The organism is Streptomyces sp. NBC_00691, assembly GCF_036226665.1.
Classification (GTDB): Bacteria; Actinomycetota; Actinomycetes; order Streptomycetales; family Streptomycetaceae; genus Streptomyces.
Genome location: NZ_CP109007.1, coordinates 2,528,717 through 2,753,631 on the forward strand (window position 1 = coordinate 2,528,717; position 224,915 = coordinate 2,753,631).

Consider the following 224,915-nt stretch of genomic DNA (forward strand, 5'->3'; position numbering starts at 1 on the left):
GAGTCGTGGGTCCCGTCCGGAGCACGCCGGGCGGAGCCACAGCCTCCGTTTAGGTTCGCCTTACCTTACTCATCACGGGCAACTCCAGCACACCCGCCCCCCACCCCTCAGCCGAACCGCCGCACAGCCACCCTTATGTGTGAAGTGACCCTGCTCGTGTTGTTCGGCTGGAAGTGCGAAAACTAGCTTCATGGCCGGAGGTGACGAGTCGATGACAGCGTGTGCCATCGAGACCACGGCCGAGGACGACGACCGCGACGGGGAACACCCCGGCCGCGGCGTCCGGCCGACGGAGTTCACTACGGGTCTCACGATCACGGCGAACGGCGCGTACGCGGCCAGGCTCGCGGGCGACGGAGACGCCCTGTACGTGGAGAGGTGGACGCTCGACGGCCCGGAGCCGTACGCCGTCCCGCTCCCCCTCGACCAGCCGGAGGAGCCCGGCACCCAGTCGCTGCCCCTGGCCGACGGCCGGGTCCTGGTGGCCCGCCGTGTGGACGGACGGCGGAACACGTTCTCGCTGCTCTACCCCACGGGTCCGGCCACCGGGGAGCTCCGGCTCGGCGCCGTGGAGGCCCCGGGCTCCGAGCACCTGGTGCTGCTGCCGCCCTCGCCGGACGGCATCTGCGCGTACGCCCTGTGCGTCGGGCCCGACACGACCACGCTCTGGCTGGTCGCGGGCGGGGCCTTCGGTCCCGAGCGGGTCGCGGAGATCAAGGGCCGGTGCGCGGGCGGGGTGTGGCTCGACCGTACGGGCCGGATACTGGCGCTCGACCGGCGGCTCGACGGCGGGCCGGTGAAGGCGATCACGGTCGACCTGGAGCGGGGCGGGGAGGTGACGCCGCTGCTCCAGATCACGGAGGACAGCAACGACCGGCTGCTGCTCGCGGATCCGGACAGCGGGCTGCTCCTGATCCGTTCCGACGCGCCGTCACCGGGGCACGACCGGCTCGGCTGGGGGGTGCTCGGCAGCCTGCTGCCGGTGCGCTTCCCCGAGTGCCTGCGGCTCGACGACGCGGCGGTGACGCCGTTCGCCGTCCAGCCGGGGCAGGTCCTGATGCCCGAGACCTGCGCGGTCGCGCTGCGGATCGACGCGGCGGGCGGCAGCTGGGTCGGGACGTGGCAGCCCCTGTCCCGCCGGATGGGCCAACTGGCCGCACCCGCGGGGTGGCTGGCCGGGGCGGGCCTGTGGACGGCCGGGGGCGTGCTCCGGCTGCCGTACGTGACGCCCGGGGCGCCCTGCGGGCTCGCGGACGTGGAGGCACCCCCGGAGCCCGAGCCGGCCGCGGCGGCCTCGGTGGGGGCTTCGCCCGGAGTCCCGGCGGGGGCGGACGCGGCGGCCGGTGAGCCCCGGGTGTGCCGTCCGGTGCCGTTGCAGCAGGCTCCCCTCACGGACGGGAAACCCGCTGGCTAGACTCTCGGGCTGCACAGCACGACCGATGTCAACGGGGTGAGTTCGACCATGTCGGAAAACAGCACGACCGGTCAGGAGCCGAACGGCTCCGGCAAGCACCGCGGGGACGCCGCGCCGACGGAGGACTCCGCGTCCTCCCCGCACGGCCGCCACCGCCGCGAGCCCGTCTCGCAGTGACGAGAAGGACCGGGTCACCAGAGGTACCAGGTTGAGCGAAGGGCCCCGGGTCGCCCCGGGGCCCTTCGTCCTCCCCACCGTCCCTCCCGGCCGAGCCGCACCCCGGCCGGTGGTCCCCTCCCGGCCTCAGCCCTTCTTCAGGCCGAGGACCTCCGACGCGGCGAAGGTCTCGCCCGCCGGGCGGGAGGCGTAGTGCGGGGTCAGGAGGCCGTCCAGCTCCTCGTACGTGAACGCCTCCTTGGCCGTGTCGAACGTGGCGGCCACCCTCGGCCGTTCGACGATCGCGACCATCCCGCCGTGCACGACGAGCAGCTGGCCGTTGACCCCGGCCGCCGCCGGGGAGGCCAGGTAGCCGACGAGCGGCGCCACGTGCTCCGGGGACAGCGGGTCGAGGTCCCCCTCGGCCGTCGGCTCCGCGAAGCCCGCGAACACGTCCTCCGTCATCCGGGTGCGCGCCCGGGGGCAGATGGCGTTCGCCGTCACCCCGTACCGGGCGAGCGCGAGCGCCGTCGACGTCGTCAGGCCGACGATCCCGCCCTTGGCGGCCGCGTAGTTCGGCTGGCCTGCCGAGCCGGCGAGGAAGGCCTCGGAGGAGGTGTTGACGATCCGGCCGTAGACGCCGGCCTCCCCCGCCTTCGCCCGGGTCCTCCAGTGCACCGCCGCGAAGTGCGTGGTGTTGAAGTGGCCCTTGAGGTGGACCCGTATGACCGAGTCCCACTCCTCCTCGCTCATCGAGAAGATCATCCGGTCGCGCAGGATGCCCGCGTTGTTGACCAGGACGTCCAGCTTCCCGAACTCGGCCACGGCCAGGTCGATCAGGGCCCGCGCCGTCTCGAAGTCGGCGATGTCGCCGAGGTGCGCGACCGCCCTGCCGCCCGTCGCGCGGATCTCCGCGGCGACCTCCTCGGCGGGCGCGGCGGAGGCCGCGCCCGAGCCGTCGCGCCCCGGCTGTCCGTAGTCGTTGACGACGACGGCCGCGCCGAGCCGGGCCAGTTCCAGGGCCTCGGCGCGGCCGAGGCCCCGGCCGGCGCCGGTGACGATCGCGCTCAGTCCCTCAAGAGGGAGTGCCATGTGTCGCGGTCCTCTCAGATCTCGGTGCGGGTACGGATCAGATCTCGATGCAGGTGCGGAGCGCGGCACCGGTCCGCATCTGCTCCAGGGCCTCGTTGATGCCCGCGAGCGGTACGCGGTGGGTGATGAGCGACTCCAGGTCGATGCGGCCGGCCCGCCAGAGCGCGATGGCCCGCTCGTAGGAGCGGAGGACGTCGCCGCCGCCGTACATGGAGGGCAGGATCCGCTTCTCGTCGAAGAACAGCTCGAACATGTTGAGCTGGAGGTTGTCGTCCATGGCACCCGCGCCGACGACGCAGAGGGTGCCGCCCCGCCGGGTGTTCTCGTACGCGGTGCGGGCGGTGGCGGACTTGCCGACGACCTCGAAGACGTAGTCGAAGCCCTCGCCCGCGGTGATCCGCTGCTTGGCGTCGGCGAGCGCGTCCGGGGCGACGGCCTCGGTGGCGCCGAAGCGCAGCGCGGCCTCGCGGCGTGACGCGACGGGGTCGACGGCGATGATCTGGGCGGCGCCCTGGAGCTTGGCGCCCTGGATCGCGGAGATGCCGACGCCTCCACAGCCGATGACGGCGACCGACGAACCGGCTTCCACCTTGGCGGTGTTGATGGCGGCGCCGAGTCCGGTGGTGACGCCGCAGCCGATGAGGGCGGCGATGTCGAAGGGCACGTCGTCGGGGATCGGGACGGCGCAGCCCGCGTCGACGACGACCTCCTCGGTGAAGGTGCCGGTGCCGGCGAAGCCGAAGACGTCCCCACCGGGGCGCTTGAAGTTGGGCGTGCCGGCGTTCATGAACCCGGCGAGGCAGAGCTGGGTCTGGCCGCGCTTGCAGGCGGGACAGCTGCCGCAGGCGGGCAGCCAGCAGAGCAGCACCCGCTGGCCCGGGGTGAGTCCGGTGACGCCGTCGCCGACGTCGAGGATCTCGCCCGCGCCCTCGTGGCCGGGGATGAAGGGGGCGGGCTGCGGGAGGACGCCGCTCATCGCGGAGACGTCGGAGTGGCAGAGGCCGGTGGCCCGGACGCGGATCCTGACCTTGCCGGGGCCGAAGCCCACGGCCTCGACGTCGTCGACGACTTCGAGCTTGTCCTGGCCGATCTCGTGCAGTACGGCTGCGCGCATGGTGCGGCTCCAATCAGGCGGTCAGGAGTGTTCGACGAGGGTGTCGGCCAGGACCGGGGCGTCGTCGCGCTCCACGGCCGTCACCGCCACCTGGACGCGGCCGTCCCCGGCCCACATCCGGATGCGCAGGGTCTCGCCCGGGAAGACGATCCCGGCGAAGCGCGTGCGGTACGAGCGGACCCGGGCGACGTCCCCGCCGAGCACCGTGTCCACCACCGCCTTGAGGGTCATGCCGTACGAGCAGAGCCCGTGCAGGATCGGCCGGTCGAAGCCGGCGAGCTTGGCGAACTCGGGGTCGGCGTGGAGCGGGTTCCAGTCTCCGGAGAGCCGGTAGAGCAGGGCCTGTTCCTCGCGGATCGGCCGTTCGACGGTGGCGTCGGGCGCGCGCTCGGGGAGCGCGAGGCGCTCGGAGGGGCCGCGGTCGCCGCCCCAGCCGCCTTCTCCGCGGACGAAGATCTGGGCGTCGCTGGTCCAGAGCGGGCCGTCGGCGTCGGAGGCCTCGGAGCGCAGGACGAGGACGGCGGCCTTGCCCTTGTCGTGGACGGCGGCGACGCGGGAGGTGGAGACGGCGCGGCCGGAGACGGGGACGGGGCGGTGCAGGGTGACCGTCTGGCCGCCGTGCAGGACGGCGGCGAGGTCGATGTCGATGCCGGGGGCGGAGAGCCCGCCGACGACGCCCATGCCGGCGCCCGCGACGGTCGCGAAGCTGGGCAGGACGTGGAGCCTTGATTCGAGGGTGTAGCGGAGCTCGTCGGGGTCGGTGGCCGGGGTTCCGGCGCCGAGTCCCAGGTGGTAGAGCTGGACGTCCTTGTGGTCCCAGGAGATCTCGGCGCTGCGGGGTTCGGCGGCGACGGCCTTGGCGGGGTCGATGGGCATCGGGCTGCTGCTCCTCGTGGCGGTGAAGACCTCGGTGCGGCCGTCCGCACCGTCGGCCGCACCGAGGCCGTGCGGGGACCGTCCCGTACGCGGCCGTTCTAGAACGCGTTCTAGGTCGGTGGTCCCCATGTATAGCCCAGGCGGAAGGAGTTGGGAACCCTCCCGACAGACGCCACCTGACGGTACGTCAGGAGTGCTCGCCGGTACATTTGTCACCGCCAGGTCCGTACAGGTACGCCTGCCGGGCGACCGCCCCGGATTCGTACCGTCGGGACATGACGAAGGACCTGACGAACGAACCGGCGGTCGCCTTCCGGGCCGCGACGAAGACGTACGGCGCCGTCCGCGCCGTCGACGGGCTCGACCTCACCGTCCGGCGCGGCGAGACGGTGGCCCTGCTCGGCCGCAACGGCGCCGGGAAGTCGAGCACCGTGAGCCTGCTCCTCGGCCTCGACGAGCCCGACAGCGGCCACGTCGAACTCTTCGGCGGGGCCCCGGCCCTCGCCGTCGGGGCCGGCCGGGTCGGCGCGATGCTCCAGGAGGGCCAGGCCACTCCCCGGGTGACCGTCCGCGAGGTCGTGTCCTTCGTCGCCCGGACCTACCCGGCGCCGATGCCGGTCGCCGAGGCCCTCGCCCTCGCCGGACTCTCCGACCTCGCCGAGCGCCGGGTGGCCCGGCTCTCCGGGGGCCAGGCGCAGCGGGTCCGCTTCGCGATCGCGCTCGTCGGCAACCCCGAGCTGGTCGTCCTGGACGAGCCGACCGCGGCCCTCGACGTCGAGGCCCGCCAGGAGTTCTGGGAGGCCATGCACGGCTACGCACGGCGGGGGAACACCGTCCTGTTCTCCACCCACTACCTGGAGGAGGCCGACGCGTACGCCGACCGGATCGTCGTCCTCGACTCCGGCCGGATCGTCGCCGACGGAACCGGCGAGGAGCTCAAGCGGGCCGCCGGCGGCAGCCTCGTCTCCTTCGATCTGGCGGGGAGCCCGACGGAGTGGCTCATGACGCTGCCCGGGGTCACCTCCGTCGAAGTCCGGAAGGACCGCGCCCGGCTGCGTACCGAGGACTCCGACGCCACGGTCCGCGCCCTCGCCGCGCGGGACGCGATCCGCTCCCTGGAGGTCACCCAGGCCTCCCTGAACGACGCCTTCCTCACCCTGTCCCACCGGACCGGCGAACGACTGGAGCTCACACGATGATCACCGCCTACGTACGTCTCGAAGTCCGCCGCGCCCTGCGCGAGACCGGATTCGTCATCTCCACCGTCGGCGTGCCCGTGATGATGTACCTCCTCTTCACCAACCTCGGCGACGGGGACGACGGCGCGTACAAGAAGGCCGCGATGGTCGGGATGGCGGCCTACGGAGCCCTCGGTGCCGCGCTGTCCGTCGGCAACGGGGTCGCCGAGGACAAGACCACGGGCTGGTTGCGCCAGCTGCGCATCACCCCCATGACGTCCCTCCAGGTGGTGACCGGCCGTGCCCTGACCGGAGCGGTGGTCGTCCTCCCCGCCATCGCCGCGGTCCTCCTGGCGGGCGCGCTCGCCAACGGCGTGCGCATGGCGGCCTGGCAGTGGGGCGCCGTCGCCGTCACGCTCTGGCTGGGCTCGCTCCCCTTCACCCTGCTCGGCCTCGGCAACGGCTACCGGCTCACCGCGCAGACGACCGGGGTCGTGAACGTCGCCTGCAATCTGGGGCTCGCGGTGGTGGGCGGGCTGTGGTTCCCCGTCGTGCTCTTCCCCGACTGGCTCCGCACCGTCTCGGAGTTCACGCCGACGAACCGATTCGCCGAGCTGGGCGTGGCGGTGACGGAGGGCACGGCGCCGGCGGCGGCGACCCTGGCCGTACTGCTCGGGTGGGCGGCGCTCTTCGGCACGTACGCGGCGGTCTCGTACCGTCGTTCGGCGAGGACGGTATGAGGGGGACGGCGATGCGGAACATCCGGCGCGGCATCAGGGCACTGCGCGACCAGCAGCAGTGGGAGCGGGGCCCGAACGGGCTCAGCCTCCTCCCCTGGCTGCTGATGGGCCTGGGCGCGCTGTCCCATCTGCTCGGCGGCCAGGCCCCCAACCCGTGGATCGGCGGCCTCGGGCTGCTCACCTTCAACACCCTCTACATCGCGATCGTCTTCCGCGCCTGTCACCCGCCCAGCCGGGAGACGCCGCTGACCTGGGGACTCCTCGCCGCGCTCGGGGTGCTGACCTTCGCGCTCGCCATCGGTTACGGGAGGGAGTGGCTGCTCCTCTTCCCGCTCCTTGGCCTCGCGGTCGGGGCGGTGGTGCGGCACGGGCCGCTGCTGCGCTGGGTCAGCCCCCCGCTGGTGGTGGCGGTGGGGGTGGTGACGTTCTGGCGGGACGGCTGGGACTCCATCGGCGTCGTGTACGGCACGTTCATGTCCGTGATGGTGACGGCGGCGATCCTCGCGCTCGACGAGTCGGTGCGGCAGCTCCGGGCGACCCGGGAGGAACTGGCCACGGCCGCCGTCGAGAAGGAACGGCTGCGGTTCTCCCGCGACCTGCACGACCTGCTCGGACACACGCTCTCCGTGATCGTGGTGAAGTCGGAGGTCGTACGCCGGCTCGCGCCGCGCGACCTCGACGCGGCCCTCGCCCAGGTGGCGGACATCGAGGCGGTGGGCCGGCAGGCGCTCACCGAGATCCGGGAGGCCGTCACCGGCTACCGCGAGGGCAGCCTCGCCACCGAGCTGGACCGGGCGCGCGACGCGCTGTCCTCGGCCGGCATCGAGCCGGAGGTGCGCCGCTCGGGCCCGCTCCTGGAACCGCAGACGGAGGCCCTGCTCAGCTGGGTGGTGCGGGAGTCCACGACGAACGCGGTACGGCACAGCGGCGCGTCCCGCTGCGTGTTCGCCCTGGACGGCACCGCCGACCGCGTCCGCCTCACCGTCACCGACGACGGCCGGGGCCCGGCCGCCCGCGCACCGGGCGCCGACGGCACCCCGGGCAGCGGTCTGCGGGGCCTGCGCGAGCGGGTCGCGGCGGCAGGCGGCACTCTGGAGTCGGGACCGGCTCCGCGGGGCGGGTTCCGGGTCACCGCGGAGCTCCCCGCGGAGACCCCCGGCCCGCACGACTGCGAGGGGGAGCCGACGACATGATCCGTCTGCTGCTGGCGGAGGACCAGGGGATGATGCGCGGGGCGCTGGCCCTGCTGCTCGGGATGGAGCACGACATGGAGGTCGTCGCGCAGGTCGGGCGGGGTGACGAGATCGTGGACGCGGCCCTGCTCGCGCGGCCCGACGTGGCCCTGCTCGACATCGAACTGCCGGGCCGTTCGGGTCTGGACGCGGCGGCGGACCTGCGCACGGAGGCCCCGGACTGCCGGGTCCTGATCCTCACGACCTTCGGCCGCCCGGGGTATCTGCGCCGTGCGATGGAGGCGGGCGCGGCGGGCTTCCTGGTGAAGGACGGCCCGGTGGAGGAGCTGGCCGAGTCGATCCGTCAGGCCCTGCGGGGCGAGACGGTGATCGACCCGGCCCTCGCGGCGGCGGCGCTCGGCGCGGGGCCCAACCCGCTGACGGGCCGCGAACGGGAAGCCCTGGCGGCCGCGGTGGACGGTGCGACGATCGCGGACATCGCGGCGACCCTCCACCTGTCGGAGTCGACGGTCCGCAACTACCTGTCGTCGGCGATCGGCAAGACGGGCACGCGCAACCGCATGGAGGCGGTACGGGCCGCGCGGCAGCAGGGGTGGCTGTAGGGCGCCACGGCCCGGGGGCCGCCTCTCGGCCCGGCGTCTACAGGCCCGCGAGCGCCGCCGCCCGCTGGTCCTCGAAGTTCTTCACGTACGCGTCGAAGACCGCGGCGTCCTCGTACTTGAGCAGCGTCTCGTCGTTGTACCTGAGCGCCGTCGTCGTGTAGGTGTGGCTGCCGGTGAAGACGATCTTCTTGTTCACGCCGCCGTAGTACGTGCCCTCGACCAGCAGGTACTTGGTGTGGGAGTCGGAGCCGCCGCGCTTGTCGTTGTCGAGCTGGTGCAGGGTGATGCGGCCCGTGCCCGTCACGGGCCTGGTCAGCCAGTTGGCCACCTGTCCCATGGGCTTGTCGTCGGCCGTCCAGTTGTCGAGCGACCGGTAGACGATCTCGATGTCGCAGCCTGCGTTCGCGAGTTCCCACAGCTTCCTGGCCACCTCGGTGCGGGTGATGTGGCCCTGGGCGATGCGGATCTTCGTACGGCCGTCCGCGGTGCCGACGCCCGGGGAGTTCCCCGTGCAGGAGTCCGGGGTGGCGACCGGCGCCACCGTCGCGAGGATGTTGACGACCGTGTCGGTGGTGGACCGCGGGAAGAAGTAGACCTTCGCCTTGCCCGCCTGGGTGTCGTGCGCGTACTCCGCGACCTGCGGCGTCTGCCCGGCGGCGGCCGCCGCCAGGTCGTCGAAGTACCCCTGGTACGCGGCGGACAGTTCCGTGTTGCCGACGACGGTCAGCGCGTCGTTCCACCAGTCGTCGGTGTCGTTGCTCGTGAGGTTGCCGGAGCCCTGCACCACGACGTCGTCGACGAACACGTCGCCCTTGCCCCTGGTGCGGGAGAACAGGAAGAACTTGTTGTGGTTGACGTTGTCGTAGGTGCCGTCCGGGTCCGCCTCCGTGGTGCCCGGGTCCAGCGCCAGGCAGGCCTCCTCCGGCTTGCAGGTCCGCACCCAGGAGCCGGGGCTGCCCGCCGGGTCCGCCAGCCGGGTCTTCAGGGTCTCCAGCCCGGTGGACCTGCTGTCGGCGTCGACGACGACCTGGACGGTGACGCCCCTCTTGTGGGCGTCGCCCAGCTTGTTCGCCAGGTACACGGAGTGGAACAGGTACAGGGAGATCCGGATGGACGACCCGGCCTCCGCGCCGTCGACGAGGCCCGCCAGATGGGAGAGGATCCGCCCCCTGGCGGCGGCGTCGGTGCTGTTGGGGTCGTTGAACACGGCGCCGGTGGTCACGGCCAGGACCGGTTCCGCCGAGGCCGACGGCGCGACGAGCAGGGACGCGCCGACGGCCAGCACCGTCACGGCGGTTCTGAGCTTGTTCTTGATCGATATCACCGGGGCATTGTCACCCGCGGCCGACCACCGTCCTGGCCGGCTTCGGGAGCCACAGGAGCATCAGCACCGCCGCCCCGACGAGGACGCCCGTCGCGACGCGGAAGGCCATCGCGTATCCCGGGACCAGCGACGACGGGTCCGCCGCCGCCGAGGTGACGGCGGGGGCGGCCGCCGCGGCGATCGTCGAGAGGACCGCGAGGCCCAGCGCGCCGCCCATCGTGCGGGAGGTGTTGACCAGCCCCGAGACGAGGCCCGCGTCGGACGGGGCGGCGCTGGAGGTGGCGAGGGCCGCCAGCGGGGTGGTCGCCAGACCGAGGCCGGCCATCATCAGGATGCCGGGACCCAGGATCGTCCCGAGGAAGGTGCCGTCGGCCGTGAGTGTCGACTGCCAGGCGAAGCCCGCCGCCCCGACGAGGGCGCCGATGACGGCGAGGTTCCGGGCGCCGACGGCCGGCATCAGGTGCGGGGCGGCCTTGGAGCCCAGGACCACGGCGAGGGAGCTGGGGACCAGGGCGAGACCGGCCTGGAGCGGGGTGTACGCGAGGACGCTCTGCGCGTAGGTGGTCATGAAGAACCACATGCTGAAGGAGCTCGAACCGCACAGCAGGATCGCGACGTTGGCCGCCGACACCGCGCGCGTACGGAAGATGTCCAGCCGCATCAGCGGCTCCGCCGTACGGGCCTCCACCACCACGAAGACGCCGAGGAGCGCCAGACCGCCGAGGAGGGTGACCAGGGTCGCCGGGGCTGTCCAGCCCGCCTCCTCGGTCTGGACGATGCCGTACGCGAGGGTGGCGAGCCCCGCGGTGACGAGGACCGCGCCGGGCAGATCGAGGCGGCGCCGGACCCCGCGGGTGCGTGACTCGCGGAGCCAGACCAGGGCGCCCGCGAGGACGAGAACCCCGACGGGGACGTTGATGAGCAGGACCCAGCGCCAGGACAGCAGGTCGACGAGGACGCCGCCGACGAAGCCGCCCGCCGCGCCGCCGGCCGCGCCGACCGCCGTCCAGGTGCCGATGGCCCTGGTGCGGGCGGCTCCGGCGGGCACGGCCGCGGTGATCAGGGTCAGGGTGGCGGGCGAGAGGACGGCCGCGCCGAGGCCCTGCGCGGCGCGGGCGGCGACGAGTTGCCAGCCCTCCTGGGCGAGCCCGCCCGCGACCGAGGCGGCGGTGAAGAGCCCGAGCCCGAGCAGGAACATCGCCTTCCGTCCGTAGAGGTCGGAGGCGCGTCCGCCGAGCAGCATGAAGCCGGCGAAGGCGATGGCGTAGGCGTTGAGGACCCATTGCAGACCGAGCGCCGAGAGTCCGAGGTCGGTCCGCATCGACGGCAGCGCCACGTTCACGACGGAGACGTCGAGGACGACGAGGAACTGGCCCGCGCAGGCGGTCAGGACGACCGCCCAGGCGCGGGGGGTGGGTATGGAGCCGGTGGGGGACGTCGCGGGGGTGGCGGGGGTCGTCCGTACGGAGTCGGAGGCGGAGTCGGTCTGCGGCATGAGTGTGATGGTCGCAGACCGCATCCGCCCCGTACATGGGGAGAAGGTCCTACGCCTTCCGCAGGAGGGTGACCACCGCCGCCCCGCCGAGGCCGATGTTGTGCGCGAGCCCGATCCGCGCCCCCGCCACCTGCCGGGCTCCCGCCTCGCCCCGGAGCTGCCAGACGAGTTCGGCCGCCTGTGCCAGTCCCGTCGCGCCGAGCGGATGGCCCTTGGAGATGAGGCCGCCCGAGGGGTTCACGACCCAGCGGCCGCCGTACGTCGTGGCGCCGGACTCGACGAGTTTGCCGGAGGCGCCCTCCTCGCACATGCCGAGCGCCTCGTAGGTGAGGAGTTCGTTGATGGAGAAGCAGTCGTGCAGCTCGATCACGTCGACGTCCTCGATGCCGAGCCCGGAGCGCTCGAACGCCTGCCGGGCGGCGGCCCGGGACATCGGACGGCCGACGGCGTCGATGCAGGAGCCCGAGGCGAAGGACTCCTCGGTGTCGGTGGTCATCGCCTGCCCGGCGATCTCCACCGCCCGGTCCCGCAGCCCGTGCTCGTCGACGAAGCGCTCGGAGACGACGAGGGCGGCCGCCGCGCCGTCCGAGGTGGGCGAGCACTGGAGCTTGGTGAGCGGCCGGTGGACCGTCTTCGCGGCGAGGATCTCGTCGACCGTGTAGACGTCCTGGAACTGGGCTTTGGGGTTGTTCACCGAGTGCTGGTGGTTCTTGGCGCCGACGGCCGCGAGCTGCACCTCGGTCGTCCCGTACCGCTCCATGTGCTCGCGGGCGGCGTTGCCGAAGATCTGCGCGGTGGGCGGGCTCGCCTCGAAGCCGTGGCCGGCGGCCATGATCCCGTAGTGCCGGGCGACGGGCGACGTCTTGAAGTCCCCGGCACCGGACCCGCCGCCGAGCGCGCCGCGGCTCATCTTCTCGAAGCCGAGCGCGAGGACGCAGTCGGCGATGCCGCCCTCGACGAACTGGCGGGCCACCATGAGGGCGGTGGAGCCGGTGGCGCAGTTGTTGTTGAGGTTGTGGACGGGGATGCCGGAGAGGCCGAGTTCGTAGACGGCGCGCTGTCCGGCGGTGGAGGCCTGGAAGCAGTAGCCGACGGCGGCCTGCTCCACGCGCGCGTAGGGGACGCCCGCGTCGGCGAGGGCGGCGGTTCCGGCCTCCTTGGCCATGTCCCAGTACTGCCAGTCCCGGGTCTCGGGCTTCTCGAACCTGGTCGTCCCGACTCCGACGACGTACGCCTTGGTGGTCATCTCGGTTCCCCCTCAGTCTCGCGGCAGGCCGAGCAGCCGCTCGGCGACGACATTGAGCTGTACCTGGGTGGTGCCGCCCGCGATGGTGAGACAGCGGGACATGAGCAGTCCGTGGACGGCCCGTTCGCCGGGGCCCTCGCGCACGGCGCCTTCGGGGCCGAGGAGTTCGAGGGTGAGTTCGGCGAGTCTCTGCTGGTGGAGGGTCTGGACGAGCTTGCGGACGCTGGCGCCCGCGCCCGGTTCGAGCCCCGACACCTGGAGCAGGGTGGTGCGCAGGCCGATGCACGCGAGCGCGTGGGCCTCGGCGAGCAGGGCGCCGATCCGTACCCGTACGGAGCTGTCGACCCGATCCGCCTGCGCGATGACGGCTTCGAGGCCGGTGTCGAAGGCGACCTGGTCGGCCATGTGGACGCGTTCGTTGCCGAGGGTGTTGCGGGCGACCCGCCAGCCGTCGTCGACCTCGCCGACGACGGCGTCGGCGGGCAGGATCGCGTCGTCGAACCAGACCTCGTTGAAGAGGGACTCCCCGGTGATCTCCTTGAGCGGCCGGATGTCGATCCCGGGGGTGTTCCGCATGTCGACGAGGAAGTAGGTGAGGCCCTTGTGCTTGGGGGCGGCCGGGTCGGTGCGGGCGAGCAGGATGCCGTGGTGGGCCCACTGGGCGGCGCTCGTCCACACCTTCTGGCCGTTGATCCGCCAGCGGCCGTCCTCGGTGCGCTCCGCCCGGGTGCGGAGGGACGCGAGGTCGGAGCCGGCGCCGGGCTCGGAGAAGAGCTGGCACCAGAGGCGTTCGCCGCGCAGGGTCGGGCCGAGGTGCTCGTCCTGCTGAGCGGGGGTGCCGTGGGCGAGGAGGGACGGCACGACCCAGGTGGCGATGCCGAGCCCGGCGACGGTGATCCCGGCCTCGTCCAGTTCCCGCTGGACGGCGAGCTGCTGGAGGGGGCCGGCGCCGAGTCCGTACGGCTCCGGGAGGTGCGGGGCGGCGTAGCCGGTGGGGGCGAGGGCGCGGCGTGCCGCGGCGGGGTCGAGTCCGGCGGCGGGGGCGACGGCCGCGCGGGCCGCCGCGCGGTAGGGGTCGGCCTCGGGCGGCAGGTCGAGCCGGAGGCCTCGCCGGACGCCGGCGGCGGCGTGCCGGAGGGCGGCGAGCCGGTGCCGGTCGCCGGTGCCGAGGAGCTGGCGGGCGACGAGGGCTCGGCGGAGCAGCAGATGGGCGTCGTGCTCCCAGGTGAAGCCGGTGCCGCCGAGGATCTGGATGCAGTCCTTGGCGCAGGTGAAGGCGGTGTCGAGGGCGGTGGCGGCGGCGAGCGCGGCGGTGAGGGGGCGGGCGTCGTCGTCCCCGGCGCGGGCGGCGTCCCAGGTGAGGGCGCGGGCCTGTTCGAGGCGGACGAGCATGTCGGCGCAGAGGTGTTTGACGCCCTGGAACTGTCCGATGGGGCGGCCGAACTGTTCGCGGGTACGGGCGTGTTCGGCGGCGGTGTCGACGGCTCGGGCGGCGGTGCCGCAGGCGTCGGCGGCGAGGAGGACGGCGGCGAGGTCGTGGACGAGGGCGGTGTCGAGGGCGAGTTCGCGGGCGGCGGGGACGTGGAGGTCGCGGGCGGTGAGCTCGGCGGTCGGGCGGGTGGGGTCGGCGCTCTCGTGGGGCCGGACGGCGAGGCCGTCGGTGTCGACGGCGAGCCAGACGGAGCCGTCGGCGGTGGCGGCGCGCAGGATGACGAGATCGGCCTGGGCGCCGCCGAGGACGGGGGGTGCGGTGCCGTCGAGGAGGTGGCCGTCGGTGGTGCGGACGGCGGTGAGGGTGCCGGGACGACCGCGGTCGTCGCCGCCGGGGCCGCCGCTGTCGGGACCGGTGTCGGCGGTGGCCCCGGTCCCGCCGAAGGCCACGGCCCCGATCCGCTCCCCCCGCGCGAGGGCGGCGGCGAGTTCCCCGTTCCCGGCGCGGCGGAGCAGCTCGGCGGCGAGGACGGAGGGCAGATAGGGCCCTGGCAGGAGGGCCCGGGCGGCCTCCTCCACGACCACGACGAGGTCCCCGAGGTCGCCGCCGCCTCCCCCGTACTCCTCGGGAAGGTGCGGCCCGAGGAGTCCCTGTCCGGCGGCGGCGTCCCAGTAGGCGGGCCGTCCGGTGGCGGTGCCGGGGACGTCCAGGTGCTTGCGGACCTCCTCGGGCGGTACGGCGCGGTGGAGCCAGCCCCGGACGGATCGGGCGAGCTCCCGCTGTTCGTGCGTGATGGCGATGCCCATGCGCGGAAGACTAGAACACGTTCCATTCTGACGGAAGGTCAGATACGGAGCGGAATCCCGCCCCCCGCATGACGACACCCCGTGTCCAGTACGGCTTGACCTTGCAGATGTCAGCTCAAAGCTGCATCTGATCTTGCAGTGGTCCAAGTGACCTTGTGTCAAGGGGTCTTGTCGATCGCTCCGAGCCCTCGCGGCGTGATCGAAGCCGCGAGGATCGGAGCGACCGTCAGGCGTGGGACTACTGCACGCGGGACTGCTGCGGGGTGTGAGAGCGCAGGGCTTCTGTGAACCACGTGAACACCGGTGCCAGGCTGGGCGGGGCAGGCCATCCGTTGATGACGGCCAGCAGGTGCCAGTAGCGTTCCGCGCGGGGGTCGCCGGCGATCTCCAGGCGTGTCAGCAGCCAGTGGCGCAAGTCGGCGTCGTCGGCGCGGCTGAAGGTCTGCGCGTAACGGGCGGTGAGGGCGTCGATGATGGGTGCTGCCTCGGCCGAGGCCGGATCGATGCCGTCATCGAGCGCGCGGCCGACGCTGTCGCGGACGGTCTCGGTGAGGTCGTGGTGCAAGCCGGTGACATCGCCTTGGGCGCGCTCGGCTGCCTGGTACTCCGCCATGCGGCGGACGGCGGCGCGGAAGTCGGGGTCCTGGGTGAGTTCGGCGAGTTCCACCCAGGCCTCGACCTGGTGGGGTTCGGGGTCGTCCGGCAGTTCGGGCATGGCCGAGCGCATCATGTCGACGAAGTCGGCGTTGGCGTCGAACCCGCCGAAGGTGTCGTCGATGAAGTCGGTGATGAGGCGCCGGCGTTCGTCATCGGAGAGCTTGGCAAGCTTGTGCATGAGGTCCATTTCCTCGGGGGTGGAGTCCCGTTTGGCCACCGCTCGCAGCACCGCGCGCCGCAGTCGGAGCGTGCGGATCTGCACCTCCAGGGCGTCGGCGTGTGCAGCCGCGACCTCGGGCACCGAAATCTCGCGGTCCAGCACCTGCCGGATTACAGCAAGGTCGAGCCCCAGGTCACGCAGGGTGCGCACCAGATCCAGGCGCGCCAGTGCGCCGATGTCATAGAGACGGTAGCCAGCCGGGCTGCGGTCCGTCGGCGGCACGATTCCGGTGTCGGAGTAGAACCGAATGGTCTTGACCGTCAGCCCGGTCCGCCGGGCCAGGGCCCCGATCGTGAAGAGCGTGTCGCCGTCCATGCCTGCACCTTCATGCCTCCCCCTACGGGAGACTCAAGCCCAGTCTCCCCGCTGGTGATTCCACCCCACTGGGTCGCCAATCCACAGGTCTTGACAAGCACTCGCCGACGAGAACGACTCCGGCCTGCCGCACCGACGCCCGGAAAGTGCAAGACCGACTGACACACTTCGGGGCCGCCGGACGTCACTGCAACGTCGAGTGGGAAGGGACAGCCCGGCCCGCGGGTCGCCCCCTGTGGCAGCATCGACACGGGGAAGGACCGTACGCAGGGGGGAACATGGGCGCGAGCTGGACAGCACTGCTGATCGCGATGGTCGGCGTGGCGGGGACACTGGGAGCCGCTCTTCTGACGCAGAGCCGCGCGGACCGCACCAAGCGCATGGAGCTGCAGGCCGCCGCCGAGCAGCGGCGCGAGGAGCGCGGTCACGCCGAGGAACTGCTCCGGGCGGAGCAGGCCCGGCAGGGGCAGCGCGAGAGCCTGGAGCGCCGGCGCACCTGCTACATCAGGCTGAACACCGCCGCGCGCCAGTACCTGACGGAGATGACCAACCACCTTCACGCGCTGGGGCGCGGCGAGGACGACGCCGCGTCCCTGGAGAACCTGGAGGCGGCCAGGCTGGCCTACCGGGACAGCTACGCCGAGTCCCAGATGATCGTCCCGGACGTGGTGTCGCGCTCCACCAGCGCGGCCAAGCAGCGCTTGAACGAGGCCTACGGGAAGCTCCGGAAGTACGCGGAGGACCCTGCGGCGTACGCGGAGGAACTGACGACGATGAAAGCGGACCTCCACAAGGACGTCTGGCCCTACGTGGGGGCGATGAAGAAGGCCATGCGCGCGGACCTGGGCGTCGAGGACTGAGCGGGCCGTCGCCCGGGACCCGCGGCGCAGGAGCCGGACGCCGGAACGGCGTTGTCAGTGGCGCCTGCCACTCTGTCGGTACAGCGGAACGACCGAGCACGGAGAGAGCGAGCACGCCATGGGCACCTGGGACATCGGCCCCTTCGACAACGACACCGCCGCCGACTTCTCGTACCGGGTGGACGAGGCCCCTGCGGAGAAGAAGGCGGAGGTGCTGCGCACGGCGTTCCGCGACGTGATCGAGACCGGCGACGACTACCTGGACGCGGACCTGGCGGACGAGGCCATCGCGTCGGCGGCCCTGCTCGCGGCCCAGTGCCCCGGCGGGGACCCCGTCACCACCTCGTACGCCCCGAAGGACCCCCTGCCGCCCCTCCCGGCCGACCTGCGCCCGCAGGCCGTCACGGCCCTGGACAGGATCCTCACCGAGCCCTCCGAACTCCTTGAACTCTGGGAGGAGTCGGACGGCGAGGAGTGGAAGGCGGTCGTACGGAAGCTGCGGGCCGTCCTGGACGGCGCGGACACGGGGGCGGGCTCCTGAGTCACCGACCCGCGGACTCCTCCTGCCCGTCATAGAGCGCGGCCCGCAGAGTGGCGATCAGGGCCTCACCCGGCACCTCGACCCAGTCCGGAGCGGGTACGCGGACGCGCCTGACCTCGTAGCGCCCCTCCTCCGGCTCGCACACCAGGACCTGACGGCTCATCCAGTACATCGGGTCCACCTGCAGCCGGACGGAGCGGTGCGTCATCGTCGGGAACGCGTTCCGCAGCACCTCGTCCCCGTGCAGACGGCGCAGGAGGTCCCGCTGCCCCCGGTAGTACGCGGAGGACAGGAGTACGGCCCACTGCGCGGCGGTGGGCTCCCCCGCTTCGAGCGCCCTGGTGAACTCGTCGAGCTCCAGGAAGCCGAACCGCCGCTTCAACACGTCGACGGGCACCTCCTCGCGCCACGCGGCGATCGCCTCGACGAGCGTTCCGAGGTCGTCCGTGGCACCGATGTCCCAGCCGAAGTCAGGGATGTGGACGCGGAGCCGGAGCACGCCCTCCCCGGTCGCGGTCCCGACCGACAGGTAGCCCCTCGTCGTCTCGATGCCGACGGCGTCCACGGCCCAGGGCGGCAGGCCGATGTCGAGGCCGCGCAGCTCCGCCGCCCGCCGCAGGTTCGCCACGAGGCCGTCCGAGGCGGTCACGGCCGAAGCCCCCTCACACGCCGCAGGGCGAGAACGATGCTGGTCACGGTCGCGGCGACGGCGGTGACCGCGAGGACGAGGAGCCCTGGGTTGACCCACCACGGGACGATCTCCTCACCCGCGCACACCAGACTCACGGGCAGCGCGCTGCTGGAGTCGGGCACCGCCATGTACCCCGCCTTGAACCAGCACGCGTCCTCCGGCTGGAGAAACGGCATGTACGACAGCCCGTACACATGCAGCGCCCCGCCGGCGAGGTAGGCGAGCCCGGCGACCCAGGCGGCCTTCCCGGCGGGCGAGCGGGGGCGCCGGGGCGGCCGGGGCGCCGGCAGTCCGTCGCCCCGCCGGGCCCGGACCAGCCCGATGTACGTGATCCCCGCCCAGGCCGGCAGGCCGACGGCGAGGATCATCATCCCTATGAGGGTCGCCATGATCAGCGACCGCCGACCCGCCCCTCGGCCGCGGCGCTCACGAAGGCCGTGAAGGCGGCGGGGCTGGCGAGGAAGGCGGGGCCTTCGGGGTTCTTGGAGTCACGGACGGCGACGTGGGCGACGAGGTCGGCGACCTCGACGCAGTCGCCGCCGTTGGGGCCGCTGTAGGACGACTTACGCCACCGGAGGTCCTGGCTGGTGCCCATACCGCTCCTTCATCACGCGTTCGATCAGCGCAGCCGATGCCTCCCGGGAGAGGGCCGAGGCCTGCAGCCGAGCGTAGCTGACGGACAGCTCCCTGATCACTTGGGAATTGGCGGTCATTCGGCCCGATTCGTAGCTCTCGGAATAGAGGATGTCGGGGTCATCATCGAAGCGCAGGAGGTTGAACGAACCCAGCAGACCAGGATGCTGACCCGCGGCAAAGGAAAGCACCTGAACCTGCACCCACGGATGGTCGCGATAACTCAACAGGTGCGTGAGTTGGTTCCGCATGACCTCCGCCCCGCCGATCTCCCGGTACACCACCGCCTCGTCGAGAACGACGCACAGCACCGGCGGATGCTCCCGTTCCAGGATCCGCTGACGCTCCATCCGGGCCGCCACCATCTCGTCCAGCCTGTCCGGGTGCTCCACGCTCAGAACCGCGCGGGCGTACGGCTCCGCCTGGAGCAGGCCGTAGACAAGCTGCGACTGGTACGTCGAGATGTACGTCGCCTTCGACTCCATCTCCGCGTACGCCTGGAACCACGTCGGCAGCTGACTCTTCAGAACCAGCCCCACCAGCCGCGAGAACACCCCGCCTGTCAGCAGCGCCGCGTCGACCCGCTCCGAGAACTGGCGCGTCGGGACCTTCTTCGCCGTCTCTATCTGCCCGACGAGCGAGGCCGTGCAGTAGAGGATCGAACCCAACTCCGCCTGGCTGAGGTCCGCCTCCTCTCTCAGCCGACGGAGTTCCGACCCGTAGTAGTCCAGCGGCGAAGCGCTCGGATCCAGGCTGCGGATGTTGACCAAGGCGTGGTCACCCCCAAGCTCACGCGGTGAGGCGTTGTGTTCAGGCCGTAGCCGAGCGTAACGAAGCGCGGCCAGTCTGGTGGCATGAATCAGGCAACGGACCTCTACCCCGCCGCACTTGCGACGAGCTACCGCATGCGGTTCACCGTCGGTGAGCACTCCGCCGGTCACATGCGCCGCATCCTCCGCATGTTCCTCACGCGCTGGGAGCTCGGCCACCTCACCGACCCGGCCGGCCTCGCGCTCACCGAGCTCGTCGCCAATGTCGTACGGCACGTGCCCGGCCGGCGCTGCGCGGTGCTGATCCTGTGCGAGCCGCACGGACTGCGGGTCGAGGTGGCCGACGGCGTGGCCGGAGCGGTCCACGCGAAGGCGGCCGGTCCGCTGGACGACGGCGGGCGCGGGCTCGTGCTGGTGGAGGCGGTGACGGAGCGGTGGGGGGTCGACGAGCGGGCCGACGGGAAGACGGTGTGGTTCGAGTGCGACGCGTAGGGCACGATGGGCGCCGTACCCGCGTACCCGCCAGTAGGAGTCACCATGTCCGAGCCCGCGCCCGAGATCCTCGCCGCCTTCGAGGCGGCCAAGGGCTTCATGCCCGTCGGTGAGGGGCTCGCCCTGTACGCGGCGGCCACCGAGGCCGCGAAGCTCGGGCTGCCGCTCCTGGAGGTCGGCACGTACTGCGGCCGCTCCACGATCCTGCTGGCCGACGTGGCGCGGCGGGCGGGGACGGTCGTGGTGACCGTGGACCACCACCGGGGCAGCGAGGAGCAGCAGCCGGGGTGGGAGTACCACGACGAGACCGTGGTCGACCCGGAGGTCGGGCTCATGGACACGCTCCCGACGTTCCGCCGGACGCTCCGCAAGGCGGGCCTCGAAGAGCACGTGATCGCCGTGGTCGGGCGGTCGCCGCAGGTCGCGAAGGTGTGGGGCGGCCAGCTCGGGTTCGTGTTCGTCGACGGCGGGCACACCGACGAGCACGCCACGAACGACTACGAGGGCTGGGCACCGAAGGTCGCCGCCGGGGGCCTGCTCGTCATCCACGACGTCTTCCCGGACCCGGAGGACGGCGGCCAGGCGCCGTACCGGATCTACCTCCGCGCGCTGGAGTCGGGCGACTTCGAGGAGATCTCGGTCACGGACTCGCTGCGGGTCCTGCGCCGCCGGGGCTGAGCCTCGGGACGGCAGACCGGCGGCCGCCCCCTCGGAAGGGGACGGCCGCCGGGTGGTGCGTGCCGAGGGACGGACCCGGGGTCAGAACCCCGAGGTCACGTACAGGCAGTTGGTGTAGCTGTAGCCCGGTTCGATCTTCGCCTTGCTCGACTTGGTGTCACCGGCCGTGGACGTACCGGTGGACACCCGCTTCTGGAGGAGGTGGTAGTCGCCGGCGGGCAGCAGCAGGGTCGCCTTCGGGTACTTCGAGGACGGTCCCGTGCAGGCCTTGATCTTCTTGGAGCCCGCGAAGATCGGGCTCGGATACTTGGTGCAGGTCCCGCACGCCTTGAGGGTGACCTTGCCGGTCATCGGACCGGTGTAGAGCAGCTCGACCTCGCCCGGGCCGTCGTTGCTCACCACCATCACCATCCGCGTACCGCCGGGCACATCGGCCGGGGGGAGTTTCCCGCCCGCCGCGGGCTCCTCCTCGGCGATCTCGGCGGCGATGGCGATGGAGCGGGCGTGTCCGGCCTGCGGGCTGCTCGGGTAGTCCTTCGCGTACGCCGTCATCGTGTCGAGGGCGGCCTTGAAGTCCTTCTGCTTGAACTGGTCGGTCCCGCAGGCGAAGTCGCCCTTCTGGACGGCCGCGTCGGCCTGGTTCGCGGCGCTCTCGACCGACGGGTCCGTCATGCCGTCGAGGGAGGCCGCGATGGCGTGCAGCTCCCTGGTGGTGCTGCACGCGGTGGTGCCCCCGGCGAGGGCGTCCGTCCGGGTCTTGATCGACGCCTCGAAGGCCGGTGCGACCTTGGGCGCGTACGTCGACTTCGGGAAGGTCTTGAGGAGTTCGCCGAAGCTCTTCCCGGGATCCGGCTCGTAGGTCGTGTTGCCGATGCCGGCCGCCCCGCACTCGTAGAGGGAGTGGGCCAGGGGCTCGTCGGTCTTGGCGGGCCGGGTGCCGAGCAGGTCCTTGTCGACGGTGGCCGGGAGCCCGCGCAGGTAGGTGAGGCGCGGGATCGCGTCGCAGTAGACCTTGTCGGCGTACGGGGCGGAGACCGTCTCGAAGTAGGTGTCGAGGCGGGCGGGGACGAGCTTCCCTGCCCGTGATCCCGCGTGCTCCCGGGCGAGCTTCTCGTACTCGCCGAGCGCCTTGCCGAAGGTCGGCTCGGCCTTGTCGAAGGCGAGGCCGTCGGCGGACTTCACGAGTTCGTCGGCGGCGGCGAGGCGGTCGAGCAGGGCCTGCTCCTTCGCCTCGTCGCGGGCCGCGCCGTAGGCGAGCGAGCCGCCCGCGGGCACGGCGAGCAGGACCAGGGCCAGCGGCAGCGCCAGGCGGCGGAAGGACGTGCCGATCCGCAGGTTCGCGCGCAGGCCGCGGCGGGCGCCGTCGGCCGCGACGGCCAGGAGGAAGGCGCCGTAGCCGACGAGGAGCCCGGCGGGCACTCCGTCGACGTCGGCGGGCAGGGCCAGGACGAGCAGGGCGGCGGTGGCGATCCAGCAGACCGCGGCGCCGATCCAGTTGCGCAGGAGGACGTAACCGAGGCCCAGGCAGGAGAGGTTGAGCAGGCCGATCATGGCGGCCTGGGCCCCGTTGGCCTCGCCGGGCGGCTGGGCGGGCGGCTGCCCGCCGTCGCCGGGCGGCGGTCCGTAACCGGGAGGGCCGTACCCGGGCGGCGGGCCGTACCCGGGCGGCGGTCCGTAGCCGGGCGGGGCGCCGGGCGGCGGAGGAGGCGTACCGGCGCCGGCCCAGCCGGGCGCGGTCGCGGGACCGGCGGCGGGAGCGGAGCCCGGCGCCGTGCCGGACGCGGGGCCGGGAGCGGGTCCTGCGGCCTCGGGGCCGGGCCGGGCCGCCGCGGCGCCCGGCGGCGGGTCGGTCGGTGGTCCGAAGCCCGCCGCAGGGCGTGCCTCCCAGGGCGCGGGCGCCACGGGCGCCGGAGCCGCGGGCGTGGCCGGAGCGCCGGGGTCCGGGGCGGCGGCCCGGTCGGCGGCCGAGGACCGGAGTATCTGCGTCGACGAATCGGGCGGGCCCGCCTGATCGGGTCCGCCCGTACGGCCTGACTGGTTCGGTCTGTCCGGTACGTCGTCCCGCACAGGCCGGTCGGACGGCTCGGGACGTGCGTCGTTCGGTTCTTCCCCCACCACGGTTCCCCCTCGTGGGTCCATGCGCGGTGACACCCCACCGTCGCCTCATCCACCTACCCTTCACGGTCTGCCCACACGCGTCCACCGTTCTGTGAAGCGGTGACCAACCTGCGACGTACCCGCTGCGGGTTTTCGCCCCGTACAGGGCCTAGAGTCGCCAGGTGCCGTACGACCACCGGAAGACCGCCCGCCGCGCCCGCACCCGTACCCGCAGCCTCGCGCTCGCCCTCGCCACCACGGGCTGCTGCGCCGCACTCGCCGGCTGCGGGGCCTCGCAGGCCTCGCCGTCGGAGGGGAAGTCCACGGAGAGCCGGCAGGCCACGTCGCCCGTCCCCGCCACCCCCGCGCCCTCCGGGCCGTCGGGGACCGCGAGCCCGCGGGCGACCCCCGCCTCCCTCGCCGGGCGGACCGTCGTCCTCGACCCCGGTCACAATTCCGGTAACTTCCGTCACACCCAGGAGATCAACCAGAAGGTGAACATCGGGACGAACCGCAAGGAGTGCGACACCACCGGCACCTCCACGAACGCGGGATACACCGAGGCCGCCTTCACCCTCGACGTCACCCACCGGCTGCGGGACCTGCTCACGGCGCGCGGCGCCGAGGTGGTCCTCACCCACGACGCCGACCGCCCCTGGGGCCCCTGCATCGACGAACGGGCGAAGATCGGCAACGCGGCCCGCGCCGACGCCGTCGTCTCCGTCCACGCGGACGGCTCGGCCGTCGGCCACCGCGGCTTCCATGTGATCCTGCCCGCACGCGTACGCGAAGGGTCCGCCGACACCACGAAGATCGTCGGCCCCTCGCGCGAGCTCGGCGAGCGCATCGCCGACCGGTTCGCCCGCGCCACCGGAACGGCTCCCGCCAACTACCTCGGTTCCGGTACGGGGTTGGACGTCCGCGACGATCTCGGCGGACTCAATCTCTCAACCGTCCCCAAGGTCTTCGTCGAATGCGGCAATATGCGTGATCCGAAGGACGCAGAGCTGCTCACGTCGACGACATGGCGGCAGAAGGCCGCCCAGGGGATCGCGGACGGCATCGCCACCTACCTCGGGGGGTAGAACCCGCGGGCGATAGATTCGCTCCGTACGATGGGGCAGCTCCGTGCCATCCCCCGTGCCATGACCTGAGCGCCACCCCGACGCGACGACCCGACGAAGGACTTCTTACGTGAATATCCGCTCCCTCACCCGAGGCGATGGCGTGCTGATCGGTGCAGCGGTGGTGCTGTTCATCGCCTCGTTCCTCGGCATCTCCGGCTGTGACGGACCCGAGGCGATCTGCGACCAGATCGAGAACCCGAACTCCTGGGAGGTCTCGTACCTCGGCTGGGGCTCCTTCTTCCTGGGCATCGCGGGCGCCGCGCTCGTCGTCTTCTCCCGCAGCCTGCCGGAGCAGCGCAAGGTGGCCGGCCTGGAGCTCGGTCAGGTCGGTGCCGCGTTCACCATCGCCTCCGCGTGGACCCTGCTCATGTGGGTCTTCGAGGCGAACAACGCCGGCGCGGGCCTGATCCTCGGCCTGATCGCCGCCCTCGTGCTCGCCGGCGCGGCCGTCGCCGGACCGATGGTCCCGGCCCTCAAGGCCCCGCTCGTCGGCGCCCCCAAGCCGCAGACCCCGCAGCCGTACGGCATGCAGCCGGGCCAGCCCGGCCCGCAGGGCGTCCCCGGCGGCTACGGCTACCCGGGCGCGCAGCACCCGCCGTACGGCGGTCCGCAGGACCCGTCGCAGGGTGCGGGCCAGCCGTTCGGCGCGCAGGCCGCCGCCCCGCAGCCGCACGCCCCGCAGCAGCCCGAGCCGCAGGCCCAGGCCCCGCAGGCGCAGCCGGCCGGGGGCTTCGAGCCGTTCTGGTTCGCGGTTCCGGTCGCCCGTCCGCTGTACGCGGAGGACGGCTCGCAGGCGCCGATCGCCGAACTGGCCCCGGGTACCTGGTACCTGGCGGTCGAGCAGCGCGGCAACACCCTGGTGGCCCAGACGCAGGACGGCCGCCGTGGTGTCCTGCAGGACACCACGGGCATCCAGCGCGGCTGATCCGGCCCCGCACGCAGGACCGACGGCCCCCCACCCGGAAGCGAATCCCTTCCGAGCGGGGGGCCGTTGGCGTACAGTCCCCGCATCCACCTGAACTGACGGTACGTCAGAAAGGATGCGGGGCATGCGACTCGGACTCGCCCTCGGCTACTGGGGCCGCGGCCCCTCCCCCGCCCATCTCGACCTCGCCCGCGAGGCCGAGCGGCTCGGCTACGACTCGGTGTGGACGGCGGAGGCCTGGGGCTCCGACGCCTTCACCGCACTCACCTGGATCGCCGCCCACACCCACCGGATCGCCCTGGGCACCGCCGTCGCGCAGATGGCCGCCCGCGCCCCCACCACCACCGCGATGCACGCGCTCACGCTCGACCACCTCTCCGGCGGGCGGGTCATGCTCGGCCTCGGCCTGTCCGGTCCGCAGGTCGTGGAGGGCTGGTACGGGCGCCCCTTCCCCCGCTCCCCGCTGACCGCGACCCGCGAGTACGTGGACGTGGTCCGGCAGGTGCTGCGCCGCGAGGGCCCCGTCCGGCTCGACGGGCGCCACCACTCGCACCCGTACACCGGCCCCGACGGCACCGGCCTCGGCAAGGCCCTCAAGCCGATCACCCACCCGCTCCGGGCCGGCCTCCCCATCCTGCTGGGCGCCGAGGGACCGAAGAACATCGCCCAGACGCTCACGATCGCCGACGGCTGGCTGCCGCTGTACTGGTCCCCCGAGCGCTGGTCCGAGGTGTACGCCATGCCCGAGCGGCTCCCGGAGGGCTTCCTGGTCGCCCCCATGGTCCGCGCCCAGCTCTGCGACGACGTGGCGGCCGGACTCCTGCCGGTCAAGGCGATGCTCGGCTTCTACATCGGCGGCATGGGCCACGCGGCCCGCAACTTCCACGCCGACCTGATGGGGCGGATGGGATACGAGAAGGAGGCGCGACGCGTCCAGGAACTGTTCGCCGCCGGGCGGCGCGAGGACGCCGTCCTCGCGGTCCCGGACGCCTTCGCCGACGAGATCTCCCTCGTCGGCCCCCGGCGGCGGATCGCCGAACGGCTGGACACATGGCGGCGGGGCCCGGTGACGGACCTCCTCGTCACGTCACCGGACCCCGCGACCCTCCGCCTGCTCGCGGAGCTCAACTCCTAGGTCCTGGACGGCGTCAGCCGCCGCTGAGCTGGGAGGCGCTGGGGACCTTCTCGACGACCTCGGCGCCGGCGGTCCTGCCCGCGTCCTTGACGCTGTTGATGACGTTCTCGAAGGCGCCGACGTCAGCGTCGCCGACCTCGCCCTTGCGGAGCTTCGTCCCGAGTTCCTTGAGCGACTCGATGCCGGCCGTGAGCGGTGCGACCGCCTTCGACAGCAGCGGGTCGCCCTTGGCGTTGTTCGTCGCCGCCTTGAGCCGGTTGTACGTGAACGCGCCCGCGAGACCGGCTTTCACCAGGGCGAGCGTCCGGCCGTCCGCGCCCTTCTTGAACTTGCCCGCGCGGTACGGCTTCACGATCCACTGGTACGTGGCCCCCGCGGCCAGACCCGCGTTGGCCACGAACCGGGTCTTGGCCAGCTTCTGCTGCTCGAAACTGCTCGAAGCCGTCGGGGTCGCCGCCCCGCTCGCGCTCGCGTCGTCGTCGCTGCCGCAGGCGGCGGTCGTCAGGAGCAGGGTGCAGGACAGCATCAGGGCCACGACACCGCGGGACAGGGACCGGGGTAGGGATCTGGGCACGGCAAGGACCTCCCTGGGGGTAGTGGCGCCAGCCTCACCCGGGGCCCCGGGGGTCGCCACACGAGCGACTCCGAATGGGGCCCGCCCCGCCCCTCCCCCGCCCGTCCCTCCGCCGGGGAACCCGTACCGGTCAGGTCCCCGGGGCGTCCCCCGGCGGTCCTGGACGCGTGGCAGCCGCGCGAGAACACGCCTCACCGCCGGGCGGGGTGGTCCGCGGCCGGGGGATCAGCAGCAGTCCGGCTCGAGGCCGGCCGGGAGGCGTTCGCCGCCGAAGACGGCCACGGTCGCCTCCTCGCCGCCGAGGGCGGCCACCGCGAGCAGCAGGGAGCCGGCCGTCCAGGCCGTCTGCTCCTCGGGCCACATGGCCTTGTCGTTCTCCGTCTCGCCCTCGAAGACGTACCCCGTCCAGTACATGCCGTTCTCGGCGCGCAGGTGCTGGATGTCCTGGAGGATGGTGAGGGCCCGGTCCGACTCCCCCATCGCCCAGAGGGCCAGGGCGAGTTCACAGCTCTCTCCGCCGGTCACCCACGGGTTGGGGATCACGCAGCGCACACCGAGGCCGGGCACGACGAACGTGTCCCAGCCGGCCTCGATCCGCTCCTTCGCCTGGGAGCCGGTGACCGCGCCGCCGAGGACCGGGTAGTACCAGTCCATCGAGTAGCGCGACTTGTCGAGGAAGCGCTCGGGGTGGCGGCGGATCGCGTGACCGAGCGCCCCGGCCGCCAGCTCCCAGTCGGGCTGCGGCTCCTCACGGGTCTCGGCGATGGCGAGGGCGCAGCGGAGCGCCTGGTGGATCGACGAACTTCCGGTGAGGAGCGCGTCGTCGACCGGTGTGCCGTCGGCCTCGCGCTTCCAGCCGATCTGGCCGCCGGGCCGCTGGAGGCCGAGGACGAACTCGACGGCCGCGTAGACGGCGGGCCACATCCGGTCGAGGAACGCGTCGTCGCCGGTGGAGAGGTAGTGGTGCCAGACGCCGACCGCTATGTACGCGACGAAGTTGGACTCGCGGCTGCGGTCGGTGACCTGGCCGGGCTCGCCGTCGTGGTACGCCGCGAACCAGGAGCCGTCGCTGTTCTGGTGCCGGGCGAGCCACGCGTAGGCCCGGGCGGCCGCCTCGTGCTCACCGGCGGCGTCCAGGGCCATGGCGGCCTCGGTGTGGTCCCACGGGTCGAGGTGGTGCCCCCGGAACCAGGGCAGCGCACCGTCCTCGCGCTGGACGGCGAGTATCCCGGCGACGGTCTCGGCGGCCTGCTCGGCGGTGAGCACCCCGGGCAGGACGAGGTGCTCCGCGATCCGCTCGGGAAGGGTCACTGGGAGTCGACCTTGGGCTGGTGGGGCTTGGTCGCGTACGCCACGAAGCTCTTGCCGACGACCGGGTTGAGCAGCTGCTCGGCGACCCGGGTCAGGGCGGGCTTCTTCATGATGTCCCAGACCAGGAGCTTGTGGTACGCGCGGACCGGCAGCGCCTTGTCGTTGTCCACGCCGAAGGCGCACTTCAGCCACCAGTACGGCGAGTGCAGGGCGTGCGCGTGGTGGGTGCCGTACGGCTTGAGTCCGGCCTGCCGGATCTTGCCGAGGAGTTCGTCGGCCTTGTAGATGCGGATGTGCCCGCCCTCGACCTCGTGGTACGCGTCGGAGAGCGTCCAGCAGACCTTCTCGGGGCCGTACCGCGGGACGGTGATCGCGATGCGCCCACCGGGCTTGAGGACGCGGACCATCTCGGCGAGCACCCCCTTGTCGTCGGGGATGTGCTCCATCACCTCGGAGATGATGACGACGTCGAAGGACTCGTCGGGGAACGGCAGGTTGAGCGCGTCACCCTCCATCGCGGTGGCCGTCGCGCCCGCGGGGGCCTCGCCCGCCTCCTTCATCGCCGCGAACCACTTGGCGACCTCGCGGATCTCCTCGGCGTTCTGGTCGAGGGCCACGACCTGCGCACCGCGCCGGTAGCACTCGAAGGCGTGCCGGCCCGCACCGCAGCCCAGATCGAGCACACGGTCGCCGGGGGCGAGCGGGAAGCGGGTGAAGTCGACGGTCAGCACGAGGTCCTGCTTTCGCGGTTGGAGGGTACTTGCGATGTCACCGGCGGGCTCCGGCTCCCTGCCGGGCGACCGCCTCGCGGTACAGCTCGGCCGTGCCCTGGGCCGCGCGGGCCCAGGTGAACCGGGACAGGACCCGCTCCCGCCCGGCCGCGCCGAGCCGCGCCCGGAGCTCCGCGTCGCCCAGCACCCGCCCGAGCGCCGCGGCCAGTGCCCCCGCGTCCCCCGGCGGCACCGCGAGACACGTCTCCCCGTCCGTCCCCGCGACCTCGGGGATCGCACCCCCGGTCGTGGCGACCAGGGCCGTCCCCGTCGCCATCGCCTCCGCCGCGGGCAGCGAGAACCCCTCGTACAGCGACGGCACGCAGGAGACCTGCGCGGACCGCACCAGGTCGACGAGCTCCGCGTCGCTGATGCCCTTGACGAACTCGACGGCGCCGGACAGCCCGTACCGCTCGATGGCCGCGGCGACCGGGCCGTCCTCGGCGCGCTTGCCGACGACGACGAGGTGCGCGTCCGGGTTCTCGGTGCGGAGCTTGGCGAGCGCCTCGATCAGATGGATGAGGCCCTTGAGGGGGACGTCGGCGCTGGACGTGGTGACGATCCGGCCGGGGACCTCGGCGACCGCCGGGTCGGGCGACCACAGGTCGGTGTCGGCGCCGATGTGGACGACCCGGATGCGGTCGTCGCGCACGCCGAGGTGGTCGACGATCTCCTGCCGGGAGGTGCCGGAGACCGTGAGCACCGACGGCAGCCGGCGGGCCACCCGCTTCTGCATGCGGGTGAAGGCGTACCAGCGGCGGACGGAGGCGCGGCGCTTCCAGTCGGCGGCGGCGTCGATCTCCAGCTGCCGGTCGACGGTGATGGGGTGGTGGATCGTGGTGACCAGCGGTGCGCCGATCGCGCGCGGACCGCCGAGGAGCCCGTACCCGAGGGTCTGGTTGTCGTGGACGACGTCGAAGTCGCCGCGGCGGGCGGCGAGCATGCGCCGGGCCCGCAGGGAGAAGGTGAGCGGCTCGGGGAAGCCGCCGGTCCACATGGTGGCGACCTCGAGACCGTCGATCCAGTCCCGGTACTCCTCGCGCTTCGGCGTACGGAACGGGTCCGGCGAGCGGTAGAGGTCGAGGCTGGCGAGCTCGGTGAGCGTGAGGCCGGCCAGGTCCTCGCCCTCGTCGAGGACGGGATACGGCTGGGAACCGATGACCTCGACGCTGTGGCCGAGGCGGGCGAGCTCGCGGGAGAGGTGCCGGACGTAGACGCCCTGCCCACCGCAGAAGGGGTTCCCCTTGTACGTGAGGAGAGCGATCCGCAACGGTCTGTCACCGGCTGCGGTGACGCCCTGCCGGGGGCTTGCCTCTATGGCCTCAGCGGTCATGCGCGACCCCCTTCGAGCGTGGTTTCGCCGGAGCGTAACCGCTCGCGCTAATCTAGAACAAGTTACAGACTTGATCGTTCTTGATCTTCTGGCCTGATCTTCTTGATCCTTCAAGGAGGACAGAATCTACCGGCAGGTAGCTCTGTGGTGAGAGCCGGAACAGGTGATTCGCGCCACGGCGCCCGCACCGCCATACTGTCGCTCCCCACCGCACGGAACGGGACCTCATGACCGCAGACATCAGAGCGGACCACAGACCCGCGGCGCCGCCCCTCACGGAGCGCCAGGAGGCACGGCGCCGCCGCATCCTGAACGCCAGCGCACAGCTCGCGGCGCGGGGCGGCTTCGACGCCGTACAGATGCGGGAGGTCGCGGAGGCGGCCGGGGTGGCCCTGGGCACGCTGTACCGCTACTTCCCCTCCAAGATCCACCTGCTGGTCGCGACGATGCAGGACCAGCTCCAGCACATGCACACGACCCTGCGGAAGCGGCCGCCCGCAGGCGCCGACCCGGCGGAGCGGGTGGCGGAGACGCTGATGCGGGCCTTCCGCGCGCTCCAGCGGGAGCCGCAGCTCGCCGACGCCATGGTGCGGGCGCTGACCTTCGCCGACCGCGGGGTGAGCCCCGAGGTCGACACGGTCTCGCGGCTGACGACGGCGATCATCCTGGACGCCATGGGCACGGAACACCCGACCCCGGAGCAGCTCTCGGCGGTCCGGGTGATCGAGCACACCTGGCACTCGGCCCTGATCACCTGGCTGTCGGGGCGCGCCTCGATCGCACAGGTGAAGATCGACATCGAGACGGTCTGCCGGCTGATCGACCTGACGGCACCGGAGGCGGCGCGCCGCTGACCGGACACCACCCGCGCCCCCGGCGAAACAGACGCGCCGGGGGGCGGGCGGTGCCGTGGTTCCGGTGGTTCCGATGGGTCAGGACGAGGGCGTGGCCTTGCCGTTGGCCGCCGCGAGGATCGCCGCGCACTCCGGGCTGTTGTCGACGGCCACGAACATGACCAGCTTCAGCGGGCCGGCGGAGTGGTTGCTGGCCGAGAGCTGCCAGCCGCTCTTCTTCAGGGACTTGATCACCGAGCCGCCCTGCTCGGTCTTCCGCTCCTCGGCCCAGCCGCCCTTGTTCAGGGTCGCGACCGTGTCCGCGTAGGACTTCGCCGGGTCCTTCGCCTTCTCCGCGTCGGCCGTCCAGCTGACCATGCAGTCCTTGGCCTCGGCCGGAATCTGCTCACCCGAGGCGTCCTGCGTGAAGCCGGCCCCGGTCGCCGCGTCGGTCAGCTCCTTGGTGACCACGGCCCCGGTGAGCCGCCCGCCGCCCGAACCGCCGGAGCCGCCCGTCGAGGACGAGCCGGCCGAGGCCGAACCGGCCGAGGAGGAGCCGCCCTTGTCCGTACCGCCCTCGCTTCCGCAACCGGCGACCAGCAGCACCACACCGGCGGCCGCGGCCACCATCTTCGCCTTGCGCACAACACTCCCGAATACGCACGTACGACGGCCTCTTGCCCCCGTTTTCCAGGGCACAGTTTTGCACGTGGGAACGGGCGGCGTGCGCAACCACGCCTCGGGTCAGCTCCGTTCGGCGTCCTCGCCGAACAGGACCTTCTTCTCCTGCTCGGTGAACCGGTTCATGCACGCGGTCTCCGTCGCGTTCAGGGAGACCATCTCCATGCTCAGCGACTGCGTCACGCCGGCGTGACGGGCGTACATCACCCACCCGCGCTTCCTGAGCGTGAACTGGAGCATGGTGCCGCCCTTGTCGTCGAGCTTCTCCACCTGGCGCTCCCCCTGGACCCAGTCCTCGCCGACCAGGGTGGCGACCGCCTTCTCGAGGCCGGCGCGCGATCCGTCGACGGGCGGGCCGATGTACTGCCACGCCGCGGTGCAGGCGGCGGCGCGCTCCGCGAGGCGGTCCCGCTCCGTGGAGGGGGTGGGGCGCGGCGAGGTGGAGCCCGTGGGGGTCGCCCCGCCGATCCCGGGAAGGTCGGACTTCGGCAGCCCCGCCTTCTCGACGGCGGCGACGATCTCGGCGTGCGCCGTCTCACGGCCGAAGGCGGAGGCACCACCCCCGCCGCCCGTGCCGGTACCGCACCCCGCCCCGAGGACCACCACCGCCGCCGCTCCCGCGACCGTCGTCCACCCTCTGCCCCGACCCCGCATGACTGCCCCGCTCCCTGCGCTTACGTATCCGTGCCGAGGGAGTCTCACACACGCGGTCCACGCAGGTCACGGCGGTTCCGGCGGCCGCGGGCCGCGCCCGGCTCCCGCTCGGGCGGGAAGACCGGCTACTCCTCAGGCGGGAAGACCGGCTCCCCGCCGTCCGCCAGGGTGATCATGATGGCCTCCACCGGGCACCCCTCGGCCGCCGCGAGCAGCTTCTCGCCCGCGTCCGACTCCGGTTCCCGGGCGTGGGACTGCCGGGCGGTGTCGAGGCGGAAGCCGTCCGGGGCGTGGTTGACGCACATGCCGGAGCCGATGCAGACGCTCCGGTCGACCTCGACGTGCCAGCGGTCCCCCATCACGCGCCGCCCTCGTAGCCGGCCGGGAGGTGGATCATCTTGTGCTCCAGGTACTCGCCGAAGCCCTCGGGCCCGAACTCCCGCCCCAGGCCGGAGTTCTTGTAGCCGCCGAAGGGGCCGAGCATGTCCAGGCTGAAGGTGTTGACGTTGAAGGTGCCGGTGCGCACGCCGCGGGCGAAGTCGATGCCGTGTTCCACGTCCCCGGTCCAGACGCTGCCGCTGAGGCCGAAGTCGGAGTCGTTCGCGAGGCGCAGGGCCTCGGCCTCGTCCCCGTACGGCAGAAGGCAGATGACCGGACCGAAGATCTCCTCGCGGGCGATCCGCATGGAGTTGTCGACGCCGCCGAAGAGCGTCGGCTCGACGTACCAGCCGCGGTCGAGCCCGGCCGGGCGGCCGCCGCCGGAGAGGACCTTGGCGCCCTCCTCCTGGCCGATGCGGATGTAGTCGAGGGAGCGCTGCTGCTGCCGCCGGGCGACCAGCGGCCCGACCTGGGTGGCGGGGTCGAGCGGGTCGCCGACGACGAGCGCGCCGGCCGCCGCGGCGAAGGCCTCGGCGATCTCCTCGTACCGGGAGCGGGGGACGAGGATCCGGGTCTGGGCGACGCACGCCTGGCCGTTGTTCATCCAGGCCGCCGGGACGATCCCGGCGACGGCGGTCGCGAGGTCGGCGTCGGGCAGGATCACGGCGGCCGACTTCCCGCCGAGTTCGAGGGTGACGCGGGTGAGGTTGCGGGCGGCGACCTCCATGACCCGCTTGCCCGCGGCGACCGAACCGGTGAAGGAGACCTTGTCGACGCCGGGGTGGCCGACCAGGTACTCGCTGACCTCGCGGTCGGCGGGCAGGATGCTGAGCACCCCCTCGGGCAGCCCGGCCTCGGTGGCGATGTCGGCGAGGATGTACGAGTCGAGCGGCGACTCCGGCGAGGGCTTGAGGACCACCGTGCAGCCGGCCAGCAGCGCGGGTCCCAGCTTGGCCGCGGCCGTGAACTGCGGCACGTTCCACGGGACGACGGCCGCGACCACGCCCACCGGCTCGCGCCGGACGAGCAGCGGACCGAGGACGCCGCCGCGCCGCTCCTCGTACGTGAAGTCCCGGGCGACGGTGATCGCCGCGTCCCAGACCATCATCGCGCCGAGCGCCTGGGCGAGGACGGACCAGGAGTACGGGGAGCCGTTCTGCGCGCTGATGGAACGGGCGATCTCCTCGTGGCGCACGGCGATCGCGTCCTTGATGCGGCTGACGACGGCGATCCGCTCCTCCACCGTCATCCGGGGCCAGGGCCCTTCGTCGAAGGCCCGGCGGGCGGCGGCCACGGCGCGGTCGACGTCGGCGGTGGAGGCGTGCGGGACCCGCCCGATGACCTCCTCGGTGTGCGGGGAGACGACCTCGATGACGTCATCGCCGAGCGGGTCGGTCAACTCCCCGCCGATGAACAGCTTTCCGTGCTCCACAAGCTCGGTCATGACCGCCGCCTTCATGAGGAGGTGAATTCCCTGACGATGCCTCAGAACTGATACCAGTTCTAGTTATAGTGGGCAATGGCCGAGCACGCTCCGTGCCGTCGCGGAGAAGTTCCGCCGTGCGCCGTGGAGAACCACCGCACCACCGTGGAGAGATGAGGATCCATGCAGGGACCCATGCCCCAGGTGACCGAGCACGGCGGAGGCGTCTGGTCGCTCCGGGTGCCCATCCCCGACAATCCGCTCGGCCACACCCTCGTCCACGTCCTCGACACCGACCGCGGCCCGGTCCTCGTCGACACCGGCTGGGACGACCCGGACTCCTGGACCGAACTCACCGGCGGTCTCGCCGCGCTCGGCATCGACGTGGCGGACATCCACGGCGTCGTCGTCACCCACCACCATCCCGACCACCACGGTCTCTCCGGCAAGGTCCGTGAGGCGTCCGGCGCCTGGATCGCCATGCACGCCGCCGACACCGAGGTCGTCCGCCGCACCCGCGAGGCCGAGCCGGGCACCTGGCTCGACTACCTCGCCCGCAAGCTCGCCGCCGTCGGCGCTCCCGAGGACCACCTCGCCCCGATGCGCGCCGCCCGCGCGTCCGGCCGGATGCGGACCCTGCCCGGACTGCGCTCCGCCCTCCCCGACCGGGAGATCGTCCCCGGCGAACTCCTCGACCTCGCCGGACGGCGGCTGCGCGCGATCTGGACCCCCGGCCACACCCCCGGGCACGTCTGCCTCCACCTGGAGGAGGAGCACCCCTCCCGGCTGCCCGGCCACGGCCGGCTCTTCTCCGGCGACCATCTGCTGCCCGGGATCTCCCCGCACATCGGTCTGTACGAGGACCCGGACGACGCCACCGGGACCGATCCCCTCGGCGACTACCTCGACTCCCTCGAACGCATCGGCCGCCTCGGCGTCGCCGAGGTCCTCCCCGCCCATCAGCACGCCTTCACCGACGCCGCCGGCCGGGTCCGCGAACTCCTCGACCACCACGAGGAACGGCTCACCGGACTCCTCGGCCTGCTCGCCACCCCGCTCACCCCGTGGCAGCTCGCCGTGCGGATGGAGTGGAACCGCCCCTGGGAGCAGATCCCCTACGGCTCCCGCAACATCGCCGTCAGCGAGGCCGAGGCGCATCTGCGCCGCCTGGTGAAACTCGGCCGCGCGGAGGCGGTGCAGGGGACGGAACCCGTGGAGTACGTGGCGGTGTGAGCCGCCTCGCACCCGCCGGGCCGCAGGCGTACGGGCCGGTACAGTGGGCGGGTCGTCATCATGCCCGTACGGGGGGAAGCCGGTGGAATTCCGGCACTGACCCGCAACCGTGAACGGCCCCCTCCGGGGAGTCGTGAGTCGGAATGCCCCGCCCGGGACGTGACCGCCGGCACCGTCGAGGAATACGGAGCCGGAGCCTGGTGCCCCTGAGGCGTGCCGGTGCCCGGCCGCAGGAGAGGGCCCCATGAACACCGTCCGCCGCGGCGCCACCGCGCTCGCAGCCGCCACCGTCCTGCTCGGAACCGGAGCGGCCGGGGTGGCCGGAGCGGCCACCACCGCCCCCTCCCCCACGCCCTCCGCCGTCACGGTCCCGGACGGTCTGTACGGCACGAAGGACCCCACGTACGACGGCGTCTGGCGTCAGTCGCTCGCCTTCCTCGCCCAGCGCACCACCGGCTTCCAGCCCGCCGACAAGGCCGTGGACTGGCTGCTCGGCCAGCAGTGCGCGGACGGCTCGTTCAGCTCGTACCGCGCGGACACCACGACCGCCTGCGACGCGAAGACCCTGCGCGACACCAACGCCACCGCGATCGCCGTGCAGGGGCTCCGCGCGGTCCGGAAGCAGTCGGCCTCCCCCGAGACGATCGACAAGGCCGTCAAGGCGAGCTCCGACTGGCTGCGCACCGTGCAGAACAAGGACGGCGGCTGGGGCTACAGCCCCGGCGGCCCCAGTGACGCCAACTCCACCTCGGTCGTCATCGGCGCGCTCGCCGCTTCGGGCCTGCGGCCCTCCCTGTTCACCTCCGCCGAGGGCCGCACGCCCTACGACGCCCTCCTCACCTTCGCGCTGCCCTGCTCGGACAAGGAGGGCCCGGGGGCCTTCGCCTACCAGCCCGACAAGGCCGGCAAGCTCGTCGCGAACGCCGACGCCACCGCCGCCGCCACCCTCGCGGGGCTCGGCAAGAGCGTCGTCGCCACCAAGGCCTCGCCCGACCAGTCGCCGGTCTGCAACGACCTGTCGAAGCCGACGGTCGAGCGGGCCGCGCTCAACGGCGCCTCCTACCTGGCGAAGACCCTCGCGAAGACCGGTCACCTGACCCTGCCGCCGATGCCGGGCGCCACCGACACCACCGAGCAGCCCGACGTCGGCAACACCGCGGACGCCGTCGTCGCGCTCGCCGCCTCCGGCGCCACGAAGGAGGCGAAGCCCGCCGTGGAGTGGCTGGAGAAGAACTCCGCCGCCTGGGCGAAGGAGAGCGGCCCGGCCGCGTACGCGCAGCTGATCCTGGCCGCGCGGGCGACGGAGACGGACCCGCGCGAGTTCGGCTCGGCGGACCTGGTGGAGCAGCTCAACGCCACCGGCCCGGCACCGAAGACGCCGGACACCTCGGCCTCCTCCACGAGCGAGGACGAGGGCGGCTTCGACATCTGGTGGATCATCGGCATCGGCATGGTCGTCGGCGTCGGCATCGGCTTCCTCGTGAGCGGCCGCAAGAAGTGACCGCCGCGCGAGGAACCGGTCCGCGCGGGCGCGGCTCCCGGGCCGCGGGAGCCGCGGCCGGGGCACTGCTCACGCTCACCGCGGTCGTGGCCGCGGCGGCTCCCGCGCAGGCCGCCGGTTACCGCTACTGGTCGTTCTGGGAGAGCGACGGCGGGAAGCCGTGGGCGTACGCCACGCAGGGCCCGGCGACCGCCCGCCCCGCGGACGGCGACGCGATCGGCTTCCGCTTCGCGGTCAGCAACGGCACGAACGACACCTCCCGGCCCTCCGTCGCCCCCGACTTCACGGGGATCTGCGGAGGGGTGGAGAAGAAGGACGGCACGAAGCGGGTCGCGGTCGTCGTCGACTTCGGCGGCCCGGCGGACGCGCCTCCCGGCGAGAACCCGCCGGAGCCGGTCAAGGCCGGCTGCGCGCAGGTCCGTGAGGACGCGACGGGCGCGGAGGCGCTCGCCGTGGTGGCGAAGCCGCTGCGGTACGACGGCGCGGCCATGCTCTGCGGGATCGCGGGCTACCCGGCGCGGGGCTGCGGCGAGCCGGTCGCGGAGACCGGGGAGACCGGCGGGGCCGCGAAGACCCCGGCGTCGGCGGCACCGAGCGCGTCGGCGAGCGCCGGCGAGGACGGCGGGGGCCCGTCGTTCGGCGTGCTCGCCGGCGGGGCGGCCGTGCTGGCCCTGGGCGGGGCGGCGATCTGGAAGGCCCGCCGGCGCGGATGAGCCCGGTACGCACGTCGGTGAGCCCGGCATGAAGGTGAGTCACGTCCTGCGCGCCCCGGAGGCGAGCCGGTCCAACGCCCTGCACGCCGGAGCCTGGTGGGTGTGGGCGCTCGGCCTGGCCGTCGCCGCCTCCCGTACGACGAACCCGCTCCTCCTCGGCCTCCTCGTCGGGGTCGCCGGCTATGTCGTGGCGGCCCGGCGGACGGACGCCCCCTGGGCACGCTCGTACGGCGCGTTCGTGAGGCTCGGCCTGTTCGTCGTCTTCCTGCGGATCGTCTTCTCGCTGCTGCTCGGCTCACCGATCCCGGGGACGCACCCGCTGTTCACGCTGCCCGAGGTGCCGCTGCCCGAGTGGGCGCAGGGGGTACGGATCGGGGGCCGGGTGACGGCCGAACAGCTGGTGTTCGCGCTGTACGACGGCGCCAAGCTGGCGACCCTGCTGATCTGCGTGGGCGCGGCGAACTCGCTCGCCAACCCGGCGCGGCTGCTCAAGTCGCTGCCGGGCGCGCTGTACGAGGCCGGGGTCGCCGTCGTCGTGGCGATGACCTTCGCGCCGAACATGGTCGCGGACGTGGTGCGGCTGCGTACCGCCCGCCGGCTGCGCGGCCGCCCCACGGGCGGGGTGCGGGCGGTGCTCCAGATCGGGCTGCCGGTCCTGGAGGGGGCCCTGGAGCGGTCGATCGCGGTCGCCGCGTCGATGGACGCGCGCGGGTACGGCCGGACGGCCCGGGTCCCGGCCTCGGTGCGCCGCACCACGAACGTCCTGACCCTGGGCGGACTGCTCGGGATCTGCGCCGGTTCGTACGGGCTCCTCGCGGCGGAGGGCGCGGGATACGGGCTGCCGCTGCTCGGCGCCGGACTGTTCGCGGCCATGGCGGGGCTGCGGCTCGGCGGCCGCCGCACGGTCCGCACCCGCTACCGGCCGGACCACTGGGGTGTGCGTGCCTGGCTGGTCGCGGGGTCGGGGGTGGCGGTGGCGGTCCTGATGATCTGGGCGAACACGTACGCGCCGGAGGCCCTGCACCCCGGGGTCGTACCCCTGGAGGCGCCGGAGCTGCCGCTCTGGCCGGCGGTGTCGGTCCTGGTGGGCCTGGTGCCGGAGTTCGTCGCCCCCGTACCCGCGACAGCTCCCGCTCCGAAGGAGAAGGCGTGATCCGCTTCGAGAACGTCTCGGTGACCTACGAGAAGGACGCCGAGCCGACCCTGCGGGACGTCAGCCTGACCGTTCCCGAGGGTGAGCTCGTCCTGCTCGTCGGCCCCTCGGGCGTCGGGAAGTCGACCCTGCTCGGCGCGGTCTCCGGCCTCGTCCCCCACTTCACGGGCGGCACCCTGACCGGCCGGGTCACGGTCGACGGCCGGGACACCCGCACGCATCCGCCGCGCGAGCTGGCGGACCTGGTGGGCACGGTCGGCCAGGACCCGTCCGCGCACTTCGTCACCGACACGGTCGAGGACGAGCTGGCGTACGGCATGGAGTCCCTGGGCCTCGCGCCGGGCGTCATGCGGCGCCGGGTCGAGGAGACCCTGGACCTGCTCGGCCTCGCGGAGCTCCGCGACCGCCCGATCGCGACGCTCTCCGGCGGCCAGCGCCAGCGGGTCGCGATCGGCTCGGTCCTGACCCCTCACCCGAAGGTCCTGGTCCTGGACGAGCCGACGTCGGCGCTGGACCCGTCGGCGGCGGAGGACGTCCTGGCGGTCCTCCAGCGCCTGGTGCACGACCTGGGCACGACGGTCCTGCTCGCGGAGCACCGCCTGGAGCGGGTGGTGCAGTACGCGGACCAGGTGCTGATGCTGCCCGAGGGCGTGATGGGCACCCCCGCCGAGATCATGGCGGTGTCACCGGTGCATCCGCCGGTGGTGGGCCTGGGGCGCCTGGCCGGCTGGGAACCGCTGCCGCTGACGGTGCGGGACGCGCGGCGCCGGGCGACGGACCTGAAGGCGCGGCTGGAGGGACGGGTCCCCGCGGAGCCGCGTCCGGCCCCGCCGGCCGTCGAGGCACGACGGTCCGGGGGCGGCGCCCCCGGTCACGGGAAGGGGCGGGCCGGCGGGATCGCCCTCTTCGCGCGACGCCGCACCGAACCCGCACCCGACCTCGCACCCACCCCCCTCGTCCTGACCGAACGCCTCGCCGTCCGCCGCGGCCGGGTCGAGGCCCTCCGGCGCGTCGACCTCCAGGTCGGGGCGGGCGAGACCCTCGCCCTCATGGGCCGCAACGGCGCAGGCAAATCCACCCTCCTCTCCACCCTCGTCGGCATGATCGCCCCGACCTCCGGCACCGTCCACGTCGCCGGCCGGACCCCGCACACCACCAGCCCCCGCGAGCTGATCCGCCGGGTCGGCCTGGTTCCGCAGGAGCCGCGGGACCTGCTGTACGCGGACACCGTCGCCGCCGAGTGCGCGGCGGCCGACGGGGACGCGGGCGCCGCGCCCGGCACCTGCCGGGCCCTGGTGTCCGGGCTGCTGCCGGGCGTCGCGGACGACACCCATCCCCGCGACCTTTCCGAGGGGCAGCGGCTGGCACTCGCGCTGGCCGTCGTGCTGACGGGCCGCCCTCCCCTGCTCCTCCTCGACGAGCCGACCCGCGGTCTGGACTACGCGGCGAAGGCCCGTCTGGTCGCCCATCTCCGGGGGCTCGCCGCCGAGGGGCACGCGATCGTGCTCGCGACGCACGACGTGGAGCTGGCGGCCGAGCTGGCGCACCGGGTGGTGATCATCGCCGACGGCGAGGTGGTGGCGGACGGGCCGACGGCCGAGGTGGTCGTCTCCTCCCCCGCGTTCTCCCCGCAGGTGGCGAAGATCCTGGCCCCCCAGCCGTGGCTCACGGTCGAACAGGTGGAGGCGGCGCTGTGAGCACGCGCCCGGCACGCCCGGTCCGGCTGGGGCCACGCTCCGTCACCGCCCTCGCCCTCGTCTCCCTCATCGGACTGTTCGCCTTCTGCTGGCCCCTCTTCGCGGACGCGGGCTCCGCCGTGACCTCGCACGCCGGGGACGCTCCATGGCTGTTCGCGGCACTGCTGCCGCTCCTCGTCGCGGTGGTCGTGGCGACGATCGCGGACTGCGGGATGGACGCGAAGGCGGTGGCGATGCTGGGCGTGCTGGCCGCCGTCGGCGCGGCCCTGCGGCCGCTGGGCGCGGGGACGGCCGGTCTGGAACCGATGTTCTTCCTGATGGTGCTGAGCGGCCGGGTCCTCGGGCCGGGCTTCGGTTTCGTGCTCGGCGCGGTCACGATGTTCGCGTCCGCCCTGCTCACGGGCGGGGTGGGGCCCTGGATGCCGTTCCAGATGCTGTCGATGGGCTGGTTCACGATGGGCGCGGGGCTGCTGCCGGGCCCGAGCACGCTGCGGGGCCGCGGTGAGCTGCTGATGCTCTCGGCGTACGGGTTCGTGGCGGCGTTCGCGTACGGCACGATCATGAACTTGCAGGGCTGGGTGCTGCTCCAGGGCCTGAGCAGCGGGATCTCGTTCCAGCCGGGCGCCCCTCTGCAGGAGAACCTGGTCCGTTTCCTCGCCTATGTCACCGCGACGTCCCTCGGCTGGGACCTGGGACGGGCCGTTCTCACCGTCGTCCTCACCCTCACCATCGGCCGGACGCTCCTGAAGGCGCTGCGGCGGGCGACGCGGCGGGCGAACTTCGAGGCCCAGGTCACATTCGAGGGTCCCGGGAGGCCCTCGGCGGGTGAGGCGCCCCACAGGACCTACGTCACGTACGACTCGGAATAGTAGTCGGGCGGTACCCGCCCAAACCGCCCACAGCAGGGCATGACCTGCGGAAACACCCCACACCCAGCCCCGGGGCCTTCCCCCCGACGTCCGAACCTTCCTCGTACAGGGGGTCGTTGCGTCGGCGTTCCGGCCCTGCTTGTCTGGTGGACGTCGCCAGGCAGCCGGTGCTCACCGCAGCACCTCGGACGGCCGGTTCCCCCCAGTTCCCGGGTTCCCCGGGCTCTGGTTCCGGCTTGCCGAAATCGCCTGACGCAGCCCCCGTTCCCGAAGTTAGGCAGAAACCTTGATCCGCTCGATCACCACTCGTGTCGCCGCCCGCAAGAAGACCTTCGCCGCCTCCGCGGCCGTGCTGCTGAGCGCGTCGGGTGCGGTGCTCGGCACGACGGGCGCCGCCTCGGCCGCCAGCCCGCAGGACATCGCCCGGCAGATCGTTCCCGCCTCGCAGTACTCCTCCTTCAGCAAGATCGTCTCGCACGAGTCCGGCTGGAACCACAAGGCCACCAACTCCTCCAGCGGCGCCTACGGCCTCGTCCAGGCCCTCCCGGCCTCGAAGATGTCCTCCGCCGGTTCCGACTGGAAGACGAACCCCGCCACGCAGATCAAGTGGGGTCTCAACTACATGAACGAGCGCTACGGCTCCCCGAACGCCGCCTGGGCGTTCTGGCAGGCCAACGGCTGGTACTAAGAGTCACCGCCGCACCGCGCACACCCGCAAGGCCCCGCCTCCCGTCAGGGAGGGCGGGGCCTGCGGCGTTTCGGCGGCCTACAGCCGTCGGCGGACGATCACCCGGTCACAGCCGCTGAATGATCGTCCCGGTCGCCACCGCCCCGCCCGCGCACATCGTGATCAGCGCGAACTCCTTGTCGGCGCGTTCCAGCTCGTGCAGCGCGGTGGTGATCAGCCGGGCCCCGGTCGCCCCGACGGGGTGGCCGAGGGCGATGGCGCCGCCGTTGACGTTGACCTTCACGAGACCGTCCAGGTCCCCCTCGAATTCCTGCGCCCAGCTCAGCACCACCGAGGCGAAGGCCTCGTTGATCTCGACGAGGTCGATGTCCCGGAGCGACATCCCGGCCTTGCCGAGGACGGCGCGCGTGGCGTCGATCGGTCCGTCGAGGTGGAAGTGCGGGTCGGCGCCGACCAGGGCCTGGGCGACGATCCGGGCGCGGGGCTTCAGCTTGAGGGCGCGGGCCATGCGCTTCGACGCCCACATGATCGCGGCGGCGCCGTCGGAGATCTGGGAGGAGTTCCCGGCGGTGTGGACGGCGATCGGCATGACGGGCTTGAGGCGGGCGAGGCCCTCCATGGTGGTGTCGCGCAGGCCCTCGTCGCGGTCGACGAGCCGCCACATGCCCTGTCCGGCGGCCTGCTCCTCCTCGGTGGTGGGGACCTGGACGGCGAAGGTCTCGCGCTTGAAGCGCTCCTCGGACCAGGCGTTCGCGGCGCGCTCCTGGGAGAGCAGACCGAGGGAGTCGACGCGTTCGCGGGTGAGGCCGCGGTGGCGGGCGATGCGCTCGGCGGCCTCGAACTGATTGGGCAGGTCGACGTTCCACTCGTCGGGGAAGGGCTTGCCGGGGCCGTGCTTGGACCCGGAGCCGAGCGGAACGCGGGACATGGCCTCGACACCGCAGCTGATCCCGATGTCGATGACGCCGGCCGCGACCATGTTGGCGACCATGTGGCTCGCCTGCTGCGAGGAGCCGCACTGACAGTCGACGGTGGTCGCGGCCGTCTCGTAGGGGAGGCCCATGGTGAGCCAGGCCGTGCGGGCCGGGTTCATGGACTGCTCGCCGGCGTGGGTGACCGTACCGCCGACGATCTGCTCGACGCAGTCGGCGTGGATGCCGGTGCGCCCGAGGAGTTCGCGGTAGGTCTCGCCGAGGAGGTAGGCGGGATGGAGGTTGGCGAGCGCGCCTCCGCGCTTGCCGATGGGGGTGCGTACGGCTTCGACGATGACGGGTTCCGCGGCCATGAGCTCGTCCTCTCCTCGACCGGACGGGGCGTCCCGGCAGCCCGTCGGTCGGCGTCACGGGGGAACTAGTACGCGTTCTAGTTCTGAGTGCAGTCTTATGACTGCTACCGCGGGTACGCAAGGGTCCGGGAGGCAACACTTCCCGTTCTGACCCTTGCTACTTGTAGAACTCGTTACTAACTTTCCCGGCAACTCCTGACGGCCCATCAGATCCCCTCATCAGAATCCCTCAGATGCGGAGTGTGTTGCCGATGCCCTGTCCCCATCTTCCCGAGGGGTTCGACGCCACCGACCCCGATCTGCTCCGCGACCGCGTCCCCTTCCCGGAGTTCACGCGGCTGCGGCAGACCGCACCCGTCTGGTGGTGCCCCCAGCCGCCCGGAGTCACCGGCTTCGCGGACGGCGGTTACTGGGCCGTCACGCGCCACGCGGACGTCAAGTACGTCTCCACGCATCCCGAGTTGTTCTCCTCCAACGAGAACACGGCCGTCATCCGCTTCAACGAGCACATCACCCGGGACCAGATCGAGGTCCAGAAGCTGATCATGCTCAACATGGACCCGCCCGAACACACCCGGGTCCGGCAGATCGTCCAGCGCGGCTTCACCCCGCGGGCGATCCGGAACCTGGAGACGGCGCTGCGCGACCGCGCCCACGCCATCGTCGACGAGGCCAGGCGCGCCGCGGAAGCCGACGGCACCTTCGACTTCGTCACCCGGGTCGCCGTCGAACTCCCCCTCCAGGCCATCGCCGAACTCATCGGCGTCCCCCAGGAGGACCGTTCCCGGATCTTCGACTGGTCGAACAAGATGGTCGCCTACGACGACCCCGAGTACGCCATCACCGAGGAGATCGGCGCCGAGGCCGCCATGGAACTCATCGGCTACTCGATGAACATGGCCGCCGCGCGCAAGGAGTGCCCCGCCGCCGACATCGTCAGCCAGCTGGTCGCCGCCGAGGGCGAGGGGAACCTCTCCTCCGACGAGTTCGGCTTCTTCGTGCTGCTGCTCGCCGTCGCCGGCAACGAGACCACCCGCAACGCCATCAGCCACGGCATGCACGCCTTCCTCACCCACCCCGACGAGTGGGAACTCTTCAAACGGGAACGGCCGGCGACCGCCGCCGAGGAGATCGTCCGCTGGGCGACCCCCGTCGTCTCCTTCCAGCGGACCGCCACCCAGGACACCGAGATCGGCGGGCAGAAGATCGCCAAGGGCGACCGCGTCGGCCTCTTCTACTCCTCGGCCAACAACGACCCCGAGGTCTTCACCGACCCCGAACGCTTCGACATCACCCGCGATCCGAACCCGCACCTCGGATTCGGCGGCGGCGGGCCCCACTTCTGCCTGGGCAAGTCCCTCGCCATCAAGGAGATCGAGCTGATCTTCAACGCCGTCGCGGACGCCCTGCCCGACCTGACCCTCGTCGGCGAGCCGCGCCGGCTGCGGGCCGCCTGGCTGAACGGGGTGAAGGAACTCCGGGTCCGCGCCGGGGCCTGAGCGCGCGGGGCGGGACGGGGCGGAACCGGAGGGTCATCCGCCACGTCCCACCCCGCATGCGGGGGACGCACAGAATTCTGGCCACCATCGTCGCGCTGCTCGCGCTCCAGCTCGGCTCGCTCGTCGCACCGGCGTACGCCTGCGGCTGCGGCGCCATGATCCCGACCGAGGACCAGCGCATCGGCGTCGACCGCGAGGAGTCGGCCGTCCACTGGGACGGCCGGAACGAGACCGTCGTCATGCGCTTCAACGTCCACGGCGACGCCCGGCACGCCGCCTGGATCATGCCCGTGCCCAGCCGGGCCGGAGTCACCCTCGGCGACCCCGGACTCTTCGACGCGCTCGACCGGCTCACCGAGCCCGAGCAGCGCGAACGCTCCTACTTCTGGCCGCGCGAGGGCGACTGGCCGTTCGACCGGAGCTACGGAGACGGCGCCGGGGCTCCGCCGCCCGGCGCGGGCGGGGCCGGTCTCGTCGGCCGCGAGCGGCTCGGCCCCTTCGACGTCGCCCGGCTGACCGCCACCGACCCGGACGCCCTCGGCGACTGGCTGCGGACCAACGGCTTCGAGCTGCCCGAACGCCTGACCGGCGCCCTCGAGCCGTACGTGGAACGCCGGTGGGAGTACGTGGCCGTCCGCCTCGCCCCGCGGCAGAAGGACGCCGTCCTCCAGGGCGAGCTGACACCGCTGCGCATCACCTTCGCCTCCCCCGAACTCGTCTACCCCATGCGTCTCTCGCGGCTCGCGAAGACCTCTCAGAGCCTCGGCCTCTCCATCCTCTCCGAGCACCGGATGGAGCCCCGCTCCCCCATCGGCGGCGACGCCCCCGAGGTGACCTTCGCCGGCCGGATCGCGCCCGAGGGGCCCGTCGCCGAACTCGCCGGGAAGGGCCCGGTCCACCTCACCGTCCTGGACCAGGAGTTCCCGCACCCCGAGCGGATCGACGACGACCACCACCTGCGGACCGTCGCCGACACCCCGTACCGCCGGGTGGAGTACACCGACCGGCTCCTCACGGTGGGCGGCGGAATCCCCGTGTGGCTGCTGGCCGTCGGCGGCGGCCCGCTCCTCGCCGCCCTCGCCGCGCTCCTGGCCGTACGGGCGGCAAGGCGCCGCCCGGAGGCCGGAGCCGGTGTACGTTCGGCCGCATGACGAACCCTCAGTGGAACGCAGTCGACGCCTACTTCACCGAGACGATCGCCCCCGCCGACGAGGCGCTGACCGCCGCGCTCAGCGCCTCCGCCGCGGCCGGGCTGCCCGAGATCGCCGTCGCCCCCAACCAGGGCAAGCTCCTCCACCTGCTCGCGCGGATGCAGGGCGCCCGGAACATCCTGGAGATCGGCACCCTCGGCGGCTACAGCACGATCTGGCTGGGCCGCGCCCTGCCCACCGACGGCCGGCTCATCACCCTCGAGTACGACCCGGCCCACGCGGAGGTCGCCCGCGCCAACCTCGCCCACGCCGGCCTGGACAAGATCGTCGAGGTCCGCACCGGGGCGGCCCTGGACAGCCTGCCGCGCCTGGAGGCGGAGGGCGCGGGCCCGTTCGACCTGGTCTTCATCGACGCCGACAAGGTCAACAACCCGCGCTACGTGGAATGGGCCCTGAAACTCTCCCGCCCCGGCACCGTGATCGTCGTCGACAACGTGGTGCGGGGCGGCCGGATCACCACCCCGGCCCCGGACGACCCGGCGATCACCGGCACCCGCGAACTCTTCGACCTCGTCGCCGCCGAACCCCGCCTGGACGCGACGGCCGTCCAGACCGTCGGCACCAAGGGCTACGACGGCCTGCTGCTCGCCCGCGTCCTCGACTGACCTCCGCGCCCCCACCGCCGGCGCCCGCCCCGGGCCCCTACCCCTTCCGCCGCGAAGGCGGCGGGACCGGGGGTCATATCCTGCCTTTCATGAGCATCGTGAAGATCAACGTCCTGACCGTCCCCGCCGAGCAGCGTGAGGTCCTGGAGCAGCGCTTCGCCTCCCGCGCCGGGTCCGTGGAGGGCTCCGACGGCTTCGAGTGGTTCGAGCTGCTGCGCCCCGTCGAGGGCACCGACCAGTACCTGGTGTACACGCGCTGGCGCAGCGAGGAGGACTTCCAGGCCTGGATGAACGGTTCCATGAAGGCCGCGCACGGGGGCGGCGGCGCGGCCGGCGCCGAGGGCGGCGCCGAGGGCGGCGAGCGCCCCAGGCCCGCCGCGTCCGGCTCCACCCTCTGGTCCTTCGAGGTCGTCCAGCAGGCGTCCCCGAAGAGCTGACCCTCCGGTCCGGCCCGGGAGACCGGGCCGGACCGCTGCCGTCCCCCGGAAACCCGGCTGCGCCCCGGGCCGTGCGCGCCGCACAATGACGCGCATGACCTGGACCTTCTCCCCCGAGCGCGTCGACACCCCGGACGCCACCGCCCTGCGCCGCGACTACTACGACGACGTCGCGAGCCGCTACTGGAAGCGCCCGGCGACGCGGGCGGAGATAGACGAGGGCCTGACCGACGACGGGGCCGAGCTGCTGACCCCGCCGACCGGACAGTTCCTGGTCGCCCGGTACGAGGGCAAGGCGGCCGGGTGCGGCGGGGTGCTCCTCCTCGACGAGGACCGGGCGGAGCTGACCCGCGTCTTCCTGCGCCATGCCTTCCGCGGCCTGGGCGGCGCGGGCGCCCTCCTGGGGAACCTGGAGGACGCGGCGCGCGCCCTCGGCACCCGCCGCATGGTCCTGAACACCCGCCTGGACCTGGTGGAGGCCCGAGCCCTGTACACCCGGCACGGGTACACGGAGATCCCGGCCTACTGCTCGGGCCCGTACATGGACATCTGGTACGGCAGGGACCTCTGACCGCTCCGGGCCGCTCCGGGCCGGGCGCCCCGGGCCGGGTCTGCGGGCACCCGGGTCAGCGGCTCCAGACGACGACGTCGAAGACGCCTCGCGTGTCGGACCCCTGACTGACCAGTTCCTTGACGGTCAGGCGGGTGAGGCGGCCGTCGTTCGTGGCGGCGCAGACGACCATGCCGGTCTTCAGCTCCGTCGTCGTCGAGGTGCCCAGGGTGTCGATGTCCCGCGCACAGTCCTCGTACGAGGGGGTCCTGTTCGTGGCGTCCTTCCACACCAGGGCCTTGACGTCGTCCCCCGGCTGCAGCATGTGGCCGCCGAACGGATAGACGGAGAAGTCGTTCTCCGCGCGGATCTCGGACTCCGCGGGGGGTGCGGAGTCCAGGTCCTTGTCCTCGCCGAACGCGATGACCAGGGGTCCCTGCCAGTCGACCGTGCCGGACGGCTTCGCGGGCGGGGCCGTGGAGGTCTGCGGTGCCGACGCCTCCTGACTCGCCGTGGACTCGGGGCTCCGCGGGGAGTCCGCCGGGGCGTCGTCGCTCCCGGTCTCCGTTCCGGAGGGGGTGGCCGAACCCGTCACCGGGGTCCGTGCCGTCGGCGGCGTGGGGTCGGCGTCGTTGCCGGTGCTCACCAGATACGTACCGACGACGCCGATCACCGCCGCCACCAGCGTGGCCCCCGCGCCGATCCAGGCGCCCCGGTGCGAGGACGGACGCGTCACGACGATCGGCGCCGGAGCGCCGTACCCGCCGCCGTACCCGCCCGCGTACCCGTCGGGTCCACCGTGCCCGCCGTGCGCCGGACCCGTCGGCGGGTGTCCCGGCGGTGCCGGCCAGACCTGGCCCTGACGTGGCTCTTCGCTGTTCATCCTGCCCGCTCCCCCTGTGTACGCGATCTTGGAGGGGACAGCGTACTGAGGGGTCCTGAGTGACTGTCATACAGGGTTTGCGGCCGGGGACTCACGCGCGATGGTCACGCGGCGGCTCCGGGTCGTGGGGGCGCTCCGCGTCCGATCCGTTCAGCTCGGCCGTCAGCTCCTCCACGAGTTTCACCAGGTCGGTGGGCCGCTCCGGTCCCCACCAGTCGCCGAGCAGCTCCGCCAGCGACTCCTCGCGGGCCGCGTCCAGCCGGGTCGCGGCCTGGACGCCCTCGTCGGTGAGCATCAGCTGGAGCCCCTCCCGGGTGACCAGGTGCCGTTCCTCCACCTGCCGGGAGGCCTCCGTGATCACCCTCAGCGGCACGGGCACGTGCTCGGCGAGCCGGACGGGTTCGACGGTGCCGTGGCGGCGGATGCGGAGCAGCAGCCAGCTCGCGGCGGGCAGCAGGTCGAACCCCGCACGGGCGGTGATCTTCTCGTAGATCTCCCTGCGGCCCGAACGGGAGCCGAGGACGGACAGGGCGCGGGCGCACTCGTCGTACGAGGAGCGCTCGACCGGGTTGGAGGCGAGCGTCTGACTGGTGTCGGGCGCGGTGACCGAGGCCCGCAGCTTGTCCTCCTTGAGGAACCAGGCGACGACGAAGGCGACCAGGACGACGGGGGCCGCGTACAGGAAGACGTCCGTGATGGAGGTCGCGTACGCGTGGAGGACGGCGGGGCGCAGGGTGGCCGGCAGCGCGTCGACGGTGCGCGGATCGGCGGCGACCTGCTGGGCACCGACGCCGGGCGGGAGCTCCTCCCCGGCGGCGGTGGTGGCGGCGAACACGTCGTCGAGCTTGCCGGTGAGCCGGCTGGTGAAGACCGTGCCGAAGACGGCGACGCCGAAGGAGGCCCCGATCGAGCGGAAGAAGGTGGCTCCGGAGGTGGCGACGCCGAGGTCCTCGTACGCGACGGCGTTCTGCACGACCAGGACGAGGACCTGGATGACGAGGCCGAGCCCGGCGCCGAAGACGAAGAAGCAGACGCTCATCTCCGCCGTGGAGCTGTTCTCCGTCAGCCGGTGGAGCAGGAGCAGGCCGAGGGCGGTGAGGGCGGTGCCGAGGATCGGGAAGACCTTCCAGCGGCCCGTCCGGGAGACGATCTGGCCGGAGACCGTCGAGGTGATCAGCATGCCCGCGACCATCGGCAGCATGTGCACGCCGGACATGGTCGGGGTGATGCCCTGCACGACCTGGAGGAAGGTCGGCAGATAGGTCATCGCGCCGAACATCGCGAAGCCGACGACGAAGCTGATGACCGACACCAGCGTGAAGGTCCTGATCCTGAACAGCTTGAGCGGCAGCACGGGCTCGGCCGCCCGCCGCTCGACCCGGACGAACCAGACGAGGAGTACGGCTCCGAGGACGGCGAGGCCGAGGATCTGCGGCGAGTCCCAGGCCCAGGTGGTGCCGCCGAGGGAGGCCACGAGGACCAGACAGGTGGCGACCGAGGCGATGAGGAAGGTGCCGAGGTAGTCGATGGTGTGCCGGGTGGAGCGCACCGGGATGTGGAGCACGGCGGCGATCACGAAGAGGGCGACGATCCCGATGGGCAGGTTGATGTAGAAGACCCAGCGCCAGGACAGGTGCTGGGTGAAGAGACCGCCGAGCAACGGGCCGAGGACGCTGGTCGTGCCGAAGACGGCGCCGAAGAGACCCTGGTACCTGCCGCGTTCCCGGGGCGACACCAGGTCGCCGACGATCGCCATCGACAGCACCATGAGTCCGCCGCCGCCGAGGCCCTGGAGCGCGCGGAAGCCGATGAGCTGCGGCATGTTCTGGGCGATCCCGCAGAGGGCCGAGCCGATGAGGAAGAGGACGATCGCCGTCTGGAAGAGCTTCTTCCGCCCGTACTGGTCGCCGAGCTTGCCCCAGAGGGGGGTCCCGGCGGTGGACGCCAGCATGTAGGCGGTGACCACCCAGGACAGGTGCTCCATGCCACCGAGCTCGCTGACGATGGTCGGCAGGGCGGTGGAGACGATGGTCTGGTCGAGGGCGGCCAGCAGCATGCCGAGCAGCAGCGCACCGATCGCGACGAGGACGGTGCGGCGGCTCTGCCCCTCCCCGGGCACGGGAGCGCCGCCGAGCTCGGAGGGGCTGACTTCCTGGGCCATGGGCGTCTCCTCGGGGCGTCGCGTCGGGCGTCCCGCCGGACGGCCCAGGGGGCGGCTCCTCCATCCTGGTCCGAATGTCCGGATATGGCCTGCGGAGAGTACGGCCGTTCACCCACCCGTCCGTTCGTCTCTTCGCCCTCCTGTTCGCGGCTCGGGAGGGTGCGGGCTGCATAATCGCCAGCAGTTGTCTCGGGGAGGGGACCCATCATGACCGGACATGTCTGTCCTGAATGCGGTGTACAGAGACCTGGCTGCGCCTGCGCCCGGGCCGAACTGGCGGCGGCTGAGGACTTCGATCCGCTCCGGATCAGGCCGTACGTGACGCTGGACGCGGCGGAGGGTGACGCGGAGAACGGCCGGGGGGCCGGCCCGGACCCGTACGGCTCCGGCACGTACGGCTCCGGCGCGCACGGCACTGACACCGGCACGTACGGCTCCGGCACGTACGGCGCCGCTTCTTACGGCCCCGGGTCCTACGGCCCGGGCGCGGAGGACCCGCCGACGGCACCGCTGGCGGCGATCCGGCCGGACGGGGGGCCGGACGGGCAGGTCGGCGTCGGTCTCGGTGCCGGCGGGGGCAGCGGCCGGGGTGCCGCCGGGGCCGGGGGCGGGGGCCGGGCTGTCGTCGGGGGCGTCGGCGGAGGCGTCGGCGGCGAGTACGCGCCGCACGGCGGCACCGCGGCCCTTCCGGCCGAGCCGCACCCCGGGGGCGACCCCTCCGAGACCATGCCGCTGCTGCTGCGCGGCGTCGGCGACATACCCCCACCGCCCGGCCACGGACAGGCGTACGGACGGGAGGACTCCCGGGGACGCGGGCGCCGGCGCGGCGCGCTGGTCGCGGCGGTGGCCGCCGTCGCCGTGGCGGGCACCGCGGCCCTGGCGGCCGCCGTCCTCGGCGGCGGGGAGGAGCCCGACGACCGGGCGGCCGTTCCGGACGTGACCACGAGCGCTTCGCTGAACCTCGGCGTCTCGGAGGCACCGTCCCCCTCCCCCTCGTCACAGAGCCCCGAGCCGACGTCCTCGTCCCCGACTCCGCGCGAGACGTCCGCGTCGGCGTCCCCATCGGCCACCTCGTCCTCCCCGACCCCCACGACCGCGTCACCGAGCGCCTCCGTGACCACCGGCGGCGCCGGAGCGCCCCCGTCGGCCTCCTCGTCGGCGCCGGCCCTCGCCCCGACGACTCCGCCGGCCACGACGACACCCCCGGCCGGGGTGCCGGGCGAGGGGGAGGAACAGAAGGAGACCCTGAGCGTCGGCTCCAGCGGGCACGAGGTGCGGGAACTCCAGCGGCGCCTCGCCGACGTCGGGGTCTACCGCGGCCGCGTCGACGGCAGGTACGACGACGACGTGTGGGAGGCCGTGGCGGTCTACCAGTCGTACATGTACATCCAGGGCGACCCCGAGGGCGTGTACGGACCGAACACCCGCGAGGTCCTGGAGCGCTACACCCCCCACATCTGACGCCCGCGCGTCCACTCCGGGTCCCGGCATGCGGACCGGTTGGCCAAGACGCCCCCCGGTTTTGTATCGTGGGAAAACAAAGTGGCCCCGCCCGCATTCCCTGACCGGTGGGCGGGTCCGCTTCGTTCTCCGTACCACCCCTCTGGAGACCCGATGCCCGCCACCACCCCGGCAACGCTCACCGCCCGCGCCCTCCTCCTCGACATGGACGGCACCCTCGTCAACTCCGATGCCGTCGTCGAGCGCTGCTGGCGACGCTGGGCGGAGCGGCAGGGCCTCGACGGGGACGCCGTGCTCAAGGTGGTCCACGGCCGCCAGGGGTACGCGACCATGGCCGTCCTGCTCCCGGACCGCCCGATGGCGGACAACCACGCCGACAACCGGGTCATGCTCGCCGAGGAGACCGCCGACCTCGACGGGGTCGTGCCCGTCCCCGGCGCCCCCGCCTTCATGGCCGCGCTCACACGACTGCCGCACGCCCTGGTGACCTCGGCGGACGAGGCCCTCGCGCAGGCACGGATGGGCGCCGCTGCGCTCCCGATGCCGGAGACCCGGGTCACCGCCGAGCGCGTCGGGGCCAGCAAGCCGGACCCCGAGGGCTTCCTGAAGGGCGCGGCCGAGCTGGGCTTCGACCCGGCGGACTGCATCGTCTTCGAGGACTCGGAGGCCGGCATCCTGGCGGGCCGCGCGGCCGGCATGCGGATCGTGGGCGTGGGCCCGCGCGCGGCGGCCTTCGCGCCGGACGTGCACGTCGCCGACCTCACCCGTCTGCGGGTCGAGCCCGCGGCCGACGGCTCGATCACGCTGACCGTGCTTCCGTAGGACGTCGAGCGGTTCCGGCAGCACAGAGCACGGGCGCCTCCCGCACGACCTGGACCGCACACAGGGTTTCACACAGGACTCCACGCAGGACTTCACGACGGGACTCCACACAGGACTCCACGACGGGACTCCACACAGGACTTCACGACCGGACGAGACCCCGGGCCGCACAGGCCCGGGGTCTCGTCGCATCTCCACGCGCGCACCCGCTGACGGCCGCTCCCGCCCCACTTCCGTGACGCCCGGCGGAACCTGGCGCTCCATCAGGACACGTCACACCCCTTGATGTGACGTGCCCATGTCGCCACCCTGTTACCTGGCGCACCCCCCACCGAAACCTCGCGCCGCCACGATGACCGGGCCGCCGCCCGGCACTCACGGGGACGGCACCCGCCAAGGTCCCCCCACATCAAGGGAGTTCCCATGCCCGTCGGCACTGTCTACGCGCGTCGACTCGCCGTGCTCGCCACCTCGGCCGCGCTCACCGCCACCGGCTTCCTCGCCACGGCCCCGGCCGCCCAGGCCGCCATGCCCACCCCTGTCAGCGCCGCCACCGCCCGCACCTACCTGGCCGCCCTCACCGTGAAGGCGGAAGGTTCCTCCTCCGGCTACAGCAGGGATCTCTTCCCCCACTGGATCACCCAGTCCGGCGCCTGCAACACCCGCGAGACCGTCCTCAAGCGCGACGGCGTGAACGTCGTCACGGACTCCAGCTGCGCCGCGACCAGCGGCAGTTGGTACTCGCAGTACGACGGCGCCACCTGGACCGCCGCCGCCGACCTCGACATCGACCACATGGTCCCGCTCGCCGAGGCCTGGCGCTCGGGCGCCAACGCGTGGACCACCTCGCAGCGCCAGTCCTTCGCGAACGACCTGACCCGGCCGCAGCTGATAGCCGTGACCGACAACGTCAACCAGTCGAAGGGCGACCAGGACCCGGCGGAGTGGCTGCCTTCGCGGACCGCGTACCGCTGCACGTACGCGCGCGCGTGGGTGCACGTGAAGTACTACTGGAACCTCAGCGTCGACTCCGCCGAGAAGAGCGCCCTCCAGTCCGTGCTCAACGGCTGCTGAGAACACCGCCGCTGACCGCTCGCCGACAAGGGCCACCGGGAAGTGAACCCCACCACACACTTCCCGGTGGCCTGATGTTGAACTTGCAAGCACTAGTGAGGGGTGCCTAACCTGACGGCCTCATCGGTTTCCGTCCCCACTCCCCGTCCACCCCACGGACGGGGCCAGGCCGAAGGAGTCCCCCCATGAACACCCCGAACACCCCGAACACCCCGAAAACCTCGAATACCTCGAACAGCCCGAGAAGTCAGCGGAATTCTGTACGTCCCGGAGGCGTGAGCACGCTCGCGGGCCGCCTCGACCAGTCACAGCCGTACGCACTGGGCCTCTTCCGCATCGTCGTCGGCCTGCTCTTCGCCTGCCACGGCGCCGCCTCGCTCTTCGGCGTCCTCGGCGGCGCGATGGGCGGCGGGACGGTCCCGGCCGGCACCTGGCCGAGCTGGTACGCCGCCGTCATCCAGCTCGGCGCCGGCGGCCTGGTCCTGTTCGGCCTGGGCACCCGGAGCGCCGCGTTCCTCGCCTCGGGCTCGATGGCGTACGCGTACTTCAAGGTCCACCAGCCGGAGTCCCTCTTCCCGCTGCAGAACGGCGGCGAGACCGCGGCCCTGTTCTGCTGGGCCTTCGCGCTCCTCGTGTTCACCGGGCCGGGCGCGCTCGCCCTCGACGGCCTGTTCCGCGGCCGGGTCGGCGCGGGCGCCACGGCGCGCGGGACGGCCCAGGAGCGCGAGGAGCAGGCCACCCCGGTGACGGCCTGAGCCATGCCGCCACCGGCGAGGTGAGCCCGCTCGGCGCGAAGGCCTGAGCGGACCCGCCGCGGCGGCCCCCAGGCACCGCGGCCGCACTCCGGAGCCCACGCACCGGAGCCCGCGCACCGGAGCGGCCCGGCAGAGCCTCGCGCCCGACGCGCCTCGCTCCCGGAGTCGCATACAGGAAAGGGCCGGACCACGCAGCACGCGTTCCGGCCCTTTCCTCTGTCCTCTTCACCCGGAACCGGCCCCTCAGCCCCGGCACTTTCGCGCAGAGTCGCACACGTTCGCGCGGGTCCGGCCACGCCCGGCACCCGCCCGGCGGGCGGCTCCCCGCCTCCGCGTAGGCTCTGCCCCTGTGAATCTGCTCGACAGCCTCGGCTCGCTGCGGTCCCTCACCGCCGGGCCATGGATCTACCCGGTGGTGGCGACGTCGATCCTGCTCGACGTCTTCCTGCCCGTGCTGCCGAGCGGCTTCCTCGTGATCACCGCCGCCACGGCTGCGGCGTCGGCCACCGCAGCCACCCCCGACGTACCGTCCCTCCTCCCCCTGCTGCTCTGCGCGGCCGGCGCCTCGGTGCTCGGCGACTTCCTCGCCTACCGGCTGGCCCTACGGGGTGGCGCCAGGCTCGACCGGACGATCGCCCGGTCCCGGCGCCTGTCCATGGCGCAGGAACGTCTCGGCACCGCACTGGCCCGGGGCGGCGGGCTGCTCGTCGTCCTCGCGCGCTTCGCACCGGCGGGCCGCTCGGTGGTCTCGCTGGGCGCGGGCGCGGCGAAGCGGCGCGCGGAGGAGTTCCTGCCGTGGTCGGCCCTGGCGGGCGTGACCTGGGCCTCGTACAGCGTGGGGCTCGGCTGGCTGGGCGGGCAGTGGCTGGGCGCGACGTGGTTCAGCGCGGGAGTGTCGACCCTCGCGCTCTTCCTCGCCGGCGGGCTCGCCGCCTACCTCATACGGCGTCCGGCTGGGGCTCCCGCGCCTGCCTCCTGACCTCGGGCTGCGCCGGGTGTGCGTGATGCGCGTGATGCGCACCCCGTACCTCCAGGCCGTCGAGGAGTCTCGCGGTCGCGTCGGCGATCTCGTCCACGGCCCGCTCGAAGACCTCACGGTTGTGGGCGGCGGGGGCGCGGAACCCGGAGACCTTGCGGACGTACTGCAGGGCGGCGGCGCGGATGTCCTCCACGGTCGCCTCCTCGGGCAGCGCGGGCGGTCGGAGCGTCTTGATGCTGCGGCACATGCCTCCAGTGTGGCGCGCCGCACTGACAATCGCCGGGAACGGAGTCACCGGGCACTCCCGGGGGCGGCCCGCAGGCCTCAGGACAGCCCCCGCCGGCTCCGCGCGTTGATCTCGGCGGCCCGGGCGCGCAGCTCGCGCAGCGGCGTGGCGGGCTGCACGTCGGCGGGCTCGGCCTCCCACTCGGCGCCACCGTGGACGGGGCGGATCAGACAGCGCCCGGAGACACTCCCGACGTAGAAGCCGACCCGCCCGATGGCGGTGTCACGGACGAGGTCACCGACCTCGGGCAGTGGCTGCACGCATCCCCTCCGTCCCGGTTCCTGAAGCCTGGGGAGAACCAGAGAAGCCCTCCGCCCCCTCCCTGTCAACGTATCTCTAGAGATGTCCCCCGATGGATGGATCGGCCGGGCGGGGCGGCGTACACGTGTGCACCCTGGCCTCGGGGTGCGCCGTAGGGTGTCCGCAGATGAAGGGAGTGGTCCACCCGTGACTGACCAGGACAGCGCTCGTCGGCCCAAGTACCAGCGCATCGCCGACGAGTTGAGAACCGCGATCCAGTCGGGCGCGTTCGCCCCGGGTGACCGGCTCCCCGGCGAGAACGACCTCATGACGACCTACGCGGTGGCCCGGATGACGGCCCGCCAGGCCCTCTCCGTGCTGCGCACCGAGGGGCTCGCCGAGGCACGCAAGGGCGCCGGGGTCTTCGTCCGCGCCTTCCGTCCGCTGCGCCGCCGGGGCATCCCGCGCCTGTCCGGCGAGCAGTGGGGCAGCGGGCGTTCGGTCTGGTCGGCGGACGTGGCGGACCGTGATCTGGTCGTCGACCAGATCGAGGTGGGCGAGACGGAGGCGGGGGCGCGGGTCGCGGGGGCGCTGAACCTGACGCCGGGCGCGCCCGTGTGCGTCCGCAGCCGGCGTTTCGTCCTCGACGCCAAGCCGGTGCTGCTGTCGGTCTCGTACCTGTCCGCGGAGCTGGTGCGCGGGACGCCGATCGCCGAGCCGGACACCGGGCCGGGCGGGACCTATGCCCGGCTGGCGGAGCTGGGCCACCGGCCGGTGCGGTTCCGCGAGGAGATCCGCTGCCGTATGCCGACGGCGGACGAATCGGACCGGCTGGCGCTGGAGTGGGGGACGCCGGTGGTCCTCATCGGGCGTACGGCGTTCACGGGGCCGGGGACGGCGGTGGAGCTGAACGAGATGACGCTGGACTCGTCGTCGTACGTCCTGGAGTACGACTTCGACGCGTGACGGAGAACCGGAGCCCGGGGTCGGCGTGGGCGATGCCGCCCGCGTACGTCCCCGCAGCCAGGGCGACGGCCTCCCCGGGCGCCAGGGCCGAACCCACATGGGTCAGGACGAGCCGTCCGACGCCCGCCTCGGCCGCGGTCCGGCCGGCCTGGGCGGCGGAGTGGTGTCCGGGGGCGTCTCCGTCCGCCTCGCACACGAACAGGTCGCAGTCGCGGGCGAGTTCGACGAGGGAGGGGCAGGGCTCGCAGTCCCCTGAGTAGACGAGGGAGTGCCCGTCCTCGTCCTCCACGCGCAGCGCGAAGGCGGGCGGTCCGTGCTCGACGGCGCGGGAGGTCAGGGTGAGGCCGCCGACGCGGACGACATGCGCGTCGTGCAACTCCTCGACTCTGAACGCCTTTTCGACGGGGCTCCGCTCGGGACCGCTGGTGAGGAACCCGGCGAGCCGACCGGCGATCCCGGCGGGCCCGAAGAGGGGGACGGGCAGAGCCGTCCCCAGCCCGGCGTAGAGCAGGGCGTAGAAGAAGGTGAGCAGGTCGGCGGAGTGATCGGCGTGCAGATGGGAGATCCACACCGCGTCGACGTCCCCGAGGGCCACGTGCCGCTGGAGCTCGGCGAGGGTGCCGCTGCCGGCGTCGACCCAGACGCGCGCCCCGCCGCCCTCGACGAGATAGCCGGAGCAGGCGTTGCCCGGCCGGGGGTAGGGCGTGGCGGAGCCGAGCACGGTGATCCGCAGGGGCGCGTCGAACATGAGCCAAGATTAAATTACCTCCACGCCAACTCAAGCGAAGTTGTGCGGAGATGGTGAAGAGCGTGCGTATTCTGTGTGCTCGCCGGGTCCCATCGGCGGGCTCCCGGCAGAAACTGAGGGACATTCATGCTTCGCGCACGCACCTTCGCGGCAGTGACCGCGGCCGCGGCCTCCGGCATCCTGTTGCTGCCCACACAGGCACAGGCCGCCGGCTCGGTCCACCTGTACAAGATCTACTACGACAGCCCCGGCTCGGACCGCGGCGGCAGCACGAGCCTCAACGGCGAGTGGGTGCAGATACGCAACACGACCGGCGCGGCGGTCAACCTGCGCGGCTGGACGCTCACGGACGCGTCGAACCACAAGTACACGTTCGGCAACTTCGTCCTCGGCAAGGGCAAGATCGTGACGGTCCGCACGGGCCGCGGCACGAACACGTCCGCGAACGTCTACCAGAACCGCGGTTGGTACGTCTGGAACAACGACCGCGACACGGCGACGCTGAAGAAGTCGAACGGCGCGCGGGTCGACACGTGCGCGTACAACTCGACGCGGGTCGACTACAAGTGGTGCTGACGCACGCCGAGGCCTGACGGCCCGGAGACGGACGGCCCCCGGCTGACCGCCGGGGTCCGTCCGCACACCTGCCGCACCATGCCACCCCTCCCCTACTTCTCCCCGGCCCCGGCCTCCGGCTCCCGGGCGGCAGGGATCCCGCGCTGCTGGACGTCGGAGTTGACCTGCCCGCCGAGGGTCATGACGTTCAGGGTCGCGGAGTTCTCGTTGGCGATGGCCTTCTCGACCCGGGCGACGAGCGTCGAGAACGCGTCCCGCTTCGGCAGGTTGTGGTAAGGCCCGACCTTGGTCTCGAAGTACACCCGCTCGTGCCCGAGGAGCTGCTCGGTGGAACGGTAGTTCTTCCACTGCTCGCGGTACCGGTAGACGCTCTCCAGCGACACGGCGGCGACGACCACGACGCTCAGCACGGTGGCGGTGACCCGCGCGAAGGCCAGATCCAGATTCACGAACACGGGCACGAGCGCGCCACCGACGACGGAGACGGTCCGCATCCGCAGATGCATCGCCTTCATCCGGGTCGCCTTGGTGTCGTACCAGCCCTGGTACTGCACGAGCCGCGTCTCGATGTACCGCTGCGGCGTCATCTCGCCACTCTGCACCCCGGGTTCGGGCGCGTCCCCCACCTCAGCCATGCGGCGAGTACACCGGCCCTGGCAGGCGCGCGTCAACTCCCCACCCGGGCGACGGACCTGGCCCCGCGAACGCGCGTCACCAACACACTCACGGACGACCCCTCACCTCAGGCGTCCTCGAACCACGATCGCCCCTGTGCCCAGTGGGTCGCCCAGCCCGCGAAGCCGGGGACGCCGGGCATCACGGCGTCGGGCGACTCGGGACCGAAGGGCATGGCCCCTTCCCCGGCGATCTGCCAGACGTGACCGCGCTGCGGGCCGGCGACGATCAGATGCCAGTACATGCCGCAGCCGTCGGTGCCCAGCAAGAGCGAGCCGTGGTCGAACACGGGGTCCGTCCGGGCGTCGAACTCCTCCACCGACATCGCCTCTTCCTCCTCCTCCCAGAGCCACGCCTCGACGAGCGGAAAGGGCTCGGCGAGCAGGCGTACGGGGCGGTCGGAACCCCAGTCCGAGGGAGCCTGCGCGAGGGGGAGCAGACCGTAGTAGGGCGGTCCGGCGCGCAGCCCGTCGCAGACCTCCGCCACGAACGTGCGGTACGGCTCCGGGAGCACGACGCCGTGCTCCGCCTCGAAGGCCCGCACCGCCCCCCAACCGGCCGGCGGCGCCGCCTCGGGACGGGTCGCGAAGATCTCGCGGAGTGCGGCCAGCTCGGCCGGGTCACAGGCTTCGGTGTTCATGCCGGTCATGATGCAAGACCGGAGGAAGCACCTCGGGCGCGGGGCCGGACCGGGATCAGCCGTTCTCCCGGCGGAACTCATGGGTGCATCCCCCGGACGTCTCGTCCTGGGTGAAACAGGCGACGAAGGAGCCCGGAGAACCGTAGAACGCCAGCTCCATGCCCTCGCAGTCCACACCGTCGAAGGTGACGTCGCCGTACGTCCCGGCGGGAGACCAGGTTCCACGCTGCCGTTCGGCGAACCCGGTGCACCCCCAGCCGACGACGTCGCCCTGGTCCAGGCCCGTGGCAGTGAAGGTGCCGTCGTCCTCGAACTCGACGGTCGCCCCGCTCCATTCGGACCACACACCCGTCAGCTGGTCGGCGGTGTCGACCTGGACGGGGTAGTACCCGGAACAAGCCGACAGGATGGCCACCACACCCCCCGACGCGACCCCCCTGCACACACGCCGCACCCACTGGAACCGGCCGGCAGCCATACGCCCCGCCTCTCGTGTCTCGCACCCCGGTCGCGACGACCCAAGGAAGCGACGAACGCCATCTTGAACATGTTCAAGACCTGATGTCAACGGAACGCCGAAGGGGGCGCCCGCCCCGTGGGGTGCGGACGGACACCCGACCGATCACGCCCCTCCACTGACAGCCGACGAACACCTCACGGATGCTCCCCCACGGGGCAGGAGGAGAAGGAGGTCGCCGCACACGCCCTCCCACCTGCGCTCGCGCCCGGTTCCCTTGGGGACGCTGTATAGAGAGCGCTCAGAAGGGCGATGAAGGTGCATCCAGAGTGCCGCCGAACCAAGAAGACCCAGGCCGAGCAATGCTCTGACCTAGGCCTTCTTCGACCTTTGACAAGGTCAACACGGTGGGCGCGGACGGTTTCGAACCGCCGACATCTGCTTTGTAAGCTCGTGCGGATCACGGTCAGCGAGGGCCCACCCCAGCTCGCGGACACCACGACGGGCCGTACAGGACTGCTGTCATCCACCGTCGTTGATGTCAGTTTTGGATGTCAGCCGACCCCGCCTGGCGGCCCGCTATCGCTTCTTCCGGAGCTTCCGCATCTTGGCTTCGGCTTCCTTCTTCTTCCGCTGCTCCACCCCGTACGCGGACCACGGTCCCTGGTGCTTGGAGCACCGCGAGCTACCCGTGATCGCCTTGCTCTGGCAGCGGCCTCCGCTCTGGGTAGGAGCACCGCACTTCGGCTGAACCATCCTGTCCCCTTCGTCGTCGGACGCTGGAATGCTTCCAGCGCCAGCCGCAGAGGGGGAGGCGCAACCGCGGCGGACGGCAGCACGCCGACAGCACGCGCCCCGGGGGCCGCGCTCAGACATCTTCCGACGTGCCGACAGGCCGCCCGGATGCGCGCTGTCCGTCAGCCTCCAGCTCACCGTTCTCCAGGGCCGCAATGGCCTTTCGCCGCCATCGGCTGACCATGACGGACACGACCACCAGCATCACGAGAGCGGCGACAGGTGCGCCCCAGACCAAAGCACCGATGGCGTAACCGAGCGACTCCATGACTCCCCCTTGTACGGTGCCCCGTCAGCGGTTGATCGGGATCTCGTAAACGATCTCGCAGAGTGCAGCGGGGACGACGATGTCTGCCGTCTCCACGGGCCGGCCCTGGTCGCTGTAGTACGTCCGCCGGATGTGCGTGACGAGTGCGGCCTTCTGGATGCCGAGCAGTGAGGCCTCCTCGGCGGTGGCCTGCCGCGGCTCCGGCTGCTCGACGGCATGGCTGACCGTGACGCCGATCTCGGCCATACGGTTCACAACGCCAGCCCCGGCGTGGGGTCCGCCCTCGGGAAGGACGACGAGGGTCCCGCCTGTGAGGTCGTACGGCTCCCAACTCGTCGACAACTGCACGGGCCGCCCGTCGGCAAGGAACTCGTACACGGTCTGGACGCACAGCTCGCCCTCACCGATCCCGAGCCGCGCCGCAATCTCCGCCGGCGCTGGCACCTTCGCATCGGTCCGGCTCTCCCAGCCACCGTTCCGCCCCACGGCCTTCATATCGGCCTGGAACGGCGACCTGTCAGGCTGCTCACGCGCCGCGGACCGAACCATCCGCACCCGCTGTCGAGGCTCAGCCACATAGGTCCCGGACCCGGCCCGCCCCTCCAACACACCCTGGGAGATCAACAGCTCCTGGGCCCGGCGAACGACGTTCTCGCCCACCCCGCACTCCTGGCCAATCTGGGCCCGAGAGGGCAGCCGGTCACCAGGGGTCCACTCGTGCTCCGCGATCCGCCGCCGCAGTTCGTCGGCGATGCGGAGGTATGGCGGCTGCTCAGGCATATGGAAAATCTAGTCCACTAGCTCTAATCTAGTTAACTAGCTTCACTTAAAGTGATCGCCGGTGACGGAGGCTGCCCTGTGCCTGCTCCAGAAGTAAGCGCGGAGGCCCTCGCCGCCCGGCTGTCCGCCATCGGACTCACCACACGCGTGCTCGACCACACCAGACACACGTCAATCGAAGCGGAGGTACCGGAAACCCTCCCCGCCGAGACATGGCGGGAGGTCCTGGAAGTCGTGGCACAGGCAGACCGCTTCGGTCTCCTCGCCACCAGCCTGGGCGGCCGCACCCTCTGGGCCGCCATAAACAAAGCAGTCCCCGCGACGGGCGATGTCCAGGGACCTGGCCATCAGCAATAGGAGCTGATCAGCGTGTTCAACCGTATCCGTCACGCCATCAGGCGCACTAGGGAGCAGCGCGCCCCAAGGGCTCTACACCACAAGGTCTTAACGCCAACGCGCCCGACGCTCATCCACCCCAAGCCGTCCGACGAGCTGACGCTGTTCCTCCGGCAGCTCGGAGACCACACGAACTTCCTCCTGGGCGAAGAGACGGCCCTCGTCCGCCCGTACGTTCTGGTCGGCAAGCAGTGCACCCGGCAGAGCTCGGGGCCGATCCCGTACCACCTCCTCGCCCACGCCTGCTTCGTGCCGGCGGAGGTCCACGGATGAGCCGCGTCCCCCCGGCGGCGACCACGCCCTACCGGTCCAGCGCATGCCAGATCGGCATCCATCACCAGTGCGCGCACTCCTCCCCAACAACGGCGCCAATCGACATCCCGGTCATCTATGAGACGTGCGCCTGCTCCTGCCACTCCGCGACAACGTCACCCGAGGCGGCCTCGTGAACGGCATTCCCTCCCGCGGTGCTCTCGCGTCCCCAGTTGAGATCACCGCGACGACCGTACAGCGCGGCGACGTGATCCAGATCGGCGGCCAGCCATGCCGAGTGGCTGACGTTCGCCAACTGCCCGGCGGCGCCAAGCGCCTCCTCTTCGAAACGGGCGAACTCCTGACGATGCACACCCGTACGCGCCTCATCGCCGTACGAGTGCTCAGAAGGTGGTGATCACCCTCATGCCGTCCCTCCGCCACACCATCGCCGCCGACCTCCGGGCTCAAATCACCACCGGCCGACTGAAGGCTGGCGCCCGCCTCCCCTCGGAGCCCCGGCTCGCCGCGGACTACAAGGTCAGCACCCCGACCCTGCGCAACGCCCTCGCGCTCCTCCAGGCCGAGGGCCTGATCGAGAAGATCCATGGCAAGGGCAACTTCGTCCGCCGCCCTCTTCACAGACTCACGTACACGGAAGGCCGCCTCACCCCGGACACAGACCTCCACCTCACGATCCGCACCACCAACCTCCGAGCACGCGGAGACCTCATCCCCCTGCTCAAGGTCCCCTCGCGCACCCCACTGACGGAGTTCCTCTGCCTCACCCACCAGGGAGAGAGACCGCACAGCCTGGCCCGCATCTACGTCCCGCGCGACCTGGAGCCGGCCGAACTGCCGTGGCCTCGCCCCGAACGGGCGGAGACCCGAGAAGTGGTCACCGCCCGACTCCCCACCCCAGAAGAGGCCTCCACCCTCCGGCTCAGCACCTCTCTGGCCGTGCTCGCGGTCACGCGAGTGTCTGTCGACATCACAGGCCGCGTGATCGAGGCGGCTCGCCTGATCCTCCCCGGCGACCGCGCCGAAGCGCTCTTCACCACTCACCACACGATCGAAGAGATGAGGGCGGAAGGATGAAAGCCCACAGCGAGCTCCGCCTCCTCCCCTGGTCGGGCCCTGATGGAAAGCCCTGCTACCTGAGCACCGACAACGACAACAGCTACCTGTCACGCCTAGCCGACCGTACCGAGGAAGTCCAACTCGGCCTTGCAGCCGACCTGGTGACACACGCACAAGAGGCCCTCAGCTACGAGGGGACTCAGACAGAAGAACTTCGATGCGTGTCTGCGGACCTGATGGATGCTCTCAGGGACGTGCTTCGCGTAGCAGCAAGCCGCGGCCGGCGGCTGCCAGCACTGCACCTCACGGTCCGCGAGGGAGATGACGCGCTACCGGGGCTATAGGTGTGGCCTTCGGCTAGCCTGATGCACGTCGAACGACGGAGCAGCCTCGGATCACATCCGGGGCTGCTCTGCTTGGTCAGTACCGTGACCTCGGTAGGTCACGCCCCCTCGTGTTCGGGCGAAGAAGCCTCCGTCACCGTTGGCCGGTGCCATCAGCTGGTGCTGCGGCACCAACTGCCTGCGTCATCCATGCCTCCAACGAGTGCAGGTCCGCGCCCTCCGACGACTCCCAGCCGTCGACGGTGTTGCGGTTCGGCCGCCGCCGGGAGCGGAACCCGTCAGAACTCGCATCTGCTGGACGGACTGCCCGCCATCACGGCATCATTTCCAAGTCAGCCACAGAGGGGAAAGAGCATTATGGGCGCGGAAATCTTGGGTATTCATGGCATCGGCCAGCAGAGGCAGAGCCCGAAGGCCTTGCAAGAGAGCTGGAAAGTCGCAGCCCGACAAGGAATCATCGCGTCAAACGGAAGCGCTCGGCTCCGGAGCATGGAAGTCGCCTATTATGCGATGCTTTTCCGAAAGGGTAATGGACGACTAGGGCATCAAGAAGACGCGATCGATGTCGACACACCACTCTCGGTCGGCGAGCAAAGATTCCTCGATGAAATCCTTGAGGATAATCTAATTTCCGACACGGACGTTCGGAACGTTCAAGCTCAAACGCTGGGTCTAATTGCGGTTCCGAGTAGCGTTGCACGCTTCCTGGTGGCGACTGATCGAAAGTTTGGGCGCGGCGCAGGGAAGCGTCTCCTATATTTCCTTCGGCAGGTCTACCGGTACCTCACGGATGAAGATCTTTCGAGTGCCATTCGACAGAAAGTCGCGGAGTCCGCCTCTACTGTCACGAACGTAATCTTGGGCCACTCCTTGGGTAGCGTAGTGCTATACGACATGCTCCTTCGAGGAGACTTTGCCGTGAAAGGGGGCGACTCGAAAGGGCTAACTATCGTTACTTTTGGATCTCCACTGGCCTGGCCAACTGTTAGGCGAATGCTTGGACATGGTTCACATATCCAGGACGTCGGTTGCGACTGGAGAAATGTTTTCGACCCTAAGGATGCCATCACTGGGGGGATGGCATTGAATGGACCTCGCACGGTGAATATTAGCGTCACGAATGGGCTGCGCGACCCTCATGCTGCCGTGAACTATTTGCGACAATCGTCTATCGGGGACCTACTTCTCTGATCTGACACAGGAGAAATCGTGTGAGCTCGAATCGTCGGAGACTCGTGACGATTGCGGTGACTGAGTACGACTACGAGAGCGAGGAGTTTGGAGAGTCCATCCGGAAACAGGTCTCTTCTGTGCAGAACTGGTTCGCCCATGATGCAATATCACACGAGGAAAGGTTCATTCCTACTGCACCAGAAGCACTCGAGACCGTTCGCGACGTCACAGACTTCGCACACCAAGAGAAGCTATTCGAGTCCGAACAAGAGGATATTCTGGTTGTTTATATAACCGGACACGGTGTGCGATCAAACGCGAACCGTCACTTCCTCCTGCTACCTCAGTCCGACGACTCCAAGCTCATGTCAACGGCATTCCCCACCGCTGATCTAGTGGGGGCCATTCTGGACTCTGAAGCACAGCATGTACTCGTTCTTGTCGATTCATGCTATGCAGGCTCATTGGACGCTGAACTGGCGAGTCGACTCCAAGATCTTTCGTCTGATCGTTTCGGAATGGACACCTTGGTTGTTGTCACCAGTGGGGACTTCACTGAACAACCACGGGTTGGTGAGTTCACTGAGGTACTCGACCTTGCTGTCCAGAAAATTTGTGATGAAACTAAAGGTTTCGCGGGATCCACTATCTCGTACCAAGATTGGGAGGCCGTGCTACGCGAGGTTGCCATGGAGAGGCGCGACCTAATTCCGGTACGGTGGGTGTGGCCTCGCAGCCGCAATGATGATCCCAGCCCATGTCTGCCTAACCCAAGGTACTGGATCAAAGACAAATCACAATTTGATGCGCCTGAGGCCGAATCGATTACCTCTACTGGCCCTCCCACTCCGTCCAACTACTGGATAACGCGAGCTTCAGGAACGTCATCAGAGAGCGATCTGGCCTGGCATTTCACAGGTCGACACAAGATCGTTGGGGAAATCCAGGAGTTTCTCAGTTCGGGAGAAGGTGTATGCCTTATAACCGGAGAAGCCGGGTCGGGCAAGTCGGCAATTATCGGACACCTGGTAGTGCACGGAAATGCTCGGATCAGGAAGGACGTGCCCCAAGACGTTCTGAATAGCCTGGAAGTGGACTCTTCTCCCTGTGTAGATATCGCAGTGCTAGCGAGAAACAAGCCCACTGCTTCCATTGAGGAAGAGATTCGAACCGAACTACTGCGTATCAGCGGCCTAGGGACGGCGAATAACACCTCGTTGGGTGAGGAAATTGAGTCCGCCAGATCCACCCTTGGCCGGCCTGTGGTTATCGCTATCGATGGTGTCGATGAGGCCACTGATCCCGAGTCTCTAATAGGTGACCTATTGCACCCGATTGTTCGTGATGCGAGTCGACCCAGGACTGAAGTTAGAGTGCTTCTCGGTGTGCGCAGCCCAAGGAACGCGACGCCCGCTGGAGAGGCGACGAGAAGAGATCTCTTGATCGACGAGATAGTGAGGGTAATAAATACCCAACTCCAAGATACGGAAACGAGTGTGCCGCCCGACGGTTCTGCCCCGTCATCTGAGATAGAAATCACCCCCATTATCGTCCTGAGGACCGACGAAGATGGGAGCCACACGGAAATTGCAGACTACGCCCATTCTTTGCTGATCGACAGAAACCATCCAGAATCCCCATATCGGATGGCACCTGCTGCAGCACTTAAGGTCGCCGAGGCAATTTCTCGCCGAACGGCGCCATCATTTCTCAATGCTCGCCTTGCCGCAGACAGGGCACGCAGTCGATCGACCGTGCAAGATGTAGAAGATCCTGAGTGGATTAAATCACTGCAGGACGGTACTGTTGCGCTTCTCCATTCGGATGTTGAAGAGGTGGCAGAGAATTCCGGAATCGAGCCAGGTGATTTGCTTGCGGCTCTGCAGGCCACGGCATATTCATTCGGCCCTGGATTGCCCTGGGCAGACGTATGGCCTGCAGTTTTCAACGCCATCCGTGAAAACGTGACGCTAGAAGCAGACGAAGCAATCAAGGAAATTCAATCCAGTCGCCTAAATGGCTATCTCGCCACAGATATTTCAGACAATAGGGTTGTCTATCGTCCTAGCCATGAGCGCATCGCGGAGAATCTTAGAAGCCTCATGGTCGGCGAGAATCGAGTGGTCAGAGAATCCGATCTGCAAGTCCACGAGACGTCTATTCATGCGAAGATCACTGCCGCACTGTCAAGTATTACGAGATCCACTCTCCCATATCCCCCTCACCCGTACATCAGGCGCTATCTGGTGCAGCATGCCGCTTCGGGTGGGGTTCTGGACGATCGTCACGTACCTCTCGCGTTTCTCGAATGGGAGACAAGTCGAAGGGTCGGGAGTCTATTGAATTTCCCTATTGAGGGAAATGCAAACTTGCGTGCATGGGCTCGGATTGAGCGTCATTTGAATGGCGTGGAACTAGCCTCGCAGCGAGCCAGTCACGCATTCCACTTGACCGCATTGGGGGGGACCCCACCCCCTCTGGCGGGATGGCTTCACCCGCAATGGTCCCAGTGGGAAGTCGAGAGCGTAAGCGCCGGGACTGGCAGTACTCGAGGGCGATATGCATCTTCATTTGACAGCTTCGCATTTGTGGCAGCAGGAAATGAAGTTGAGGTACGGTCCTTGAGTACCGGCAAGGTTGCAGGTTCCGTGCCCGCTGGGCGTGTCACAGAGATGTGCGTAACCGGTCGATCTGGGTGCCCTGTCATCGCTACCTCTTCTGCCGGCTATCTGGGCAGTCCGCATAGGAGTATCCGATTTTGGGATCCTTTCAGTAAGCAAGAATTGGGGCGGATTGGGGTGGGTCGAGTCCGTCAACTGGCGGGCTTGGTGGGTGAGTCTCCCGCGGTCGTAGGCATTAGCCGCGACTGTGGCGAAGAGGTTGTGGCCTGGGATGTTTTGACCCGAGAAGTGCTATTTCAGATTAATGGCATCAGGGCTGGCTCATATTGCATTATGGACGGCTCAAAAAGTCCTTCAGATGTTCAAATTCTCGTTGCGGACACACCGCATAAGAATTCGATGATGCATGCCTGGAGCGCGCGGACGGGTGCGATTGAAGGTTCATTCCGTGTCGGCCCTGTGGGAACGATGATGCCTGTGAGGAATAGTGACGGGCGGTCTCTGGTTGCGACGGAAGCGAGTCCATACGGGAAAAGCGGCATTAATATCTGGGATATTGAATCTGGCATCCAGATTCGCTCGATTGACGTTGGGCCTGTGCGTTCAATGTGCACAGTCCCTTCAGGGCACGGTCGCGAGTTTCTTGTGACTGTCGGCTGGGATCACGTTGTGCACCTAATCGACCTATGGTCTGGTCAGGAACTTGAAGAGGTAGTTGCGCGTGCTCCAGTAGTGGCGGTTGCGCCAGTGCAGGCTGGGGAGAACGCTTCTCCAGCGGTCCTCCTCTCAGGCCCTGCCGGCTCTGCTCTTATTTCTATGGGGCGCGCAGGCGTCAGTGCGGGAAAGGGAATGGGCTAGGTACTGCGAGTTCTCGCGAATGCGAGATGGGAAAGTGTCAGTGCTGCTGTTTTCAACCAAAGTGGTGGCACACATCGTGCAGGCCAGACTCGCGCCGCCGTGGTTCGCCTGTGGTGTGGCGGTAGCCAGGACCCGCACACATGCCTCATCGCAGCTCGCATCCCGTCTGCCGTCGACCCACACACCGTGGAGCAGGCGCGGTGCCGGGCGTCCAGGTGGAGCGCGCCACTGTACGAACGACCTGGACGCCCGGTGCCGTGTCTGCTCGGCTCTGCCTGGGTCGACGGCAGACGGGATGGGAGCCCACCACCGCCACACCCCACCGGCCGGCACCCGCGCACGGACCTCCTCCATCCCGGAGCCTGAGCGCCCCCGCCGGAGGCATCGTCTTGAGCCGCACTCGCGTACTGCCTCGGCCACCTCGTGGGTTCGTCACCCATCAACCTGAGCCGTCAGGCGTGCGGACGGCGGCCGGGCTGGAGCGGGGCGCAGACAGGAGCGCAGGCCCGGACGGCGGGCCGCGCGCGCCGCGCCGTGCGCGGCGGGTGCCTTGATGAAGTAGAGAAAGTCTTACCGCGCTTCTGGGCTTCGCTCGGCCTTGAACTCGCTCAGCAAGTCGAAGAACAGGTCGATGCCTGCCCTGCCGCTCGCTTCCGCAGCCTTCGTGATCTCGACGGCCCATCCCAGGGAACTGGCGTAGTTGTGGCCAAGTCGCGGCCACAACCATTCAGCGAACGGACCCTGGTGATCAAAATCCGTCATGGCCTTGGGACCGTGGACCTCGGTTGCGACTCGATAGCCGTACAGCATCGCCTGGAGCTCCAGGAGGGAACCGCCTCGTACGAACATCCCGGGACGCATGCGGACTTGGTCCAGGAAGTCATAGACATCGCGCCATTCGCTGACGGGCTTCAGGGCGGTCATGCGGACGTCTCCAGGAGGCGGCGGCCGTCGTGGCTGCGGACGTGGGGGCCGTTCTCGTCCAGGGCGTCCAGGAGGCGGATGGCGTAGACCTCGGCCATGCGCTCCTCAACCTCGGCCGGCGTGAGCCAGTCGACCGCGGTGGACTCGTCCGAGGTGCGCTCGGTGCCGCCTGAGGGCTTGCAGCGGAAGACCAGGGCGACGATGCCTCGGGTCGTGTTCTTGTAGACGCCCGTCAGTTCGTCGACCTCGACCTGGATGCCCGTCTCCTCCAGGACCTCGCGGGCTACGCCTGCCTCCGGGGCCTCTGTGAGTTCAAGGACGCCGCCCGGGAGTTCCCAAGTGCCGTTGTCCGCTCGGCGGATTGCCAGGAGTCGGCCGTCGTCGCGCACGACGGCTCCCGCCACCGACACCGAGTGGAGTGGCGTTGACTTTGCTCCGGCGCTCCCATTACTCATGTACAGGAGCATATGAGAGTGGGTAGGACTGTGGGAACTCCAGCAGGAGCTGGCAGAGCCGTACCTCGGTACGTGCAGATCGCGGACGAGATCGTCCAGCAGATCCGGGCGGGCGTCCTCAAGGCCGGCGACATGGTTCCGAGTGAGTCGGAGCTCGTCGAGCGATACAGGGTTGCTGGGGGGACGATCCGTAAGGCCATGGTCGAGGTGCGGGCCAGTGGGCTCGTTGAGACTCGGCACGGCAAGGGGTCGATCGTGAAGGATCGGCCGCCTGTGCGGCTGCGCTCTTCGGATCGGTTCCGTGCTTCGCATCGGCGGGGCGGTAAGGCTGCCTACCTCGCCGAGTCCGAGCAGTCTGGCGCAACCGCGAAGGTGAGCGTCCTCTACATCGGGCCCATGGAGGCGCCGGCAGACATCGCCGAGCGGCTTGGCATCGATGCGGGTACGCAGGTGCTCGCGCGGCGACGGTTGTACTTCCGGAACGGGACTCCCGTCGAGACCGCTTCGTCGTACCTGCCGTGGGACGTGGTGAAGGACATCCCCGAGTTGTTCGCCGAGAACCCTGGGCCCGGTGGCATCTACGCCCGCCTCGAAGACCACGGCCATGCCTTCACCGAGTTCGTCGAGACGCTCCAGGCCCGGCCGGCCTCGAAGGCGGAGGCATCCGAGCTGGCCTTGAGTCCCAGTGCCCCGGTGATTCACCTGCTGCGCGACGCGGTATCCGAGGAGGGCCGAGTCGTGGAGGTGTGCGACACCCTCATGGCCGCTGACCAGTTCGTCTTCCAGTACCGGATCCCCGCGACCGACTGACGCCCGCTCAACTCCTTACAGCCCGCTGCGGTTTGTCCTCCGTAGCGGGTTGACTCATATACAGGAGTCGGGCACTCTTCTTAATGTCACTCATGTACATGAGTGAAGGAGTTCAACATCTCTAGAGGAGTGTCCTGCTGTGCGCCAGATCCCCGACGACACCTCCGCCGCCCTCGTGATGGTGGCCCAGCCCCCGACCCCCAAGATCGCGAACCGCCAGACCGGCGAGATCGCCACCGACCGCGAGACCGGCGCGACGCTGATGACCGTCGACGTCATGTTCGTGATGGACGGCAACGCCGAGATCCTGAACCTGACCGTCCCGCAGACCGGCGTCTCCGGCGAACTGGCCATGGGTACCCCGGTCGCCCTGACCGGCGTCGTCGCCCGGCCCTGGGAGAACGAGTTCAACGGCCAGAAGCGCCACGGCATCAGCTTCCGCGCCGTCGCCGTCACCTCGCTCGCGGCCTCCGCCGCGCAGGCGGCCTGACCATGACCGCCTTATGGGTCACGCTCGCCCTGGTCGCCACGGTCGCGCTGCTGCTTCGGTGGCAGCGGCCTGCCTGGTACTGGATGTCCTTCGGCATCCTCTTCGCCGTCGTGCGGGTCCTGGTCCGGTACTCGTCCGTCATGGACGCGTGCGGACTGACCGTCCCTCCCCCGCGCTGGCGGCTCGCTCTGGCCCGTATGGCCGGGCGTCCCGTCCCCGACTCACGGGTACCGCGGATCCTGAGACTGCGGCCGACGCGCACCGGCCTGGTGCTTCGGGTGAAGCTCCGTCCCGGTCAGGACGCCTTCGACTTCTCGGCCGCGTCGGACCGGCTCCGCCACTCCTTCGTCATGCGGAACGTCACCACCCGCGAGATCCGCTCCGGTGTCGTCGAGCTTCGGATGACCGGATACGACGTGCTCAAGCGGGTTCAGATGCCCGCTCGGCCTGATGGCGGAGTGATGCGGGTGCCGGTCGCCATACGGGAGGACGGAGAGGTCTACTACCGCGACTACCGGCAGGTCCCGCACGCACTGAACGTCGGCGCCACGCAGTCCGGCAAGTCTGTCTATCAGCGCAACCTCGTCACCGCCCTCGCCAGGCTCGACGTGGCCTTGGTAGGGATCGACTGCAAGCAGGGAGTTGAACTCGCTCCGCTCGCCCGGCGGTTCAGCGCGCTCGCCGACAATCCCGACAGCGCTGCCGACCTGCTCGACTCGCTCGTCGAGCACATGCAGGACGTCTACCAGCTCATCCGGCGCGAACAGCGGCTGAGCGCCGACACCCCGGATGCGGAGATCACCGCCGACATCTGGGACCTCCCTGACGGTCTCCGGCCGACGCCGATCGTTCTCATGGTCGACGAAGTCGCCGAACTCGCCCTGTTCGCAACGAAGGACGAGGAGAAGCGGCGGGACCGGATCATCACCGCCCTCGTCCGCCTCGCCCAGCTCGGCCGCGCCGCCGGCGTCTACCTGGAGATCTGCGGACAGCGCTTCGGCTCCGAACTCGGCAAGGGGATCACGATGCTCCGCGCCCAGCTCACCGGCCGCACCGCCCACCGCGTGAACGACGAGACCAGCGCCAACATGGCCTTCGGCGACATCGCGCCGGACGCCGTGCTCGCCACCGTCCAGATCCCCACCGACCGACCCGGCACCGCCGTCGTCGGCGACTCCTCCGGCGGCTGGGTCCGCATCCGTACCCCGCACCTCACCCTGCGGCGAGCCGTGAACCTCTGCAACGCCCACGCCTCCCGCACCCCTGAGATCCCCGCGCTGGATGCCTTCCGTCCCGTCCTGCCGAGCCTGGCCAAGACGCCAGCGGCCGCGACCAGCACGGTTCCCGTCACCGCCTGACACACCCCGTCTCACGGCCCGTGCGACCGTCTCGCGCCAAGTCCCTACCCCTCCCATGCCTGAACCCGAAAGGAGGTCCCTCATGAACCGCACGACGCTGCGGCCGGACGCTGTCCTCGTGCAGGCCGTGATCGCCGGTGCCCTGTCCTTCGCCCACCTGCACGACCTGGCCGAAGCAGCCGGCCAGAGCGGATGGAAGGCATGGGCCTACCCCGTATCGGTCGATCTCCTGCTCGTCGCCGCCTGGCGTCGGCTGCGTGCGCTGCGGGCCATCGGCAAGGCCGCCCGTTCGGCCTGGACGTGATTCGCCGTCGCCTTGGTCGCGTCCCTCGGCGCGAACGTCGCCACGGCCGGTCTGCTCGACCTCGCCGACGTGCCCGACTGGCTGCGCATCCTCGTCGCCGGGTGGCCCGCCCTCGCCTTCCTCGGCGGCACTCTCCTCGTCCACACCCCGGCCGTGCCCGCGCCGAAGGACCACTCCACGCAGTCCACGGCCGTGCAAGCGGTCATCGAGCCGAGCGATTCGTATGAGCCGGATGCCAGTCCCGCAGCCGCTCCCGCACCGGCGCCGGCGTTGCCTGCCGTCGATCCGGAGCCTGAGCCCGTACCCGCTGCCGTCGCGGTTCCTCCGGCGCTCGTCGCCCATGCCCGGAAGGTCGCCGACGACCACCGCGCCCGCACCGGCCACCCGATCGACACCGACACCCTGCGTGCCCGCCTCGGTGTCCCGCCCCCGATGGCTGATGCCATCGCCGCCCAACTCGCCTGAGAAGGAGTTCAGATCATGCGTGCCCTGGAACGCGCTGCCGAACTCACCCGGAACAACCACCTCGTGGAAGCCATGGCCACCGCCGAACCGGTGATCCTCGCCGCCGACGAGCACGAGTCGGCCGATATCCGGCAGTGGCTCACGGACCACGCCAACGACTTCACCCGGGAGGCCTGAGCCATGGCCGCTCGTGACCACTTCCACTCCGTGATGCGGATCGGCCCCGTGCAGATCGGCACCTACCGCGACCGCCGCGGTCGCACCAAGTACGCCGCCGTGTGCACCGCCGACCGCTGCGGCTGGTCCTCCGACTACTCCAGCTCCTCCGCCGCCCAGCTCGCGGCCCGTACCCACCGCTGCCGCCTCACCGACTGAACGGACCCGCCCATGGACGTCCCGCTCTGGCTCGCCCTGATCGTCGTCGGCGGCCTCGGCATCAAGCTCATCCGCCCACCCTGGTGGCTCGTCGCCGTGATCCTCCTCGGCGGCTACCTCCTCGCCGACAGCGTCCTCGCCCCGCTCATCGACCCGATCGCCAAGTAGGGAGAAACGCCATGCTCCGGCCTCGTATCCCCGTCAACCCGCTCCCAACCGGCACCGTCGTCCCGCTCCTCCAGGCCACGTCCACGAAGGACGTCGAGCCGTCCACCTGCACCCATCACCACGTTCCGGTGACGCCGGTCGTGCCGCAGCCACAGACCCCGGCTGTCCGCCTCACCCCGGCCGGGCTCGTCACCGTCGTCGCCGGCGGCGCCGGGCTCGTCCTGATCGTCGGGACGGTCCTCGTCTCCATGCTCCTGGCCGTCGCCGTCAGCGCCGCCTCGGTCTCCGTCTGCGCCGTCGTCCTGCGCTCGCTCCTCAACGGCCGGCACAAGCACCGCTAGCCGGGCACCCGGGCGACTCAACCGCCAAGTCTCCGCCGCCCGGGCGCCCTCCCATTCCAGCCCAAGAGAACCGGAAGGCACCACCCATGATGACCGACGACCGCCCCGAAACGGGCCCGGTCAACGCCACCCGCTCCACCTCTCCCCCGCCCCTCGGCAACCTGGACCCGGCCACCCTCGCCGACGCACTCCGGACCGCCGCTTCCCCCGGCTTCGACCGCTGGACGGAGCAGATCCACCGCACCGGTGGCTGCTCCCAGCCCATCCACCTCCAGGGCTGGACCCTCACGCGGGACAAGGCCACCGGCGAAACCTTGCACCGTTACTCCACCGACGGTGAGCCCGGCGGCCGGCTCCGGATAGCCTGCGGCAATCGTCGTGCCTCCCGTTGCCCCGCCTGCGCCTGGACGTACGCGGGCGACACGTACCACCTGATCCGCGCCGGCCTCGCCGGGGACGACCGGCGCGACATCCCCGGCACCGTGCGCGATCACCCCCGCGTGTTCCTGACCCTCACGGCGCCGTCGTTCGGGCCCGTCCACAACCGGCCCTGCCGCTGCGGCACCCGTCACCCCGAAGACGCTGCCGAACTGGGCACCCCGCTCAACCCTGACTCGTACGACTACGCCACCGCCGTGCTCTTCAACAACCACGCCGGACAGCTGTGGCAGCGCTTCACCACCCGACTCCGTCGTGAGATCGCCGCCTCTGCCGGTCTCTCCCAGCGGGAGTTGAAAGAGGTCGTCCGACTCTCCTACGGGAAGGTGGCCGAGTTCCAGAAGCGGGGCGCCGTCCACTTCCACGCGGTGATCCGCCTCGACGGACCCGACGGGCCCGACGCACCTCCCCCGTCCTGGGCCACGGCCGAACTCCTCACCCGAGCCATCCAGGCGGCCGCTGCCCACACGTACACGACCATCGCCGTCACCGCCGTCGGCGATCAGCCGTTACGCCGCCTCCGCTGGGGCACCCAGCTCGACATCCGGCCCGTCAAAGCCTTCGGCGACGGCTCCGACATCACCGAGCAGGCGGTGGCCTCCTACATCGCCAAGTACTCCACCAAAGCTGCGGAGACGACCGGCAGCCTCGACCGCCGCATCGGCAACCGTGAGGCCCTGGTCCTCCTCGGCGTCCCCGACCACACCCGCCGCCTCGTCGAAGCCTGCTTCGACCTCGACCCGCTGTACCCGGAGCGCCGACTTCTCGCCTGGGCCCACATGCTCGGCTTCCGGGGCCACTTCTCCACCAAGTCCCGGCAGTACTCCACCACCCTCGGCGAACTCCGGCAGACCCGCGCCGACTACCGCGCCGCCCAGGAGCGCGCCGCCCGCGGCCTCGACGACATCGAGCCGGACACCGTCCTCGTCCTCACCTCCTGGGCCTACGCCGGCCAGGGCCACTCCCCCGGTGAGGCCGCCCTCGCCGCCTCCATCGCCCGGGACATCCAGCTCAACCGTGAGACCGCCCGTGAAGCCCTACGCGATCAACTCGCCCTGGAAGGAGCCGCAGCATGACGACCGCCACCGCTGAGCTGCTCACCGTGCCGGAGGTCATGGCGCGGCTCAAGCTCGGTCGTTCCACCGTCTACGACCTCATCCGCTCCCGCCGCCTGGTCTCCCTGACCATCGGCCGGTCGCGCCGCGTTCCCGCCGACGCCGTCCGGGACTTCATCGACAACCAGATAGAGGAGGCTGCCTGATGGCCGCCCAGCGCAAGCGCAATCCCAACGGGGCCGGCACCATCACCCAGCGGAAGGACGGCCGTTTCCAGGCCGCCGTCTACGTCCTCCAGCCCGACGGCACCCGTGCCCGGAAGTTCGTCTACGGCAAGACCTGGGCCGAGTGCGACACCAAGCGCCGCGCGCTCCTCGACAAGGTCGACAACGGCGTTCCCGTCCCGACCCGTTCGATGAAGCTCTCCGAGTGGCTGCCGTACTGGCTGGACAACATCGTCAAGCCGCGCCGCAAAAAGACCACCGCGGCCAAGTACGAGGTGCACGTCCGGCTCTACCTCGTCCCGATGCTCGGTTCCAAGCGGCTGGAATCCCTCGCCGTCGCCGACGTCCGGCGCTTCCTCGTCCAGTTGGAGAAGAAGACCAGCGCCGCCACCGCCAAGGAGTCGCACCGCGTCCTGCGCACCGCCCTCACCGCCGCCTGCCGTGAGGAGCTGGTGAGCCGGAACGTCGCGACGCTCGTCGAGCCGCCGACCGTCGCCGCCCGGGAGCTCTCCCCCTGGTCCCTGGACGAGACGCTCGATTTCCTCGCCGCAGCACGGAAGGACCCGCTGTACGCCGCCTTCGTGCTCGCCATCGCCCTCGGCTTCCGCCGCGGGGAGGTCGTCGGCCTCCGCTGGGAGAACGTCGACCTCGACAAGCGGGAGATCCGGGTCAGGACGCAACGGCAGCGGGTGGCCGGTGAGGTGTACGAGGACGACCCCAAGGGGCGGCGACGCAAGCAGACGCTTCCGCTCCCCGCGATCTGCGTCGCGCCCCTGCGATGGCAGCGCCTCAAGCAGGCCACCGCCCGCGAGCGTGCCGGGGAGAGGTGGACGGAGACCGGGTACGTCTTCACCACCCGCACCGGCCAGCCCATCGAGCCCCGGAACCTCTACCGATCGTTCACCCGCGTCGCGAAGAACGCCGGTCTCCGTGTCGTCCGACTCCACGACGCCCGGCACGGTACGGCGACGCTCCTCACCGCCGCCGGCGTCCCGCCCCGCGTGGTGATGGAAATCCTCGGACACAGCCAGATCGCCGTCACGATGAACGTCTACACCCACGTCGTCCAGGACACGCAGCGCGAGGCCGTGAGTCACATCGACCGGCTGCTCAGGAGCCGTCCCCGGTCGTGATCGAACGTCCCCGTTGATGTCAGATGTGGATGTCAAAGGCCCCCAGCCATGATCGGCTGGGGGCCTTTTCCCTGGTGGGCGCGGACGGTTTCGAACCGCCGACATCTGCTTTGTAAGAGCAGCGCTCTACCCCTGAGCTACGCACCCGTGGAAGAGGCAACAGCCTACATGGCGCATGGGTGGGTGCCGCAAACCGATACCTCCCCCGGGGGGTAGCCCCACCCCCGGGACGGTGGGTCGCCGGATCGTGACGGCGGGTGGTGGGGTTCTACGGTCGAGGGACTGTCCGCGTTACCGGTTTTCTTGTGGGGGTCTCGGCGTCATGGCTGTTGTACGTCGTCCGTTCCGGATGCTGCTCGCCTCCGGTGGAGTGCTCGTCGCCTCTCTCGCGCTCACCGGGTGCGGGTCGACCGATGTCGAGGGGGCGCCCGTGGAGCGGAAGACGTTCGCCCTCGGCGGCGACGCGCTCACCGTCGACTCCGACGACTCCGAACTCGTGATCACCCCCGCCGACATCGACGACGTGCGCGTCGAGCGGCAGGTCGACGGGTGGGTGTTCATGGGGTCGGGCCCCAAGCCCGAGTGGAAGCTCGTCGACGGGAAGCTGACCCTGCGGGTCAACTGCGACGGCGTCTCCTCGAACTGCGACGCCATCCACCGGATCCAGGTCCCCCGCGACGTCGCCGTCACCGTCGAGAACGACAACGGGCGCGTCACCGCCGACGGCTTCGCCACCCCCATGAAGGTGCGCTCCGACAACGGGGACGTCCGCGTGCGCAAGGCCGGCGGGGCGCTGGACATCGGCACCGACAACGGCGACGTCGCCGTCGAGCCCGGCGCCACCGCGCCCGAGGTCGTCGCCCGGTCCGACAACGGCGACGTGCGCATCACCCTCGGCTCCGTCCCCCGCCGCGTCGACGTCGTCACCGACAACGGCGACGTCCACGTCTCCGTCCCCACCGCCGAGTACAAGGTGACGAGCGCCAGCGACAACGGCGACGTCCGGGTCGACGTTCCCCGCCGCGACACGAGCGAGCACTCCGTGAGCGTCCGCAGCGACAACGGTGACGTATCCGTCCTCACGGCGAACTGACCGGCCCGTGTGTTCGTCCCTACCGGGTGGGAGAATGAACCGGACCGGGCACGGCGGACACAGCACGGGAGAGGTACGTGGCGGCGAGCGACGCGAGGGGGGCGAGCGGCGTCCGGCGTCGTGACGCGCCAAGCCGGGGGCAGACCCGATCCGAGGACCACCCGAGGCCAGGGATCTCCGGGCTCCGGCTCGCCCTCGCCCTTCCGCTGCTCGTCGGAGCGATGCTGCCGCACGCCTTCGCCGGCGGCGGCACCCGCCGCTGGTTCGGCGGACGCGGGGAGGGCCGGCGCGCCGAGGCCCAGGCCGCCAAGGACGCCGCCGCCGCGGCCTTCTACGAGCTCGACACCGCCCAGCGCGGGCTCCGCATCTCCATCGAGACCATCACCGCCGTCGACAGCTCCCCCGAGACGCGCCGCGCCGTCGAGGGCTTCGAGACCCTCGGCCGCCGTATCGACGAGGTCAGCCACACCTACATCAGCGCCGTCGACGCCCACGACCTCGACCGCGACGAGCTCGACGCCGCGACCGCCGACCGGGCCCGCGCCGAACTGACCCGCGCCAAGGACGAGCTGGAGCGGGTGAAGGGCGAGCTCGACCGGTTCGAGGCCGGCCTCGCCCCGCTGCTCGGACAGGCCGAGACCCAGCTCGCCCGTCTCGCCCCCGCCGTCGAGCGGGCCCGGCAGGCCCTGCGCGGCGCGAGCGGCGCCCTCGACTCCGTACGGGAGAGCGGGCTGCGCGCCGACGACCTCGCCGCCCGCCTCGCCGCCCTCGGGCCCGAACTCACCCGGCTCAACGAGGGTGCCGGCCGCCACGGCGTCCCCGAGACCCTCCAGCGCGCCGACAAGGTACTGCGCGACGCCGAAGCCGTACGGACCGAGGCCGAGCGGCTTCCCGAGCGCGCCGCCGAGATCGACCGGCGCCTCGTCTCCCTCCGTACCCGAACCGAGGCCCTCACCACCCGCACCGGTGGCGTCGAACCGATCCTCTCCGAGCTGCGGCGGCGCTTCACCGCACCCTGCTGGCAGGACCTCCAGCACGTGCCCGAGCAGGCCACCACCACGCTCCGGCAGGCCGAGGAGCGACTCGCCGAGGCCGGAAGGGCACGCGCCGAGCAGCGCTGGCCGGACGCGGCCTCGCTGCTCTCCACCGTCCGCGCGCTGCTCGACTCCACCGACGAGGCCGTCTCCGCCGCCGGGGACCGGCTGCGCCGCCTCGACGCCGTCGCCAAGGACCCCAAGGCGGAGATCGACCGCGCCCGGTTCGCGGTACGGGACGCCCAGCGCCTCGCGATGGCCGGACGCAGCACACCCGACCCGCGCCACGCCCGCCCCCTCGACGAGGCCGTCGCCCGGATCGACCGGGCGGTCGACGGCCTGGAGGGGCGCCACCCGGACTACTGGCACTTCCTGACCGAACTGGAGGCCGTACGGGCCACCGCCGCCCACGTCGTCGGCCAGATCAGGGAGGAACGGGGCGCCGCCACCGGGCACTGACCCCGAGGCAGGAGGGGTGGGAGGGGTGGGAAGGGTTGGAGGGGGCGGAGGCAGGAGGCTGGACCGGGCCTGGGAGTGGGTGCCGGGCCGGTTGGGCCGTGATCGGTGTCCGTCCGTCCGCCCCCGTGTGGCCGGGCCTCGCCCTGTCGCGTGCCGCGTGCGGGTCGGGTCCCCTGCCCGTGGCCGCTCGCAGGCTCTAGCCTGTTCCCATGCCTCGTTACGAATTCCGCTGCCGGACCTGCGGCGACACCTTTGAACTCAGCCGGCCCATGGCCGAGTCCTCCGACCCGGCCTCCTGCCCCGCCGGGCACGACGACACCGTGAAGCTGCTCTCGGCCGTGGCCGTCGGCGGCTCCGCCTCCGCCGCCCCCGCGCCGAGCGGTGGCGGGGGTGGCGGAGGCTGCTGCGGAGGCGGTTGCTGCAGCTGATCCCTGCCGGTCAGACGGCGGCCGCCGCCCGGAAGCGGCGCAGGATCTCCTCCCCCGCCGCGACTCCGCGTTCCGCGAGGACGTCGAGGTGGGGGGCCGTCCAGTCGCTCTCGGCCAGCTCGCCGTGGCCCGGGCGCCACGCCCGGTCCGCGGCGAGCAGCAGGTCGGCGTCGAGGAGCGAGTCGCCCGCGGCGAGGGTGAGCGAGGCGCCGGTGCGGCGGGCGACCTCGCGGACGGCCGCGCTCTTGGTGAGCGGCTTCGGTACGGCGTACACCTTGCGGCCCTGGAGCGAGACCGTCCAGCCGCGTTCCCCCGCCCAGGCGCCGAAGCGCTCCAGCCAGTCCTCGGGCAGCCGTTCCCGCTCGACGACGAGGTAGGCGAACAGGTCCTCGGCGACGCGGTGCTTGCGTACCCAGGACAGGTCCGTGGTCGCCGTGAGGTAGGCGCGGACCTCGGAGAGCGGCGCGCACTCCTCGGCGAGCCTGCGCAGCACGGAGGCGTGCCAGTCGGCGTCGGTGACGCCGTCGACGAGGATGTGCCCGCCGTTGGCGCAGATCGCGTACTTCGGCGCGCTGCCGGGGAGTTGGATGCGCTGGTACTGCTTGCGCGTCCGGGTGGTGGTGGGGACGAAGACGGTCTCGCCGGTCAGTCGCTCCAGGAGCCCGGCCGCCTCCTCCGTCATGTAGGAGAGCGGCTTGGACTCGTGGACCTCGACGCAGAGCAGCCGGGGCGCCTGGGCGTCGGGCATGCCGAGGGCGAGGGCCGCGGACGAGTAGATGAGGGTGCGGTCGAGGTCGCTCGCGACCAGGACGGGGGCGGGACCCCCGGTCGGGACCGGGGTCGGAGCCTGGACCGGGTCGGGTGCCGGGACCGGGTCGGGAGCCTGGACCGGGGTCGGGGCCTGGGCCGGAATCGGGGCCTTCGTCGTCGTCGTCACGCTCGTGGTCGTACCCGTCGTATCGGTCGGACTACCGGTCGCGATCTTCGCACTCGTCGCCGTCGCCGTGCTCGGCGAGCTCTTCCCCCTCTTCGTACTCCTCGTACTCACTGGGACACCACCGCCTTGCCGTCGGCGCCTGTCGCGCCCCTCGTGTACTGAGGGTGTATCAGGCCCACGCAGCTGTACGGGAGGTCGTCGACCTCCTCGACCGGTACGCCGCGCTGCTCGGCGAGGAGCCGGACGTGCGCGAGGTCGGCGTCGGCGCCCCGCTTGGCGAGGATCTTCCAGGGGACGCGGCGGAGCAGGACGCGGGTGGTCTCGCCGACGCCCGGCTTGACCAGGTTGACGTCGTGGATCCCGTACTCCTCGCTGATCCGCTCCACGGCGGCCCAGCCCTCCCAGGTCGGAGTGCGGTCGGCGGCCAGGAGTTCCTTGACGTCGGCGTCGACGGACGCGCCGACCTCGTCGAAGCGGGCGGCGACGGCGTCGAGGAAGGCGTTGGACACGTCCACACCGGCCAGCTCGCGGTAGAACTTTCCGCCGTGGAAGTCGTTCGGTCCGACCAGGTCGGCGCGGAGCACCGTACGGGAGATCAGGCCGGAGACCGTGGAGTTGAGGCAGGCCGAGGGGATCAGGAAGTCCTCGCGGGTGCCGTACGTACGGACGCAGGAGCCGGGGTCGGCGAGGACCGCGATCTCCGGGTCGAAGCCGGTGACACCTTCGGCCCTCTCGAACTCCACGATCGCGTCCGCGAGTTCGCGGGTGATGGCGCCCTTGCCGGTCCAGCCGTCGACGAACACGACGTCGGCCGGGTCGTGATGGGCGGCGAGCCAGCGCAGCGCGTTGGCGTCGATGCCGCGGCCGCGCACGATGGAGACGGCATAGTGGGGCAGGTCCAGGCCGTGACGGGCCTGAGCCCAGCGGCGCATGAGGACGCCCACGGGGGTGCCGGCGCGGGCGAGCGAGACGAGGACGGGGCGGTGGCCGGGCCGTTCGCGCTCGGCGAGGACGGTCTCGGTGACGGTGCCGACGGCGCGGGCGATGCGGGCGGCCGAGGTCTCCAGCGCGGCGTGGAACAGCTCCTGGTAGCGGTCGCTCGGCTGGTACTCGACGGGGAGCGACTCCGCGTAGTGCGCGCCGCCGCTCTGGATGGCCTCCTCGCGTTCCTCGGTGGGCGCCTCGAGCTCGACGTCCGAGAGGTCCTGGAGCAGCCAGCCGACCTCCTCGGGTGCGTACGAGGAGAAGGCGGGGCCGCGGAGGGGCTCGGGCAGCATGGAGCTCCTTTCGGGAGCTTCGGTGGCTTCGGTGGCCTCGGTCGTGGCGTCGTACGGAACGTACGGCGAGGCCGTGGGCGTGTACGAGGGGACGACGGCGAGCACGACGCGCGGGATGTGCGCGGCGAGCTGGGCGAGCAGGCCGTCCGGGGCGTGCAGGGCCGGGGTGTCGGCGGTGGAGTCGACGACGAGGACGACGGCGTCGAAGCCCGCGCCGGCCACGTTGTAGGCGTAGCGCTCGCCGGGGCCGTCTGCGGGGTCGTCGTGGGCGGGGAAGACGAGTCGCGTGCGTATCGCGTAGCCGGGGTCGTCGACGGCGAGGACGGGCGAGCGGGTGGTGGTGGAGTACCGGACGTCGTGGCCGGTCTCCTCCAGGGCGGTGCCGAGGCGCAGGGGCGCGTACATCAGCTCCTCGAATCCGAGGACGAGGACGCGGGGCCCGGCGGGCGGCGGGCTCGGGGTGGAGGTGGCCGTGACGGCGGAGGTGGCCGTGACGGCGGACGTGGAGGTGGCGGGGGCAGTGCCTGTGCCGGCGACCGTCGAGGTGGCGGGGGCAGTGCCGGTGCCGGTGACCGTGGAATTGCCGGTGAGCGGTCGTCCGTCGGTCGCCGGGACCCGCAGTGCCTCCGTGATCCGGGCCGCCATCGCGGGCAGCGCCGCCTCCAGGCGCTCCCGGTGGTCGGGCGTGAAGCCGTGCCGTCCGCCGTCGGGCAGCCCCTCCGGCCAGTCCAGCGCCACGCGCCCGTGCGTGCGAGGGGCCACCGAGTCGGCCGCGGGGCCGGCCGCGGCGTCGGCGGTCGGGGCGGAGGCCCCCGCCCCCGTCCGCTCGTAGGCCCTCTCGTGTTCCGCCACCAGCGCCTGGCCCTTCTGCAGGACCCCCTCCGGGAGGCGTACGGTGCCCGCGGCGCCGGATATCAGGTCGACGCGGGCGCCTATCTCCGCCGCGAAGGCGTCCAGACGGCCGAGGTCGGCGGCCGAGCGCATGTCGACCAGGGCGACCACCACGTACCGGTCGCGCGGGTAGCGCTCGTGCAGGGCGCGCACGGTGTTGAGGACGGTGTTGCCGGTGGAGAACTCGTCGTCGACGAGGACCAGCGGGCCGTCGCCCGCCAGCAGTTTCGGGTCCTCGGGGAGGAGGAGGTGCGAGGTCGCGTGCGAGTGGGACTCCTCGAAGCCGCCCGCGCGGGCGACGCCGGCCACCGGCCGCCGGGTGGAGTGGAGGTACGGGGCGAGGCCGAGGCCGTCGGCGACGGCGTGGCCCAGGGCGGTGGCCGTCTCGGCGTACCCGAGGACGACCGAGCGCGCGGCCTCCTCGTCACCGAGGAGCGCCCGGACGCGGCGGCCGAGGTCGAGGCCGGAGCCGTAGACCACGGACGGCCGCTGCGGCACGTGCTTGCCGAGCACGCTGGAGACCAGCAGATGCGCGCGCTTGGGGTTGCGACGCAGTGCGAGGCCCAACAGGGCCGGCAGCGCCTCGTCGCCGATCAGTTCGACGCCCAGTCGCTCCGCGACCCACGTTCCGGTCCACACCACGTCGTCGACGTCCCTTCGTCAGCCGGCCAGTCCGGCGGTGAGCAGATCCACGAAGCCGACGTCCTCCTTGGCGACGCCGAAGAGCTCGGCGCGCAGGAGTGTGCGTTCGGCCCACGCGCGATGCGGCTTCACTTCGTTCATCTTGTTCGTGTAGGCGGAACGGAGGACTCCGCCGCCGCCCTGGTCGGGCCGCAGGATGTCCTGGGCGTCGCTCCACTCCTCGTGGCTGACCACGGAGAGCGCGTGCACCGGCACCACATGGGTGGGGTGGATGCAGGTCTTGCCGAGCAGGCCGTTGGCGCGGTCGAGTTCGATCTCGCGCAGCAGGCCGTCGAGGTCGTGCTCGATGAGGGCCGTGCGCAGGTCCTCGGCGCTGCCTTCGAGGAAGGGGCTGCGGCGCAACTGGGGCTTGAACATGCGCTCGCCGGGCCGGAAGTACTCCCAGACGGGTCCGGTGACGGTGAAGCCGGTGCCGTCGGAGCGGCCGAGGACGTTGACGACGTCGGCGATGACGTTCGCGACGATCTTGACGTCGTAGGCGGTCATGTCGGGCGAGCGGCGCAGCCCGTAGGCGGAGCAGAAGTCGGTGACGCCGAGGCGCAGGGCGAGGACCCGGTCGCGGTACTTCTCGGTGATCGAGGCGATGCCGGCGAGGGTCTCGGCCCGGGTCTCCAGGTGGAGGAGCTCGGGGGACTCCAGGACGGGCATGGCGAAAAGACGTCGTCCGCTCGTCCGCTCGGCCTGGGTGAGCGCTTCGAGGAAGGCGCGGCCGCGTGCCTCGGTGAATTTGGGCAGTACGAATCCGGACAGCAGGCGGACCGTTTCTCCAAGGCGGTCGACGAGCTCGGTGATCTGGTGCGGATCGCGGACCCGGATGAAGAGCAGCGGCAGATCCGCGGAGGTGCCCGTGGCGGTGTCGGCGTCCGTCACGGAACCGGCGGCGAGGTCGGCGAACTGGCGTACGAGGTTGTCCTCGCCCGCCTCGACATCGGCGTCGCTGATGGAGTCCTCCAGGCAGAGCACCATGGAGACCACTCCACGGGCCGCCTGCTTGCGCACGTCGTCGGCGAGCCGGGGCCGGGTGGCCGGGCTGTAGAGCGTGGCCCCCAAGGCCACGGCGAGCGAGCGCGCGGGCGAATCTGCCGTGAACGCGGCCGGTTCCCGATGGAAGAGACCAGCCCGCGCCGCGGACGGGATGTGCCCGAAATGACGCATATAAGCCCCTCGTCTACCTCTCTGGAACCTGACGACATGTGGCCGGTAATAGTACGTAGGTGCGGGTGTCCGCAGTTCCCTTCGAGCATGAAATCCAGGTAACTCGTCAGCGTCGTTCACGCCGTCCCGCGACAGGTGACGCCCCCGCGTTGTCCGCGGGTCTGCCGGGAGGGCAGGATGACGGTCATGACGCACGCGATGCTGAAGGGCTCCAACGTCCCTCTCGACACCGCGGCCGTACGGGCCGTGCTCCGCTGGACCCCGGGCTCCGGGGTCCCCGACGTGGATGCCTCGGCCCTGCTCCTGGGGCCCTCCGGCCGGGTGCGGTCCGACGAGGACTTCGTCTTCTACAACCAGCCGCGCCACCCTTCGGGCCTGGTGCGACGGCTGCCGAAGAAGCGTGACTCCAAGGGTCTCACGGACACCGTGGAAGCCGACCTCGGAAGCCTCGACCCCTCCGTCGACCGGGTGGTGATCGCGGCCTCCTCCGACGGCGGCACCTTCCGCTCCGTCTCCGACCTGCGGATCCTGCTGTACGACGCGACGGCGGGGCCCGATGCCGAGGCGCTGGCCCTGTTCTCCGTGACGGCGGAGACGGGCGAGGAGACGGCCGTCATCTGCGGCGAGCTGTACCGCCGCGGGGACGGCTGGAAGTTCCGTGCCGTGGGTCAGGGCTATCCGACGGGCCTGATCGGCCTCGCCACCGACTTCGGCATCTCGGTCGACGAGGACGCGCAGGACGCGGCGGCGGAGGCGGCCCAGAGCGCCCAGGACGGCCCTCAGGAGGCCCAGGGCGGCTTCCGCGAGGTCCCGGGCGGTCCGGGCTCCCCCGGCGGCGCCCAGGAGGCCACGGCGGCCACCGTCGCCTCCGCCGGCGACCCTGATCTCGACCTGACCGTCGCCCACACCCCCGTACCCGTGCCTCCGCAGCCGACCATGCCGCCGCCCATGCCCGACCGGGCGCCCGCCTACGGCTACCCCCAGCAGCCCGCGAACCCGGCCCCGGCACCCGCGTACGGCTATCCGCAGCCGGTCACCGCCCCCGAGCAGAACCCGGCGCCCGAGTTCCGGATGCCGCCGATGGGTCCCCAGTTCGTCCGGCCCTGAGGGGCCCGGGGGCCCCTGGCGGCTCGGGGGCGGCCCCGCGGACGCCGGCAACGGCTACGCCTTGGTCTTGTAGCCGCGCCCCCACTGGAGACCCCAGCCGTACAGCCGGTCCAGTTCGGCCTGGAAGCCGTACACGAAGCGCACCTCCCGGCGGACCGTCAGCTCGCCCTTGGCGTTCTCCACGGAGAAGACCGCGCAGGAGCGGGCCTGCGGGGCGCGCTCGTCGAGCTCGATCTCGATGCGGGGGCCGTTGCTCGGATAGAGCGTGATCTTGGCGTGCGTGCGGTCGAAGGCCGGCGTCTGGTCGTAGATGTACACGAAGAAGAGCAGACGCTTGATCTCGTCCTTGTGGTCCAGATTGACGAAGATCGTCTCCCCGGAGGAGCCGCCGAAGCGGTCGTCACCGCTGAGCTTCACGTACGGCGCGCCGTTCAGGTCCCCGAAGAAGCCGCCGAGCGGCTGCACCACGCCCTTGCTGCCGTCGGCCAGCTCGTAGAGGCAGCCCAGGTCCAGGTCGACGTTGACCATGCCCTGGGTGTGCGCCTGGACGACCTCGGGCTTGAAGAGCTGCGCCGGGTTGCGGAGCAGCCGGCCGCTCTGCCGGGAACGTCCTTCGAGGTCGGAGGTCCGCATCCGCCAGGAGAGGTTCACCCGGAGGTTGCCGGTGGCGGCGCCCTGTTTCGTGAGCGAGACGGACGGGCGCCGTTTCGTCAGATCGATCGTGTTCGACGCGGCGCTGCCCGAGTCGAACTGCGTCGCCGTCCTCCCCGGAAAAAGGTTGTCCCAGAAGGCCATGACGCCTTCACCCCCCACTGATCGCCGAACCGCTGTCCACCGGAACCGCTGATCACCGACTCCGCTGATCACCGGCACCGCACATGCCTGCGGGGCGGCCGGGTGCACCGGCCGCCCCGCAGAGAAGCGTTCCTCATTGCCGGGGGTGTCACACCCCGGTGGACACCTCTGTCTTGTCCCCGGCGGGACCCGACCCGCCCTCGGCCGCCGCGAGCGCCTTGTTGCGCCGTACGGAGGACCAGAAGGACCAGGCGATCAGGGCGACACCGATCAGTCCGGTGACGACCTCGGGGATCTGGTAGCGGATGGAGACCATGAGGATCATGGCCAGCGCGCCGATCGCGTAGTGCGCGCCGTGCTCCAGGTAGACGTAGTCGTCGAGGGTGCCCTGGCGGACCAGGTAGACCGTCAGCGAACGGACGTACATGGCGCCGACGCCGAGGCCGAGCGCCATCAGGACGATGTCGTTGGTGATGGCGAAGGCGCCGATGACACCGTCGAACGAGAAGGAGGCGTCCAGGACCTCCAGGTAGAGGAACATGAAGAAGGCGGCCTTGCCGGCCAGCTGGACGACGCCGACCTTCTTGCCGCTGCGCTTGGCCTCCTCCTCGGCCTCGTGCTCGCGCTCCTCCTCTTCCTCCAGCTTGTTCTCGAAGTACCCGGAGAGACCGCCGACGACGAGGTACGTGATGAGGCCGAAGACGCCGGAGAGCAGGACGGTCGAGGTCTTGTCGACGTGCGCGCCGCCGTGCTGGTGGGCCTGGGCCGCGAAGGTCATGGCGCTGACGGCCAGGACGACCAGGGCGATGCAGACCGACAGCATGTCGACCTTGCCGAGCTTGGCCAGCGGGCGCTCCAGCCAGCCGAGCCACTTGATGTCGCGGTCCTCGAAGATGAAGTCGAGGAAGATCATCAGCAGGAACATCCCGCCGAAGGCGGCGATGGACGGGTGGGCGTCGGTGACGAGCTGCTCGTAGCGCTCGGCGTCGTTGAGTGCGAGATCGACGGCCTCGATGGGGCCGATCTTGGCACTGATCGCCACGATCACGACGGGGAAGACCAGCCGCATGCCGAAGACGGCGATGAGCACACCGACGGTGAGGAAGATCTTCTGCCAGAAGGCATTCATCTTCTTCAGGATTCCGGCGTTGACCACTGCATTGTCGAAGGACAGCGAGATCTCGAGGACACACAGGATCGCGACGATCCCGAACGCCTCCCACCCCCCGTAGAGCACCGCCGCGACCAGGCCGAGCGCCGTGATGGCGAACGACCAGCCGAAGGTTTTCAGAACCACTGTTTGCCCCATCGTGAATTACACGGCTTTACGAAACGTTGACCCCGAAGTCTAGAGCGATGCCCCTCAGCCCCGACGCGTACCCCTGACCGACCGCGCGGAACTTCCATTCGCCGTTGTACCGGTAGAGCTCGCCGAAGATCATCGCGGTCTCGGTGGAGGCGTCCTCGGAGAGGTCGTACCGCGCGAGTTCCTGGCCGTCCATCTGGTTCACGACGCGGATGAACGCGTTGCTGACCTGGCCGAAGCTCTGGCTGCGGTTGTCGGCGTCATGGATCGACACCGGGAAGACGATCTTGTCGCAGTGGGCCGGCACCTTGGAGAGGTCCACGATCAGGGACTCGTCGTCCCCGTCGCCCTCTCCGGTCAGGTTGTCGCCGGTGTGCTCGACCGAGCCCTCGGGGCTGCGCAGCTGGTTGTAGAACACGAAGTACTCGTCCCCGAGCACCCGTCCGGCCTGGCACAGCAGCGCGCTGGCATCGAGGTCGAAGGGGGCTCCGGTGGTGGAGCGCGCGTCCCAGCCGAGCCCTACGAGGACCTGGGTGAGGTTGGGTGCGGCCTTGGAGAGGGAGACATTGCCTCCCTTGGCGAGCGTGACGCCCATGATTCTTTTCCTCCCCGGTGGTGATGAGGCACGTCCGGCGCCGCACGGGATGTGCGGCGCCGGACGGTTGGAACGGTTCGGCTCAGACGTTGACGCCGAAGTCCTGCGCGATACCGCGCAGGCCCGAGGCGTAGCCCTGGCCGACGGCGCGGAACTTCCACTCGTCGCCGTTGCGGTACAGCTCGCCGAAGACCATGGCGGTCTCGGTCGAGGCGTCCTCGGAGAGGTCGTACCGGGCGATCTCGGCACCGCCGGCCTGGTTCACGACGCGGATGAACGCGTTGCGCACCTGGCCGAAGGACTGCTGGCGGTTCTCGGCGTCGTAGATCGACACCGGGAAGACGATCTTGGCGACATCGGCCGGCACGGTGGCCAGGCTGACCTTGACCTGCTCGTCGTCGCCCTCGCCCTCACCGGTGAGGTTGTCACCGGTGTGCTCGACGGAGCCGTCGGCGCTCTTCAGGTTGTTGAAGAACACGAAGTCCTGGTCGTTGCGGACCTTGCCCTCCGCGCTCACCAGGATGGCGCTGGCGTCGAGGTCGAAGTCCGTACCGGTGGTGGTGCGGACGTCCCAGCCCAGACCGACGGTCACGGCGGTGAGGCCAGGGGCCTCCTTGGTCAGCGAGACGTTGCCGCCCTTGCTGAGGCTGACTCCCACGAGTCCCTCCATGTGGTTTCCAGGGGCAGCGCCCCCAGTCGTGCGTTGGCATCGGATCAACGAGTGGATCCTAGTGACGGGTTCCCGCTCGAAACAGTCGATTCGCCCGGTGAATCCAGGTGTCGGGTGCCGGGCGACGCCCGGAAGGTGCCCAAAGGGCACCCGGTCGCGTCGCGGACGGCTCCCGGCGAGGTCAGATCGCGTCGAGGGCCTTGACGTACTCCCCGAGGTCGCGCGCGTCCGGCAGGGCGTTCACCACGGTCCAGCGGACGACGCCCTCCTTGTCGATGATGAAGGTGCCGCGCACCGCGCAGCCCTTCTCCTCGTCGAACACACCGTAGGCACGGGAGGCCTCGCCGTGCTTCCAGAAGTCGGAGAGCAGCGGGTACTCCAGGGATTCCTGCTCGGCGAAGACGCGCAGGGTGTGGATGGAGTCGTTGGAGACGGCGAGGAGCTGGGTGTCGTCGTTGACGAACGTCGCCAGGTGGTCGCGGAGCTCGCCGAGCTCACCCGCGCAGACGCCGGTGAAGGCGAAGGGGTAGAAGAGCAGCACCACGTTCTTCTCGCCGCGGAAGTCGGAGAGCCGGACGGTGCGCCCGTGGTTGTCCTTGAGCGCGAAATCCGGGGCCTCGGTGCCGACCTCGATCGCCATCGCGTACGCATCCCTTCGGCAAAGCCCTGACCTTGGGCCGAATCGGTGAACCCCACCCTACGGCCTGTCCGCCCGAGCCTCCGCGAGGCCCGGCGGCCGGGCGGGCGCGGGCGCGCGAAAGCCCCCGCCGGAGGACCGGCGGGGGCTTCTTTCAGCGTGGTGATCAGCGCTTGGGGGCGGTCAGGCGGGTGCCCGTCCAGTCCTTGGCGATGCTGATGCTCTTGGTCTGGGAGAGACCAGCTGTCTGCGCGGCATCGTTGATGTCGCTCGGCTCGATGTAGCCGTCGCGGCCGGTCTTCGGCGTCAGCAGCCAGATGGTGCCGCCGTCCTCCAGAAGACCGATGGCGTCCACCAGGGCGTCGGTGAGATCGCCGTCGTCGTCGCGGAACCAGAGCACCACGGCGTCAGCGACGTCGTCGTACTCCTCGTCCACGAGCTCTGCCCCGATGATGGACTCGATGCCTTCACGGAGATCCTGGTCGACGTCGTCGTCGTAGCCGATCTCCTGGACCACCTGTCCGGGCTCGAACCCCAGCCTGCCGGCCGGGTTGGTCCGCTCCTCCGCGTGGTCCGCGGTCGCGCTCACGGCTTGCCTCCTGCTCATTCGGTAAATGCTTGGGCCGCACGTGGGCGCGCGGCGCTGGCCGTAGTCCACACGTGCCGGGGTGGATCGCGCAAGTACCCGGCCGCGGAGACCGCCGAAACGGTGACGTTTGGGGCCGTCTCGCCGCAACTTCCGGCACTGCAGGGACCCCGCTCCGTGATCAGGCACACACGATTCATCCTGGTTTAAGGGCTTCTGAGGTTTCAGTCTGCCGAACGCCCGGACGAAACGCATGCGCGGGTTGAGCGTAAGGTTGCGATTTGACCGCACCCAGACACGTGGAGGACACCGCTGGGGGTTACCCCTCGGTAAATGTGACGTCTGGCGCACACGGGGTACACGATGGACATCCCGACCACTTCGTGGCCTCGTGGGCACCACCGAAAGCGAAGGAAGAGCGTGGCTCCCGGATCCGATCGCAACCCGATCATCATTGGCGGCCTTCCCAGCCAGGTCCCGGATTTCGACCCGGAAGAGACCCAGGAATGGCTCGACTCCCTCGACGCGGCCGTGGACGAGCGGGGCCGTGAACGGGCCCGCTACCTCATGCTCCGGCTGATCGAGCGGGCCCGCGAGAAGCGCGTGGCCGTGCCCGAGATGCGCAGCTCGGACTACGTCAACACGATCGCGACCAGGGACGAGCCCTTCTTCCCCGGCAACGAGGAGATCGAGCGCAAGGTCCTCAACGCCACCCGGTGGAACGCGGCCGTCATGGTCTCGCGCGCCCAGCGCCCGGGGATCGGCGTCGGCGGCCACATCGCGACCTTCGCGTCCTCCGCCTCGCTGTACGACGTCGGCTTCAACCACTTCTTCCGCGGCAAGGACGAGGGCGACGGCGGCGACCAGATCTTCTTCCAGGGCCACGCCTCGCCCGGCATCTACGCCCGCGCGTACCTCCTCGACCGGCTGAACGACACCCAGCTCGACGGCTTCCGCCAGGAGAGGTCGAAGTTCCCCAACGGGCTCTCGTCGTACCCGCACCCGCGGCTGATGCCGGACTTCTGGGAGTTCCCCACGGTGTCGATGGGCCTCGGCCCGCTCGGCGCGATCTACCAGGCCCGGATGAACCGGTACATGGAGGCGCGCGGGATCGCCGACACCTCGAAGTCCCACGTCTGGGCGTTCCTCGGCGACGGCGAGATGGACGAGGTCGAGTCCCTCGGCCAGCTGTCCATCGCCGCCCGCGAGGGCCTCGACAACCTCACCTTCGTCGTCAACTGCAACCTGCAGCGCCTCGACGGCCCGGTGCGCGGCAACGGCAAGATCATCCAGGAGCTGGAGTCGATCTTCCGGGGCAACGGCTGGAACGTCATCAAGCTGATCTGGGACCGCTCCTGGGACCCGCTGCTCGCGCAGGACCGCGACGGCATCCTGGTCAACAAGCTGAACACCACCCCGGACGGCCAGTTCCAGACGTACGCCACGGAGACCGGCGGCTACATCCGCGACCACTTCTTCGGCGACGACCACCGGCTGCGGGCGATGGTCGAGGGCATGAGCGACCAGCAGGTGCTGCACCTGGGCCGCGGCGGTCACGACCACAAGAAGATCTACGCGGCCTACGCGGCGGCGAAGGCGCACGCCGGCCAGCCGACGGTGATCCTCGCCCAGACCGTCAAGGGCTGGACGCTGGGCCCGAACTTCGAGGGCCGCAACGCGACCCACCAGATGAAGAAGCTGACGGTCGACGACCTGAAGCGCTTCCGCGACCGGCTGCACATCCCGGTGACCGACCGGCAGTTGGAGGACGGCCTGCCGCCGTACTACCACCCGGGCCGGAACTCCGAGGAGATCCAGTACATGCACGACCGCCGCAAGGCGCTGGGCGGGTACGTCCCCACCCGGGTCGTGCGGTCGAAGCCGCTGACCCTCCCCGACGACAAGACCTACGCGGCCGCCAGGAAGGGCTCCGGGCAGCAGTCGATCGCCACCACGATGGCCTTCGTCCGCATCCTGAAGGACCTCATGCGGGACAAGGAGATCGGCAAGCGCTTCGTGCTGATCGCCCCCGACGAGTACCGCACGTTCGGCATGGACGCGTTCTTCCCGAGCGCCAAGATCTACAACCCCCTGGGCCAGCAGTACGAGGCGGTGGACCGCGAACTCCTTCTCGCCTACAAGGAGTCGCCGACCGGGCAGATGCTGCACGACGGCATCTCCGAGGCCGGCTGCACGGCCTCGCTGATCGCCGCCGGTTCGGCGTACGCCACGCACGGCGAGCCGCTGATCCCGGTGTACGTCTTCTACTCGATGTTCGGTTTCCAGCGGACCGGCGACCAGTTCTGGCAGATGGCCGACCAGCTGGCCCGCGGCTTCGTGCTCGGTGCCACCGCCGGCCGGACGACCCTCACCGGCGAGGGGCTCCAGCACGCGGACGGCCACTCCCACCTGCTGGCCTCGACCAACCCGGCCTGTATCGCCTACGACCCGGCGTACGGCTTCGAGATCGCGCACATCGTCAAGGACGGCCTGCGCCGCATGTACGGCTCCGAGGCCGAGGACGTCTTCTACTACCTGACCGTCTACAACGAGCCGATCCAGCACCCGGCCGAGCCGGAGGACGTGGACGTCGAGGGCATCCTCCAGGGCATCCACCGCTTCAAGCCGGCCGAGGCGGGCACCGTCCCCGCGCAGATCATGGCCTCCGGTGTCGCCGTGCCGTGGGCGATCGAGGCTCAGCGGATCCTCGCCGAGGAGTGGAACGTCCGGGCCGACGTCTGGTCCGCGACCTCCTGGACCGAGCTGCGCCGCGAGGCCGTGGCCGTCGAGGAGCACAATCTGCTCCACCCGGACGAGGAGCAGCGCGTCCCGTACGTGACGCGCAAGCTCCAGGGCTCCGAGGGCCCGTTCGTGGCGGTCTCGGACTGGATGCGGGCGGTGCCGGACCAGATCTCCCGCTGGGTGCCGGGCACCTACGGCTCGCTGGGCGCGGACGGCTTCGGCTTCGCGGACACCCGGGGCGCGGCCCGTCGCTTCTTCCACATCGACGCCCCGTCGATCGTGCTGGCCGTGCTGACCGAGCTGGCCCGGGAGGGCAAGATCGAGCGCTCGGCACTGAAGCAGGCGGTGGACCGCTACCAGCTGCTCGACGTGGCGGCCGCCGACCCGGGCGCCGCGGGCGGCGACGCCTGATCCGGTAGCCCCCGGGCGGCTCTCCGGTAGCACGGCGCACCTGGTGAGGGGCGGTGGGACCTCGGTCTCGCCGCCCTTCGGCGTTCTCTACGATTCCCCGCATGAGGGATCGCTGGGAAGAACGCACGCAGGTACCGCTGCTGGTGCTGGCCGTGGCGTTCGGCGCCGCCTACGCCGTGCCGATCGTGGCTCCCGGCGCCGCGCCCTGGGTGCACCGGCTGTGCACCCATGTCGAGTGGACCGTCTGGGCGGCCTTCGCCCTCGACTATCTGGTCCGGCTGGCCCTCGCCCCGGCCCGCTGGGCCTTCGTCCGCTCCCACCCCCTCGATCTGCTCGCGGTCCTGCTGCCGATGGTGCAGCCGCTGCGGCTGCTGCGGGTCGTCTCCACCCTCCTCCTGGTGGGCCGACGGGCCCGGATGGCCCCGCAGATAACGCTCACCACCTATGTGGCGGGCGCGGTCGTCGGGCTGATGATGTTCGGCTCGCTGGCCGTGCTGCATGTCGAACGGGACGCCCCCCACGGGAACATCAAGACGCTCGGGGACGCCGTCTGGTGGTCGTTCACCACGATGACCACGGTCGGCTACGGCGACCACGCCCCCACGACGGGTCTCGGCCGGGTCCTCGCGGTGGGTCTGATGCTCTCGGGCATCGCCCTGCTCGGTGTCGTCACCGCCAACATCGCGGCCTGGTTCATCTCCCGCTTCGACCGCGACGACGCGGTGGAGCGCCGCCAGACCGAGCTGCTGGAGGCGCTGACCCGGGAGGTCCGCGAACTGCGGGCGGAGGTCGCCCGGCTGTCGGTGCCGACGGGGGCTCCCGGGCCGGAGCCCCAGGACGTCCCCGCGCCTACCGCTCCCAGATCTTGAACGCCCTGACCTCGTAGGGCGTCTGCGGCACCCAGGTCCCCCGCCCCGGATAGGTCTCGAACTCCCCGGTCTCCGCGCACTCGGCGGACTGGTACGTGGTGACCGGTCGTCCCGTGCGGTTGGCGAGGGACTGGGCCGAGGTGCCCGGTGGCAGCGCGACGCAGCTCTCGATGTCGGTCGTGGCCAGCTCGTGGCTCTGCGCCCGGCCCTTGAAGTCGGGCTTGGACCAGAGGCAGAGCCGCCCCGGCCCACAGGCCCCGAGCGCGGTCCCCGCCGCTACGGCCGCCGCTGGGGACGCCCCGTGCGGTGCGGCTCCCGCCGGTGCGCCTGCCGCGGGGCTCGCCCCCGACGGCGCGGCCGCCGGTGATGTGGCCGCCGAAGATGTGGCCGCTGATGATGTGGCCGCCGAAGATGTGGCCGCCGAAGATGTGGCCGCCGATGATGTGGCCACGGACGGTGCGGCCCCTGACGGTGCGGCTGTCGCCGGGACGGCGAGGAAGGCGGTCAGGACGGCCGCGACGACGAGCGCGGTCTTCGGATACACGTACATGCTGATGAACCCCCGTTTGGTCACTCTCCGTAATCAAAAGCATGGCCGAGGTCACCCCGAGACGGAAGAGGGGCCGCCCCCGTTCACGCGAACGGGTGACGGCCCCCTACGGGAACCCCGCGGACGGGAACCCCGCGGACGTCAGATGTGACCGCCCATGCCGCCCGCCTCCGCGTTCTCGCCGCGCTTGGTGAGCGTGGCGACGAGGGCCGCGACCACGGCGACGACACCGGCGACGGTGAAGGCCAGGCCCATGCCGTCGAGGAAGGTGTCGTGGATGACGCCGGAGATCTTCTGGAAGAGATCGGGGGTCATCCCCGGCGCCTGGGCGAGCTCCGGCGGGGCCATGCCGAACTCGGCGGCCTGCTCCAGCTGCGGGTTGACCGGGACCGGGATGCCGGCGTCCTTCCAGTTGCCCTCGAACGCGCCGGAGACCTTGGAGGACATGACGGCGCCGAGCACCGCCGTCCCGAGCGCACCGCCGACCTGCATCGCGGCCTGCTGGAGGCCGCCGGCCACGCCGGAGAGCTCCAGCGGCGCGTTGCCGACGATGACCTCGGTGGCGCCGACCATGACCGGGGCGAGCCCGAGGCCGAGCAGGGCGAACCAGAGGGACATCACGAAGGTGCCGGTGCCGGCCGAGAGCGTGATCATGCCGAACATCGCGACGGCGGTGCAGACCATGCCGCCGACCAGCGGCACCCGCGGGCCGAACTTGGTGATCAGCGCGCCCGCGAGCGGCGAGGAGACGATCATCATCGCGGTCAGCGGCAGGAGGTGCAGACCGCTGTCGACCGGGCTGAGCCCCTTCACGCCCTGGAGGTAGAAGGTCACGAAGAACAGGCCGCCCATGAAGGCGAAGGCCATCAGGACCATCAGCACCACACCGGCCGAGAGCGGCACGGAGCGGAACATGGCCAGCGGGATGAGCGGCTCCTTGACCTTGGTCTCCCAGAAGGCGAAGACCGCGAAGAGCAGCACGGCGCCGAGCAGGCCGCCCCACGTCTTGCCGCTCGACCAGCCCCAGGACTCGCCGGCCTTGATGAGGCTCCAGACGAGGGAGGCCATGGCGCCGGAGAGCAGCAGGATGCCGAGGATGTCGAAGGAGCGCGGCGCGTTCTCCGCGCGGTGGTCCTTGAGGATGACCAGGCCGAGGACGAGCGCGACGATGCCGACCGGCACGTTGATGAAGAAGACGGACTGCCAGCTGACGTGCTCGACGAGCAGGCCGCCGACGATCGGGCCGCCCGCGGTGGACGCGCCGATGACCATGCCCCAGATGCCGATGGCCATGTTCAGCTTCTCGGCGGGGAAGGTGGCGCGCAGCAGGCCGAGCGCGGCCGGCATGAGCAGGGCGCCGAAGAGGCCCTGGAGGACGCGGAAGGCGATCACGGCCCCGATGGAGTCGGAGAGGCCGATGGCACCGGAGGCGAGGGCGAAGCCGGCGATGCCGATGAGGAAGGTCTGCCGGTGGCCGAAGCGGTCACCGAGCTTGCCGGCGGTGATCAGGGCGACGGCGAGCGCGAGCAGATAGCCGTTGGTGATCCACTGGACCTGGGCGAGGGAGGCGCCGAGGTCGGTCTTGATGGCGGGGTTGGCGATGGCGACGATCGTGCCGTCGAGCGCGACCATCATCACGCCGACCGCGACTCCGAACAGCGTCAACCACGGATGGCCACGCAGTCCCTTCGCCGGGGCCGGTGCGGGTTCCCGGGCGTCCCCCTGACCCTGCGGGGCCTTTTCCACGGTGATCTGACTAGTCATGCGAACGAGGCTAGTGACAGTCACTGACAATTGACAAAGCGATTCAGGCGCCGGTAACTGTCACGTAGCTCACAGGTACGCTGAGCTGGACGAAATGCCTGAAAAGAGGACCCAGACGTGACCCTGCCCGGTCTGCGCGAGCGGAAGAAGCAACGTACGCGCGAGGCGCTGGTCAAGGTGGCGCTCGAGCTCTTCACCACGCACGGCTACGAGCGGACGACCGTCGACGAGATCGTCGACACGGTCGAGGTCTCCCAGCGCACGTTCTTCCGCTACTTCTCCTCCAAGGAGGAGGTCGCCTTCGCCGTCCAGCAGATGGTGGAGGAGCGTTTCGTCGAGGCCCTGCGGCGACGGCCCCCCGGCGAGCCCCCCTTCGACGCGATGCGCAACGCCGTGCTCTCCGGCTGGGACACCATCGGCGACGCCATCACCGAGGTCGTACCGCTGGACCTGTACCTGCGCACCTTCCAGATGATCGAGTCGACGCCCGCGCTGCTCGCCGTCCATCTGCGCCGCTCGACCGAGATGGAGGAGACCCTCGCCCGGATCATCGCCGAGCGGGAGGGCCTCGACGTCGACGCGGACCCGCGCCCGCGGATCGCGGTGGCGGCGTTCAGCGGTGTGATGCGTGTGACAGGACAGATGTGGGGCCGGGGTGCGGATCAGAGCCTGGAGGCCATCCGCGCCCTGACAGAGCGGTATCTGGACCACCTGGGACCGGCTCTCGCCCCCCGCTGGCGCGACCGGACGTAGCGCTGCGCCGCCGGCGGCGGCGGGATCGTTCACCCGCGCCCCGTAGGGTGGCCGCCCGTGACACCCGTCGAAGCCGACTCCCCCCTGCTCGTCGTCCTGCGCACCCTGCTCGCGCTCGCCGTCGTGTTCGTGCTGCTCACGACCACGGGCTGGACGACGATCAGCCACCGCCCCGTGCCCGGTCCGTCCCGCGCGGCCGCGCTCGCCGCCTGGGCGCGCGACCGGATCGACCACCGCCCCCTGCCGGGGCCGAACACACCCGCCGGGGGCATAGCCGCGTTCTTCGCCCGGATCGGCCCCGCGCGCGCGGCCGGGCTCGCGGAACGACATCCGCTCGTCGTCGGCAACCTCGACGGTGCCCCCACCGCCCTGCGCTACCGCGCCAACCGGATCACCCTCGGCCGCGCGCTCACCGTCGAACGGGACAGGGTCCACGACACCCGGCTCTCCCCCGAAGGGCTGCACGAGGCACAGCGCCGCCTCGACCGCTTCGTCTCGCTGATGCGGCCGGGCCGGCAGATCCTCGCCTTCGACCCGACCGGTACGGGGCGCACCGCCGAGGTCCTCGGGGACCTGACGCGGGCCCGGCACGTCTCGGTGATCGTGCCCGGTGTCGACACCAACCTCCTCACCTTCCAGAAGACCCACCGCCGGTACGGGGCTCCCGCCGGCATGGCGGAATCCCTCTACCGCGCCGAGCGGCAGGCCTCTCCCGGTGCCCGGGTCGCCGTGATCGCCTGGGCGGACTACACCGCGCCCGCCGGGGTCGGAGTCGACGCCATGACCGGCCGGCTCGCCGAGGCAGGCGCCGCGCGGCTCGTCCGGCTGACCGAGGCGCTGCCGGGCGACGCGCGCGTGGCGCTGTTCTGCCACAGCTACGGCTCCGTGCTCTGCGGGGTCGCCGCGCCCCGGCTGCCCGCCCGGGTGACGGACCTGGCGGTGGCCGGAAGCCCCGGGATGCGGGTCGAGCGGGCGACGGAACTCCGTACCCCCGCGCGCGTGTGGGCGATGCGGGACGCCGACGACTGGATCGCCGACGTGCCGCACCTGGAGGTGGGCGGGGTCGGGCACGGAGCCGATCCGGTGGCCCCGGAGTTCGGCGCCCGGCTGCTCTCGGCGCGCGGTGCCATCGGCCACAGTGGCTATTTCGAGCCGGGCACCGAGAGTCTCGGCAACTTCGCCGCGATAGGGGTCGGCTCCTACGGGCAGCTGGTCTGCGCACCTGCCGACAACGCCTGCCACGGGGGAATATCCGGTACGGAAGGGCCCTGACGCGCGTAGATCACGTAATTTCGGGACCTTTCACGGGGGCGACGCACGGGCACACGCCGCTTACGATGAGGCGTATGGGTGATGTGCTGGCCGGAATTCATGCCACCTGGGAGTTCGAGAGTGACGCCCTCGTCATCCGCTTCGACCGGGGGAACCGTGCGCCGAGACTCTTCGGTGTGCTGCGCGAACGACGTGTACCGCACGAGGCGCTGGCGTCCGTGACGCTCTCGCCCGGCAAGCGGGGCACCGTCGTGCTGCACGCCGTGCCGAGACCGGGCGCCGATCCGCTGATGGAGGCGGCCGCGGGGCAGCTGTCGGAGGCCTGCGATCCGTATCGCCTGGTGCTGCCTGCGGACCGGGAGACGCTCGCCGAGTACTACCGGGACGAGCTGCGGGCCGTCCTCGGGCCCGGGACGGCGGGGGCGTACGCAGACGACCCCGCGGACGGGGGCGACGTGACGCCCGCCGACCGCTTCCTCGTGGCGCCGCCGCAGGGTCCGCAGTCCTTCAAGGCGTACGACGGGAAGGCGAGCTTCGACGGGCAGTCGGAGGTCTCGTTCCGCTGGTCCTGGACGGGAGCGTCCTCCGAGAAGTGGAAGGCGGGTGACCAGTTCTTCCACGTACGGGATCTCTGCGGGGTCGAGTGGCGCTCGCCCGACGTCCTGGACGGGCATCTGCGGCTGGTTCCCCGGGGCGGCGAACCCCGCGCGACCCAGCCGGACCATGATCCCGCCTCCGTCGTGTTCGGCCTCGGCTACGGGCCGGTGCACCTGTCCCTCCCCTTCGCGGCGGCGGTCCTCGCGGCGATCAGGACCTCGGACCGCGTCCCGGCCCGCACGGCCGCCGCTCCCGGCGCGGTCGCTGAAAGGATTCGGCACCTGGGTGAACTGCACCAGGCGGGGCTGGTGACGGACGAGGAGTTCTCGGCGAAGAAGGCGGAACTCCTCGCGGAGCTGTAGCCGGAGCAGAACCCCGCGGGACCCACGGAACCCCGCGGACCCAAGGAACCCCACGAGACCCCACGTCATACCCAGGTATCAGGGCAGAGCCCGGTCCCCGGTATGACGTCGGGGGCCGGGCCCGCTGCCTACCCTGAGCTGGTCATGGCTACCGAACCGCGGCACGAGCCGCCCACCCCCACCCTGCGGCAGCTCAGCACCCGGACACGCGAGATGTTCCAGGGGCTCGGGACCGCGCTCACCACACCCACCACCCCGGGAGCGCCGCTTTTCGCCGACGCCGCATCGCGGTGGGTGCGCCTGCTGCCGTACGCCGTCGCACTCGCGTTCGTCGCGTCGCTGCTCCCCTCCACGGTCCAGCTCCTCGCCGGGGACTACGGCGTCAACGGCGCGCTCGCCGGGGCCATCGGCACCGCCCAGACCGCGCCGCTGCTGCTCGCCGTCTCCCGTCCGCTCCAGGCCTGGTGGATCATCTTCGCCGCCGACGTGCTCGGCGCGGTCGCGCTGCTCGCCGCCGACGGACCGCGCGCCGAGCTCTGGCCCTGGACCCCGCCGATCGTCGTCGGCTACTGCGCGCTGATGATCGCGCTGGGGCTGCGCGAGTCCCGCCGGGCCCTGTTCGGGGTGTGGCTGGCGACGGGCGTCGCCGGGTACGTCCTGGAGATCTTCCGGCCGGCCGGGTACACCAGCGTCCACACCCTCCTCGTCGTCCTCAGCGGAGTGCTGCTCCTCCTCACATCGGCGGTACGCGCGCGGGGCGACGCCCAGCGGCGGCTCGTCGAGCAGGAGACCATCAGCGAGGCCGAGCGGTCCCGTCGCACGCTCCTGGAGGAGCGGGCCAGGATCGCGCGCGAGCTGCACGACGTGGTGGCCCACCACATGTCCGTGATCACCGTGCAGGCCGACTCGGCCCCGTACCGCATCCCCGGTCTCCCGGATGCGGCACGCGAGGAGTTCACCTCGATCGCGTCGAGCGCGCGCGAGTCGCTGGCCGAGATGCGACGGCTGCTGTCGGTGCTGCGCAGTGACGGCAGCGAGGGCGAACGGGCCCCGCAGCCGGGCCTCGACCGGGTCCAGCAGCTCGTCGAGGCCACCGTCCGGGCCGGGGTGCCGGCCGAGCTGCGGCTCGCCGCGGACCTCGGCGACGTCCCGCAGGCGGTGGACCTGTCCGCGTACCGGATCGTGCAGGAGGCCCTCGCGAACATCGTCCGGCACGCACCGGGGGCGTCGACCCGGGTGTCGATCCGGGCCGGCGGCGGCTGGCTGACGGTCCTCGTCGTCAACGGGCCCTCGACGGAGGCGGATTCCGCGGTGGAACGCGGCGCGTCCGGCACCGGGCACGGACTCGTCGGCATGCGGGAACGCGTACGGTTGACGGGTGGCTCGCTCGACACCGGGCCGCTGCCGGACGGCGGCTTCCGGGTCGCCGCGCGGCTGCCGCTGACCCCGGACCCGGCGCCCGCCGCGGTGGCACCGCCGGCCGGGGCCCCGGCCACGTCTCCGACTCCGCCCCCGACCGTCAAGGACTCCGAGTGACCATCCGCGTGATCATCGTCGACGACCAGGCCATGGTGCGGGCCGGATTCGCCGCGCTGCTCGCCGCGCAGCCCGACATCGACGTGGTGGGCGAGGCCCCGGACGGGCGGCAGGGCATCGACGTGGCGCGCTCGACCCACCCGGACGTGGTCCTGATGGACGTCCGGATGCCGGAGCTGGACGGGCTCGCCGCCGCCCGGGAGATCCTCCATCCGCCGACGGGGGTCACCCACCGGCCGAAGGTCCTCATGCTGACCACCTTCGACGTGGACGACTACGTGTACGAGGCGCTGCGCGCCGGCGCGTCCGGCTTCCTCCTGAAGGACGCGCCCCCGGCGGACCTGATCGCGGCGGTACGGGTGGTGGCGGCGGGCGAGGCCCTGCTCGCCCCGTCCGTGACGCGACGGCTCATCGCCGACTTCGCCGCCTCCCGGCCCGCGCCGCGCAAGGACACCACGGCGCTGCGTCTGAACGGGCTCACCCCGCGCGAGACCGAGGTCCTCGAACTCATCGCCCGCGGCCTGTCCAACCAGGAGATCGCGGATCATCTGGTCCTCGCCGAACAGACGGTGAAGACCCACATCGGCCGGGTCCTCGCCAAACTGGACCTGCGCGACCGGGCGCAGGCCGTGGTCTTCGCGTACGAGTCGGGGCTCGTGACCCCGGGCGCCTCCTGACGTCCCGGTAGCCGCCCCCCGGGGGAAAACCCCACCCCCTACCTGGTGTTGCCTGCTCCTCCACCCCCTACCCCGGTATCAAAGGGGAGTTGGCTCTCCGGTGTGACGTGCCGTCACCCGTCGTCTTCCTACCTTCCTCTCGCCAGCGAACGAGCGAGTACCGGAGAGGGAGGGCGACCCCATGCGCCGTATTTCGAGGACCCTGATCACCGCGGCCCTGGTGACCGCCGTGGTCGGCGGCACGGCCGGCTGGGCGTCCGGTGACAGCCAGGAGGCCGTCACGGGGGCGCCGGTCGGGACGGCGGAGTGGCGGGCCGCCGGGCTGCCGGACCCGGAGCGGATGGACCCGGCCGGAGTGGCCCGGTTCTTCGCCGGCCTGAGCCCCGTACGGCAGCGGGAGCTGGCCCGGACGCATCCCACGGTCGTCGGGAACCTCGACGGAGCGCCTCTGGAACTGCGGTACGAGGCCAACTCCCGCACCACGCGAGGGGCGTTCGGCGGGGCGCGGGTCCTCGCCCACGACACGCGCGGCCGGGGCCAGGTGGCCCTGGTGTACGGGGATCTGGCGCGGGCCGAGCACGTCGCCGTGATCGTGCCCGGCTCCGACATCGACGCGGACCACGTGCGGCCGCTCACCGACATGGCGGCCTCGCTGCGGCGGGCCACCGGCGGGCGGACGGCGGTCGTCGCCTGGGCCGGGTACACCACCCCGGTCGGCGTCGGTCTGGACGCGGCCACCGGACGGCTCGCCGAGGCCGGGGCGGACCGCCTCACCCGCTTCGTGGACGGTCTCGCGGCCGTGGGGACGCCCGCGCCGACCCTGTTCTGTCACAGCTACGGCTCCGTGGTCTGCGGACTCGCCGCCCACGGTCTGAAGGCCAAGGACCTGGTGGTCTTCGGCTCCCCCGGGATGCGTGCCGGGAACGTGAACGAACTCGGCACCTCCGCACGCGTCTGGGCGGCGAAGGATCCCACCGACTGGATCGACCGGATCCCGAACGTCGAGGTCGGGGACCTCGGACACGGCACCGACCCCGCCGACCCGGCGTTCGGGGCCCGCCGGATCGCGGCCGACGACGCGCGCGGCCACGGCGGCTACTTCGCGCCGGGCACCTCCTCGCTGCGTACCTTCGCCGCGATCGCCGACGGCACCGTCCGCACCGCCGACGACCTCCGCACCACGGACGCCTCCGTCCGTGCCGCCGCCGGCGCCGAGGGAGACGTCCGATGAGCGCCCTCGCGACCATGGCCCGCCGCACGGCCCGGAAGATCGAGTCGGGCACCCCCGCCCACCGCGACCGGGCGATCGACGGGCTGCGCGCCCTGGCCCTGCTGGCCGTGCCCACCGGGCACTGGCTGCTCGGCGGCTTCACGCTCTCCTCCGACGGTGCCCTTCACAACGCCAGCCCGCTGGGCACTTTCGCGGGGCTCGCGCCCGTCAGCTGGGTCCTCCAGATGCTGGGGATCTTCTTCCTGGTCGGCGGCTACGCCTCCGTCCTCTCGTACCGGCGCGGGAAGGGCTCCACGCGCGCGTGGCTCGGTGGCCGGCTCGCGCGGCTCGGCCGCCCGGTCCTCGGTGTCACCGCCGTCTGGGCGGCGCTGCTGCCCGTCCTGCACTTCGGGTTCGAGGTGCCCGTGGACACCCTGCGGACCGCGTCCACGCTGGTGATCCAGCCGCTGTGGTTCGTCGGCGTGTACACGGTGGTCACCGCGCTCACCCCGCTGTGCGTGCGGGCGGCCCGCCGCCTCGGGGTGTGGGCCGCGGCCCCGCTGCTCGGCTCGGTGGCCGTCGTCGACTTCCTGCGGTACGGCCCGTACGCCGACGCCGTGCCGTCCTGGCTCAGCCTCCTCAACATCCTGCCGGGCTGGCTCTTCGCGTATCAGCTGGGGGTCTCCTGGGGCGAGGGCCGGGTCACCCGGCGGCACGCCTGGTGGCTGCTGCTCGGCGGGGCCGCGCTCTTCGCCGCCCTGCTGCTCGCCTTCGGCTACCCGGCCTCGATGGTCGGCGTCCCCGGCGAGGCCCGCACCAACTCCCACCCGCCGTCGCTGCTCGTCCTCGCCCTGGCCGCCGCGCAGAGCGGCGCCGCGATCCTGCTCAGGGACCGGCTCGGCAAGCTCCTGAGGCGGCCCGCGCTGTGGGCGCCGGTCGTGGTCGTCAACCTCTCGGCGATGACGATCCTCTGCTGGCACCAGACGGCGATGCTCACGGCGGCGGTCCCCGCCTCGTACCTCGGCGAGGTCCCGGGCCTGGTCGGCGCGCCGGACTCGGTCGGCTGGATCCTCGCCCGGCTGGCGTGGATGCCGGTCTTCGCCGGACTGCTCGTCCTGATCGGCCGGTACACCCGGTCCTTCGAGTCCCCGTGGACGACCACCGGCCCGACCCGCCGCGCCCTCGCGGGCCTCCTCGCGGCAGGCTTCGCGGTCTTCGCGCTGGGGCTGGCGTGACGCGCGCCCCAGGGGCGCGCGTCACGCCGAGTCCCTCACGCCTCGCGCGACACCGCCGTGAAGCGCATGTCCGTGTAGCGGTCGCCCGCCACCAGGCCTGCGATCGGCTCCAGTTCGGCGAGTTCGGGCGCGGTGAGGGTGATGCGGGTGGCGGCGGCGTTCTCCTGCAGGCGGGAGCGCTTGCGGGTGCCGGGGATCGGGACGACCGTCAGGCCGTGCACGGAGGCCCGCTGCTGGACCCAGGCGAGGGCGATCTGCGCCGGGGTCGCGCCGTGTGCGGCGGCGATCTTGCGGACCGGGTCGAGCAGGGCGGCGTTCCGCTCCGCGTTCTCGCCGGTGAACCGGGGCTGGTTCCGGCGGAAGTCGCCGCCCGTCAGGTCCTTGGTGGCGTCGGCGAAGGATCCGGTGAGGAAGCCGCGGCCGAGCGGGGAGTAGGGCACGACGGTGACGCCGAGTTCGGCGGCGACGGCGACGGCGCTGCGCTCCACGTCCCGGGAGAAGAGCGACCACTCGGACTGGAGGGCGGCGATCGGGTGGACGGCGTGGGCCTCGCGCAGTTCGGGCCCGGTGACCTCGCTGAGGCCGAGGTGCTTGACCTTGCCCTCCCGGACGAGTTCGGCCATCGTGCCGACGGACTCGGCGAGCGGGACCTCCGGGTCGCGGCGGTGCATGTAGTAGAGGTCGATGGTCTCGATGCCGAGGCGGCTCAGGCTGCCCTCGACGGCGGTCCTGATGTACGCGGGGTCGTTGCGGATGCCCCGGTAGGCGGGGTCGTCGGCGCGGCGCTCGAGTGCGAACTTGGTGGCGAGGGTGACCTCGTCGCGGTGGGCGGCGAGGAACGGGGCGAGGAACCGCTCGTTGGCGCCGTTGCCGTAGGCGTCGGCGGTGTCGATCAGGGTGACGCCGGCCTCCAGGGCCGCGTCGAGGGTGTCGCGGGCGGCCGCCTCGTCGGTGTCGCCGTAGAACTCGCTGATGCCCATGGCGCCGAAGCCCTGGACGCCGATCCCGGGTCCGTCCTGGCCGCCGAGCCGTACGGTGTCGATCCTGGTCACGCTGGTCATGAAGGTGTGCCTCCGCATGCGGTCCCGTAATGGCTGATCTTGATGTCGAGCACGGCGAGCGTGTCCTGGAGTTCGGTGATCCGGGAGAGCACGTCGCGCCTGGTGGTCTCCAGGAGCTCCCGGCGCTCGTCGCGGGTGTGGTCCCCCTCGCGGACGAGCTCCGCGTACCGGACCATGTCGGCGACCGGCATTCCGGTCAGCCGCAGCTTGCCGACGAAGGCGAGCCAGCCCAGGTCCCGCTCGGTGAATCGGCGCTGTCCGGTGTGCGAGCGGTCCACGTGCGACATGAGGCCGATCCGCTCGTACCAGCGCAGGGTGTGGGCCGAGAGTCCGGTCAGGGCCGCGACCTCGCTGATCGTGTAGTGGGCCCGGGGGATCCGGGTGCCGCTCGTGCCGGTGCTCGTACTCGTGCCGGTGGTCGTGCTCGTGGTCGTGCTCGTGCTCGCCATCACGCTCATGACCCCCACGCTAAAACGTTTGAGTGCACTCCAAGCAAGTAGGCTCGGCCCCATGGAGAGCAGCGTGCCGAGCCTGGCGTCGATCGAGAACTGGCCCGTCCCCACCGCGGCGGCCGCCGTGGTCCGCGCGGACGGCACCCTGGCCGGGTCGTACGGCCCCACCGGGCAGCGATTCCCGCTCGCCTCCGTCACCAAGCCGCTCGCGGCGTACGCCGTCCTCGTCGCGTACGAGGAGGGGGCGATCGACCTCGACGAGCCGGCCGGGCCGGAGGGCGCGACCGTACGGCATCTCCTCGCCCACACCTCGGGGCTCGCCTTCGACGAGAACCGGGTCATGGCCGCGCCGGGCACCCGCCGGATCTACTCCAACACCGGTTTCGAGGCCCTCGGCGACCATCTCGCCAAGGCGACGGACATCCCCTTCGCCGAGTATCTGCACCAGGCGGTCCTGGAGCCGCTGGGCATGACGTCGACGACCCTCGAGGGCTCACCCGCGAAGGACGGCGTGTCGACCGTGGACGACCTGGTGCGGTTCGCCGCCGAGGTGCAGGCGCCGCGGCTGCTCGACCCGCGCACGGTCCTGGACGCGATGACCGTCGCGTATCCCGGTCTGACCGGCATCCTGCCCGGCTACGGGCATCAGCGGCCCAACGACTGGGGGCTCGGCTTCGAGATCCGCGACGGCAAGTCCCCGCACTGGACGGGCGCCCAGTCCTCGCCGCGTACCTTCGGGCACTTCGGGCAGTCCGGCACGTTCCTGTGGATCGACCCGGACGCGCGTGCCGCGTGCGTGGCGCTGACCGACCGCCCCTTCGGGGCGTGGGCGGTGGAGGCGTGGCCGCCGTTCACCGACGCGGTCCTCGCCGATCTGCGTTCCGCCTGAGCCGCGGCTACATGTCGCAGCGGGCGGTGGGCAGGGTGCCGTCCGGGCCGCTGAGCGACACGTCGACCAGGCCGGCGGGGTGTTCCGCGTAGGCGGTCGTGCAGACCAGCTGGCGGACGCCCGTCTCCGACAGCCGTTTGACGGGGAAGGGCGTCCGGATCCAGATCAGCCGGCGCGCCGGGGTCCCCGACGAGGCGTTCCCCTCCGAGGCCTGCAGCATGGTCGGGGTCTTCCGCAGACTGCCGGGCAGGGCGGTGGTGATGCCGGCCGCGGCCTCGTTCGGCCTGGGTCCGGCGAGGAGCATGGCGAGGATCTTGTCGGTGACGATCCCGCCGCGGCTCAGGTCCTCCCGGGACATCTCGTAGTCCGGACCGAACACCTCCGAGGGGGTGCCCTCTCCCGAGCCCTCCGAGGAGGTCCCCGGGTACGACCGGCCGAGATCGCGGGCCACCGGCATCGACCGGCCGTCGGGGCCGACGAAGTAGAGCACGATCCGGTCGACGGGGATCGGCTGGACATGGACCGTCGCCGCCCCGCCCGCCTCGACGACGTCGCTCTTCCGTATGCCGCAGCCGGCCAGCGCGACCGGCGCCAGCAGGGCGAGCAGGGCGGCGGCCGCGGTACGGCGCCGCGCGGCTCCGCCCGTCCGGCGACGGGATGTGACGGTGGCCCGGCCGCCGTTCACAGCGGCATCCGCACCGTGAAGACCGCCCCGCCGTCGGGGTCGTTGGCGGCCGTGACGGTGCCTCCGTGGAGCCGTACGTTCTCCAGGGTGATCGCGAGCCCGAGGCCGCTGCCCGCCGAACGGGTACGGGCCTGGTCCGCCTTGTAGAAGCGGTCGAACACATGCGGCAGGACGTCCGGGTGGATGCCGGGACCCCGGTCGGCGACCTCCGTCACCAGCCGGTCCTCCTCCGCCCACAGCCGGACCGTCACCGGCGCCCCGCCGTGCCGCAGAGCGTTCCCCACGAGGTTGGCGACGACGACGTCGAAGCGGCGCGGGTCGAGCCGGGCCCTGATCCCCTCCGCGAGGTACGGGACCACCTGCGCCGGATCGGTCCAGTGCCGGTGCTGGAGGGTCTTGCGGACGCAGTCGGCGGCGTCCACCTCGTCGGTGTGCAGCTCGGCGGCGCGGGCGTCGAAGCGGGAGATCTCCATGAGGTCTTCGACGAGCACGGCGAGCTTGCCGGTTTCGGCACTGATCAGGCGGACGGCGCGGGCGGTGTCGCTGTCGAGGCTCCCGGCGTCCTCGTCGAGGACCTCGGTGACGGCGAGCATCCCGGCGAGCGGGGTACGGAGTTCGTGCGAGACGTCGGAGGCGAAGCGGCGGGCGCGGGCCTCGGCGTTGCGGAGTTCCGCGACGGAACGTTCCAGCTCGGCGGCGGACTCGTTGAACGTCCGCGCGAGGTCGGCGAGTTCGTCGCTGCCCTCGGCGTGGATACGGGTGTCGAGCCGGCCTCGGCCCATGCTGTGGGCCGCGTGGCGGAGCTCCCGTACGGGCCGCAGCACGCCGCGCGCGGCGATCAGGGCGGGGATCAGGGCGATGGCGAGCGCGGGCAGGGCGCCGTCGCGCGCGGCCGTGACCATCGCCTCGATGTTCGCCTCCTCCTCGTCGAGTTCCATGACGGCATAGAACACGAGACCGGTGCGCTGCGGCGGGCCCTCGGCCGAACGGGCCAGGAAGACGGCGGGAACGGCGATCGTCAGGTACGGCGTGCCGTTCTTGACCACCCGCTGGAAGCTGCCGTGCGGGACGGCCTCGTCGTCGGCGGCGCGGGCCCGCAGCTCCGGCGTGATGACGGACGAGGAGGGCCGGTCGGTGGAGGAGACCCGGAGGGTGCCGTACTCGGCGTAGACCCGCCAGGTGCGGGGCTTGCCCTGGCGGGCGATCTGCATGAGCGAGTCCCGCAGCATGGCGGGTTCGACGGGCAGGCTGACGCCGAGGCCTTCGACCTGCTCGCGGAAGGCGGAGACGGCGGTGTCCTGGGTCTGTTCCAGGATGGCGTTGCGGGCGGCGCGGTAGGTGAGGGCGGCGGTGGTGCCGCAGCCGACCATGGCGACGAGCAGGAAGGCGAGGACGAGCCGGGTGCGGAGCCCGAAGGGGTGCGGCCGCAGGCGGGGGCTCCGGCCCCCGCTCCGGGACGCGCGCCCCCGCCGGGACGTCCCGTGACCGTCGTGGTCGGCGCGTCCCCCGTGTCCACCCTGACCGTCGTGCCCCCCGTGTCCCCCGTACCCTCCGTGTCCCTCGTGCCCGGTGTCCTCGTCCGGGGTGACGCAGGCCTTCACAACGGCCCGAGCGGACCGAAGCGGTAGCCGAAGCCGCGCAGGGTCTGGATGTAGCGGGGTTCCCCCGGGGTGTCCTCGATCTTGTTCCGCAGTCGGCGGACGCAGGCGTCGACCAGCCGGGCGTCCCCGTGGTAGCTGTGCTCCCAGACGTGTTCGAGGAGCTGCTGCCGGCTGAACACCTGCTCGGGCGCGGCCGTGAGATGGAGCAGCAGTTTCAGCTCGGAGGGTGCGAGGGCGATCCGCTCGCCGGCCTTGGCGACGGTGAGACCGGCCCGGTCGACGGCCAGGTCCCCGTGGAACTCGACGGCGGCCCGGCCGCCGGCCGGCTCCTCGATACGGCGCAGGACGGCCCGGATCCGCGCCTCGATGACCTCGGTACGGGCGGGCTTGACGATGTAGTCGTCGGCGCCGGCCTCCAGACCGATGACGACGTCGAAGTCGTCCCCGCGGGCGGTCAGCATGATGATCGGCAGCTGGCTGCTCTCGCGGACCCGGCGGCAGACCTGGACGCCGTTGATGCCCGGCAGCATGAGGTCGAGCAGCAGCAGATCCGGCCGGAACTCCGCGAGCGCGTCGAGCCCGGCCTCCCCGGTGGCGGCGGTGCGCACCTCGTGCCCGCGGCGGCGGAGCCCGAGCTCGACGCCTTCACGGACGGAGGGGTCGTCTTCTATCAGGAGCACGCGGGGCATCTGTGAAGTATCCAAGGTCGAAGGGTCCCTCCAGCCGGAGGGGGATGGCTCAGGTGCGGTGGGCGAGGCCGCGCAGCCGGCCGCCGGCGGCCGACACGAGGGCCTGGACCTCGGTGAGCCGCAGGGGCCCGGCGAGGACGGCGAAGACCGTGAGGACGGTCAGCGCCCCGGCGATCCCCGAGGGCAGGGCGCCGGCCGGCCCGGTGAGGTCGGCGATCAGGAGTCCGTAGCCCGCGGCGGGCACGGCGGCGGCCAGCAGCCGCGCGAGCGCGGGGACGGAGCCGCCGGAGGCGGGACCGCCCGCTCCCCCCGACGCCGGGGCGCTCCCCTTGAGCCGCCTCCTCAGCACGTACGCCGTGAGGCCCCAGCCCGCCCAGAGTGCGAGCGAGTAGCCGGCGGCCATGCCGGTGACGGCCCACCGGGTGGGCAGGTGGTGGTACGCGGCGAACGACAGCCCCGCGTTGAGCCCGGCGATCACCAGGTTGAGCAGGAACGGGGTGCGGGTGTCCCGCAGCGCGTAGAAGGCGCGGTTGCAGACGTACTGCCCGGAGAGGGCGACGAGTCCGGGCGCGAAGGCCATCAGGATCCAGGACATCGCGCGGATGTCGTCGTCGCTGGTCGCCCCGTACCGGAAGACGACCGTCATCAGCGGGACGGCGAGCGCGAGGAGGGCGCAGGCCGCCGGGACGACCGCGGCCTGGCTGGTCCGCAGGGCGTACGAGACGTCCCGGCGGACCCCCGCGAGGTCGCCGTCGGCGGCAGCGGCGCTCATCCGGGGCAGCAGCGCGGTGACGAGGGAGACCGTGATGATGCCGTGCGGGACGGACCACAGCAGATAGGCGTTGTTGTACGCGGCGAGACCGCCGCCGCTGACGGTGCCGCCGGCCGAGGTGGCGAGCAGGGTGGTCACCCAGTACGCGCCTTGGTTGGTGAGGACCAGCAGGACCAGCCAGCCCGCCGAGCGCAGCGGGGTGGCGAGGCCGCTGCCGCGCCAGTCGAAGCGGGGCCGCCAGCGGAAGCGGGCGGCGCGCAGCGAGGGCACGAGGGCGAGGGCCTGGAGCACGATGCCGGCGGTGGTGCCCCAGCCGAGCAGCGCGGTCTCCCCGGGGGTGAGGGAGCCACCGTCGCCGACCACGAGGAACAGGGCGAAGACGGAGACGACGACCACGTTGTTGAGGACGGGCGTCCACATCATGGCGCCGAAGCGGCCCCGCGCGTTGAGGACCTGCCCGAGCAGGGTGAACAGGCCGAGGAAGAAGATCTGCGGCAGGCACGCGCGCGCGAAGGCGAGGGTCGTCTCCCGCTGCTCGCCGGTGTAGTCGGTGTACGTGTCGACGATCAGGGGCGCGGCGAGGACCGCGCCGGCCGTGAGGGCGACGAGGGCGAGCGCGCAGAGGGTGAGCAGCCGGTCCGTGTAGGCGACTCCGCCGTCCTCGTGCTCCTTGGCGGCCTTGACCAGCTCGGGGACGAAGACGGCGTTGAGGGCGCCGCCGAGCAGGAGCGTGTAGATGATGGTGGGGACGGTGTTGCCGACCGCGTAGCCGTCGGCGACGGCGGCCGCACCGAGCGCCGCGGCGACGACGGCGGCGCGGACGAAGCCGGTGGCCCGGGAGACGAGCGAGCCGGCGGCCATGACCGCGCCGCTGCGCAGCGCGGACGGCTTGGCCTTCGCCCGGCCCCTGCCGGGCCTCTCCGCGGTGAGCGTGGCCGTCATCGGCGGGCCATGTACGCCTGGAAGGCGCGGAACAGCGCGTGGTTGGTCGTGCCCTGCATCGGTGTCTCCCACTCCCCCAGCGTCTCGACGACCTGTCCGCCCGTGCCGAGCTTCCAGCGGAGCAGTCCGTGGGCACGGTCGCCCGGGTCGAGGGTGGAGGGTACCCCGCGCAGGTCGTAGACGGCGGCGCCGAGGGCGTGGGCGTCGAGCATCATGCGCCACTGGAGGGCGTTGGAGGGGCGGACCTCGCGACGGTGGTCGGCGGAGGCCCCGGTCTGGTACCAGACGCGTCCGCCCACGGCGACCATGGTGTGGGCGGCGAGGATCTCGCCCTCGTGGCGGGCCAGGTAGAGCTTCATCCGGCCGGGGTGCTCGGCGTTGAGGACGGCGTACTGGCGCTCGTAGTAGGCGAGGGAGCGGCCGAGCCGGAAGCCGTCGCGCTCCTCGGTGATGCGGAGCAGCCGGTAGAACTCGGGGAGGTCGGCGGCGGATCCGACGGTGATCTCGACCCCGGACTTGCGGGCCTTGCGGACGTTGCGCCGCCATTCCTGGTTGAGGCCGGTCCACAGGTCGTCGGGGGTGCGGCCGGTGAGCGGCACCTGGAAGACGTGCCGGGGCTGGGCGTCGGCGCCGTCCTCCGACTCCCCGCCGCAGCGGCGCCAGCCCCGTGCGCGGAGGCGTTCGGAGACGGCGGTCCCCAGCGGGTCGACCTCGTCGGCGAGGACGTCGGAGAGCCGGCGGCCGGGGCCGGCGGCGGCCTTGACGGTGGCGGCGTTCCACCGCCGGTAGGCGGGCCCTGGGCCGATGCGTACGGCGAAGGCGCCGCAGGAGCGGAGGTGGCCGAGGAGCGGGGAGAGCCAGCTGTCGATGTCGGGGTCGGCCCAGTCGGCGACGGGGCCTTCGGGCAGGTAGGCGAAGTACTTGCGGGTGCCGGGGAACGGCCGCAGGAGGACGAGGGCGACGCCGGTCAGTTCACCGGACTCCGTTCCCCAGCCGACCAGTTGGTGCTGCCAGCCGTCCTTCACCTGGGCCCAGGCAGGGACCTGGAGGAAGCTGGGCCCGTCCGCACCGGAGCGGGACGCGAGGAAGGCGCGGTAGACCTCGGGGGTCACCTGGCCGAGCCGCAGGGCGCGGCGCTCGGTGGGTGCGGCCGTCACGAGCAGGGCTGACACAACGGAAGCCTCCTTGTTCCGCCCCTCGGTGGTGGGGCGCACAGCAGGCTCACAGCCGAATTCGACGGAGTCGCGCGCCATATGTGACCGGACGATGACCGTTCTGCCTCAGCCCTTGTCATACGGACCCCGGGCCCTCCGCGCGGCGCGGGGAGCGACCTACAGTCCGAAACATCCCACTCGCTCCTCGTCCCAGCGGAGGTCTCCCGTGCTGCGCATACGCACTCCCCGTCCCGTTCTCGCGGCAGTCGCGCTGAGCGTCTCCCTGACGGCCTGTACGGCTCAGGCGGCGAGCGGACCGGCGGGGACGGACGCCGGGGACCCTGCGAAGTCTCGGCCGGCGAAGGTGACGGTCGTGGACCCGGCGGCCGGTGTCCCGGTGACGGTGACCGCGACGGGCGGCACGATCTCCGAGGTGAAGGTCGTGGACGCGGACGGCGGTTCGCTCGCGGGGCGCGCGGCGGCGGGCGGCGCCCGCTGGGTCTCGGACCGCAAGGCGGCGCCGGGCACGCAGTACACCGTGGAGGTCACCTCGCGTACGGCCGACGGCAAGGAGTCGACGACCAGGTCCTCCTTCCGTACGGCCGCGGCGGACAAGGTCAACAAGCTGACCCTCGCGCCCGGCAAGAACACGACCGTCGGCATCGGCCACCCCGTCTCGATCGTCTTCGACCTGCCGGTGACGAAGAAGGCGGACGTCGAGAAGCAGCTCAAGGTGACCACCTCGAACGCGACCGAGGGGTCCTGGGGCTGGGTCAAGGACTACTCCGGCCGCGACAGGGCGGACTGGCGCCCCCGTACGTACTGGAAGCCCGGCACGAAGGTCACCCTGGAAGCGGACCTGAACGGCACGGACTCGGGCGGCGGTTGGTTCGTACGGGACTACCGCACCGGCTTCACGGTCGGCTCCGCGCAGATCGTCAAGGTCGACCTGGACCGTCATCGGCTGACCCTGGACAAGGACGGGCGGACGGTCCGTACGATCCCGGTCTCCGGCGGCACCCCGGGCGGCGACAAGCGGTCCTGGCGGGGCACCGCCGTGCTGATGGCGAAGGAGGGGACCATCAACATGAACTCGGAGACGGTCGGGCTCGGGGACGCGTACGACAAGGACGTCGACTACTCGATGCGGCTGACCTGGTCGGGCATGTACGCGCACGCGGCCCCGTGGAACGCGGCGTACTTCGGCAACGCCAACAAGAGCTCGGGCTGCATCGGCATGAGCGACGAGGACGCCGCGTCCTTCTACGGCGCGGTGAACGTCGGCGACCCCTTCGAGATCACCGGCAAGGACACCAAGGGAACGGTCGACGAGGGCAACGGCTACGGGGCGTGGAACGTGAGCTGGGAGCAGTGGAAGAAGAAGAGCGCCCTCGCCTGAAGGGCCGGCCCCGGGGCGTTCAGCCGAGGGCCTTGCGCCAGTCCCGCATCTCCCAGATCAGGACCTCCGCATCGGTCATGGCGTCGAGGGTGTGCCCCCGGGCGTCGGTGACACGGGCGGCGTCGCCGGGGTGCAGCGGCTCCCCGTCGAGCCCGACCGTGCCCCGTACGACATGGACGTACACGAAGTCGGCGGACGGCACGGGGACCCGCTCGCCCGCCACGGGACGGCGGACGTGCAGTCGCGCGTCCGCCTCCGGGAGGTCGTACGGCTCCGCGAGCCCTCGCACCACCTCGTACCCGGGCTCCCCGCCCGGAGACAGCGGCGCGAGCCACATCTGCACGAAGACGAGCGGCGCGCCGGCGTCGTTGCGTTCGACGTGCCGGACTCCTCCGGCTGCGCTCAGCCGCTGGAGGTCGCCGGGGCGGACCACCGTGGTGTGCCCCGCCGTGTCGTGGTGGGTGAGCTCCCCCTCGACGACCCAGGTGACGATCTCGGTGTGGCTGTGCGGATGCTCGTCGAAGCCCGCGCCGGGGGCGAGCCGCTCCTCGTTGCAGGCGAGCACGGCGCCGAAGCGGAGGTTGTCGGGGTCGTAGTGCGGCCCGAAGGACAGGGCGTGCCGGGTCTCGATCCCGGCGGCGGGATCCCCACCGGGATACCGCTCCCCCGAGCGCTGGATACGAATCACGGGTCCTACGGTAGTCCGGCCGTCACGGGTCCTACGGCAGTCCGGCCGCGGGCCACGGACCGGAGCGCGGGCCCGCCCCGCCCGGGACGCCCGCCGCGGGCCCCGGCCCGTCCGGCGGGCCCGCCCCGCCGGAACCGAACCCGCCCCGACCCCGCACACTGCCGTCCCGATAAGGCAGTCTTGTCCCCGTGCCAGAACCCACGAACGCCCCTCACCCGCACGCCGCGACCCTGAAGCGCCTCGAACAGTCCTCCGGGCGGCTCGCCGCCAACGCCATTGCCCGCATGGACGAGACGCTGCCGTGGTACCGGGCGATGCCGCCCGAGAACCGGTCGTGGATCGGTCTGGTCGCCCAGGCCGGTATCGCCGCGTTCACCGAGTGGTTCCGGCACCCGGAGACCCCGCAGGCCATCTCGACGGACGTCTTCGGCACCGCGCCCCGCGAGCTGACCCGCGCGATCACCCTGCGCCAGACCGTCGAGATGGTGCGCACCACCATCGAGGTCATGGAGACCGCGATCGAGGAGGTCGCCGCCCCCGGCGACGAGTCCATCCTCCGCGAGGCGCTCCTCGTCTACGCCCGGGAGATCGCCTTCGCGACCGCCCAGGTGTACGCGCAGGCCGCCGAGGCCCGGGGCGCCTGGGACGCGCGCCTGGAATCGCTCGTGGTCAACGCGGTCCTCTCCGGCGAGGCCGACGAGGGCGCGGTCTCGCGTGCCGCGGCGCTCGGCTGGAACTCCCCGGACCATGTCTGCGTGATCCTCGGCACGGCTCCCGACGGCGACAGCGAGCTGACCGTGGAGGCGATCCGCCGCGCGGCCCGGCACGCCAAGCTCCAGGTCCTCACGGGCGTCCTCGGCAACCGTCTGGTCGTCATCGCCGGCGGCAACGACAATCCACTGGCCGTGGCCAAGGCCCTGATCGGCCCGTACGCGGCGGGCCCGGTCGTCGCGGGCCCCGTCGTCCCCGACCTGCTGGCCGCCACGCGCTCCGCGCAGGCCGCCGCGGCGGGCCTCAAGGCCTGCTCGGCCTGGCAGGACGCCCCCCGGCCGGTCCTCGCGGACGATCTCCTGCCGGAGCGCGCCATCGCCTCCGACCCTTCGGCGCGCGAGCAGCTGGTGGAGGAGATCTACAGACCGCTGGAGGAAGCGGGTTCGGCGCTGCTCGAAACTCTCAGTGTCTATCTGGAGCAGGCCAGCAGCCTGGAAGGCGCGGCCCGCATGTTGTTCGTACACCCCAACACCGTGCGCTACCGGCTTCGACGTGTGACCGACGTCACCGGCTGGTCACCCTCTGATGTCCGTTCCGCGTTCACGCTGCGGATCGCGCTGATTCTCGGACGCTTGGCCGACGCAGATCCGCAGTCCTAGACTTTTGTCGAACACCAACAATTCCCCCGACGGTTCTTCGTCCCTGTCCCCACGGGCGCTCGAAGCCGTCCGCAAGAGAGAGTGTGAGGGTGCTCGTACTCGTCGCTCCCGGCCAAGGCGCCCAGACGCCCGGCTTCCTGACTCCCTGGCTCGAACTCCCCGGCGCCGCCGACCGCATCGCGGCCTGGTCGGACGCCATCGGGCTCGACCTCGCCCACTACGGCACGAAGGCGGACGCGGACGAGATCCGTGACACCGCCGTGGCCCAGCCGCTCCTCGTCGCCGCCGGCCTGCTGTCCGCCGCCGCCCTCGGTGACGGGACCTCCGCCGCGAAGGCCGCCGGCGCCGCCGGCGTCGTCGCCGGTCACAGCGTCGGCGAGTTCACCGCCGCCGCGTTCGCGGGCGTCCTCGACGACACCGCCGCGCTGCGCCTCGTCCGGACCCGCGGACTCGCGATGGCCGATGCCGCCGCGATCACCGAGACCGGCATGTCCGCGCTGCTCGGCGGCGACCCCGAGGTCACCGTCCCGCACCTGGAGAAGCTCGGTCTGACCGCGGCCAACGTGAACGGCGCGGGCCAGATCGTGGCCGCCGGCACCATGGAGCAGCTGGCCGCCCTGGAGGCGGACAAGCCCGAGGGTGTCCGCCGGGTCGTCGCGCTCAAGGTCGCCGGCGCCTTCCACACGCACCACATGGCCCCGGCCGTGGCGAAGCTGGAGGCGGCGGCCAAGGAGCTGTCCCCGGCCGTCCCCGCCGTCCGCTACGTCTCGAACAAGGACGGGCAGGTCGTCACCGACGGCGCCGAGATCGTGGCCCGCCTGGTCGGCCAGGTCGCGAACCCGGTCCGCTGGGACCTGTGCATGGAGACCTTCCAGGCGCTCGGCGCGACCGCCCTGATCGAGGTGTGCCCCGGCGGCACCCTGACCGGTATCGCCAAGCGCGCCCTGCCGGGTGTGTCCACGGTCGCGCTCAAGACTCCCGACGACCTCGACGCGGCCCGTACGCTCATCGCTGAGCACGCGGCCGTCTGACAAGGAGTGTCGAGAAGCATGTCGAAGATCAAGCCCAGCAAGGGCGCCCCGTACGCGCGGATCCTCGGTGTCGGCGGCTACCGCCCCACCCGGGTCGTGCCGAACGAGGTGATCCTCGAGAAGATCGACTCGTCCGACGAGTGGATCCGCTCGCGCTCCGGCATCTCCACCCGTCACTGGGCCTCCCCCGAGGAGACCGTCGCCGCCATGTCGGTGGAGGCCTCGGGCAAGGCCATCGCCGACGCCGGGATCAGCCCCGAGCAGATCGGCGGCGTGATCGTCTCCACGGTCTCGCACTTCAAGCAGACCCCGGCCGTCGCCACCGAGATCGCCGACAAGATCGGCGCCGGCAAGCCGGCCGCGTTCGACATCTCCGCCGGCTGCGCGGGCTTCGGCTACGGCCTGACGCTCGCCAAGGGCATGATCGTCGAGGGTTCCGCGGAGTACGTGCTCGTCATCGGCGTCGAGCGGCTCAGCGACCTGACGGACCTGGAGGACCGCGCGACGGCCTTCCTGTTCGGCGACGGCGCCGGCGCCGTGGTCGTCGGCCCCTCGGACGAGCCGCACATCGGCCCCACCGTCTGGGGTTCCGAGGGCGACAAGTCCGAGACGATCAAGCAGACGGTCCCGTGGAACGAGTTCCTCCCCCAAGCTCTCGGCTCCGCTCGAGCAGGGGGGACCCCCATGGGCGACGTCACCAAGCTTCCGCTCGACAGCAGCGGCGACATCAAGTTCCCCGCCATCACGCAGGAGGGTCAGGCGGTCTTCCGCTGGGCCGTCTTCGAGATGGCGAAGGTCGCCCAGCAGGCCCTGGACGCCGCCGGCATCTCGGCGGACGATCTGGACGTCTTCATCCCGCACCAGGCGAACATGCGGATCATCGACTCGATGGTGAAGACGCTGAAGCTCCCGGAGCACGTCACGGTCGCCCGTGACGTCGAGACCACCGGCAACACGTCCGCGGCCTCGATTCCGCTCGCCATGGAACGACTCCTGGCGACCGGCAAGGCGAAGAGCGGCGACACCGCGCTCATCATCGGCTTCGGGGCGGGTCTCGTCTTCGCCGCGACGGTCGTTACCCTCCCCTAGGCACTCCGGTTCTCCCGGAAGCCTTTTCACAAGTAATCACAAGAAGGAGCGCCACCATGGCCGCCACCCAGGACCAGATCGTCGAAGGCCTCGCCGAGATCGTCAACGAGATCGCCGGCATCCCGGTCGAGGACGTCCAGCTGGACAAGTCCTTCACCGACGACCTGGACGTCGACTCGCTCTCCATGGTCGAGGTCGTCGTCGCCGCCGAAGAGCGCTTCGACGTCAAGATCCCGGACGAGGACGTCAAGAACCTCAAGACGGTCGGCGACGCTGCCGACTACATCCTGAAGAACCAGGCCTGATTCGGCCCTCGCTGACTCGGTCCGCCACCCGGCGGTGGCGCCGTATTCCGACCATCACACACATGGAGAACGAATTCCTGTGAGCTCGACCAATCGCACCGTGGTCGTCACCGGTATCGGCGCAACCACACCGCTGGGTGGCGACTCCGCGTCGACCTGGGAAGGTCTTCTCGCGGGGCGCTCCGGCGTCAGGCCCCTGGAGGGCGAGCGCTTCGCCGAACTGCCCGTGCAGATCGCCGCGACCGCCGCCGTCGACCCCGGTGACGTCCTGCCCCGCCCGCTCGCCCGCAAGCTGGACCGCTCGGCGCAGTTCGCGCTGATCGCGGCCCGTGAGGCCTGGGCCGACGCGGGCTACACCGCCCCCGCCGGCGAGGACGCGTCCGTCACGCCCGAGCGGCTCGGGTCGGTCATCGCCTCCGGCATCGGTGGCGTAACGACTCTGCTCGACCAGTACGACGTGCTCAAGGAGAAGGGCGTTCGCCGCGTCTCCCCGCACACCGTGCCCATGCTCATGCCGAACAGCCCCTCCGCGAACGTGGGCCTGGAGGTGAACGCCCGGGCGGGCGTCCACACCCCGGTCTCCGCGTGCGCGTCGGGTGCCGAGGCGATCGGCTACGCCGTCGAGATGATCCGTACCGGCCGTGCCGACGTGGTCGTCGCCGGTGGTACCGAGGCCGCGATCCACCCGCTGCCGATCGCCGCCTTCGCCAACATGATGGCGATGTCCAAGAGCAACGACGAGCCGACGAAGGCCTCGCGTCCCTACGACACCGGCCGTGACGGCTTCGTGCTCGGCGAGGGCGCGGGCGTCGTGATCCTGGAGTCCGAGGAGCACGCGAAGGCGCGCGGCGCGCGCGTCTACTGCGAGGTCCTCGGCCAGGGCCTGTCGGCCGACAGCCACCACATCGCGCAGCCCGAGCCGACCGGCCGGGGCATCGCCGCCGCGATGCAGAACCTGCTCGACGCGACGGACCTCAAGCCGTCCGAGGTCGTCCACCTCAACGCGCACGCCACGTCGACGCCGCAGGGTGACGTCGCCGAGATCAAGGCGCTGCGGAAGGTCCTGGGCGACGACCTGGACCACGTCGCGATCTCCGCGACGAAGTCGATGACCGGCCACCTCCTCGGCGGTGCGGGCGGCATCGAGACCGTCGCGACGGTCCTGGCCCTCCACCACCGCCTGGCCCCGCCGACGATCAACGTCGACGAGCTGGACCCGGAGGTCGACGCGGACATCGTCCGCGACGAGCCCCGCGAGCTCCCGCAGGGCACGATCGCCGCGATCAACAACTCGTTCGGCTTCGGCGGCCACAACGTGGTGCTGGCGTTCCGCACGGTCTGACCTCGCGCCTGACGCATGACGGAGGCCCACCCCCTTCCCGGGGGTGGGCCTCCGCCGTGTGCCTCCTCGTCGGCGCAGGGCGAAGGCCGATGGTTCCGCCTCCATCAGGAGGCGTCGCCGCTCTCCCACCCGGCGCGCCCCCGCGCACCGGGGCGGGGTGTACGCCCGCGGGTGACGGCAGGTCAGACGACCTGGTGCAGCCAGCGCACGGGGGCTCCCTCACCCGCGTACCGGAAGGGCTCCAGTTCGTCGTCCCAGGGCTTGCCGAGCAGCCGGGCGATCTCGGCCTCCAGCTGCGTCTCGCCCTGCGCGGAGCGCGCGAGCGCCGCCCTCAGCCGGTCCTCGGGGACCAGGATGTCCCCGTGCATTCCGGTGACGGCATGGAAGATGCCCAGGTCGGGGGTGGCGCTGTAGCGCTCGCCCTCGGCGGTGGGACAGGGCTCCGCAGTGACCTCGAAGCGGAGCATCTGCCAGCCGCGCAGCGCGGAGGCGAGTTCGGAGGCGGTGCCGGTACGGCCCTGCCAGGACAACTCTGCTCTCCAGGTGCCGGGGGAAGCCGGCTGGCGGATCCAGTCGAGCTGGACCCTCGCACCGAGGACACCCGCGACCGCCCATTCGACGTGCGGGCACAGCGCGCGCGGTGCGGAGTGAACGTACAGGACTCCACGTGTCGTCACCGGGACCTCCAGTGTGGGACGAGGTTCGCCTTTCCCAGCGGCCTCAGTAAACAGCATCAGGAGCAAAACGTCACAAACCTTTAAAAAGGGGACAGGATGTGACGTGATGTAATTTACCGGAGCCGGTCGGCAAAGGTGCCTCTGGTTCGACGGGGGAAAAGCTACCGTGCCGCACCGTCATCGGTGTGACGTACCGTCGGTCCGGGGGCGGGTGAACACGAAGCTTTCACCCGCCAGGACGCCGAAGGAGGGGCCGGGGATGCGCGGCCGACGCAGAATTCGTACCGCTGTCGCCACCGCGACGGCGGCTCTGCTGTGCGCGGGGGCGCTGTCGGGCTGCACCGCCGGGGAGCCCGGGGCGAAGCCCGCCGAGGCGAGAACCACCCCGAAGGGGGCCCCGGAGCGGACCACGAGGCCGGCCCCGGAGCCGACCTCGCTCTGGGACGTCTCCCCCGCCTCCGTCGCCGCCGTCGGCGACTCCGTCACCCGGGCCTTCGACGCCTGCGCGATCCTCGCGGACTGCCCCGAGTCGTCCTGGGCCACGGGCACGGACGCGGCCGTGAACAGCCTCGCGCTGCGCCTGCTCGGACCGGAGAAGGCCGCCACCCGCAGCTGGAACCTGGCACGGACCGGGGCGCGGATGGCGGAGCTTCCCGAGCAGATGGCCGGGGCGGCCGCCGAACGGCCCGAGCTGGTCACGGTGATGATGGGCGCGAACGACGCCTGCCGGCCCACCCCCGGGCTGATGACACCGGTCGCCGACTTCCGGACGCACTTCGAGACCGCCCTCGCCCGGCTGCGGAAGGGCGCGCCGAAGGCGCAGGTGTACGTGGCGAGCGTGCCGTCCCTGATGCACCTGTGGTCGACGGGGCGGGTCAGCCCGATGGGGCTGGAGGTGTGGAAACTGGGCGTCTGCGGCGCGATGCTGGCGGACGCGGAGAACCTGAGCGCCGCGGCGGAACGGCGGCGCGCCGAGGTGCAGGACCGGGTGGTGGCGTACAACCGGGTGCTCTCGGAGGTGTGCGCGAAGGACGAGCGCTGCCGGTACGACGACGGGGCGGTCTTCGACTTCCGTTTCGACGCCGGGCAGTTGAGCCCTTGGGACTTCTTCCACCCGAGCAGGGACGGGCAGGCGCGGCTCGCGGAGCTCGCGTACCGGCGGATCACGAAGGAGTGAGGACCCCGGGGCGGTTGTCAGGTGCCGCCCCGGGGCCGGTCATGGGGGACCTCGCCGTCAGATCTCGACCGTGGCGGTCAGGCGGGCGTCCGTGAGGGAGTGCGCCGCCAGGACCTCGTAGGTTCCGGCGACGAGGGTCCAGCCGTTCTTCTCCTCGTCCCAGATCTCGAAGGCGCGGCGGGGCAGTTCGATCCGGGTCTCGACGGTCTCGCCGGGGCCCGCCTCGACGCTCGCGAAGCCGGCCAGCCAGCGGGCGGGGCGCTCCACGGAGTCGTCCACGGGGGCCAGGTAGACCTGGACGACCTCGCGGCCGGCGCGGTCACCGGTGTTGGTGAGCCGGACGGTCACGGTGTCGGGGCCGGCCGTCAGGGAGTCGTACGACCAGGTCGTGTAGCCGAGGCCGTGGCCGAAGGCGTACGCGGGGACGGCGCCGGCCTTGTCCCAGGCGCGGTAGCCGATGAACACGCCCTCCGCGTAGTCGAGTTCGCCCTCGGTGGGGGTGGTCTCGGTGACGGGGACGTCGGCGAGGGCGACGGGCCAGGTGGTGGGGAGACGGCCGCCGGGCTCCTCGGCGCCGGTGAGGACGTCGGCGAGGGCGGCGCCGCCCTCCTGGCCGGGGAACCAGCTGAGCAGGATCGCGGCCACGTCCTCGCGCCAGGGCAGTTCGACCGGGGAGCCGGCGTTGACCACGACGACGGTGTTCGGGTTGGCGGCGGCGACGGCCCGTACGAGGTCGTCCTGGCGGCCCGGGAGGGTGAGGTCCTTGCGGTCGAAGCCCTCGGACTCGACGCGTTCGGTGGTGGCGACGACCACGACGGCGGTGTCGGCGGCGCGGGCCGCCTCGACGGCCTCGGCGATCAGTTCGTCGGGGTCACGGCGCGGACCGAGGTGGACGAAGGAGAACATGACCGCCGGCAGCGGGGCCGCGAACTCCTTGTCGAGGGTGTGGAGCAGCGACACCTCGACGGTCTCGCCCGCGGTGAGGGAGACCTTGGCGCGCTCGACCGGGGAACCGAAGAAGGCCTCGAAGGGGTCGGTCTCGGGGCCCATGGCCTGCACGCCCTCGTAGACGGTCTCGCCGCCGACGGCGAGGGCGAAGGAGCCGAGGCCACGGGTGCCGAAGGAGTGCCGGCCGGACTCGCGCGGGGTGAAGGTGCCGACGACCTCGATGGAGGCGAGGGCCTCGTGGGTGACGCCGGCCGGGAGGTCGTCGCCGATCCACTGGACCTGGCCGTTGGGCAGGGAGCCCTCGCCGAGCACGGCGCCGGAGGCGTCGCGGCAGCGGGCGCGGAGGGTGAACCCGGTCGAGGTGGAGCCGGCGGGGGTGAGTTCCTCGCTGGGGTCGGCGCCGACGGTGAAGGTGAGCGCGCCTCCTTCGGAACCGGCGCCGAGGGCGGCGGTGAGGCCGGCCAGCGGGGAGACGACGTGCTCGGGGAAGACCTGGGCGGAGCCGCCGCCGAGGATGCGGGCATCGCGGGCGGCGGCGCCGGAGAGGGCGACGGTCGCTCCGGGCGCGAGGGGCAGCGCGCCGTTCTCGTTGCGGACGAGGACGAAGCCGCGGCGGGCGATCTCACGGGCGAGCGCGTCGCCGTCGAGGGGGAGCGGGGGTTCGGCGACGACCGGCGGGGCGCCCTCGAGGGCTCCGACACGGGCGGCGAGCCGCAGGACGTTGCGTACGGCGGCGTCGACCGTGGACTCCTCGACCTCGCCGGCGCGGACGGCGGCGGCGAGCGCCTCGCCGTAGACGGTCTGCGGGCCGGGCATGGCGACGTCGAGGCCGCCCTCGATGTCGCCGGTGGTGGAGCGGGCGGCCATCCAGTCGGAGACGTTGTAGCCGTCGAAGCCCCACTCGCCGCGCAGGACCCCGTTCACGAGGTGGCGGTTCTCGGTCATGGTCACGCCGTTGACCCGGTTGTAGGCGGTCATGATGCCCCAGGGGTGGGCGTTCTTGACGATGGCCTCGAAGGGGGAGAGGTAGAGCTCGCGGAGGGGGCGTGGGGCGATCCTGCAGTCGACGGTGAAGCGGTCGGTCTCGGCGTCGTTGGCGACGAAGTGCTTGACGGTGGTGCCGACTCCGCCGTCCTGGACGCCCTGGACGTAGCCCGTGCCGACGGCGCCGGTGAGGAACGGGTCCTCGCTGTAGGCCTCGAAGTGGCGGCCGCCGAGCGGGGTGCGGTGCAGGTTGACCGTGGGGGCGAGCAGGACGTGGACGCCCTTGCGGCGGGCCTCCTGGGCGAGGAGGCGGCCGGCGCGGCGGGCGAGGGTGGTGTCCCAGGCGGCGGCGAGCGCGGTCGGGGACGGCAGGGCGACGGACGGGTCGTCGGCAGTCCAGCGGACGCCGCGGACGCCGATGGGGCCGTCGGACATGACCAGGGACTGCAGGCCGATCTCCGGCAGGGCGGGCAGGGACCACATGTCCTGGCCGGCGAGCAGCCGGGTCTTGGCGTCCAGGCCGAGCTTGGCGAGCGCCGCCTCGACGGCCTCTTCGCGCGCCGTGTCGGCCGCGCCGTCCCGCGCCGTGCCCGTCGTGCCGGCTGCCGGGTCCGCGCTGGTCTCCGTCATGGCCGTACCTCCTCGTTGACGTACCGATGACCCCGATGACGCCATCGTGCACCCACTTACCTGTAGATCGGTAGGTGATGTTATCTTTTCGTTATCTTAAGGACGGGGTACGGTCCTGTCGGAAGCGACGACCTGAGAGGGGCCACGGCGATGGTGCGGGCCAGGAGCGAGGAGCGGCGGGCGGACATCCTGCGCGCGGCCCTCGAAGTGATCGCCGAGCGCGGCTACCGGGGCGCCACCCTCGGCTCGGTCGCCGAGCGCGTCGGCCTCACCCAGCAGGGACTCCTGCACTACTTCCCGACGAAGGAGGCGCTGCTCGTCGCCGTCCTGGAGGAGCGGGACCGCTGGGACACGAGCGGCGGCCGGGACCGCGAGGGCTGGCGGCTCGACCTGCTCGAATCACTCGTCGAGTACAACGCGATGCGGCCCGGGATCGTGCAGACCTTCTCCGCGCTGCTCGGCGAGAGCGTGACGGACGAGCACCCGGCGCGGGAGTTCTTCACCGAGCGGTACGCACTGGTGCGGGCGAACATGGCGCAGGTGCTGCGCCTGGAGTTCGGCGACCGGCTGCCGAGCGGGCTGAGCCCGGAGCGCGCCGCCCCGCTCCTGACGGCGGTCATGGACGGACTCCAGTACCAGTGGCTCCTCGACCCCGGCGCGGTCGACATGCCCGGCGCCTTCCGGGACTTCCTGCGCCTGCTGTCCGGGGGCGACGACACCCCCTAACGGGCCACGGCCGCCAGGTCCTCGCCGAGCAGCGCCGGATCCTCCGTCAGGGCGGCGTGGACGGCCTCCAGGACGGGCAGCTTCGCGACCGCCGTCGCCAGGGCGACGTCCTTCGCGGCGAGGGCGACGGGGAAGTGCGAGCCGGTCGCGGTGGCGCGGCCGACGGCGCCCGCGAGGGGGCCGGCGCCGAGGCTGCGGAGCGCGAGGCCCCGGGGCAGGCCGAGGGCGCCCGCGAGCGCGAGGGCCTCGGCGACCAGGGCGACCCCGCCGATGGCCGCGTTGATGAGGACGAGCTTGAGGGCGGCGCCGGTCCCGGGCCCTCCGCACGGGGTGGTCGCGCCGAGCCGTTCGAGGACGGCGGCGACGGGCGCGGTGTCGCCGCCCGCGAGGATCAGCAGGTCGCCGGAGGCGGCCCGGTCGACGCTGCCCATGACGGGCGCGTCGATCAGGGTGACCCCGGTGGGGAGCCGGTCGGCCAGGGCGCGGACGGTGTCCGGGCCGACCGTCGAGGTGTCGATCCAGTGCGTGCCGGGACGCAGCGCCGGGATCAGCTCGTCCGCGACGGCGAGCGCGGCGGCCGGGTCCGCGAGCATCGTGACGACGACGTCGGCGTCCCGGACGGCCTCCGCGGGGCTCGCGGCGCGGACGGCACCGTCGGCGACGAGGGCGTCGGCCTTGGCGGGCGTGCGGTTCCAGACGGTCAACGGGTGTCCGGCGTCGAGGAGTCTGCGAGCCATGGGGAGCCCCATGGATCCGAGGCCGAGGAAGGCGATGTGCTGCTGTGTGTTCTCCATGCCGTCGACGCTAGGGCCGAGCCTCACATGCGACCAGCGAATGTCTAGCATGGTGATCATGCCCGTCTCGCATGGCCTGTACGAAGCGTTCCTCGCCGTCGCCCGCGAGGGGTCCTTCACCGCCGCCGCCCGCGTCCTCGGCTACACCCAGTCCGCGGTCTCCCGCCAGATCCAGGCCCTGGAGGACGAGACGGCCGCGGTGCTCTTCGAGCGCCTGCCGCGAGGGGTGCGGCCGACCGAGGCCGGCCGGGTGCTGCTGCCGCACGCCGAGGCCGTACGGGACAGGCTGGTCGCGGCGCGGGCCGAACTGGAGGCGCTGCGCACCCTGGACGGCGGGCTGCTCCGGCTCGGCTCGTTCTCCAGCGCCAACGCGGCGCTCGTCCCCGGCGCGCAGGCCGCGTTCCGGGCGCGCCGTCCGGGGGTGGCGGTCACCCGTACCGAGGGGCCGTCCGTGAAGCACCTGGGGCTGCTCGCCGCCGGGGAGCTGGACCTCGCGGTGGTCAGTCCGGCCGTCACCGCTCCCCCGCCGGAGGGCGTGGTCCTGCACCACCTGCTCGACGAGCCGATGCTGGTGGCCCTGGCTCGGGGGCACGCGCGCGCGGGGCGGCGGGCGGTGCGGCTCGCCGAACTCGCCGGGGAGGAGTGGATCGTCGGCAACGAGCGCCTGGAGGACACCCTGTTCCGTCCGGCGGTCGCCGCCGGGTTCCGGCCGCGCACGGGGCTGATCGCGCACGACTGGATCGCCAAGCTGGGCGCGGTGGCCGCCGGGCTGGGCGTCACGCTCGTCCCGGCGCTCGCGGCCGCGGGCGTGCGCCGGGACGTCACGCTCGTCCGGATCCATCCGGACGACGTCCCGTACCGCCGGATCCACGCGGCGACCCCGCCGGTCCCGTCGGCTGCGGCGGCCGCGTTCCTGGAGGTGCTGCGGGAGACGGCGGAGGCGCTGCGGGGCTCCCCGGGGTTCCCGCGCGGCGGGCGGGCGGGATGATGGGGGCATGATCGTCGCAGCCACCCAGTTCGCCCCGGTCGCCGGGGACATCGCCGCCAATGTGCGGACCGTCGCCGGGCTGATCCGGGACGCCGGTGCCGCGGGAGCCCGGGTCGTCGTCTTCGCCGAGCTCTGCCTCAGCGGGTACGAGCCGACCCTGATCCGGGACTCCCCCGGTCTGGTCCTCACCGAGGACGATCCCCGGCTCGAACCCGTGCGGGAGGCCTGCCGCGCGGTGTCGGCGGCCGCCGTCGTCAACGGGCCGGTACGGACGGCGGACGGCCGGCCCGCGGTGACGACGCTGGTCGTCGGCCCGGAGGGCGGGCTCCTCGCCCGCTACGACAAGCAGCACCTGTACGGAATCGAGCGCGAGGTCTTCGCGCCGGGGACCTCCGACGGGCGGTTCACCCTCGACGGGGTCCGGTTCGCGACGGCCACCTGCTACGACAACCGCTTCCCCGGACTGGCCGAGCGCGCCGCCGCCGAGGCGTGCGCGGTGTACCTGGCGAGCTCGGTGCTCTCCGCCGACAACGACTCGTTCGAGACGGTGTATCCGGTGCGGGCCCGGGACTTCGGCCTGTACGTGGTGCTCGGCAACGTCCTCGGGGCCAACGAGGACGGCGTGGGCGGCGGCTCGGCCGGGGTCTGGGGCCCGGACGGCGGGCGGATCGCGGACGCCGGCGGGACGGAGCCCGGCTTCGTGCTCGCCGAGATCGGCTGACCGGCGGAACCGGCTCGCGAGAAGGAGCCGGGCGGCCGTGGGACATACGGCCGCCCGGCCCCGGACCGCCGTCACGGAACCCCCGGTCCATGACGGCGCCCCGTCCCCGTTACGGGGCGCTCAGGCCCAGCGTGTACGCGCCGGAGCCGCTGTACGCGTGGACGATGTACCGGTAGTAGCCGGCCGTGCCGTAGTAGCTGGTGTCCTCATCGGCCGTCGCGGTGCCGCCGACGGCGACGTCCACCCAGCCCGCGCCGTTCCACTTCTGCAGGTAGAGGTCGTAGTCCTTGCCGGCCGGGCCGCGCAGGCAGCCCACGTGGGTGCCGGAGGTCGCCGAGTAGTAGTACGAGCCGTCGGGCTGGATCGCGGTCTGACCGGAGGTCAGGCTGCCCTGGTAGCTGTGCTCGGTGTTGTCGCAGCCGGTGGGCGGGGTCGTGGTGCCGACCGACAGCTGGTAGGTGACGGTGTGGGTGGCGGAGCCCGTACCGGTGACGGTGATCGGGTAGGTGCCGTTGGCCGTGCCCGCCGCGACCTGCACGGTCATCGTGGACGCGTTGCCGGAGGTCACCGAGCTGGGGCTGAAGGAGACCGTGACACCGCTCGGGGCGCCGCTCGCGGAGAGCTGGACGGTCTGCGCGCTGCCGCCGGTGGTGCTGGTGTTCACCGTGGAGGTGACGGAGGCACCGGCCTGGACCGAGCCCGAGGACGGGTTCAGGGCGAGCGAGAAGTCCGGGGTGGTGGTGCCGCCGCAGTCGGTCTCACCGGACTGGGCGGGGACGCCGATCGCGTTCCAGGCCGCCTTCACGGCGTTGCACTCGACGCTGCCGTAGGTGTTCTTGGCGCTGGTCAGGGTCGCCTTGCGGGCGGCCAGGTGGTTCCAGGAGGAGGTCTTCATGAGCAGGGCACCCATGAAGATCTTGCCGGCCTTCTGGATGCCGACGCCGGTCACGGAGGACGGACCGCCGGAACATATGGGGCTGTTGGGCTTGCCACCGCCCGGGTTGGAGCCCTCGGCGAGCAGGTAGAACCAGTGGTTCTGCGGTCCGGCCGCCGCGTGCACCTCGGTGCCCGAGCTCAACTGGGGGTAGCAGTTGGGGTCGTTGCCGACGAGCGAGGGGTTGTACATGTTCCGGATCGGCTTGCCGTCGCCGAAGAAGTTGACCTTCTCGCCGACCGTGTAGTCCGGGGTGTCGTTCGGGTTGTTGGCGTAGTGCTCGGTGAGCGCGCCGAAGATGTCGCCGGTGGACTCGTTGAGCCCGCCGTTCTCGTTCGACGAGCCGGCGCTGCCCGGGGTCCGGTCGAAGATCTCGTGGCCGTACTCGTGGGCCACGACGTCGATGCCGGTCAGCTGGTTCGAGCCGGTCTGGGCCCGCCCGTAGGTCGTCTTCGTGCCGTCGTAGTACGCGTTGACCTCGGAGAGTCCGGCGCGGGCCGGGACCATGCCGCCCTGACCGTTCTGGCCGTTGTAGCCGAACCACTCCTTGAGCATGGAGTGTTCCTTCTGCGCCGCGTACATGATGTCGACGCAGGCGGTCACCAGGTCGTTGGCGCCGTTGTTGCCCCAGGGCGAGGAGCCGGTGTACGCGCTGCCGTTCTGCCCGCCGCACTTGAAGGCGCCGCGGCTGGTGTCCGTCATCGAGCTCGCGGCGGTGTCGATGGTGACGTTGCCGTTGTGGTAGCCGCGGCCGTCGGCGTGCAGGATCTTGTCGGTGGCCCGGGCGACGGAGCCGGTGACGGCGTCGACGTAGGTGTCGAGGGAGCTCGGGGCGTCCTGCGCGGTCCGGCCGATGACCAGGGTGTGCCAGGTCAGCACGGCCTTGCCGCCCTTGAGGAGCACGGTCAGCTCGGGGGCGCTCGCGCTCTCCACCGAGACCAGCTGCCCGCGGGCGGTGGCGAGGGCCGCGGCGGCGGTCACCTTCGCCCGCGTGGAGACCTTGATGGCGGGCGCCGGGGCGCCGGTGACCTCGCGGACCTTGCCGGAGCTGTCGGAGACGACGACCGCGTCGCCGCCGACGACCGGCAGACCGCGGTAGGTGCGCTCGTACGAGGCGAAGTACAGGCCGTTCGCCCAGGGGGTGACGGACGTCCGGACGAGGTCCTCGTCGGCGCCGTGCCGGAGCTCGTCGAGGCCGCTGGCCGCGGCACCGTCGGCGGCGGCGAGCGCGAGGGACTTGCCGTGGCCCGGGGGTACGGGCTGCGCCTGCGGTGCCGCGGTGGCGGTGCCGGCGAGGGCGGTCGCGAGGCTCGCCGAGAGCGCCAGGGCGGCCACGGCCGCCGTGATTCTGCTGGGGTGCAACGTCTGCTCCGATCAGGGTGGGATCGTGGTGGGGGAGACGGATCGTCGCGCCGAGTATGGGCGTGGACATGACTGGATAGGGACATCTCATCCGGCATAAGACGCGGGTTATGGTGCGGCCGCGCGGTGCTGCGTACGCTGCTGAAATGCAGCTGGAGTTGAGGCATCTCGAAGCCGTCTGCCGGATAGCGGAAGCGGGCAGTCTGGGGCGTGCGGCCGGGCGGCTCGGGGTCTCCCAGCCGGCGCTCTCCGCGCAGCTCCGGCGCATCGAGCGGGTCGCGGGAGGGGAGCTCTTCCTGCGCGGCCGCAACGGCGTGGAGCCCACCCCGCTGGGCGAGTTCGTGCTCTCCAAGGCGCGGCTCGTCCTCGGCGAGATGGACGCGCTCGCCGCCGGGGCGCGGGCCGTCGCCCCCGGCACCCCGCTGCGGCTCGGCTGCATCCTGCTCGTCCTGGTCGACGGGCTGCTCGGACAGCTGGAGCGGGTGATGGCCGGGCAGGACATCGCGGTGACCGTGGAGCACTCGGCGACCACCCTGACCCGGCAGCTCGGCGCGGGCCGGTACGACGCCGTCCTGTACGGGGAGGTCAACGAGCACGAGGTCGCCCTGCCCGAGGGCACCACGGCCCGGACCCTGGTCCCCAGGGAGCCGTTCTGCGTGCGTCTCTCGGCCGCGCACCCGCTGGCCGGGAAGGAACGGATCGCGCTGGCCGAGCTGGCCGGCGAGTCCTGGATGACCCTGGTGGAGGACGACGACGGCGGGCCCGAGGCCCTGGTCGCCGCCTGCGCGAGGGCCGGGTTCACCCCCTCGCTGCGGCACCGGGTCGCCGACCGGAAGATGCACTACGACCTGATCGCCTCGGGCCGGGCGATCTCCATGAGCCAGCCGACGGCCCCGCACGCGGAGGGCACGGTCCTGCGCCCCTTGGAGGGCGACCCGGTCCTGGGCCGGATCCGGCTGGCCTGGAACAGGGCGGCGGTCCCCGCCCGGCAGGCGGAGCTGCTGTACCGGGCGGCGGTCCACGCCTATCTGGCGAACATCGACAACAACGCCTTCTACCGGGAGTGGTGGGAGGCCAGACCGGAACTGCACCCGGTCCTCGACGTCTGAGACGACGCCGGGACAAAGGTCGTGGGCCGCCATCCAGATCGTGGGGGTGCGGCCTTGCGGTTGCCGCTGCGGCAGCTTCTACCGTCTTTCACAGGGCCGGAGAAACCGGTCCGGCGACGGGATCGTGAGGGAGAGGGCGATGGACTGGCCTATCGCGGAGGTCGCTCGGATGTCGGGCGTGACCGCCCGGACCTTGCGGCACTACGACGAGGTCGGCCTGCTGCCGCCCGCCCGGATCGGGGCCAACGGCCACCGCTACTACGAGGAGCATCAGCTGCTGCGGCTGCAGCAGATTCTCGTACTGCGGGCACTGGGTGTAGGGCTTCCCGAGGTCGGCCGGATCCTCGCCGAGCAGGTCGACGAGGTGGACGCCCTGCGCGGGCACCACCGGCGGCTGCTCGCCGAGCGGGACCGGCTCGACGCCCTGGCCAGCACCGTCTCCCGCACGATCGCCGAACTGGAACACTCCAGAAAGGACGGCAACCCCATGACCATCAACCGACCGGAGAACCTGTTCGAGGGCATCCAGCCCTCCCAGTACCAGGAGAGCCTGCACGACTTCCCCGAGCACGCCGAGGAAGTCGCCCGCACGGTCGCCGCGATGACCCCGCAGGACATCGAGGCCGGACAGCGCGAGCGCACGACACAGATGATCCTGCTGGCCGACCTGATGGCCGCCGGCCACCCGGCCGACGCCGCGCCCGTGCAGGCCCAGATCGACTCCCAGTACCAGGCCATGACCGAACTGCGGCCCGTCTCCGCCGAGGAGTACCGCGCCGTCGGACGCTCCTGCGTGGACAACAGCGCCTGGCGCGCTGCGTACGAGGCGATCGCACCGGGCCTGGCCGCGTACCAGCGCGACGCCATCGAGGTCTATGCCACAACCCGGCTCAGCTGACTGCTTTCCGGGCTGTCCCGCGAGACCAGCCCGGAGAGCAGGTGGTGCGTCGCACCGACAGGCTCACCTCGCCCGGCCTGTCAGTTGCCGAGCGAGGTGGCGCCCGTCACCGTGCTCGATCGGCGGGTTCCGGGATCGTGCAGAGGATCCCGCGCCCACGCAGGTACGCACGGTTCGGTGCGCGACGAATCGCCCCGCACCGAGATCATCCCGGTACAGGGCAAGACCCGGACCCGGTTCTCAGACACGGCCTAGTCGTACGAGAGGTCCCCGGCGGAGTAGCGGCACGTGGTGCCGTCCGGGCCGGAGCCGATCTCCTTGGGCTCCTTGCCGGTGTCGTTGCCGGTGAAGCGGGTGCACGGCTTGATCTTCTTCTTGGTGTCGCCGTGGATCCGGACGTTCCGCAGGGACGCGGTGTCGCCGTAGTTGGCGTTGACACCGACGATCGACTTGCCGGGCGTGGTGATGTCGACGTCGTTGACCAGGATCGTCCGCGTGTACTGCTTCCTGCAGTTGCCGCAGGAGCGGACGAGCTTGCCGAAGTCGGAGACCTGGAACTTGTTCACGACCAGCTTGCCGGCGCCGTTGAACTGGAAGACCTTGTCGGACGCGCTCTTCGCGCCGCCGCCCTGGACCGCGTACACCGAGGACGCCGAGGTGCCCTTGAAGGTGGCGGCGTCCTCGCCGACGTTCTCCCACCAGACGTTCTGCAGGGTGCAGCTGCCGAGGCAGTGGACCCCGTCGGCAGCCGGGGAGCCGATGATCACGTTCTTGAGGACGGCGCCGTCCGCGAGGACGAAGAGCGGCTGCTGGCTCTCGTCCTGGCCGTCCGAGCCGAGTTCACCGGTGCCGTAGAAGCGCCGGAGCCCGCCGTCGTAGGTGCCGGAGACCGGGAGGGACGCGGGGACCGGCTTGCTGCCCTTGGCCTGCGGCCAGGCGGGCAGGGCGCTCGCGGCGCCCGCCGGGGCGAGCAGGGTGGTGGTGACGATCGCCGCCCCGGTGACCCCGAGGGCGCTCAGACCGCCGATGATCGCCCGCCGACGGCCCGTCTTCCGCTTGTGTGACGCTGAGGTCATGATGCTTCTTCCTTCAGTGGGGGAGGTGGTGCACCCCCTGGTCGCCGCCGGAGGAAGGAAGGTTGCCGCGTGAGTGATCGTTTTCCCGGGAGTTCTCGTCCCGGTCGTCGCCGCCGGTCTCGCCGCCCAGCTCGCGGGCCATCAGCGTGGCCCCGGCGACCGCACCCGGCATCAGGAAGACGGCGACGAAGGGCACGATGAAGGCGAGGGTCAGCGGAACGCCGAAGCCGAGGACCGCCATCCGGCGCCCGCGCAGCAGCTGGAGCCGCTCCTTGAGCTCGACGCCCCGGCGCTGGAACGCGACGGCGGTCAGCTCCTCGGCGAGGAAGAAGCCGGAGACGCAGAAACCGAGGACGGGAACGACGGTCTGGCCGATCACCGGGATGAAACCGCAGGCGAAGAGCAGGATGCCGTAGAACGCGACCCGCACCAGGATCCGCAGGCTGTCGCGGGCCGAGATCCACAGCTCGCGCCAGAGCGGCAGCCCTGATTCGGGCACCTCGCCGCCCTCGCTGCGGTCGACCTCCTCGGAGAGCGACTCGTAGAAGGGCTGGCCGACCAGCAGGGTCACGGCGGTGAAGGTGATGACCGCGAGGAAGAGGCCGAGGGCGACGACCAGGGCGGTCAGGGTGCCGCGGAACATCCCCTGCCAGGGGGAGCTCCAGTCGTCGGCGAAGGGGGTCGCCCAGGCGGCCAGGTCGTCGGCCCCGTAGCCCAGGCCGACGAGCGCGCCCGCGTAGAGGACGAGGGTCACGAGTCCGGGCAGCAGCCCGAAGCCGAACCACCGTCCGTGCCGGCCCACCCACTTCTGGCCCTTTACCAGGTAACCGAAACCCACCCCGAGATCGCGCATGAGGTTCACCTTATCGGTGGGGTACGGCTCAGCCGCCCGGCGCCCGACCCGAGGTGTGGAAGGAGTCCAGCGCCGCGGTGAGATGGGCGCGGCCCTCCGCCGCGCGGTCCACCGGGGCCGACGCCCACACGTCGTACAGGGTCCCGGCCTGCTCCCAGCAGAGGTCGACGGTGTGCCGGGGTCCCTCGGCGGCGGTGAAGCCGTCCCAGGTGAACTCCCAGCGGGCGGCGGGCAGTCCCCTGTGCCGGGTCTCCCCCACGACGCCGTCGCGGTATCCGGGGTTGGTGCGCGGGCCGCTCGCGTCGGCGGTCCGCATCGCCCCTACGGCCCCGCCGACGGGCACCGGCCGGATCCGGACACCGACCCAGACGGCACCGTCGCCCGTCGTGTAGAAGATCCGCTCGCCGTCGGTCGAGCGGGTGGCCCCGGCCGGCACGGCCAGCGTGAAGCCGCGTTCGTCGGCGACGGCGGTGTACCCGGCGGGCGGCGGCCCGGGGGCGGGGGCCGTGGACGGCGTGCCCGTCCGGGTGGCGGGCCCCGCGTCCGGTCCGCGGCCGTCGCGGACGGCGAGCAGCACGGCGACCGTGACGGCGGCGACGCAGGCGGCGACGACGGCCGCCACGACCGGCAGCACGAGGGGCCCCCGGGGCCGCGCGACCTCACCCGGGGCACCGTCCCGGTCCCGGACGGCCGGGGAGGCCTGTGCCGGGGAGGCCTGCGCCGGGGTGTCGAGCACGGGGGTGTCCCGCGACCGGGTGTCGTCGGCCAGGCAGGCCGTGAGGTGACGGCGGGCCTCCTCGGCGGTCAGGCGCCGCTCCGGGTCGCGGTCGAGCAGTCCGTGGACGACCGGCAGGAGGGGGCCGAGACGCTCGGGCGGCCGGATCTCCCCGTACACGACCGCGTGGAGCACGGCCCCGATCGAGTCCCGGCGGAACGGCGACGTGCCCGTCGCCGCCGCGCAGAGCAGCGCGCCGAGGGACCAGAGGTCGGCGGCGGGTCCCGCCTCGCCGCCGACCATGCGCTCCGGCGCGGTGTACTCGGGGGTGCCGACGAAGACTCCGGTGCCGCTGAGCGTGGTGGCGCCGGGGAGGCTGGCGATGCCGAAGTCGGTGAGGACCGCCCGGCCGGTGCCCTTCTCCAGGAGGACGTTGGCGGGCTTCACGTCCCGGTGCAGCACGTCGTGGGCATGGGCGGCGGACAGCGCGTCGAGCAGGGCGAGGCCGAGGCGGGCGGTCTCCCGTACGGTCAGCGTCCCCTCGGGAGCGGCGAGACGGTCGGCGAGCGAGCCGCCGTCGACCAGCTCCATGACGAGGGCGGGACGGCCGTCGTGCTCGACGACGTCGTGGACGACGATCACATGGGGGTGGCGGATCCGGGCGACGACACGGGCCTCGCGGAGGGCTCCGGCCGGGTCGGCGTCGGTGTCGAGGGTGAGGGTCTTGACCGCGACCGGCCGCCCGAGGAGCTCGTCGGTGGCCCGCCGGACGACGCCGGTGCCCCCCTGGCCGAGCCGCTCGCCCAGGCGGTAACGCCCGCCGATCAGTCCGTGGTCGGCACGCTCCGACCCGTTGTACGACGCCACGCGACTCCCCCTGTCCGCCGGACAGGGCCATGATGCCGCAGCGGCCCCGAACGCGGCGAGGACCGCACCCCCGGAACGGGGGTGCGGTCCTCGGGCAGAGCCGCCGGCCGGGGCCGGACTCAGACGGCGAGCTCGACCGTGATGTTGCCGCGGGTCGCCTTGGAGTACGGGCAGACCTGGTGGGCCTTCTCGAGCAGGCTCTTGGCGGTCTCGGCGTCCACGTTCGGGATGGTCGCCGAGATCTTGACGATGATGCCGAAGCCGTCGTCGTTCTTGCCGATGCCGACCTCGGCGGTGACCGTCGAGCCGGAGACGTCGGCCTTCTCGTTACGGGCGACGACGCCGAGCGCGCCCTGGAAGCAGGCGCTGTAGCCCGCCGCGAAGAGCTGCTCGGGGTTGGTGCCCGCGCCGGAGCCGCCCATGGCCTTCGGCGGGTTGACGACGACGTCGAGCTGGCCGTCGTCGGTGGCGACACGGCCGTCACGCCCGTTCTCGGCGGTGGCGACGGCGGTGTAGAGAACGTCGGAGTGCTGGATCGACATGCGAGGTACTTCCTTCATGGGTTCGCCGCGACTCGCGCCCACGATCGCGGCGGCTGAGGGAAGACTAACGGGTCACCGAGACGATCATCTTTCCGGTGTTGTCGCCGCGGAGCAGTCCGAGGAAGGCGTCCACGCCGTTCTCGATGCCCTCGACGAAGGTCTCGCGGTGCTTGAGCTCGCCGGCGGCGAGCCAGCCGCCGACCTCCTGGACGAACTGCTGCTGGAGGCCGTAGTGGTCGCCGACGAGGACGCCCTGGAGACGGAGCCGCTTGCCGATGATCATCGCCATGTTGCGCGGACCCGGGACCGGCTCGGTGTCGTTGTACTGGGCGATCATGCCGCAGATGGTGGCGCGGCCGTGCACGTTGAGCGAGGAGATCGCGGCTTCGAGGTGGTCGCCGCCGACGTTGTCGAAGTAGACGTCGATGCCGTCCGGGGCGGCCTCGCGGAGCTGGTCCTTGACCGGGCCGTTCCTGTAGTTGAAGGCGGCGTCGAAGCCGAGCTCCTCGACGAGGAACTTGACCTTCTCGTCGGAGCCGGCCGAGCCGATCACCCGGGAGGCGCCCTTGAGGCGCGCCATCTGGCCGACCTGGCTGCCGACGGCACCGGCGGCGCCGGAGACGAAGACCGCGTCGCCCTCCTTGAAGGAGGCCACGTCGAAGAGGCCGGCGTAGGCGGTGAGGCCCGTCATGCCGAGGACGCCGAGGTAGGCGGAGAGGGGGGCGAGCGCCGGGTCGACCTTGGTGGCGTGCTGGGCCGGGACGTCGGCGTACTCGCGCCAGCCGAGGCCGTGCAGGACGTGGTCGCCGACGGCGAAGCCCTCGGCGCCGGAGGCGATGACCTCGCCGACCGCGCCGCCGTCCATGGGGTGGTCGAGCTTGAACGGCGGGATGTACGACTTCACGTCGTTCATGCGGCCGCGCATGTACGGGTCGACCGAGAAGTGCAGGTTCCTGACCAGGATCCGGCCCTCGGCGGGCTCGGTGACGGGGGTCTCGCGGAGCGCGAAGTCCGCGGGGGTCGGCCAGCCGTGCGGACGGGCGACGAGGTGCCACTCACGGCTGGACGCGGGAAGAACGGACATGAGCACGGCCTCCAGAGAACGTACGAAAAGCTTCAGATCACAAAAGATTCACTACCTGAAACAACCATGCACCTAGATATTTTATGTTGTCAAGCATCTGGGTAGGATGGACGACATGGCCACTCCCCGCACGGACCCCCTGACCCTCGAAGTCGTCGAGCTGATCGGCACGGTCGTCGCGCGCTACTACGAGGAGTACGAGCAGGCCGCCGCGCAGCACGCGCTGACCGGCGCGCAGGCCCGTGTCCTCGGTCTGCTCTCGCTGGATCCGCTGCCGATGCGCCGGATCGCCCAGAAGCTGAAGTGCGAGCCGTCCAACATCACCGGGATCGTGGACCGCCTGGAGGCCCGTGGCATGGTCGAGCGCCGGCCCGACCCGGCGGACCGCCGCGTCAAACTGGCCGTCCCCACGGAGGAGGGCCGCGCGACGGCACACCGGCTGCGGGAGTCCCTGGACTTCGCGCGCGAGCCGCTCGGCGAGCTGACCGAGGCCGAGCGGACGCTGCTGCGGGACCTGCTCAAGCGGATGCTCGGCGTCCAGCCGGACGTCTAGGGGGTGTCGTCAGGCGGGGACGGACTCCTGGCCGGATCCGTCGAAGGGCGGGTAGTTCTCGGCGCCCATGCGCTCGGCCGCGTCGATGTAGACGGCGAGCGCGTCGCGGGACCGGGCCAGCCGCTCCATCTGGTCCTCGATCCGCCCCATCCGGGACCGCATCGCGGCCACCAGCTCGGGACAGCCGGCCAGCTCGGGGGCCTCGCCGACCGCGCACGGCAGCAGGTACGCGATGTCCTCCGAGGACAGCCCCGCGCCCAGCAGATGACGGATCTGCCGCACCCGCAGCACGGCGCTCTCGTCGAACTCGCGGTAGCCGTTGGAACCGCGGCCGGCCTCCAGGAGGCCCTGAGCCTCGTAGTAGCGCAACTGATGGGCGTGGACACCCGTCCGGCGGCTCAACTCCCCGATCCGCACAGCAGCCTCGACCTCACTCGCTCACGCGCTCGCTTGACCTTCACACCGGTATCAACGTTCACGATGCTGCCATGACCGACAGAACAGCCGCATCCGTGAACGCATCCGTGAAACCGTCCGCACCCGTGACCGCCATCGGACTCGGTCTGATGGGCCGGGCACTCGCCGGCGCCTTCCTCAGGGCCGGACACCCCACCACGGTCTGGAACCGTACGAGCTCCAAGGCCGCCGCGCTGGTGGCCGAGGGCGCGCACCCGGCGCCCTCCGTCGGCGCCGCGCTCGACGCGAGCCCCCTGACGATCGTCTGCCTCACCGACTACGCGGCCGTGCGGGAACTCCTCGACACGGACGACGTGAAGCTCGACGGCGCGACCCTGGTCAATCTGACCTCGGGCGACGCCGCGCAGGCCCGGGACACCGCCCGCTGGGCCGGACGGCGCGGCGCCCGCTACCTGGACGGCGCCGTCATGGCCGTACCGCCGGCCATCGGCACCGCCGAGGCGGTGATCCTGCACAGCGGCCCGAAGGCCGACTTCGACGCCCACGGAGCCACCCTCGCGGCGCTCGGCACCGTCACCCATCTCGGCGAGGACCACGGGCTTGCGTCCCTCTACGACGTGGCCGGACTGGCCATGATGTGGAGCGTCCTCAACGCCTGGCTCCAGGGCACGGCCATGCTGGGGAGGGCGGGCGTCGACGCGGCGACGTATGCGCCGTTCGCCCGGCGGATCGCCGCCGGGGTCGCCGACTGGCTCCCGGGGTACGCCGAGCAGATCGACGCCGGCTCCTTCCCCGCAGAGGTGTCGGCCCTGGAGACCGACGCGCGGGCGATGGAGCACCTGATCGGGGAGAGCGAGGCGCTCGGCGTCAACGCCGAACTCCCCAAGCTCTTCAAGGCCATGGCCGACCGCGCGATCGCCGCCGGGCACGGCGGCGAGCAGTACCCGGTCCTGATCGAGGAGTTCGGCAGGCCCGCGGCGGACTGACGCCGAATCACGCCGGCCGGCGGACCCGTGACGGGCGGCCACCGCTCAGACGCACCACCAGAGGAAGGGGGTGCACGTCCTCGTCGGGCTCGGGGTCGGCGTGGGGCTGGGAGAGGCGGTCGTGGCCGTGGCCGACGGGGTCGGGTCCGTGGCGGTGGGCGTGCCCGACGGAGGCGTGTGGGCCTTCGTGGCCGACGGGGTCGCGGTGGGGGTCGCCGCGGGCCGGGTCACCGGGTCGGTGGGCGTCGACGGGTGCTGCGGGGTGCTCCCGATCCCCGTGCCGGGGCCCGTACCCGTACCCGTGCCGGAGCCCGTACCCGAGCCCGTACCCGCTCCTGTGCCCGTACCCCTGCTCGTGTCCGCGCTCACCTGACGGGGGCGGGCCGGTGCGGACGTGACCGGCCCGGGGTCGCCGCCGTCCGGGGCGGCGGTGGTCTCGACGGGCTCCGGGGCCAGCGGGGACGGGGTGACGTCGAGTTCCTCCACGGCCGTGGCGGCGCCGTTCCTGTCCGGTTCCTCCACGGCGAGCCGGGCCAGGCTCAGCGAACCCGCCGCGATGACCAGCCCGAGGGTTCCCACCAGGACCGTACGGCCCCGGCGGCTCCGCCCGCGGCGGCCCTTGCGCACGGCGGCCCGGTCGGCGGACCGGCCCCGCGCGGCACCGCGGGCGGCGCGGCGGCCGCCGGGGGTCGCCCGGGGCGGTTCGAGGACGTCGAGTTCATAGACGTGCTCGGGCGCCGACGCGTACCCGGGGCCTTCGCCGGGCTCGGGACCTTCGCGGCGGTCGGGACCTTCGCGGCGGTCGGTGTCCGCGCCGTCCACGGGTCCGCCGCCGTACGCCTGACCCGCGCCGTACTCGGGAGCCGAGCCGTACGCCTGACCCGCCCCGTACTCAGGAGCTGAGCCATACGCCTGACCCGCGCCGTACGCCGGACCGGAGCCGTACGCGGGACCTGGACCGGGACCTGCGGGCTGCCCCGGCCGGGCCGACGGGAACGCCTGGACGGGCTCGGCCGGCCGGCCGGGTATGTGGGGGGTCTCGTACCGCAGTTCCTCTACGGGAGTCCCGCACCCGGCACAGGCGAGGGCCCCGTTGAGATGCCGCCGGCACGCGTGGCAGTAGTCCATGGGGCCCGCAGGCTATGCGGCCGGGTACCGCCACAGGTAGGCGCGGAAGTGAGGATTCTGTGAGGAAACCGCAGGTCGTCGGCGGTGCGTCGTGATTCTCCCGCTTCGGTACGTGCTGCCGGGCGCGCCGGAACGGGCCCCGGGCGGCGCAGCCCAACGCGCGCCGCGCCCCGGACAGCCGGACGATTCCAGGAGGAACGCGTAACGCGAACCCACCTCGCCCGTGCCAGCACCGCACTCCGGAGGATCCGCCGTGACCGTCAGCCTTGAGCAGCTGCGTCGTTGCCATGTCGCCGTCGACCTGGGTGCCGCCCGCACCCGGGTCTTCGTCAAGGGCGCCGGACTCGTCGTCGACGAGCCGAGCGTCGCCGCCGTCAACACCCGCACCGGAGCGCTGATCGCCGTCGGCGCGCTGGCCGAGAAGATGACCGGCCGCACCCCCGACTACATCCGGGTCGTCCGCCCCGTCTCGGGCGGCACGGTCGTCGACATCGAGATGGCGCAGCGCATGCTCCGTCACCTCCTCGGCGAGAAGCTGCGCCGTCAGCTCCGCCGCAAGCCCAGGCTCCGCGCCGCCGCCTGCACCCCCCACGACAGCGACCCGCTCGCCCAGCGCGCCGCCGTGGAGACCCTCGTCGGTCTCGGGGCCCGCCGCGTCGAGCTGGTCGACACGCTGATCGCGGCCGCGGTCGGCTGCGGACTGCCCGTCGAGCAGCCGACCGCGACGATGATCCTGGTGTGCGGGGCGGCCACCACGCAGGTCGCGGTGCTCTCGCTGGGCTCGATCGTCACGGCGGAGCGGATGCCGGTCGGCGGTGACGCCATCGACCACGCCGTCATCCAGCACCTGCGCCACCACCACGAGCTGATGCTGCCGAGCCAGTCGGTCCGCCCGCTCCAACTCGCCCTCAGCGGAAACGGCCTGACGCCCCACGGTCCGGCCTCGACCGAGATCCACGGCCGTGACGTCGCCACGGGCCTGGCCCGCTCGGTGACCGTCGACACCGCCGCCGTGCGCGAGGCCATCCACACCCCGCTGACGGCGGTCCTCGACGGCATCGGGAAGGTGCTGCGGGACTGCCCGCCGGACCTGGTGGCCGACCTCGCGGACCGCGGGATCATGATGGTCGGCGGCAGCGCCCTGCTGCCGGGGCTCGACCAGATGCTGCGCGAGGCGACCGGCATGCCGGTGCACATCGCCGAACGGCCCGACGTCTGCGCGGTCCTGGGCCTCGGCGCGATGCTGGAGGGCAAGGTCCAGCCGATGGTCCTCGACCCGCTGGCCGAGCGGGACCCGCTGGCGGACGAGGACTGAGGACCCGTCGGAGTCCCGGCCGGGGTCCGGTCGCACCCCGGCCGGGGGGGCGGAGTCGGACGTCCGGGCCCGGCCCCCTTCCGGGACTCCGCACGGAGCGCGACCCGGATGTCCGGTCGGACACAATCACGCGAAACCGAACGATTCGTACGACAATGAGACCATGACGATCATGGACGAGGACAGGGACGGGCACACGGACGAGGACGCGCCCCGCCTGCCCATGCTGCTCGAAGCCGTCCTCAGTGTCGGCACGGACCTCGAACTCCGCGTCACCCTCCAGCACATCGTGGACTCGGCCACCGAACTCATCGGGGCCCGCTACGGCGCGCTCGGGGTCGTCGACCCCGAGCGCCACCGCGTCACCGAACTGTTCACCGCCGGCATGACGGACGAGGAGCGGCAGCGCGTCGGGGGCCTCCCCGACGGCCACACCGGACTGCTCGGCGTCCTCGTGCAGGACCGGCGACCGCTGCGCGTCGACGATCTGACGGCGGACCCGCGCTCCTCCGGGGTGCCCTCGGGACACCCGGAGATGCGCGGCTTCCTCGGCGTCCCCATCCGGGTCCACACCGAGGTCTTCGGCAATCTGTACCTCACCGAGAAGCGCGGCGGCTTCTCCGAGGAGGACCTCTCCCTGCTCCGGGTCCTCGCCTCGCAGGCCGGGATCGCCATCGGCAACGCCCGGCTCTACGAGACCGCCCGGCAGCGGGAGCGCTGGATCGAGGGCGCGGCGGCGGTGACCACGGCCCTGCTGACCGGCGCGTCCGCGGAGAACGCGCTGATGACCGTCGCCGAGCAGGCCCGCATCCTCTCCGGCGCCTCGGCCGGGGTCGTCCTCCAGCCCACCCGCGAAGGCGGGATGGAGATCGTCGCCGCCTCGACGACGGACGACCCGGGCGATCTGGTGGGGACGGCGATCGCACCCGGCTCGCCCGTGCTCGTCCAGCTCCTCGGCGGGGAGCCCGTGTTCATCGAGGACTCGGCGACGGATCCCCGGATGACCACGCACGTCCGCTCCCGCTTCGGGCCGTCGATGATGCTGCCGCTGCAGAGCGGAGGAAGGCTCATCGGCACGCTCGCCCTGCCCCGGCGGCGCGGCGACCGGCCGTACTCGGCCGTCGACCGGCTCCTCGCCTCGCAGTTCGCCTCGCAGGCGGCGCTCGCGCTGGTCCTCGCCGACGCCCGGCACGACCGGGAGCGGCTCGCGGTGTACGAGGACCGGGACCGGATCGCCCGTGACCTGCACGACCTGGTCGTCCAGCGCCTGTTCGCCACGGAGATGATGCTGGAGTCCACCCGGCGGCGGGCGGTCGACTCCTCCGAGGACAACGAGCTCCTGGGACGGGCGGTGGACGAGCTGGACTCCACGATCCAGGAGGTCCGTACGACCATCTTCGCGCTCCAGCAGCCACCGGCGGACGCCCCGACGTCCTTCCGGGGCAAGGTGCTGCGGGAGACGGGCGGGGCCGCGGTCCTGCTCGGCTTCCAGCCGTCCGTGCACTTCTCCGGGGCCGTCGACACCCTCATCGACGAGGAGACGGCCGGCCGGCTCCTGGCCACGCTGCGCGGGGCGCTGGCGGCGGCCCACCGGCGGCCGGGGATCGGCGCGATGACCGTGGAGGTGTCGGTCGGGAACGAGGGCGCCGGACTGCGGGTCACGGACGACGGCGCCCCGCCGACGACGGTGACCTGGCCGTAGGGGTCTCTTGTCGGCCGGGCCGGATCCGGCGCCGCGAGCCCGGCCCGACCGGCAGGACACCCCGTTGGTCCTCGTACGCGACGCCCGTCGGGGCACCCACTCGGACGGAGCAGTCCCGCGCGCCGCGCACCCCGCCCCGATCTTGACTGGAGGCGTGGACACCGAGACCAAGCCCCCGAACGCGGCGGCCTACCGCAACCTGGTGACGGCCACCATCGGCTTCACGCTCACCTTCTGGGCGTGGGACCTGATCGCGCCCCTCGCCAGCTGGTACGGCGACCGGCTCGAACTCAGCTCCTTCGAGCAGTCGCTGCTCGTCGCGGTCCCCGTCCTCGTCGGCTCGCTCGGCCGGATCCCGGCCGGCGCGCTGACCGACCGGTACGGGGCGAAGCTGATGTTCCCGCTGGTCTCGGCGCTGACGATCATCCCCGTCCTGCTGCTCATCGTCGTCAAGGACAGCTACGGCCTGCTCCTGGTCGTCGGCTTCCTCCTCGGCCTCGGCGGTACGACGTTCGCGATCGGCATCCCGCTGGTCAACTCCTGGTTCCCGCCCGAGAAACGCGGTCTCGCGCTCGGTGTGTTCGGCATGGGCATGGGCGGCGTGGCGCTCTCCGGCTACTTCACGCCGCGCATCGCGAAGCACGGCGAGAACCTGCCGTTCATCGTGGTGGCGGTCGCGCTCGCGGCGTACGCGGTGCTCGCGGCGTTCCTCATCACCGACCGGCCCGACCGGCCCGTGCCCACCGCCTCCCTGGCGACCAGGCTCCGCGCGGCGGGGCGGCTGCGGGTGACCTGGGAGCTGTCGGCGCTGTACGCGATCGGCTTCGGCGGCATCGTGGCGTTCGGCGTCTACCTGCCGACGTATCTGAAGACCTGGTACGAGCTGGACCCGACGGACGCGGGCACCAAGGCGGCCGGATTCGCGCTGGTGACCGTCGTCTTCCGGCCGATCGGCGGCTGGCTCTCGGACCGGATCCATCCGGCGCTCGTCACGGCCGCCGCGCTCGCCGTGGTGGCGCTCCTCGCCATCGTCCAGGCCTTCGACCCACCGCTGGACCCGGGCGGCACCATCGCCCTGCTGATCATGGCGGCAGGTCTGGGCACGGCGAGCGGCTCGGTGTTCGCGCTGGTCTCGCAGGTGACTCCGCAGGCGAAGGTCGGCAGCGTGACGGGCATCGTCGGGGCGATGGGCGGCCTGGGCGGGTTCCTGCCGCCGCTGGTGATGGGGGCGATCTACAGCGCGAAGGGCTCGTACTCGATCGGCTTCATGCTGCTGTCGGACCTGGCGCTGGCGGGGTGTGTGTACGCCTGGGGCCGCATGCGCGGAATCCGCCCGGAGGGCGAGGACCCGAAGCCGGAGGCGACGAAGATCACGGCGGGCCGTCCGTGACGGACGGCAGAATGCCTCCCGGAACCCTCGAACTCGACAGCGACCCGAGGAGTACGACCGGTGAGTGCGCTCTTCCCCGCCCTGACGGCCCCTTCCGGCCGGCCCGCGCTGCGCTGCGGCCCGGTCACCCTGACGTACGAGGAACTGGCGCGGGCCGCCGGGGCGCTGGCGGCCCGGATCGGAGGGGCCGGGCGGGTCGCCGTCTGGGCCACGCCGTCCGCGCACACGGCCGTCGCGGTCGTCGGGGCCCTGCTCGCCGGCGTGCCCGCCGTACCGCTCAATCCGCGGACGGGTGAACGCGAGCTGGCGCACATCCTCGACGACAGCAAGCCCACGGCCGTGCTCACGGGGGCGGACGACGTGCTGCCCGCCGGGCTCGCCGGGCTCCCCCGGATCGTCGTGGATCCGACCGCGAGCGGCCCGCGGGGGACGGAGACGGCCGACGCCGAGTCCGCCGCCCTGATCGTCTACACCTCGGGCACCACCGGACCGCCGAAGGGTGTCCTGCTGTCCCGGCGCGCGATCGCCGCCTCGCTCGACGCGCTCGCCGGGGCCTGGTCCTGGACGGCCGAGGACGTCCTCGTGCACGCTCTGCCGCTGTTCCATGTGCACGGGCTGGTCCTCGGGATCCTGGGGCCGCTGCGCCGGGGCGGCGAGGTCCGGCATCTGGGCGCGTTCTCGGTGGAGGGCGTGACCCGGGAGCTGGGCGGCGGCGGCACGATGCTGTTCGGCGTACCGACCATGTACCACCGGCTCGCGGACGCGCTCGCCGAGGACACCGCGCTGGTCCGGGCGCTGGCCGGGGCCCGGCTCCTCGTCTCCGGGTCCGCCGCGCTCCCGGTCCACGACCACGAGCGGATCGCGGCGGCGACGGGCCGGACGGTCGTGGAGCGGTACGGGATGACGGAGACGCTCATGAACACGAGCGTCCTGCCGGGCGGCGCTCCGCGCGCCGGGACCGTCGGTCTCCCCCTCACGGGCGTGGACCTGCGGCTCGTCGACGAGGACGGCTCCGTCCTCGAGGAGCCGGACGGGGACTCGGTCGGCGAGGTGCAGGTGCGCGGCCCGAACCTGTTCTCCGGCTACCTCAACCGGCCCGACGCGACGGCCGCGGCCTTCGACGGCGACTGGTTCCGCACCGGCGACATGGCGGTCCGCGAGGCGGACGGCACGGTGCGGCTGGTCGGCCGCAAGGCGACCGACCTGATCAAGAGCGGTGGCTACAAGATCGGGGCGGGCGAGATCGAGAACGCGCTCCTCGACCACCCCGGGGTGCGCGAGGCGGCCGTCACCGGCGAGCCCGACCCGGACCTCGGCGAGCGGATCGTGGCCTGGGTGGTGCCGGAGGACCCGTCGACTCCCCCGGCGGCCTCGGAGCTGGCCGACCACGTCGCGCGCCTGCTCGCCCCGCACAAGCGGCCCCGGGTGGTGCGCCTTCTCGACGCCCTCCCCCGCAACGACATGGGCAAGATCCTCAAGAAGGCCTTGCAGGAAGGTCGTTGAGGGGAGATCGAGCCGGGCCCCCTCCTGCGGCGCAGGAGGGGGCCCGGTCGTCGGCCGGCGGTGGCTACTTCTTCACGCCCACCGCGCGGATCAGTTCCTGCGTGACCGAGCCGCCCCGGTCGTCGCTCGCCCCGGCCCGCAGCGAGACGGAGCCCGCGCCGGACGGGACGCGCAGCTCGCCGTCCCAGGCGGCGCCGTGCCGCGACTTCCTGAGGGCGACCTTCGTCCAGGTCCTGCCCTCGTCGTAGGAGACCTCCAGGGTGCCGCCGGTGATGGTGCCGGTGCCGGTGGCGCCCTTCACGTACTCGGCGGAGATCCCGACGGGCAGCTTGCGTCCGGCGCGGACGTCACCGTCGAGGTCGGTGTCCACGTCGAAGCCGAGGTTGAGCATCGGCAGGTACGTGACCTTGTCGTGGGGGGTCTCGGCGGAGCGGAAGGTCCACTCGCTGTGGCCCTTGCCGGCGAGCCGCCAGCGCGCCGGGTCGAGGGTGGTGTCGGTGACGACCTTGTAGGCCGCCTCCTCCGCGGGGGCGTCCCAGGCGTAGGCACCGGAGCTCATCTTGCGGTCGACGCGGGCGCCGTTGACGTACACCTCGGTGTACTGGGTCATCGAGTCGTCGTTCCACACGTTGCCGAAGCCGGTGTGGTCGGTGCCCGAGTCGCCCCAGCCGGGGGTGTTGAAGCGCAGGTCGTTGCCGGTGCGCTGCTGGCCCCAGCCGAGTCCGGTGCCCAGCCAGGGGTGCCAGACGGGGCCGAACCAGTCCAGGTCCACCCGGCTGCCGCCCCGGTAGGACGGTGTGCCGCCGCGCTGCTCCAGGGATTCGCCGAGGTCCACGGACTCGTGCCAGCGCTGGCCGGTGCCGGTGGAGACGTACTCGGTGCGCTCGGCCGGGAAGGAGATCCGCTCCTTGAAGCCGAAGCCGATCGGGAAGGTGTCGGTGATCGAGTAGCGGAACTCGCCGCCCAGCTCCTCGCGCCTGGTGGGCGCGTAGAAGGTGGAGTCGATGGTGGCGAGTTCGTGCTTGCCGGGCCGGAAGACGAGGTCCTTGCCGATGGCGCCGGGGTGGCCCTCGGAGAGGTCGTACGTGAACGGGGTGAAGCGGGTGCCGGTCAGGTCGACGCGCTTGCCGCGGGCCGCGCCGGCGGCGAGGCGCCGGGCGTCGGCGGTGTTGACGGTGGCGACGGCGAGCGGCCGGTCCTGGTAGTCGGCGGTACCGAACCACTTCATCAGACGGCCGGGCCGGTCGTCGGTGACGAACAGGGCCTTGGCGCCCGCGTCCTGGGCGTTCTGCGCGATCTGCGCCGGGTCGGCGCCCTCTGCCAGCCGGACGAGGACGGCCTTGCCGGTGGCGTTCTTCCCCTGGTACTCGGCGGCGGTTCCGGTGCCTGCGTCGACGAGGCCGAGACGGTGGCCGCCCTCCAGGAGGGTGGCACCGGCCTGCGGGGTCGCGCCGGAGAGGCGGGAGCCGTCGACGCTCGCCTCCAGCATCGGCTTGCCGAGGCGCCAGACCGTCCGGTATTCGAAGGTGCCGGTGGCCGGCCTGGTGGTGGGCGCCGCGAAGATCGAGTCGTACGTCGGCGGTACCTGGACGGCTCCGCCGTAGGAGGCGCCGTTGGCCTCCCGGTCGAACTCCATCAGAAGCTGCCGGGTCTCGGTGCGCTTCTCGACCTCCGCGCGGATCTCGCGGAGCTGCCGCCCGTCGAGGGTGATCTCGCGGTCGCGGTCGAGGGTGATCTCCGGCGCGGTGAGGAAACCGAGACCGAGGGAGTCCTTGCCGTGGGAGCCGCGGACGTCGAGGAAGGTGTCGACGGTGTACATGCCGGGCTTGAGGCGGAGTTCGAGGGTGCCGGACTCTCCGACCGTGGCCGGGAACGGGTCCACGCCCTGCGTGAGCTGCTGCACGCCCAGGTAGGCGGGGGCCGGGGCGCCGTCCCGGTCCTTGACGTGGACGGTGAGGGTGTAGCGCTCCTCCTCCTTCACCAGGCCGAGCGCGGTGTGCGCGACGGCGGTGCCGGCGGCGGTGGCGGTGATCCGGCCGGAGGACTGGCCGACGGGGGCCTTGGTGCCGTCACCGGTGACGGTGGTGCTCGCGGTCCCGTGGGCGGGGACGGTGAGGGTGGTGTCGGCGAGGGCGGCGACGCCGGCCGGCATGCCTTCGACGGCCAGGTCCAGCTCGACCGGGGCGTCGGAGGAGTTGGTGTAGGTGACGGTCCTGGTGACCGGCTTGTTCGACTCGTACGGCCAGCCGACGAAGCCGAGGTCGGCGGAGCCGGTCGCGGTGACGTTCGCGGCGATCGCGGCGGCCACGTCGACCCGTCCGGAGCCCAGCGCGTACGAGGAGGCGTCGAGCGTCTTCGACGAGGACATCAGGGCGCTCTTGAGCTGGGCGCCGGTCCAGTCGGGGTGCCGCTCGGCGAGCAGGGCGGCGACACCGGCGACGTGCGGGGTCGCCATCGACGTACCGCTCATGGAGGTGTAGAGACCACTGCCGGAGACGAGCTGGGAGCGGGCGGCGAGGATGTCCACGCCGGGCGCCGAGAGGTCGGGCTTGAGGGCCTGGTCACCGAAGCGGGGGCCCTGGCTCGTGAAGTAGGCGGCCTCGTCGGCGGAGTCGACGGCGCCGATGGTGAGGGCGGAGTCGGCGGCGCCGGGCGAGCCGATGGAGCCGGGGTAGCCGGAGTTTCCGGCGGCGATGACGAAGAGGGCGCCGGTCTCGGCGGTGAGGGTGTTGACGGCCACGGCCATCGGGTCGGTGCCGTCGCTGGGTTCGCTGGAGCCGAGGCTCATCGAGACGATCTTCGCGTCGATGTCCTTGGCGGCCCACTCCATGCCGGCGATGATCTCCGACTCGGATCCGGAGCCCTGGTCGGAGAGGACCTTGCCGACGGCGAGGGTGGCGCCGGGGGCGACGCCCTTCTCCTTGCCTTCGGAGCCGGCGCCGCTGCCGCCGACGGTGGAGGCGACGTGGGTGCCGTGGCCGTTGCGGTCGGCGACCTCCTGGCCGGCGATGAACGACTTGGACTCGGTGACCCGGCCCGCGAGGTCGGGGTGGGCGAGGTCGGCGCCGGTGTCGAGGACGGCGACCTTCACTCCCTTGCCGCTGAGCCCGGCCTCCCAGGCCTTCGGGGTGCCGATCTGCGCGTTGGACTCGGCCATCGCGGCCTTGACCCGGCCGTCGAGCCAGACCTTGCCGGGGGCGGCGGTCCGCGCGTTCGGGGCGGCGGTGAAGCCCCGCCAGAAGGCGGCGGGGTCCGTGGCGGTGACGGCGGCGCCGCCGATGCTGGGCAGCGGGCGGACGGTCTCGGCGCCGCGCGGGGTCGCCGCGGCGGTACGGGCGCCCTTGCCGCCGTAGGTGACGATCAGCGGCAGGTCGTCGGTGATGCCCTGCTCGACGAGACCGGTGACGTCGAAGAGTCGCGGGTCGAGCACGCCGGAGGCCAGGTAGGGCCGGGCCTCGTCGGGGACGACCGTGACCCGGCCGCCCGAGATCCGGCTGCGCACCGCGCCGGTGGCGCCCTCGGCCCGGTCGACGGTGACGGTCTGCTTGCCGCCTCCGAGGTCGGTGAGGGTGACACGATCGCCGGTGACGAGGGTGACGGTGGCGGTCGCCGCCGCCCCCTTGAAGGTGTCCGGTACGGCGGAGGTGGTGTTCCCGGCGGCGGCGGTCTGCCCGGCCGAGAGCATCACGAGGGAGACGCCCGCGGCGATCAGCGCGGCCCTTCCTCTGTCGAAGGGGGTGGTCCTCGACGTCATCGTTCGAACTCCTCGTGGACCCGGGGTCGGGGGTGTTTCCGGGTGCCGCGAGGAGTCTTGGCCAGGTGGACGGGAGTTGACTCCGTCCAGTCCTGGCGGTTATGCGCCGTGGCGGCCAACCGCCAGAACAGGACGTACCGTTCGGGGAGAATTGCTCACGGAGTCGGGTCGAGGGCGTCGTACCGGCGGAAACCGCGCCCGTACAGGGCGAGGGCGCCGACCGCGAGGACACAGGCGATTCCCCCGCCCGTGACGGCGACCGCGGGCGAGGTCAGATCGGCCACGGAGCCCGCGAGGAAGTCCCCGAGGCGCGGCCCGCCGGCGACCACCACGATGAACACGCCCTGCAGTCGGCCGCGCATCTCGTCCGGGGCCGCGACCTGCATCATCGTGTTGCGGAAGATCATCGAGACGGTGTCGGAGTACCCGGCGACCGCGAGCAGGAGAAGCCCCAGCCAGAGGTTCCGGGTGAGCCCGAAGACGGCGATGGCGGTCCCCCAGCAGGCGACGGCGATCAGGATCGCCTGCCCGTGGTGCCGGACACGTCCCTGCCAGCCGGAGAGCACGCCGCCGAGCAGCGCCCCGAACGCGGGCGCGGCGACGAGGAGTCCGGCCGTCCTCGCGTCGCCGCCGAACCAGAGCACGGCGATGGCGGGGAACAGGGCGCGGGGGTGGGCGAGGATCATCGCGCAGAAGTCCGAGAAGAAGGTCATGCGGAGGTTGGGCCGGGTCGCGAGGAACCGCAGCCCGTCGAGGACGGAGGCCCGCTTTCCGCCGCCCTTGCGGTCCGGGAGCATCGACGGCAGCCGCCACATCGCGTACAGGCCCGCGGCGAAGGCGACGGCGTCGACGAGGTACGCGGTCTGGTACCCGGCGAACCCGACGATCAGCCCGCCGAGGCTCGGCCCGACGAGCATCCCGAAGGTCGTGACCATCGAGTTCAGGGCGTTGGCGGCCCGCAGCTGCTCGGGCGGGAGCAGCCGGGGGATCATCGAGCTGCGCGCGGGCGAGTTGAGCGCGGCGCAGACGGCCTGCAGGGCGACGATCCCGTAGAGGAACCAGACCCGGTGGAACCCGGCGAACGCGGCGGAGGCGAGCCCGACCGACAGCACGGCGGAACCGCAGGCGCTGTAGAGCCCGAGCTTGCGGCGGTCGACGGTGTCGGCGATGGCACCGCCGTACAGCCCGAAGACGACGAGCGGGACGAGCGAGAACAGCCCGACGAGACCGACGGAGAACGGCGACCGGGTGATGTCGTACACCTGGAGGGAGACGGCGAGCGAGGTCATCCCCTGCCCCACCCAGGAGACCGCGCTGCCGAACCAGAGGCGGCGGTAGTGGGCGGAGGTCCGCAGCGGGGTGAGATCGGCGAAGAGCCGCCGGCGCTCGGGGCCGGGGACCTGGGACTCGGGGGGCTGCGGCTGCGATCGCGGCTGGGTGGCGGTCACGCGATGTCGTACCGGAGCTCGGGACGCTCCCAGTGGATGTGGCCGGTGGGCGGGACGGTTCCGCTGCGCACGGCGCCGGTGCGGAGGTAGAACTCCTCGGCGGGCGGATGCGCGACGACCCGCACGGCCTTCAACCCGGCGGCCCCGGCCTGCCCGGCCATGTGCTCCATGAGCAGCCGCCCGATGCCGCGCCCCTGCGCGCTGTCGGCGACGAACGCGAGGTCGAGCTCGGCGTCGTCGAGGAGCAGTGCGTAGAACCCGAGCACCCGGTCGCTCGCGTCGACGGCGACGAAGACGGGATGGTGCTCGATGTACGCGCCCCCGACCTGGTACCCCTCGACCATGGTGGCGTAGTCCCCCCGATAGGCCCGGGAGCTCCTGACCAGCCGGGTCAGCCGCTTGGAATCATCGGCGACGGCACGCCGGACAGTGAACTCGGACATGGGGCGAGTATAGGGGTGGGTGGGGCAGTTGATCCTTACGTTTTGGTCAAGGGTTCAAGCGTCGCACCCGGGGCCTCCGGGCCCGTCGGGGCGCGGAGGGCCGACGCCGCGCCGAGCAGGAGGGCGGCCCTAGCGGCAGGCGTTCAGGTCGTCCGGGTCGACACTGTCGAGCCGGACGGCCAGGGCGTCGAGGCGTTCCCGCAGATCGCGGATGTCGGCGAGGTCGAGGCCCGTCGCGGCGGCGATCCGGCGCGGCACGACGCGGGCCTTCTCCTTCAGCGCGGCCCCTTCGGCGGTAGGCCGTACGGTGACGGACCGCTCGTCCTCGGGGCTGCGGCGCCGCTCGACGTATCCGGCCGTCTCCAGCCGCTTGAGCAGCGGGGACAGGGTTCCGGAGTCGAGCCGAAGGCGCTCCCCGATGCCCTTCACGGGCAGCTCGCCGTGCTCCCAGAGCACCAGCATGGCGAGGTACTGGGGGTAGGTGAGCCCCAGCTCCTTGAGCGCCTCACGGTAGACGCCGTTGAACGCACGGGTCGCCGCGTGCAGCGAGAAGCAGATCTGGTGGTCGAGCCGGAGGAAGTCCTCGTCCGGGACGGTGTCGAGCGTCTCCATGGCTCCAGGATACGCGAGGACACCTCACACGCGATTAAGTTGTGCACAACTGAATCGTGCGCTACTAATAGAGAGCCACCGCAGCGCACCTCCCGAGGACAGGAACGGAAACCATGGACGCGATCTACACCGCCGTCGCCACCGCCAACGGCCGCGAGGGCCGCGCCGTCAGCTCCGACGGCCACATCGACCTCCCCCTCGCCCACCCCCAGGCCCTCGGCGGCAACGGTCAGGGCACCAACCCGGAGCAGCTCTTCGCCGCCGGGTACGCGGCCTGCTTCGCCAGCGCGATGAACCTGGTGGCCCGCCAGGAGAAGATCGACATCTCCGAGGCCTCGATCACCGCCGAGGTCTCCATCGGCAAGGACGCCGCGGACGGCGGCTTCGGCCTCGCGGTCGTGATGCGCGCCGAGTTCCCGGACCACCTCCAGGGCGAGGCGGGCACGTCCCTCCTGGAGAAGACCCACGCGTTCTGCCCGTACTCCAAGGCGACCCGCGGCAACATCACGGTCGACCTCGTCGTCGAGTAGTTTTCTGTCGCTTCACTTACGCCCCCGGCGGTCATCGACCACCGGGGGTGTTCGCTTGTGGGTTTTTCCGTTCGGGCACGGGGGATTCGTCTGCCGTACGACGGGCAGTCATGGAACGGCCCCCGGCCGGTGGTTCACGGGCGCTCTCCTTGGGGCGCCCTCGGCCGGCCCACCCGGCCACCGCACGCGCACCCCCACCCGTGCCCGTCCCCACCCGGAGGAGAACTCCCCCATGGCCGACCTCGACCGTCGCCGGTTCCTTCAACTCGCAGGCGGCGCAGCCGCGTTCACGATGCTCTCGGAGAGCGTCGCGCGGGCCGCCGCGATACCGGCGCAGGGCTCCACCGGCACCATCCAGGACATCGAGCACATTGTCGTCCTGATGCAGGAGAATCGTTCCTTCGACCACTATTTCGGGGCGATGAAGGGCGTACGGGGCTTCGGCGACCCGCGCCCCGTGACCCTCCCCAGCGGAAAGTCCGTCTGGAACCAGTCGGACGGCGGCAAGGTCACGCTCCCCTTCCGGCCGACCAGCGACAAGCTGGGCATGGAGTACCTCCAGGGCCTCAACCACGACTGGGCGGGCGGCCAGAGCGCCTTCAACAAGGGCAGGTACGACAACTGGGTGCCCGCGAAGACCAAGGCCACCATGGCCCACCTCACCCGCGAGGACATCCCGTTCCACTACGCGCTCGCCGACGCCTTCACCATCTGCGACGCGTACCACTGCTCGTTCATCGGAGCGACCGACCCCAACCGCTACTACATGTGGACCGGTTACGTCGGCAACGACGGCAAGGGCGGCGGCCCCGTCCTGAACAACGCCGAGGCCGGCTACGGCTGGACCACCTACCCCGAGCGCCTGGAGGCGGCGGGCGTCTCCTGGAAGGTCTACCAGGACATCGGCGACGGCCTGAACGCCGGCGGATCGTGGGGCTGGATCGACGACGCCTTCCGCGGCAACTACGGCGACAACTCGCTGCTCTACTTCAACAACTACCGCAACGCCCAGCCCGGCAACCCGCTCTACGACAAGGCCCGCACGGGCACGAACGCCAAGGCCGGCGAGGGATTCTTCGACATCCTCCGCGCCGACGTGCAGGGCGGGCGGCTGCCGCAGGTCTCCTGGATCGCGGCCCCGGAGGCCTTCTCCGAGCACGCCAACTGGCCGTCCAACTATGGCGCCTGGTACATCGCGCAGGTCCTGGACGCACTGACCTCGAACCCGGACGTGTGGGCCCGTACCGCCCTGCTCATCACGTACGACGAGAACGACGGCTTCTTCGACCACGTCGTCCCGCCGTACGCCCCGGGCTCGGCGGCGCAGGGACTGTCGACGGCCTCCACCACCCTGGACTACTTCGGCGGCAAGACCGGCTACGTGGCCGGTCCCTACGGTCTCGGCCCGCGCGTCCCGATGCTCGTCGTCTCCCCCTGGTCCACCGGCGGTTACACCTGCTCCGAGACCTTCGACCACACCTCGGTCATCCGCTTCATGGAGCAGCGCTTCGGCGTCACCGAGCCCCAGATCTCGCCGTGGCGGCGGGCCGTCTGCGGCGACCTGACCTCCGCCTTCGACTTCTCCCGTACGAACACCTCGGCGGCCCCGCTGCCGCCGACCGGCGGCTACTTCCCGCCGGACAGGAACCGCCACCCCGACTTCCTCGCCACCGCCCCGGCGACCGGCACGATGCCCCGCCAGGAGCGCGGCGCCAAGCCCACCCGCCCGCTGAAGTACGCCCCGTTCGTGGACGGCGCCGCCGACACCGCGGGGGGCAGGTTCCGCCTCACCTTCGGCGGCGGGCCCTCGGCGGGCGCTCAGTTCTACGTGACCTCGGCCAACCGCACGGACGCCCCGTGGACGTACACCACGGAGTCCGGCAAGACGATCGCGGACACCTGGAACACCCAGTACTCGAAGGGCGTCACCGACCTCACCGTCCACGGCCCCAACGGCTTCGTCCGCCGCTTCCGCTCCCCCGGCAAGACGGCCGTCCCCGAGGTGGCGGCCCGCCACAACGCCACCACGGGCCGGCTGGACCTCACCCTCACCAACGCGGGCACGACCGCGACGGTGACCCTCACCGACGCCTACGGCGGCACCCCGAAGACGCTCTCCGTCGCGAAGGGCGCCACCGTCACCCACAGCGTCGACGTCTCCGCCGCCCACCACTGGTACGACGTGACCCTCACGTCCTCCGTGAGCACGGACTACGTCCGCCGCCTCGCGGGCCACGTGGAGACCGGCGCGGCGAGCGTCTCGGACCCGGCCATCCTCACCTACTGACCACCCCGGAACATCCCGAGGGCCCGTACGCCCGCACCCCGCGCGTACGGGCCCCCGGGCTTCGGTGACGGGGGCGGAAGCGGGGCGGCGGCCCGTCGCCGAGCGTCCCGGCCCGGCGGCCGTGATAATCGGATAAGTGCCCGGGCCCGGCGGGCGGGAGGCCCGAGCGGGCCGACGGACCGGGGCTCGCCCGGCAGGCGGTCGCACACCGCTAACCGGCCCCACGGGCCGCACCAGGCGGTCCCGGCATGTCCGGAAGGACCGAGCAGGAAGGGGTTCCCATGCCCCCGAAAGCCATCACGGCGCTGCGCTCGGCGCCCCACGCCACACCGGAGGAGCGTGCGGCGCTCGGCAGGAAGGCCCGGCGCGGCTCACCGCGGTCGGGGCACGCCGTCTACCGGCCGCCCGCCGACCGGCCCGACCCGCTGACGATCCTGGAGGCGCAGTCGGCGACGCGGGTCCCCGAGCTCGTCCCGATCCGCTACGGCCGGATGACGGAGTCCCCGTTCCGCTTCTACCGCGGCGCCGCCGCGATCATGGCGTCCGACCTGTCCGGAACGCCCCGCTCCGGGCTGACGGCCCAGCTGTGCGGGGACGCGCACATGCTGAACTTCCGGCTTCTCGCCTCGCCGGAACGGCAGTTGATGTTCGACATCAACGACTTCGACGAGACGCTCCCGGGCCCGTGGGAGTGGGACGTCAAACGGCTGGCGACGAGTCTCGTCATCGCCGCCCGGGCGAACGACTTCGACGACGCCGAGCGCGCCCGCATCGTCGAGGACACCGTCCGTTCCTACCGCGAGGCGATGATCCGCTTCGCGGGCATGCGCACCCTCGACGTCTGGTACTCGAAGATCGACGCGGCCCGCCTCGAAGCCCTGGGGTCGACCCTGCTCCACCGGCACGGGCGGAGGAACCTGGCCCGCGCCATGGCGAAGGCCCGTACCCGGGACAGCCTCCAGGCCTTCGACCGGCTCACCGAGATCGTGGACGGGCACCCCGTGATCGCGGCGGACCCCCCGCTGCTCGTTCCGATGGACGACCTGCTGCCGGACCTCCAGCGCGCCGCCCTCGAGAACCGGTTCCACCACCTGATCGGGGAGTACGGCACCACCCTGTCGTCCGACCGGCGCGCGCTCCTGGCGGACTACCGGCTGACGGACATCGCCCGCAAGGTGGTCGGAGTCGGCAGTGTCGGAACCCGCTGCTGGATCTTCCTGCTCCTCGGCCGGGACGACCGGGACCCGCTCTTCCTCCAGGCCAAGGAGGCGGACACCTCCGTGCTCGCCCCGTTCGTCGGCGCGAGCGCCTACCGCAACCAGGGCGAGCGCGTCGTCTCCGGCCAACGCCTGATGCAGGCCACCAGCGACATCTTCCTCGGCTGGCAGCGCGTGGACGGGATCGACGGCAGGAAGCGTGACTTCTACGTACGCCAGCTTCGCGACTGGAAGGGCATCGTCGTCCCGGAGCGGATGCGCCCGAAGGACATGAGGGCCTTCGGCGACCTGTGCGGGCTGACGCTGGCGCGCGCGCACGCCCGGTCCGGCGACCGGATCGCGATCGCCGCGTACCTGGGCCGGAGCTCCTCGTTCGACCGCGCGCTGGCGATCTTCGCGGAGCGCTACGCCGACCAGAACGAGCGCGACCACCAGGCCTTGGTCGACGCCGTACGCGCGGGCCGGCTGCCCGCCGAGGAAGGGACCTGACCGGGTGGACGGGCCATCCCGCTCCCCGGGGACCCCGGCCCGCGGGGCATCCGGGTGATCCCGGCGTGTCGCTACGGCACGCCGGAGCGCCGGGGGCGCACCGTGGGACAAGAAGAAGCCCGCGACCGGCAGGAAAATCCTTCCTGCGGCCACGGGCGGTGGTGGGGCGGGTGGGACTCGAACCCACGGCCGACGGATTATGAGTCCGCTGCTCTAACCGGCTGAGCTACCGCCCCGTACGGTGAGGCGCGTACATGTGTGCGCGCCGTCTGCCGTAGCATAGCCGCTCATACGATCTCCTGCTCCGGAAGATCGGCCCTGCTCGACCATGAAGACCGCACCGCGCCGCGCATGGTTCCCCCGGACGCGAAAAAGGACCCCGAAGGGTCCTTTTCCGTTCCGCTCCCCCGACTGGACTCGAACCAGTAACCCTCCGGTTAACAGCCGAATGCTCTGCCAATTGAGCTACAGGGGATCGCGCTCCCCCGACTGGACTCGAACCAGTAACCTGCCGGTTAACAGCCGGCTGCTCTGCCAATTGAGCTACAGGGGATTGCTGCGTTGCACCGAACGTACCCACTCCGGATGCTCCGGGCGGGCGGTTGCTCGCTGCGACACATACATTAGCGCAAGCAGGGGGGTGCTCCGCCAATCGGTATCGCCGTGGGCACCACCTGGGCACCGACGATGCGTCGGGGATGCGTCGCGGACGCATCAGAGAACCTCTCCAGGGAAGGTGGTGGCCATGCGATACAAGCTGACGTTCGTCGTAGGACTCGCCCTCGGTTACGTGGTCGGCACGCGGGCCGGACGCGAGCGCTACGAGCAGATGAAGAAGTCCGCGAAGGAGTTCACGCGGAACCCGGCCGTGCGCAACGCCGCCGAGTCCGCCGCCCAGACCGGGCGGCAGGTCGCGGGCAAGGCCGCGCACGTCGTGGGCGACAAGGTGGGCGACCGGCTGCCGTCCTCGGTGACCGACCGGTTCCACGCGCTGGCAGGGCGCGGCGGAGCCAACGGAAAGGTCGAGGAAGACGACTGGGGAACCAGCAACACCTGAATCGCCCCGCATGCGGCAGAATCAAGTGTCATGGGGATAGTCGCCGGACTCGACAGCTCAGCGGAGTTCACACGCATCGTCGTCTGTGACACGGACACGGGTGCCGTACTGCGGCAGGGATACGCCCCTCACCCGGGCGAACCCAAGGCCGTCGACGTCGACCCGCAGACCTGGCTGCTCTCGCTCGGGGAGGCCGCCACCGGCGGGCTCCTCGAGGGCGTGCAGGCCATCGGCGTGTCCGCGCAGCAGCACGGACTCGTACCGCTCGACGCCCAGGGCGGCCTGGTGCGGCCCGCGCTCGTCCGCAACGACAAGCGGGCCCAGATCGCCGCCGCCGACCTCGTCGAGTCGCTCGGCGGCCGTCAGGCCTGGGCCGAGGCCGTCGGCTCCGTACCCGGCGCCGGGCAGCCGGTGGCCAAGCTGCGCTGGCTGGCCCGTACCGAGCCTGACCACGCCCGGCGGGTCGCGATGGTCCTCCAGCCGCACGACTGGCTGGTCTGGCAGCTCCTCGGCCGCCCCGCCCGGCGCACCACCGACCGCGGCGCCGCCTCCGGCACCGGCTACTGGTCGGCCCGCACCGGCACGTACCGCCCCGACCTCGTCGAGCTGGCCCTCGGCCACCAAGCCGTGCTGCCCGAGGTGCTCGGCCCTGCCGACGCGGCCGGCACCACCCCCGAAGGGCTGCTCATCTCCGCCGGCACGGGCGAGACGATGGCCGCCGCGCTGGGCCTGGGACTCGGCCCCGGCGACGCGGTGGTCTCGCTCGGCGCCTCCGGCTCCGTGATGGCCGTCCACCACGAGGCCCTCGCCGACCCCAGCGGCATGATCACCTCCTTCGCCGACGCCACCGGCATGCACCTGCCCGTCGTCCACACCTCCAACGCGGTACGGGCGCTGCGCGGCACCGCCGAAATGCTGGGCCTCGACTCCCTCGAAGAGCTGTCCGCGCTGGCCCTGAAGTCGACGCCGGGCGCCTCCGGGCTCGTCCTGCTGCCCTATCTGGAGGGCGAGCGGACCCCGAACCTGCCGCACACGGCGGGCACGCTGAGCGGGCTGCGGCGCGAGTCGATGAAGCCCGAGCACCTGGCGCGCGCCGCGTTCGAGGGCATGCTCTGCGCGCTCACCGACGCCATGGACGTGCTGCGCGGGCGCGGGGTCGAGGTCCGCCGGGTGTTCCTGCTGGGCGCCGCGGCCGCGCTTCCGGCGGTGCAGGCGCTCGCGCCCGCGCTGTTCGGCGCGCAGGTCGTCGTCCCCCAGCCGGCCGACTACGCGGCACTCGGGGCGGCCCGGCAGGCCGCCTGGGCGCTCGGGGTGGCGCGGGGCACGCTGTCGCCGTCCACTCCCCCGGCCTGGCAGGGCGCGGCCGCGCAGATCCTGGAGCCGGGCGAGGACCTGTCCGCGGGCCGGGCGGTGCGGCAGCAGTACGTGGCGACCCGTGACCAGCTGCACCCGGGCGCGTTCGGCTCGTGACCCCGCGACGGGACCGGCCCCGGGCCCGGTCCCGTACCTCGGGCGTTCGTTCGTAAAGTCTTTGCCAGGCCTCGTCCCGCACCCCGGAACCGAGTCGTAACGTCCCGGGCGTGCGGGCGATAGTGGAGCCGTGCTCATAAGACTTCTCCGAACCCACCTCGGGCCCTATCGAAAACCCATCGCACTGCTCGTGCTGCTGCAGTTCCTGCAGACCTGCGCGAGCCTCTACCTGCCGACCCTGAACGCGGACATCATCGACAACGGTGTCGTCGACGGGGACACCGGATACATCCTGCGCTTCGGCGCCCTGATGGTCGGCGTCTCCGTCGTCCAGGTCGTCTGCAACATCGGGGCCGTGTTCTACGGCGCCCGCACCGCGTCCGCGCTGGGCCGGGACGTGCGTGCCGCGGTCTTCGACCGGGTGCAGTCGTTCTCCGCGCGGGAGCTGGGGCACTTCGGCGCGCCCTCGCTGATCACCCGTACGACCAACGACGTGCAGCAGATCCAGATGCTGGTCCTGATGGCGTTCACGCTGATGGTCTCCGCGCCCATCATGTGCGTCGGCGGCATCGTGATGGCCCTCGGCCAGGACGTGCCGCTCTCGGGCGTGCTGCTCGCCGTGGTGCCGGTCCTCGCGGTCTCGGTCTCCCTGATCGTGCGGAGGATGCGGCCGCTCTTCCGGACGATGCAGGAGCGTCTCGACACGGTGAACCGGGTGCTGCGCGAGCAGATCACCGGCAACCGTGTGATCCGGGCGTTCGTGAAGGACGACTACGAGGAGGAGCGGTTCCGCGGCGCCAACGCGGAGCTGACCGATGTCTCGATGGCGACCGGCCGGCTGATGGCCCTGATGTTCCCGGTGGTCATGACCGTCGTGAACATCTCCAGCGTGGCGGTCGTCTGGTTCGGCGCGCACCGCATCGACAGCGGCGGCATGCAGATCGGTGCGCTGACCGCGTTCCTCGCCTATCTGATGCAGATCGTGATGGCGGTCATGATGGCCACCTTCATGTTCATGATGGTGCCCCGGGCCGAGGTCTGCGCCGAGCGCATCGAGGAGGTCCTCGCGACCGAGTCCAGCGTGGTCCCGCCGGTGAAGCCGGTGACCGAGCTGGACCGGCGGGGGCATCTGGAGGTCAAGGGCGCCGACTTCCGCTACCCGGGCGCGGAGGAGTCCGTCCTCAAGGAGGTCGGGCTCGAAGCCCGGCCCGGTGAGACGACCGCGATCATCGGCTCCACCGGCAGCGGCAAGTCGACCCTGCTCGGACTCGTGCCGCGGCTCTTCGACGCCACCGGCGGCGAGGTCCTCGTCGACGGCGTCGACGTCCGGAAGCTACACCCCGATCTCATGGCGAGGACCGTGGGACTCGTCCCCCAGAAGCCCTACCTCTTCTCCGGGACCGTCGCCACCAACCTCCGCTACGGCAAGCCCGACGCGAGCGACGAGGAGCTCTGGCACGCGCTGGAGGTCGCCCAGGCCGCCGACTTCGTACGGAACCTCGAAGCCGGTCTGAACGCGCCCATCGCACAGGGCGGCACCAACGTCTCCGGCGGGCAGCGGCAGCGGCTCGCCATCGCGCGGACGCTGGTGCAGCGGCCGGAGATCTATCTCTTCGACGACTCGTTCTCCGCGCTCGACTACGAGACGGACGCCCTGCTGCGGGCCGCGCTCGCCCGGGAGACGGCCGACTCGACCGTCGTGATCGTCGCCCAGCGGGTCTCCACCATCCGGGACGCCGACCGGATCGTCGTCCTCGACGAGGGCCGGGTCGTCGGCACCGGACGGCACCAGGAGCTGATGGCGGACAACGAGACGTACCGGGAGATCGTGCTCTCCCAGCTCACCGAGGCGGAGGCAGCCTGATGGCCGGTCCTGGCGGACGCATGATGGCCGGTGGCGGCCCCGACCAGCGGTCGATGGACTTCAAGGGCTCGGGCAAGCGGCTGCTCAAGCAGCTGGCGCCCGAGCGCGGCACGCTCTGGGTGATGCTGATCGCCGGTGTGCTGTCGGTGGCGGCCTCGGTGGTCGGCCCGAAGATCCTCGGCAAGGCGACCGACCTCGTCTTCGCGGGTGTCGTCGGGCGGCAGATCGAGGGCGGCACGAAGGCGGAGGCGATCGAGAGGCTGCGCGCCTCGGGCGACTCCGGCATGGCGGACATGCTGAGCGGTGTCGACTTCACGCCGGGGCAGGGGATCGACTTCTCCGCCGTCGGCGAGGTGCTCCTCGTCGTCCTCGGTGTGTACGTGGCGGCGGGCCTGCTGATGCTGGTCTCCACCCGGATGTCGATCAAGGTGATCAACCGGACGGTCTACCGGATGCGGGAGGACGTCCAGACGAAGCTGGCGCGGCTTCCCCTGTCGTACTTCGACAAGGCCAAGCGCGGCGAGGTGCTGTCGCGGGCGACCAACGACATCGACAACATCTCGCAGACCCTCCAGCAGTCGATGGGCCAGCTGATCAACTCGCTGCTCACGATCGTCGGCGTGCTCGCGATGATGTTCTGGATCTCGCCGCTGCTGGCGCTCGTGGCGCTGGTCACGGTGCCGGTCTCGGTCTTCGTCGCGGCGAAGATCGGCAAGCGCTCGCAGCCGCACTTCGTTCAGCAGTGGAAGTCCACGGGCACGCTCAACGCGCACGTGGAGGAGATGTACAGCGGGCACACCCTGGTGAAGGTCTTCGGCCGGCAGGCGGAGTCCGCGGAGGACTTCCGCGAGCAGAACGAGGCGCTGTACGAGGCCGGGTTCAAGGCGCAGTTCAACAGCGGTGTGATGCAGCCGGTGATGTTCTTCATCTCGAACATCAACTACGTCCTGGTGGCCGTGGTCGGCGGTCTGCGGGTGGCGAGCGGCACGCTCTCCATCGGCGACGTGCAGGCCTTCATCCAGTACTCGCGCCAGTTCTCGATGCCGCTGACGCAGGTCGCGTCGATGGCGAACCTGGTGCAGTCGGGCGTGGCCTCGGCCGAGCGGATCTTCGAGCTGCTCGACGCGGAGGAGCAGGAGCCGGACGCGCCGAGGAGCGAGAGCGAGACGCCCGCGGACCTCAAGGGCAAGGTGGCCCTGGAGGGGGTCTCCTTCCGCTACGAGGCCGACAAGCCGCTCATCGAGAACCTGTCGCTCACGGTGGAGCCGGGCCAGACGGTCGCGATCGTCGGCCCGACCGGCGCGGGCAAGACGACCCTGGTGAACCTGCTCATGCGGTTCTACGAGGTGACGGGCGGCCGGATCACCCTCGACGGGGCCGACATCGCCAAGATGCCCCGGGAGCGGCTGCGGGCCGGGATCGGCATGGTCCTCCAGGACACCTGGCTGTTCGGCGGCACCATCGCGGACAACATCGCGTACGGCGCCACGCGCGCGGTGACCCGGGCGGAGATCGAGGAGGCGGCGCGGGCCGCGCACGCCGACCGCTTCGTCCGCACCCTGCCCGAGGGGTACGACACGGTCATCGACGACGACGGGGCGGGGGTCAGCGCGGGCGAGAAGCAGCTGATCACCATCGCGCGGGCGTTCCTGTCCGACCCGGTGATCCTCGTCCTCGACGAGGCCACCAGCTCGGTCGACACCCGGACCGAGGTCCTCATCCAGAAGGCGATGGCCCGACTGGCCCACGGACGCACGTCGTTCGTGATCGCGCACCGGCTCTCCACGATCCGGGACGCGGACGTGATCCTGGTGATGGAGAACGGTTCCATCGTCGAACAGGGCACGCACGAACAGCTGTTGTCGTCGGGCGGGGCCTACGCCCGGCTGTACGCGGCGCAGTTCGCGCAGGCGGTGGCCGAGGTCGACTGACGGGGAGGTGACCCGTGCCGCATGATGTGCGGCATGGGTCACGACTCCAAGGGTTCCTGGGTGCCGTCGGTCGCGCTGCGGGTCGGCGCCGGACGCGTGCGGGTGGCGGCGCTGCTGCTCGGCGCGGACGGCCGCGTCCGCGGAGACGCGGACATGGTCTTCGACGGGCAGCCGGTCCACCCTTCCGGCGCGGCCCGCCACGAGAACGGGTCGCTGGTCCTCGTGCTGCCCGAGGTGGAGGCGGAGGTCGAGCGGATCGTGGTCGCCGGTTCGGCGGGCGGCGGCTCGCTGGCGGCGCTGGCCCCGGACCGGGCGGTGGTCGCCACGTTGATGGTGACGGGCGCGGACGACGCGAGCGCCGTCGTGTTCGGCGAGTTCTTCCGCGAGTCGGGCGGCTGGAAGTTCGGTGGGCTCGGGAAGGGGTACGTCTCCGGGCTCGCCGGCCTGGTCACGGAGTACGGCGTCGACGTCGCGGAGGAGCCGCCGGTCGCGGAGGTCACCGACGGGCCCGCCCCCGGTCCGTGGGAGAAGCCGGTCGCGGAGGTCACCGGCCGGCCCGCCCCCGGCTCGTGGCAGAAGCCGGTCGCGGAGGCCGCCGCCGCTGCCCCGACGGCGGCTCCGGTCGCCGGTCCCGTCGCGCTGACGGGTGTCGCGAAGGTGCCGGTGCACGCACCGCCGACCGCGGGATGGCACCGGGGAGCGCCGCACGGAACGGCCGGGCCGGGTGCGCCAGGAGCTTCGGGTGCGGCGGAGCCCGCGAGGACGTCCGGCGCGGCCCCGGGGCCGACCGGCGGCCCCGACACCTCGGTCTTCCCGCCGGTCGAGCGGGAGTACCGGCTGCTCGACGGCTGGGACTTCGGTCCGGTCTTCGAGCCGTTCACCGTCGAGGGGCGCGCGAACGACGTCGTCAGCACGCCGTCCCGGGTCCCCCCGGGCCTCGTCCTCGTCGAGCTCGCGCACCGGGGCGGCGGCTACGTCGGCCTCAATCCGCTCGACGAGCAGAACAAGAGCCTGCGCTACCTCTTCAACTCGACCCTGCCCGACTTCCGGGGCAGCCGGGTGGTCCCGTCCCCCGAGGGCCGCCCTCTGCGCATGCGCCTCCAGGCGGACGGCGACTGGGTCCTGCGCGTGAAGCCGGTCGCCGCGGCCCGCCGGCTGGCGGGAACGCTGCGGGGGTACTGCGACGAGGCCCTGCTGCACACGGGCGGACCGGCCGACCTCCAGGTGGAGTTCGAGGGCGACCCGACGGCGAACGGCGGCGGCTACGTCGGGATCAACGGCCACGAGGTCGCCGGCCGGGCCGACCTGACCGGGCCGCACACCCTGCTCCTGAACTCGGCCGACGGCAGGGGCCGGCACACCGTCCCGGTCCCCCCGGGCCCTCTGCTGCTGCTCCTGCGGGCGGACGGTCCCTGGACCCTCACCCTCCGCGAGACGGCGGGCTGGGCGCCCGCTCAGTCGAGATAGCCCCGCAGCTGGTCCGCGTACGCGTGGTCCCTCAGTTTGTTGAGGGTCTTGGACTCGATCTGGCGGATGCGTTCGCGGGTCACGCCGAAGATCCGGCCGATCTCCTCCAGGGTGCGGGGCCTGCCGTCGTCGAGGCCGTAGCGGAGCTGGACGACCTTCCGTTCGCGCTCGCCGAGGGTGGAGAGCACGTCCTCCAGGTGGCGGCGGAGCAGCAGGAAGGCGGCGGACTCGACGGGTGAGGCGGCGTCGCCGTCCTCGATGAGGTCGCCGAGGGCGACGTCGTCCTCCTCGCCGACGGGGGCGTGCAGGGAGACGGGTTCCTGGGCGAGGCGGAGCACCTCGCCGACCCGCTCGGGGGCCACGTCCAGCTGGGCGGCGACCTCCTCGGCGGTGGGTTCGTAGCCGCGTTCCTGGAGCATGCGGCGCTGGACGCGGATGACGCGGTTGATGAGTTCGACGACGTGCACGGGGACGCGGATGGTCCGGGCCTGGTCGGCGAGGGCCCGGGACATCGCCTGGCGGATCCACCAGGTGGCGTACGTGGAGAACTTGTAGCCGCGCGCGTAGTCGAACTTCTCGACGGCCCTGATGAGGCCGAGGTTGCCCTCCTGGACGAGGTCCAGCATGGTCAGGCCGCGGCCCACGTACCGTTTGGCGACGGAGACGACGAGGCGGAGGTTGGCCTCGATGAGCTTGCGTTTGGCGATCCTGCCGAGGACGACGAGCTGGTCCAGGTCGCTCGCCAACCGGGAGTCCAGGTCGGGGGTGTTGGCGAGTTTCTCCTCGGCGAACAGTCCCGCCTCGACGCGGCGGGCGAGGTCGACCTCGTCCTCGGCGGTGAGCAGCGGGATGCGGCCGATCTCGCGGAGGTACTGGCGGAAGAGGTCGGAGGAGGGCCCGTTGCCGCCCGGGTCGGGGCGGCGGCGCTGGGGTGGTGTCTCCGGCTGCTCGTCCGGTGCGGCGGCGGGCGGTTCCTGGGACACGATCCGGGTCTGCACGGCGGGCGACCTCCAGGGGGGTGATCGCTGCCGGTCCGGGGGCGTAGGGCAGCGGGACGACACCGTTACCCAGTGTGGGGTACGACACAGTGAGCCCACGAGGGGCGTGCGGTGACTTTTTGAGACCGGGGCGTGACTGACCGTGCGTCAGAGGGCGGCGGCGCCGTTGTTCCGCAGGGACTGGCCGTACTGGGTGAGGACCCAGAGCTCGTTCTGGACGGCGGCGACCTGTTCGGGGTCGCCCTGGGCGCCGAGGCGGGCCAGGGTGCCCTGGACGTCGCGGATGCGGCGGTCGACGGCACGGAGCCGGACGGTGACGAGCTGGTCTCCGGCGTAGGCCTCGTCGACGGTCTTGGCGAAGATCGTCTCGACGGCGAGTTCGGTGACGAGGGCGCGCACGGTGTCGTTGGGCGCGGCCTCGCGGACGGTGTCGAGGTAGTCGGAGGGGGCTCCGGTGGCGCCTCCGGCGTCCTGGACGCACTGGCGGACGGCCGCGTAGGGCGGGGCGGTGAACTCGTCGGTCCCGTAGGCGTCGAAGGCCGGGGAGACGAGTTCGGGGCGCTGGAGGGCGAGCTTGAGGAGTTCGCGCTCGGTGCGGTGGGCGGGGCTGCGCAGGTTGAGCGCGGGCCCGGAGGCGACGGCCGCGGCCGGTGCGGCGGTGTCGTAGCCGCGCTGCGGGGTCTGCTGCTGTGCGGGGCCCTTGCCGCCGCGGTCGCGGGCCCAGCGGGCGAGCTGGGCGACCCGCTTGACGACGAACTGGGTGTCGAGGATGCCGAGCATGCCGGCGAGCTGGACGGCGACCTCGTGCTGCGCGCCGATGTTCTTGATCCGGGCGACGACGGGCGCGGCCTCGTCGAGGGCGGCGGCGCGGCCGGCCGGGGTCTCCAGGTCGTACCGCTTCACGATCTGGCGGAGGGCGAACTCGAAGAGCGGGGTGCGGGGCTGGACGAGGTCGGCGACGGCCTCGTCGCCCTTGGCGAGCCGCAGGTCGCAGGGGTCCATGCCGTCGGGTGCGATGGCGATGTAGGTCTCGGCGGCGAACTTCTGGTCGTCCTCGAAGGCGCGCAGGGCGGCCTTCTGGCCGGCGGCGTCGCCGTCGAAGGTGAAGATGACGCGGGCCGAGCCGTTGTCCATGAGGAGCCGGCGGAGGATCTTGATGTGGTCGCCGCCGAAGGCGGTGCCGCAGGTGGCGATGGCGGTGGTGACCCCGGCGAGGTGGCAGGCCATGACGTCGGTGTAGCCCTCGACGACGACGGCGCGGCTGACCTTGGCGATGTCCTTCTTGGCCAGGTCGATGCCGTAGAGCACCTGGGACTTCTTGTAGATCGGGGTCTCGGGCGTGTTGAGGTACTTGGGCCCGTTGTCGTCGTCACGGAGCTTGCGGGCGCCGAAGCCGACGATCTCGCCGCCGACGTCCTTGATCGGCCACATGAGGCGGCCGCGGAAGCGGTCGATGGGGCCGCGGCGGCCTTCCTGGGACAGGCCGGAGAGGGTGAGCTCCTTGTCGGAGAAGCCCTTGCCGCGCAGGTAGCGGGTGAGGTGGTCCCATCCGGCCGGGGAGTATCCGACGCCGAAGTGGGCGGCCGCGGCCTGGTCGAAGCCGCGCTCGGCGAGGAACTTCCGGCCGATCTCGGCCTCGGGCGAATCGAGTTGCTCGATGTAGAACTGGGCGGCGGCCTTGTGCGCCTCGACCAGGCGGATGCGTTCCCCGCGCTGGTGGCCGGGGTTGTAGCCGCCCTCCTCGTACCGCAGGGTGATGCCCGCCTTGGCGGCGAGGCGCTCGACCGTCTCCGAGAAGGAGAGGTGGTCGATCTTCATCACGAAGGCGATGGTGTCGCCGCCCTCCTGGCAGCCGAAGCAGTGGAAGAGTCCCTTGCTGGGGCTGACCTGGAAGGAGGGCGACTTCTCGTCGTGGAAGGGGCAGAGACCCTTGAGGTTTCCGCCGCCCGCGTTGCGGAGCTGGAGGTACTCGGACACGACGGCGTCGATCGGGACCGCGTCCCGGACCGCCTTCACGTCGTCATCGTTGATCCTGCCTGCCACGCATGAAGTCTACGTGTGGGCGGAGGTGATCAGATCAGGCTCTCCAGGGGCACGGAGGCGTCGGCGAGGGCGTCGGGGTCCACGGCCGTACGGGCGCGGATGAGCTGCTGGACGGGGTCTGTGACGTCCCACACATTCACGTTCATCCCGGCGAGGACCCGGCCCTCCTTGAGCCAGAAGGCGATGAACTCGCGCTTGCCGGTGTCGCCGCGGACCACGACCTGGTCGTACGAGCCGGGGGGCGCCCAGCCGGAGTACTCCATGCCCAGGTCGTACTGGTCGGAGAAGAAGTAGGGGACGCGGTCGTAGGAGACGCGCTGCCCGAGCATGGCGCGGGCGGCGGCCGGGCCGCCGTTGAGGGCGTTGGCCCAGTGCTCGACGCGGAGCCGGGTGTGGAGCAGCGGGTGGTGGGCGGCGGCGACGTCGCCCGCGGCGTAGATGTCGGGGTCGGAGGTGCGCAGCGACTCGTCGACGGCGATGCCGCCGCCGTCGGCGCGGTCGACGAGGGCGAGCCCGGAGTTCTCGGCGAGGACGGTGCGGGGTGCGGCGCCGATCGCGGCGAGCACGGCGTGCGCCGGGTGCTCCTCGTCGTCGTCGGTGCGGACGGCGAGGACCATGCCGTCCTGGCCGACGATCTCGGTGAGCCGGGCGCCGAAGTGGAAGCGGACTCCGTGGTCGGCGTGCAGGTCGGCGAAGAGCTGGCCGAGTTCGGGGCCGAGGACCCGGTGCAGCGGGGTGGGGTCGGACTCGACGACGGTGACCTCGGCGCCGTAGCCGCGGGCGGCGGCGGCGACCTCGAGGCCGATCCAGCCGGCGCCGGCGATCACCAGGTGGCCGTTGTCGCGGCCGAGGGAGGCGAGGACCTGGCGGAGACGGTCGGCGTGGGCGAGCCGGCGCAGATGGTGGACGCCGGCGAGTTCGGTGCCGGGGACGTCGAGACGGCGGGGCTCGGCGCCGGTGGCGAGGAGCAGCTTGTCGTAGCGGATCACGGTGCCGTCGCCGAGGCGGACGGTGCGGGCGTCGCGGTCGACGGCGGTGACGGACTGCCCGAGGTGCAGCTCGATGTCGTGGCCCGCGTACCAGGCGGCCTCGTGGACGAAGACGCTGTCGCGTTCCTTCGAGCCGGTCAGGTACCCCTTGGACAGGGGTGGGCGCTCGTAGGGGTGGTCGCGTTCGTCGCCGATGAGGATCACCCGGCCGTTGAACCCCTCGGCACGCAGGGTCTCCGCCGCTTTGGCCCCTGCCAGGCCCCCGCCGACGATGACAAAGGTCTGATCTGCGTCGACCACGTCGTTTCCTCCTCTTTGCGACCGCTTCCAACCTACGCCCCCGGGCGTTCGTCGGGCCGTACCGCCTCGGGCCGTGCATGCGAGCGTCCCGCACGGACGGTGGTGACGGAAGAGGGCCGACCCCGAGGGGGCCCGGCGGGGGCTCAGCCGTGGTGCGGACGGAGACGGGTGTGGAGGGCGCGGGCGGAGGCGTCGGTGAGGGAGGCGATCTGGTCGACGATGACGCGCTTGCGGGCGCGGTCGTCGCGTGCCTGGTCGAACAGCGACCGGAACTGCGGTTCGAGTCCGTCGGGGGCGCGGGCGACGAGTGCCTCGGCGAGCTCGGCGACGACGATGCGCTGGTCGGCGCGGAGGGCCTCCTGCTGGGGGCGCTGCATGACGTAGCGGTCGGCGACGGCCTTGAGGACCGCGCACTCGTGACGGGTCTCCCGGGGGACGACCAGTTCGGCGCCGTAGCGGGTGAGGCGGCCGGAGCCGTACGCGCTGCGGGTGGCGCCCTCGGCGGCGAGGGCGAACCGGCCGATGAGCTGGCTGGTGGCGTCCTTGAGCCGGGCCTGGGCGACGGCCGAGCCGTCGTAGCCGTGCGGCCACCAGTCCTGGTCGACGAGCCGATCGAGGGCCTCGGCGAGCTCCTGCGGGTCGGTGTCCTCGGGGACGTAGCGGCCGATGGCGACGGCGGCGATGTCGGCGCGCTCGGGATCGGCGAGGAGGAGGTTCGGGTCGATGTGTCCGGCGTGCAGGCCGTCCTCGAAGTCGTGGACCGAGTAGGCCACGTCGTCGGACCAGTCCATGACCTGGGCCTCGAAGCACTTGCGGTGGCCGGGGGCGCCCTGCCGGATCCAGGCGAAGACCGGCAGGTCGTCCTCGTACACGCCGAACTTGGCCGAGCCGGGGTCGTCGGGGTGGCCGCCGCGCGGCCACGGGTACTTGGTGGCGGCGTCGAGGGCGGCGCGGGTGAGGTTGAGGCCGACGCTGACGGGTTCCCCGTCGGCGTCCTTCACGAAGCGCTTGGGCTCGATCCGGGTGAGGAGGCGGAGCGACTGGGCGTTCCCCTCGAAGCCGCCGCAGTCCTTGGCGACGTCGTTGAGCGCCTGCTCGCCGTTGTGCCCGAAGGGCGGGTGGCCCATGTCGTGGGAGAGGCAGGCGGCCTCGACGAGGTCGGGGTCGCAGCCGAGGGCGGCGCCGAGCTCCCGGCCGACCTGGGCGCATTCCAGGGAGTGGGTGAGCCGGGTGCGGGGGCTGGCGTCCCAGGCGTGGCCCCGGGTACCGGGGGTGACGACCTGGGTCTTGCCGGCGAGCCTGCGGAGCGCGGCGGAGTGCAGCACGCGGGCGCGGTCGCGCTGGAAGGCGGTGCGCCCGGGGCGTTTGTCGGGCTCGGCGGCCCAGCGGTCGGTCGCGTCGGTGTCGTAGCCGGGGGTGTCGGTGACGCCGGCGAGGCCGGCGGTGCCGGTGACGTCCGGGGTGCCGTCGGTGTGCGTGCCGTCTGTGCCGACTGTGCCGTCTGTGCCGTTTGCGATGCCTTCCATGCATCGAAGGTAACCGGAGGGACCGACAGAAGCGCTCAGACGGCGGCGAGTTCCCGCTCCCGGGTGGTGGCGCGCGGGGATCCGTCGTAGCGGTGCAGGACCAGGCGGGCGAGGGCCGGGTGGGCACCGAGGGGGGCGGAGGCGATCCAGGGGGCGTGGGCGGCGGCGCGGGTGGCGAAGAGGCCGGGTGCGGTGAAGCAGGAGGCGACGGCCACCCGGTGGCGGCCCCGGGCGGCGAGGGCGCGGACGGCCTCGGGCACGGTGGGCGCGGCGGCGGAGGCGTACGCGGGGAGAACGGGGACGCCGCCGAGTCGCTCGCCGAGCAGGGCGGCGATCCGGCGGAGCTCGGCGCCGGATCGGGGGTCCCGGGATCCGGCGGAGGCGAGGACGACCCCGGCGGCCTGTGAGGCGCCGTCCTCGGGGGTCCAGCCGGCGTGCGCGAGCCGGTCGGCGAGGGCCTCGACGAGCAGCGGGTGCGCGCCGAGCGGCTCGGCCACGCGGGCGCGGAGTCCGGGCACGGCGGCGAGGGCGGCGGGCAGGTCGTGGGTGACGTGGTATCCGGGGGCGAGGAGCAGGGGGACGAGGACGGCGTCGCGGCCTTCGGCGGCGAGTTCCGCGAGGGTGGTGTCGAGGAGCGGGGTGTTCAGCTCGATGTGCGCGAGCCGTACGTCGAGGCCGGGGCGCAGTTCCCTGACCCGTTCCAGGAGGCGGGCGAGGGTGGCGCGGGCGCGGGGGTCGCGGCTGCCGTGGCCGACGGCGACGAGGGTGGGGACGGCCGGGGCCGTTCCGGCGAGGGCGGGGCGGAGCGGGGCGGTCCCCGCGAGGGCGGGCGTGGCACGGCATGGGGTGTTCATGGGCGGGTGTACCTCCTGCTCTTCCTTCCACGGGCGGTGGCCGTACGGACGCACGTGGCCGAGCTGGATTCCGAGCTGCTCGGTGATGCTGCCGAGCAGCCCGGCGGCGTGGGCGAAGGTGCTGTCCGGCTCCGTCATGCACCGATCCTGCGGGGCGCACGTTGCCTGCCCGTTGCGCGGGGGTCACGACTGTTTTCCGCGATCTCACGCGTGTGCCCCGGCGGGTGTCAGGCGCCCTCGGCCGGCCCCTGGACCGCACAGGCCCCACCCCTCCCCTGCCCCCTTTCCCGATTCCGAATCACGGAATATCTTTTCCACCATGAGAATGTCCCCGCCCGCTCTCCCCCGACGCGTCGCCGCCGAGTTCATCGGAACCGGCGCCCTCGTCGCCGTCATCGTCGGCTCCGGAATCCGCGCCGACACCCTGAGCCAGGACATCGGCGTCCGGCTGCTCGCCAACGCCGCCGCCTCCGCCATCGGTCTCGGGCTGCTCATCGCCCTCATCGGGCCGCTCTCCGGCGCCCACTTCAACCCCGTCGTCACCCTCTCCGAGTGGTGGTCCACGCGCCGTACGGGCGACTCGCGCGAGGTCCTCGCCTACATCGGCGCCCAGCTCGCCGGGGCCGTCACGGGCGCGCTGCTCGCCGAGGCGATGTTCGGGCGGGTACCCGGCGCCTGGGCCACCGAGCCGCGCACCGCGCTCCACCTGCTGCTCGGCGAGGCCGTCGCCACCGCCGGGCTCGTCCTCGTCGTCCGGGGCCTGCGCCACATCGGCCGCCCCGGGCTCGCCCCGGTCGCGGTCGCCGGCTACATCGGCGCGGCGATCTGGTTCACCTCCTCCGGGTCCTTCGCCAACCCGGCCGCCACCGTCGGCCGCGCGTTCTCCGACTCCTTCACCGGGATCGCCCCCGGCTCGGTGCCCGCCTTCGCCGCCGCCCAACTGCTCGGCATGCTGCTCGGGATGGTCCTGGCCGGTGTGTTGTACGGAACACGTGACGCCTCGGCCGAACCGAATCCCGCCGACGCGCGTCGGACGGGGTGACAGGACGACACCGCGTCCACCCGCCACGGAGGTTCCCGCATGCCGGCACGGCTCACCCGGTTGATCCCGCGCACCACCCGGGCCCGTCGCCGCACCGTGCAGGCCGTGATGCTGGGCGCCGTCCTGGCGCTCACCCCGGTCACCTGGATGCACACCGCCGCCGCCGGAAAGCTCCGTACCACCGCGGACGTGCCCGCCCGGGACGTCGCCGTCGTCTTCGGCGCCGGACTGTGGAAGGGGCGCCCCACCCCGTACCTCGCGCACCGGCTCGACGCCGCCGCCGAGCTGTACCGGACGGGGAAGGTCCGGGTCCTGCTCGTCACCGGCGACAACAGCAGGACCGCGTACGACGAGCCCAGCGCCATGCGCGCGTACCTCACCGAGCGCGGGGTGCCGGACGGCCGGATCGTCAGCGACTACGCGGGCTTCGACACCTGGGACTCCTGCGTCCGGGCCCGGAAGGTCTTCGGCGTCGACCGGGCCGTGCTCGTCACCCAGGACTTCCACATCAAGCGGGCCGTCGCCCTGTGCGGGCGGGCCGGCGTCGACGCGTACGGCGTCGGGGTCCCCGAACCCCACGACCGCACCTGGTACTACGGCACCACCCGGGAGATCCTCGCCGCGGGCAAGGCCTCCCTCGACGCCGCCGTCCGCCCCGACCCGCACTTCCTCGGCCCGGCGGAGAAGGGCGTCACCGAGGCGCTGGCCTCACCCCGGAAGCCGTAGCGGCGCCCGGAGTCCGCCGGAAGCCGTGGCGACGCGGGAACCCGCCGGAAGCCGTGGCGGCGCCGGCCTCACCCCGGGTGCCGCGGCGGACGGAGAGCATGGCACCGCGCCCGTAATCAGCGGTGCCGCCCCGCGTAACACGCCTGACCCACGCTGGCCGCATGTCCGAGGCCACCGCCGTACCCACCCACTGCCCCTACTGCGCCCTGCAGTGCGGCATGTCGCTCCGCCCCACCGGCACCCCGGAGCTGCCCGCAGAGGTGGTCGACCGGACCGACTTCCCCGTCAACCGGGGCGCGCTCTGCGGCAAGGGCCGCACCGCCCCCGCCGTGCTCTCCTCCCGGGTCCGGCTCACCGGTCCCCTGATCCGATGCCCTGACACGGGGGCCCTCGTGCCCGCGTCCTGGGAGGAGGCCCTCGCCGCCGTCGCCGACGGGCTGCGCCGGACCCGCGCCGACCACGGCCCCGATGCCGTGGGGGTCTTCGGCGGCGGCGGCCTCACCAACGAGAAGGCGTACACGCTGGGGAAGTTCGCCCGGCTGGTGCTCGGCACCTCGCAGATCGACTACAACGGGCGCTTCTGCATGTCCTCGGCGGCCGCCGCCCACGGCAGGGCCTTCGGGCTCGACCGCGGGCTGCCGTTCCCCCTGGAGGACATCCCGAGGACCGGCTGTGTGATCCTCGTCGGCTCCAACCTCGCCGAGACCATGCCGCCCGCGCTGCGCTACCTCACCGAGCTGAAGGAGAACGGCGGGAAGCTGATCGTCATCGATCCGCGCCGCACCCGTACCGCCGAGCAGGCCGACCTCCACCTCGCGCCGCGCCCCGGCACCGACCTCGCGCTCGCCCTCGGCATGCTCCACCTCGTGGTCGCCGAGGGGCGGGTGGACGAGGAGTTCGTGCACGCGCGCACCTCCGGCTGGGAGGCCGCCCGCGCCGGGGCGATGTCCCACTGGCCCGAGCAGGTCGAGCGCATCACGGGCGTGCCGCTGCCGCTGCTCCGGGAGGCCGTCGCCCTGTTCGGCGACGCCGCCACCGGCATGGTCCTCACCGCGCGCGGCCCCGAGCAGCAGTCCAAGGGCACCGACACCGTCGGCGCCTGGATCAACCTCTGCCTGGCCACCGGGAAGGCGGGCCGGCCCCTCAGCGGCTACGGCTGCCTCACCGGCCAGGGCAACGGCCAGGGCGGCCGCGAGCACGGCCAGAAGGCCGACCAGCTCCCCGGCTACCGCAAGCTCGACGACCCGGCCGCACGCGCGCACGTGGCCGGGGTCTGGGGCGTGCCCCCCGAGTCGCTGCCGGGCCCCGGACGGAGCGCCTACGAACTCCTCGACGCGCTCGGCGGCGAGGTGAAGTCCCTGCTCCTCATGGGCTCCAACCCGGTCGTCTCAGCGCCCCACGCCGCGCACATCGAGGGGCGGCTGCGCTCGCTCGACTTCCTCGCCGTCGCCGACGTGGTGCTCTCCGAGACCGCCGCCCTCGCCGATGTCGTGCTGCCCGTCACCCAGTGGGCGGAGGAGACCGGCACCATGACCAACCTGGAGGGGCGGGTGCTGCTCCGCCGGCGCGCCCTCACCCCGCCCGCGGGGGTACGGAGCGACCTGGAGGTGCTGCACGCGCTCGCCGGGCTCCTCGGCTGGGAGAAGGGCTTTCCCGCCGAGCCGGAGGAGGTCTTCGACGAGCTGCGCCGCGCCTCGGCCGGCGGTCCGGCCGACTACTCGGGCATCAGCTACCGACGCATCGAGGAGGAGCAGGGCGTGTTCTGGCCCTGCCCGGAGACCGGCGAGGGCGAGCCCGACCACGCGGGCACCCCGCGGCTCTTCCTGGACCGGTTCGCGACGCCCGACGGGAGGGCCCGGTTCGTGCCCGTGGTGCACCGGGCCGCGGCCGAGGAGACCGACGCCGAGTACCCCGTCGTCCTCACCACCGGCCGGGTCGTGTCCCAGTACCAGTCGGGCGCGCAGACCCGGCGGGTCGACGAGCTGAACGAGGCGGCCCCCGGCCCCTTCGTGGAGCTCCACCCCCGGGTCGCCGAGCGGCTCGGGGTGGCGGAGGGCGAGCGGGTCGCGGTGGTCTCGCGGCGCGGCCGGGCCGTCGCACCGGCCCGGATCACCACGGCCGTCCGGCCGGACACCGTCTTCATGCCGTTCCACTGGGCGGGCGAGGGCCGCGCCAACACCCTGGTGAACCCGGCGCTCGACCCGGTCTCCCGGATGCCCGAGTTCAAGGTGTGCGCGGTCCGTCTGGAGCCGCTGTCCGCCGGGGACGCTACGGCCGGCTGAACCAGTCGCCGCTCTCGATGACATCGCCGAGGGGCGCGTCGGGCGCCGCCAGGAACACCCACGCGGACACCCGCGCGCTGTCCCGTACCCGGACGACGTCCATCGCCACCCGCTCGTACCCGGCGGGCAGCTCCAGCCGGTCGAGCAGGCCGAACAGCTCGCCGTAGGCGCCGGGGGCGGGGGTGAGCAGGGTGCCGACCACCTGGCCGCCGTGCGCCGGGACGACGTAGGGATAGCCGGGTCCGTCGTGCAGGACCGCCCCGTGCAGCACGGCGTCCGCCTCGGTGCCGATCCGGCCGGCGAGGAACCGGTCGTGGTTGTACGCGCCCGGGCGCAGCGTCCCGTAGACGAAGAACGGCCGCTCTTCGAGGGCCGGGGCCCCGGTCTCCTGCGCGGCCTCGGTCTCCCGCTCGACCCAGCGGGCGTACGCCTCGCCGGCCCGGGTCACCCGGGTGGCGAGGATCTCGGGCGTCTCGTAGTCGTGCGCGGCGAGGAGGTGGGCCTCCAAAGCCGGGTAGCGGGCCTCGGTGGTCTTGAAGACCACCTCCCACTCCTCCGTCGTCTCGATCGCGCCCCGCCAGTGGTAGACGGAGGTGACGGGTCCCGAGATCTGCGCGCAGGCGGCCAGCCGGGCCTCGACGGCGCCGCGCGCCAGGGCGTCGGCCTTGGCGCGCGCGTCGGTGGTGGTACGGACGGTGACGATCACGTCTCCACCGTACGGGCGAACTGGGCGGCGTGCAGCCGGGCGTACGCGCCCCCGGCGGCGAGGAGTTCCTCGTGGCCGCCCTGTTCGGCGATCGAGCCGCCGTCCATCACCAGGATGGTGTCCGCGTCCCGGATCGTGGAGAGCCGGTGGGCGACGACGAAGCTGGTGCGGCCCGCCCGGAGGGAGGCCATCGCCTCCTGGACGAGGAGTTCGGTCCGGGTGTCGACGGAGCTGGTGGCCTCGTCGAGGACGAGGATCACGGGATCCGAGAGGAAGGCGCGGGCGAGGGTGATCAGCTGCCGCTCACCGGCGCTGAGACCGCCGCCGTCCTCGTCGAGGACGGTGTCGTACCCGGCGGGCAGAGTGCGGACGAACCGGTCGGCGTGCGCGGCCCTGGCCGCTTCGACGATCCGCTCGCGCGAGACCTCGCCGGGCACCCCGTACGCGATGTTGTCGGCGATGGTGCCGCCGAAGAGCCAGGTGTCCTGGAGGACCATGCCGATGCCGGAGCGCAGTTCCTCCCGGGTCATCGCCGCCGTGTCGACGCCGTCCAGGGTGATCCGGCCGCCGGTCACCTCGTGGAAGCGGAGGAGCAGGTTGACCAGGGTCGTCTTGCCCGCGCCGGTGGGGCCGACGATGGCGACGGTCCTGCCCGGTTCCACGGTGAGGGACAGGTCCTCGATGAGCGGCCTGCCGGGCTCGTAGCGGAAGGCGACGTTCTCGAAGGAGACCCGGCCGCGGAGCGATTCCGGCCTCTTCGGATCTGCCGGGTCCGGGTCCTCCTCCCCGGCGTCGAGGAGGTCGAAGACCCGCTCGGCGGAGGCCACTCCGGACTGGAGGAGGTTGGCCATGGCGGCGACCTGGGTGATGGGGCCGTTGAACTCGTACGAGTACTGGATGAAGGCCTGGACGTCGCCGACGGAGAGCGTGCCGCTGGCCACCCGCAGTCCGCCGACCACGGCGATGGCGACGTAGTTCAGATTGCCGACGAAGGTCAGGGCGGGCTGGATGAACCCGGAGACGAACTGGGCGCGGAAGCTCGCCCGGTGCAGCTCGTCGCCCAGTTCGTCGAAGCGCCGGACGGCCTCGGCGCGGCGGCCGAAGGCGACGACCTCGGTGTGGCCGGTGATCATCTCCTCGACATGGCTGCCGAGCCTGCCGGTGACCGCCCACTGCTTCACGAACTGCGGCTGGGCGCGGCGGCCGACGAAGGCGGCGACGGCGACCGAGACGGGCACGGTGGCGAGGGCGACGAGGGCGAGCACCGGGGAGATCCAGAACATCATCGCGAGGACGCCGACCAGGGTGAGCAGGGCGCGGGTCATCTGACTGAAGGCCTGCTGGAGGGTCTGGGTGATGTTGTCGATGTCGTTGGTGGTGCGGGAGAGGACCTCGCCGCGCGGCTGCCGGTCGAGGTAGCCGAGGGGCAGCTTCGCCAGTTTGTGCTGGGCCTGTTCGCGGAGGCGGTGGCCGGCCCGCTGGACGACGGTGGTGGCGATCCGCAGCTGGATCCAGGTGAAGAGGGACGCGCCGGCGACGACCGCGGCGGAGAGGGCGAGGACCCGGCCGACGGCCGCGAAGTCGACGCCGGCCGGGCCGGTGGCTCCGGTGACGACGAGGTCGGTGGCACGGCCGAGGAAGAGCGGGCCGAGGACGGAGAGGGAGACCGCCGTGGCGCCGGCGGCGAGCACGCCGAGGAGCCGGGCCCGGTCGGGGGCGAGGGTGCGGAGCAGCCGGAGGCCGGAGGCGCGGAAGGAGAGGGAGCGTTCGAGGGCGGGGGTGGGGAGGCCGGGGCCGCGCTGCGCGGAGGAGGGAGCGGTGCGGGCCGGGACGGCTCCGGTGGGCGCGTCCTTCACGGCGCGGCTCGCCGTGGCTGTGCTCATGCGGCTTCCTCCTCGGTGAGCTGGGAGAGGACGATCTCCCGGTAGGTGGGGTTGTCCCGCATCAGGGACGAGTGGGTGCCGGTGCCGACGTTCCGTCCCCGGTCGAGGACGACGATCCGGTCGGCCTGCCGGATGGTGGAGACCCGCTGGGCGACGACGACGACGGTCGCGTCGGCGGTCTCCTCCCTGAGGGCGGCGCGGAGCCGGGCGTCGGTCCGGGGGTCGAGGGCGGAGAAGGAGTCGTCGAAGAGGTAGAGGCGGGGGCGGGCGACGAGGACCCGGGCGATGGCGAGCCGCTGCCGCTGGCCGCCGGAGAGGTTGGTGCCGCCCTGGGAGACGGGGGCGTCGAGGCCTTCGTCGAGTCCGCGGACGAAGTCGGCGGCCTGGGCGACCTCCAGCGCGTGCCAGAGTTCTTCGTCGCTCGCGTCGGGCCTGCCGTAGCGGAGGTTGGTGGCGACGGTCCCGGAGAAGAGGTAGGGCTTCTGCGCGACGAGTCCCACGGTCCTCGCCGTCAGTTCGGGGTCGAGCTTCCGGACGTCGACGCCGTCGACGAGGACCTCGCCGCCGGTGGCGTCGAAGAGCCGCGGCACGAGTCCGAGCAGGGTCGACTTGCCGCTGCCGGTGGAGCCGATGACCGCGGTCGTCTCACCGGGCCGGGCTTCGAGCCAGACGTCCCTGAGGACGGACTCCTCCGCGCCCGGGTAGCGGAAGTCGGCGCCCTTGACCTCCAGATGGCCCCGGCCGGCCGTGGTCCTGACCGGATGGACCGGCGGGACGACCGACGAGCGGGTGTCGAGCACCTCGCGGACGCGCTCGGCGCCCGCCTCGGCCCGGGGCATGTTCATGAGGAGGAAGAGGACCATCATCACGGACATCGAGGTCTGGAGCAGGTAGCCGAGGAAGGCGACGAGCCCGCCCGGCTGGAGCGCGCCGGATTCGATGCGGTGGGCCCCGACGTAGACGAGCGCGACGGTCGTCAGCTCCCAGACGATGAGCACGGTGGGGAACATCAGGGCCTGGAGCCGGCCGGCCCGGAGGCCGACGGAGCGGAGTTCGTCGTTGGCGGTGGCGAACCGTTCCCGCTCGTGCCGGTCGCGGACGAAGGCGCGGACCACCCGGACTCCGGTGATCTGCTCGCGCAGGACGCGGTTGGCGCGGTCGATGCGGTCCTGCATGCCTTTGAAGAGCGGCCGCATCCGCAGGACGACGCTGCCGACGGCGCCGGCCATCACCGGCACGAAGAGGAACAGCACCAGGGCGAGCGGCACGTCCTGGCGCAGGGCCATGGCGATGCCGCCGAAGCAGAGGAGCGGCGCGGCTACCAGCATGGTCAGGACGAGGACGGTGAACGTCTGGATCTGCTGGATGTCGTTGGTCGTACGGGTGATGAGGGAGGCGGCCCCGAAGCGGCCCCGTTCCCGGGCGGAGAACTCCTGGACGCGGCGGAAGACTTCGGAGCGCAGGTCTCGGGCGACGCCCATGGCGATCCGTGCCCCGGTGTAGGTGGCGGCGGCCGCGGCCGCCGCCTGGAGGAGGGTGACGGCGACCATCGTGGCGCCGCCGCCGAGGACACGGTCGGTGTCGCCGCGCAGGACGCCCTGGTCGATGACGCCGGCGTTGAGGGTGGGCAGGGCGAGGGAGGCGAGGGACTGGACGAGCTGGAGGGCGACGAGGAGGGCGAGGAGGGCCCGGTACGGCCTGAGGCGGGGAGCGAGGAGTCGCAGCAGCATGACGACGTTCCCTCACGCGCCGTACGGGCGGACGGACTTGGCGTCCTTGAGGGCGCGGCCCCACCAGCCGAGCTGGTCCAGGAGCGCCTTGGCGGCGCCCTCCGCGGCGGAGGGGTCCTTGTGCCGTCCGTCCTCGTCGAACAGGGCGTGGGCGTGGTGGAAGGAGACGGTGTCGCGGACGGTGACCGCGTGCATCTCGGCGTACACCTGGCGGAGCTGCTCGACGGCGCGCAGGCCTCCGGAGATGCCGCCGTAGGAGACGAAGCCGACGGGCTTGGCCTGCCATTCGGTGTAGTGCCGGTCGATCAGGTTCTTGAGGGCGGCGGGGAAGGAGTGGTTGTACTCGGGGGTGATGACGACGTAGGCGTCGGCGCCCTCCAACACCGGCGTGACCTTGGCGAGTTCGGCGCGGACGGCCGGGGAGGGGTCGTACGAGAGGGAGGTGGGGAGGTCGGTCTCGGCGAGGTCGACGACGGTGACGGTGAAGTCCTCGCGCTCGGCGAGCCGGGAGCGGAACCAGTCGGTGACGACGGGGGCGAAGCGGCCTTCGCGGTCGCTGGCGACGACGAGGGCGAGGGTGAGGGGGGCGGAGACGGTGGCCGTGGTGGCGTTCGTGATGTCCATGTCGGTGATCGTGGTACCTCAAGTTTGGTTGAGGTCAAGCGCCGGCCCGAGGCTCTTCCCCAAGGCCGTTTCCCCGCACGTACGGTGAGCGCATGACGACTCCGACCCCGCACATCGAGATCGACAGCATCCCCGCGACCGACCCCGGACTGCTCGCCGCCCTCATGACCGGCTACGGACACTTCACGGCGATGCAGGTGCGGGACGGCCGCGCGAAGGGCCTCGACCTGCACCTCGACCGGCTCGACCACGCGACCCGCGAGCTCTTCGGCCGCGCACTGGACGGACAGCACGTCCGCGCCCTGATCACCGGCGCCCTGGAGGCCTCCGGGCAGCAGGACGCCTCGGTACGCGTGTACGTGTACCCGGACGTCCGCGTCGCGGTGACCGTCGCCGCGCCCGCCCCGGACGGGCCCGGCGCCCCGCAGCGCCTGACGGCCGTCGAGTACTGGCGGCCCGCGCCGCACATCAAGCACCTGGGCGGCTTCGGCCAGGGCTACCACCGCGAGGCCGCCCGGCGGGCCGGCTTCGACGAGGCCGTCCTGACCTCCCCCCACGGCGAGATCGCCGAGGGCGCGATCACCAACATCGCCTTCTGGGACGGGACTTCGGTGATCTGGCCGTCGGCACCCTGCCTCCACGGAATCGCCATGGCCCTGCTGGAGCCGCGCCTGGAGTCGGTCCGCCGACCGGTCACGCTGGCCGACCTGGCGGGCTACCGGGCCGCGTTCGTCACCAACTCCCGCTCCATCGCCCCCGTGACGGCGATCGACGAGGTGACGTTCGCGGTGGACGAGGAGCTCATGGGGCGGGTGTACTCGGCGTACGACGCGGTGGAGTGGGACGCACTGCAGAGCGGTAGTAAGGCGTAGGGGGCCGCGCACGACGTGCGGGCCGCACGAGCCGTACGGGGGGAGTCACCGGAATGGTCGCGAGGTACGTCGTCTCGCCGCGCGGCGGCCGCCGCGCCCACCCCGACATCACGTCGGCCCTCCGGGCGGCGGGCGCGCGGGGCCGGCCGGCCCTGATCGAGATCGCACCCGGCCGGTACGAGGAGGCCCTCACCGTCCGGGGCGACGTACGGCTGGTGGCCGCCGAGGGACCCGGCTCCGTCGTGGTCGAGCTGCCCCGGCGCACCGTCCTGGACGCCTCCGGGACGGTAGGAGTGCACGGCCTCACGCTCGTCGGCCGCGAGGCGGACGTCGTCGCCTGCCACGCGGGCTCGCTCACCCTCGAACACACCGAGATCTGGGCGCACAGCGGCGTCGCCGTGCACGCCCGGCCGCACTCCACGGTCACCCTGCGGGACAGCCTGCTCGCCCACGGCCGGATGCTCTTCTCCGGGGGCGCGGGGCTGGTCGAGCGGTGCCGGTTCACCGACGCCGCCGACAACGCGATCGCCGTCCTCGAAGGGGCCCGGGTCTCCGTCCGGGGCAGCCGGATCGAGGGCAGCAGGATCCACGGGCTGCGGGTCAGCGACGCGCACGCCGAGGTCGTCGGCTGCGAACTGACCGGCACCGGGCAGGCGGCCCTCACGGCGGACGCCCGGGCGCGGCTCGTCGTGGCGGACTGCGTGATCACCGCCGTGCACGGCGAGGGGATCATGTTCACCGAGCAGTCCCGGGGCTCCGTCGACACCACCCGGGTCATCGGCGCGCGGCACGGCATCGGCGCGGCGAGCGGCGCCGACCCGGTGGTGCGCGGCTGCGTCCTCGACGACTGCCACGACACCGGAATCAACGTGCAGACGGCCGCCCGGGGCCGGTTCGAGGACTGCCAGGTGCTCCGCTCCGGCAATGTCGCCGTGTTCGCGACGAAGGGCGGCGCCCCGGAGGTGCACGGCGGACGCGTCTCCGGGGGCAACGTCGGGATCGCGGTCACCGAGAGCTCCCGGGGCCGTTTCACCGGCGTCGTGATCGAGGACCTGACGAACGCCGCGCTGCGGGTCCTCGACGACTCCGGGGCCACGTTCGAGCAGGTCCGGGTGGACCGCTGCCAGGCCGGTCTGGAGGTCCGTGGCAATGGCGGCACGACGGCCGAGGTGACGGACTCGGCGTTCCGCGACTGCGAGACGGCCGCCGTGGCCATCGCCGGCCAGTCCCGCGTCACGCTCAGGAACGTGACCGCGGAACACTGCGTGCTCGGCTTCGGCGTCTCCGAGGAGGCCCAGCTGCGTGTGACCGACAGCGTCGTCACGGCGGTGGGCAGCGCCGGCGCCGGAGCCCTCGGCAGTGGTCGGCTCATCGCGCGGAACCTCACCGTGAACGGGTCGGGGGCGTTGGGCGTCTACGGGACGGGCTCCGCGTACCTCGACATCGCCAGGAGCGAGTTCGGCGACTGCGCGAAGGCCGGCGCGCGCGTCGACGAGGAGGCCGGAGGACAGCTGCTGGACTGCGCGGTGACCGGCACCCGCGGGGTGGCCGTCATCGGCAACGGCCGGGTCGACACGGCCGGGCTGCGGACCTCGCTCAGGATCGTCCGGCACGCGGAGAAGCCGGCCGGGCCGCCGCAGCAGATCATCAACATCTTCAACGGGCCGGTCTTCAACGGGCCGGTCCGGGACATCCAGGTGGCCTGGGGCAACGAGAACGTCCACCAGGACCAGCAGACGACGGAAGGGGACGGATCCCTCTCATGAGCGACCGGCCGGAACAGAACGACGCACAGGGGAACGAGGCACCGGGGGGCGACGCACCCCAGGTGAACCACTACAACGGGCCGGTGTTCAACGGCTCCGTCTCGCAGGGCCAGTTCGCCTGGGACAACGGGACCGTGACCCAGAACCAGCAGAACAACGGCACGGCCGGCGCGGTCGCACCGGGGTACGAGGCCCTCGCCGAGCGGATCAACGAGCTCCTCCGGCAGCTCCCCGAGGCCGGACTCGCCGAGCAGGACCGGCAGGACACCCGGGAGGCGGCCGAGGAGGTCCTGGCGGTGATCGGACAGGAGGAGCCGGTCGAGGAGGGCAGGGTGCGCCGGGCGCTCACCCGGCTCCGGGGCGCGCTCGCCCCGGTGGCCACGGGGATCGCGGCCGGCGCGACGGTGGGCGCGCAGGAATGGGCGCTGGCGGCGATCGGCGGGCTGACGGGGGGCTGACGAGGTCCGGTGGCGGAGGCTGGGAGCGGAGGCGGGCGCGGAGGCCGGGCGCGGAGGCCCGGGCGCGGAGACCTGCGGGGTGATCTGATCACCCGTTCGGCACGGGGCGTCCGCCGACACGACGAAGACAGCCCTGACCTGCATAAACGCAGAAAATCCAGGCGACACACCGTATCGGACGGCCCAATCCTGATGCCTCATCAGGAGGCGCGGCGCGCGCGGCGGCACTTATCTCGGTCACAGAAGGCCGTTCCGGGAAGTCCCTCCCGGGAGGACCGCCCCGCTCGACCGCTCGCGCGCCCCGGAGGCCCCCCATGCGCACCATTGCCCGCCTGTTCACCGGTACCGCGCTGACGGTCGCCGCGATCGGAGCCGTCGCCGCCCCCTCGGCGTTCGCCAACAACTCCGAGTGGCTCGAGATCTTCCCCTCCGAGGCCGAGCCCGGCACCAGCGTCACCGTGAACACGCTCGCCTGCGGCAAGCACGGCCACGGCGTCGGGGACGCGAACTCGCTCGGCGCGGGCGAGTTCCAGCTGAATCCGAGCACGCACAAGGACGTCGTGGTCGGTCAGTTCCACGTACCGGAGCACGCCAAGGCCGGCACGTACGGCATCAGCGTGGCCTGCGACAACGGCAAGACGGCCCGGGGCGACCTGACCGTCAAGCACCGGCGTCCCAGCGGCCACGTCCAGACCGGTGTCGGGGGCAGCGTCGGCCCCGACACCGCCCAGGTCACGGCAGGCGCGGCGGTGCTGGCCGCAGCTGCCGTGGGCGGGGTCTGGCTCCTGCGCCGCCGGGCGAGCGGCGCGCAGGGCCACTGAGACCATCCGCCTGTCCTGCCCCCGCCGGAGCGCCCGAACACGGCCCCGGCGGGGGCAGGGCCACACCCTAGGGAACCCAGGTGAGCAACAGGAGCAAGGGCTGGGGCATAGCCGCGGCCGCCTGCGTCGGGCTCTGGCTCGTCCAGAACGGCTCTGAGCAGGTCACCCCTCCCGTGCCGTCGGCCGCCCAGGCCTTCGCCGCCGGCCCGAGCGTGCACACCGACGCCGCGGCCGACCCGCTGCCGCCGTCGGCGCCGGTCAGGCTGCGCATCCCCGAGACCGATGTGGACGCCCCGATGATGCGGCTCGGCCTGGCCTCGGACGGTTCGCTCGACGTACCGCCGGCCGGGAACCGGAACATGGCCGGCTGGTACGGGAACGGCACCGCGCCCGGCGCCAAGGGCACGGCGATCGTCGCGGGCCATGTCGACAACGCCGACGGACCCGCCGTCTTCTACACGCTCGGCGCCCTGAGGAAGGGCCACCGGATCGAGGTCGACCGGCAGGACGGGCGGACCGCGGTCTTCACGGTCGACGCGGTCGAGGTCTACGAGATCAAGGACTTCCCGGACCGGAAGGTGTACGACGAGGCGGACCGCGCGGAGATCCGGGTGATCACCTGCGGCGGCGGCTTCTCGAAGAAGAACGGCTACCAGGGGAACGTGGTCGCCTTCGGCCACCTCATCGGAGTGCGCTAGGGCCTGTCGTCAAACTCCCGTCGTCGCCCGGAGGGCGGCCCCGCGGCGTCTGGTGCGTGCTCTCGGTGTGCCGGGAGGAAGCCCTCGTACTGGACGTACTCGGGCTTTCGCCCGGTGCGGCGAGAGTGCGTGCCAGGCGTCGCGGGGCAGACGGGAGTGTGACGACAGGCCCTAGGGGGTCTGGTCGATCGAGCCCGGCCTGATCGACAGGCCCCCTGGGGCGTCCCTCCGGGAGCGGGTCGGGCGAGGTCCGGAAGGGACGGCCCGGCCCCCGCCCGCGTCAGGCCCACTGGTCGAAGGCGAGCTTCGCGACCAGCGAGAGCACCACCACGAGCAGCACCCCGCGCACGAACTCGGCGCCCTTGCTGAGCGCCATCCGCGCCCCGACCGTCCCGCCGATCAGGTTGAAGACCGCCATGACGGCGGCGAGCTGCCAGTACACGCTGCCCTGGTACGCGAACATCGCGAGCGCGCCCGCGTTGGTGCAGACGTTGACGATCTTCGCGGTCGCCGAGGCGGTCACCAGGTCGAGGTGGAGGACCGCGGTCAGGGCGAGCACCAGGAAGGTGCCGGTGCCGGGACCGAACAGGCCGTCGTAGAAGCCGATCCCGCCGCCGACCACGACGATCGCGGTGACGATCCGGGCCCGGGTCAGCGGCGCCCGCTCCTCCCCCTCCGCCTTCGCGCCGAACGTCGGCCGCAGCATCACGAAGGCCGCAACGGCGAGCAGCACGACCATGATCACCGGACGCAGGACGTCGCTGCTGATGCCCGCAGCGAAGAAGGCGCCGGCCATGGAGCCGGTGAGGGCGGCCAGCCCGATGCGTACCGCCGTCCAGACCTGCACGGGTGCCTTGCGGACGTAGGTGATCGCGGCCCCGGTGGTGCCGACGATCGCGACGGCCTTGTTGGTGCCGAGGATGTGCGCGGCCTGGACGTTCGGCAGCCCGAGCAGCAGGGCGGGCAGCAGGAGCAGACCGCCGCCGCCGACCACCGCGTCGATCCAGCCCGCCACGAGCGCGGCGAGACACAGCAGGACAAGGGTGGTCAGCGATATCTCGGGCATGCCCGTGAGCCTAGGGAGACGATCGTTGCCCCGTCCATCAATCCCGGGAGAGTTGAGCTACGTCTGAGCTTGCGGCGCCCGGACCGCGGTCGGGGGCCGGCGGCGCGGCCGGGGAGACGGAGGCCGTGAGCAGGGTCGCGGCGAGCGCGCCGGCCCCGAGCAGGGCGGCGGCGAGCCGGCGCCGGGCCTGGTCGACGGCGGGGACGCGCGGAGCACCGTGTCTAGCCATGGTCGAAGTCCTCGCTGTGGATGCGGGAGGCCGGCACTCCGGCCCGGATCAGGTTGGCGGTGGCGGCGCGGGCCATGGCGGGCGGCCCGCAGAGGTAGACGTCATGGGCGACGAGATCCGGCACCAGGTGGCGCAGGGCTTGGGGCGCGAGCGGGTCGAAGGAGTCGTCGGAGCGGCCGAGGAGGAAGTGGAGGGCGGCCTGCCGCTCGTGGGCGATGACCTCGAGCTCCTCGCGCAGGACGAGCCCGGCGGCGTCCGAGGCCCGGTAGAGGAGGGTCACGTCGCCGGGCCCGCCGGGCAGCGTCTCGAACAGGGCCCGCAGCGGGGTGATGCCGACGCCTCCGGCGAGCAGCAGCACCTTGCGGCGGGTGCGGCGGTGGGCGGTGAGCGCGCCGAAGGGGCCGGAGGCGAGGACCCGGACGCCGGGGCGGAGCCGGCGGATGCGGCGGGTGTGGTCGCCGAGCGCCTTGACGGTGATCCGCAGGGTGTCGTCGCGGACGGGCGCGGAGAGGGAGAAGGGCAGGGCCGTCGCCCAGAGCCCGCGCCGCAGGAAGCGCCAGCGGAAGAACTGGCCGGGTTCGGCACACAGCCGGGCCACTCCCCTGCCCCGGACGAGCACCGAGACGACGCCCGGGCCCTCGTCGCGGACCTCGACGACCCGCAGCTCGTGGCGGAGGGCGGCGCGGACGGGTACGACGAGCCGGTACCAGAGCAGGAGGACGGCGACGGTGCCGTGGGCCATCGACCAGAGCCAGCGGACGAGGAGGCTGCCGGCGATGTCGGGTCCGGCGAGCTGGTGGACGAAGCCGAGGGCGGCGGCGAGCAGCCCGCCGAGGTGGACGGCCCGCCAGACCTCGTGCCGGACCCGGTTCCGTACGGCCCGGGCGGAGGTGACGCCGACGGCGACGAAGAGGACGGTGCCCGCCGCGGCGGCGGCGATCGCCCCGTACCCCAGCAGGCCCCCGGTGGCGGTGACGAGGTCGGTACGGGTGTGCACGGCGTACCCGCAGAGCGCAAGGAGGGCGTGCGCGCCGATCAGACCCAGGACGTACCGGCCGCCGAGGGCGTGCCAGCGGGCGAGCCGGTCGGCGCCGACGCCGTGCTCGACGGCCGGGACGCGGGCCATGAGCAGCAGCAGGACGAGGACGCCGTACCCGGCGAGCAGACCGGTGAGGTGCGCGCCGGACGCGAAGAAGGCGTCGAGGCGGGCGGAGGGCCGGGCCTGCACACCCCAGAGCAGGGCGACGGCCCCGGCGCCGCCGAGGATCGCGCTCCGCAGGCGGTCGGGGGCGAGCCGCAGGACGGGAAGGGGCGGGGCGGGACGGGGTGGTGCGGCGGGCGTGGGCGGCGCCGGGGCCGGTCCGGGGGCCGCCGCGCGGGCCGGTGCGGGGGCCGGTTCGGCACGGAGGGATACGTAGAGAGGATGGCTGGCCTCGGTGGTCACATCCGGCACAGTAGGTCCGCCCGTATACGGGAATCCGCAGCTCAGCCCCCTCTCACCGATCCTTAAGCCTGGCTTGAGCCGAGCCTGACCACGGGTTAACCCTGACGGGCGCGCCGCCCGGACCGGACCGGCCTCACAGCGGCCGGGGCCGGGGACGGAGATCAGCGTTCCGTACGGGAAACAGTCGGGATGCCGTCGGGTAACACCGGCCGCGCACGCTTCCCGGTATGAGTACACGGATCGTGGTGGTCGGGGGCGGAACGGCGGGCGCCCGGCTCGCCCAGCGCCTGCCCGTCACCCTCCTCGGCGAGGAGCCGCACGCCCCGTACAACAGGGTGCTGCTCGCCGACGTCCTCGCCGGGCGGTACGCCCCCGAGGTCATCGCCCTGCCCGGGACCCGCGAGCCGGGGCGCCTCGGGGTGCGGGCGGTGCGGATCGACCGGGCGGCGCGGACGGTGGAGTGCGCGGACGGCTCGCTCGTCGGCTACGACCGGCTGGTCCTGGCCACCGGCTCCAACCCGGTGCTCCCTCCGCTGCGCGGACTGCGCGGTGCGGGCGGGGCGGCGCTGCCGGAGGGCGTCCACGCCTTCCGCACGCTCGACGACTGCCTGGCGCTGCGCGACCGGGTACGGCCGGGGGTGCGGGCGGTGGTCATCGGCGGCGGGCTCCTCGGGGTCTCGGCGGCGCGGGCACTGGCCGCACTGGGCGCGGAGGTGGTGCTCACCCAGCAGGGTGAGCGCCTGATGGAGCGCCAGCTGGACGCCGCCGCCTCCGGCCTGCTCCGTGAACACGTCGAGTCCCTCGGGGTCGAGGTGCACACCGAGTGCCGGGTCAGCGGTCTGCGGCAGCGGGACGGCGAGGTGACGGCGGTCGAACTGGCCGACGGCTTCGTCCTCGACGCGCAGGTCGTGGTCCTGGCGTGCGGGGTCCGCCCGAGGGTGGCCCTGGCGAGGGAGGCCGGTCTCGCGGTGGCGACGGGGATCGTGGTCGACGACGGACTCCGGACGTCGGACCCGTACATCCACGCGGTCGGCGACTGTGCCGAACACGGCGGCCGGGTCTACGGCCTGGCGGGCCCGGCCCTGGAGCAGGCGGACGCGCTGGCGGACCTGCTGTCGGCGGAACCGGCCGGCTCCGCGATCCCGGCCCACCTCCGCGTGGCCGGTCGTCCCGCCCCGGCGGAACGACCGCGCACGACGGCGGAGGGAGCGGGCCGTACCTCCACGACGGGGTACGCCGGCACCCGCGCCCTCACCCGCCTCACCCTCGGCGGCGCCGAGCCCTTCGACCTCGCCGCCTTCGGCGACGCCACCCCGCGACCCGGTGACGACGTCGTCCAGCTCACCGACGCCACCCGCCGCGCCTACCGCAAGGTCGTCGTCCGCGGAGACCGCCTCGTCGGTGGCGTCCTCCTCGGCGACCTGGCCGCCGTCGGCACGCTCGCCCGGGCCTGGGAGGGCGACGAAGCCCTCCCCGACGAGGCCCCCCTGCTGCACCTGCTCACCCACGACGGAGGCTCCTCATGACCACCCCCACCATCGTCCTGGTCGGCCACGGAATGGTCGGCCAGCGGTTCCTGGAGTCGCTCGCCGACCGCGGTGTCACCGAGCGGGCCAGGATCGTCGTCCTCTGCGAGGAGCCGCGCCCCGCCTACGACCGCGTCCAGCTGACCTCGTACTTCTCCGGCAGGACCCCGGACGACCTGTCGATGGTCGAGGCCGGCTTCATGGAGAAGCACGGCATCGAGCTGTACGTGGGCGACGCGGCGGAGTCGGTGGACCGGGAGGCCCGTACGGTCACCGCCCGGTCCGGGCGGGTCTTCGCGTACGACGCGCTCGTCCTCGCCACCGGCTCGTACCCGTTCGTGCCCCCCGTCCCCGGCAAGGACGCCCGCGGCTGTTTCGTCTACCGGACGATCGAGGACCTCCTCGCCATCGAGGAGTACGCGAAGACGGCGACGACCGGCGCGGTCGTCGGCGGCGGTCTGCTCGGCCTGGAGGCGGCCGGCGCGCTCAAGGGTCTCGGACTCGACACCCACGTCGTGGAGTTCGCACCGCGGCTGATGCCGGTGCAGGTCGACGACGGTGGTGGCGCCGCGCTGCTGCGGACGATCGAGCGGATGGGGCTGACCGTCCACACGGGGACGGGCACGCAGGAGGTCCTGACGGCGGACGGCTCGGTCACGGGCATGAAGCTGTCGGACGGCTCCGAACTGGCCACGGACATGGTCGTGTTCTCGGCCGGCGTACGGCCCCGGGACCAGCTGGCCCGCGACTGCGGCCTGACCGTCGGGGAGCGCGGCGGCATCGCGGTCGACGAGCGGTGCCGTACCTCCGACCCGGCGGTCTTCGCGATCGGCGAGTGCGCGCTCGCCTCGGACGGGCGGGTCTACGGCCTGGTGGCGCCGGGTTACGAGATGGCGCAGACGGTCGCCGCGACCCTGGCGGAGGAGGCCGGCGAGGGCGACGGCTTCACCGGCGCCGACATGTCGACGAAGCTGAAGCTGCTCGGCGTGGACGTCGCGTCCTTCGGCGACGCGCACGGCACGACGGAGGGCTGCCTCGACGTCGTGTACTCCGACTCCCGCTCGGGCGTCTACAAGAAGCTGGTCGTGAGCGGCGAGGGCGTCCTGCTCGGCGGTGTCCTGGTCGGCGACGCCGAGCAGTACGGCCTGCTGCGTCCGCTCACCGGCACCGTGCCTCCGGTCTCCCCCGAGCAGCTGGTCCTTCCGGCGGGCGCGGGCGCACCGGTGGCGCTGGGACCCTCGGCTCTGCCGGACGACGCGGTGATCTGCTCCTGCCACAACGTGACGAAGCACGCGATCGGCGAGTGCTCCTCGCTCGCCGAGGTGAAGAAGTGCACCAAGGCCGGTACGGGCTGCGGCAGCTGCGTGAAGGTCATCGAGAAGCTGCTGCCGGCGCCGACCGACAAGGGCCTGTGCGGCTGCTTCTCGTACACCCGGAGCGAGCTGTACGAGATCGCCCGCGCCCTGCGGGTGACCTCTTTCGCCGCGCTCCTCGACTCGCACGGCCGGGAGGAGGCGCGCGGCGGCGAGGGCTGCGAGGTCTGCAAGCCGACCGTCGGCTCGATCCTCGCCTCCCTCAACAACGGCTACATCCTGGACGGCGAGCAGGCCTCCCTCCAGGACACCAACGACCACTTCCTCGCCAACATGCAGCGCAACGGCTCGTACTCGGTGGTCCCGCGCATCCCCGGCGGCGAGATCACCCCGGACAAGCTGATCGTGATCGGCGAGGTGGCCCGCGACTTCGGCCTCTACACGAAGATCACCGGCGGCCAGCGGATCGACCTCTTCGGCGCCCGGGTGGACCAGCTCCCGTCGATCTGGACCCGACTGGTCGACGCGGGCTTCGAGTCGGGGCACGCCTACGGCAAGGCGCTGCGCACCATCAAGTCCTGCGTGGGGCAGACCTGGTGCCGGTACGGCGTCCAGGACTCGGTGAAGATGGCGATCCAGCTGGAGCTGCGCTACCGGGGCCTGCGCGCCCCGCACAAGCTCAAGTCGGCTGTCTCCGGCTGCGCCCGCGAATGCGCGGAGGCGCAGTCGAAGGACTTCGGCATCATCGCGACGGCCAACGGCTGGAACCTGTACGTCGGCGGGAACGGCGGCGCGACCCCGCGCCACGCGGACCTGCTCGCCCAGGATCTCTCCGACGCCGAACTGGTGCGCCTGATCGACCGGTTCCTGATGTTCTACATCCGGACGGCGGACCGCCTGGAGCGGACGTCGACCTGGCTGGAGCGCCTGGAGGGCGGGCTCGACCACCTCAAGGACGTGGTGGTGCACGACTCGCTCGGGCTCTGCGACGAGCTGGAGGCGCTGATGGCGGCGCACGTCGCCGACTACCAGGACGAGTGGGCGCAGACCCTGGACGACCCGGAGCGGCTGCGGCGCTTCGTCTCCTTCGTGAACGACCCGGAGGCACCGGACCCCTCGGTCCGCTTCGTTCCGGAGCGCGACCAGATCAAGCCGGATCTCACGTTCCTGACGCTCGGCAGGACGAACAGCACGCTGGAAGGGGCTTCCTCCCGATGACGACCCTCACGACGCTCACGACTCCCACCACGACGACGCTCGAGATCTCCCCCGACCCCGGCTCCTGGGTGACGGTCTGCGAGGAGGCCCGGCTGACCCCGGGCCGGGGCGTGGCCGCACTGCTGCCGGACGGCCGACAGGTGGCGGTCTTCCGGGACCGCTCGGGGCGGACGTACGCGATCGACAACCGCGACCCGTTCACGGGGGCGCAGGTGCTCTCCCGGGGGCTCGTCGGTTCGGCGGAGGGGCGGCCGTTCGTGGCCTCCCCGCTCCTGAAGCAGCGCTTCGACCTGGAGACCGGGCGGTGCCTGGACGACGACGGGGTCGCGGTGGCGGTGTATCCGGTACGAGCGAAGTAACTTGACTGGTCGTTCCAGATAGCCGTACGGTCTTCTCGTGGCCAGGACCAAGGAATTCGATCCCGACGCCGCGCTCCAGGCCGCCCTCGACCTGTTCTGGGCGCGCGGCTACGAGGCGACGACGATGTCGGACCTCGTGGAGCGTCTCGGCATCGGCCGGGCCAGCATCTACGCGACCTTCGGGAACAAGCACGCGCTGTACCTGGCGGCGATGGACCGCTACCTGGAGACCCGCGACCCGCGGATCGTCGAGGAGCTGTCCGCGCCGGGCCCGGCCCTGCCGGCCGTCCGCGCGGTCGTCCGCCGCTTCGCCGCCGAGGCCTCGGCCGACGACGAGCGGCTGAACGGCTGTTTCGTCACCAACTCGGCGGCGGAACTGGGCCCGCACGACACGGTGGTGGCCCGCCGGGTCGAGCTCAGCTGGGAGCAGATCGAGACACTCCTGTACGCGGCGCTCACCCGGGCCCGCGCCGGGGGCGAGCTGCCGGCCGACCGGGACCCGCGGGCCCTGGCGCGCATGCTCCTGGTCCTGCTCCAGGGGATCCGGGTGGTCGGCAAGGCGTCAAGCGACCCGGCCAGGGTCCGGGACGCGGCGGAACAGGCACTGGGCCTGCTGGACTGAGGCCCGCGGAGAGCGGAAAGGGCGCCCACGGGGGGCGCCCTTTCTTCGGGGCCCATTCTGGAATGTACGGTCAAGTTCAAGGGGGGATGGACCATGCGGACACAGCACACGACGACAACGGTCACCGAGCGTCCGACCGAGGCGGGACGACCGCCCCGGCGCGGCTTCGCCCTTCTCGCGGCCGTGCAGATGACCCTCATCTTCACGCTCGCCTCGCTGGCCGTGCCCCTCCCCCGCATCGGGACCGAATTCCGGCTCGACCGGTCCCAGTTGATCCTGCTGAGCGCCGCGTACGGACTGGCCTTCGCCGGGCTGCTCCTCTTCGGCGGACGGCTCGCCGACCGCTACGGCGGGCGCCGGACCCTCACCGCGGGGCTGCTGCTCTTCGGCGCCGCCTCCGCCCTCGCGCCGCTCGCCCCCGGGTACGAGGCGCTGCTCGCCACCCGGTTCGGGCAGGGCGTCGGCGCCGCGCTCGTCGCCCCGGCGGCGATGGCGCTCCTCCGGTCCCTGTTCCCCGGACCGGCCGCCTACGGCAGGGCGATGGCCACCTGGGGCGGCCTCTCCGTACTGGGCGCGACCGCGGGGAACCTGCTCTCGGGGGTGATCGCGGGGGCCACGTCCTGGCGCGGCACGTTCGCGGTGCCGGTCGCGGTGACCGTCGTCGCCCTGCTCCTGGCGCCGCGCGTCCTGCCGCCGGCCGTGCCCGGACCCGGCCGCGCGCCGGACGGCCGGTCCCTCGACCTCCCCGGCGCCCTGCTCGCCACCGCCGGGATCACCCTCGGCAGCTTCGGTCTCGTCCTCACCGACGCCCACGCCTGGGGCTCCGCCCCGGTCCTGGTCCCCCTCCTGTCCGGGATGCTCCTCCTCGCCGCCTTCGGGGCCGTCGAGCGGCGCACCGCCGACCCGCTGCTGCCCCCGGACTTCCTGCGCGACGGCCGCCGGTCCCTGGGCCTCGCGGCGATCGGTCTCACGGCGGCCGGCACGGCCACCGTCTTCGTCCTGCTCTCCCTCTCCTTCCAGCAGCAGCGCGGCTGGGACGAACTGCGCACCTCCGCCGCCTTCGTGCCCTTCGCGGTCGCCCTGCTCGGCTCGGGACGGCTGGCGGGCCCGCTGATCGGGCGGTGCGGCCCCGGACGCGTGACCGCGACCGGGCTCGGAACGGCGGCCGCCGGACTCGGGCTGCTCGCCGCGACCGGTTCCGACACCACGGTGCCGTACGCGTACGGGCTGCTCCCCGGTCTGCTCCTGCTGCCGGCCGGCGGCGCCCTGTCCTTCTCCGCCGCCGCCGTCCTGGCCACCGACGACGTCCCCGCCCACCGGGCGGGCCTCGCGGGCGGCGTCCTGAACACGGCGATGGAGCTCGGCCCGACCGTGCTCTTCGCCGCCCTGCTCACCCTCGGCGGGGACGCGGTGTCCCTGGCGGCTGCCGCCGCCCTCTTCGCCGCACTCGCCGTCCTCACGATCCGCGTCAAGTAGCAAGCACTCACACGGGAGTCGACTCACATGAACGCACGCTTCACCGACCGCGTCGTCCTCGTCACCGGGGCCGGCTCCGGTCTCGGCCGCGCCATCGCGCTCGCCTTCGCCGCCGAGGGCGCGAAGGTCGTCGTCGCAGGCCGTACCGCCGAGCCCCTGGACGGGACCGTCGGTCTGATCGAGGCCGCCGGGGGCACCGCCGCGGCCGTCACGGCCGATGTGGCCGACGCCGGGTCCGTACGGGAGCTGGTCCGGCGCACGGTCGAGGTCTACGGCGGTCTCGACGTGGCCGTGAACAACGCCGGGATCTTCCGGGGCGGCCACAGCGCCGCCGACTTCCCCCTGGACGACTGGCGGACGCTCCTCGACATCAACGTCACGGGGGTGCTGCACGCCCTGCAGGCCGAGGTCGCGCACATGCGGGCGCACGGGGGCGGGGCGATCGTGAACATCGCGTCGAACCTGGGCCCGCACGTCCGGATCCCCGGAGTCTTCGGCTACCAGGTCTCGAAGGCCGCCGTGTCGGCGCTGACCAGGGCGGCCGCCCTGGACCACATCGCCGACGGGGTCCGCATCAACGCGGTCAGCCCCGGCGCCTCGGAGTCCACGATGTCGCTGCGGCCCGGCGAGACGGAGGCCGAGCGGGAGGTCCGGATGAAGCAGGAGTCCCCGCTGGGCCGGATCTCCTCCGCCGCCGAGGTGGCGGCGGCCGTGCTGTACCTCGCGTCGGACGCGGCCGGCTCCGCCGTCGGCACGGACCTGGTGATCGACGGCGGCGTCTCCGCCTGACACGCGCGGGGCTCAGCCCTGGGTGGCCGCCGGGTCCATCCAGAAGACCTCCCAGTGGTGGCCGTCCAGGTCCGTGAAGGAGCGGCCGTACATGAAGCCCATGTCCAACGCCTCCTTCGCGGGGCTGCCGCCGGCGGCGAGGGCGGCGTCGGCGAGCGCGTCGCACTTCTCACGGCTCTCGGCGCTGAGGGTGACCAGGACCTCGGTGGCCCTGGTGGCGTCGGAGATCTCCTTGCCGGGGGCCATGAACGACTTGAACTTGTCCTCTTCGAGGAGCATCGCGAAGATCGTGTCGCTGAAGACCACACAGGCGGTGGTCTCGTCGCTGAACTGCGGGTTGTGGGAGAAGCCGAGCTTCTCGAAGAAGGCCTTGCTGGCGTCGACATTCTTCACGGGCAGGTTCACGAAGATCATCTGCGGGGCCATGACGCGCTCTCTTCCCTTGCGGTCGCTCCGGTCGCTTCGGTCGCTCCGGCGCTTTCAAGAGGTAGGACGGGCGTCCCGCCCGTAACTCATCGCTCTCCCGAAGATCTTTCACGTTCAGGCGGCGGACCGCAGCTCAAGGGCGGCCAACGGCACGAATCCACCGCCCGCGCCCTCCGTACCGGCCCGGGGGCCGGCGAGCCGGCGCAGCATCGCGAGGGCGATGCGCTCGCCCTGCGCCTTGGCCCGCTCGGCCAGCGGCCCGGTGTGGAGGCCGTCGACGGCGGCGTGCCAGAGCTGCACCCAGCGCCCGAAGTGGGCGGCGGTGAGGGGGCGGGCGGAGTGGAGTGCGGCGTGCGGGGCGAAGGCGTCGCGCCCGTAGTCGGCGGTACGGAAGAGGGCGCGCTCCCAGAAGTCGGTGATGCGCGGCAGATGGGCCTCGAGATCGGTCCCGGCGATCTCGGTGAAGAACGGCCCGATGAGCGGATCGGCGAAGGCGGCGGTGTAGAACCGCCGCAACAACACGTCGAGGTCGCCCCGACCACTGACATCCCGGCTGGCACTCATACCCCCAGTGTGCCCGCCGCCCCGGCCGGACCCGTAGTGCCGAAGGTCCCGCGGGCGGGTCGAGGTCCCGCGCCGCGGGGGCTCCCGTGCCGCCCGACCAGGCCGCCAGCCACCCGCCTCTTCCTCTTCATCGCTTGTTGATGCACCGTCAATTCCGTACTCCTAGTTTCCGGAAGCGCGCGACCCCGTCGCCGACCGGACTGACGGGGCGGTTCACCACCCTTCTCAGGAGTGAGACGTGGAGCGACGCAGTTTTCTGCGCGGAGCGGTCATCGGTACGTCGGCGGCGGCCTTCGGCGGCACCCTGATGCACGGCGCCGCCTACGCGGCCCCCGCGCAGCCCGGCGCCGGCCCCTACGGAGCCCTCGGCGCGGCGGACGCCAACGGCATCCTGCTGCCCGCCGGTTTCACCAGCCGGGTCATCGCACGGTCGGGCCAGAGCGTGCCCGGCACCTCGTACACCTGGCACAGCGCCCCCGACGGCGGCGCCTGCTTCGCCGACGGCACCGGCTGGATCTACGTGTCCAACTCGGAGATCAACCCGAGCGGCGGCGCGAGCGCGGTGCGCTTCGGCTCGACCGGCGCGGTCACCGGCGCGTACCGCATCCTGTCCGGCACCCGGCAGAACTGCGCGGGCGGCAGGACCTCGTGGAACACCTGGCTCTCCTGCGAGGAGGTCAGCCTCGGGTACGTCTACGAGACCGACCCGTACGGCGTGAACGCGGCCGTCCGCCGGGACGCGATGGGCCGGTTCAAGCACGAGGCCGCCGCGGCCGACCCGGTCCGCAAGGTCGTCTACCTGACCGAGGACGAGACGAGCGGCTGCTTCTACCGCTTCATCCCCACCACCTGGGGCAACCTCTCCGCCGGCACCCTCCAGGTGATGGTCGCGGGCAGCGCCGCCTCCGGCTCGTTCACCTGGCAGAACGTGCCGGACCCGGACGGCTCCCCGACCGTGACCCGCAGCCAGGTCTCGGGCGCGAAGAAGTTCAACGGCGGCGAGGGCTGCCACTACGCCAACGACACCGTCTGGTTCACCACCAAGGGCGACAACCGCCTCTGGCAGCTCAACCTCACCAGCAACACCTACGAGCTGGCGTACGACGACTCGCTCGTGCCCAGCGGCGCCGCCCCGCTCACCGGTGTCGACAACGTCACCGGCTCCTCCTCGGGCGATCTGTTCATCGCCGAGGACGGCGGCAACATGGAGATCTGCGTCATCACCCCGGACGACGTCGTCGCCCCCTTCCTGCGGATCAGCGGCCAGTCCTCCTCGGAGATCACCGGCCCCGCCTTCTCCCCCGACGGCAAGCGGCTGTACTTCTCCAGCCAGCGCGGCACGAGCGGCAGCTCCTCCGGCGGCATCACGTACGAGGTGACGGGCCCGTTCCGCGCCTGACGGCCGCGCGGTGACGGGCCCCGTCGCCCCGTGACGCCTACGAGGTGACCGGCCCGTTCCGTGCGTAGCACCGCAGATCGACCGTCCGTTGGGCGCCGCCGAGCAGGGCGGCGCCCAGCGGCGTCAGCGTGTGCAGGACCGCGTTCCCGTTCCGCAGGGTCGCGATGAGCCCCGCCTCGCGCAGCACGCCCGCGTGCTGGCTCGCCGAGGCCAGCGACACCCCGGCCCGGCGGGCGAGCTCGCTCGTCGTCCCTCCGTCGCCGATGGCGTGCAGGACCGCCGAGCGGGTCTGGCCGACCAGCTTGGCGAGCGAGGAGCCGCCCGGCGCGCGCACGGTCGGCGCCTCGCCGTGGGTGACGGGGTAGACGAGGACCGGCGGCAGCGCGGGATCGCGCAGCACCACGGGGGTCCCCCGGCAGAAGTACGAGGGCTGGAGCAGCAGCCCCCGCCCGTCGAGGTGGACGTCCCGGTCGACCGGGTAGTCGGCCTCCAGGACGGGCGCGCGCCAGCGCAGCATCGGCGGCAGCGAGGCGAGGAGTTCGTCGGCGCCGCCGTCCAGGAGCGCGCGGCCGCGCCGGGCCCGGTCGGCCTCGACACGGGCCCTGATGTGCGGCCAGTACGGCTCCACGGCGGCCCGGTGATAGCTCCGCAGCGCCCCCATGAGCCGGTCGAAGGGCTCCGCGCCGCCGTCGGCGAGGGCACGCAGCGAATGGGGTACGGTCCGCCCGCCGGAGCGGTGCGCGGCGAGCAGGGAGAGTTCGCCGCGCAGCCGGCCCGGTGTGGTCGCGCGGACCGCCTGAAGGCCTTCGTCGAGCCCGTGGACGCCCTCCGCGGGCGTCAGGAAGTCGGGGAAATAGCCTCGGCTGGGAACGAGCGCCGCGAGGAGCCGGGTCTCACCACCGAGCCGCATCCGGGTTTCGGAGCGCCATTCTCCGAAGACGACGGGGCCGCGCCGGTCCCTTAAACGGTGAAAGCTGAGAATCGTTTCCCACAGAACATCGGGCCGGGCGGCGGTCCGCACCCCCGCCAGGTCGTTTCCGGTGAAATGAATCCGCAGCATGACGTCCCCACCTGTGCACTCGCAACCACCCCCGACGACGAGTATGCACAGCATCACTGCACGTTACCAGGGTGTTTCAGCCACAGTTGAAAAGCATCGCGGCAATGGGGGCGGAACCGAAAAGCTGTACGGGTCGGGCAGGAAACCTTCAGGACCGAGGTGACGTGGTGAAGACCGTGGGGGGCTTTGCCCGTCCGGCGGCGGTCGGCGAGGTTGCGGCTCACCTGCCCGGCATCGGTAAAGGGCGCGGCCTCCGGGTGGGGATCCGGGGGTCGCGCCCGCTCCATTCTTTGCGCTGGATCGTTTGCGGCGGAACGAGGAAGTTCAATGGCCAATAATTCAATCAGGGGCAATTGAACAACTACTCACATCCGCTCAACAAACAAACGACGGGACGGACACCTCCGCACAAAGGTGTCCGTCCCGTCGCCGTGAATCCGGGGCCGCCGCCCGCCGGTGAGGGTGGTGAGGTGACCGGCGTCGCCCCCGGTGGTACCGGAGTGGTTCGGTGATTTCCGCTGCTGAACGGGGGTTCAGGAGGGCCCGACCGCCGCTCCTGACCCCCCGTTCAGCAGGACTCAGCGGCTGTCGCTGCCCTTGGACTCGGCCGCCGCGCGGCCGGCCTCCAGACGCGCCACCGGGATCCGGAAGGGCGAGCAGGACACGTAGTCCAGACCGACCTCGTGGAAGAAGTGCACCGACTCCGGGTCGCCGCCGTGCTCGCCGCAGACACCGAGCTTGATGTCGGGGCGGGTGGCACGGCCGGCCTCGACGGCGCTGCGCACGAGGGCGCCGACACCGTCCTTGTCGATCGTCTCGAAGGGGCTGACGCCGAAGATGCCCTTCTCCAGGTACGCGGTGAAGAACGAGGCCTCCACGTCGTCGCGGGAGAAGCCCCAGACCGTCTGCGTCAGGTCGTTGGTGCCGAAGGAGAAGAACTCCGCGGCCTCGGCGATCTGACCGGCGGTCACGGCGGCGCGCGGCAGCTCGATCATGGTGCCGAGCGCGAGCTTGAGCTCGACACCGGTGCGGGCCTGGACCTCGGCGATGACCTGCTCGGCCTCCTCGCGGACGATCTCCAGCTCCTGGACGGTGCCGACGAGCGGGATCATGATCTCGACGCGCGGGTCGCCCTTGGCGTCGATGCGCTGGGCCGCGGCCTCGGCGATCGCACGGACCTGCATAGTGAACAGGCCGGGGATGACCAGACCGAGGCGGACACCGCGCAGACCCAGCATCGGGTTCTGCTCGTGCAGCCGGTGCACGGCCTGGAGGAGGCGCAGGTCGTTCTCGTGCGGCTCCTTGCGGGACTCGGCGAGGGCGACGCGCACCGACAGCTCGGTGATGTCGGGCAGGAACTCGTGCAGCGGCGGGTCGAGCAGCCGGACCGTGACGGGCAGCCCGTCCATGGCCTCGAAGAGCTCGACGAAGTCCGTCTTCTGCAGCGGCAGCAGGGCTTCCAGGGCGTCGTCGCGCTCGACGTCGGTGTCGGCCAGGATCAGCCGCTCGACGAACTGGCGGCGCTCGCCGAGGAACATGTGCTCGGTGCGGCAGAGGCCGATGCCCTGGGCGCCGAAGCGACGGGCGCGGTTGGCGTCCTCGGCGTTGTCGGCGTTGGCGCGGACGCGCAGCCGGCGGACGCGGTCCGCGTAGGCCATGATCCGGTGGACGGCCTGGACCAGCTCGTCGGCGTCGTCGGCGCCGGCGTGCATACGGCCCTCGAAGTACTCGACGACCGGGGACGGCACGACGGGTACCTCACCGAGGTAGACCTTGCCGGTGGAGCCGTCGATCGAGACGACGTCGCCCTCCTCGACGACCTGGCCGTCGGCCGTGGTCATCCGGCGGCGCTTGGTGTCGACCTCGAGCTCCTCGGCACCGCAGACACAGGTCTTGCCCATGCCGCGGGCGACGACGGCGGCGTGCGAGGTCTTGCCGCCGCGGGAGGTCAGGATGCCCTCGGCGGCGATCATGCCGTCCAGGTCGTCCGGGTTGGTCTCACGGCGGATCAGGATGACCTTCTCGCCCGAGCGGGACCACTTGACCGCGGTGTACGAGTCGAAGACGGCCTTGCCGACGGCCGCGCCCGGGGAGGCGGCGATGCCGCGCCCGATCTGCTCGACCTTCGCGTCCTCGTCGAACTTGGGGAACATCAGCTGGGCGAGCTGCGCGCCGGTGACGCGCTGGAGCGCCTCGGCCTCGTCGATCAGGCCCTGGTCCACGAGCTGCGTGGCGATGCGGAAGGCGGCACCGGCGGTGCGCTTGCCGACGCGCGTCTGGAGCATCCAGAGCTGGCCGCGCTCGATGGTGAACTCGATGTCGCAGAGATCCTTGTAGTGGGTCTCCAGCGTGTTCATGATGTGCATGAGCTGGTCGTACGACGTCTTGTCGATCGACTCGAGGTCGGCCAGCGGCACGGTGTTGCGGATACCGGCGACGACGTCCTCGCCCTGCGCGTTCTGCAGGTAGTCGCCGTAGACGCCGGCGTGGCCGGAGGCGGGGTCGCGGGTGAAGGCGACGCCGGTGCCGGAGTCCGGGCCGAGGTTGCCGAAGACCATCGAGCAGACGTTGACGGCGGTGCCGAGGTCGCCCGGGATGCGCTCCTGGCGGCGGTACAGCTTCGCGCGGTCGGTGTTCCAGGAGTTGAAGACGGCCTCGATGGCGAGGTCCATCTGCTCACGCGGATCCTGGGGGAAGTCGCGGCCGGTCTCGGTCTTCACGATCTTCTTGAAGTGCTCGACGACCTTCTTGAGGTCGGCGGCGTCGAGATCGGTGTCGCTCGCGACCTTCTTCGCGGTCTTCGCCTCGTCCAGCGCGTCCTCGAAGAGCTCGCCCTCGACGCCGAGGACGGTCTTGCCGAACATCTGGATGAGCCGGCGGTACGAGTCCCACGCGAAGCGCTCGTTGTCCGCCTGGGCGGCGAGACCGACGACGGACGCGTCGGAGAGGCCGATGTTGAGGACGGTGTCCATCATGCCCGGCATGGAGAACTTCGCCCCGGAACGCACCGAGACGAGCAGCGGGTCGTCGGCCTGGCCGAGCTTCTTGCCCATCTGCTGCTCAAGGGCGTCGAGGTGGGCACTCACCTCGTCGCGGAGCTCGACCGGCTCCGAGCCACTCTCGAGGTAGACCTTGCACGCCTCGGTGGTGATCGTGAACCCGGGAGGGACCGGCAGACCGAGGTTGGTCATCTCGGCCAGGTTCGCGCCCTTGCCACCGAGCAGGTCCTTCAGGTCCCTGTTGCCCTCGGTGAAGTCGTACACGAACTTCTGATCATTGTTTTCCGACACGGGTCCCGACTCCTCGATGACTCGGTTGGCTGCCCTGACGGCGAGGAACATACCCAGATCGAAGGCTTCTGGGGAGGTACGCCTAGCGGTCACGTGGCCTTAACCACCCGTCCGCCAGCACTTCGAAAGTAACCGAGAAGTAGCCTCCGCTTTCAGACCCCGAAGGCGTCATGACCCAAACCAGGGCCAATTCGCTCACGTGAGCGCGCATTCGAGCACTTGAGTTCAAGTCTTGAACGCAAAAAGGGTGGCACCCCGTGCCACCCTTCAGGCGATGCAGCCGCCCGTAACCTGCTCATCTGAGCACCACCCCCCTCAAGGGTGGCGAGGATCACTCCCCCGGAAAGGCCGAATCGAGGCCGGATCTCAGCCCCCGGACGTATCCAGCTCCGCGTCCTCGCTCACGCCGGAGCAGTCATAGGGGTCCTTCAACCAGCCGTCAGGCAGGACAACTCGGTTGTTTCCGGACGTACGGCCCCGAGGACCGTCGGCACCCACCGGCCACGGCTGGTCAAGGTCCAGCTCGCTCAACTGAGCGCTCAGTTCGTCGAGGGACGAGGTGATCGCCAGGCTCTTGCGCATCTCGGAGCCCACCGAGAAGCCCTTCAGGTACCAGGCCACATGCTTGCGGAAGTCGATGACACCGCGTGCCTCGTCACCGAGCCACTCCCCGAGCAGCCGCGCGTGCCGCACCATCGCGTCCGCGACCACCCGAAGGCCCGGCGCCGCGTAGGCCCCCGTGCCCTCGAAGCCCGCCACCAGGTCCGCGAAGAGCCACGGCCGCCCCAGACAGCCGCGGCCGACGACCACGCCGTCGCAGCCCGTCTCCCGCATCATCCGCAGGGCGTCGTCCGCGGACCAGATGTCACCGTTGCCGAGGACCGGGATCTCCGGCACATGCTCCTTGAGACGCGCGATCGCGTCCCAGTCCGCCGTACCGCCGTAGTGCTGCGCCGCCGTCCGCCCGTGCAGGGCGATCGCGGTGACGCCCTCCTCCACCGCGATGCGGCCCGCGTCCAGGAACGTGATGTGGTCGTCGTCGATGCCCTTGCGCATCTTCATCGTGACCGGCAGGTCGCCCGCGTTGGCCACGGCCTCGTTGAGGATCGCGCGCAGCAGCGGCCGCTTGTAGGGCAGGGCCGAGCCGCCGCCCTTCCGGGTCACCTTGGGGACCGGGCAGCCGAAGTTCAGGTCGATGTGGTCGGCGAGGTCCTCGTCGACGATCATCCGCACGGCCTTGCCGACCGTCACGGGGTCCACCCCGTACAGCTGGATCGAGCGCGGCTGCTCGGTCGCGTCGAAGCGGATGAGCTGCATCGTCTTCTCGTTGCGCTCGACCAGGGCGCGCGTCGTGATCATCTCGCTCACGAACAGCCCCTTGCCGCCACTGAACTCGCGGCAGAGGGTGCGGAAGGGGGCGTTGGTGATGCCGGCCATGGGGGCGAGCACCACCGGCGGCTGCACGATGTGCGGCCCGATGGCAAGGGGGGAGAACGCGGTCATTGGACCATTGTCGCGCACTGCGCCGGTCATTAGTTAGCCGTACTATCCGAACATGCCAGAGCTCACACGCGCGCAGCTCCCCAGGCGCCGGCAGCTCGTCGTCCTGGCGATCTGCTGCACGAGTCTGCTGATCGTCAGCCTGGACAACACCGCGCTGAACGTGGCCCTGCCCTCGCTGCGGACCGACCTCGACGCCTCCGTCTCCGGCCTGCAGTGGGTCATCGACGCATACACCCTGGTCCTGGCCTCGCTGCTCATGCTGGCCGGCTCCACCGCCGACCGGATCGGCCGCCGCAAGGTCTTCGTGACCGGCCTCGTCGTCTTCGCTCTCGGCTCACTGCTCTGCTCCCTCGCCCCCGGCCTGGAGGCGCTGATCGCCTTCCGCGCGGTGCAGGCCGTGGGCGGCTCGATGCTCAACCCGGTCGCCATGTCGATCATCACCAACACCTTCACCGAACCCGCCGCACGCGCGCGTGCCATCGGCGTCTGGGGCGCGGTCGTCGGCATCTCGCTGGCCCTGGGGCCGTTGGTGGGCGGTGTGCTCGTCGAGTCGGTCGGCTGGCGGGCGATCTTCTGGGTCAACCTGCCGGTCGCCCTCGTCGCCCTGCTCCTCACCCTGCGGTACGTCCCCGAGTCCCGCGCGCCCCGGCCCCGGCGCCCCGACCCGGTCGGACAGCTCCTGGTGGCGACGCTCCTGGGCTCCCTCACGTACGCGATCATCGAGACGGACCCGCTCTTCGGCGGCATCGCGGCCGTGGCGCTCGCCGGGGTCCTCGTGTACGAGCCGAGGCGCCGCGAACCCCTGATCGACCTGCGGTTCTTCCGCAGCGCGCCGTTCAGCGGCGCCACCGTCGTCGCGATCTGCGCCTTCTCGGGCTTCGCCGGCTTCCTGTTCCTGAACACCCTGTACCTCCAGGAGGTGCGCGGACTCTCCCCGCTGGACGCCGGCCTGTACGTGCTGCCGATGGCGGGGATGACCTTCGTCTTCGCGCCGCTGTCGGGGCGGCTCACGGGCGCGCGTGGACCTCGTCTCCCGCTGCTGCTCGCGGGCACGGCGATGGCGACGGGGGCGCTGCTCTTCGCGGCCTTCGAGGCGGAGACCCACGATCCGCTGCTCTTCACCGGGTACGTGGCCTTCGGTATCGGCTTCGGGCTGGTGAACGCGCCGATCACCAACACGGCCGTCTCGGGGATGCCCCGCGCGCAGGCCGGGGTGGCGGCGGCGGTGGCCTCGACGAGCCGTCAGGTCGGGCAGACGCTCGGGGTGGCGGTCGTCGGCACGGTGCTCGCGACGGGCGTGGGCGCCGGGATGTCCCCGGACGACTTCGCGGCGGCGGCCCGGCCGGGCTACTGGGTGGTGACGGCCTGCGGTCTCGCCGTCCTCGTGGTCGGTGCGCTGACCAGCGGGAAGTGGGCCCGTCGCACGGCGGAGCGGACGGCACGGTGCCTGGAGGCGGACGACGAGCGGAAGACGGCGGGCGGGGCCGGCCGGCCGCTCAGGCGGCCGTGAGGGCCTGCGGCTCCCGGGCCTCCCGGGCCGGCCGGTCGGTCGGGGCCCCCTCGGCCGCCCGGCCTGTCCGGACCTCCCTGGCCACCGGGGCCGCCCGCGTCGTCCGCCGGGCCGCCTGCTCCTCCTCGCGTACGGCCAGCTCCAGGAGCCGGTCGAGCCCCGCCCGGGACTCCTCGTCGAGGGGTACGTACGTGCCGAGGCGCGGTCCGGCGGCGGGCCCGAGCCAGAGGTTGGTGTGCTCCAGGCGCAGCACACCGACCTGGGCGTTGCGGATGACCTTGGCGCGGCCGGCGAGGTCGGCGACGTCACGCCGCTCCCAGAGCTCGCGGAACTCCGGGGAGGCGTCCTGGAGCCGCTGGACGAGTGCCTTCCAGGCGGGTTCGGCCAGGTGCTCGGCCATGGACGCACGGAGCTTGCCGACCATCGCGCGCAGGGCCTCCGGGAGGTCGCCGAAGGCGGCGCGGAAGTCCTCGTTCGTGAAGGCGAGCCAGAGGGTGTTGCGGTCCTCTCGGGGCAGCGCGTCCAGGTCGCAGTAGAGCCGCCCGAAGGTGCGGTTGTAGGCGAGGAAGTCGTACCGGCTGTTCTGCACGCAGGCGGGCACGGGCTCCAGCTGGTGGAGCAGTTCGCGCAGCGCCGGGGTGACGGCCGGGCAGGCCGTCCCGGGGTGCGGGTCGCTCTGGGCGGCGAGGGCGAAGAGGTGGCTGCGTTCGGTCGGGTCGAGCAGCAGCGCTCCGGCGAGGGCGTCCAGGACCTGCGGGGAGACCTGGATGTCCCGCGCCTGTTCCAGCCAGGTGTACCAGGTGACGCCGACGGCGGAGAGGTGGGCGACCTCCTCGCGGCGCAGTCCGGGGGTGCGGCGGCGGCGCCCCCGGGGCAGGCCGACCTGCTCGGGGGTGATGCGCTCGCGCCGGCTGCGCAGGAAGGCGGCGAGCTCGTGCCGCCGCGTACCGGGTTCGGCCGTCGTCATGGTCGTCACGCTCCCAGGGTGCCGGGCCGCTCAGCCCTGTGCCAGGTACTCCTTCTACCAGGATAAAGACACTCTGGTACCAGGCTGAGAGGCGGCGGATCGTCGATGCCGTGACTACGACCTCCGCTTCTCCCCGTTCCCCGGCCTCTCCCCCGGGCGGCACCACGCCCGGGACCGGTCCCGTCGTCCACGACCGACCGGCGCTGGGTTCGCTCGGTCTGTTCACCGTGCTGCTGGGCGCGGCCCTGCCCCTGATCGACTTCTTCATCGTCAACGTCGCCCTGCCGTCGATCGACCACGACCTGGCCGCGGGCCCGGCGCTCCTGGAGCTGGTCGTCGCCGGGTACGGCCTGTCGTACGCCGTCCTGCTCGTCCTCGGCGGACGGCTCGGCGACCTCTTCGGGCGCCGCCGGCTCTTCCTCGCGGGCATGGTGGCCTTCGGGCTGACCTCGCTCGCCTGCGGTCTCGCCCCGGACGCCTGGACGCTGGTCGGGGCGCGGGTGGCGCAGGGCGCGGCCGCGGCGCTGATGCTGCCGCAGGTCCTCGCGACCATCCATTCCTCGACGGAGGGCCCGCGGCGGGCGAGGGCGCTGAGCCTGTACGGCGCGACCGCCGGGCTCTCCATGGTGGCCGGGCAGATCCTGGGCGGGGTGCTGGTGGCCGCCGACCTCGCGGGCTCGGGCTGGCGCGCGGTCTTCCTGGTGAACGTACCGGTGGCGGTGGTGGGCCTGGTCCTGGCCTTCCGCACGGTCCCGGAGACCCGCTCGGACCGCCCTGCGCCGGTGGACGTACCGGGCACGCTGCTGCTCGCCCTCACGCTGACCACCCTGCTCGCGCCGCTGACGGAGGGCCGGGCGGCGGGCTGGCCGGCGTGGACGTGGGTGTCGCTGGCCGTGTTCCCGTTCGCGGCGGTGGCGTTCTGGCGGGTGGAGCGGCGGACGGACCGCCGGGGCGGCACGCCGCTGGTCCCGCCGAGCCTGCTCGGCCTGGTGTCGCTGCGGCGCGGGCTCGTGCTGCTGCTGCCGCTCTGCATGGGCTTCGGCGGCTTCATGTTCGTGATCGCGGTCGCCCTCCAGCAGGGCCTCGGCCTGGGCGCGATCGCCTCCGGCCTGGCCCTGGTCCCGATGGCGGTGGCCTTCTTCGGGGCCTCGCTGGCGGGTCCCCGGCTGGTACGGCGCTGGGGCACGCGCGTGGTGACGGCGGGCGGCCTTGTCCAGGGGCTCGGCATCGGACTGCTCGCGGTGACGGTCCCGCGCACCTGGCCGGACCTGTCGGTGGGGGTCCTGCTCCCGGGCATGGCCCTCGCGGGCCTGGGCCAGGGCCTCCAGCTCCCGGTGCTCTTCCGCGTGATCCTCTCGGAGGTCCCGGGGGAACGCGCGGGCGTGGGCAGCGGCGTGATGGTGACGACCCAGCAGTCGGCGCTCGCCCTGGGCGTCGCCACCCTGGGCTCCCTCTACCTGGGCCTCGCGTCCTCGGCCCCGGACGCGGGTACGGCCCTGACGGCGACGCTTCTGGTGCAACTGGCCATGGTGGCCGCGACGGTCGCGCTCTCCGTGCGGCTGCCGAGGAAGGTGGGCTAGGCGGGGACGGGCCCGGGGCGTGGAGACGCCCCGGGCCCTTCGCCGTGCGGTGGTGACTACTGCGCCGGTGACTGCTCCTGGCCGGGGGCGGCCGTGGTGCCGGCCGTGGGGGCGCCGGCGGCGTCCGCCGGGGTCTCGGCCGCCTCGGCCGCCTCGGAGGTGTCGGAGGTGTCGGCTCCCTGGGTGCGCTCGCGCATCTTCTTCAGGAGGTCCTGCTTGCGGTCGTCGGCGGAGCGCTGGGCCGCCGTGCGGCTCTGGCCGTTGCCGTGCTGGTCGGCGCGGGACAGCTTCTTGCGCTGTCCTCCGACGCCGAGGAGGTTGTTGCGGCTCTTCGCCACGGTGTTCTCCCGTCAGTGAGGTGGTCGGTGGTCTGACTCGGGCTGCCGGAGCCGGCGCTCACTCGTAGATCTGGAAGAACGAATACATGCCGGTGACGCTACCCGGGGCCCTGGGCGGGGGCACTCGATTTTCGCCGCACCACTCGAAGGAATGACAGATATTGAAATCTGTCATCGGTCATGCCATGGTTGATGCGTCACACCGATCCACCGCTTCCCGTATCCGAGGAGACAGCCATGACCACCCCCAGGCACCCCGTCCCCACCCGCCGGCTCGGCACCACCGGGCCCGAGGTCTCCGCCCTCGGCCTCGGCTGCATGGGCATGTCCGCGCTGTACGGCGAGAGCGACCGCGCCGAGTCGATCGCGACGATCCACGCCGCCCTGGACGCGGGGGTGACCCTGCTCGACACGGGCGACTTCTACGGGATGGGGCACAACGAGCTCTTGATCCACGAGGCGCTGCGCACGGCCCCCGCGGCCGCTCGTGAGCAGGCGCTGACCAGCGTGAAGTTCGGTGCCCTGCGCACGGTCGAGGGCGGCTTCACCGGGTACGACGGCCGGCCGGCCGCCGTGAAGAACTTCGCGGCCTACTCGCTCCAGCGCCTCGGCACGGACCACATCGACATCTACCGGATCGCCCGCGTCGACCCGGACGTGCCGATCGAGGAGACCGTCGGCGCCATCGCCGAGCTGGTCGAGGCGGGGCACGTGCGGCACATCGGGCTCTCCGAGGTCGGCGCGGACACCTTGCGCCGGGCGGCGGCCGTCGCCCCGATCGCCGACCTCCAGATCGAGTACTCGCTGATCTCGCGGTCGATCGAGGAGAAGATCCTGCCGACCGCCCGGGAGCTGGGCATAGGCGTCACGGCGTACGGGGTGCTGTCGCGCGGCCTGATCAGCGGCCACTTCACCCGCGACCGGCAGCTCGCGGCGAACGACTTCCGGGGCATGAGCCCGCGCTTCCAGGGCGACAACCTCCGGCGGAACCTGGACCTCGTGGACCGGCTGCGGGCACTCGCCGAGGCAAAGGGCGTGACGGTCGCGCAGACCGCGATCGCCTGGGTCCTCGCGCAGGCCGAGCGGCAGGGCGCGGACATCGTCCCGCTGGTCGGCGCCCGGCGCCGGGACCGGCTCGCGGAGGCGCTCGGCGCGCTGGACGTCGCGCTCGACGCAGCCGACCTCGCGGCGATCGAGGAGGCCGTCCCGGCGGGCTCGGCGGCCGGCGACCGCTACCCGGCGGCGCAGATGGCGCACCTGGACAGCGAGCACTGACCGGCGCCTCCGGACCTCCGCGACTGACAGGTACTGTCATTCCATGGCCGCCACCGAGACCCTGACCGCCGAGCGCATCCTCGAAGCCACCGAGGAGGTGCTGCGCCGCTACGGGCCGGCGAAGGCGACCGTCGTGGACGTGGCCCGGGTCCTCGGCGTCAGCCACGGCAGCGTCTACCGCCACTTCCGCACGAAGGCGGCGCTGCGCGAGGCGGTGACCGAGCGGTGGCTGCAGCGGACGATCGGCGCCCTGGAGCCGTACGTGGCGGCGCCGGGCTCCGCCGACGAGCGGCTGACCAGCTGGCTGACCGCCCTGTTCGCCCTCAAGCGCCGCAAGGCGGGCGGCGACCCGGAGCTGATGGCCACCTTCCAGGTGCTGATCGGCGAGAACAGCGCGGTGGTCCACCGGCACGAGGAGCATCTGGTGGAGCAGATCGCCCGCATCGTGGAGGACGGTCACCGCGAAGGGGTGTTCGCCGCGCCGGATCGGGACTACGCGACGACGGCCAGGGCGGTCTTCGACGCCACCGACCGCTTCCACGACCCTGCGCACGCCGCAGACTGGTCGACCACGGACATCGAGGACGCGTTCGCGGCGGTCATCTCCCTGACACAGCGGGCGCTGCGCGCCTGACCCGCGGAGGTTTGAAGATCATTTGCCTCGGACTTGCCCGTTCCCTGTCCGAAACCTGACTAGCGTTCCCCCGCACCGCGACCACCACGCCTCCAGGGGGAACCATGTCCGCGCACGAGCGGCCATCGGCCGTACCGGCCACCACGACCGACGGACGACCGGGGCCGCCGGCCCGTTCGGGAGCCGCTTCCGCGATCGGCTGGGCCCTGACCATCGGCCTCAACATCATCGCACCGATCCTCACGTACAACACCCTGACCAAGGACCACGGTTGGTCCGAGTTCGCCGCCCTGCTCGCCGGCAGCGCCTGGCCCGTCCTGGACAGCGCGATCATGGTCGCCTGGCGCCGCAAGATCGACGAGTTCGCCGTCGTCTCCATGGTGTTCCTGGTGATCACGGCCCTGGTCTCGCTGATCGGCGCGCACACCGCCCGCGCGCTGCTCGTCAAGGACTCGGGAGTGACAGGCCTGTTCGGGCTCCTCTGCCTGGCCACCCTGCTCGCGCCGCGGCCGCTGATGTTCTACTTCGGGCGCAAGTTCGCCACCGACGGCACCCCGGCGAGCACCGCCTGGTGGAACGGCATGTGGCAGTACGACGGCTTCCGCTCCACCATGCGCACGATGACGCTGGTGTGGGGCGTGGCCTATGTGATCGAGGCGCTGATCCGGATCGGACTCGCCTACACCCTGGACACCTCGACCATGGTCACGCTCAGCCCGCTGATGATCTACGGCGTCCTCGGTGTCCTCGGCGCGTGGACGGCGTGGTTCGGCAAGCGCCGCGCCGCCGAGGGGGCGAGGCGGCAGGCCGAGGCGCAGGCGGCGGCCGCCCAGGCTGCCTGACGCCGGCGACGGGAAAGCCCCCGGTTCCGAAAGGAACCGGGGGCTTTCCCGCGGACGATCGAAGGTCAGCGATCAGAGATCGGCGACCGGACGTCAGCAGCCGAGCAGGCGGCTGCCCAGGTAGCTCTGGATCTGGTCGAGGGAGACGCGCTCCTGCTTCATGGTGTCGCGCTCGCGCACGGTCACCGCGTTGTCCTCGAGGGTGTCGAAGTCGACGGTCACGCAGAACGGGGTACCGATCTCGTCCTGGCGACGGTAGCGGCGGCCGATGGCGCCGGCGTCGTCGAACTCGATGTTCCAGTTCTGGCGCAGGTCCGCCGCCAGGCCCTTGGCCTTCGGGGAGAGCTGCGGGTTGCGGGACAGCGGCAGGACGGCGACCTTGATGGGGGCCAGACGCGGGTCCAGACGCAGGACGACGCGCTTCTCCATGACGCCCTTGGCGTTCGGGGCCTCGTCCTCGTTGTACGCGTCGAGCAGGAAGGCCAGCATCGCGCGGCCGACACCGGCGGCCGGCTCGATGACGAACGGCGTCCAGCGCTCGCCCGACTCCTGGTCCAGGTACGTGAGGTTGGCGCCCGAGGCCTTGGAGTGCGCGGTCAGGTCGTAGTCGGTGCGGTTGGCGACACCCTCCAGCTCGCCCCACTCGCTGCCACCGAACGAGAAGCGGTACTCGATGTCGGCGGTGCGCTTCGAGTAGTGGGAGAGCTTCTCCTTCGGGTGCTCGAACCAGCGCATGTTCTCCTCACGGAGACCCAGGCCCGTGTACCAGTTCCAGCGCTGCTCCATCCAGTATTCCTGCCACTGCTCGTCCTCGCCCGGCTTGACGAAGAACTCCATCTCCATCTGCTCGAACTCGCGGGTGCGGAAGATGAAGTTGCCCGGAGTGATCTCGTTCCGGAAGGACTTGCCCATCTGCGCGATGCCGAACGGCGGCTTCTTGCGCGAGGTCTGCAGCACCTGACCGAAGTTGGTGAAGATGCCCTGCGCGGTCTCGGGACGCAGGTACGCGACGGAGCCGGTGTCCTGGGTCGGGCCGAGGTGCGTGGAGAGCAGGCCGGAGAACTGCTTGGGCTCGGTGAAGGTGCCCTTGTTGCCACAGTTGGGGCAGTTGAGGTCGGCGAAGCCGTTCTCGGGGAGACGGCCGTGCTTCTCCTCGTACGCCTCCTCCAGGTGGTCCGCCCGGAAGCGCTTGTGGCAGGAGGTGCACTCGGTCAGCGGGTCCGTGAAGGTCGCGACGTGGCCGGAGGCCTCCCAGACCTCGGTGGCCAGGATGACCGACGAGTCGATGCCGACGACGTCCTCGCGCGCGGTGACCATGTAACGCCACCACTGACGCTTCAGGTTCTCCTTGAGTTCGACGCCCAGCGGTCCGTAGTCCCAGGCGGCCCGCTGGCCGCCGTAGATCTCACTGCACGGGTAGACGAAGCCACGGCGCTTGCTCAGGCTGACGATGGTGTCGATCTTGTCGGCGGCCACGGTGCTCTCTTCATTACGACGACGAAGTGCGAATGCCACAGGTTACCGGCGCCCGCACCCCCCGTATCAAATCGGTTCGGCGAGGGGGCCGTGCGCGGGCAGCGTGGGCAGGACCACGCGTACGACAATTGACAATCGTTTCCAGTTTTGTTGAAAATGAGTGTCATGAACGTACGTCGCCGCCTGATACCCACCGCCGCCCTCGCCGGAGCCGTCACGCTCGGCGTCGTCACCCTCTCCGCCTGCGCCGGGACCTCCGACGCGGCCGACAAGGGCAGCGACGGCAAGCTGGACGTGGTGGCGTCGTTCTACCCCATGCAGTACCTGGCCGAGCAGATAGGCGGCGGCCACGTCGCCGTCGACACACTCACCAAGCCCGGCGTCGAACCCCACGACCTGGAGCTCAAGCCGCGGCAGATCGGCGAGCTCGGCAAGGCCGACGTCGTCCTCTACCTCAAGGGCATCCAGCCGGCCGTGGACGACGCGATCGCCCAGGCCGGGGTGAAGAACACCGTCGACGCCGCCACCCTCACCACGCTCGAGAAGCACGGCACCGAGGTCGGCCACGAAGGCCACGACCACGCCGAGGGCGAGCACGCGGAGGAGGAGGCCGGGCACGACCACGGCTCCGAGTCCGGCGCCGACCCCCACATCTGGCTCGACCCCGTGAAGTACGCCGAGGTCGCCAAGGGTGTCGGCACCGCCCTGGAGAAGGCCGACCCGGCGAACGCCGCCGACTACCGGAAGAACACCGACGCGCTCGTCGAGAAGCTCGGCGGCCTGAACACCGACTTCGCGAACGGTCTGAAGAACACCGAGACGAAGACCTTCATCACCACCCACTCCGCCTTCGGCTACCTCGCCGAGCGGTACGGCCTGGACCAGGAGAGCATCTCCGGCATCGACCCCGAGTCCGAGCCGAGCCCCGCCCGGATCAAGGAACTCCAGGACGTCGCGAAGAAGGACAAGGTCACCACCGTCTTCTTCGAGACCCTCGCGAGCGACAAGACCGCCAGGACCCTCGCCGGCGACACCGGTCTGAAGACCGACGTGCTCGACCCGCTGGAGGGAATCACGGACACGTCCAAGGGCGATGACTACATCGAGGTCATGCGCTCCAACCTCGCCGCGCTGCAGAAGGCCCTCGGAGCCAAGTGATCACCGCACAGCAGGAGGTACGCGCCATGGCAGCCCCGACACCGGAACGGGAACCCGTCATCTCCGTCCGCGGAGCCACCGCGGCCCTCGGCGCCCGGCCCGTCCTCCGGGGCGTCGACCTCACCGTCCGTCGCGGTGAGGTCGTCGCGCTGCTCGGCGCCAACGGCTCCGGCAAGTCCACCGCGGTCCGCTCCGTCATCGGCCAGGTGCCGCTGACGGGCGGCACGATCGAGCTGTTCGGCACGGACCGGAAGCGCTTCCGCGAATGGGCGCGGGTCGGCTACGTACCGCAGCGGACCACCGCCGCGAGCGGTGTCCCCGCCACCATCCGCGAGGTCGTCTCCTCCGGTCGGCTGTCCCGCCGCAGGTTCGGCTGGCTGACCAAGGCCGACAAGGCCGCCGTCGCGCGGGCCATCGACCTGGTCGGGCTCGCCGACCGCGCCGGGGACTCCGTCTCCGCGCTCTCCGGCGGCCAGCACCAGCGGGTCCTGATCGCCCGCGCGCTCGCCGCCGAGCCCGAGCTCCTGATCATGGACGAGCCGATGGCCGGCGTCGACCTCGCGAGCCAGGAGATCCTCGCCTCGACCCTGCGCGAGCAGGTCGCAGACGGCACCTCCGTCCTCCTCGTCCTGCACGAGCTGGGCCCCCTGGAGCCGCTGATCGACCGTGCGGTCGTGCTCCGCGACGGCTGTGTCGTCCACGACGGCCCGCCGCCGGAGGCACTCGGCCAGCACGCGCTGCCGGGCCACGACCACGTCCATCCGCACGCGGCCGGGGAGCCGCTCCGTACGGGTCTGCTGACCTGAGGAAGCTGACCTGATCATGGAATTCCTCCAGTTCGACTTCATGCGGCGCGCACTGCTCGCGGCCGTGCTCGTCGGCATCACCGCGCCCGCCGTGGGCATCTACCTGGTTCAGCGCCGGCAGGCGCTGATGGGCGACGGCATCGGCCATGTCGCCATGACCGGCGTCGGCCTCGGCTTCCTCCTGAACTCCAGCCCGGTCTGGATGGCGACCCTGGTCGCCGTCGTCGGCTCGGTCGGGATGGAGCTGATCCGGGCGTACGGCAAGACCCGCGGCGACCTCGCGCTCGCGCTGCTCTTCTACGGCGGCATGGCCGGCGGTGTCCTGCTGATCAACCTCTCGCCGACCGGCTCCAACGCCAACCTCAGCTCCTACCTCTTCGGCTCGCTCTCCACGGTCTCCTCGGAGGACATCACCGCGATCGGCATCCTGGCGGCCTTCGTCGTCCTGGTCACCGTCGGCCTGCGGCGGCAGCTCTTCGCGGTCAGCCAGGACGAGGAGTTCGCCCGGGTCACCGGCCTCCCGGTACGCGCCCTGAACCTGCTGATCGCGGTGACCGCCGCGGTCACCGTCACGGTCGCCATGCGGGTCGTCGGCCTGCTGCTGGTCAGCGCCCTCATGGTGGTGCCGGTCGCGGCGGCCCAGCAGCTGTCGAAGTCGTTCCGCGCGACCTTCGTCCTCGCGGTGGTGACGGGCGTCACGGTCACCCTGGCGGGCACGGTCACCTCCTACTACCAGGACGTGCCGCCCGGTGCGACGATCGTCCTGTACGCGATCGGTGTCTTCGTCCTGCTCACCCTGCTCGCCACGCCGCTCGCGAAACGGCGGGCGCGGGCGGCCGAGGCGGGCGCGGAGAGCTGTGACGCACCGGTTCCGGCGACCCGGCGTCCCACGGACGACGTGAAGGTCTGATCCGGCCCGGACTCAGGGCCGTGGGGGGCTGGCAGAATGGCGGGGGCAGACAAGCATTCAAGGAGGCCCCCGTGGTGACGGCAGGACCCCCCGTACGAGGCCGCTCGACCAAGCAGCGTGCCGCCGTCTCCGCGGCGCTGAACGAGGTGGACGAGTTCCGCAGCGCCCAGGAGCTGCACGACATGCTCAAGCACCGCGGCGACTCGGTCGGCCTCACCACCGTCTACCGCACGCTGCAGTCCCTGGCGGACGCGGGCGAGGTCGACGCGCTGCGGACGAGCGAGGGCGAGACGGTGTACCGCCGCTGTTCGACGGGCGACCACCACCACCATCTGGTGTGCCGCCTCTGCGGCAAGGCCGTGGAGGTGGAGGGTCCGATGGTGGAGCAGTGGGCCGAGACGATCGCCTCGGAGCACGGTTTCGTGAACGTGGCGCACACGGTGGAGATCTTCGGCACCTGTGCGGACTGCGCCGGGAAGTGACCGTCGCGCCGTGACCTGACATACGAGAGGCCCGTACCGAGAGGTACGGGCCTTTTCGCGCGGTGGCTCAGCCCTTGTCGAGGACGGCCATGTCGGCCGGGTCGACACCGCCGAAGCGCCGGTCGCGCTGGGCGAACTCGACACAGGCCCGCCACAGGTCGCGGCGGTCGAAGTCGGGCCACAGCACGTCCTGGAAGACCATCTCGGCGTACGCGCTCTGCCAGATCAGGTAGTTGGACGTGCGCTGCTCGCCGCTGGGGCGCAGGAACAGGTCCACGTCCGGCATGTCCGGGTAGTAGAGGTACTTCTGGATGGTCTTCTCGGTGATCTTCGCCGGGTCGAGGCGACCGGCCTTCACGTCCTCGGCGAGCGCCTGCGCCGCGTCCGTGAGTTCCGCGCGGCCGCCGTAGTTCATGCAGAAGTACAGCGTCAGCCTGGTGTTGTCCTTGGTCTGCTCCTGCGCGACCTGGAGCTCCTTGGCCACCGACTTCCACAGCTTGGGCATCCGGCCGACCCAGCGCACCCGGACGCCGAGGGAGTCGAGCTGGTCGCGGGACTTGCGGATGAAGTCGCGGTTGAAGTTCATCAGGAAGCGCACCTCCTCGGGGGAGCGCTTCCAGTTCTCGGTGGAGAAGGCGTACAGCGAGATCGACCCGACACCCATCTCGATCGCGCCCTGGAGCACGTCGAGCACCTGCTCGGCGCCGACCTTGTGGCCCTCGGTGCGGGGCAGGCCGCGCTCCTTGGCCCAGCGGCCGTTGCCGTCCATGACGATCGCGACGTGCTCCGGGACGAGCTCGGACTGGAGCTTCGGCGGGCGGGCACCGGAGGGATGCGGCTCGGGGGTGCTGTACTCCCGGCGCTGGCGACCGAGCAGTCGTGCGATGGCCATGACGTGGTCTCTCCTACCTAGCTTTTCTCTACGTACCGCAGGGAGCGCAGGCCGCGCTCCAGGTGCCAGTGCAGATAGGCGGACACGAGTCCGCTGCCCTCCCTGACGTGACGCGGCTCGCACGCGTCCGCCGTCGCCCAGTCGCCGGTGAGCAGCGCGCTGAGCAGGCCGATGGCCTCCGGAGAGGGTACGACGCTTCCGGGTACGCGGCAGTCGCCGCATATGACACCGCCCGCCGCGACCGAGAAGAACCGGTTGGGCCCGTGCATGCCGCACTTGGCACAGTCCACGAAGCTCGGCGCGTAGCCGTTCACGGCCAGCGAGCGGAGGAGGAAGGCGTCGAGGATCAGATGGGGGGCGTGCTCGCCCCGGGCGAGGGTCCGCAGGCCGCCGACGAGCAGCAGGTACTGCTGCACGGCGGGCTCGCCCTCGTGGTCCGTGAACCGTTCCGCCGTCTCCAGCATGGCGGTGCCGGCGGTGTAGCGGGCGTAGTCGGTGACGATGCCGCTGCCGTACGCGGCGATGGTCTCGCTCTGCGTGCAGAGCGGCAGGCCGCGTCCGACCAGCTCGCTCCCCCGGGCGAAGAACTGCACGTCCACGTGGGAGAACGGTTCGAGCCGCGCCCCGAACTTCGACTTGGTCCGCCGTACCCCGCGCGCGACGGCGCGTACGCGCCCGTGCCCGCGGGTGAGGAGGGTGATGATGCGGTCCGCTTCGCCCAGCTTCTGGGTGCGCAGCACGATGCCGTCGTCGCGGAACAGACTCATGGGCCCATTCTCGCGTACGGAGGAGGCTCCCCGGGCCCGAGTCGTGAGGGAGCCCGACGGAGTCAGGGCACCTCGCCGCGGCTCCGCGCGTTCACGTGCGCCGTGGCCGCGCTCAGCCGCTCGGCCGAGGTGGCCTCCCGTACCTCGTCGGGCGCCACGTCCCATTCCCGTCCGCCGCCGAGCGGCCGGATCTGGACATAGGGCCCCTCGTGCCCCATGACCCTCCCGACCCGCCCGGTGCGGATCTCGACGACGTACGACCCGATGGGCAGTGTCATGACCGGTTCTCCTCCCCCGGCAGGACGGCGGCGAGGAGCCGAGCCGTTTCCACCGTGCAGCATCCCAATTCGACGTGCGGCCTCGGAGGATCGGCGGCGAGGGTGACGACGTCGAGCCCGGGCGAGGGAAGCCGGATTCCGGCCCTCGCGAGCGCCTCGCGCAATTCGGTCACTGCCTCTTGTGCGACTTCGATCGCCCCTGTGGTCGTCTTCATGATGTCTTCCTTCACCAACGTATGCCTTTCCGAATCCATTTCCTGCTTCGCCTCACCAGGGTGGGGCGGTATCCGTAGAATCGACAGCTGCGCAGGTCGTACAACTAGGGCGTAGCGTTCGGGAGTTAGTCCCTGGCCAAAGGCAGGCAGCAGGATGCCCGGGTGTTCTTCGGGGGAAGAGCCCAAGGAGCACAGGGAGGCTGCGGGCCTTACCCGGGAGGAACTGGGCGGACGGGTGTTCGTTTCGGGGGCGTGCATAGGCCTGTTCGAGCAGGGAATTCGAAAGCAGTAGTGGGACGTGACGCTGAATCGATGTGGTCCTACAAACCGGCGGTATTCTCGAACGCACGGTTCGCAAGCTCATCGACAAGTCGCCGTACGCCCCTCTTTCCACGCGGTGGCGGATCCGGAGGCGGTGGCGACGAAGATCTGCGAGTTCGCGCCGACGACGCGCTCCTGGGCCTGCTCTGCCGCGACCTGCGGCGGTCGGACGACCACGGCGCGTACGGCTGGGCCCTGACGTTCGCCGGTCCCGTCGCCTTCGTGGGCGCCGCGTCCGGCGGATTCGCGCACGCGCCGTGGACAGGCCCTTCACCCGCAGTCAGCGCGCCTCTACGATCGCGCCATGTCGATCACGTCACCCATTCCCGCCCTCAGGGGGCCCGACGGCACCGGGCTGCGCGCCGAAGGGCAGGCGCTGCTGCTCCGCCGCGCCCGCGAGGAGCTGCACATCCCGCTGAAGGCCGTGGCGCGCGTGCGCGTCGAGGGCCGGGCCGTGGCCGTCGAGCTCACGGCGGCGCCAGGCGCCGCTCCGCACGTCCAGCGGTTCGCGGGCGTGGACGAGGCGGCCGCCGGGGCGTTCGCCGACGCGGTCAACGCGGCCCTGCCGGAGGAGCCGGAGACGGTCGACGGCGCCGGGTACATATCGGGCACCCGCCTGGGCGACCCGTCCGCGGGGAAGGTCTTCCGCGCGATCAAGCGGGGGGCGCTCTACGGGAGCCTCGCGATCGTCGCGCTGTGCGTGCTGGTGATCGCCACCGGGCACGCCGCCGCGATCATCATCGTCGTTCCGAGCGGCCTCCTCGGGCTGTTCTTCCTCGTGCTCGGCTGGGCGGCCTCGTCCCCCTCGCGGGAGGAGCGCCGGCTGCGCAAGCACGGTGTCACGGTCGCGGCCGAGCGGGCCCCGGGCGAGCAGTCCACGTACGTCTACACGGACCCCGAGGGGCTGAGCCGCACCGTGCAGAGGTTCGCGGACACGTGGACCATCGACGTCGCCTACGATCCGCAGGACCCCGGACACGTGGTCGTCCTCCGGAGCCGGGGCATGCGCGCGCTGGACCTCACCCTGACGGGGAGCGGCCTCCTCATCGGCCTGGTCGGCGCCGCCGGGGCGGTCACCGGCACGGTCCTCGCGCTGCTCGGCGTCGACGGACTCTGAGATCGACACCTTCACTTATGGAAGTCATAAGTTCGCCTTATGAGTCCATAGACCGGGGGCGGGTACCGGTTCGCGTGCCGCATTATTTAGGGTGACCTAAGTGTCGGCGGCTTCGCCGCCACGTCGCTTGCGAAGGGAACCCAGTCATGCCCCGCCCCCTCCGGGTCGCGATCGTCGGCGCCGGCCCCGCCGGAATCTACGCCGCCGATGCGCTGCTGAAGTCCGAGGCCGCCGCCGAGCCGGGTGTGTCCATCGACCTCTTCGAGCGGATGCCCGCACCCTTCGGCCTCATCCGCTACGGCGTCGCCCCCGACCACCCGCGCATCAAGGGCATCGTCAACGCCCTCCACCAGGTCCTCGACAAGCCGCAGGTCCGCCTCTTCGGCAACATCGACTACGGCACCGACATCCACCTCGACGACCTGCGCGCCTTCTACGACGCCGTGATCTTCTCGACCGGCGCCATGGCCGACCGCCCGCTGAGCATCCCGGGCGTCGAGCTGGACGGCTCGTACGGCGCCGCCGACTTCGCCTCCTGGTACGACGGCCACCCGGACGTCCCGCGCACCTGGCCGCTCGAGGCGGAGAAGGTCGCCGTCCTCGGCGTCGGCAACGTGGCCCTCGACATCGCCCGCATCCTCGCCAAGACCGGCGACGAGCTGCTGCCGACCGAGATCCCGGCCAACGTCTACGACGGTCTCAAGGCCAACAAGGCCGTCGAGATCCACGTCTTCGGACGCCGCGGGCCGGCCCAGGCCAAGTTCAGCCCCATGGAGCTGCGCGAGCTGGACCACTCCCCCACCATCGAGGTCATCGTCAACCCCGAGGACATCGACTACGACGACGGCTCGATCGCCGAGCGGCGCAAGAACAAGCAGACCGACATGGTCGCCAAGACCCTGGAGAACTGGGCGATCCGCGACGTCGGCGACCGCCCGCACAAGCTCTTCCTGCACTTCTTCGAGTCGCCCGTCGAGATCCTCGGCGAGGACGGCCAGGTCGTCGGCCTGCGCACCGAGCGGACCGAGCTGGACGGCACGGGCAACGTGAAGGGCACCGGCACGACCACGGACTGGGACGTCCAGGCCGTCTACCGTGCCGTCGGCTACCTCTCCGACGAGCTGCCCAAGCTCCCCTGGGACGCCGTCAGCGGCACCGTCCCGGACGAGGGCGGCCGGGTCGTCGAGGAGACCGGCGAGCACATGGCCTCCACGTACTGCACCGGCTGGATCCGTCGCGGCCCCGTCGGCCTCATCGGCCACACCAAGGGTGACGCCAACGAGACCGTGGCGAACCTCCTGGACGACTTCGCGAACGGCCGGCTGCTCACCCCCGACACCCCGGAGGCGGACGCCGTCGTGTCCTTCCTGGAGGGCAAGGGCCTCACGTACACCACGTGGGAGGGCTGGTACGCCCTGGACGCCGCCGAGAAGGCGCTCGGCGAGCCGCAGGGCCGCGAGCGCATCAAGATCGTCGAGCGCGAGGACATGCTGCGCGCGAGCGGCGCGATCGAGTAGGACCTCCCAGGCTCCCGCCCCTTCCCCGGCCTACCCTGAAAGGACCGGGAAGGGGCGAGAGCCATGTCCGTACCCACCACGACCGACCCGGTCGGACGCGCCAGGGACGCCGCCGCCCGTGAGTCCTGGGCCGAGGCGTACCAGCTGCTCCGCGCCCACGACCGGCACCCCTCGCGCGGCCTGACCGCCGACGACCTCTCCGTGCTCGCCGACGCCGCCTGGTGGTCCGGGCACGTCGACGAGTCCGTGACCGCCCGGCTCCGGGCGCACGCCGCCTACCTCGCCGCCGACGACCACCGGGGCGCGGGGCTCGCCTCCTGGTGGCTGTACTACGAGTACGCCGGCCTCGGGCGGCCCGCGGCGGCCGCCGGCTGGCTCCACCGGGCCCGGCACCACCTGGAGGATCTGCCGGACTGCCCGGAGCAGTGCTTCCTGGCGATGACGGCGGCCGAGGAGGCGTCGGCACGCGGCGACCACGAGGCCGCCCTCGCCGCGACCCGCCGCATGACCGCCCTCGCCCTCGCCTGCGGCAGCCCCGATCTCCTCGCCCTCAGCCGCCAGGCCGGGTCCCGTGCGCTCCTCGCGGCCGGCCGCAGGACCGAGGGCCTCGCCCTCCTCGACGACGCGATGTGCGCGGTGTCGGCCGGCGAACTCAGCGGCATGGTCACCGGCTGGCTGTACTGCCTCGCCCTGACCCAGTGCATGGAGGCCGCCGACTTCGCACGGGCGGTGGAGTGGACGAACGCGGCGATGGAGTGGTGCGCCCCGCCGTGGACCGGCCGCCCGCCGGACGAGGACACCGCCAGGGCCCCGGAGGGCGCCCCCGCGGGTGCCGCCCCGCTCCCCATGTCCGTCCCCTCCGGCGAGAACCCCTTCCGGGGCGTCTGCCGGGCCCACCGGGTCGAGGTCCTCGACCTCCTCGGGGCCTGGGCGCTCGCCGAGGCCGAGGCCCGGCAGGCCTGCCGGGAGGTGCCGGTGGACTGTCTGGAGTCGGCCGCCGCCGCGTACTACGCCGCCGGGGACGTGCAGCGGCGCCAGGGCCGCCTCGAAGCCGCCGCCGTCTCGTACGGGCACTCCCACGAGCTGGGCCGGATCCCGCAGCCGGGCCTCGCGCTGCTGCGCCTGGCACAGGGCCGGGCCGACGCGGCGGTGGCGGGCGTCGACCTGGCCCTGGCCTGCCGGAGCGACCCCGACCACGACGTCCTGGGCCGGGCCCGGCTGCTCGCCGCCCGCACGGAGGTGGCGCTCGCCGTCCGGGACCTGTCCGGGGCGGCGAAGGCGGCGGCGGGCCTCGACGCCCTCGCGGGCGCCGCCGACGGGGACGTACCCCTGCTGCGTGCCCTGGCCGACACGGCCCTCGGCTCGGTGGCCCTCGCCGGGAAGCGGCCCGGGGCGCTGCTGCCCCTGCGCCGGGCGCTCGCCGGATGGCTGGAGCTGCGGGTGCCGTACGAGGCCGCGCAGGTACGGATGCTGCTCGCGGCCGCCTGCCGGGCGGCGGGCGACGAGGAGGCGGCCCGCCTGGAGCTCGGCACCGCCCGCGCGGTCTTCGAGCGGCTCGGGGCCGTGCCGGACGCCCGGCGAGCGGCCGCGCTGCTCGGCGGCGGGTCGCGGCGGCGGCTGCCGGGCGGGCTCACCGCGCGGGAGGCGGAGGTCCTGCGGCTGGTCGCCTCGGGCGGCACCAACAAGGACATCGCCCGGTCGCTGGTGATCAGCGAGCACACCGTCGCCCGGCATCTGAACAACATCTTCGCCAAGCTGGGCGTCGGCTCCCGCGCCTCCGCCACGGCCTACGCCTACGCGCACGACCTGGTCTGAACGGCCCATCCGGGCCGGGGTCCACGCATGGGCGGTTCGGGCGATGCGGGCCCGGAGCCCACCGGGCTACACCGGAGGCATGACCACCACGACCGGCCCCCAGCCCCCTGTCGACTCGCTCCGCGGTGCCGTGCGCGGCACCGTCGTGACCCGCGGCGACCCCTCGTACGACGAGGCCCGCCGGGTCTACAACGCCCTGCACGACCGCCGCCCGGCCGTCGTCGTCCACGCCGTGGACGCCGGCGACGTGATCGCGGCGGTGCTCCACGCCCGGGAGCACGAGCTCCCGCTGGCCGTGCGCGGCGGCTCCCACTCGGTCGCCGGCTTCGGCACCGTGGACGACGGCCTCGTCGTCGACCTGTCCCGGATGCGGGGCGTCCGGGTCGACCCGGCCGCCCGTACGGCGCGTGCCGAGGGCGGCGCCACCTGGGGCGACTTCGACCACGCCACCCACGCCTTCGGGCTCGCGACCACCGGCGGGGTGATCTCCACGACCGGCATCGGCGGCCTCACGCTCGGCGGCGGCATGGGTCACCTGGCCCGCCGCCACGGCCTGAGCTGCGACAACCTGATCGCGGCGGACGTGGTGACCGCCGAGGGCACCCTGGTCTCCTGCGACACCGAGCGGAACGCGGACCTGTTCTGGGCGCTGCGCGGCGGCGGCGGCAACTTCGGCGTCGCCGTCTCCCTCGCGTACCGGCTGCACCCGGTCGCGGACGTCTTCGGCGGCCTGACCTGCTACCCCCTGGACGGGGACGTGGCCCGCGCATGGCGGGAGCTGATCGCGGACTCCCCGGAGGAGCTGAACTCGATCCTGGTCCTCGCGCTCGGCCCGGAGGAACCGTTCCTCCCGGAGCGCTGGCACGGCCGCCCGATCTGCGCCGCGTTCACCTGTTTCAGCGGCCCGGAGGCGGAGGACGGGAAGGTCCTCGCCCGCCTGGACGGGCTCGGCCCGGTCGTCGGCCGCTTCATGGAGCGGATGCCGTACCCGGTGATCAACACGCTCTTCGACGAGCAACTGCCGGCCGGGCTGTACCACTACTGGAAGGGCAACTTCAGCCGCGAGCTGTCGGACGGGGCGATCGCGGCGCACATGGAGTACGGCGCGACGATGCCGTCCCTCGAATCGGACACGGCGATCTTCCCGATCGACGGCGCCTGCCGGCGGGTGGGCCCGGAGGAGACCGCGTTCGCGTACCGGGACGCCGCCTTCTCGCACTCCTTCGGCGGCACCTGGACCGACCCGGCGGACTCGGCGCGCAACATCGCCTGGACCCGCGCCTACGACGCGGCCCTGCGCCCGCACACCCAGGAGGGCGGCTACGTCAACTTCATGGACACCGACGACCAGGACCGCGTACGGGTCAACTACCGCCAGAACTACGCGCGCCTGAGGACGGTCAAGCGCCGGTACGACCCCGACAACGTGTTCCGGCTGAACCGGAACATCGCGCCCTGAGCGGGTCCTACGCGACCGTCCGGGCCGAGGCGAGCAGCCGCACGACGTCGTCCGGGGCGAGCGCGAGCGCGTTGCCGACCGTTCCCAGGACCTCCTGCTCGGCCGGGCGGTAGGCCCCGTCGGCGAGGGCGATCCGGGCGGCCTGGAGCAGGATCGACTCCCGGCCCGAGGGCGCCAGGTGCGGGGTGAGGGGCTCCAGGGCCTCGTGCAGCTCGATCGCGAGGAGCGCGCCCTCGGGGTTCACCTCGGGCATGAAGCGCCCGGTGTCGGCCTCCAGGGCCTCGACGAGGTCGACGAGCTGGACGGCGGTGCACTCGGCGAATCCGGCGGACCTGACGGCGCTCACGGCCCGGTCCAGGACCGCTCGCGAGTCGGTGCCGCCGGCCGCGAGCACGGCGAGGGCGACGGTGTGCACGGCGTCCCGCAGCATCGCGGAGAAGCGGCTGGTCGTGGGGTGGTCGAGCACCTCCGTACCGAAGTGCGTGTGACAGGCCGCGCACTCGACGACGGGGCCCGTACAGCCCCGGGGCAGGACCGGGACGCCCAGGACGGCGAAACGGCGGCGGCCGGTGCGGCGCCGGTAGTTGCGGTCGCCGCCGCACTCCTCGCAGAAGAACTCGCCGTCCCCGACCGTGTTCCAGGAGGTGCGGATTCCGCAGACGCCCACTTTCCCACCACGTGAATTCCGGGCAGACCGCACACGCACCTCCTCAACGGCCCGGCTGCACTGCCGGCGTTGGCGTGATGTTAGCCACATCCTTGATGTGGCGTCAGCACCCCGTCAGGACTTCACAGCGGAGTTGGCCGAGACACGTCATTGACCGCGGAGCGCGGCGGCGGCGCTTTCCGAAGGCCAGGAAGCCTCCGCCGGCCAGGCCTGCCGCCTCCACCGGGCCGATCGCACCGGATTCGATGGCCGAAGCGGTCGTCGCGAGATCACTCTCCGGGGTGGCCCGGAGCCCGGAAACATCACCCGGGCCGGAGACGGGACGGCCCCGCCCCCCTCGGAAGGGTGCGGGGCCGTCTCCTGAGGACCGGGTCAGCGGGCGGACCGGTTGACCGCCGAGATGACCGCCTTCAGGGAGGCGCGGGTGGTGTTGGCGTCGATGCCGATGCCCCACAGGACCTGACCGTCGATGGCGCACTCGAT

At 71.9% G+C, this 224,915-nt stretch carries 211 protein-coding genes, 4 tRNA genes, 1 pseudogene and 1 riboswitch (1 of these 217 cut by a window edge); of the genes and pseudogenes, 118 read left to right on the forward strand and 98 right to left on the reverse strand.

The genetic code is table 11. From position 1 onward, the window contains the following. The first annotated feature begins 190 nt into the window (after positions 1–190). Both OG392_RS11385 and OG392_RS11390 read left to right on the forward strand, forming a co-directional pair. Positions 191–1,414, forward strand: a complete 1,224-nt coding sequence (locus OG392_RS11385; RefSeq protein WP_329278204.1) for a hypothetical protein — start codon at positions 191–193, stop codon at positions 1,412–1,414. A 48-nt stretch (positions 1,415–1,462) separates the two neighbouring features. Further along, positions 1,463–1,591 carry a hypothetical protein gene (locus OG392_RS11390; RefSeq protein WP_267499917.1) on the forward strand — a complete coding sequence of 43 codons (129 nt, stop codon included), beginning with the start codon at positions 1,463–1,465 and terminating at the stop codon, positions 1,589–1,591. Between the two features lie 126 nt (positions 1,592–1,717). Here OG392_RS11390 and OG392_RS11395 read toward each other — a convergent pair whose 3' ends face one another. Genes OG392_RS11395 through OG392_RS11405 form a run of 3 tightly spaced genes read right to left on the reverse strand, consistent with a single transcriptional unit; the run spans position 1,718 to position 4,652 of the window. After that, positions 1,718–2,662 (reverse strand): 3-oxoacyl-ACP reductase, encoded by a 945-nt coding sequence (locus tag OG392_RS11395; protein ID WP_329278209.1) that lies wholly within the window; start codon positions 2,660–2,662, stop codon positions 1,718–1,720. Positions 2,663–2,699: 37 nt separating this feature from the next. Continuing rightward, positions 2,700–3,776, reverse strand: a complete 1,077-nt coding sequence (locus OG392_RS11400; RefSeq protein ID WP_329278211.1) for a Zn-dependent alcohol dehydrogenase — start codon at positions 3,774–3,776, stop codon at positions 2,700–2,702. Positions 3,777–3,797: 21 nt separating this feature from the next. Further along, positions 3,798–4,652, reverse strand: a complete 855-nt coding sequence (locus OG392_RS11405; RefSeq protein ID WP_329278213.1) for a MaoC/PaaZ C-terminal domain-containing protein — start codon at positions 4,650–4,652, stop codon at positions 3,798–3,800. Positions 4,653–4,927: 275 nt separating this feature from the next. Between OG392_RS11405 and OG392_RS11410 the strand changes: the two genes are divergently transcribed. Genes OG392_RS11410 through OG392_RS11425 form a run of 4 tightly spaced genes read left to right on the forward strand, consistent with a single transcriptional unit; the run spans position 4,928 to position 8,365 of the window. Then, complete coding sequence (locus OG392_RS11410; RefSeq protein WP_329278215.1) at positions 4,928–5,851, forward strand: ABC transporter ATP-binding protein; 924 nt, start codon at positions 4,928–4,930, stop codon at positions 5,849–5,851. Then, a complete protein-coding gene (locus OG392_RS11415; protein WP_329278217.1) occupies positions 5,848–6,570 on the forward strand; it encodes an ABC transporter permease in 723 nt (240 codons plus the stop codon). Before OG392_RS11410 ends, OG392_RS11415 begins: the two co-directional genes overlap by 4 nt. 11 nt (positions 6,571–6,581) lie before the next feature. Then, positions 6,582–7,763 (forward strand): sensor histidine kinase, encoded by a 1,182-nt coding sequence (locus OG392_RS11420; protein ID WP_329278218.1) that lies wholly within the window; start codon positions 6,582–6,584, stop codon positions 7,761–7,763. Further along, the gene (locus tag OG392_RS11425) at positions 7,760–8,365 is read left to right on the forward strand and encodes a response regulator transcription factor (RefSeq protein ID WP_329278219.1); all 606 of its coding nucleotides are present in this window, start codon (positions 7,760–7,762) and stop codon (positions 8,363–8,365) included. The genes OG392_RS11420 and OG392_RS11425 overlap by 4 nt, the downstream gene beginning before the upstream one ends. 37 nt (positions 8,366–8,402) lie before the next feature. On the opposite strand, the gene OG392_RS11430 is transcribed toward OG392_RS11425, so the two are convergent. From OG392_RS11430 to OG392_RS11450, 5 genes are all read right to left on the reverse strand, one after another. Beyond that, positions 8,403–9,689 carry a phospholipase D-like domain-containing protein gene (locus OG392_RS11430; protein WP_329278221.1) on the reverse strand — a complete coding sequence of 429 codons (1,287 nt, stop codon included), beginning with the start codon at positions 9,687–9,689 and terminating at the stop codon, positions 8,403–8,405. A gap of 10 nt (positions 9,690–9,699) precedes the next feature. After that, complete coding sequence (locus OG392_RS11435; RefSeq protein ID WP_329278223.1) at positions 9,700–11,184, reverse strand: MFS transporter; 1,485 nt, start codon at positions 11,182–11,184, stop codon at positions 9,700–9,702. A 49-nt stretch (positions 11,185–11,233) separates the two neighbouring features. Next, the gene (locus tag OG392_RS11440) at positions 11,234–12,430 is read right to left on the reverse strand and encodes a lipid-transfer protein (RefSeq protein ID WP_329278225.1); all 1,197 of its coding nucleotides are present in this window, start codon (positions 12,428–12,430) and stop codon (positions 11,234–11,236) included. 12 nt (positions 12,431–12,442) lie between these two features. After that, positions 12,443–14,668, reverse strand: coding sequence for an acyl-CoA dehydrogenase (locus OG392_RS11445; RefSeq protein ID WP_329278227.1), 2,226 nt, complete (start codon positions 14,666–14,668; stop codon positions 12,443–12,445). 238 nt (positions 14,669–14,906) lie between these two features. Beyond that, a complete protein-coding gene (locus OG392_RS11450; RefSeq protein WP_329278229.1) occupies positions 14,907–15,860 on the reverse strand; it encodes a MerR family transcriptional regulator in 954 nt (317 codons plus the stop codon). Between the two features lie 278 nt (positions 15,861–16,138). Between OG392_RS11450 and OG392_RS11455 the strand changes: the two genes are divergently transcribed. Continuing rightward, a complete protein-coding gene (locus OG392_RS11455; RefSeq protein ID WP_329278231.1) occupies positions 16,139–16,720 on the forward strand; it encodes a hypothetical protein in 582 nt (193 codons plus the stop codon). Between the two features lie 118 nt (positions 16,721–16,838). Then, positions 16,839–17,261: a DUF4259 domain-containing protein gene (locus OG392_RS11460; RefSeq protein ID WP_329278233.1), complete on the forward strand. Its 423-nt coding sequence runs from the start codon at positions 16,839–16,841 to the stop codon at positions 17,259–17,261. A 1-nt stretch (position 17,262) separates the two neighbouring features. Here OG392_RS11460 and OG392_RS11465 read toward each other — a convergent pair whose 3' ends face one another. The 4 genes from OG392_RS11465 to OG392_RS11480 are packed head-to-tail and all read right to left on the reverse strand — an operon-like array spanning position 17,263 to position 19,355. Continuing rightward, positions 17,263–17,910 carry a hypothetical protein gene (locus tag OG392_RS11465; protein WP_329278236.1) on the reverse strand — a complete coding sequence of 216 codons (648 nt, stop codon included), beginning with the start codon at positions 17,908–17,910 and terminating at the stop codon, positions 17,263–17,265. Continuing rightward, positions 17,907–18,341, reverse strand: a complete 435-nt coding sequence (locus OG392_RS11470; protein ID WP_329278237.1) for a hypothetical protein — start codon at positions 18,339–18,341, stop codon at positions 17,907–17,909. Before OG392_RS11470 ends, OG392_RS11465 begins: the two co-directional genes overlap by 4 nt. 2 nt (positions 18,342–18,343) lie before the next feature. Continuing rightward, positions 18,344–18,547: a DUF397 domain-containing protein gene (locus OG392_RS11475; RefSeq protein ID WP_329278239.1), complete on the reverse strand. Its 204-nt coding sequence runs from the start codon at positions 18,545–18,547 to the stop codon at positions 18,344–18,346. Continuing rightward, on the reverse strand, positions 18,516–19,355 hold the full coding sequence (locus tag OG392_RS11480) for a helix-turn-helix domain-containing protein (RefSeq protein ID WP_329278241.1): 840 nt from the start codon (positions 19,353–19,355) through the stop codon (positions 18,516–18,518). The genes OG392_RS11475 and OG392_RS11480 overlap by 32 nt, the downstream gene beginning before the upstream one ends. A gap of 84 nt (positions 19,356–19,439) precedes the next feature. On the opposite strand from OG392_RS11480, the gene OG392_RS11485 reads away from it, so the two are divergent. Both OG392_RS11485 and OG392_RS11490 read left to right on the forward strand, forming a co-directional pair. Next, positions 19,440–19,847, forward strand: a complete 408-nt coding sequence (locus tag OG392_RS11485) for an ATP-binding protein (protein WP_329278243.1) — start codon at positions 19,440–19,442, stop codon at positions 19,845–19,847. Positions 19,848–19,892: 45 nt separating this feature from the next. After that, positions 19,893–20,525, forward strand: coding sequence for a class I SAM-dependent methyltransferase (locus OG392_RS11490; protein ID WP_329278244.1), 633 nt, complete (start codon positions 19,893–19,895; stop codon positions 20,523–20,525). A gap of 81 nt (positions 20,526–20,606) precedes the next feature. Here OG392_RS11490 and OG392_RS11495 read toward each other — a convergent pair whose 3' ends face one another. Continuing rightward, positions 20,607–22,643 (reverse strand): hypothetical protein, encoded by a 2,037-nt coding sequence (locus OG392_RS11495; RefSeq protein ID WP_329278246.1) that lies wholly within the window; start codon positions 22,641–22,643, stop codon positions 20,607–20,609. 161 nt (positions 22,644–22,804) lie between these two features. Between OG392_RS11495 and OG392_RS11500 the strand changes: the two genes are divergently transcribed. The 3 genes from OG392_RS11500 (at position 22,805) to OG392_RS11510 (ending at position 25,809) form a co-directional block, all read left to right on the forward strand. After that, on the forward strand, positions 22,805–23,707 hold the full coding sequence (locus OG392_RS11500) for an N-acetylmuramoyl-L-alanine amidase (RefSeq protein ID WP_329278248.1): 903 nt from the start codon (positions 22,805–22,807) through the stop codon (positions 23,705–23,707). 109 nt (positions 23,708–23,816) lie between these two features. Then, on the forward strand, positions 23,817–24,674 hold the full coding sequence (locus OG392_RS11505; protein WP_329278250.1) for a hypothetical protein: 858 nt from the start codon (positions 23,817–23,819) through the stop codon (positions 24,672–24,674). A gap of 124 nt (positions 24,675–24,798) precedes the next feature. Further along, positions 24,799–25,809: an LLM class F420-dependent oxidoreductase gene (locus OG392_RS11510; protein WP_329278252.1), complete on the forward strand. Its 1,011-nt coding sequence runs from the start codon at positions 24,799–24,801 to the stop codon at positions 25,807–25,809. Between the two features lie 13 nt (positions 25,810–25,822). On the opposite strand, the gene OG392_RS11515 is transcribed toward OG392_RS11510, so the two are convergent. The 4 genes from OG392_RS11515 to OG392_RS11530 form a co-directional block, all read right to left on the reverse strand. Next, positions 25,823–26,383: a hypothetical protein gene (locus OG392_RS11515; RefSeq protein ID WP_329278254.1), complete on the reverse strand. Its 561-nt coding sequence runs from the start codon at positions 26,381–26,383 to the stop codon at positions 25,823–25,825. 225 nt (positions 26,384–26,608) lie between these two features. Next, a complete protein-coding gene (locus OG392_RS11520; RefSeq protein ID WP_329278256.1) occupies positions 26,609–27,694 on the reverse strand; it encodes a prenyltransferase in 1,086 nt (361 codons plus the stop codon). Further along, the gene (locus OG392_RS11525; protein ID WP_329278259.1) at positions 27,691–28,425 is read right to left on the reverse strand and encodes a class I SAM-dependent methyltransferase; all 735 of its coding nucleotides are present in this window, start codon (positions 28,423–28,425) and stop codon (positions 27,691–27,693) included. The genes OG392_RS11520 and OG392_RS11525 overlap by 4 nt, the downstream gene beginning before the upstream one ends. A 37-nt stretch (positions 28,426–28,462) precedes the next feature. Beyond that, positions 28,463–29,797: a glycosyltransferase family 4 protein gene (locus OG392_RS11530; protein WP_329278262.1), complete on the reverse strand. Its 1,335-nt coding sequence runs from the start codon at positions 29,795–29,797 to the stop codon at positions 28,463–28,465. Between the two features lie 227 nt (positions 29,798–30,024). On the opposite strand from OG392_RS11530, the gene OG392_RS11535 reads away from it, so the two are divergent. After that, complete coding sequence (locus OG392_RS11535) at positions 30,025–30,651, forward strand: TetR family transcriptional regulator (RefSeq protein ID WP_329278265.1); 627 nt, start codon at positions 30,025–30,027, stop codon at positions 30,649–30,651. 78 nt (positions 30,652–30,729) lie between these two features. Here OG392_RS11535 and OG392_RS11540 read toward each other — a convergent pair whose 3' ends face one another. The 4 genes from OG392_RS11540 to OG392_RS11555 form a co-directional block, all read right to left on the reverse strand. After that, positions 30,730–31,275 (reverse strand): hypothetical protein, encoded by a 546-nt coding sequence (locus OG392_RS11540; RefSeq protein ID WP_329278267.1) that lies wholly within the window; start codon positions 31,273–31,275, stop codon positions 30,730–30,732. A gap of 99 nt (positions 31,276–31,374) precedes the next feature. Then, the gene (locus OG392_RS11545) at positions 31,375–31,965 is read right to left on the reverse strand and encodes a hypothetical protein (RefSeq protein ID WP_329278270.1); all 591 of its coding nucleotides are present in this window, start codon (positions 31,963–31,965) and stop codon (positions 31,375–31,377) included. Positions 31,966–32,090: 125 nt separating this feature from the next. Beyond that, positions 32,091–32,324 (reverse strand): ferredoxin, encoded by a 234-nt coding sequence (locus OG392_RS11550; RefSeq protein ID WP_030321717.1) that lies wholly within the window; start codon positions 32,322–32,324, stop codon positions 32,091–32,093. Continuing rightward, entirely contained in the window at positions 32,324–33,787 is a 1,464-nt protein-coding gene (locus OG392_RS11555) for an aldehyde dehydrogenase (protein ID WP_329278273.1), read from the reverse strand. The genes OG392_RS11550 and OG392_RS11555 overlap by 1 nt, the downstream gene beginning before the upstream one ends. Before the next feature lie 174 nt (positions 33,788–33,961). Between OG392_RS11555 and OG392_RS11560 the strand changes: the two genes are divergently transcribed. The 7 genes from OG392_RS11560 (at position 33,962) to OG392_RS11590 (ending at position 41,620) form a co-directional block, all read left to right on the forward strand. Further along, complete coding sequence (locus OG392_RS11560) at positions 33,962–34,999, forward strand: MBL fold metallo-hydrolase (RefSeq protein WP_329278275.1); 1,038 nt, start codon at positions 33,962–33,964, stop codon at positions 34,997–34,999. A gap of 72 nt (positions 35,000–35,071) precedes the next feature. After that, a riboswitch (cobalamin riboswitch) is annotated at positions 35,072–35,148 on the forward strand. A gap of 95 nt (positions 35,149–35,243) precedes the next feature. Further along, positions 35,244–36,500, forward strand: coding sequence for a prenyltransferase/squalene oxidase repeat-containing protein (locus OG392_RS11565; protein ID WP_329278277.1), 1,257 nt, complete (start codon positions 35,244–35,246; stop codon positions 36,498–36,500). Further along, positions 36,497–37,213 (forward strand): SCO2322 family protein, encoded by a 717-nt coding sequence (locus OG392_RS11570; protein ID WP_329278280.1) that lies wholly within the window; start codon positions 36,497–36,499, stop codon positions 37,211–37,213. The genes OG392_RS11565 and OG392_RS11570 overlap by 4 nt, the downstream gene beginning before the upstream one ends. 28 nt (positions 37,214–37,241) lie before the next feature. Further along, positions 37,242–38,366, forward strand: coding sequence for an energy-coupling factor transporter transmembrane component T (locus OG392_RS11575; RefSeq protein ID WP_329278282.1), 1,125 nt, complete (start codon positions 37,242–37,244; stop codon positions 38,364–38,366). Next, positions 38,363–40,063, forward strand: coding sequence for an ABC transporter ATP-binding protein (locus OG392_RS11580; protein WP_329278284.1), 1,701 nt, complete (start codon positions 38,363–38,365; stop codon positions 40,061–40,063). The genes OG392_RS11575 and OG392_RS11580 overlap by 4 nt, the downstream gene beginning before the upstream one ends. Continuing rightward, complete coding sequence (locus tag OG392_RS11585) at positions 40,060–40,932, forward strand: ECF transporter S component (protein ID WP_329278286.1); 873 nt, start codon at positions 40,060–40,062, stop codon at positions 40,930–40,932. The genes OG392_RS11580 and OG392_RS11585 overlap by 4 nt, the downstream gene beginning before the upstream one ends. Positions 40,933–41,218: 286 nt before the next feature. After that, on the forward strand, positions 41,219–41,620 hold the full coding sequence (locus OG392_RS11590) for a transglycosylase SLT domain-containing protein (RefSeq protein ID WP_329278288.1): 402 nt from the start codon (positions 41,219–41,221) through the stop codon (positions 41,618–41,620). Positions 41,621–41,726: 106 nt separating this feature from the next. On the opposite strand, the gene OG392_RS11595 is transcribed toward OG392_RS11590, so the two are convergent. Next, positions 41,727–42,905, reverse strand: a complete 1,179-nt coding sequence (locus tag OG392_RS11595) for a steroid 3-ketoacyl-CoA thiolase (RefSeq protein WP_329278290.1) — start codon at positions 42,903–42,905, stop codon at positions 41,727–41,729. 251 nt (positions 42,906–43,156) lie between these two features. On the opposite strand from OG392_RS11595, the gene OG392_RS11600 reads away from it, so the two are divergent. The 5 genes from OG392_RS11600 to OG392_RS11620 all read left to right on the forward strand — a co-directional run bounded on the left by OG392_RS11600 (position 43,157) and on the right by OG392_RS11620 (position 47,228). Continuing rightward, positions 43,157–44,404, forward strand: a complete 1,248-nt coding sequence (locus OG392_RS11600; protein WP_329278291.1) for a cytochrome P450 — start codon at positions 43,157–43,159, stop codon at positions 44,402–44,404. Positions 44,405–44,460: 56 nt separating this feature from the next. Continuing rightward, on the forward strand, positions 44,461–45,555 hold the full coding sequence (locus tag OG392_RS11605; RefSeq protein ID WP_329278294.1) for a DUF2330 domain-containing protein: 1,095 nt from the start codon (positions 44,461–44,463) through the stop codon (positions 45,553–45,555). After that, complete coding sequence (locus OG392_RS11610; RefSeq protein WP_329278296.1) at positions 45,552–46,220, forward strand: O-methyltransferase; 669 nt, start codon at positions 45,552–45,554, stop codon at positions 46,218–46,220. The genes OG392_RS11605 and OG392_RS11610 overlap by 4 nt, the downstream gene beginning before the upstream one ends. 89 nt (positions 46,221–46,309) lie before the next feature. Further along, a complete protein-coding gene (locus tag OG392_RS11615; RefSeq protein ID WP_329278298.1) occupies positions 46,310–46,657 on the forward strand; it encodes an antibiotic biosynthesis monooxygenase family protein in 348 nt (115 codons plus the stop codon). A gap of 85 nt (positions 46,658–46,742) precedes the next feature. Continuing rightward, positions 46,743–47,228 (forward strand): GNAT family N-acetyltransferase, encoded by a 486-nt coding sequence (locus OG392_RS11620; RefSeq protein WP_329278300.1) that lies wholly within the window; start codon positions 46,743–46,745, stop codon positions 47,226–47,228. A 55-nt stretch (positions 47,229–47,283) separates the two neighbouring features. Here the strand turns inward: OG392_RS11620 and OG392_RS11625 are convergent, their stop codons facing one another. Together OG392_RS11625 and OG392_RS11630 are read right to left on the reverse strand one after the other, a co-directional pair. After that, entirely contained in the window at positions 47,284–48,090 is an 807-nt protein-coding gene (locus OG392_RS11625; RefSeq protein WP_329278302.1) for a hypothetical protein, read from the reverse strand. A gap of 91 nt (positions 48,091–48,181) precedes the next feature. Then, the gene (locus OG392_RS11630; protein WP_329278304.1) at positions 48,182–50,251 is read right to left on the reverse strand and encodes an MDR family MFS transporter; all 2,070 of its coding nucleotides are present in this window, start codon (positions 50,249–50,251) and stop codon (positions 48,182–48,184) included. Between the two features lie 207 nt (positions 50,252–50,458). Here OG392_RS11630 and OG392_RS11635 point away from each other — a divergent pair, with 207 nt between their 5' ends. The 5 genes from OG392_RS11635 (at position 50,459) to OG392_RS11655 (ending at position 55,342) form a co-directional block, all read left to right on the forward strand. Next, on the forward strand, positions 50,459–51,712 hold the full coding sequence (locus OG392_RS11635) for a peptidoglycan-binding domain-containing protein (protein WP_329278306.1): 1,254 nt from the start codon (positions 50,459–50,461) through the stop codon (positions 51,710–51,712). 153 nt (positions 51,713–51,865) lie between these two features. Beyond that, positions 51,866–52,534: an HAD-IA family hydrolase gene (locus OG392_RS11640; protein ID WP_329278308.1), complete on the forward strand. Its 669-nt coding sequence runs from the start codon at positions 51,866–51,868 to the stop codon at positions 52,532–52,534. A gap of 423 nt (positions 52,535–52,957) precedes the next feature. After that, positions 52,958–53,608 (forward strand): HNH endonuclease family protein, encoded by a 651-nt coding sequence (locus OG392_RS11645; RefSeq protein WP_329278309.1) that lies wholly within the window; start codon positions 52,958–52,960, stop codon positions 53,606–53,608. Positions 53,609–53,883: 275 nt separating this feature from the next. After that, the gene (locus OG392_RS11650; protein WP_329278311.1) at positions 53,884–54,363 is read left to right on the forward strand and encodes a DoxX family protein; all 480 of its coding nucleotides are present in this window, start codon (positions 53,884–53,886) and stop codon (positions 54,361–54,363) included. A gap of 349 nt (positions 54,364–54,712) precedes the next feature. Then, positions 54,713–55,342, forward strand: a complete 630-nt coding sequence (locus OG392_RS11655; RefSeq protein WP_443054751.1) for a DedA family protein — start codon at positions 54,713–54,715, stop codon at positions 55,340–55,342. Here the strand turns inward: OG392_RS11655 and OG392_RS11660 are convergent. Both OG392_RS11660 and OG392_RS11665 read right to left on the reverse strand, forming a co-directional pair. Then, on the reverse strand, positions 55,302–55,589 hold the full coding sequence (locus OG392_RS11660; protein ID WP_329278314.1) for a DUF2277 domain-containing protein: 288 nt from the start codon (positions 55,587–55,589) through the stop codon (positions 55,302–55,304). The two genes, OG392_RS11655 and OG392_RS11660, sit on opposite strands and share 41 nt — an antisense overlap. Positions 55,590–55,666: 77 nt before the next feature. Then, positions 55,667–55,888, reverse strand: coding sequence for a hypothetical protein (locus OG392_RS11665; protein WP_329278317.1), 222 nt, complete (start codon positions 55,886–55,888; stop codon positions 55,667–55,669). Between the two features lie 187 nt (positions 55,889–56,075). Between OG392_RS11665 and OG392_RS11670 the strand changes: the two genes are divergently transcribed. Continuing rightward, a complete protein-coding gene (locus OG392_RS11670; protein ID WP_329278320.1) occupies positions 56,076–56,834 on the forward strand; it encodes a GntR family transcriptional regulator in 759 nt (252 codons plus the stop codon). Here the strand turns inward: OG392_RS11670 and OG392_RS11675 are convergent. Then, positions 56,749–57,582, reverse strand: a complete 834-nt coding sequence (locus OG392_RS11675; RefSeq protein WP_329278322.1) for an MBL fold metallo-hydrolase — start codon at positions 57,580–57,582, stop codon at positions 56,749–56,751. The genes OG392_RS11670 and OG392_RS11675 overlap by 86 nt on opposite strands. Before the next feature lie 126 nt (positions 57,583–57,708). On the opposite strand from OG392_RS11675, the gene OG392_RS11680 reads away from it, so the two are divergent. Further along, positions 57,709–58,158, forward strand: coding sequence for a lamin tail domain-containing protein (locus OG392_RS11680; protein ID WP_329278324.1), 450 nt, complete (start codon positions 57,709–57,711; stop codon positions 58,156–58,158). Positions 58,159–58,250: 92 nt separating this feature from the next. Here the strand turns inward: OG392_RS11680 and OG392_RS11685 are convergent, their stop codons facing one another. The 5 genes from OG392_RS11685 to OG392_RS11705 all read right to left on the reverse strand — a co-directional run bounded on the left by OG392_RS11685 (position 58,251) and on the right by OG392_RS11705 (position 61,773). After that, positions 58,251–58,793, reverse strand: coding sequence for a DUF4231 domain-containing protein (locus OG392_RS11685; protein ID WP_329278326.1), 543 nt, complete (start codon positions 58,791–58,793; stop codon positions 58,251–58,253). 107 nt (positions 58,794–58,900) lie between these two features. Next, a complete protein-coding gene (locus OG392_RS11690; RefSeq protein WP_329278328.1) occupies positions 58,901–59,473 on the reverse strand; it encodes an SMI1/KNR4 family protein in 573 nt (190 codons plus the stop codon). A gap of 55 nt (positions 59,474–59,528) precedes the next feature. Next, the gene (locus OG392_RS11695) at positions 59,529–59,891 is read right to left on the reverse strand and encodes a hypothetical protein (protein ID WP_329278330.1); all 363 of its coding nucleotides are present in this window, start codon (positions 59,889–59,891) and stop codon (positions 59,529–59,531) included. 907 nt (positions 59,892–60,798) lie between these two features. Next, positions 60,799–60,993 (reverse strand): hypothetical protein, encoded by a 195-nt coding sequence (locus OG392_RS11700; RefSeq protein WP_329278332.1) that lies wholly within the window; start codon positions 60,991–60,993, stop codon positions 60,799–60,801. 24 nt (positions 60,994–61,017) lie between these two features. After that, the gene (locus OG392_RS11705) at positions 61,018–61,773 is read right to left on the reverse strand and encodes a GntR family transcriptional regulator (RefSeq protein WP_329278334.1); all 756 of its coding nucleotides are present in this window, start codon (positions 61,771–61,773) and stop codon (positions 61,018–61,020) included. Between the two features lie 78 nt (positions 61,774–61,851). Between OG392_RS11705 and OG392_RS11710 the strand changes: the two genes are divergently transcribed. The 6 genes from OG392_RS11710 to OG392_RS11730 all read left to right on the forward strand — a co-directional run bounded on the left by OG392_RS11710 (position 61,852) and on the right by OG392_RS11730 (position 68,497). Further along, the gene (locus tag OG392_RS11710; RefSeq protein ID WP_329287211.1) at positions 61,852–62,130 is read left to right on the forward strand and encodes a hypothetical protein; all 279 of its coding nucleotides are present in this window, start codon (positions 61,852–61,854) and stop codon (positions 62,128–62,130) included. Between the two features lie 12 nt (positions 62,131–62,142). Next, the gene (locus tag OG392_RS11715) at positions 62,143–62,442 is read left to right on the forward strand and encodes a hypothetical protein (protein WP_329278336.1); all 300 of its coding nucleotides are present in this window, start codon (positions 62,143–62,145) and stop codon (positions 62,440–62,442) included. A 172-nt stretch (positions 62,443–62,614) separates the two neighbouring features. After that, positions 62,615–62,839, forward strand: a complete 225-nt coding sequence (locus OG392_RS11720) for a hypothetical protein (RefSeq protein WP_329287213.1) — start codon at positions 62,615–62,617, stop codon at positions 62,837–62,839. Between the two features lie 8 nt (positions 62,840–62,847). Then, entirely contained in the window at positions 62,848–63,519 is a 672-nt protein-coding gene (locus tag OG392_RS11725) for a GntR family transcriptional regulator (protein ID WP_329278338.1), read from the forward strand. Continuing rightward, positions 63,516–63,845 (forward strand): hypothetical protein, encoded by a 330-nt coding sequence (locus OG392_RS37525; protein ID WP_443054753.1) that lies wholly within the window; start codon positions 63,516–63,518, stop codon positions 63,843–63,845. Before OG392_RS11725 ends, OG392_RS37525 begins: the two co-directional genes overlap by 4 nt. 1,235 nt (positions 63,846–65,080) lie before the next feature. Beyond that, the gene (locus OG392_RS11730) at positions 65,081–68,497 is read left to right on the forward strand and encodes an ATP-binding protein (protein ID WP_329278339.1); all 3,417 of its coding nucleotides are present in this window, start codon (positions 65,081–65,083) and stop codon (positions 68,495–68,497) included. A gap of 570 nt (positions 68,498–69,067) precedes the next feature. On the opposite strand, the gene OG392_RS11735 is transcribed toward OG392_RS11730, so the two are convergent. Beyond that, a complete protein-coding gene (locus OG392_RS11735; RefSeq protein ID WP_329278341.1) occupies positions 69,068–69,421 on the reverse strand; it encodes a hypothetical protein in 354 nt (117 codons plus the stop codon). Then, on the reverse strand, positions 69,418–69,888 hold the full coding sequence (locus OG392_RS11740; RefSeq protein WP_329278343.1) for an NUDIX hydrolase: 471 nt from the start codon (positions 69,886–69,888) through the stop codon (positions 69,418–69,420). The genes OG392_RS11735 and OG392_RS11740 overlap by 4 nt, the downstream gene beginning before the upstream one ends. Here OG392_RS11740 and OG392_RS11745 point away from each other — a divergent pair, their 5' ends adjacent. The 11 genes and pseudogenes from OG392_RS11745 (at position 69,889) to OG392_RS11795 (ending at position 77,037) form a co-directional block, all read left to right on the forward strand. Further along, a complete protein-coding gene (locus OG392_RS11745; RefSeq protein ID WP_329278344.1) occupies positions 69,889–70,686 on the forward strand; it encodes a GntR family transcriptional regulator in 798 nt (265 codons plus the stop codon). A 139-nt stretch (positions 70,687–70,825) separates the two neighbouring features. Then, positions 70,826–71,176 carry an SCO3933 family regulatory protein gene (locus OG392_RS11750; RefSeq protein WP_329278345.1) on the forward strand — a complete coding sequence of 117 codons (351 nt, stop codon included), beginning with the start codon at positions 70,826–70,828 and terminating at the stop codon, positions 71,174–71,176. 2 nt (positions 71,177–71,178) lie between these two features. Then, on the forward strand, positions 71,179–72,534 hold the full coding sequence (locus tag OG392_RS11755; protein ID WP_329278346.1) for an FtsK/SpoIIIE domain-containing protein: 1,356 nt from the start codon (positions 71,179–71,181) through the stop codon (positions 72,532–72,534). Positions 72,535–72,616: 82 nt separating this feature from the next. Continuing rightward, positions 72,617–73,303 (forward strand): annotated as a pseudogene (locus tag OG392_RS11760) (DUF2637 domain-containing protein). A 15-nt stretch (positions 73,304–73,318) separates the two neighbouring features. Then, positions 73,319–73,480, forward strand: a complete 162-nt coding sequence (locus tag OG392_RS11765; RefSeq protein ID WP_329278348.1) for a hypothetical protein — start codon at positions 73,319–73,321, stop codon at positions 73,478–73,480. Positions 73,481–73,483: 3 nt separating this feature from the next. Continuing rightward, positions 73,484–73,678 (forward strand): mobile element transfer protein, encoded by a 195-nt coding sequence (locus OG392_RS11770; RefSeq protein WP_329278349.1) that lies wholly within the window; start codon positions 73,484–73,486, stop codon positions 73,676–73,678. Between the two features lie 12 nt (positions 73,679–73,690). Continuing rightward, complete coding sequence (locus OG392_RS11775) at positions 73,691–73,846, forward strand: hypothetical protein (RefSeq protein ID WP_329278351.1); 156 nt, start codon at positions 73,691–73,693, stop codon at positions 73,844–73,846. Between the two features lie 11 nt (positions 73,847–73,857). Continuing rightward, positions 73,858–74,187, forward strand: a complete 330-nt coding sequence (locus tag OG392_RS11780) for a SpdD-like protein (protein ID WP_329278353.1) — start codon at positions 73,858–73,860, stop codon at positions 74,185–74,187. An 86-nt stretch (positions 74,188–74,273) separates the two neighbouring features. Next, positions 74,274–75,701 (forward strand): replication initiator protein RepSA, encoded by a 1,428-nt coding sequence (gene repSA, locus OG392_RS11785; RefSeq protein ID WP_329278355.1) that lies wholly within the window; start codon positions 74,274–74,276, stop codon positions 75,699–75,701. Further along, positions 75,698–75,886, forward strand: coding sequence for a helix-turn-helix domain-containing protein (locus OG392_RS11790; protein WP_184929959.1), 189 nt, complete (start codon positions 75,698–75,700; stop codon positions 75,884–75,886). Before repSA ends, OG392_RS11790 begins: the two co-directional genes overlap by 4 nt. Beyond that, positions 75,886–77,037, forward strand: a complete 1,152-nt coding sequence (locus tag OG392_RS11795) for a tyrosine-type recombinase/integrase (RefSeq protein ID WP_329278359.1) — start codon at positions 75,886–75,888, stop codon at positions 77,035–77,037. The genes OG392_RS11790 and OG392_RS11795 overlap by 1 nt, the downstream gene beginning before the upstream one ends. A gap of 72 nt (positions 77,038–77,109) precedes the next feature. Here OG392_RS11795 and OG392_RS11800 read toward each other — a convergent pair. Beyond that, positions 77,110–77,184, reverse strand: a tRNA-Val gene (locus tag OG392_RS11800). 175 nt (positions 77,185–77,359) lie between these two features. Between OG392_RS11800 and OG392_RS11805 the strand changes: the two genes are divergently transcribed. The 3 genes from OG392_RS11805 to OG392_RS11815 all read left to right on the forward strand — a co-directional run bounded on the left by OG392_RS11805 (position 77,360) and on the right by OG392_RS11815 (position 80,051). Beyond that, positions 77,360–78,130: a DUF4097 family beta strand repeat-containing protein gene (locus tag OG392_RS11805; RefSeq protein WP_329278362.1), complete on the forward strand. Its 771-nt coding sequence runs from the start codon at positions 77,360–77,362 to the stop codon at positions 78,128–78,130. A gap of 221 nt (positions 78,131–78,351) precedes the next feature. Continuing rightward, positions 78,352–79,623: a hypothetical protein gene (locus OG392_RS11810; RefSeq protein ID WP_443055067.1), complete on the forward strand. Its 1,272-nt coding sequence runs from the start codon at positions 78,352–78,354 to the stop codon at positions 79,621–79,623. Between the two features lie 209 nt (positions 79,624–79,832). After that, a complete protein-coding gene (locus tag OG392_RS11815; protein WP_229314900.1) occupies positions 79,833–80,051 on the forward strand; it encodes an FmdB family zinc ribbon protein in 219 nt (72 codons plus the stop codon). A 10-nt stretch (positions 80,052–80,061) separates the two neighbouring features. On the opposite strand, the gene OG392_RS11820 is transcribed toward OG392_RS11815, so the two are convergent. From OG392_RS11820 to OG392_RS11830, 3 genes are all read right to left on the reverse strand, one after another. Further along, positions 80,062–80,859 carry an HAD family hydrolase gene (locus OG392_RS11820; RefSeq protein WP_329287215.1) on the reverse strand — a complete coding sequence of 266 codons (798 nt, stop codon included), beginning with the start codon at positions 80,857–80,859 and terminating at the stop codon, positions 80,062–80,064. A 236-nt stretch (positions 80,860–81,095) separates the two neighbouring features. Continuing rightward, complete coding sequence (locus tag OG392_RS11825) at positions 81,096–83,798, reverse strand: phosphoribosyltransferase (RefSeq protein WP_329278365.1); 2,703 nt, start codon at positions 83,796–83,798, stop codon at positions 81,096–81,098. An 18-nt stretch (positions 83,799–83,816) separates the two neighbouring features. Next, the gene (locus OG392_RS11830; protein ID WP_329278367.1) at positions 83,817–85,013 is read right to left on the reverse strand and encodes an HpcH/HpaI aldolase/citrate lyase family protein; all 1,197 of its coding nucleotides are present in this window, start codon (positions 85,011–85,013) and stop codon (positions 83,817–83,819) included. 177 nt (positions 85,014–85,190) lie between these two features. Between OG392_RS11830 and OG392_RS11835 the strand changes: the two genes are divergently transcribed. Further along, positions 85,191–86,120 (forward strand): TerD family protein, encoded by a 930-nt coding sequence (locus OG392_RS11835; RefSeq protein WP_329278369.1) that lies wholly within the window; start codon positions 85,191–85,193, stop codon positions 86,118–86,120. A 54-nt stretch (positions 86,121–86,174) separates the two neighbouring features. Here the strand turns inward: OG392_RS11835 and OG392_RS11840 are convergent, their stop codons facing one another. The 6 genes from OG392_RS11840 to OG392_RS11865 all read right to left on the reverse strand — a co-directional run bounded on the left by OG392_RS11840 (position 86,175) and on the right by OG392_RS11865 (position 90,712). After that, entirely contained in the window at positions 86,175–86,915 is a 741-nt protein-coding gene (locus OG392_RS11840; protein ID WP_329278371.1) for a TerD family protein, read from the reverse strand. Positions 86,916–87,063: 148 nt separating this feature from the next. Then, positions 87,064–88,212, reverse strand: a complete 1,149-nt coding sequence (locus tag OG392_RS11845; RefSeq protein WP_329278374.1) for a DUF475 domain-containing protein — start codon at positions 88,210–88,212, stop codon at positions 87,064–87,066. Positions 88,213–88,240: 28 nt separating this feature from the next. Next, positions 88,241–88,816, reverse strand: coding sequence for a TerD family protein (locus tag OG392_RS11850; RefSeq protein WP_073917692.1), 576 nt, complete (start codon positions 88,814–88,816; stop codon positions 88,241–88,243). Positions 88,817–88,898: 82 nt separating this feature from the next. Beyond that, entirely contained in the window at positions 88,899–89,474 is a 576-nt protein-coding gene (locus OG392_RS11855) for a TerD family protein (RefSeq protein ID WP_015033386.1), read from the reverse strand. 193 nt (positions 89,475–89,667) lie between these two features. After that, the gene (locus tag OG392_RS11860; protein WP_329278379.1) at positions 89,668–90,126 is read right to left on the reverse strand and encodes a peroxiredoxin; all 459 of its coding nucleotides are present in this window, start codon (positions 90,124–90,126) and stop codon (positions 89,668–89,670) included. A 163-nt stretch (positions 90,127–90,289) separates the two neighbouring features. Next, positions 90,290–90,712, reverse strand: coding sequence for a DUF3052 domain-containing protein (locus tag OG392_RS11865; RefSeq protein WP_329278382.1), 423 nt, complete (start codon positions 90,710–90,712; stop codon positions 90,290–90,292). A 417-nt stretch (positions 90,713–91,129) separates the two neighbouring features. On the opposite strand from OG392_RS11865, the gene aceE reads away from it, so the two are divergent. Together aceE and OG392_RS11875 are read left to right on the forward strand one after the other, a co-directional pair. Next, complete coding sequence (aceE, locus tag OG392_RS11870; protein ID WP_329278384.1) at positions 91,130–93,862, forward strand: pyruvate dehydrogenase (acetyl-transferring), homodimeric type; 2,733 nt, start codon at positions 91,130–91,132, stop codon at positions 93,860–93,862. Positions 93,863–93,963: 101 nt separating this feature from the next. Next, on the forward strand, positions 93,964–94,731 hold the full coding sequence (locus OG392_RS11875) for a potassium channel family protein (RefSeq protein ID WP_329278386.1): 768 nt from the start codon (positions 93,964–93,966) through the stop codon (positions 94,729–94,731). On the opposite strand, the gene OG392_RS11880 is transcribed toward OG392_RS11875, so the two are convergent. Together OG392_RS11880 and OG392_RS11885 are read right to left on the reverse strand one after the other, a co-directional pair. Then, entirely contained in the window at positions 94,712–95,182 is a 471-nt protein-coding gene (locus OG392_RS11880) for a peptidase inhibitor family I36 protein (RefSeq protein WP_329287216.1), read from the reverse strand. The two genes, OG392_RS11875 and OG392_RS11880, sit on opposite strands and share 20 nt — an antisense overlap. Positions 95,183–95,422: 240 nt before the next feature. Further along, a complete protein-coding gene (locus OG392_RS11885; protein WP_329278389.1) occupies positions 95,423–97,045 on the reverse strand; it encodes an MFS transporter in 1,623 nt (540 codons plus the stop codon). 117 nt (positions 97,046–97,162) lie between these two features. Between OG392_RS11885 and OG392_RS11890 the strand changes: the two genes are divergently transcribed. The 7 genes from OG392_RS11890 (at position 97,163) to OG392_RS11920 (ending at position 104,687) form a co-directional block, all read left to right on the forward strand. Next, positions 97,163–97,798, forward strand: coding sequence for a TetR/AcrR family transcriptional regulator (locus OG392_RS11890; RefSeq protein WP_329278390.1), 636 nt, complete (start codon positions 97,163–97,165; stop codon positions 97,796–97,798). Between the two features lie 57 nt (positions 97,799–97,855). Beyond that, the gene (locus tag OG392_RS11895; protein WP_329278392.1) at positions 97,856–99,070 is read left to right on the forward strand and encodes an alpha/beta hydrolase; all 1,215 of its coding nucleotides are present in this window, start codon (positions 97,856–97,858) and stop codon (positions 99,068–99,070) included. A gap of 74 nt (positions 99,071–99,144) precedes the next feature. Next, positions 99,145–100,029 (forward strand): DUF4429 domain-containing protein, encoded by an 885-nt coding sequence (locus tag OG392_RS11900; RefSeq protein ID WP_329278394.1) that lies wholly within the window; start codon positions 99,145–99,147, stop codon positions 100,027–100,029. Between the two features lie 144 nt (positions 100,030–100,173). Continuing rightward, a complete protein-coding gene (locus OG392_RS11905; RefSeq protein ID WP_443054754.1) occupies positions 100,174–101,565 on the forward strand; it encodes a sensor histidine kinase in 1,392 nt (463 codons plus the stop codon). Continuing rightward, complete coding sequence (locus OG392_RS11910; protein ID WP_329278396.1) at positions 101,562–102,242, forward strand: response regulator transcription factor; 681 nt, start codon at positions 101,562–101,564, stop codon at positions 102,240–102,242. The genes OG392_RS11905 and OG392_RS11910 overlap by 4 nt, the downstream gene beginning before the upstream one ends. Positions 102,243–102,423: 181 nt before the next feature. After that, a complete protein-coding gene (locus OG392_RS11915; RefSeq protein WP_329278398.1) occupies positions 102,424–103,473 on the forward strand; it encodes an alpha/beta hydrolase in 1,050 nt (349 codons plus the stop codon). Next, entirely contained in the window at positions 103,470–104,687 is a 1,218-nt protein-coding gene (locus tag OG392_RS11920; protein ID WP_329278400.1) for an acyltransferase family protein, read from the forward strand. The genes OG392_RS11915 and OG392_RS11920 overlap by 4 nt, the downstream gene beginning before the upstream one ends. A gap of 35 nt (positions 104,688–104,722) precedes the next feature. On the opposite strand, the gene OG392_RS11925 is transcribed toward OG392_RS11920, so the two are convergent. Together OG392_RS11925 and OG392_RS11930 are read right to left on the reverse strand one after the other, a co-directional pair. Then, complete coding sequence (locus tag OG392_RS11925; RefSeq protein ID WP_329278402.1) at positions 104,723–105,748, reverse strand: aldo/keto reductase; 1,026 nt, start codon at positions 105,746–105,748, stop codon at positions 104,723–104,725. After that, on the reverse strand, positions 105,745–106,206 hold the full coding sequence (locus tag OG392_RS11930) for a MerR family transcriptional regulator (RefSeq protein ID WP_329278404.1): 462 nt from the start codon (positions 106,204–106,206) through the stop codon (positions 105,745–105,747). The genes OG392_RS11925 and OG392_RS11930 overlap by 4 nt, the downstream gene beginning before the upstream one ends. Before the next feature lie 52 nt (positions 106,207–106,258). Between OG392_RS11930 and OG392_RS11935 the strand changes: the two genes are divergently transcribed. Then, entirely contained in the window at positions 106,259–107,089 is an 831-nt protein-coding gene (locus tag OG392_RS11935; RefSeq protein ID WP_329278406.1) for a serine hydrolase domain-containing protein, read from the forward strand. 7 nt (positions 107,090–107,096) lie between these two features. Here OG392_RS11935 and OG392_RS11940 read toward each other — a convergent pair whose 3' ends face one another. Genes OG392_RS11940 through OG392_RS11960 form a run of 5 tightly spaced genes read right to left on the reverse strand, consistent with a single transcriptional unit; the run spans position 107,097 to position 112,950 of the window. Beyond that, positions 107,097–107,774 (reverse strand): hypothetical protein, encoded by a 678-nt coding sequence (locus OG392_RS11940; protein ID WP_329278409.1) that lies wholly within the window; start codon positions 107,772–107,774, stop codon positions 107,097–107,099. Continuing rightward, complete coding sequence (locus tag OG392_RS11945) at positions 107,771–109,375, reverse strand: ATP-binding protein (RefSeq protein ID WP_443054755.1); 1,605 nt, start codon at positions 109,373–109,375, stop codon at positions 107,771–107,773. Before OG392_RS11945 ends, OG392_RS11940 begins: the two co-directional genes overlap by 4 nt. Then, positions 109,372–110,064, reverse strand: coding sequence for a response regulator transcription factor (locus tag OG392_RS11950; protein WP_329278412.1), 693 nt, complete (start codon positions 110,062–110,064; stop codon positions 109,372–109,374). The genes OG392_RS11945 and OG392_RS11950 overlap by 4 nt, the downstream gene beginning before the upstream one ends. Positions 110,065–110,113: 49 nt before the next feature. Continuing rightward, positions 110,114–111,778 (reverse strand): murein biosynthesis integral membrane protein MurJ, encoded by a 1,665-nt coding sequence (gene murJ, locus OG392_RS11955; protein WP_329278414.1) that lies wholly within the window; start codon positions 111,776–111,778, stop codon positions 110,114–110,116. After that, a complete protein-coding gene (locus tag OG392_RS11960; RefSeq protein WP_329278416.1) occupies positions 111,775–112,950 on the reverse strand; it encodes a lipid II:glycine glycyltransferase FemX in 1,176 nt (391 codons plus the stop codon). The genes murJ and OG392_RS11960 overlap by 4 nt, the downstream gene beginning before the upstream one ends. 208 nt (positions 112,951–113,158) lie before the next feature. Between OG392_RS11960 and OG392_RS11965 the strand changes: the two genes are divergently transcribed. Beyond that, a complete protein-coding gene (locus OG392_RS11965; protein ID WP_329278418.1) occupies positions 113,159–114,331 on the forward strand; it encodes a L,D-transpeptidase family protein in 1,173 nt (390 codons plus the stop codon). 19 nt (positions 114,332–114,350) lie between these two features. Here the strand turns inward: OG392_RS11965 and OG392_RS11970 are convergent, their stop codons facing one another. Beyond that, positions 114,351–115,019, reverse strand: coding sequence for a pirin family protein (locus OG392_RS11970; protein WP_329278420.1), 669 nt, complete (start codon positions 115,017–115,019; stop codon positions 114,351–114,353). A 188-nt stretch (positions 115,020–115,207) separates the two neighbouring features. Here OG392_RS11970 and OG392_RS11975 point away from each other — a divergent pair, with 188 nt between their 5' ends. The 5 genes from OG392_RS11975 to fabF all read left to right on the forward strand — a co-directional run bounded on the left by OG392_RS11975 (position 115,208) and on the right by fabF (position 120,156). Continuing rightward, a complete protein-coding gene (locus OG392_RS11975) occupies positions 115,208–116,389 on the forward strand; it encodes a PucR family transcriptional regulator (RefSeq protein ID WP_329278423.1) in 1,182 nt (393 codons plus the stop codon). 89 nt (positions 116,390–116,478) lie between these two features. Then, entirely contained in the window at positions 116,479–117,420 is a 942-nt protein-coding gene (locus OG392_RS11980) for an ACP S-malonyltransferase (protein WP_329278425.1), read from the forward strand. An 18-nt stretch (positions 117,421–117,438) separates the two neighbouring features. Beyond that, the gene (locus OG392_RS11985; protein ID WP_329278426.1) at positions 117,439–118,509 is read left to right on the forward strand and encodes a ketoacyl-ACP synthase III; all 1,071 of its coding nucleotides are present in this window, start codon (positions 117,439–117,441) and stop codon (positions 118,507–118,509) included. Between the two features lie 56 nt (positions 118,510–118,565). Next, the gene (locus OG392_RS11990; RefSeq protein WP_030321861.1) at positions 118,566–118,814 is read left to right on the forward strand and encodes an acyl carrier protein; all 249 of its coding nucleotides are present in this window, start codon (positions 118,566–118,568) and stop codon (positions 118,812–118,814) included. Positions 118,815–118,893: 79 nt separating this feature from the next. After that, positions 118,894–120,156, forward strand: a complete 1,263-nt coding sequence (gene fabF / locus OG392_RS11995) for a beta-ketoacyl-ACP synthase II (RefSeq protein ID WP_329278429.1) — start codon at positions 118,894–118,896, stop codon at positions 120,154–120,156. Between the two features lie 182 nt (positions 120,157–120,338). Here the strand turns inward: fabF and OG392_RS12000 are convergent, their stop codons facing one another. Further along, complete coding sequence (locus tag OG392_RS12000; RefSeq protein WP_329278431.1) at positions 120,339–120,833, reverse strand: DUF3145 domain-containing protein; 495 nt, start codon at positions 120,831–120,833, stop codon at positions 120,339–120,341. Positions 120,834–121,092: 259 nt separating this feature from the next. On the opposite strand from OG392_RS12000, the gene OG392_RS12005 reads away from it, so the two are divergent. Next, a complete protein-coding gene (locus tag OG392_RS12005; RefSeq protein WP_329278433.1) occupies positions 121,093–122,010 on the forward strand; it encodes an SGNH/GDSL hydrolase family protein in 918 nt (305 codons plus the stop codon). Between the two features lie 57 nt (positions 122,011–122,067). Here the strand turns inward: OG392_RS12005 and OG392_RS12010 are convergent, their stop codons facing one another. After that, positions 122,068–124,572, reverse strand: coding sequence for a beta-glucosidase family protein (locus OG392_RS12010; RefSeq protein ID WP_329278435.1), 2,505 nt, complete (start codon positions 124,570–124,572; stop codon positions 122,068–122,070). Between the two features lie 150 nt (positions 124,573–124,722). Between OG392_RS12010 and OG392_RS12015 the strand changes: the two genes are divergently transcribed. Then, positions 124,723–125,298, forward strand: coding sequence for a TetR/AcrR family transcriptional regulator (locus OG392_RS12015; RefSeq protein WP_329278437.1), 576 nt, complete (start codon positions 124,723–124,725; stop codon positions 125,296–125,298). Here OG392_RS12015 and OG392_RS12020 read toward each other — a convergent pair. Continuing rightward, entirely contained in the window at positions 125,295–126,152 is an 858-nt protein-coding gene (locus OG392_RS12020) for an NAD(P)-dependent oxidoreductase (protein WP_443054756.1), read from the reverse strand. The genes OG392_RS12015 and OG392_RS12020 overlap by 4 nt on opposite strands. Here OG392_RS12020 and OG392_RS12025 point away from each other — a divergent pair. Then, positions 126,151–127,080, forward strand: coding sequence for a LysR family transcriptional regulator (locus tag OG392_RS12025; protein ID WP_329278440.1), 930 nt, complete (start codon positions 126,151–126,153; stop codon positions 127,078–127,080). The two genes, OG392_RS12020 and OG392_RS12025, sit on opposite strands and share 2 nt — an antisense overlap. A 7-nt stretch (positions 127,081–127,087) precedes the next feature. Next, complete coding sequence (locus OG392_RS12030; protein WP_329278442.1) at positions 127,088–127,801, forward strand: carbon-nitrogen hydrolase family protein; 714 nt, start codon at positions 127,088–127,090, stop codon at positions 127,799–127,801. Positions 127,802–127,910: 109 nt separating this feature from the next. Here the strand turns inward: OG392_RS12030 and OG392_RS12035 are convergent, their stop codons facing one another. Further along, positions 127,911–130,097: a M4 family metallopeptidase gene (locus OG392_RS12035; RefSeq protein ID WP_329278444.1), complete on the reverse strand. Its 2,187-nt coding sequence runs from the start codon at positions 130,095–130,097 to the stop codon at positions 127,911–127,913. Between the two features lie 146 nt (positions 130,098–130,243). On the opposite strand from OG392_RS12035, the gene OG392_RS12040 reads away from it, so the two are divergent. Then, positions 130,244–131,206, forward strand: coding sequence for a LysR family transcriptional regulator (locus OG392_RS12040; RefSeq protein WP_329278446.1), 963 nt, complete (start codon positions 130,244–130,246; stop codon positions 131,204–131,206). Between the two features lie 139 nt (positions 131,207–131,345). Further along, entirely contained in the window at positions 131,346–132,104 is a 759-nt protein-coding gene (locus OG392_RS12045; protein WP_329278448.1) for a MerR family transcriptional regulator, read from the forward strand. Between the two features lie 251 nt (positions 132,105–132,355). Here OG392_RS12045 and OG392_RS12050 read toward each other — a convergent pair whose 3' ends face one another. From OG392_RS12050 to OG392_RS12070, 5 genes are all read right to left on the reverse strand, one after another. Then, the gene (locus OG392_RS12050; RefSeq protein WP_329278450.1) at positions 132,356–133,180 is read right to left on the reverse strand and encodes a pectate lyase; all 825 of its coding nucleotides are present in this window, start codon (positions 133,178–133,180) and stop codon (positions 132,356–132,358) included. 13 nt (positions 133,181–133,193) lie between these two features. Next, a complete protein-coding gene (locus tag OG392_RS12055) occupies positions 133,194–134,033 on the reverse strand; it encodes an EI24 domain-containing protein (RefSeq protein WP_329278452.1) in 840 nt (279 codons plus the stop codon). Positions 134,034–134,061: 28 nt separating this feature from the next. Beyond that, positions 134,062–135,615 carry a serine/threonine-protein kinase gene (locus OG392_RS12060; RefSeq protein WP_329278453.1) on the reverse strand — a complete coding sequence of 518 codons (1,554 nt, stop codon included), beginning with the start codon at positions 135,613–135,615 and terminating at the stop codon, positions 134,062–134,064. Between the two features lie 119 nt (positions 135,616–135,734). Further along, positions 135,735–136,157 carry an organic hydroperoxide resistance protein gene (locus OG392_RS12065; protein ID WP_329278456.1) on the reverse strand — a complete coding sequence of 141 codons (423 nt, stop codon included), beginning with the start codon at positions 136,155–136,157 and terminating at the stop codon, positions 135,735–135,737. Between the two features lie 64 nt (positions 136,158–136,221). Continuing rightward, complete coding sequence (locus tag OG392_RS12070; protein WP_329278459.1) at positions 136,222–137,241, reverse strand: NADP-dependent oxidoreductase; 1,020 nt, start codon at positions 137,239–137,241, stop codon at positions 136,222–136,224. A 115-nt stretch (positions 137,242–137,356) separates the two neighbouring features. On the opposite strand from OG392_RS12070, the gene OG392_RS12075 reads away from it, so the two are divergent. Then, entirely contained in the window at positions 137,357–137,794 is a 438-nt protein-coding gene (locus tag OG392_RS12075; protein WP_329278463.1) for a MarR family winged helix-turn-helix transcriptional regulator, read from the forward strand. A 9-nt stretch (positions 137,795–137,803) separates the two neighbouring features. Here OG392_RS12075 and OG392_RS12080 read toward each other — a convergent pair whose 3' ends face one another. After that, the gene (locus OG392_RS12080) at positions 137,804–138,211 is read right to left on the reverse strand and encodes a MerR family transcriptional regulator (RefSeq protein ID WP_329278467.1); all 408 of its coding nucleotides are present in this window, start codon (positions 138,209–138,211) and stop codon (positions 137,804–137,806) included. Between the two features lie 125 nt (positions 138,212–138,336). Between OG392_RS12080 and OG392_RS12085 the strand changes: the two genes are divergently transcribed. Next, on the forward strand, positions 138,337–139,197 hold the full coding sequence (locus tag OG392_RS12085) for an NAD(P)-dependent oxidoreductase (protein ID WP_443054757.1): 861 nt from the start codon (positions 138,337–138,339) through the stop codon (positions 139,195–139,197). Positions 139,198–139,242: 45 nt separating this feature from the next. Here OG392_RS12085 and OG392_RS12090 read toward each other — a convergent pair whose 3' ends face one another. After that, the gene (locus OG392_RS12090; RefSeq protein WP_329278471.1) at positions 139,243–140,325 is read right to left on the reverse strand and encodes an SCO2400 family protein; all 1,083 of its coding nucleotides are present in this window, start codon (positions 140,323–140,325) and stop codon (positions 139,243–139,245) included. Positions 140,326–140,578: 253 nt separating this feature from the next. On the opposite strand from OG392_RS12090, the gene OG392_RS12095 reads away from it, so the two are divergent. The 4 genes from OG392_RS12095 to OG392_RS12110 all read left to right on the forward strand — a co-directional run bounded on the left by OG392_RS12095 (position 140,579) and on the right by OG392_RS12110 (position 146,235). Beyond that, entirely contained in the window at positions 140,579–141,640 is a 1,062-nt protein-coding gene (locus OG392_RS12095) for a rod shape-determining protein (RefSeq protein WP_329278473.1), read from the forward strand. 163 nt (positions 141,641–141,803) lie between these two features. Continuing rightward, on the forward strand, positions 141,804–143,342 hold the full coding sequence (locus tag OG392_RS12100; protein ID WP_329278476.1) for a GAF domain-containing sensor histidine kinase: 1,539 nt from the start codon (positions 141,804–141,806) through the stop codon (positions 143,340–143,342). Between the two features lie 154 nt (positions 143,343–143,496). Then, positions 143,497–144,732 carry an MFS transporter gene (locus tag OG392_RS12105; RefSeq protein WP_329278478.1) on the forward strand — a complete coding sequence of 412 codons (1,236 nt, stop codon included), beginning with the start codon at positions 143,497–143,499 and terminating at the stop codon, positions 144,730–144,732. Between the two features lie 60 nt (positions 144,733–144,792). Then, positions 144,793–146,235 carry an acyl-CoA synthetase gene (locus tag OG392_RS12110; RefSeq protein ID WP_329278480.1) on the forward strand — a complete coding sequence of 481 codons (1,443 nt, stop codon included), beginning with the start codon at positions 144,793–144,795 and terminating at the stop codon, positions 146,233–146,235. Between the two features lie 64 nt (positions 146,236–146,299). Here the strand turns inward: OG392_RS12110 and OG392_RS12115 are convergent, their stop codons facing one another. The 4 genes from OG392_RS12115 to OG392_RS12130 all read right to left on the reverse strand — a co-directional run bounded on the left by OG392_RS12115 (position 146,300) and on the right by OG392_RS12130 (position 152,492). Then, entirely contained in the window at positions 146,300–149,989 is a 3,690-nt protein-coding gene (locus OG392_RS12115) for a S8 family serine peptidase (protein WP_329278482.1), read from the reverse strand. Between the two features lie 155 nt (positions 149,990–150,144). Continuing rightward, a complete protein-coding gene (locus OG392_RS12120; protein WP_443054758.1) occupies positions 150,145–151,437 on the reverse strand; it encodes an MFS transporter in 1,293 nt (430 codons plus the stop codon). After that, on the reverse strand, positions 151,434–151,880 hold the full coding sequence (locus OG392_RS12125) for a GNAT family N-acetyltransferase (RefSeq protein WP_329278484.1): 447 nt from the start codon (positions 151,878–151,880) through the stop codon (positions 151,434–151,436). The genes OG392_RS12120 and OG392_RS12125 overlap by 4 nt, the downstream gene beginning before the upstream one ends. 129 nt (positions 151,881–152,009) lie before the next feature. Next, on the reverse strand, positions 152,010–152,492 hold the full coding sequence (locus OG392_RS12130; RefSeq protein ID WP_329278486.1) for a MarR family winged helix-turn-helix transcriptional regulator: 483 nt from the start codon (positions 152,490–152,492) through the stop codon (positions 152,010–152,012). Positions 152,493–152,605: 113 nt separating this feature from the next. On the opposite strand from OG392_RS12130, the gene OG392_RS12135 reads away from it, so the two are divergent. From OG392_RS12135 to OG392_RS12145, 3 genes are all read left to right on the forward strand, one after another. Next, positions 152,606–153,022, forward strand: coding sequence for an organic hydroperoxide resistance protein (locus OG392_RS12135; RefSeq protein WP_329278488.1), 417 nt, complete (start codon positions 152,606–152,608; stop codon positions 153,020–153,022). A gap of 232 nt (positions 153,023–153,254) precedes the next feature. Continuing rightward, positions 153,255–155,309 carry a phosphocholine-specific phospholipase C gene (locus tag OG392_RS12140; RefSeq protein WP_329278490.1) on the forward strand — a complete coding sequence of 685 codons (2,055 nt, stop codon included), beginning with the start codon at positions 153,255–153,257 and terminating at the stop codon, positions 155,307–155,309. Positions 155,310–155,590: 281 nt separating this feature from the next. Beyond that, positions 155,591–157,015, forward strand: coding sequence for a DUF2252 domain-containing protein (locus OG392_RS12145; RefSeq protein ID WP_329278492.1), 1,425 nt, complete (start codon positions 155,591–155,593; stop codon positions 157,013–157,015). A 159-nt stretch (positions 157,016–157,174) separates the two neighbouring features. On the opposite strand, the gene OG392_RS12150 is transcribed toward OG392_RS12145, so the two are convergent. The 3 genes from OG392_RS12150 to OG392_RS12160 all read right to left on the reverse strand — a co-directional run bounded on the left by OG392_RS12150 (position 157,175) and on the right by OG392_RS12160 (position 157,568). Next, positions 157,175–157,251 (reverse strand) — tRNA-Ile (locus OG392_RS12150). 166 nt (positions 157,252–157,417) lie between these two features. Beyond that, positions 157,418–157,490: transfer RNA gene (locus tag OG392_RS12155), tRNA-Asn, on the reverse strand. Between the two features lie 5 nt (positions 157,491–157,495). Beyond that, positions 157,496–157,568: transfer RNA gene (locus OG392_RS12160), tRNA-Asn, on the reverse strand. Positions 157,569–157,760: 192 nt separating this feature from the next. Between OG392_RS12160 and OG392_RS12165 the strand changes: the two genes are divergently transcribed. The 5 genes from OG392_RS12165 to OG392_RS12185 all read left to right on the forward strand — a co-directional run bounded on the left by OG392_RS12165 (position 157,761) and on the right by OG392_RS12185 (position 164,804). Then, entirely contained in the window at positions 157,761–158,072 is a 312-nt protein-coding gene (locus OG392_RS12165; RefSeq protein ID WP_329278494.1) for a YtxH domain-containing protein, read from the forward strand. A 30-nt stretch (positions 158,073–158,102) separates the two neighbouring features. Continuing rightward, positions 158,103–159,542 carry an FGGY family carbohydrate kinase gene (locus OG392_RS12170; RefSeq protein WP_329278496.1) on the forward strand — a complete coding sequence of 480 codons (1,440 nt, stop codon included), beginning with the start codon at positions 158,103–158,105 and terminating at the stop codon, positions 159,540–159,542. A gap of 130 nt (positions 159,543–159,672) precedes the next feature. Beyond that, complete coding sequence (locus OG392_RS12175) at positions 159,673–161,406, forward strand: ABC transporter ATP-binding protein (protein ID WP_329278498.1); 1,734 nt, start codon at positions 159,673–159,675, stop codon at positions 161,404–161,406. Next, positions 161,406–163,337, forward strand: coding sequence for an ABC transporter ATP-binding protein (locus OG392_RS12180; protein WP_329278499.1), 1,932 nt, complete (start codon positions 161,406–161,408; stop codon positions 163,335–163,337). The genes OG392_RS12175 and OG392_RS12180 overlap by 1 nt, the downstream gene beginning before the upstream one ends. 33 nt (positions 163,338–163,370) lie before the next feature. Further along, positions 163,371–164,804, forward strand: coding sequence for a TerD family protein (locus OG392_RS12185; RefSeq protein WP_329278501.1), 1,434 nt, complete (start codon positions 163,371–163,373; stop codon positions 164,802–164,804). Here the strand turns inward: OG392_RS12185 and OG392_RS12190 are convergent. The 5 genes from OG392_RS12190 to OG392_RS12210 all read right to left on the reverse strand — a co-directional run bounded on the left by OG392_RS12190 (position 164,792) and on the right by OG392_RS12210 (position 171,652). Beyond that, positions 164,792–165,901 carry an RNA polymerase sigma factor gene (locus OG392_RS12190; protein ID WP_443054759.1) on the reverse strand — a complete coding sequence of 370 codons (1,110 nt, stop codon included), beginning with the start codon at positions 165,899–165,901 and terminating at the stop codon, positions 164,792–164,794. The genes OG392_RS12185 and OG392_RS12190 overlap by 13 nt on opposite strands. Positions 165,902–165,949: 48 nt before the next feature. Beyond that, positions 165,950–167,845, reverse strand: a complete 1,896-nt coding sequence (gene dnaG / locus OG392_RS12195) for a DNA primase (protein WP_329278504.1) — start codon at positions 167,843–167,845, stop codon at positions 165,950–165,952. Between the two features lie 29 nt (positions 167,846–167,874). Then, on the reverse strand, positions 167,875–169,134 hold the full coding sequence (locus tag OG392_RS12200) for an NAD(P)/FAD-dependent oxidoreductase (protein WP_329278506.1): 1,260 nt from the start codon (positions 169,132–169,134) through the stop codon (positions 167,875–167,877). A 143-nt stretch (positions 169,135–169,277) separates the two neighbouring features. After that, the gene (locus OG392_RS12205; protein WP_329278508.1) at positions 169,278–170,660 is read right to left on the reverse strand and encodes a deoxyguanosinetriphosphate triphosphohydrolase; all 1,383 of its coding nucleotides are present in this window, start codon (positions 170,658–170,660) and stop codon (positions 169,278–169,280) included. 35 nt (positions 170,661–170,695) lie between these two features. Then, positions 170,696–171,652: a sirohydrochlorin chelatase gene (locus OG392_RS12210; RefSeq protein ID WP_329278510.1), complete on the reverse strand. Its 957-nt coding sequence runs from the start codon at positions 171,650–171,652 to the stop codon at positions 170,696–170,698. A gap of 181 nt (positions 171,653–171,833) precedes the next feature. Between OG392_RS12210 and OG392_RS12215 the strand changes: the two genes are divergently transcribed. From OG392_RS12215 to OG392_RS12225, 3 genes are all read left to right on the forward strand, one after another. Next, complete coding sequence (locus tag OG392_RS12215; protein WP_329278511.1) at positions 171,834–172,556, forward strand: aquaporin; 723 nt, start codon at positions 171,834–171,836, stop codon at positions 172,554–172,556. Positions 172,557–172,595: 39 nt separating this feature from the next. Next, positions 172,596–173,282: a SanA/YdcF family protein gene (locus OG392_RS12220; protein ID WP_329278514.1), complete on the forward strand. Its 687-nt coding sequence runs from the start codon at positions 172,596–172,598 to the stop codon at positions 173,280–173,282. A 161-nt stretch (positions 173,283–173,443) separates the two neighbouring features. Then, positions 173,444–175,564: a molybdopterin oxidoreductase family protein gene (locus tag OG392_RS12225; protein ID WP_329278516.1), complete on the forward strand. Its 2,121-nt coding sequence runs from the start codon at positions 173,444–173,446 to the stop codon at positions 175,562–175,564. On the opposite strand, the gene cutA is transcribed toward OG392_RS12225, so the two are convergent. The 4 genes from cutA to OG392_RS12245 are packed head-to-tail and all read right to left on the reverse strand — an operon-like array spanning position 175,551 to position 180,507. Further along, on the reverse strand, positions 175,551–176,270 hold the full coding sequence (cutA, locus tag OG392_RS12230) for a divalent cation tolerance protein CutA (protein ID WP_329278521.1): 720 nt from the start codon (positions 176,268–176,270) through the stop codon (positions 175,551–175,553). The genes OG392_RS12225 and cutA overlap by 14 nt on opposite strands. Further along, the gene (locus OG392_RS12235) at positions 176,267–178,153 is read right to left on the reverse strand and encodes an ABC transporter ATP-binding protein (RefSeq protein WP_329278523.1); all 1,887 of its coding nucleotides are present in this window, start codon (positions 178,151–178,153) and stop codon (positions 176,267–176,269) included. Before OG392_RS12235 ends, cutA begins: the two co-directional genes overlap by 4 nt. Continuing rightward, on the reverse strand, positions 178,150–179,883 hold the full coding sequence (locus OG392_RS12240; RefSeq protein WP_329278525.1) for an ABC transporter ATP-binding protein: 1,734 nt from the start codon (positions 179,881–179,883) through the stop codon (positions 178,150–178,152). Before OG392_RS12240 ends, OG392_RS12235 begins: the two co-directional genes overlap by 4 nt. A 12-nt stretch (positions 179,884–179,895) precedes the next feature. After that, positions 179,896–180,507, reverse strand: coding sequence for an NADPH-dependent FMN reductase (locus OG392_RS12245; protein ID WP_329278527.1), 612 nt, complete (start codon positions 180,505–180,507; stop codon positions 179,896–179,898). 92 nt (positions 180,508–180,599) lie between these two features. Between OG392_RS12245 and OG392_RS12250 the strand changes: the two genes are divergently transcribed. From OG392_RS12250 to OG392_RS12270, 5 genes are all read left to right on the forward strand, one after another. Beyond that, positions 180,600–181,379, forward strand: a complete 780-nt coding sequence (locus tag OG392_RS12250) for an aminotransferase class IV (RefSeq protein WP_329278529.1) — start codon at positions 180,600–180,602, stop codon at positions 181,377–181,379. Between the two features lie 53 nt (positions 181,380–181,432). Continuing rightward, positions 181,433–183,145, forward strand: a complete 1,713-nt coding sequence (locus OG392_RS12255) for a right-handed parallel beta-helix repeat-containing protein (RefSeq protein WP_329278531.1) — start codon at positions 181,433–181,435, stop codon at positions 183,143–183,145. After that, the gene (locus OG392_RS12260) at positions 183,142–183,603 is read left to right on the forward strand and encodes a hypothetical protein (RefSeq protein WP_329278533.1); all 462 of its coding nucleotides are present in this window, start codon (positions 183,142–183,144) and stop codon (positions 183,601–183,603) included. The genes OG392_RS12255 and OG392_RS12260 overlap by 4 nt, the downstream gene beginning before the upstream one ends. Positions 183,604–183,917: 314 nt before the next feature. Beyond that, entirely contained in the window at positions 183,918–184,424 is a 507-nt protein-coding gene (locus OG392_RS12265) for a hypothetical protein (RefSeq protein ID WP_329278535.1), read from the forward strand. 80 nt (positions 184,425–184,504) lie between these two features. Further along, positions 184,505–185,122 carry a class F sortase gene (locus tag OG392_RS12270; RefSeq protein WP_329278537.1) on the forward strand — a complete coding sequence of 206 codons (618 nt, stop codon included), beginning with the start codon at positions 184,505–184,507 and terminating at the stop codon, positions 185,120–185,122. Between the two features lie 280 nt (positions 185,123–185,402). Here OG392_RS12270 and OG392_RS12275 read toward each other — a convergent pair whose 3' ends face one another. The 3 genes from OG392_RS12275 to OG392_RS12285 are packed head-to-tail and all read right to left on the reverse strand — an operon-like array spanning position 185,403 to position 187,717. After that, positions 185,403–186,188, reverse strand: a complete 786-nt coding sequence (locus OG392_RS12275) for a sulfite exporter TauE/SafE family protein (protein WP_329278539.1) — start codon at positions 186,186–186,188, stop codon at positions 185,403–185,405. A 37-nt stretch (positions 186,189–186,225) separates the two neighbouring features. Next, positions 186,226–186,417, reverse strand: a complete 192-nt coding sequence (locus OG392_RS12280) for a hypothetical protein (protein WP_329278541.1) — start codon at positions 186,415–186,417, stop codon at positions 186,226–186,228. Beyond that, positions 186,410–187,717 (reverse strand): ferredoxin reductase family protein, encoded by a 1,308-nt coding sequence (locus OG392_RS12285; protein ID WP_443055068.1) that lies wholly within the window; start codon positions 187,715–187,717, stop codon positions 186,410–186,412. The genes OG392_RS12280 and OG392_RS12285 overlap by 8 nt, the downstream gene beginning before the upstream one ends. A gap of 371 nt (positions 187,718–188,088) precedes the next feature. On the opposite strand from OG392_RS12285, the gene OG392_RS12290 reads away from it, so the two are divergent. The 6 genes from OG392_RS12290 (at position 188,089) to OG392_RS12315 (ending at position 195,164) form a co-directional block, all read left to right on the forward strand. Beyond that, complete coding sequence (locus OG392_RS12290) at positions 188,089–189,387, forward strand: NAD(P)/FAD-dependent oxidoreductase (RefSeq protein ID WP_329278545.1); 1,299 nt, start codon at positions 188,089–188,091, stop codon at positions 189,385–189,387. Further along, the gene (nirB, locus tag OG392_RS12295) at positions 189,384–191,918 is read left to right on the forward strand and encodes a nitrite reductase large subunit NirB (RefSeq protein WP_329278547.1); all 2,535 of its coding nucleotides are present in this window, start codon (positions 189,384–189,386) and stop codon (positions 191,916–191,918) included. The genes OG392_RS12290 and nirB overlap by 4 nt, the downstream gene beginning before the upstream one ends. Then, positions 191,915–192,277, forward strand: coding sequence for a nitrite reductase small subunit NirD (gene nirD / locus OG392_RS12300; RefSeq protein ID WP_329278549.1), 363 nt, complete (start codon positions 191,915–191,917; stop codon positions 192,275–192,277). Before nirB ends, nirD begins: the two co-directional genes overlap by 4 nt. Positions 192,278–192,314: 37 nt before the next feature. Further along, positions 192,315–192,899, forward strand: coding sequence for a TetR/AcrR family transcriptional regulator (locus OG392_RS12305; protein WP_329278551.1), 585 nt, complete (start codon positions 192,315–192,317; stop codon positions 192,897–192,899). A gap of 93 nt (positions 192,900–192,992) precedes the next feature. Further along, the gene (locus OG392_RS12310; protein ID WP_329278552.1) at positions 192,993–194,375 is read left to right on the forward strand and encodes an MFS transporter; all 1,383 of its coding nucleotides are present in this window, start codon (positions 192,993–192,995) and stop codon (positions 194,373–194,375) included. Between the two features lie 27 nt (positions 194,376–194,402). Further along, positions 194,403–195,164 (forward strand): SDR family NAD(P)-dependent oxidoreductase, encoded by a 762-nt coding sequence (locus tag OG392_RS12315; protein ID WP_329278554.1) that lies wholly within the window; start codon positions 194,403–194,405, stop codon positions 195,162–195,164. 12 nt (positions 195,165–195,176) lie between these two features. Here the strand turns inward: OG392_RS12315 and OG392_RS12320 are convergent, their stop codons facing one another. Further along, on the reverse strand, positions 195,177–195,590 hold the full coding sequence (locus OG392_RS12320; RefSeq protein WP_329278556.1) for a VOC family protein: 414 nt from the start codon (positions 195,588–195,590) through the stop codon (positions 195,177–195,179). A gap of 114 nt (positions 195,591–195,704) precedes the next feature. Next, a complete protein-coding gene (locus OG392_RS12325; protein WP_329278558.1) occupies positions 195,705–196,154 on the reverse strand; it encodes a group III truncated hemoglobin in 450 nt (149 codons plus the stop codon). A gap of 238 nt (positions 196,155–196,392) precedes the next feature. Between OG392_RS12325 and OG392_RS12330 the strand changes: the two genes are divergently transcribed. Further along, positions 196,393–197,553 (forward strand): alkaline phosphatase PhoX, encoded by a 1,161-nt coding sequence (locus OG392_RS12330; protein ID WP_329278560.1) that lies wholly within the window; start codon positions 196,393–196,395, stop codon positions 197,551–197,553. A 37-nt stretch (positions 197,554–197,590) separates the two neighbouring features. Here OG392_RS12330 and OG392_RS12335 read toward each other — a convergent pair whose 3' ends face one another. From OG392_RS12335 to dusB, 3 genes are all read right to left on the reverse strand, one after another. After that, the gene (locus tag OG392_RS12335; RefSeq protein ID WP_329278562.1) at positions 197,591–198,613 is read right to left on the reverse strand and encodes an ArsR/SmtB family transcription factor; all 1,023 of its coding nucleotides are present in this window, start codon (positions 198,611–198,613) and stop codon (positions 197,591–197,593) included. A 578-nt stretch (positions 198,614–199,191) separates the two neighbouring features. Continuing rightward, complete coding sequence (ppdK, locus tag OG392_RS12340) at positions 199,192–201,903, reverse strand: pyruvate, phosphate dikinase (RefSeq protein WP_329278564.1); 2,712 nt, start codon at positions 201,901–201,903, stop codon at positions 199,192–199,194. 366 nt (positions 201,904–202,269) lie between these two features. Next, on the reverse strand, positions 202,270–203,406 hold the full coding sequence (gene dusB / locus OG392_RS12345; protein WP_329278566.1) for a tRNA dihydrouridine synthase DusB: 1,137 nt from the start codon (positions 203,404–203,406) through the stop codon (positions 202,270–202,272). Between the two features lie 52 nt (positions 203,407–203,458). On the opposite strand from dusB, the gene OG392_RS12350 reads away from it, so the two are divergent. Then, complete coding sequence (locus OG392_RS12350) at positions 203,459–204,916, forward strand: MFS transporter (protein WP_329278569.1); 1,458 nt, start codon at positions 203,459–203,461, stop codon at positions 204,914–204,916. Here the strand turns inward: OG392_RS12350 and OG392_RS12355 are convergent. After that, a complete protein-coding gene (locus tag OG392_RS12355; RefSeq protein ID WP_329287226.1) occupies positions 204,903–205,883 on the reverse strand; it encodes an MmyB family transcriptional regulator in 981 nt (326 codons plus the stop codon). The two genes, OG392_RS12350 and OG392_RS12355, sit on opposite strands and share 14 nt — an antisense overlap. 110 nt (positions 205,884–205,993) lie before the next feature. On the opposite strand from OG392_RS12355, the gene OG392_RS12360 reads away from it, so the two are divergent. Continuing rightward, a complete protein-coding gene (locus OG392_RS12360) occupies positions 205,994–207,463 on the forward strand; it encodes an MFS transporter (protein ID WP_443054761.1) in 1,470 nt (489 codons plus the stop codon). Between the two features lie 56 nt (positions 207,464–207,519). Here OG392_RS12360 and OG392_RS12365 read toward each other — a convergent pair whose 3' ends face one another. After that, positions 207,520–207,801 carry a DUF6243 family protein gene (locus OG392_RS12365; RefSeq protein WP_329278571.1) on the reverse strand — a complete coding sequence of 94 codons (282 nt, stop codon included), beginning with the start codon at positions 207,799–207,801 and terminating at the stop codon, positions 207,520–207,522. 237 nt (positions 207,802–208,038) lie between these two features. On the opposite strand from OG392_RS12365, the gene OG392_RS12370 reads away from it, so the two are divergent. The 3 genes from OG392_RS12370 to OG392_RS12380 all read left to right on the forward strand — a co-directional run bounded on the left by OG392_RS12370 (position 208,039) and on the right by OG392_RS12380 (position 210,552). Further along, positions 208,039–209,076: an aldo/keto reductase gene (locus OG392_RS12370; RefSeq protein ID WP_329278573.1), complete on the forward strand. Its 1,038-nt coding sequence runs from the start codon at positions 208,039–208,041 to the stop codon at positions 209,074–209,076. Positions 209,077–209,119: 43 nt separating this feature from the next. Beyond that, positions 209,120–209,710, forward strand: coding sequence for a TetR family transcriptional regulator (locus tag OG392_RS12375; protein ID WP_329278575.1), 591 nt, complete (start codon positions 209,120–209,122; stop codon positions 209,708–209,710). A gap of 104 nt (positions 209,711–209,814) precedes the next feature. Next, the gene (locus OG392_RS12380; protein WP_329278577.1) at positions 209,815–210,552 is read left to right on the forward strand and encodes a VC0807 family protein; all 738 of its coding nucleotides are present in this window, start codon (positions 209,815–209,817) and stop codon (positions 210,550–210,552) included. Positions 210,553–210,645: 93 nt separating this feature from the next. Here OG392_RS12380 and OG392_RS12385 read toward each other — a convergent pair whose 3' ends face one another. Further along, on the reverse strand, positions 210,646–212,028 hold the full coding sequence (locus tag OG392_RS12385; protein ID WP_329278579.1) for a glycine--tRNA ligase: 1,383 nt from the start codon (positions 212,026–212,028) through the stop codon (positions 210,646–210,648). A 165-nt stretch (positions 212,029–212,193) separates the two neighbouring features. On the opposite strand from OG392_RS12385, the gene OG392_RS12390 reads away from it, so the two are divergent. The 4 genes from OG392_RS12390 to OG392_RS12405 all read left to right on the forward strand — a co-directional run bounded on the left by OG392_RS12390 (position 212,194) and on the right by OG392_RS12405 (position 215,384). Further along, positions 212,194–213,186: a zinc ABC transporter substrate-binding protein gene (locus tag OG392_RS12390; RefSeq protein ID WP_329278581.1), complete on the forward strand. Its 993-nt coding sequence runs from the start codon at positions 212,194–212,196 to the stop codon at positions 213,184–213,186. Between the two features lie 26 nt (positions 213,187–213,212). After that, on the forward strand, positions 213,213–213,992 hold the full coding sequence (locus tag OG392_RS12395; RefSeq protein WP_329278583.1) for a metal ABC transporter ATP-binding protein: 780 nt from the start codon (positions 213,213–213,215) through the stop codon (positions 213,990–213,992). A gap of 16 nt (positions 213,993–214,008) precedes the next feature. Next, a complete protein-coding gene (locus OG392_RS12400; RefSeq protein WP_329278585.1) occupies positions 214,009–214,902 on the forward strand; it encodes a metal ABC transporter permease in 894 nt (297 codons plus the stop codon). A gap of 71 nt (positions 214,903–214,973) precedes the next feature. Continuing rightward, complete coding sequence (locus tag OG392_RS12405; RefSeq protein WP_055603560.1) at positions 214,974–215,384, forward strand: Fur family transcriptional regulator; 411 nt, start codon at positions 214,974–214,976, stop codon at positions 215,382–215,384. Between the two features lie 67 nt (positions 215,385–215,451). Here the strand turns inward: OG392_RS12405 and OG392_RS12410 are convergent, their stop codons facing one another. The 4 genes from OG392_RS12410 to OG392_RS12425 all read right to left on the reverse strand — a co-directional run bounded on the left by OG392_RS12410 (position 215,452) and on the right by OG392_RS12425 (position 217,551). Next, entirely contained in the window at positions 215,452–216,276 is an 825-nt protein-coding gene (locus OG392_RS12410; protein ID WP_329278588.1) for an isoprenyl transferase, read from the reverse strand. 17 nt (positions 216,277–216,293) lie between these two features. Further along, a complete protein-coding gene (gene recO / locus OG392_RS12415; RefSeq protein ID WP_329278589.1) occupies positions 216,294–217,043 on the reverse strand; it encodes a DNA repair protein RecO in 750 nt (249 codons plus the stop codon). Between the two features lie 62 nt (positions 217,044–217,105). Beyond that, positions 217,106–217,321 (reverse strand): hypothetical protein, encoded by a 216-nt coding sequence (locus OG392_RS12420; RefSeq protein ID WP_329278591.1) that lies wholly within the window; start codon positions 217,319–217,321, stop codon positions 217,106–217,108. Further along, positions 217,318–217,551 carry a hypothetical protein gene (locus OG392_RS12425; RefSeq protein WP_443054762.1) on the reverse strand — a complete coding sequence of 78 codons (234 nt, stop codon included), beginning with the start codon at positions 217,549–217,551 and terminating at the stop codon, positions 217,318–217,320. The genes OG392_RS12420 and OG392_RS12425 overlap by 4 nt, the downstream gene beginning before the upstream one ends. A 610-nt stretch (positions 217,552–218,161) precedes the next feature. On the opposite strand from OG392_RS12425, the gene OG392_RS12430 reads away from it, so the two are divergent. From OG392_RS12430 to OG392_RS12445, 4 genes are all read left to right on the forward strand, one after another. Then, the gene (locus tag OG392_RS12430; protein ID WP_329278593.1) at positions 218,162–218,974 is read left to right on the forward strand and encodes a hypothetical protein; all 813 of its coding nucleotides are present in this window, start codon (positions 218,162–218,164) and stop codon (positions 218,972–218,974) included. A 146-nt stretch (positions 218,975–219,120) separates the two neighbouring features. After that, positions 219,121–220,491 carry an FAD-dependent oxidoreductase gene (locus OG392_RS12435; RefSeq protein WP_329278595.1) on the forward strand — a complete coding sequence of 457 codons (1,371 nt, stop codon included), beginning with the start codon at positions 219,121–219,123 and terminating at the stop codon, positions 220,489–220,491. A gap of 63 nt (positions 220,492–220,554) precedes the next feature. Continuing rightward, entirely contained in the window at positions 220,555–222,306 is a 1,752-nt protein-coding gene (locus tag OG392_RS12440) for a LuxR C-terminal-related transcriptional regulator (protein ID WP_329278597.1), read from the forward strand. A 79-nt stretch (positions 222,307–222,385) separates the two neighbouring features. Then, positions 222,386–223,765: an FAD-binding oxidoreductase gene (locus OG392_RS12445; RefSeq protein WP_329278598.1), complete on the forward strand. Its 1,380-nt coding sequence runs from the start codon at positions 222,386–222,388 to the stop codon at positions 223,763–223,765. Between the two features lie 7 nt (positions 223,766–223,772). Here OG392_RS12445 and OG392_RS12450 read toward each other — a convergent pair whose 3' ends face one another. Beyond that, positions 223,773–224,465, reverse strand: a complete 693-nt coding sequence (locus OG392_RS12450; protein ID WP_329278600.1) for a TerB family tellurite resistance protein — start codon at positions 224,463–224,465, stop codon at positions 223,773–223,775. Positions 224,466–224,804: 339 nt separating this feature from the next. Next, a protein-coding gene (gene leuA / locus OG392_RS12455; RefSeq protein ID WP_329278602.1) for a 2-isopropylmalate synthase crosses the window boundary here: on the reverse strand, positions 224,805–224,915 show its 3' portion. Its footprint extends 1,653 nt past the window's final position; 111 of the gene's 1,764 nt are visible here — the last part of the coding sequence; its start codon lies off the right edge, out of view — the gene reads right to left on this strand; its stop codon occupies positions 224,805–224,807.

Excerpts from the sequence above, each read along its gene's own strand:
- OG392_RS12185 (WP_329278501.1), top strand. The coding sequence starts at position 163,371 with ATGGGTCACGACTCCAAGGGTTCCTGGGTGCCGTCGGTCGCGCTGCGG.
- OG392_RS12400 (WP_329278585.1), top strand. The coding sequence starts at position 214,009 with ATGGAATTCCTCCAGTTCGACTTCATGCGGCGCGCACTGCTCGCGGCC.
- OG392_RS11425 (WP_329278219.1), top strand. The coding sequence starts at position 7,760 with ATGATCCGTCTGCTGCTGGCGGAGGACCAGGGGATGATGCGCGGGGCG.
- OG392_RS12215 (WP_329278511.1), top strand. The coding sequence starts at position 171,834 with ATGAGAATGTCCCCGCCCGCTCTCCCCCGACGCGTCGCCGCCGAGTTC.
- OG392_RS11385 (WP_329278204.1), top strand. The coding sequence starts at position 191 with ATGGCCGGAGGTGACGAGTCGATGACAGCGTGTGCCATCGAGACCACG.
- OG392_RS12240 (WP_329278525.1), bottom strand. The coding sequence starts at position 179,883 with ATGCTGCTGCGACTCCTCGCTCCCCGCCTCAGGCCGTACCGGGCCCTC.
- OG392_RS12135 (WP_329278488.1), top strand. The coding sequence starts at position 152,606 with ATGGACGCGATCTACACCGCCGTCGCCACCGCCAACGGCCGCGAGGGC.
- OG392_RS11850 (WP_073917692.1), bottom strand. The coding sequence starts at position 88,816 with ATGGGCGTCACGCTCGCCAAGGGAGGCAATGTCTCCCTCTCCAAGGCC.
- OG392_RS12250 (WP_329278529.1), top strand. The coding sequence starts at position 180,600 with ATGACGACTCCGACCCCGCACATCGAGATCGACAGCATCCCCGCGACC.
- OG392_RS11950 (WP_329278412.1), bottom strand. The coding sequence starts at position 110,064 with ATGCCCCGCGTGCTCCTGATAGAAGACGACCCCTCCGTCCGTGAAGGC.
- OG392_RS11600 (WP_329278291.1), top strand. The coding sequence starts at position 43,157 with ATGCCCTGTCCCCATCTTCCCGAGGGGTTCGACGCCACCGACCCCGAT.
- OG392_RS11605 (WP_329278294.1), top strand. The coding sequence starts at position 44,461 with ATGCGGGGGACGCACAGAATTCTGGCCACCATCGTCGCGCTGCTCGCG.
- OG392_RS11575 (WP_329278282.1), top strand. The coding sequence starts at position 37,242 with ATGAAGGTGAGTCACGTCCTGCGCGCCCCGGAGGCGAGCCGGTCCAAC.
- OG392_RS11875 (WP_329278386.1), top strand. The coding sequence starts at position 93,964 with ATGAGGGATCGCTGGGAAGAACGCACGCAGGTACCGCTGCTGGTGCTG.
- OG392_RS11615 (WP_329278298.1), top strand. The coding sequence starts at position 46,310 with ATGAGCATCGTGAAGATCAACGTCCTGACCGTCCCCGCCGAGCAGCGT.
- OG392_RS11745 (WP_329278344.1), top strand. The coding sequence starts at position 69,889 with ATGAGAGTGGGTAGGACTGTGGGAACTCCAGCAGGAGCTGGCAGAGCC.
- OG392_RS11645 (WP_329278309.1), top strand. The coding sequence starts at position 52,958 with ATGCCCGTCGGCACTGTCTACGCGCGTCGACTCGCCGTGCTCGCCACC.
- OG392_RS11885 (WP_329278389.1), bottom strand. The coding sequence starts at position 97,045 with ATGACTAGTCAGATCACCGTGGAAAAGGCCCCGCAGGGTCAGGGGGAC.
- OG392_RS11565 (WP_329278277.1), top strand. The coding sequence starts at position 35,244 with ATGAACACCGTCCGCCGCGGCGCCACCGCGCTCGCAGCCGCCACCGTC.
- OG392_RS11935 (WP_329278406.1), top strand. The coding sequence starts at position 106,259 with ATGGAGAGCAGCGTGCCGAGCCTGGCGTCGATCGAGAACTGGCCCGTC.
- OG392_RS11555 (WP_329278273.1), bottom strand. The coding sequence starts at position 33,787 with ATGACCGAGCTTGTGGAGCACGGAAAGCTGTTCATCGGCGGGGAGTTG.
- OG392_RS12390 (WP_329278581.1), top strand. The coding sequence starts at position 212,194 with ATGAACGTACGTCGCCGCCTGATACCCACCGCCGCCCTCGCCGGAGCC.
- OG392_RS12145 (WP_329278492.1), top strand. The coding sequence starts at position 155,591 with ATGCCCCCGAAAGCCATCACGGCGCTGCGCTCGGCGCCCCACGCCACA.
- OG392_RS12210 (WP_329278510.1), bottom strand. The coding sequence starts at position 171,652 with ATGACGGAGCCGGACAGCACCTTCGCCCACGCCGCCGGGCTGCTCGGC.
- OG392_RS12260 (WP_329278533.1), top strand. The coding sequence starts at position 183,142 with ATGAGCGACCGGCCGGAACAGAACGACGCACAGGGGAACGAGGCACCG.
- OG392_RS12355 (WP_329287226.1), bottom strand. The coding sequence starts at position 205,883 with ATGACGACGGCCGAACCCGGTACGCGGCGGCACGAGCTCGCCGCCTTC.
- OG392_RS12220 (WP_329278514.1), top strand. The coding sequence starts at position 172,596 with ATGCCGGCACGGCTCACCCGGTTGATCCCGCGCACCACCCGGGCCCGT.
- OG392_RS11705 (WP_329278334.1), bottom strand. The coding sequence starts at position 61,773 with ATGCCTGAGCAGCCGCCATACCTCCGCATCGCCGACGAACTGCGGCGG.
- OG392_RS12020 (WP_443054756.1), bottom strand. The coding sequence starts at position 126,152 with ATGATCACCATGCTAGACATTCGCTGGTCGCATGTGAGGCTCGGCCCT.
- OG392_RS11835 (WP_329278369.1), top strand. The coding sequence starts at position 85,191 with ATGACGGTCATGACGCACGCGATGCTGAAGGGCTCCAACGTCCCTCTC.
- OG392_RS11475 (WP_329278239.1), bottom strand. The coding sequence starts at position 18,547 with ATGGGCACCAGCCAGGACCTCCGGTGGCGTAAGTCGTCCTACAGCGGC.
- OG392_RS11925 (WP_329278402.1), bottom strand. The coding sequence starts at position 105,748 with ATGACCAGCGTGACCAGGATCGACACCGTACGGCTCGGCGGCCAGGAC.
- OG392_RS12005 (WP_329278433.1), top strand. The coding sequence starts at position 121,093 with ATGCGCGGCCGACGCAGAATTCGTACCGCTGTCGCCACCGCGACGGCG.
- OG392_RS12180 (WP_329278499.1), top strand. The coding sequence starts at position 161,406 with ATGGCCGGTCCTGGCGGACGCATGATGGCCGGTGGCGGCCCCGACCAG.
- OG392_RS11765 (WP_329278348.1), top strand. The coding sequence starts at position 73,319 with ATGCGTGCCCTGGAACGCGCTGCCGAACTCACCCGGAACAACCACCTC.
- OG392_RS11630 (WP_329278304.1), bottom strand. The coding sequence starts at position 50,251 with ATGGCCCAGGAAGTCAGCCCCTCCGAGCTCGGCGGCGCTCCCGTGCCC.
- OG392_RS11725 (WP_329278338.1), top strand. The coding sequence starts at position 62,848 with ATGCCGTCCCTCCGCCACACCATCGCCGCCGACCTCCGGGCTCAAATC.
- OG392_RS12165 (WP_329278494.1), top strand. The coding sequence starts at position 157,761 with ATGCGATACAAGCTGACGTTCGTCGTAGGACTCGCCCTCGGTTACGTG.
- OG392_RS11660 (WP_329278314.1), bottom strand. The coding sequence starts at position 55,589 with ATGTGCCGCAGCATCAAGACGCTCCGACCGCCCGCGCTGCCCGAGGAG.
- OG392_RS12325 (WP_329278558.1), bottom strand. The coding sequence starts at position 196,154 with ATGAGTGCCAGCCGGGATGTCAGTGGTCGGGGCGACCTCGACGTGTTG.
- OG392_RS11675 (WP_329278322.1), bottom strand. The coding sequence starts at position 57,582 with ATGTTCGACGCGCCCCTGCGGATCACCGTGCTCGGCTCCGCCACGCCC.
- OG392_RS12255 (WP_329278531.1), top strand. The coding sequence starts at position 181,433 with ATGGTCGCGAGGTACGTCGTCTCGCCGCGCGGCGGCCGCCGCGCCCAC.
- OG392_RS11420 (WP_329278218.1), top strand. The coding sequence starts at position 6,582 with ATGCGGAACATCCGGCGCGGCATCAGGGCACTGCGCGACCAGCAGCAG.
- OG392_RS11625 (WP_329278302.1), bottom strand. The coding sequence starts at position 48,090 with ATGAACAGCGAAGAGCCACGTCAGGGCCAGGTCTGGCCGGCACCGCCG.
- OG392_RS37525 (WP_443054753.1), top strand. The coding sequence starts at position 63,516 with ATGAAAGCCCACAGCGAGCTCCGCCTCCTCCCCTGGTCGGGCCCTGAT.
- OG392_RS12055 (WP_329278452.1), bottom strand. The coding sequence starts at position 134,033 with ATGCGCGATCTCGGGGTGGGTTTCGGTTACCTGGTAAAGGGCCAGAAG.
- OG392_RS11985 (WP_329278426.1), top strand. The coding sequence starts at position 117,439 with ATGTCGAAGATCAAGCCCAGCAAGGGCGCCCCGTACGCGCGGATCCTC.
- OG392_RS12370 (WP_329278573.1), top strand. The coding sequence starts at position 208,039 with ATGACCACCCCCAGGCACCCCGTCCCCACCCGCCGGCTCGGCACCACC.
- OG392_RS11550 (WP_030321717.1), bottom strand. The coding sequence starts at position 32,324 with ATGGGGGACCGCTGGCACGTCGAGGTCGACCGGAGCGTCTGCATCGGC.
- OG392_RS11545 (WP_329278270.1), bottom strand. The coding sequence starts at position 31,965 with ATGCGGGGTCGGGGCAGAGGGTGGACGACGGTCGCGGGAGCGGCGGCG.
- OG392_RS12315 (WP_329278554.1), top strand. The coding sequence starts at position 194,403 with ATGAACGCACGCTTCACCGACCGCGTCGTCCTCGTCACCGGGGCCGGC.
- OG392_RS12025 (WP_329278440.1), top strand. The coding sequence starts at position 126,151 with ATGCCCGTCTCGCATGGCCTGTACGAAGCGTTCCTCGCCGTCGCCCGC.
- OG392_RS11990 (WP_030321861.1), top strand. The coding sequence starts at position 118,566 with ATGGCCGCCACCCAGGACCAGATCGTCGAAGGCCTCGCCGAGATCGTC.
- nirB (WP_329278547.1), top strand. The coding sequence starts at position 189,384 with ATGACCACCCCCACCATCGTCCTGGTCGGCCACGGAATGGTCGGCCAG.
- OG392_RS12125 (WP_329278484.1), bottom strand. The coding sequence starts at position 151,880 with ATGTCCGAGTTCACTGTCCGGCGTGCCGTCGCCGATGATTCCAAGCGG.
- OG392_RS11410 (WP_329278215.1), top strand. The coding sequence starts at position 4,928 with ATGACGAAGGACCTGACGAACGAACCGGCGGTCGCCTTCCGGGCCGCG.
- OG392_RS11485 (WP_329278243.1), top strand. The coding sequence starts at position 19,440 with ATGAATCAGGCAACGGACCTCTACCCCGCCGCACTTGCGACGAGCTAC.
- OG392_RS12130 (WP_329278486.1), bottom strand. The coding sequence starts at position 152,492 with ATGGAGACGCTCGACACCGTCCCGGACGAGGACTTCCTCCGGCTCGAC.
- OG392_RS12380 (WP_329278577.1), top strand. The coding sequence starts at position 209,815 with ATGTCCGCGCACGAGCGGCCATCGGCCGTACCGGCCACCACGACCGAC.
- OG392_RS11460 (WP_329278233.1), top strand. The coding sequence starts at position 16,839 with ATGGGCACCTGGGACATCGGCCCCTTCGACAACGACACCGCCGCCGAC.
- OG392_RS11830 (WP_329278367.1), bottom strand. The coding sequence starts at position 85,013 with ATGCGTCATTTCGGGCACATCCCGTCCGCGGCGCGGGCTGGTCTCTTC.
- OG392_RS12090 (WP_329278471.1), bottom strand. The coding sequence starts at position 140,325 with ATGGACTACTGCCACGCGTGCCGGCGGCATCTCAACGGGGCCCTCGCC.
- OG392_RS12375 (WP_329278575.1), top strand. The coding sequence starts at position 209,120 with ATGGCCGCCACCGAGACCCTGACCGCCGAGCGCATCCTCGAAGCCACC.
- OG392_RS11680 (WP_329278324.1), top strand. The coding sequence starts at position 57,709 with ATGCTTCGCGCACGCACCTTCGCGGCAGTGACCGCGGCCGCGGCCTCC.
- OG392_RS12075 (WP_329278463.1), top strand. The coding sequence starts at position 137,357 with ATGGCCACTCCCCGCACGGACCCCCTGACCCTCGAAGTCGTCGAGCTG.
- OG392_RS11640 (WP_329278308.1), top strand. The coding sequence starts at position 51,866 with ATGCCCGCCACCACCCCGGCAACGCTCACCGCCCGCGCCCTCCTCCTC.
- OG392_RS11445 (WP_329278227.1), bottom strand. The coding sequence starts at position 14,668 with ATGGGCATCGCCATCACGCACGAACAGCGGGAGCTCGCCCGATCCGTC.
- OG392_RS11395 (WP_329278209.1), bottom strand. The coding sequence starts at position 2,662 with ATGGCACTCCCTCTTGAGGGACTGAGCGCGATCGTCACCGGCGCCGGC.
- OG392_RS12045 (WP_329278448.1), top strand. The coding sequence starts at position 131,346 with ATGGACTGGCCTATCGCGGAGGTCGCTCGGATGTCGGGCGTGACCGCC.
- OG392_RS12310 (WP_329278552.1), top strand. The coding sequence starts at position 192,993 with ATGCGGACACAGCACACGACGACAACGGTCACCGAGCGTCCGACCGAG.
- OG392_RS11775 (WP_329278351.1), top strand. The coding sequence starts at position 73,691 with ATGGACGTCCCGCTCTGGCTCGCCCTGATCGTCGTCGGCGGCCTCGGC.
- OG392_RS11795 (WP_329278359.1), top strand. The coding sequence starts at position 75,886 with ATGGCCGCCCAGCGCAAGCGCAATCCCAACGGGGCCGGCACCATCACC.
- OG392_RS12395 (WP_329278583.1), top strand. The coding sequence starts at position 213,213 with ATGGCAGCCCCGACACCGGAACGGGAACCCGTCATCTCCGTCCGCGGA.
- OG392_RS12410 (WP_329278588.1), bottom strand. The coding sequence starts at position 216,276 with ATGGCCATCGCACGACTGCTCGGTCGCCAGCGCCGGGAGTACAGCACC.
- OG392_RS11470 (WP_329278237.1), bottom strand. The coding sequence starts at position 18,341 with ATGGCGACCCTCATAGGGATGATGATCCTCGCCGTCGGCCTGCCGGCC.
- OG392_RS11840 (WP_329278371.1), bottom strand. The coding sequence starts at position 86,915 with ATGGCCTTCTGGGACAACCTTTTTCCGGGGAGGACGGCGACGCAGTTC.
- OG392_RS12170 (WP_329278496.1), top strand. The coding sequence starts at position 158,103 with ATGGGGATAGTCGCCGGACTCGACAGCTCAGCGGAGTTCACACGCATC.
- OG392_RS12290 (WP_329278545.1), top strand. The coding sequence starts at position 188,089 with ATGAGTACACGGATCGTGGTGGTCGGGGGCGGAACGGCGGGCGCCCGG.
- nirD (WP_329278549.1), top strand. The coding sequence starts at position 191,915 with ATGACGACCCTCACGACGCTCACGACTCCCACCACGACGACGCTCGAG.
- OG392_RS11815 (WP_229314900.1), top strand. The coding sequence starts at position 79,833 with ATGCCTCGTTACGAATTCCGCTGCCGGACCTGCGGCGACACCTTTGAA.
- OG392_RS11490 (WP_329278244.1), top strand. The coding sequence starts at position 19,893 with ATGTCCGAGCCCGCGCCCGAGATCCTCGCCGCCTTCGAGGCGGCCAAG.
- repSA (WP_329278355.1), top strand. The coding sequence starts at position 74,274 with ATGATGACCGACGACCGCCCCGAAACGGGCCCGGTCAACGCCACCCGC.
- OG392_RS12430 (WP_329278593.1), top strand. The coding sequence starts at position 218,162 with ATGTCGATCACGTCACCCATTCCCGCCCTCAGGGGGCCCGACGGCACC.
- OG392_RS11450 (WP_329278229.1), bottom strand. The coding sequence starts at position 15,860 with ATGGACGGCGACACGCTCTTCACGATCGGGGCCCTGGCCCGGCGGACC.
- OG392_RS12245 (WP_329278527.1), bottom strand. The coding sequence starts at position 180,507 with ATGGACATCACGAACGCCACCACGGCCACCGTCTCCGCCCCCCTCACC.
- OG392_RS11770 (WP_329278349.1), top strand. The coding sequence starts at position 73,484 with ATGGCCGCTCGTGACCACTTCCACTCCGTGATGCGGATCGGCCCCGTG.
- OG392_RS11805 (WP_329278362.1), top strand. The coding sequence starts at position 77,360 with ATGGCTGTTGTACGTCGTCCGTTCCGGATGCTGCTCGCCTCCGGTGGA.
- OG392_RS11440 (WP_329278225.1), bottom strand. The coding sequence starts at position 12,430 with ATGACCACCAAGGCGTACGTCGTCGGAGTCGGGACGACCAGGTTCGAG.
- OG392_RS11860 (WP_329278379.1), bottom strand. The coding sequence starts at position 90,126 with ATGGCGATCGAGGTCGGCACCGAGGCCCCGGATTTCGCGCTCAAGGAC.
- OG392_RS11920 (WP_329278400.1), top strand. The coding sequence starts at position 103,470 with ATGAGCGCCCTCGCGACCATGGCCCGCCGCACGGCCCGGAAGATCGAG.
- OG392_RS12435 (WP_329278595.1), top strand. The coding sequence starts at position 219,121 with ATGCCCCGCCCCCTCCGGGTCGCGATCGTCGGCGCCGGCCCCGCCGGA.
- OG392_RS11690 (WP_329278328.1), bottom strand. The coding sequence starts at position 59,473 with ATGAACACCGAAGCCTGTGACCCGGCCGAGCTGGCCGCACTCCGCGAG.
- OG392_RS11900 (WP_329278394.1), top strand. The coding sequence starts at position 99,145 with ATGGGTGATGTGCTGGCCGGAATTCATGCCACCTGGGAGTTCGAGAGT.
- OG392_RS11780 (WP_329278353.1), top strand. The coding sequence starts at position 73,858 with ATGCTCCGGCCTCGTATCCCCGTCAACCCGCTCCCAACCGGCACCGTC.
- OG392_RS11390 (WP_267499917.1), top strand. The coding sequence starts at position 1,463 with ATGTCGGAAAACAGCACGACCGGTCAGGAGCCGAACGGCTCCGGCAAG.
- OG392_RS12115 (WP_329278482.1), bottom strand. The coding sequence starts at position 149,989 with ATGACGTCGAGGACCACCCCCTTCGACAGAGGAAGGGCCGCGCTGATC.
- recO (WP_329278589.1), bottom strand. The coding sequence starts at position 217,043 with ATGAGTCTGTTCCGCGACGACGGCATCGTGCTGCGCACCCAGAAGCTG.
- OG392_RS11755 (WP_329278346.1), top strand. The coding sequence starts at position 71,179 with ATGACCGCCTTATGGGTCACGCTCGCCCTGGTCGCCACGGTCGCGCTG.
- OG392_RS12100 (WP_329278476.1), top strand. The coding sequence starts at position 141,804 with ATGACGATCATGGACGAGGACAGGGACGGGCACACGGACGAGGACGCG.
- OG392_RS11735 (WP_329278341.1), bottom strand. The coding sequence starts at position 69,421 with ATGACCGCCCTGAAGCCCGTCAGCGAATGGCGCGATGTCTATGACTTC.
- OG392_RS11740 (WP_329278343.1), bottom strand. The coding sequence starts at position 69,888 with ATGCTCCTGTACATGAGTAATGGGAGCGCCGGAGCAAAGTCAACGCCA.
- OG392_RS11400 (WP_329278211.1), bottom strand. The coding sequence starts at position 3,776 with ATGCGCGCAGCCGTACTGCACGAGATCGGCCAGGACAAGCTCGAAGTC.
- OG392_RS12265 (WP_329278535.1), top strand. The coding sequence starts at position 183,918 with ATGCGCACCATTGCCCGCCTGTTCACCGGTACCGCGCTGACGGTCGCC.
- OG392_RS12235 (WP_329278523.1), bottom strand. The coding sequence starts at position 178,153 with ATGAGCACAGCCACGGCGAGCCGCGCCGTGAAGGACGCGCCCACCGGA.
- OG392_RS12420 (WP_329278591.1), bottom strand. The coding sequence starts at position 217,321 with ATGACACTGCCCATCGGGTCGTACGTCGTCGAGATCCGCACCGGGCGG.
- murJ (WP_329278414.1), bottom strand. The coding sequence starts at position 111,778 with ATGACGGCCACGCTCACCGCGGAGAGGCCCGGCAGGGGCCGGGCGAAG.
- OG392_RS12140 (WP_329278490.1), top strand. The coding sequence starts at position 153,255 with ATGGCCGACCTCGACCGTCGCCGGTTCCTTCAACTCGCAGGCGGCGCA.
- OG392_RS12225 (WP_329278516.1), top strand. The coding sequence starts at position 173,444 with ATGTCCGAGGCCACCGCCGTACCCACCCACTGCCCCTACTGCGCCCTG.
- OG392_RS11535 (WP_329278265.1), top strand. The coding sequence starts at position 30,025 with ATGACCGCAGACATCAGAGCGGACCACAGACCCGCGGCGCCGCCCCTC.
- OG392_RS12070 (WP_329278459.1), bottom strand. The coding sequence starts at position 137,241 with ATGTCCGTTCTTCCCGCGTCCAGCCGTGAGTGGCACCTCGTCGCCCGT.
- OG392_RS11560 (WP_329278275.1), top strand. The coding sequence starts at position 33,962 with ATGCCCCAGGTGACCGAGCACGGCGGAGGCGTCTGGTCGCTCCGGGTG.
- OG392_RS11620 (WP_329278300.1), top strand. The coding sequence starts at position 46,743 with ATGACGCGCATGACCTGGACCTTCTCCCCCGAGCGCGTCGACACCCCG.
- OG392_RS11700 (WP_329278332.1), bottom strand. The coding sequence starts at position 60,993 with ATGGAGTCGCTCGGTTACGCCATCGGTGCTTTGGTCTGGGGCGCACCT.
- OG392_RS11455 (WP_329278231.1), top strand. The coding sequence starts at position 16,139 with ATGGGCGCGAGCTGGACAGCACTGCTGATCGCGATGGTCGGCGTGGCG.
- OG392_RS12010 (WP_329278435.1), bottom strand. The coding sequence starts at position 124,572 with ATGACGGAGACCAGCGCGGACCCGGCAGCCGGCACGACGGGCACGGCG.
- OG392_RS11595 (WP_329278290.1), bottom strand. The coding sequence starts at position 42,905 with ATGGCCGCGGAACCCGTCATCGTCGAAGCCGTACGCACCCCCATCGGC.
- OG392_RS11930 (WP_329278404.1), bottom strand. The coding sequence starts at position 106,206 with ATGAGCGTGATGGCGAGCACGAGCACGACCACGAGCACGACCACCGGC.
- OG392_RS12065 (WP_329278456.1), bottom strand. The coding sequence starts at position 136,157 with ATGTCGATCCAGCACTCCGACGTTCTCTACACCGCCGTCGCCACCGCC.
- OG392_RS12205 (WP_329278508.1), bottom strand. The coding sequence starts at position 170,660 with ATGGAAGGCATCGCAAACGGCACAGACGGCACAGTCGGCACAGACGGC.
- OG392_RS12280 (WP_329278541.1), bottom strand. The coding sequence starts at position 186,417 with ATGGCTAGACACGGTGCTCCGCGCGTCCCCGCCGTCGACCAGGCCCGG.
- OG392_RS12445 (WP_329278598.1), top strand. The coding sequence starts at position 222,386 with ATGACCACCACGACCGGCCCCCAGCCCCCTGTCGACTCGCTCCGCGGT.
- OG392_RS11905 (WP_443054754.1), top strand. The coding sequence starts at position 100,174 with ATGGCTACCGAACCGCGGCACGAGCCGCCCACCCCCACCCTGCGGCAG.
- OG392_RS12320 (WP_329278556.1), bottom strand. The coding sequence starts at position 195,590 with ATGGCCCCGCAGATGATCTTCGTGAACCTGCCCGTGAAGAATGTCGAC.
- OG392_RS12040 (WP_329278446.1), top strand. The coding sequence starts at position 130,244 with ATGCAGCTGGAGTTGAGGCATCTCGAAGCCGTCTGCCGGATAGCGGAA.
- OG392_RS12335 (WP_329278562.1), bottom strand. The coding sequence starts at position 198,613 with ATGCTGCGGATTCATTTCACCGGAAACGACCTGGCGGGGGTGCGGACC.
- OG392_RS12050 (WP_329278450.1), bottom strand. The coding sequence starts at position 133,180 with ATGACCTCAGCGTCACACAAGCGGAAGACGGGCCGTCGGCGGGCGATC.
- OG392_RS11510 (WP_329278252.1), top strand. The coding sequence starts at position 24,799 with ATGCGACTCGGACTCGCCCTCGGCTACTGGGGCCGCGGCCCCTCCCCC.
- OG392_RS11790 (WP_184929959.1), top strand. The coding sequence starts at position 75,698 with ATGACGACCGCCACCGCTGAGCTGCTCACCGTGCCGGAGGTCATGGCG.
- OG392_RS11635 (WP_329278306.1), top strand. The coding sequence starts at position 50,459 with ATGACCGGACATGTCTGTCCTGAATGCGGTGTACAGAGACCTGGCTGC.
- OG392_RS11685 (WP_329278326.1), bottom strand. The coding sequence starts at position 58,793 with ATGGCTGAGGTGGGGGACGCGCCCGAACCCGGGGTGCAGAGTGGCGAG.
- OG392_RS11810 (WP_443055067.1), top strand. The coding sequence starts at position 78,352 with ATGCTGCCGCACGCCTTCGCCGGCGGCGGCACCCGCCGCTGGTTCGGC.
- OG392_RS12350 (WP_329278569.1), top strand. The coding sequence starts at position 203,459 with ATGCCAGAGCTCACACGCGCGCAGCTCCCCAGGCGCCGGCAGCTCGTC.
- OG392_RS11915 (WP_329278398.1), top strand. The coding sequence starts at position 102,424 with ATGCGCCGTATTTCGAGGACCCTGATCACCGCGGCCCTGGTGACCGCC.
- OG392_RS11530 (WP_329278262.1), bottom strand. The coding sequence starts at position 29,797 with ATGACCGCTGAGGCCATAGAGGCAAGCCCCCGGCAGGGCGTCACCGCA.
- OG392_RS12030 (WP_329278442.1), top strand. The coding sequence starts at position 127,088 with ATGATCGTCGCAGCCACCCAGTTCGCCCCGGTCGCCGGGGACATCGCC.
- OG392_RS11415 (WP_329278217.1), top strand. The coding sequence starts at position 5,848 with ATGATCACCGCCTACGTACGTCTCGAAGTCCGCCGCGCCCTGCGCGAG.
- OG392_RS12275 (WP_329278539.1), bottom strand. The coding sequence starts at position 186,188 with ATGCCCGAGATATCGCTGACCACCCTTGTCCTGCTGTGTCTCGCCGCG.
- OG392_RS11610 (WP_329278296.1), top strand. The coding sequence starts at position 45,552 with ATGACGAACCCTCAGTGGAACGCAGTCGACGCCTACTTCACCGAGACG.
- OG392_RS11435 (WP_329278223.1), bottom strand. The coding sequence starts at position 11,184 with ATGCCGCAGACCGACTCCGCCTCCGACTCCGTACGGACGACCCCCGCC.
- OG392_RS12440 (WP_329278597.1), top strand. The coding sequence starts at position 220,555 with ATGTCCGTACCCACCACGACCGACCCGGTCGGACGCGCCAGGGACGCC.
- dusB (WP_329278566.1), bottom strand. The coding sequence starts at position 203,406 with ATGACCGCGTTCTCCCCCCTTGCCATCGGGCCGCACATCGTGCAGCCG.
- OG392_RS11405 (WP_329278213.1), bottom strand. The coding sequence starts at position 4,652 with ATGCCCATCGACCCCGCCAAGGCCGTCGCCGCCGAACCCCGCAGCGCC.
- OG392_RS12015 (WP_329278437.1), top strand. The coding sequence starts at position 124,723 with ATGGTGCGGGCCAGGAGCGAGGAGCGGCGGGCGGACATCCTGCGCGCG.